Source organism: Gordonia sp. BP-119, assembly GCF_016924115.1.
Lineage (GTDB): Bacteria > Actinomycetota > Actinomycetes > Mycobacteriales > Mycobacteriaceae > Gordonia > Gordonia hongkongensis.
Window position 1 is genome coordinate 1 of sequence record NZ_JAFFZF010000001.1, and the last position, 230,686, is coordinate 230,686.

The following is a 230,686-nucleotide window of genomic DNA, read 5'->3' on the forward strand; positions in this document are numbered from 1 at the left end:
ACCCTTCGTGACGCTCGCAAGCTCGCTCCTCAGGGAGCGGGGGAGGCTTGGCTCGCGCGGGAGCTGAGAGGTTTCGCTCGCTACTCAGGGAGCAGGGGTTTGCTTGCAGCAGAGAACGTGGCCCCGAACAACAAACGGCGCCGGTCACCCGAAGGTGACCGGCGCTGTTGAGGTTCGGCGAACCGGGATCAGGCCGGGACGACCAGGCCGCTGCCCTGGCTCTTCGCGCGGGCGAGACGCTCGTTGGCGTCGGCCCAGTTCACGACGTTCCACCACGCCTTGACGTAGTCGGGCTTGACGTTCTGGTAGTCGAGGTAGAAGGCGTGCTCCCACATGTCCAGCATGACGACCGGGATGATCGCGGCGGGGATGTTGCCGCTCTGGTCGGTCAGCTGCAGGATGACGAGCTTGCCGCCGATGGTGTCGTAACCCAGGATCGCCCAGCCCGAACCCTGCAGGGTGGTGGCGGCGGCGGTGAAGTGGGCCTTGAACTTGTCGAAGCCACCGAACTGTTCGGTGAGGGCGGCCGCGAGGTCGCCGTCGGGCTCGCCACCGCCGTTGGGCGACAGGTTCTTCCAGAAGATGGAGTGGTTGGTGTGACCGCCCAGGTGGAACGACAGGGTGGCGGAGAGTCCGTAGACCTTGCCGGCGATGCTGTCGTCGTCGCGGGCCGCGGCCAGCTTCTCCAGGGTGTCGTTCGCGCCCTTGACGTAGGTGGCGTGGTGCTTGCTGTGATGGAGCTCCATGATCCTGCCGGAGATGTGCGGTTCCAGTGCCGCGTAGTCGTAATCGAGATCCGGCAAGGTGTATTCAGCCACGATGTTCCTCTCTGAGGTGCTACTCGTTTCCCTGTCCACGCATGGCTCCGACGACTCCGCCGGGCGCCACGCGAATGCTTCCAGCCTTCCCCAGAGCATGGGTGATTGCAACAATCCCGCGCCAAGAAACATCAAGTGCGGTTGAGATGTCAACGACGCGAGAGTGCGTCGGCTGAGAGTTGACCAGGCCGCATCGAGGCGGCTGGGTTCAGATGAGGACGAGCAGGATGAAGACCGCGATGAGCGCGAGAATGGTCAGGGCGCTTGTGCGGCAACTCCTCGCGACGTCGTAGTTGGCGCTTGGAGCGGTCCGACCGAGCCCGGGGGCGCGTCGGAGATCTCCGGTCGCGTGCGTCGCCATCGTCGCCTCTCGTCCCTGGAACGGCTGCACATCCTGCTGGCGGACGGGCCGCGATGGCGTACGAGTGATCGGTATCACAGTGCCACGGATGTGACCGCCATCATAAACAGACTCGAACGGTCAGCTCAACTCGTCGTCGCCGGGCCGTATCCCACCGCGCGTAGACTTGGCGCATGTCATGGCTCGACCAGCTCTTCGCCGCCGGTTCACGCAAACAGGATCTCGTCGCCGCCGACGCTGCACTGCCCGGCCGCTCGTCCGAGATCACGGTCCCGGGCGAGCACCTCGTTCTCGGAACGCCGATGCGGGGTCGGGCCGAGGCCGACGGTTCCCACGTACACGGCATCGGACGCTTCGACGACGGCCTCGACGCGATCGTCCTGGCCGGTGGCTGCTTCTGGGGGATCGAGGAGATCTTCTGGCAGGTCCCCGGTGTGTACACGACCGCCGTCGGATACGCGGGCGGTTACACGCCGAATCCGACCTACGAGGAGACCTGCACCGCGCGGACCGGTCACACCGAGTCGGCGCTGGTGGTCTTCGATCCGGCCGTCGTCGATCTCGAAGGCCTGCTGAAGGTCTTCTGGGAGTCGCATGACCCGACGCAGGAGATGCGTCAGGGCAACGACATCGGCACCCAGTACCGGTCAGCCGTGTACGCCCTGACCGACGCGGACCTTGACCTCGTCCGCAGCACCGCCGCAACCTTCCAGACCGCACTCGACGCTGCGGGCGAGGGTGCGATCGCCACCGAGATCAAACCGCTGGCGCAGGCGGGCGACGGACGGTTCTACTACGCCGAGGACCACCACCAGCAGTATCTGGCGAAGAACCCGCATGGATACCGCTGCCATGCCGCGACCGGTGTCGCCTACCCCGCCTGACGTCGCGGTGCGCCGCCGTACCCATCGGTCGCAGACCCGACGAGACACGCGGTGACCGAACGAATCTCGCTGCGGCAGTGGAATCGCACCCTGCTGCAGCGTCAGCACCTGCTCACCCGCGTCGCCGAGGACGCCATCGAGGTCCTGGACCGCTGCGTCGGACTGCAGTCCCAGGACCCGCGGGCGGCATTCTTCGGATTGTGGTCGCGGATCGCGGATTTCGATCCCCTCGAGCTGGACGATCTGCTCACCGACCGCGAGGTCGTGCGCATGACGCTGCTGCGCGCGACGATCTTCCTGATCGACGCCGAGGACGCACGCTGGATTCGTCCACTCGCCGAGCCCACGCTGCGGCGTGGACTCACCGACATCCACGCCCAGCGACTGGTGGACGCCGACCCGGCGCAGGTCGTGCGGTCCGCCGCCGAGATTCTCGCGGGTCGCGAACTCGCCGTCGCCGACCTCGGGAGCGAACTGGTTGCCCGCCATCCGGCGGAGGATGCGTCGACCCTGACCGCCATCGCACGGTGCGGGCTGCCACTGGTCCAGGTCCCCCCGCGTGGTTTGTGGCGCGGGCGGGGCGCTCCGACGTACCGCCTGTTCGACGAGTGGGCCGGCCCGGGCGTGCCGGCCGTCGTCGACGACGAAGCCCGTGCCGATCTCGTCCGGATGTATCTGCGCGGGTTCGGCCCGGCAACCGTGAAGGCCATCCAGACGTGGTCCGGGCTCACCCGGTTGCGCCCCCTCGTCGAAAAGCTGGAGGCGGACTGGGAGCTCGTCCGGCTCGACGGCCCGAACGGCGAGGTTCTCTACGACCTCGACGGTCTCGCCCTCGCCGACCCGGATGCGCCGGCGCCGGCGCGGCTGATCGCCCCCTTCGACCACGTGATCGGCGCCCAGGCCGACCGAATCCGGGTCGCCGACCCGGAGATGTACCGGCGCACCGTGACTCCCAATGGCCGGTCGCCCGGATTCGTGTTCCTCGACGGATTCCTCGCGGGGACATGGTCTCTCGACGCCGAGGACGTTCCGGCGGTCGAGTACCTGCGTCCGGTGACCGCCGCCGAACGGCGCGAGGTCGACGCCGAGGTCGACCGGCTCCGTGAATTCCTGGTCGATACCTGAAGCTCGGAGCGACGGGGCCCGGCAGATGTCGCACATCGTGGCGCCGAGCGCAACGACACACTACGTCTGCGAACCGGATCGAAGGAGCCCGCGACTCAATCGCCGGTGCGCGGGTTCCGCGAGGTGATGCAGTAGCGGCGACCGACCGGATCCGCCATCGTCGTCCAGTGCGGGAAGTGCTCGATCGCGCGGGCGCCCCAGTCCTCGTGCCGTGCGACCTCGTCGGGGACGGAATTCGTGGCGATGTCGAGGTGCGCTGTCGCCACATCGTTGTCTGACTCATCCTGCTTGCGCTGCAACAGGATTCCGAGGGTCACCGCGGGGTCGCGGCGAAGCGCGACCAGCTCGGGCCGACCCCGGGGCTTCGTCGGCCAGCCGGTGAACCCGGTCCAGAAGTCGACCTCGGCGTCGAACATGCCAGGGGGGATGTCGATGCACAGCTGGTCGATGATGCTGATGGCGTCGCCGGGCCAACGGATGGGCCGCGACCGTTTCGATTCGCCTTCCCACGGCACGATGCAGAACACGAAACCGGCGGGTGACCGGAGGGTGAGGTGGGTGCCGGCGTCGACGACGAGGGTCGCACCGAGTGCCTGTGCCTCGGCGGTGGCGGCGTGCGGGTCGTCGGTGTGGATGTCGAGGTGCACTCCGCCCGGTCCGTCGTCGATGCGCTGGACTCGCAGATGCGGGTCGCCGTAGAAGGGCTCCAGCGAGGCGAACTCGCGGTGCTCACCCCGCGGCGGGGAGACCGTGCTGCCCGAGATCGCGCGCCAGAAGGTCACCTCGCTGCCGAACACCTCGGCGGGGAAGTCGAGGAATGCGCTGAGCCACCGCACCTGCACCCGGCAGATTCTACGGTGCGTCCCACGTCGCGGACTGTCGCGGCGCGTGGGAAAACAGCAGGCGGGTCGCCGTCGTTACACTCGGACAGATGACTGCAGGACCGCTGGGGGCGGTGGGGAAGAAATTCTCGAAGGCGCGGACCGAGCAGGTCGCCGTCGTCCGTCTCGACGGCCCGATCGGGATCGCGGGGATGGGCAAGCACGGCGTCAACACCGAGTCCGTCGAGCCGGTTCTGAAGAAGGCGTTCGCCACGGAGCGGTTGCGGGCCGTCGTGGTCGTCATCAACTCGCCCGGTGGCTCGCCTGCGCAGTCGGAGTACATCGCCGAACGCATCCGCCAGCTGTCGGCGGAGAAGGGCGTGCCGGTCCTCGCGTTCTGTGAGGACGTCGCGGCCTCCGGTGGCTACTGGATCGCCTGCGCGGCTGATGAGATCTTCGCCGCCCACACCTCCATCGTCGGCTCGATCGGGGTCGTGTCGTCGGGCTTCGGTTTCTCGGCCGTGCTCGACCGCTTCGGTGTACAGCGCAGGCTGTACACGACCGGTGAGAACAAGGCGCGACTCGACACCTTCTCGCCCGAACAGCCCGAGGACGTCGAATGGCTGAAGGAATTGCAGGGCCAGCTGCACGAGGCGTTCATCGCGTGGGTCCGGCAGCGCCGCGGTAAAAAGCTGACCGCTTCCGACGCGGAACTCTTCAACGGCGACGTGTGGATCGGTCACCGCGCCGCGGAACTCGGGGTCGTCGACGGGATCGGCGTGATGCGCTCGGTCGTCGCCGAGCGGTACCCCGACGCGGAGATCACCGTCGTGGAGACGCCGAAGCCGCTGCTCATGAGACTCGTGGGAAGCCAGACATCGGTTGCCGGATTTGCGGAGAGCGTGACGACCGGCGTTCTGGCGGCATTCGACCGCGCCCCGTCGTTGCGGCTGTCGCTGCTCCACCGGGACTGAAAGGCCCGATCACAGCCCGTTCACATGGTTTTGCTTGTAAATTGTCCCCACGTTATCCACAGGTGCTGTTCATCGAAGGAAGAGTTCACGACGTTCCGGCGTGTGCACTTTCGTGAATTTCCTACGCGCACATTCGGCTAAACGAGTGATCGCGGTCACAAGTCGCGGGCCGGTGGCCAGCGTTTTTCCACAATTCCACAGTCTCATCCCCAAGTAGACGGTCAGTGCGCGAACGAGGGACAAATGTCCAGGACGTACATGTGGATAAATTTATGTAGGTCTACATAGCGCCTTGCTCCACACCCGTCTCGGTGATGACAGCGGGGCGCGCGGGCAGTGGTCCGGTCGAGCTGCCGCCGCGCCCGGCCGTCTCTGTGCCACCATGGAAAACGTGAGCATGGGCGACATCACTCAGGTGCCGGTGACCGACCTTCCGGATGACTTCACCGGGCAGACCGACGCGGTGATGCTCGACGTCCGTGAGGACGACGAATGGGCGTCCGGTCACATCCGGGGCGCCGTGCACATCCCGCTGGCCGAGGTGCCCGGCCGCCTTGCCGAACTCGACCCCGATCACGATCTGTACGTGGTCTGCCACTCCAGCGGCCGATCGATGCGCGTGCTGCAGTACCTCGCCCAGGTCGGATACGACGGGATCTGCGTCCGCGGCGGCATGCTCGCCTGGCAGGAACACGGCAAGCCCGTCGAGATCGGTGATACGCGACCCGCGGGCGACGCCGGCCGATGATCGACCTGTGCCCGCGGTGTCGAATCCAGGCACCGCACCGTCCCGGCCGTGAACACTGCCCCCGATGCGGCGGACCGCTCAGCGTCGTCGAGGATGCCGCGCGGGCGCTGGCCGCCCGGCAGACGCCGGCACGATCGCCGGCGCCCGGCGCGGTGCGCCCGCCGCACGTCCCGTCTCGCCCCGGCCCGGCCCCGGTGTCCGCCGGACGTCTCTACCGCAGTCGCAACGTCCGGTGGGTGGCCCGCCGCCCACCCGAGGCGATTCCTGTCCGCCGCGGCCCCTCGGGCCGTCGTGGCCCCCGACTGATTCCCCGGTACGTCTACATACCCACCTGGGGTCTGCACGACGAACCGGCGGAGGTCGACACGGCGCACCAGAAACTCGAGAGTTCGCGTGTCAGACTGCAGTTCGCCCTGAACGTGGCGGGCTCTGCGCTGGCCGCGTCCGCACTGGTCCATCTCGTCCGCTACCTCCTGCTGGTCGTCAACCGCGACCGTCCGCTGCCCGAGTTCCTCATCGTCGCGTCCGACTGGCTGACCGTCTTCGTCGGTGTCGTCGCATTCCTCGGATTCGTCCTGGCGACGCTGGCTTTCATGCGCTGGGTCCTGGAGTTGCGCGCGGACACCTACGCCGCAGCCGGTCTCGTCGACCCGCGCCGGCCCGGTTGGGTCGCCGCGCTCGCCGGCCTGCCGCTGGTCAACCTCATCGGCGCCCCGCTGGTGGTGCAGGAGGTCGCCGTGCATCGGGTCGGCCAGGACCCCGCGCTCGATGCCGACCTCGTCGGCCGACGACTCCGCAAGTTGTGGGTCGCCTGGGTGGTGGTGAATGCGGCGGCCGGGGCGGCGATCATCGCCCGGCTCGTCGCGTGGCGCTCGGACTCGCTGCAGACCGGGGCGAACGCGATGGTGATGGTCATCGTCAGCGCAGCGGTCTCGGCTGCCTTCGCCTTCTGGATGGCACGCCGGGTGCGGACACTGTTCGACGCCGCCGCGGCGGCCCCGGTCCCGACGAGACGGTGGGTGGCGGTCGGATGAACTCAGGGGTGAACGTGGGCGCGGCCGAAAAGGTCTCCCGATCGGGCAAGCCGGCGGTGGTGGCGCACCGCGGGGCGTCGGGCGACTGTCCGGAACACACCCTGGCCGCCTACGAACTGGCTCTCGCACAGGGTGCGGACGGCCTCGAGTGCGATGTCCGGTTGACCGCCGACCACGAACTCGTGTGCGTGCACGACCGGACCGTCGACCGGACGTCCGACGGCTCGGGGATCGTCAGCGAGATGACGCTCGCCGAACTGCGCGAGCTCGACTTCGGGAGCTGGCATGCGGCTGGTGGACCCGCGTCGATCCTGACGCTGCGGGAGCTGCTCGCGCTGACCCTGGACTGGCGCCGACCCGTCCGCCTGTTCATCGAGACCAAGCATCCGGTGCGGTTCGGCAGTCTCGTCGAGCAGAAGCTCCTCGAGATGCTGCACGAGTTCGGGGTGGCGACGCCGCCGTCGGCCGATCACAGCCGCGCCGTGGTCATCTCGTTCTCGTCGGCCGGGGTCTGGCGGATCCGACGCCACGCCCCGATGCTGCCGACGATCCTGCTCGGTGACACCGCCCGGGTCCTGGGTGGGGGCGCCGCGACCGCGGTCGGGGCGACCGGCATCGGGCCGTCGGTGATGACCCTGCGGCAGTACCCGGACCTGGTCGATCGCGCCGCCGCAGCCGGTCGGGTCACCTACTGCTGGACCGTCGACGAGCAGGTCGACGTCCAGCTGTGTGCCGATCTCGGTGTGCGGTGGCTGGCCACCAACCACCCGGCGAAGGTGCGCGACTGGCTGGTCACCGTCGACTGAGCTGCCGCCCGCACGACCTGTCGGGCGCCGCGGGCCGACGTGAGAGAGTGGACCGATGGGCAAGAAGAGCAAACGGGGTAGTGGACCACGTCCGGGAAGCAATCGCGCCGAGCGCGTCGCAGCACGTAAGGCACGCCAGGCCGCAGCTCTGGCGCCGCCGCCCCGGCCCTTCGCCGGGTTCGCGTCCGAATGCGATTTCGTCGCGCTGCGGACCTTCGTCGCCTCGGCGACTGCGCGGTTGGAGCTCACCGAGCCGGCCGGTTCCCGCAACGACGTCTCGATCGTGACGATCCTGCCGGGCGCGGTACCTGCTCTCGCGCGCGACCTCGACGGTGCGACAGAGGGTTTCGTGGGTCTGCAGACCGACCCCGATCGCTCGGCGCTGACCGTCGAACTCGCCGCGGCCATCGCGTGGGCCGCTCACGCCGACGCCGGCAGTGAGTTCGACCTCGAAGCTGCCGACGAGGCCCCCAGCCTCGACGAGGTCGTGAGAACCGACGCCACCCTGGACATCACGGTGCACCAGGACTTCGGCTGGTGGTTCGTGGAGGGCACCGAGGTCCCGGCGGAGATCACGGCCATGTTCGAGCGCGCCAACGACTCGGTGCTGCCGACCGCGCGGCTCGTGGTCGACAGCGGCGCCGGTGCGCCCTGGTGGGTCGATGCGGGCGAACGTGCGCACCTGCGCTGGATTCGACCCGAGCCGGAGGACGACCTGATGTCGGCGATGGCCCGGCTCCACGCGGCCGGTCATCTGACGATGGGTGAGGGTTCGCGGTTCGCCGGATCGTTCCGCACCCACGGATTGCTCGTCCCGGTCTTCGACCTCGACAACGAGATGCACCACGAAGAGTGGTACGCCGGTCTCAACGAGCTCGATCGCCGCCTCGGCGAAGCGCTCGCCGACACCTCGCCGCTGACGATCGAACAACGCAGCTCCCGCAACGGCATTCGCGGTCGCCAGGTCACGCTGCGCTGACCGGCGTGGTCCGTAACCGCGCTGTTTCTGCTCCCTGAGAGCCTTCTTCTGCTCCCTGAGGTGCGAGCGAAGCGAACCTTCTTCAGCTCCCTGAGGTGCGAGCGAAGCGAGCCACGAAGGGCGTGGTGACGTCCGTCGCCAGCCCTTCGTGGCTCGTCGCTTGCGCTCCTCGCACCTCAGGGAGCGAGGGTTATGTCGTTCTCTCGGATCTGGAGCGGGGGTTTCGCGGCTCTTTCGGATTGGGGCGGATGGAACTCCGTCAGATGTTCCCGCCGGCCGCGACCGGTGCGGTGGCGTCGGATGTCTTCTCGCCGTTGAACTCTCGTTCGACGAAGTTCTCCAGGTCGAAGAGGTTTCCGTTGCAGCGTTCGGCGATGGTCTGCAGGGTCGTCATGGTCGCGACCTCCTCGACCTGTTCCTTGAGGAACCACTGCACGAACTGCTCGCCGAGGTAGTCGCCGGTGTCGCGGGCCGACTTCGCCAGGTCGACGACCTGCTGGGTCACCGTCTTCTCCTGTGCGAGAGCGAGATCGATGGGTGCGCGGTAGTCCTCGAACCGGTTGTTCGGTGCCGGGATGCCGGGGATCTCGACCTCCATGTCGCGGTCGAGGAAGTACTGCACGATCATCATCGCGTGATTGCGCTCTTCGACGGCCTGGCGGTAGAAGAGCTTTGCCAGCTGGGGCATGTCGTGGTTGTCGAAGTAGGTGGCGACCGCGATGTACTGCTGCGAGGCGTAGAACTCGTTGCTGATCTGGTCGTGCAGCAGCTGATGGAACTTCGTGTGTTCGGACATGCGACCCATCGTAGAGCCGAAAAATGGCTCTCACCAGCAAGTTCAGGCTAAGTAAGGCAAGTCTGGCCTGCGTTTGGCGACCCTTTCACGACGGCCCGCCGGCGTCGACGAGAAGCTCATCGGGGACGGGCTGACCTGCGCGGAGGTAGCCGAAGAACTCCTCGGTCTGCTCGGTGACGGGCAGCGCCAGTCCTTCGTCGGTGAAGGTGCTCTCGCCGGCCGGCGTCGTCGTCGTGATGGGGTCGCGCAGCGCGAACATGAGGGACGCGAGGTTCCAGATGTGATCTCGCTCATCGACGGTGAGCGCGTCGATGGCGCCGCCGACGAACCCGAAGAGTCGGAACGGGTTGAGCAGGACCGACGGACTGGTCGCCCGAGACACGAGTGCGGCGAGGAACTTCCGCTGATTGACCACTCGCGCGAGGTCGGCGCGCGGGAATGCGCGCGTCCGGACCAGCCCGAGAGCCTGCCTGCCGTCGAGGCGGTGACAGCCTTTCGCCAGGCGCAGACCGGCTTTGGGGTCGTTGAGCGGTTGGTCGAGACACATGTCGACGCCGCCGACCGAGTCGACGAGGGTGTCGAATCCGCCGAAGCCGATCTCGGCGTAGTGGTCGATGCGGATGCCGGTCAGATTCTCGACGGTCTGCACGAGCAGCGCCGGACCGCCGATGCTGAACGAGGCGTTGATCTTCAGGCTGCCGTGACCCGGCACCTCCACGTACAGGTCGCGCGGGATGCTCACCACGATCGCCTTGCCGCCGCCGGGTGGGTTGTGGACGAGCATGATCGTGTCGGTGCGGGAGCCGTCGGCGTCACCCGTGGCCAGCGCCCGGCGTTGTTCCTCGGTGAGATCGGATCGCGAGTCGGTGCCGACGATGAGCCAGTTGGTGCCGGGGGTGTCCGACGGGCGTCCGGCGTAGGCCGGCAGGGCGTCGATCCGGTCCAGTCTCGTGTCGTAGTAGAACAGCAGTCCCACACTGCCGAGGACGACGACGAGCAACAGGATCATCAGGATCTTGCCCACCCGGACCGCGCGGCGCCCCGTGCGCCGGGGCCGGGGAGGACCGGCCGGCCGCGGGGGCGCGGGCGGACGTCCGACGGCCCGGTCGCGGTCGCGACGGTCGCCACGCGGCGGACGAGGTCCACGAGACCGATCGTCGGGGATCGGCTCCGGCTTCTGGGTGGGCGCATACCCGCCGGGAGCGGGCCGCGCCGACGGTGGCGGCCGATCGGCCGGGGACGGGTGCGGGGGCCGGCCGGTGGGACCGGGGCCCGGCGCCCGGCGCGGGTCGGGACCGCGTGCAGGGATCCGCGGCATGGCCTGCGGATGAGCGGACGGACCGACGGCACCGGGAGGCGGGCGGTGGCCTCGTCCGGGTGGTGGCCCCGGGCGCGGAGACGGGCCCGCTGGCCGCCCGGGCGGCATCGGCGGTCCGGGGCGACCTCGCCGGAGGATCGGCGGGTCCTGCTCGTTCATCCCAACCAATGTACGCATGGGCGGTGGCGACGGATGTCGGTCGGTTGGTTGCCGACGTGGCGTCGAACCGCCCACATGAGGTCTCGTTCCGGACCGAACGGGGTACAGGACACGCCATGACCGACAAACACGTCGCCGACGCCACGTCGCAGGACTCCGGGAACGATGACGCCCGGACCGACGGCGGGCACACCCCGCTGCGTCGCGCCATCACCGGCAAACTCCTGTTCCTGTTCATCCTGGGCGACGTCCTCGGTGCGGGCATCTATGCGCTCGTCGGTGAGGTCGCCGGTGAGGTCGGGGGAGCGATCTGGGTGCCGTTGGCGCTCGCCCTCGCGCTGGCGATGCTGACCGCGGCGTCGTATGCGGAGCTCGTCACCAAGTACCCGCGGGCCGGCGGCGCGGCGGTGTTCGCGCGGCACGCGTACCGCCATCCGCTCATCTCGTTCCTGGTGGGGTTCTGCATGCTGGCGGCCGGGGTGACGAGCGCCGCCGGGTTGGCGCTCGCCTTCGCGGGTGACTACCTGCAGGTCTTTCTCGACGTGCCCACCACCGCGGCGGCCCTGGTGTTCCTGCTCGCCGTCGCGGCGCTGAACGCCCGCGGGATCACCGAGTCCCTGCGGGCCAACGTGGTGATGACCGTGGTGGAGGTCTCCGGACTCGTGCTCGTCGTCGTGCTGGCCGGGATCGTGCTGGGTCGCGGTGACGGTGAGCCGCAGCGGGTGCTGGAGTTCACCGACGAGACCACTCCGGCTCTCGCCGTGCTGGGCGCGGCGTTGCTGGCCTACTACTCGTTCGTCGGGTTCGAGACCTCCGCGAACATGGCCGAAGAGGTCCGTGACGTGCGGCGGGTCTATCCGAAGGCGTTGTTCGGTGCGCTGATCGCCGCCGGCGTCGTGTACGTCCTCGTCGGTCTCGCCGTGTCGGTCGTCGCGCCACCCGAGCGCCTGGTGGAGTCGTCGGGCCCGTTGCTCGAGGTCGTCTCGATTGCCGATGTCGGGATCCCCGACCAACTGTTCTCCCTGATCGCGCTCATCGCCGTCGCGAACGGCGCGCTGCTCACGATGATCATGGCGTCGCGCCTGACCTTCGGCATGGCCCGCGACGGGCTGCTGCCGGGTGCGCTGGCGAAGGTGCTGCCCGGTCGTCGGACGCCGTGGACGGCGATCGTCGCCACCACCGCCGTCGCGATGATCCTCTCGGCGACCGGAACCGTCGCGGCACTCGCCGAGACGGTGGTGCTCCTACTGCTGTTCGTGTTCGTTAGCACCAACGTCGCCGTCCTCGTCCTGCGCCGCGACCGCACGGACACCGACCACTTCCGCGCGCCGACGATCCTGCCCGTGCTCGCGGTGATCTCCTGCATCGTCCTGATGACGCAGCAGAGCGCGTCGACCTGGTTGCGCGCGGGCATCCTGATCGTCGTCGGACTCGTGCTCTATCTCCTCGCGCGTGTGACCGGGTCGGGTGGGCGCCGGGTCGACGACGACGACATCGACGAGGACATCAACGACGACGACGATCGCTCCGGACGCCTCACCTGACGCGGATGTTTTTCGCGCGGTAGTCGTATCCGTCCTGACTCACTCGCTCGTACTGGAATTCGACGGTCTGCCCCGGCACCAGGTCCCGGAAACCGGTGCCGACGATCTCGCTGTAGAACGCCCACGCCCCGCCCGGGGTGGCGTCGGAATCGAGTACGCCCCATCCCTCTTCGCCGTTCCACGACCGAACGGTCCCGGTGGTGTGCGGACCGAGGGCAGTCGGTGGTGGTGACGTCGGTGTGTCGGTGAGGGCGGTCTCCTCGATCGTCGTGAGTCCGTCCGGTCCGGCGTCACCGACGCTGTGCCACAGGGCAGTTCGGAACACGCCATTGTGCTTCGGATCCGGCCGGGCCACCTCGGTAGGCCAGACCGAGAGCGCCACATATCGGCATCCTCGTTCCGGCGGAACAGCTATCGCAGGTCGAAGTCGACGACGGTCCCCGGACGCAAGCCCGGCAGGGACAGCTCGTCGAGATTCTGAACGGCCCGAACACGGACGACAAACGTGGTCACGTGGACGGTGCCGGACAACGCCGGTGACTCGATGACACCCCAGCCCTCGTCGTGGTGCCATTCGCGGATCATCCCGGTCGTCGACATCGGTCCACCGTAGGCGCCGGACCCGTGGCGCGACAGTGAATTTCCGTTGGGGCACTTCGCGTCCGGGTGGGGCGAACGCCGCTAGGACAGGGGTGCAGGCTGAGGCCTGGGAAAACGTGGGATCTCGAGCCCGGAATCCGGACGCGGCGTCATACGGCTTCTCAACGCTCCGCGAGCGATCCGATCTCGGGGGCGTCCGGGCCGAAGTGGCGGAAGAGTGCGCGGCGTCGGGAACGGGTGCCGGCCCATTCCAGATAGCGCGGACCGGCCGGTGTTCGTGCGATGACCTGGTAGACAACAGTGTTGCGGACCCACGCGAGACCGAACGCCCACGGCACCGCGGGGCGGAGACCGAGGTCGCGCATGCCGCGCACGCCGAGAAAGCCCTGCAGCATGCTCAGCAGGCGGGCGCGGGTGTAGCGCGCGGCGAGGCGGGGGAACAACCGGTAGTGCAAGCGGCTCTGGGCGTCGACGATCGCTGTCGTGAGGGCCGCGCCGGCGTCGGTCACGTCGTGCTGCGCCAGTAAGACCGCATAACTCAGCTGATGCTGGTCGCGTTCGGAGTCGAAGAGCCAGTCGTCGTCGACGCCGATCAGCCAACCGACGTACTTCCAGAGGTGCATGAGGGCGCGGGAGTCGTCACGGCTCACCGGGACGCCGAGGGCGCGGACCCCCATCATCAGTGCGCCGCTGAAGAGGTTCAGCGTCGCGGCGAGGTCGGACTGGTTGATCGGCAGACCCCACTGGTCGATGTTCCAGCGGCCGTTGTGCTCATACCGCTCGTTGACCAGGGCGTGCATGAGGCGCACGTGGACGGTGAGTCGCCAGCCGTCGCCGTCGCGTGCCATCCCGCCCGGTTCGCCGACCGCGATGGCCCAGGTCTGCGTCTCGCCGAGTCGTCGGATGACCGTGTTCCCGGTGAGGCCGCCGGTCGCTACCAGCAGGTCGGCGGGACCGCCGAAGCGGTAGCCGCCGATCAGGGAGAGCTGGAGCAGGACGTCGTTGGCGTTCTGGCCGAACCGCCGATAGACGGCGGCGCCGCGGTCGCAGAGAGCGGGATCGACCCAGTCCGGTGTCTTCTCGACGAGTGCGAAGAAGTCGCGCAGGGCGTCGGGCGCATCGGAGGGCATGTCGCCGGCGAGGGCCCGCTCGAACTGGCGCATCGTGACCCGGCCGTCGGCGTCCCGCGGGAGGCGCATGGCCCGAACCAGCGCCGCGGCGGGTTCGTCCCGTGTGCGCAGCCGACGCCCGAGCTCCGCGAGCTCGTCGTCGCCGGGTTCACGGAGGTGGTTGTAGACCTTGAGCAGTCTGCCGATGCGTCGGCCGCGGGACTCGGCGGCTCGATGGCGTCGCGGAAAGGGGAGGCCCGCCGGCTCGGCGGTCGGGTCGGACGGCGCATCGACGGTCATGAGACGAATCTAGCGAATCATCTCACCCGGTTCAATGGTGGCCGGTAGGGGCGCACGGTTGGAGTGCACAGTCGACGGGAATCGACGCACAGTCGACGAGATAGGCCGCACGGTCGACGATGTCTCGGTTCTCAGCCGACCCAGGACAGATGGTCGCGGAGCAGTCCGTAGCCGACGAAGGCGACCACATCGATGACCGCGTGGGCGATCACGAGGGGCCAGACGCGGCCGGTGATTTGGAAGAAGCGCCCGTAGACCACGCCCATGACCAGATTCCCGAGTCCGCCGCCGAAGCCCTGGTACAGGTGATAACCGCCGCGGAGGATCGCGCTGGCGGCGAGCGACGCGTTGTCGGACACGCCGAGTTGTCGCAACCGGGTGATGAAGTACGCGACCACCACGATCTCCTCGGCGGCGGCGTTGCCGATCGCGATGAGCACCAGAACCGGCCACTCCCACCAGGTGTCGGCCTGGCTGGGCACCAGGCTTGCGTTGAGGCCCAGGGCCCGGGCCACGGCGACGAGTCCCAGGCCGGGCAGACCGATGACGGCGGCGAGAACCAGTCCCGAGGGGATGTCGCGGCGCGGGGTCCACCGACCCAGACCGACGCGCGACAGTCCGATCCCGCTGCGCCACAACAGATATATCCCCAAGGCGGCGATGGCGAACAGTCGGAGGCCGCCCATGATCTGCCGGACGGCGTCGATGAGACCGAGGTCGGAACGGCTGGGATTGAGTGCGACCGTCGTCTCGCCGATACCGCCGGCGAGCTGCGCCTCCAGCAGTGCGAGTGCCGCGGACAGCGCCGAGAACGCGAATGTGAGGACGCCGACGATGACCAGTTCGACGATGATGCCGCGTCGTTCGGTCCGGTCGGTGACGACCGGGATGCCGTGGGGCGACGGTGTGAGGTACTCGCGCAAGGCCATGCCGGTCAGCCTAGGACCCCGCGATCCGTGGTGCGGATGCGTGATCCGCGGGCGGCGTTGCTACGGAAGCCGGGTCAGTCGGGCATCGAGTTCAGGAACGGGCAGCCCGCGAGATTCCGCAGCGCGCGGGACAGTTCGAACACGTCGGAGACCGGCCGCGCGAACGGGAGGCGGACGTCGGAGTCGCTGTCGAGTCCCTCGATGCGGAACCGGATGCCGAAGCGATCGAGGCCGAGCGGCCGCACCCGTCCGGTGCGCAGCTCGACGGGAAGCTTGCGGACCAGTTGTCCGACGATGTCGGCGTGGTCGCTGTCGAGATGTTCGAGCCAGCTGCCCTCGTGCTCCCAGAAGGGGTCGGGGTCGGCGTCGGCGAGCTCGGTGGCCGACACCGACGCCGCGCCGTCCGAGGACGCGATGACCGCGGTGTCGACCTGCAGGCGCATCATCGACGCGCCGTGTCCGATGTCGAGGAGACCGTCGTCGGGGTGTTCGCCCGCGATCTCGATGGCCAGGTCGCGTTCCAGGTCGCGCGGGACCTCGTGCAACGTGCCGTTCAGCCAGATCACCGAACGCACGCGTTCACGCAGGTCGATGGGTGCCCAGTCGGTGACCTCGAGCATGGCGGGCACGCCCTCGGCGCCGTCGACGGTCCGCATCGCGTCGCCGCCGGTGGGGACGAGGACGAAGGCCTGGGACTCGAAGAGGTGCACGACGTCGATCGGGGTGGCGTCCGCACCCTCGACGGCCAGGATGGCGGAACCGCCGCGACGACAAGCCGTCTGGATCATCTCGGCATCCGTGGGGCGGTCGGTCGTCGTTCTCGTCATGACAGTCTCTCCGGTCGGCGTCGCGGGGCGCGGGTCGTATGAAAGGTAACCCTAACCTAAATACCGGGAGCGCACGCGTCAATGGTTTCGACACCCTGCGTAGAGCCTGGGACACATGCGCGAAAGGGTCTCGGCAGGCCTGTTCCACTAGGCTCGTGTGGTGCCTGTGATCGCCTACTTCGGCCCGCCCGGAACCTTCACCGAGATGGCGCTCGACGCGGTCCTCGCCGAACAACAGTCCGCGGACGGCCTCGACCTGTCGGGCGGGGTCGACCGGGTCGCCGCGTCGAGTCCGGCCGCCACCATCGCCATGATCCGCTCCGGAGATGCCGACTACGGCTGTGTGCCGATCGAGAGTTCGCTGGAGGGTTCGGTGCCGGCGACGATGGACGCACTGGTGCCGCCCGCGGCAGACGCCGTCAACGGTCGGGTGCAGGCCTTCGCCGAGACGGTGCTCGACATCTCGTTCGCCATAGCCGCAGCCGCGCCGATGGTCGCGGCCGATGTCCGCACGATCGCCGCCTACCCGGTTGCCTCCGCGCAGGTGCGTCAGTCGATCGGTGGGCTGTTCCCCAACGCCGAGTTCGTGATCGCGAGCTCGAATGCCGCTGCCGCGCAAGACGTCGCAGCCGGGAAAGCGGACGCCGCGGTCACGACGGGGCTCGCGGCGCGCCTGTCCGGACTCGTCGTGCTGGCCGACGGTGTCGCCGACGCGCGGGAGGCGACCACGCGATTCCTTCTGGTCGGCCGACCCGGGGTTCCGCTGCCCCGCACCGGCGCCGACCGGACCTCGGTCATCCTCGAGCTGTCGAACGAACCGGGGAGCCTGATGGCGGCGATGAACGAATTCGCTTCGCGCGGAATCGACCTCACACGGATCGAGTCGCGCCCACAGCGTGACGAGGCCCAGGGCCGCAGCATCACCGGCCGGTACCGGTTCTTCCTGGACGCGGTCGGACACATCGACGATGCGGCCGTCGCCGAAGCCCTTGCCGCCCTTCACCGCCGATGCGAGCGGGTGGTGTTCCTCGGCTCGTGGCCCGCGGTGCGCACCACCGGCTCCGCGCCGCCGGACCACACCGAGTCGCTTGCATGGGTCGACTCGATGCGTCGGGGAGGGAAGTGATGGCGCGGCTGCATCTGGTCCGTCACGGTGAGACCACCTCGAACGTCATGCGTCGCCTCGACACCGCTCTGCCCGGTGCCGCACTCACCGATTTCGGTGCGCGACAGGGTGTTCGGTTCGGTCTCGAGAACGTGCCGCAACAGCACGCGGTGCTGCTCAGTTCACGCGCGCTCCGCGCCCGGCAGACCGCCGAGCTGATCGGGTCGGTGTGGGATGTGGAGACCGCGGCGATCGACGGCGTGCACGAGGTCCAGGCCGGCGAGCTCGAGGACCGCTCCGACCGCGAATCGCATGAGGTCTTCCAGGACATCATGCACCGCTGGCACGCCGGCGACCTCGACGCACGCATCCCCGGCGGCGAATCCCTCGCGATGGTCTACGACCGCTACCTGCCGACGGTCGAGGACCTCGCCGACATGTACCTCACCGGACCGGACCAGCGCGATGTGTTCCTGGTGAGTCACGGTGCGGCCATCCGCCTGATCGCCGCCCGGCTCGCCGGGATCGACTCCCGGTTCGCCGCGGCGACCCACCTCGGCAACACCGGTTCCATCGAACTCGAGTACTCCGACGGCATCTGGGTGTGCACGCGATGGGGCGCCACGACGGCCCCGTTCGAGATCGCCGACGAGCCGCTCGTCGACGAACCGATGGGCTGACGGCGTCCCTCCGTTCCCTGAGGAGCGAGCTTGCGAGCGTCACCCCGTTCCCTGAGGAGCGAGCTTGCGAGCGTCACGAAGGGTTACTTGATGATGGCGTCGACCGTCTTCTTCAGCGCCGAGGGTTGCGACGGGCGTCGGGGAGCCTTCTCCCGGCGACGCAGCATCTCCTCACCGATCTCCCGGAGTTCCTTGCGGCTCAGCGCCTCTCGGACCTTCGGGAACCACTCGTCCTCTTCCTCCTCGATGTGGTGCTCCACGTTCTCGATCAGGACGGTGGTCTTGGCGTCGAACCGCTCGTTGTCCGGTGAGAGAGCGGCCAACTCGACGACGAGCACGTCGGCGACGTGGTGCTCCTCGTAGGACTCGAGGATGTCGTCCTCGAGATCGGGGACCCGCTTGCGGATCTCGGGGTACATCACCTCGTTCTCGATGTAGGTGTGCACGGTGAGGGCCTCGATGATCTTGTCGACGATCTTGCCCTTGGTCTTCACGGCGTTGTCGCCCTGCGACCTGAAGTCGCGGAACAGTTTGCGGATCTCCTTGTGGTCGTCCCGGAGGATGACGATGGCGTCTGAGGACATGGACGTACTCCTGAGATAGAGGGCTGCTCGATCTGCTACCCCTCGTACCGCGTTCCGCCGCAGGTCAAACATCGAGTCGGCGGAATCGGGGCGCCGGCCACACCACTAGCCCCAACCGTTGGCGTGCAGCCACTCGTCGTCGATGCCGAAGTGGTGTGCGATCTCATGGACGACGGTGACCGCCACCTCGTGGACGACCTCCTCCCGCGAGTGGCACATCGCGAGGATGGGGTCGCGGTAGATGGTGATGGTGTCGGGCAGGAATCCGCCATAGTCGGTGGTCCGCATCGTCAGTGCCACACCGTGATACAGCCCGAGGATGCCGGGTTCTTCCGGGTTGTGCGGTTCGACGAGGATCACGACGTTGTTCATGGCGTCGGTCAGTTCGCCGGGGATGGTGTCCAGCGCGTCGGAGACCAGCCCGTCGAACTCGTCGTCGGACATGTACACGGCCATCGGGTCAGCCCGCCGGGGCCGGTGCTTCGGCGGGGTTGGGCGCGATGCCCGGCGGGAGCGGCACCGGCGTCGGCAGGGCCCGGCCCGGGGGCGCCTCCGGGGGTGCGACCGGCGCGCGCCCGTTGATCAGCAGAGCGCCGCCCTTGGCGTCGCCCACCAGGGTCGCGAAGCCGCCGCGCTTGTCGGGTAGCCCGAGGTAGCACACCACCTTGCGGCTGCCGGCGAGCCAACTCGGCTCGCTGAGCACCGACCACTGGACGTTGAGCGTGGTCGCGTCGAGCTGCTTGCGCCCGCCCACGAACCGTTCGGCTTGGACCGGGCAGATCGAGCCGAGGTAGCTGTTCTGGGCGCCGGTCGGCGGCCACGGCTTGTTCGACATCCGGTCGCCGAAGCGGACCGACAGATCGACGATCCCGGTCGTCTGGAAGGCATGCGGCTCAGCACAACTCACCGCGAAACCGGTCGGGGCGCGCGTTTCGGGATCGATGCCGACGCAGGTGCCCTCGGGCCAGACGTACGACTGGTTCTGGTCGGCGACCCGGCCGGAGAACTGGACCGGGGCTCCGTCGGCGCCGTTCTCCTGGACCCCGCACCGCAGCTGACGCGCGCCCTTGTCCCACTGCACCTGGGAGGGGTACATCATCCCGACGGCGAAGCGTCCCTGCGGGTCGAGGCGCCCGGCGAGATACTGGTCCACCATCACCGGGCACTGTTCGTCGCGGATCGTCGCGAACCGCTCGGCGCCGGGCCAGAGAGCGTCTTCGCCGAACTCCGCGCCGGGGATCAATGCGGTGTCGATGGCTCCCGCGACCTCGAAGCGGTGTTTCTGCTCGCACGGCACATCGACCGGCTGGCCGGGGTTGCCGGCCGGCCAGTCCAGACAGTCGCCCGCGACCGACTTGGTGAAGGCGTTCTCGACCAACCGCTCACCCTCGCCGATGTTGCTGCCGCCGACGCTGCCGCTGTCGTCGAAGACCCCCGCAGCGAAGGCGATCCCGCCGGCCACGAGTGCGCCGACGACGATCGCGCCCAGGACCACGAAGACCGGGTTGCGGGCGAAAGCGCCTGGTCGGCGGGGTCCGCCGGCCGGTGCGTCGGCGTCGGCGGGGTGGCTGCGGTCGGGGTCGGGCGCGTTCATCGGGATCCATCATGCCTAACGGATCGGACGGGGCACACCCTCGTGCGCCGATGGCCGGACCGGGCCGATGCACCGCATGACCGCGCCGGTCGGGTTCGGAGACCCGGTTCCTCACTCCCCGTCGGGTGCCAGGTGCCGGGCGGTGAGTCCGGTGAGCTCGCTTCGAAAGCCCTCGTACCCCTCGCGGAGCCGATCCCCGGGCCAGGCGTCGGGGAGGAGTTCCGCGGGCAGGAGCGGGTCGCGGAGGATGTGCCGCACGATGGCGGCGGCGACCTCGAATCGATCGGCGACCGTCGCCGCGGCGGCGAGTGCGTCGAGCAATTCGTCCGCGGTCGCGGCCCAGGTCGACGGCGTGAACAGTCGTGCGGCCAGCTCGGTCGACGCCTCCTCGGGAGCCGCCCGGAAGAGGCTCAGACGGCGGCGCAGTTCGGGTGGGAGCTCGATGTCGAGGTTGGCCGGGCGGGCCCAGACGCCCTCCCGGATCTCGCCGAGCCGGGCCTTCCGCAGCGTGTCGCGCAGCAGGGCTCGTTCGGTCGAGCTCTCCGAACCGATCGTCACGATCGCGAGATCCCAGCTGCCGTCCCAGTCCCGTCGTGCCGGATGGAGTGCCCGATCCTGGCGCTGCTGTCGTTCGACCAGGCGGGGCGAGAGTCGGCATCTGCCGTCGATGCGTTCCAGGTCTCCCGCCGCGACCAGACGCGTCAGCGCCACCCGCACGGTCGATTCGCGGAGCCCGAGCTCGGTGGCCGTGGCCAGGAGCCCGTTGGTCGACGCCTCGGGGGAGTCGAGGCCGAGGAGGGCGCTGAGGATGACCGATCGCGCCGTGAGCTTGGGAATGTCCACGCGTCCGGGCACGGCGTCGATGCTATCGGGCGGGATCGGCTCGACGGCCACGACGGATATTACAAAACTCTGGCGCACAGCAGAATGATGTAATACCGTGGATCGCGACCTCCACCAGGAAGCGGGTTCCGCCATGTCCACCCACGTCGTCACCAATCAGGTCCCCGAACTCGTCGACTTCGACGCCGCGGACACTCCGGCCATCTCCGAGGCGGTTCACCGCGCGGGCGCCGACCACATGCTCGAGGACCTGCACCGTATCGGCCGTCTCGCCGGTGGTGCGGAAGCGCTCGGATGGGGCGACCTCGCCGAGTCCCGCCCGCCGGAACTGCGGACCCACGACCGCTACGGCAACCGGGTGGACGAGGTCACCTACGACCCCGCCTATCACCACCTCATGCGGACGGGTATCGGTTTCGGTCTCGGTGGTACCGCATGGTCGGATCCGAGTCAGACGGCGCACTTCGAGCGTGCGGTGAAGTCGAGCGTGTGGGGTTCGGTGGACGCCGGGCACGGCTGCCCGTTGTCGATGACCTACGGGGTGGTGCCGGCGCTGCGGGCCAACCCCGAACTCGCCGGGCTGTACGAGCCGCTGCTCGTCTCGACGACCTACGATCCCGGTCTCCGGGCGCCGCTGTCGAAAGCGGGGCTGACCGCCGGGATGTCGATGACCGAGAAACAGGGCGGCTCCGACGTTCGCGCGAACACCACCACGGCCGTCGTCCAACCGGACGGTACGTACCGCATCACCGGCCACAAATGGTTCACCTCCGCACCCATGTGCGATGTGTTCCTGGTGCTGGCGCAGGCGCCGGGAGGTCTGTCGTGCTTCTTCGTGCCGCGGGTGCTGCCCGACGGATCCCGCAACACCTTTATGCTGCAGCGGCTGAAGGCCAAGCTGGGCAACCACTCCAACGCGAGCAGCGAAGTCGAGTACGACGACACGGTCGGGTGGCTCGTCGGTGACGAGGGCCGCGGGGTGGCGACGATCATCGAGATGGTGAACATGACCCGCCTGGACTGCACCCTCGGCTCGGCGACCGGCATGCGGGTCGGCGTCGCCCAGGCCGCCCATCACGCCACCCACCGCCGGGCCTTCGGCGCCGCGCTCGTCGACCAACCGCTGATGCGCAACGTGCTGGCCGATCTCGCGGTCGAGTCGGAAGGAGCCACGATGACGGCACTGTGGCTCGCGGAACTGACCGACAAGGCGACCGCAGGCGACACTCGGGCGGATGCGCTGCGGCGGATCTCGCTGGCGGTCAGCAAGTACTACGTGTGCAAACGCGCCCCGATCCATGCCGCCGAATCGCTGGAGTGCCTGGGCGGCAACGGATATGTGGAGGAGTCACGGATGCCGCGGCTCTTCCGGGAGTCACCGCTCATGTCGATCTGGGAGGGGTCGGGGAATGTGGCCGCGCTCGATGTGTTGCGGGCGATGGCCAAACAGCCCGACACGGTGACCGTGTTCCTCGACGAGATCGACAGTGCGGCAGGGGCGGACCGGCACCTCGACGCCGCGGCCGACGAACTCCGACGCGAGCTGGGCGACCTCGACGCGATGCAATACCGGGCCCGGCGGGTCGTCGGCCGCATGGCCCAGCTCCTCCAGGCCTCCCTGCTGGTGCGGTACGGCCATCCGGCGGTCGCCGACGCGTTCGCCGCGAGTCGGCTCGGCAACGACCGGGGGGACGTGCTCGGCACCCTGCCGTCGGGGATCGACACGGCGTCGATCATCGAACGGGTGACGCCGAAGACCGTGCAGGACAACGTCCGTCATTGAGTCGTCCGGCTCGCGGCCGGCCGCGTGGCGCGACGACCTGCGCGACGGTGCGGACTCGTTGTTCGCCGGCCGCGCCGGACGCGAGCCGGATGCCGACTACCGCACGCTCACCTACGAGGTCACCGGCCGGATCGCCCGTATCACCTTCAACCGACCCGATCAGGGCAACGCGATCACCGTCGACACCCCGTAGAACTGTCGCACGCGGTGGAGCGCGCCGATCTCGACCCCGGTGTCCACGTGATCGTCGTATCCGGGCGGGGCAAGGGCTTCTGCGGCGGATACGACCTGTCGATCTTCGCCGAGAACGGCGGCGACCCGTCGCAGGACGTCGATCCCCATACCGTCAACCCACGGACCGGCACCGTGCTCGATCCCGTTGTGCAGGCACGCAATCACGACCCGGTCCGCACCTGGGATCGATCCCATGATCGACTACGCGATGATGAGCAGGTTCAACCGCGGTTTCGCCAGCCTGCTCCACGCGAACAAGCCGACGGTCGCCAAGCTGCACGGGTTCGCCGTCGCCGGCGGCACGGACATCGCCCTCTACGCCGACCAGATCATCTGCGCCGACGACACCAAGATCGGGTACCCGCCCACCCGGGTGTGGGGTATCCCCGCCGCGGGGATGTGGGCCCATCGGCTCGGCGATCAGCGCGCCAAACGGCTGCTGTTCACCGGCGATTGCCTGTCGGGAAAACAGGCGCACGAGTGGGGGCTGGCCGTCGAGGCGCCCCCGGCCGACGAACTCGACGACCGGACGGAGGCATTGCTCGAGCGGATCGCCCGCATGCCGATCAATCAGCTCGTGATGGCCAAATTGGCGCTCAACAGTGCGCTCCTGGCTCAGGGCGTCGCGAATTCGGGGATGATCAGCACGGTCTTCGACGGCATCTCCCGCCACACCCGCGAGGGCTACGCCTTCCAGCAGCGGGCCGCGACCGTCGGGTTCCGGGACGCCGTCCGCGAACGCGATGAGATCAACGGCGACTGGAAGCGTGCTCAATTCCGCGCGCCGACAGAGTGATCGACGCCGCACTGGCGTGAGCGAAGTGCGCCCCTTTGTACCCTGACTGGCGTGAGTGAAGGGCGCCCCACCGACCCCTGAGCTGAGGAGCGTCTGGAGCTTGCGGAGGGCGCGGCCCCCACCGCCCCCTGAGCTGAAGGGCGTCCGGAGCTTGCGGAGGGCGCGTCACGAAGGGTCCGGCGTCCGAGGCGGTGCCCCCCGTGTGTACCCGTCCGACGTCTGTGACTGGTGGGGTTTCTGTTCACCACAATCCACCACGGTTCACCGCTGGGGCACGAGTGACAGCGACTGCTGTGCAACAGGATTCGATGACAATGAGGGCTGTGGAGAAATCTCGTCGTCGAACGTGATTGCGAGTAGCTTGGTGTCATGCCCTCGATCACCGAACTCCGCGACACCCTCACCGTCCTGCAACCACCGCCCGACGACGGCAGTGGTCGTGCCCTGCACGAGCGGCTCGACGAGCTACGGATGCTGCGCAACGTGCTCGACCACCAGATCGCGTTTCACACAGCACTTTTCGACGCCACGAGTGCGGCAGCGCGGGCGGGGTCGACCACACGGAACGCACTGATCGAGATGGGCATGCCACCCGCGGCCGCGTACCGCTATGTGCGGATCGCCGGCGGGCTGGAGTCGGTGCCGAAGGTCGCCGACTGTGCTGCCGAGGGCTATCTGTCTGCCGAGTGTGTCGACGCGGTGATCCGTGGAATCACTCTGGTGAACAAGCGATCCGCGTCACCGCTGTCCGACGACGAGCGCAGCGGATATGAGAGCGAGTTGCTTGCGCAGGCATTCTCCGGCGCCACCCCGACCGAGATCGACGACCACGCCCGCGGGATCGCCCAGCGGGTCGCCGACACCGACCCCAGCACCGTGCCGGCGGCCGATGACGCGTCGCTGAACACCGTGCACACCCACATCACCGAGGAGGGTCGGGTCGCGATCACCGCAGATGTGACCGCGGTGATCGGGGAGAAGTTCGTGTCCATGATCGACGAACGGTCCTGTCCGCGTCCCGAACCCGACGGCGCCGCCGATCGTCGAGGTGCGGCCGAGCGCCGCGCCGATGGGCTGGAGCTGTTGTTGGATCAAGCCGCGATAGGCGCGGCGATGACCACCGCCGGCGCACCACGCACCCAACTCCTGGTGACCATCCCCGCCGACGGGACTGATTCAGCGCGACTGCCCTGGGTCGGGGCGGTCTCAGAGTCGACGACGCGGCGGCTGTCGTGTGATGGTGGGGTGGCGGAGATCGTGCTCGACGACGAGGGCGTGCCGCTACAAATGGGAACCACGAAACGCCTGTTCCCGCACCATCTGCGGCAGGCGATCATCGTGCGCGACCAGTGTTGCGTGAAATGCGGTGCCCCCGCAGCGCATACCCAGGTACACCACCTCGTGCACTGGGCCGATGGTGGTCCCACCGATCTCGACAACGGGTGCCTACTCTGCCAGCGCTGTCACACCCAGGTGCACCACCACGGCTGGCAAGTGGTGATGGGTCCCGACCGGCACCCGTGGCTGATCCCACCCGCCGACATCGACCCGCGACGCCTACCCCGGCCGGCCTACAACCGACGCACCATGCGGCTCGACGACGCTCCCGTCTAGACAGTCCACAGACCAGACCCTCCGGCGTCGACCCGGCGCCACACGACCTTTGACAACTCCACAGTGTGAAACGGAATCACCGGGATCTCGTAGCAAGGACACGGCCTATGGCGCGCCTTTGCGCTACGAGATCCCGGAGAGGATCAGGGTGCGTCGGGCACGAGGTCCGCGTCGCCGGGGGCAGAGAGGGTGAGTACCGCCTCCGTGATTCGCGGGTCGCGCTCCAGCTCGTTCTCGAGTTGCCGGAGAGCGGTGGCCACCGAGGACTCGGCGTCGTCACCCGTGAAATCGACGGCGGCGACGAGGAACAGCTGAACGGGCCCGGTGTACTCGACGTGCAGGTAGGTGACGCGCTCGATGTTGTTGTGCGCGAGCAGGTCCCGGAGGACGCGCTGCTGGACGGCGTCGTCGACCGCCTGCCCGAGCAGGAACCGCCTGTTCTGGTTGATCAGGACGATGGCGACGACTCCGAGGAGCACGCCCACCAGGATCGACCCGATCGCGTCGTAGGTGGCCGACCCGGTGACCTGGTGCAGGAGCACTCCGACGAAGGCGATGGCCAGACCGATGAGCGCGGCCGCGTCCTCGGCGAAGACGGCACGGAGAGTCGGGTCGGAGGTGCGGAAGACCTGTCGTAGCAGACCGATCCGACGCATGACCGCGCCGCGCTTCGCCTGTTGATACGACCGCACGAACGAGATGCCCTCGAGTACCGCGGCGATCGCCAGGACCGCATAGGCGATGCCGTAATCCGTCGCCGGCTCCGGTGACAGCAGTTCGGTGATGCCGTGCTGCACCGACACCGCGGCTCCGACCGCGAACAACCCGAACGCCGCGAACATCGACCAGATGTACGCCTCGCGTCCGTAGCCCTGTGGATGACGGGCATCCCGGGGCCGATGCGCGCGTCGTTCCGCGATCAGCAGCAGGATCTCGTTCCCGGTGTCGGCCCACGAGTGGGCCGCTTCGGCGACGAGCGACGCGGAGCCGGTGACCATCGCGGCGCCGGTCTTGGCGACGGCGATCAAGAGGTTCGACACGAACGCGATGACGACCGTCAGGAAACTCTCGCCGGGTCCGCCGGATTCGTGCTGCGCGTCGGGAGGAGTCACTGCGCCGAGTCTCCCACACGATGCGGTGCCCGCGGCCTCACCCAGATCGAGGGAGTGTCGGCCGCGCCTACACTCGCGGGAGTGGCAACCCATTCCGACGATGCATCCGAGGCCGGGCCCGGCATCGACGCCCCGGGCCCCGAGGTCGTCGAACTGGCCACCCGACTCTTCGACATGGCGCGGTCCGGTGCCACCGACACGCTCGCCGGTTACCTCGACGCCGGCGTCCCGGCCGATCTGCGTAACCAGTCCGGTGATTCGCTCCTGATGCTCGCGGCCTACCACGGCCACGCGTCGACGGTGTCGGCCCTCCTCGACCGCGGTGCCGACGCCGACCTCGCCAACGACAAGGGGCAGACGCCGTTGGCAGGCGCGGTGTTCAAGGGTTTCGACGACGTGGTGCGGGCGCTCGTCGACGCCGGGGCGGACCCGCATGTGGGGACTCCGGCCGCCGATGCCGCGGCAGCGATGTTCGGCCGTGAGGACCTGCGTCGTCTGTGGAGCTGAGACCTAACCGGGGACCGCGGCGGCGTGATCGGGTTCGCATCGCGCTCTCAAGTAGGGTTTGAAGTCGTGATCGACCTGAAGACTGTTCGCGACAACCCCGACCTCGTCCGCACCTCACAGCGCTCTCGCGGTGAGGACCCGGGCCTGGTGGACGCGCTGCTCGCCGCCGACGCCGAGCGCCGGGCGGCCATCGTCGAGGCGGACGCGTTGCGCTCCGAACAGAAAGCTCTCGGCAAGCAGGTCGGCAAGGCACAGGGCGACGACAAGCAGGCGCTGCTGGCCAAAGGTAAAGAGCTCGCCGAGCAGGTCAAGGCCGCGGTGGCGCGCCAGTCCCAGGCCGATGCGGCCGCGGCGAAGGCCCATCGGGCCATCTCCAACATCGTCGCCGATGGGGCGCCCGCCGGCGGTGAGGACGACTACGTGGTCCTCGAGCACGTCGGCGAGCCCCGCGACATCGAGAACCCGAAGGACCACCTCGAACTCGGTGAGTCGCTCGGACTGCTCGACATGGAGCGCGGAGCCAAGGTGTCGGGGTCGAGGTTCTACTTCCTCACCGGCCAGGGTGCGCAGCTCCAGCTCGCACTGCTGAACATGGCCGTGGCGAAGGCCACCGCGAACGGGTTCACCCTGATGATCCCGCCGGTGCTGGTGCGGCCGGAGGTCATGGAGGGAACCGGGTTCCTCGGCGCCCATGCCGACGAGGTCTATCACCTCGACAAGGACGACGACCTGTACCTGGTCGGCACGTCGGAGGTGCCGCTCGCGGGGTACCACATGGACGAGATCCTCGACCTGTCCGACGGTCCGAAGCGCTACGCCGGCTGGTCGACCTGTTTCCGTCGCGAGGCCGGCAGCTACGGCAAGGACACCCGCGGCATCATCCGCGTCCACCAGTTCGACAAGGTCGAGGGCTTCGTCTACTGCCGGCCCGAGGACGCCGAGGCCGAACACCAGCGCCTGCTGGGCTGGGAGAAGGACATGCTCGCCGCCATCGACGTGCCGTACCGCGTGATCGATGTCGCCGGCGGCGACCTCGGCTCGTCGGCTTCGCGGAAGTACGACTGCGAGGCCTGGGTGCCGACGCAGGGCACCTACCGCGAGCTGACCTCGACGTCGAACTGCACCACGTTTCAGGCACGACGCCTCTCGATCCGCTACCGCGACGAGAACGGCAAACCGCAGACCGCCGCGACGCTCAACGGAACGCTGGCGACCACCCGCTGGCTGGTCGCGATCCTGGAGAACCACCAGCAACCCGACGGTTCGGTTCGGCTGCCCGCCGAACTCGCGAAGTTCGTGGGCACCGACGTGCTCACCCCGCGTTGAGCTGAGCTCCTGTCATGACCGCCGGCATCGTGATCGCGGTGATCGGTTCGCTGGCGTTCGCCGCGGCAGCGGTGCTGCAGGCGCTGGGCGCCGAGCAGGTCGCGCAGCGAGCGGCGATCCGTGAGGAGCGCCGTCGGTCCGCCGCTCCGCATCCGTCGTTGCGCTCCACGGCGGCCACGATGCTCACGGTGCCGTTTCTCGTTGGATTCGTCTTCGACATCATCGGTTTCGTCGCGACCATCGCGTCGGCACGGCTGATCCCGCTCTTCTTGTCGCAGACGATCATCTCCGCACGGTTGGTGGCCACCGCGCTGCTGGCGATGGTGGTCCTGAAAGTAGGCTTGACGCTGCGGGATTGGATCTCCGGGGCGGTGATCGTGCTGTCGTTGGTGCTGCTCGCGCTCTCGGCGGGTCGCGAAGGCGTGGAGCACGATGCGTGGATGCACTGGGCGGTACTCGTTGCCGGACCGGCGCTGATCGCGCTGGGCGTCATCGTGATGCGCCGCTTGCGTAAGCACATCGCGGCGGTGACCGGGCTCATCGCCGGGGCCGTCTTCGGTGTGATGGCGGTGGCCTCTCGCATCCTGGACGGTCTCGACCCACTCGATCTGTCGGTGTTGTTCACCGATCCCGCGCTGTATGCGTTGCTGCTCAGCGGGATCGGCGGTTTCTACCTGTTCACCGTGGCGCTGCAGACCGGCTCGGTCAACGGTGCGGCCGCCGCCTTGGTCGTCGGTCAGACGGTCCTGCCCGGGGCGGTCGGCATCGCGTTCCTCGGCGACGTCACGCGTGCCGGATGGGGTCCGGTCGCGATCGTGGCCTTCCTCGGCGCAGTTCTCGGCGGCGTCGTACTGGCGTCGTCGGGTGCGGTCACGGCGGTCGAGACGGCCGATGCGACGAATGCGCCTCGCGGGTACGGCCATCCGCCCCGCGGAGTCGAGCACCGGTGAGGAGCTGACCGGGTACGCGCCGAATGCGGCTCACCTGCTTGATGAGTAGGTCGCCGTCACCGGTGGTCGGTGAGTATGCGTGCGAGTTCTGTTTCGACTGGGGGCAGGGGTTTGGTGGTGAGGTGCTCCAGCGGTGCCGGTGGGTCGACGAGTCGTCGATAGGCGAGTTCGAGCTGCCGGCCGCTGTCGCCGTAGCCGACGGCGTCGGCGCGCGACCGGGTCGGGCGTGACGAGTTCGGGCGCGACTGGTTTGGGCGTGATTGACCGCCGGACCTGGTTGGGGGTCCGTGGATCTGCTCGCGCACGGTGTTCAGGTGTTGTGTGAATCGCCGGGGTATGTCGGGTCGGCGGTTGATGTGTTCGGGGTTGGGTGGTGCGCCGGGTTCGGCGTTGAGTCGCCAGATGCAGCGGCCTTCGTCGGGTCCGGATCGGGCGATGCGGGTGGTGTATTGGCCGGGGTGGTCGCCGACCATCCGGTTGTGGCGGGGACAGGCTGGGGCGAGGTCGTCGATGTCGGTGAGTCCACCCTTGGCCCAATCCTTGTGGGCGTGGTGGAGTTCGACGTGGGTGGCGGGCTGGTCGCAGCCTGGTGCCGAACATACTTCACCGTCGGGGCGGGCGAAGGAAACGAGGCGTTGTTCGCGGGTGGCCAGTCGTTTGCCGCGCCCGAAGTGCAGGGGGACGGTGGTGGCGTCTTTGAAGATCGCCAACCACGGTTGGACCTGACCGGCCATCGCGATCAAGTCCCGGATGGGCAGCAGGGTGCCGGTGGCGGTGGTGGCGAGTCCGGCTTCGCGGATGAGGTCGTTGAGGTCGGCTTTGATGATCAGTTGCACGGGCAGGCCGCGGTGCGAGGTGCCGAGAGTTCCGTCGGCGAAACCTGCGGCCAGGGCGGCGTCGAGGGCGTCGTGGTTGATCTGCGCGGGAGTGCGGCTGTCACGGTCGGCTGCGGTGGTCAGGGCGTCGGGGTCAGCGGTGCCGGCGGGTCCGGACGGTGAGTGGGGGTCGTCGGGGTTGTTGAGTCCGGGTTTGCCCCACACGGCGAACATCATGGTCAGTCGGGCGGCGAGTGCGGGGGTGAGGGTGCCGGAAATCTTGGCGGTGCCATCGGCGCGTTGGCGGCCGATCCACAGGTTGCGGCGTCGTTTCTGGTCGGTGTCATCAGCCAATGTGCCGTCGGGGTCGAGGTGGGCGAGCAGCCGGGCACCGAGTTGGGTGATGTCGGCGGGGGTGTGGTCGGTGGCGATCTCGGCCATCTGCCGCTCGGCCGCGACTTTCACGTCGTGGTCGATTCCGTGGGGAATCTGGTCGAGGACATCGAGGGCGGCCTGCACGTGTGCGGAACCGACCGCTCCCGCAGCGAACGCTTCGGCCAGGGTGGGGTGTTCAGGTGGTAGGACCTCGCCGCCGAGGCTGGTCCGGGTCGCGGTGGCGTCCATCTGCTTACGACGCCGCATCGGGTTCGACACTCGTAGCCGGTGGGTCATGTACTGCATGAGTGTTCGGCACCCGGCTTTGCGGGGCAGGTCGCGGGCCTCGACCTGATCGATCTGCCGGTCACCGGCAACAGTCAACCGTGCGATCGCTTTCTCGGTGTCGGCTGCCACTTCGGCCAACTCGGCATCGGTGCACGGCCCCAGGTCGACCGTCTGCAACTCATCGACGATGCGGTGGAGGTCGGCAACCAACTCGACGGCACGCGGCTGCGGCGTCGCTGATCCGTCAGACATGGCCACCCCCCGAGAACCGTTGCTGCGAATATACGTTCGAGTGTACAGCACAGCCGGCGTCTCGCAACCCGAAAACGTCTGCTGTACAACGCTATTCGGAGTCAGAAACTTGTCGGTGTCGTGTGGTATGGGCGCGTGGGACTGCCGGCCCATCGATCGTGGAGTCCCGCCCGGCGATCCTGTCCGTGGCTCACGGAACGTGCGTCGATGCTCTGTGCTTGCATCGATACTGCTGTGTCACACCAGAGTTCGTTCACATGATCGCGCCGAGTAGCCGATCCAGTGCTCGGTGTGTCCGTTCGCGGGCGGTGTCGTCTTCGGGGTGGCGGGCGAGCCAGAGGGCGGCCTCGTTCATCGCACCCGACAACAGCATCGTCATCACGTCGACCAACTCGCCGTCGACGCCGACCGCCTCCAGCGCTTCGCGCAGGTGGGCGGCCGACCCCACTTCGTCGAGTCGTCGCCATTCCTCCCAGCCGACGACGGCCGGGCCGTCGATCAGCAGGATTCGTACGGCGGGTCCGCTGGTGATGGCATCGACGAAGGCGTGTGAGCCCGCGCGCAGTTGGCGCGCCGGGTCGGTGCCCGCGGATTCGGCGGCCGCTACGACGGCTTCCGCGACCCGCTCGTGGCACGCCGCGGCGACCGCCGCGAACAGCGCGCCCTTGTTGCGGAAGTGGTGATAGACGGCGCCGCGGGTGACGCCTGCGGCCTCAGCGACGTCGTCGAGGGACACGTCGGAGAATCCACGACCGGCGAACTGACGGGTGGCGGCGGCGAGGACGGCACGGGCCGTCTCGGCTGCGGCCGCGGCGGAGGCTCTCGGCACGGAAGGTTCCTTTACGTACGATGCGTATGTATAGTCGGTTATACAAACACATCGTACGTAAAGGGGCTCCATCATGAACGTCACCAGCGTCTACCCGGTCCTCATGTCCACCGACGTGGCCGCGGCCTCAGACTTCTACCAGCGGGTTCTCGGCTTCGAGGTCACCTTCTCCGCGAATTGGTACGTCAGCATGCGCACGGGCGTGTTCGAGCTGGCGCTCGTGGACGCGGCTCATCCGACGATCCCCGAGGGCCACCGCCGACCCGCCGCCGGACTGCTGGTCAACATCGAGGTCGACGACGTCGACGTGCTCTACCGGCGTCTCACGGACGAACACGGACTCCGTCCGGTGCTCGAGTTGCGCGACGAGGACTTCGGTCAGCGGCACTTCATCGTCGAAGGGCCCGACGGCGTACTCCTCGACTGCATCCAGCCGATCCCTGCGGTCGGAGAGTTCGCCGACGCCTACGTCGTCGACGCGTCGACGAACTGATCGCGAGCGCCGACTCCGAATAGGTAGCTCTGCGAACATTTTTCGGAGACTCTGGAGGCGACGCGCGCGTTGCCGCTGCGCTCTGTTGTATTGTCGCGTATCCGAGTATCGTGCTCCTCGGACGCCGACCGAGGACTCGCCGATGACCGAAACAGCATCGAGAAGTGCGGATTTCGTTGTGGTCGGCGCCGGATCCGCGGGGTCGATCGTGGCGTCGCGCTTGGCATCTGGCGGTGCCAGTGTCGTCGTGCTCGAGGCAGGTGGGACCGACCGCCGTCCCGACGTCGCACTGGCCATCGGTCTGGCATCGGTGTACCAGCGGGCGAACTGGCTGTATCCGTGCGCGGCCGACCCGAGCAAAGACGGTTGTGTCGACTCCGTCGCCGCCGGGCGCATCGTGGGTGGGAGTGGGTCGATCAACGCCATGGTGTATGTCCGTGGGCGCGCCGAGGACTACGACCGTTGGGCGGACAATGGTTGTCTCGGTTGGTCATTCGAGGAGGTTCTGCCGCACTTCCGGGCCATCGAGGACTGGGTCGACGGCCCCGACGAGTATCGCGGACGTGGCGGGCCGATCAGTGTCACCTGGTGTGCGCACCGACATCCGATCGACGACGCGTTCATCGATGCGGCGGCGACAGCCGGATACACGCGGAATCCCGACCACAACGGCGCGACGCAACTCGGGGTCTCACGCGCGCAGGTGAATCAGCGGCGCGGGCTTCGGTCCTCGTCTGCGCGGGGATATCTGCACAGATCTGGTCGTCCAGAGTCGTTGTCTGTGCGTCGTCGGTCCCAAGCCGTCGAGATCACGTTCGCGGGCTCCCGCGCGACAGGGGTCCGGTGCGCTGACGGCAACTGGTATCGAGCCCAGCAGGAAGTCGTGCTGTGCGCCGGAGCCATCGGCACGCCCGCGCTCCTACTCCGTTCCGGTGTGGGTCCATCCGGATCGGTCGCCCGGGTCCCCGGCGTCGGTCAGAATCTCCAGGACCATCGTGTGGTGACCGAGGCGTGGCGATCGAAGGTACCGACAATCAACAGCCTCGGCCCGGGCGATCTCGTCCGCGCCGTGGCGGATCTGGTCGCGCGCGGACGAGGTGCGTTCACCGGTGTGCCTTTCGAGGCGGAGCTCTTCACCGACGACTTCCAGATCGCGATCAGCCCCATGCACTACACGATCGACAAGATCTCGGGACGGACCACACTCGAGCGCACCGACGGATTCAGTGTCTCCACGGTGTTGCTACACCCCAACGGTCGCGGCCGGGTCGGCGTCGTCGGCGGACGGCCCCTGGTGGAGTTCGAACGACTGGCTGACCCGGACGACGTCACGACTCTCGCCCGGGGCGTGGCGCTGTCACGGGCACTCATCCGCGACTCGGCGTCGATGCGAGGCGTCGCGGACGGCCTGATCGGCGATGACAAGCGGCCGGTCGACACCGCCTTCCTCGCATCCGAGGAGATCAGCATCGCGCACGCGGCGGGGACGTGTCGGATGGGCGCCGACGACGGCGCGGTCGTGAGCCCGCGCCTCGAGGTCCGGGACACGCAGGGGCTGCGCGTCATCGACGCATCGGTGATGCCGACCCTGCCCTCGGGTAACCCGAACGCGGCGACGATGATGCTCGCGCACCGCGCCGTCGACCTCATCTCGGTCTGATCCGGGCGTCACCCACGAACCAGTCGCCATGCGAACCGACGTCATCGTCCCGCACGACCGCTCGACGGTGGTTACTGTTCGAGAATGCTGATCGGGATCCTCGCGGCGGTGTTCGCGGCGCTGGCGTACGGCACCGCGTCGGTGTTGCAGGCGCGTGGCGCGCAGAGTGTCGAGGACACCGGCGCGCCGGGGGAGGCGCCGTCGCTGCGATCGACGATCACCGCGATGCTGACGGTGTCGTTCCTCGCGGGCACGGCGCTCGACGGCATCGGATTCCTCGGCAACATGGTCGCCGCCCGCATGATCCCGCTGTTCCTGGCGCAACCGATCGTCAGTGCGAACCTCGTCGTAACCGTCGTGCTCGCCACGCTGTTCCTGCACGCGCGGTTGTCGGTCCGCGACTGGACGGCGATCGCGGTCGTCGTCGTATCGCTGGTCGTGCTGGGTTTCTCGGCCGGCGACGAGGGTCACGAGCACGAGTGGTGGCTGCACTGGGCGGTGCTCGTCGTGGGAGCAGCGATCCTGGGACTCGGCGCCGCGATCCTGCCGCGGATGCAGAGTCGTGTCGCGGTACTGGCGGGCCTCTCCGCCGGCGTGCTGTTCGGGGTCCTCGCGGTCGCGGTGCGCATCCTCGACGGCCTCGACCCCTTCGATCTCGGTGAACTGGTCACCGACCCGGCGCTCTACGCGATCATCCTGTGTGGCCCGGGTGGTTTCTACATGTTCACCGTTGCCCTGCAGAAGGGGTCGGTCAGCGCGGCGTCGGCGGCTCTGGTCGTCGGCGAGACGGTCGTCCCCGGTGTCATCGGCATCCTGGTGCTCGGCGACACCACGCGTGCCGGTTGGGGCGCCGTCGCCGTGATCGCCTTCGTCGCTGCCGTGGCCGGCGCGGTGGTGGTGGCGATGTCGCCGGTGGTCGAGGCGGTCGAGCGGGCCGGTGAGAACCCGGTGCCGGACGACACCTCCGGGGGCGCCTCGGGCCAGTCAGACCCGAAGGCGGAACGAAAGACGCCGTAGACGCCGCATATCGGGCAGGATGACGATCCATGCGGCTTCTCTCCCGCGGCCTCGGAACGCTGACCGCGATCCTCGGGCTGACGACGACCCTGTCCCTCCTCGCGCCCACGGTGTCGGCGGCGCCCGTTCCGGTACCCGCGGCAGCGCCGGCGCAGTTGCCGTCGCAGGACCCGTTCTACGATCCGCCCGCGGGTTACGAATCGAGTTCACCGGGTGCCGCGCTACGCACGCGGCAGGTCGAGTTGGGTTGGCGCGGAACCAGTATTCCGATCTCGGCCACCCAGATCCTCTACCGGACGACGAACCAGTTCGGCAGGCCGACGGCGACGGTCACCACGGTCATCTCGCCGCCGGGCGCTGCCGCCGGGACGCCGCGCCGCGTCGTCTCCTACCACTCGTTCTACGACGCACTCGGCTCGCAGTGCGACCCGTCGTACACGCTGCGCGGCGGCAACGCGAGCGAGGCGCCGATCGACATCACGCTCATCTCCGGTCTGCTCGCCGCCGGTTACACCGTTGCCGCCCCCGACTACGAGGGCCGCGGGCTGCGCTGGACGATGGCGCGCGAATCGGGGTACGCCGCGCTCGACGGCGTGCGTGCCGCACTCGGTCACCTGCGGGCGCCGGCCCGGACACCGATCGGACTGTTCGGCTACTCCGGCGGATCGATCCCCACCGGCTTCGGTGCAGAGCTGGCGCCGCGCTACGCGCCGGAGCTGAACATCGTCGGGGCCGCCGCGGGTGGCGTGCTGGTGAACCCGGCCAACAATCTGGGCTATGTCAACGGCAGCGAGAACTGGGCCGGCGTGATCCCGGCTCTGATGGCGGTGTACGCCGAGACCTATGGCATCGACATGCGGTCCTACCTCTCCCCGAAGGGCAAGCGGGTCCTCGGACAGGTCGCTGGGGAATGCATCGAGGCGTTCGCCGACAAGTACCCGGGTCTGACCGATCACCAGCTCCTCGTGCCGACGGTCGGCGGCCTGCTGGACGTTCCCGGTGTACGACAGGCGATCTCGCAGAATGTGATGGGGACGCTCGGCACTCCGCGTAGCCCCATGATGCTCGGGGTCGGCAACGTCGACGGCACCGGTGACGGTGTGATGATCGCGGCCGATGTCGCGCGCCTCGCCGGCTCGTTCTGCAATCGTGGGGTGCCGACGACGTTCACCGAGTACCGCGGCTCGAACCACACCCGGGCGTTCATCCCGTGGAGCGCCGAGGCGCTCGGCTTCCTCAACAGTCGCTTCTCCGGGCAGCCGGCCGGCGGGTGCGGTCGGTGACAGCGACCGTCACAGCATCACGACGGCGTGCGGACAACCCGTGAGCAGGTGGGCGACCCGCGCCGAGCGTGACGGGGACGCCGACGCGATCCGCGACGTGGTGATGGCGGCGTTCCCGACCCCCGACGAGGCGCGGATCGTCGATGAGCTGCGGGCCGACAGCGACGCCTGGATCGACGGGCTCTCCATCGTCACGACCGACGCCGACGGCACGATCGTCGGGTACGCGTTGTATTCGCGGTGCCGCGTCGACGCGGCACCGGCGCTCACGCTCGGACCCTGCGCCGTGTTGCCGTCGTGTCAACGGTCCGGGGCGGGCTCCGCGGCGATCGTCGCGGGTCTCGACGTTGCCCGCGCACACGGCGAGAACTTGGTGGTCGTGCTCGGCCACGCCGAGTATTACCCGAAGTTCGGTTTCGTCCCCGCGTCCCGATTCGGAATCCGCGCACCGTTCGACGTCCCGGACAAGGCGATGATGGCGCTGCGTCTCGACGATGCGCGCCCGGTGCCGAGCGGGACGATCACCTACCCGGCTGCGTTCGGGGTCTGAGAACGGACTTCGCGCCCCGGGAGACCCGGGGCGCGAAGGGTGGCCGACCTCGTCCTGCCGAGGGGAGGCGGTTCAGTCGGCGTCGGCGGACGGGCTGGCGTTGGTGCCCCCGTCCGAGACCTCGAAGTTCTTCCACTCGCCGTCGTCGTGCACCTGCATGACGGTGCCGAGGCTGTCGTCCGGTGCGGCGACGGTCTTGAACCAGTCGTATGCGCCGGTGGCATCGTCGAACTCTTTCTCTTCGACGACGTTCTCGCTCGAATCGATGACGCGGTACTTGGCCATGATGTTCTCCTCACGGTCGTTGTGTGCGACTCGCGGTCTGACGTCGTGTCCGGCCGTGAGCCCTGTTCCTCATCGTAGAAATCTGTCCGCGCCCGGGACCCCCTTGCCGAGGTCGTCGAGCTCGGATCGTGTCGCGCGCAACGGGTCGGTAACGGGTCGCGAGCGAACGTGCCGGAGGGCTACCCACAATCGCGTCGGAGTAATCGGCCGGCGTCGAATCGCGGTCCACGGACGACGAATGACTCCGGACGCGGTTGGGTACACCCCGACGGTCCGAAGGCGTCGTGACGTCGTGGGGAGGGAATCGTGGCCGATCGCATCGACGACCTCTGGGGCGGGCGCACCCCGTACGCGCCGGGTGAACGATGGCCGGCCCGGGTCGATCAGCATCTGGGCCACGGGATCGGTCATGACGAGGTACAACGATGGGTTCGCTCGGCGTCGGTCCTGCACTCCAACGGCGACGCCCTCGACATCGCGGTGGTCGACGACCGGATCGTCGGCGTCCGCGGCCGGGCCGATGACCGTGTCAACCGTGGTCGCGTCGACGTCAAGGATCTCTACGGATGGCAGGCCAGTTCGTCTCAAGACCGACTGACCCGCCCGCTCGTCCGGCAGCACGGTCGGCTGGTCGAGGCGACGTGGGACGACGCCATGGGACGCATCGTCGAACGGTCCCGGTCCTTGCTCGACGAACACGGACCCGCGGCAATCGGCTTCTACACGTCCGGACAGCTCTTCTTGGAGGAGTACTACACGCTCGGGGTCATCGCGCACGGGGCCATCGGCACCGACCACGTGGACGGCAACACCCGGTTGTGCACTGCGACGGCCGCGGAAGCGCTGAAGGCCTCGTTCGCCAGCGACGGTCAGCCCGGCACCTACACCGATTTCGACCATGCCGACACCATCGCGCTGTTCGGTCACAACATCGCCGAGACCCAGAGCGTCACGTGGATGCGCATCCTCGACCGACTCGCGGGTCCACACCCGCCGGCCATCGTCTGCGTCGATCCGCGGACGACGCCGGTGGCCCGGCATGCCACCGTCCACCTGGCACCGCTGCCCGGCACGAACGTCGCGCTGATGAACGGGCTGCTGCACGAGATCATCGCCAACGACTGGGTCGACCACGACTACATCGACGCGCACACAGTCGGTTTCGACGACCTGCGTCGGATGGTCGACGACTATCCACCGGAACGTGTCGCCGAGATCTGCGATGTCCCGGCCGACGATCTCCGTCACGCCGCACGTCTGTTGGGCAGCGCCGAACGACTGGTGTCGACGGTGTTGCAGGGCTTCTACCAATCGCACCAGGCGACCGCCGCGGCGGTTCAGGTCAACAACATCCACCTCATCCGGGGGATGCTCGGGCGGCCCGGTTGCGGTCTGCTGCAGATGAACGGCCAGCCCACCGCCGAGAACACCAGGGAGTGCGGGGCCGACGGCGATCTCGCGGGGTTCCGCAACTGGGAGAACGACGCGCACGTGCGCGAACTGGCCGACCTGTGGAACATCGAGAAAGACCGGCTCCCGCATGAAAACCCGCCCACCCACGCGATGGAGATCTTCCGCCTCGCCGAAGAGGGGACGATACGGATGCTGTGGATCAGTGCCACGAATCCCGCCGTGTCGCTGCCGGAGCTGGGGCGAATCCGGGCGATCCTCGAACGGGACGATGTGTTCGTCGTGGCGCAGGACATGTTCTCGAATGAGACGACCGCACTCGCCGATGTCGTACTCCCGGCCGCCGGATGGGGTGAGAAGACGGGCACGTTCACCAACGCCGACCGCACTGTGCACCTGTCGGAGAAGGCGGTCGATCCACCCGGCGAGGCCAGAGCCGACCTCGACATCTTCCTCGACTACGCCCGTCGCATGGATTTCCGCGACCGGGATGGGAAGCCGTTGCCCCCGTGGACGGATGCCGAATCCGCTTTCGACGCCTGGCGGGCGTGCAGCGCAGGCCGGCCGTGCGACTACAGCGGGATGACGTACGAGCTACTGCGGACTCGCGGTGGCGTGCAGTGGCCGTGCACCGCGGACGCTCCCGGCGGTACCGAGCGTCTCTACGCCGACGGTCGGTTCTACAGCGCGGCGGACTACTGCGAGTCGTACGGCAAGGATCTGCTCACCGGCGAGCCGCTGCAACCCGACGAGTATCGCGACCTCAACCCGGGGGCGCGGGCGCTGATCAAGGCGGCGCCACACCTGCCACCTCCCGAGAGTCCCAGTGCCGACCACCCTTTCGCGCTGATCACGGGACGAACGGTCTACCACTTTCACACCCGAACCAAGACGGGCCGCGCACCCGAACTCGACGGGGCGGCGCCGGATGTGTGGGTGGAGGTCAACGCACTGGATGCCGCGCGCAGCGGTGTGCACGACGGTGACCTCGTCGAGATCGCCAGCCCGCGCGGCGCGATCACCGCAACGGTGCGGATCGCCGCCATCCGTCGCGGCGTGCTGTTCGTGCCCTTCCACTACGGGTACTGGGACGCCGACGACGACACCGGGAACCATCGCGCGGCCAACGAGCTGACCATCACCGACTGGGACTCGGCGTCGAAGCAGCCGATCTTCAAGATGGGTGCCGCGTCGATGACGCTCGTGACTGCGAAGTGAGGGATTCGTACCGGAATCCGGTACGAATCCCGCACTCCTCGATCCGGCTACGAGTCGAGCTTCGACGCGCGGAGTTCATGCCCCTTCGACGTCAGGCAGCGTCCCGTGGGCAGATCCCACTGCCATCCGTGCAGATTGCAGGTCAGCTTCTCGCCCTCGATGACCCCGAACTTGCCGAGATCGGCCTTGAGGTGCGGGCAGCGCCGCTGGATCTCCCAGCCGTCCTTGGTGATCGACGCCGAGTCGTCGTGTGCTTCGGCGAACCAGCCGTCGGCGTAAGCGATCCGTTCGTCGGTCAGGCACTTGAAGAAGGTGTAGAGGAACTCGTTGTAACCGCCGATGCGCCAGGTGGTGAACCGCGTCGACAGGAAGATGGTGTTGACCCAGTCGGGCTCGTTGTCGCGCAGGACGGTCCGGACCAGCTCGGTGGCGATCCGGAAACCGTAGCGGTACTTGCCCTCTCCCTCCTTGGGCTCGCGCACGATGCGGTTCGGGAAGTCGATCACGACGGTCTCGGTGGCGTCGTTGGCCGGGCCGCCGCCGGGGGTCATCACCAGTCCGACGGGGTAGCCGATGCCGTCGCAGATCAGATCCGACTGCGCCATGATCGGCTCGAACAGCTCGCGGAGGGCGCCGATCAGCGGCTCGCCCTCGGCCGGTGCCCACGTGGCCTTCTCCGCGGCGATGACCGGTGCGAACTTCTCCTTCATCCGCTCGAGGTAGGCCCGCTTGTTCTCGCCGAAGACATCGGCGGGCGCGTAGGGATGGGTGACCTCGTTCAGCGTCGGTCCCGAGAAGTCGGCGACCGAACCCGACACCATCATCAGACCGCGGTGCTTCTCGCCGTCGTCGGTGCCGTGGATGCGCATCTGCTCCAGGAAGGTCTCCTGGTCCGGGAAGATCGACGTGGTGTCCGCGGTCTCGCCGGACCCGAAGTCGTTGAGGTAGAACAGCTCCTCGTCGAGGAACATCGGCGGTCCGGCCGACGGCACCACCCACGTCGCCCCGACCTGCTCGATATAGGAACGCGCACGGTCCATTCCGCGCTGACGTTTCTGAGAGGCGAAGTTGGCCTTGGACTTCCGCGGGATGTCGTAGACCATCGGGTACCAGATCGCGCCGGAGTACTGCAGCAGGTGGACGTCGACGTGCCCGAACGCCTCGTCGACGACGTCCAGGTCGATCGGCCGGGCGTCGTTCATGTTGAAGCACACCGTCTCGCCGTCGGAGACGATGAGTCCACTGTCGCCGATCGGGCCGTCGGCGGGCGCCCGCAACGCGATGATCATGACGTCCAACGAACCCTTGTCGTTCGTCACCGTCGTCTTGACCGAGTCGGTGGTTTCCACGAACTTGGAGAATCCGAGCTTCTCGAGTTCGCGGCGCAGGTCCGGCACCGGGTAGTCGGGGAGCAGGACGGTGGCGTCCTTGTTCACGTTCTCGCGCAGGTTCCGCTCGTCGAAGTGGTCGCGGTGCAGGTGCGAGACGTAGAGGTAATCGCAGTCGCCGAGCGTCTTCCAGTCGAGTTCGGAGTTGTCCGGGAAGGGCACCCAGGAGGCGAAGTACGTCGGGTTGACCCAGGGGTCGCAGAGGATCGATCCGGCGGTGGTCTGGATGTGGAAACCGGCATGACCGATGCTGGTGATCTGCACGAAGGGGCCTTTCATGGTGTGCGCGGGGCTGCGCGGCAGGGCACTACAGACGTCCAGGGTATCGAGCCGTGCCGGGCCGGTGCGTGGGCCATGAGTCCCGCGGGATGCTCACCGTGAGGAGTCTCACGGGTCCTGGGGCGATGAACGGCCGGTCACGGCGACCAGGCCGCCGACGGCGGCGAGGGCGCCCGGGGGATAGTGGCTAAGCTCTCTCGCATGGAACCCGTGTACGACACCGTGATCACCGCCGCCCGCCTGTTGTGGCTGGCCGAAGGTCTGAAGTTCAAGGTGTCGGGTGTGGAACACGTACCGGCCGATGGCCCCGGCGTCGTCGCAATCAACCACACCGGCTACCTGGACTTCACCTACGCGGGGATCCCGGCCTACCTGCAGGGTCGTCGCAAGGTCCGCTTCATGGCGAAGAAGGAGGTCTTCGACAACAAGATCTCCGGGCCGATCATGCGTTCGCTCAAGCACATTCCCGTCGACCGCGCGCAGGGTGCGGACAGCTACCGCAACGCGGTCGAGTACCTCAAGCGCGGCGAGCTCGTCGGCGTCTACCCCGAGGCGACGATCAGCCGGAGCTTCGAGCTGAAGGCCTTCAAGTCCGGTGCCGCCCGCATGGCGATCGAATCCGGCGCGCCGATCGTCCCCACGGTGATCTGGGGTGCGCAGCGTGTGTGGACCAAGGGGCACCCCAAACAGCTGGGGCGCACCGGGTACAAGATCTCCATCGGCGTCTGCGAGCCCCTCGAGGCCACGGGCAGCGCCGACGCCCTCACGGCCAAGCTGCACGAGGTCATGAGTGCGAAACTCCTCGAACTGCAGGATGCCTACGGCGAGCACCCGAAGGGTGAGTTCTGGGTCCCCGCCCGGCTCGGCGGTTCGGCGCCGACACTCGAGGAGGCCAACCGGATGGACGCCCAGGAGCAGGCGGAACGTGCCGCCAAACGCGAGCCGCGGAAGGACGACCCCGGGGTCGTCTGATCGACTGTCGGCCGGTGAGGCGGCGTTAACCTGGACCCATGAGCGCAGCCAGGCACGGACACCGCGAGCCGGTGTATCGCACCTTGGAGCTCATCGCCAACGGGATCGTCCGGGCGCAGGCTCTCGACCTGCACTTCACCGGCATCGACAACATCCCCGACTCCGGCGGCGCCGTGCTGTGCGTCAACCACACCGGCTACGTCGACTTCCTGCCGCTCGCGCTCGGGGTGCAGCGGGCCGGACGCCGGACCCGTTTTCTCATCAAGTCCGAGGTCATGGACATCGGGATCATGCGGTTCCTGGTCAACCACACCAAGACCGTCCCGGTGGACCGGTCGCGCGGCGCCGAGGCCTATCGAGCCGCGCTCGGGCGGCTGCGGGACGGCCACATCGTCGCGGTCTATCCGGAGGCGACGATCAGCCGCAGCTTCGAGCTCAAGGAGTTCAAGAGCGGTGCGGCCCGGATGGCCGCCGAGACCGGGGTGCCCATCATCCCGGCGATCGTGTGGGGTGCCCACCGCCAGTGGACGAAGGGCGGACTGCGGAACATCGGCCGGAGCCGGCTGCCGGTGCATGTCCGGTTCGGTCTGCCGTTCACCCCAGCTCCGGGCGAGTCCCCCGAGCGTGAGACCCTGAGGCTCCGCGACACCATGAACTCGATGCTCCTCGAGGTCCAGGACGCCTACGGTCCGCACCCGCCGGGTGAGTTCTGGGTTCCGTCGCGACTGGGCGGTTCGGCACCGACACCTCAGGAAGCCGCGGTGATCGAAGCCGACGAGGCGCTCCGCAAAGCCGAGGCGCGGGCGAGACGAGCCGCCGAGAGATCACGGTCGAGAGAAAGCAGACGCTGATGACATTCGGTCCACCCACACTCATCGCCAGCGACGTGGACGGAACCCTCATCGACGACGAGAACCGGGTCTCCCCGCGCACGCTGGCCGTGCTCGCCGCCGCCCGTGCCGCCGGTACGGAATTCGTGCTGGCCACCGGTCGCCCCCCGCGCTGGATCGCCGAGATCACCGACCAGTTCGCCGGCACCGACGCGTTCGTCCGGTACGCGGTGTGCGCCAACGGCGCCATCATCTACGACGCCGAGCACGACCACGTGCTCTGGTCGGCCAATCTCGAACCCGACGCCCTGGTCAAACTCGGCGAGATCGCCTACCAGCAGATCCCGGGATGCGGCATCGCGGCCGAGCGGGCGGGCCGTTCCGCACACGACGCCGCGACCGCACCGTTCGTCGCGAGCGCCGGCTACGAACACGCATGGCTCAACCCCGACCACGTCGAGGTCGGTGACGACGAGGTGTTCGGCGATCCGGCCGTGAAACTCCTGGTCCGTAAGCCGGGCATGGCCTCCGACGAGATGGCTCGTCGTCTGGAGCCGATGGTCGGCGACCTCGCCCAGGTGACCTTCTCCACCGACAACGGGCTCATCGAGCTGTCCGTACCGGGCACACACAAGGCGTCTGGACTCGCCCGGCTCGCCGAGCTCACCGGACTCCCCGTCGATGCGGTGATCGCGTTCGGCGACATGCCCAATGACGCCGAGATGCTCACCTGGGCGGGCCACGGGGTCGCGATGGGACACGGTCATCCGACCGCACTCGACGCCGCCGACGAGGTCACCGTGGGCAACAATGACGACGGCGTCGCGAAGGTGCTCGAGCGTTGGTTCGCCGGAACCTGATCCGTCCCCGCGAATCGCCGGACCCGGCTCAGGCCGCCGGCGGCACCGGGGCGGGGGCACCCGGTTCGACCGGCGGCGCGGGGGCACCGGGTGCGGCCGGCGGAGGTGCCGGGGCTGCGGGATCGGCGGGCGGCGTCGGTTCGGGTGCCGGCGGGGCGCCGCCGGCGAGCGCCCGGATCGCGGTGAGCGCCGCGTAGCCGTGGACTCCCGGACAGCTGGTGCTGTTGTAGTCGCGGTGCCCGGAGATGACCGGCAGGTTCGACTGCGTGCCCGCCGCGAACTTGGTGCCCGCGAACCCCTCTGAGGTCAGCGTCGCCGTGCCCGCCGGGTTGAGTCCGGCCTTGCCGAGGCGCCAGCGCAGGAACTTGCCGGTCGCCGACACCATCGCCGCGGTCGGCGGCGCCTCCTCGAGGTTGCCGATCATCGACACCCCGAGGGTCTCCTTGTTGAACCCGCCGGTGTGCGTGCCCTCGACATTGCGGTCGAGTCCGCCGAACGCGCCCTCGAAGATCTGGCCGTACTTGTCGATGAGCACGTTGTACCCGATGTCGCACCAGTTCAGGCTGCGTGCGTGATAGGCGTAGATGCCCCGGACGATCTCCGCGGACTGCTGCGGGGTGTAGTCGTTGCTGCCGGCCGTGTGGTGCACGATCGCACCGCGCATCTGCGGCGAGTACACCGGCTGCGAACACCGGATGGACTCGTCGGCGCCCCAGGCCTGGCGGGCCACGACCTGCGGTCCGCCGGTCAGCGGCGACAGCAACGACGAACCCAGGCCGAGCAGGCTCTCGGGGCTGATGAGCGTCGCCTTCAGCGCATTGAGGGCAACCGTGGCCAACTCCGTCACCACCGTGCTCGCGGTGCCGACGGCCAGCTGGGCGAGATCGCCGCCCTGGGTTTCCGCCGCCGGGATCGCGAGGCCGTCCTTGCTCGCGGCGACCTGCACCTCACGTGCGTCGCCCACCCAGACCGGTTCGGTACCGACCGGGTTCTTCGCGCTGGGCGCCTGTCCGCGGGAGATCTGCTCCAGGACCGTCCACGGTCCCCACTTGCCGTCGGGGTTCTTCGCACGCAGCTTGAGGTCGACGTCCACGGGTCGCTCCCAGGTGAACGCCACCATCTTGATCGGCGCCTCGCGCACGATGTGCGTGACCGCCGCCCCGACCTCGCGGCCGTCGGCCATCGTCGGTGTCGCCGGGGTCGTGCTGCTCGGGTTCGATCGGGTCGGGGTCCCCGGTGCCCGGTCACCTCGAGGCGCCGGCTGTTCCCGCGTCGTCGACGGTGCCGACCGCTCGCTGCTGCTGGGCGCCTCGGTCGTCGGGGTGGCGGCGGGTTCGGTTGTCTCCGAGCTGGTTTCCGGCGGCGACGATTCTGCCGAGGGGGATTCCGGCGGCGACGATTCTGCCGATGACTCCCTCGACGGCGATCCCGACGGGGCAGAGGGATCGGTGCTCGACGATGAGCCGGCTCCCGGGACGAGACCCTTCGGCAGCGGGACCGTCAGATCCGGCAGCGGGAACGCGTCCGGATCGATCGGCGGCAGTTCGACCCCCGCCGCGGCGAGGCCGGACGTCGCCACGTCGACGATGGCGGCGGGCAGTTCCCGTAACGGGACCTGCTCGATCTCGGTGTTGGAGACCGTCTGCTTGTTGTCCACCAACTGTGGTTCGGACTGGCTCGCGATCACCACGAACGGGCTCGCGACGACCGCGGCGGCGATCGCGGCGAGCGCGATCGAAGGTTTCGGTCTGGGGTAACGCACTCAGGTCTCCTCGCAGGTTGGTCGGACCGCGGCGCTGGTGCTCCGGGGGTGTGGTCGGGTCCGCTCAGCCGTCGACATCAGCGCAGCCGACGGCGTCGAAGCCACCAGGACTTCGAAGTCGTCGACTGTGCTCGGTACGGCGGTCATCGTCGCCGTCAGGCATCGACGACGGCGGCGACACACGCCGCGCATCGGTAACTCGTGATGTTCTTGTTATCTGTGTGACGGATGTGACTGATGTGTTGATGCTCGACGATGAGGTGGCAATGAATCCGGGGACCTGACCCCCGCGCCAGAGGTCACGGCGGCCCGGGCAACTCGTGATCCGGTTGTGATCCCCTCGGGTTGGTGATCGGCATCTGAATTCACTAGGGTCACTTAAGTCCCAATCGTCACATCAGTCACAGGCGTTACGAGCGGTGCAGAAGTTCGCCGCCCGCGGCTGGTGTCGTCGCGACCGAAGGATGTGTTCTGCAGTGACCAAAGCCCGACCTACACGGCTTCTGCCGCGATGGCCGGCGAGCGGTGCGCGGCCCGGACGGGCCCGCAACCGCGCGTTGACCTGGGCCGCGGCGGGGCTGGCGCCCGCACTGCTGGCCGGTGGACTCGCTGTCGCGAGCTCATCGGAATCGGCCGAACAGGTCGAGCTCTCGGTCGGGTCGACGGTGACGCTGATCGGGCACGGTCATGGCCACGGCCGCGGAATGGGGCAATGGGGAGCGTACGGCTACGCCCGCAAGGGCTGGACGGCACAGCAGATCTTGCGCCACTACTACGGTGGCACCACCGCGGGGAAGGTGGACAGGCCCGAGATCCTGGTGGCCCTCACGGGTCAGGGCTCGGTGAATGTGCACGCGGACGCCGGCATGCGAGTCGGTGGTCAGACGGTGGCTCCCGGGCAGGCGGTCAGCCTGTCCGGGGGCACGGCCACCATCCGCAGCGGGTGCGGCGGCGGTGTGGTGCGGTCGGTGCCGGCCACCTTCGTCGAACCCCTCAGCATGGCGCCCAACCGCCCGGCCGGTGAATTCCTCAAGTTCTGCGGATCGAACAAGGCCTACCGCGGGGCCATGGGACTCGAAGGCGGGCGCGTGGTCAATCGCATCCACATCGACGACTACGTCAAGGGCGTCATCCCGCGCGAGAGCCTGCCCGCCTGGGGCGACTCCGGCGGCGCGGCGGCGCTGCAGGCGCAGGCCGTGGCGGCCCGCACCTACGCACTAGCGGCGATCGCGGGCGGCAAGAAGATCGACGACACCCAGAATTCGCAGGTCTACGGCGGTGTCTCGGGCGAGGACCGCCGGACCAACGCGGCCGCCGACGCCACCGCCGGCCAGATCCTGATGCAGAACGGTCAACCGGCCTTCACCGAGTTCTCCGCGTCGACCGGCGGCTACACGGCCGGCGGACGTTTCCCGGCCGTCGTCGACGAGGGCGACACGGTCTCGCCCAACCACAACTGGACCGCCACCGTCAGCGCGGGCAGCATCGGATCGGCGTTCGGAGTCGGTGCGCTGCGGAGCTTCGAGGTGATCGAGGCCAACGGCCTGGGCGCCGAACACGGACGCGCGATCAAGGTGCGCGCGGTCGGCTCCGGCGGGACCGCGGAGGTGAGTGGCGAGGAAGCTCGAACCAAGCTGCAGCTGAAGTCGTCGTGGTTCGCGGTCCAGGGTCAGCCCTCGCCGCCGCGGATCGTCAAACCGCCCACCGGCCCGGCGTCGCCCGGCGGCGGGGGTATCGATTTCGGCAGCCTCAACCAGCTCGCCGAACAGATCCTGCCCGGATCGTCGAAGTTCCTCGACATGGCGACGTCGGCGATGAACGGACGGTTCGCGGACCTCGGCGGGATCACCGGACCGCTGGGCCAGGCGCTCGGTGTGCCGACCCTGACCCCCGACGCCGCGGGCGTCACCCAGCTCTTCGAGAAGGGGATGATGTTCTTCACCCCGGCCACCGGACCGCGGGTCCTCGTCGGCAAGGGGCTCGAGCGCTACCAGGATCGCGGCGGCATCCCCGCGCTCGGTTTCCCGAAGCGCGACGCGTTCCGCTGAGAGCTCAGTCGCCTTCCGGTCCCGCCTCGACGATCTGGGTGGCGACCTCCACGAGTTTGGTGTTGGTGTCCTGCGACAACCTGGCGAGCAGTGCGAACGCTTCGTCGGCGTCGAGCCGGTAGCGCTCCATGATCATGCCCTTGGCCTGGCCGATGATGTCGCGCGAGCCGAGCGCGGCGCGCAGTTGCTGCTTCTCCTGGATGGCCCCGAGGGCGGTCGCGGCGTGCGCGGCGAACAGCTCGCCGAGTTGACGGGCCTCGGCGGTGAATGCCGCCGGTTCGGTGCTGTGAAGATTCAGCGCGGCCGAGTCATCGCCGTCGATGTAGAGGTAGAAGCAGGCCATCGACCGGATACCGAGATCGGCTGCCGCAGCCGCGAAGTTCGGCCAGCGCGTCTCGGTCCGCATGTCGTCGATCCAGACGGTGAGATCGGAGACCGCAGCCCGGATGCACGGGCCCTCGCCCAGTTCTCGCTGCAGATTGTCGGCCTGGCCGCCGAGGTCGCCGACCATCACCGGCGTCTCGATGGTGCCGTTCGCGACGAGGGTCACGGTCGCGTACTCGGCTCCCGGAATGGCGTCGACCGCGAATTTGGTCATCGAACGCAGCGCTGCTTCGGTGTCGTCGCTCTCGCGGCGCATCTCGCCGGCGATGCGCGTCATCTGAGCCCCGAAGTCCGCCAACTCGGTCACTCCTGCCTCCTCGTGAGACGTTGTTCAGAGCGCTTCGACTGGACCGACAGCAAAGCGCGGGCTTCGAACTCCCCCAGGCGTTCAAAGAGATCATTATGCCGTACGGTGCGTGTCCGCGACGGTGACGAGTCCTTCTCGTTGCGCGACCGACCCGATGGGTGACGAAGTCATCACGTCGACGCAGAAGTCCGTGTCCGAGTACGACGCTGACGGGTGCAACGCCGACGACCGCAGGGCCGCGTGCACCTCGTCACCGGTTCGCGGGTACTCCTCGACCCGCCACCGCCAGTGCACCGCGAGCACCTCGCCCGTCGGGGTCAGACATTCCGGCAACCGCGCGATCAGTTCGTCGAGATCCGCGTCACCGAGGTAGTAGAGGACCTCACTGAGGACGATCAGGTCGAACCGGCCGGGCGGCCAGTCGGAGACGATGTCGCCGACGCGCACCTCGACGGAGTCGTGGCCGTCGAGTCGCTCGCGTGCGAGCTCCACCGCGCGCGGACTGACGTCCGTGCACAGCAGATGATCGGCGCGCGTGGCCAACTGCGCGCTGAGCACGCCGACCGAGCAGCCGGGCTCGAACACCGACCCGTACCGGGGAGAGCTCAAGGCCGCCAGGCTGAGGGCGTACTTTCGTTGTTCGTACCACCGCGACGTGAAGCCCCAGGGGTCGTCGCTGTCTCGGTACATGTCGTGGAAATAGTTGTCGGCGAGCCCTTCTCGGCTCCCGGCGGTGTGGTCGTCGGCCATGTCATCCGTCCTGATGATCGTCGGTGTCGAGTGCCGTCCCGGGCCCTCGTCGATGCCGATGTCGTGAGCGTCTTGAGTTCACACGAAGACGAACTCCCGATCGCGGAGCAGGCGGTCGAGGATGTGCCGTCCGAGGACGGTGGCGTCTTCGGGGGCGGGTGACAGCGGGCGGATCTGGGTGTCGAAGGCCTGCACGGCCTCTCGTTTGGCGGCCTCGAGATCGTCGTCGAGGACGAAGGTCCGCATCCGCTCCCACGGGATGTCGGGATCGTCGGGTGTCGCCCAGTGCCACATCCAGATCGGATACATCCAGACGGGGACGCCACATCGGTCGCCGACGCGTCGGGCACCCCGTCCGACGGCCTCGTGGTCGGGATGACCGTCGTGCGCCCACACCGCCAGCAGGGCCGTCGGGGTCTCGGGCTGCTCGGCGAGGGTGTGCTCGACGATGGCCTCGATCTCGTCCTCGTGGTCGGCGAGCGTGCCGTCGCCGAGCCCGCACCATCGCGTCGGTTCGATGCCCAGAACCGATGTCGCGGAGTCCACTTCGGCGCGTCGTCGGATCGCCAGCTCGGCGGGCGAGAGCGTGGGCGAACCAGGGTGCGACGCCGAGCCGTCGGACAGGCAGAGCGCGACGACCTCGATGCCACGTCGGTGGGCAGCCGCCATCAGCCCGCCGACCCCGAGTACCTCGTCGTCGGGATGGGCGGCCAGGACCACGAGCCGCCGGACGCCCGGCTCGAAGTCGGGCCACGGACCCCGCGCGGCGAACCACCGTTGCCATTCGACTTCGGGAGTTCCCTCCGCCGAGGTGGGGGTGGCGCCGAAGCGGTGCGTCGAGGGGGAGCAGTCGGCGGTCATGGACCCGCCGATCCCGGTCCGGGTGGGACGCCGTCGGTCAGTGCGCCGAGTACTGCGAGGTCTCGATCGGCGTGGGACTGCCGGATGTAGACGGTGAGATCGGCGACGGCCTGCGCGTGGCCGGCGTCGGCGGACAGCGGGCCGGGACCGAGCGCGCGTCCCACCCGGTCGATCACCGCGGTCGCGACCTGTTCGACCGACCAGCGCACGGCGAAGGCGAGTCGTTTCGACGGCGCGCCCGGGTCGGTGTCGATCTCGCGTGCCGCGGCCTGCAGATGCGCCCAACCGGACGCGAGATGGGCGTCGACCGCGCCGGCGTGCATCAGCAGCAGCGGGTCGTCGGAACGGGCGGCCGCGCGGTAGAGCGGCGCCGCGACCTTGCGGGCCCCGCCGAACCAGCATGCCGCGACCCCGATCCCGCCGTGCCAGAATCCCGGACGGTCGAGGTATGCGCCCGGTTCGCCGATCGCGTCGGCGGGCACGGCGTCGAAGGTGACGGTCCCGGTGTCGGAGTCCCGCATGCCCGCGTTGGCCCACCCCGAGCTGTCCGCGGACACCCCCGGGTGGCCGAGGTCGACGCCGAACAACCGGTTGCCGGTGTCGGTGCGCGCGGTGACCAGCGCGTGGGTGCACGACGACGCGCCCGAGCACCACTCCTTGGTCCCGTTCAGTTCCCAGCCGTGTGCGCCGCGGCGGGCGTCGACGCCGCTCCCGCGGGTCTCGGCCGCCCACACACCCCAGAACTCGCCCGGGGCGGTCCCGCCGTCGCAGATCTCGGCGAGGATGGCGTCGGCGTCGGCGTGCGCCTCGACGAGGCGACCCGTGCTGATGTCGTCGGAGCAGGCCCGGACGAGGGCGGCGAACCGGTCGAGGGTGCGTCCGCCGCCCGGGCGGGGGAGCGCGAAGGACGGGTCGCCGACGATCGCGCGTGCCCGTGCGGGCGTCACCCGGCGACCTCGTCGGGCCGGGCCCCGGACAGTTGCCGCAGGTAGCCCGCGAAGCCGTGCCGTGCGCGCCCGTCGCGTCGCGTCGAGGTGCGGACCGGCGCGTGCGCACCCCGTTCGATGACCGCGTCCGCGGCATGCAGGCGGTCGACGAGATCAACGTCCTCGTCGGTGTCGAGCTCACGGAACCCGCCGACCTCGGCGTAGGTCGAGGCGCGGACGCCGAGATTGGCGCCGTGGACGTGGCCGTGCCCGGGGGACGGGTCGTACTCCCGCAGGTACATCTCGCCCGTTCCCGCCGGCCACTCGTCGAAACCGTCCGGGGTGACCGTGCCCACGTACGCGTCCGCCCCCGCGTCCGCGGCGGCGACATGCTCGGCGAACCAGTCGCGCGGAACCGTCGAATCGGCATCGGTCGTCGCGAACCACGTGGTGTCCGGTTCCGACGACGACGCAACCACGGACGCGAAACCGGCTCCGCGCGCCGCGCCGACACAGCGGACATCGACCACCACGGTCGACACCTCGTCCGTGACCAGCGTCGCGGAGTCGTCGTCGCAGGCGTCGAGCACCACGATCACCTCCACGGGGATCGGCACCGCCGTGGCCGCGGCCTGCAGGGCTTCGAGGCACGCGGGCAGACGCTCGGCCTCGTTGTGGACGGGCACCACGACGACGATGCGCTCGACCGGAGCCGTTGCCTGGTGTTCCTTGGGGAGCCCCGGAGCCTGCGAGGACACCCGGTCGTCGGGCGATCGTACGAACAGCGGCGTCACTGAAACCCCGAACTGATCACAGGAGAGGATGGGGCCCGGGGGCTACAGGCCGATGTTCGAAACAATACCCGCCTTCCGTGCCAGGCCACGTGGCTCGGAGATTACTCAGGGAGGGTCCGTTACCCTGAGGACCCGTGGCAACCAGTAGCAGCTATGACCTGATCGTCGTCGGCTCCGGATTCTTCGGCCTCACCGTCGCCGAGCGGGCCGCGACGCAGCTGGGCAAACGGGTCCTCGTGCTCGACCGGCGCGACCACCTCGGTGGCAACGCGTACTCCGAAGCCGAGCCGACGACCGGCATCGAGATCCACAAGTACGGGGCGCACCTGTTCCACACGTCCAACGAGCGGGTGTGGGAGTACGTCAACCAGTTCACCGACTTCACCGGCTATCAGCACCGGGTGTTCGCCCTGCACAACGGGCAGGCCTACCAGTTCCCGATGGGCCTCGGGCTGGTCAGCCAGTTCTTCGGCCGTTACTTCAGTCCCGACGAGGCGCGGAAGCTGATCGCCGAGCAGGCCAGCGAGATCGAGACCGCCGAGGCGCGCAACCTCGAGGAGAAGGCGATCAGCCTGATCGGCCGCCCGTTGTACGAGGCGTTCATCAAGCACTACACCGCCAAGCAGTGGCAGACCGATCCCAAAGAACTGCCCGCGGGCAACATCACCCGGCTTCCGGTCCGTTACACCTTCGACAACCGCTACTTCAACGACACCTACGAGGGTCTACCGGTCGACGGTTACACCGCGTGGCTCGAGAACATGGCGGCCGACGACCGCATCGAGGTGCGCCTGTCCACCGACTGGTTCGACGTCCGTGAGCAACTGCGCGCGGACAGTCCCGACGCCCCGATCGTCTACACCGGCCCCGTGGACCGTTACTTCGAGTACTCGGCCGGCCGACTCGGCTGGCGCACACTCGACTTCGAGACCGAGGTGCTCGACACCGGCGACTTCCAGGGCACACCGGTGATGAACTACAACGACGCCGACGTCCCGTTCACCCGTATCCACGAGTTCCGGCATTTTCATCCCGAGCGGGACTCCTACCCCGACGACAAGACGGTCATCATGCGGGAGTTCAGCCGGTTCGCCGAGAACGACGACGAGCCGTACTACCCGATCAACACACCCGAGGACCGGGCGATGCTGACCACCTACCGTGACCTCGCCCGCACCGAGACCGCAAGTGCCGGAGTGTTGTTCGGTGGTCGCCTGGGCACCTATCAGTACCTCGACATGCACATGGCGATCGCGAGTGCGCTCACCATGTTCGACAACACCCTGGCACCGCATCTGCGTGATGGTGCGCCGCTGGTGGCCGACCCCGCAGGAGCCGAATAGATGACGGTGACTCCCGTGAACCAATCCGACATCCCCGACGCCGGAGTGGGGCCGTCGAAGGCGAAATCGCTTCTGCAGCGGGTGATCTTCCCGCGCGCAGGCGAACCCCTCGACGTCCGATCGCTGTACGTCGTGGAGTCCGAGAGCAACAACCGCCGGGCGCACGCCCCCAGCCGGACCTCGGTGCTCCTCGGTGCCGAGTCCGAGGTGAGTTTCGAGACCTACTTCAACGCCTTCGCCGCGGCCTACTGGCGCCGCTGGAGCATCCTCGACTCCGTGGTGCTCCGCGTCGAGGTGATCGGCACCTGCCGCGTCGACCTGTACCGCTCCAAGATCGACGGATCGCGTATCGGCATCGGCGGTGACCTCGTGGACACCGACGAAACCGGCCGTGGCGTAGTCGAATTCGAGCTGGACCTCGGCCCCTTCGAAGACGGCGGCTGGATCTGGTTCGACGTCACCACCGACACCGACACCGAGATCGTCTCCGCCGGTTGGTACGCGCCCGTCGAGGCGCCGACCCCGGACGCGGAGACCAAGCGCGTCACGGTGGGCATCCCGACCTTCAACCGCCCCACCGACGCGGTGAACGCGTTGGCCGCGTTGACCTCCGACCCCATGGTCGACGAGGTGATCGACGCGGTGATGATGCCCGACCAGGGCACCAGGAAGGTCGTCGACGAACCCGGGTACACCGAGGCCGCGGCCGCTCTCGGCGACCGGCTGCACATCTTCGACCAGGGCAACCTCGGCGGCTCGGGCGGGTACGCGCGCGTCATGTACGAGGCGCTGCGGCTCACCGACTCGCCCTACGTCCTCTACATGGACGACGACATCGCGATCGAACCCGACTCGATCCTGCGGGCGCTGGCCATGTCGCGATTCGCGAAGGCGCCCATGCTCGTCGGCGGTCAGATGCTGAACCTGCAGGACCGCAGTCACCTCCACTGCATGGGTGAGGTCATCCGGCGCGACACCTTCATGTGGACCGCGGCGCCGTTCGTCGAGTACGACCACAACTTCTCCAAACACCCACTGCGCGACCGCGAGAACTCGAAGAACCTGCACCGGCGGATCGACGTCGAGGGCAACGGTTGGTGGATGTGCATGATCCCGCGCGAATGTGCGGAGCAGATCGGCCTCCCGATGCCCCTGTTCATCAAGTGGGACGACTGGGAGTTCGCACTCCGCGCGTCGAAGGCCGGTTACCCCACCGCCACCGTGCCGGGTATCGCGATCTGGCACATGGCCTGGAGCGACAAGGACGACGCGATCGACTGGCAGGCGTACTTCCACCTGCGCAACCGGCTCGTCGTCGCTTCGATCCACCACGACGGTCCCATCAAGGGGATCGTCCGGTCGATGACCAAGGCGACCGCGAAACACCTCCTCTGCCTGGAGTATTCGACGGTCGCGATCCAGAACGAGGCGATCCGGGACTTCCTCGCCGGACCCGATCACATCCGCAGTCTGCTGCCCCACGCGCTGCCGAAGGTCGCGCAGATGCGCAAGCAGTATCCGGACGCGGTCGTCCTCCCCTCGGCGACCGAGCTGCCGCGGACCTCGGGCGAGGCAACGCATCTCGGGACCTCGATACCGCTGAACCCGATCAGCAAGATCAAGGCGCTGACCGCCGCGGTGGTGAACAATGTCCGCCCGGCCGATCCCCGGCATCACGAGGTGCCGCAGGCCAACTTCCCACCGATCGAGGCGCGATGGTTCTCCCTCGGACGGGTCGACGGTGTCACGGTCACCACCGCCGACGGCCGCGGCGTCGTCTACCGGCAGCGCGACCGCGAGAAGATGATCGAGCTCGCCCGGGAACATTTCGCCCTCGTGAAGGAATTGCAGGACAAGTTCCCGGAGATGAAGCAGCAGTACAGGTCCGCACACCGCGACCTGACGTCGAAGGAGAGCTGGGCGGGTGTCTTCGGAATCTGATGGTCCGGTGATCGGCAGCGGGGGCGACACGGTCCTGGAGGACCGTGCGGAGACGGGGAAGGTCCCGGCCGACGACACCCCGCGTCCCCTGAACGGCGAGGAGAAGGCGCTGGTCGCCATCCAGGCCGGGCTCGGCGCCCGCCCGGGCGTCCGCCCGGCCGCGCGCGGACTGTCGCACGTGGGCGAGCACGCGCTGGGCTGGCTCGCGATCTCGGGGACCGGTTGGGCCCTGGCCCGCCGCCGCGGTGACGTACGGGCGCAACAGCTCTGGCTCGAGGCGGGAGTGGGCGCCTTCGGCGCGCACGCCGCGTCGGTGATCATCAAGCGGATCGTGCGCCGCCCGCGGCCCGCACACCCGGCGATCGCCATCGGGGTGTCGACGCCGAGCAAACTGAGTTTCCCGTCCTCACACGCCACCTCGACCACCGCGGCCGCGATCCTCATCGGCCGCGCCGCCGGCTGGGACCCGAAGGTGCTGCCCGCTGTGCTGGTCCCGCCGATGCTGCTGTCCCGACTGGTGCTGGGCGTGCACTACCCGACCGACGTCACCGCGGGTGCCGCGATCGGTGCCGCGAGCGCAGCGGCGGTCATCGTGGGCGATAAGGTGCTGCTCGAACCCACCCGGAATGACCAGGAGTCCGGACGTGCCCGCCGCGCGGCGCGCGTCCTGGCCCGGCTCGGCCTGACGGCCGCGGTCCCCGGCGGGACGCTGCGTCTTGCCGCGTCCCCCGTCATCGCGCGGGTGACACGACACAGGGAGAGTGCATGAGCGAGGAGCCGATCGAGCACGGGAAGGTTCTCGGACCGCCGAAGAACCTGACGTCCGGGCTGATCAAGGCCGTCCGGCCGCGGCAGTGGGTCAAGAACGTCCTGGTGCTCGCCGCTCCGCTCGCCGCGGGCAACATCACCGACGTCTCGGTGCTGGGCTCCGCCGGTATCGCCTTCGTCGCCTTCTGCCTCGCCGCGTCGAGCATCTACCTGGTCAACGACGCGATGGACGTCGAGTCCGACCGCAACCACCCGACCAAGCGGTTCCGGCCGATCGCGGCCGGCGTCGTCCCGGTGACCCTGGCCTATGTCCTCGCCGCCGTCCTCCTCGTCGGCTCGATCGGCATCGCGTTCCTCGCCAACTGGCAGACGGCCGTCGTCATCGCCATCTACCTGGTGATCCAGCTCGGCTACTGCTTCGGCCTGAAGAACCAGGCCGTCATCGACATCTGCATCGTGTCGTCGGGCTTCCTGCTGCGCGCCATCGCCGGTGGTGTCGCCGCCGAGATCGTGCTGTCGCAGTGGTTCCTGCTCGTGATGGCCTTCGGGTCGCTCTTCATGGCGGCGGGTAAGCGCTACGCCGAACTCCAGCTCGCCGAACGCACGGGCGCCAAGATCCGCAAGGCCCTCGAGTACTACACGACCACCTACCTGCGCTTCGTGTGGACCCTGTCGGCGACCGCGGTCGTGATCTTCTACGGCCTGTGGGCCTTCGACAAGGGCGACACCAACGTCGCGTACGCCATCTCGATGGTGCCGTTCACCGTGGCGATCCTCCGTTACGCCGTCGACGTCGACGGGGGTGCCGCGGGCGAGCCCGAGGAGATCGCGCTCGGCGATCGTGTCCTGCAGCTGCTCGCCGTGGCGTGGCTGGTGTGTGTGGGTGTCGCGGTCTATGCAGTCAATTGATGAGTCGCCAACCGGATTCCGGGCGCTGACGACCGGCCGCACCAAGGTCGCGGTCATCAGTTTCGTCGTCGGGGCCGCCGTCGTCACGACGTTCTTCGCGATCGGTGCGTGGCAGCGCCGGTGGATCGCCGACGACGGACTCATCGTCCTGCGGACGCTGCGCAACCTCTTCGCCGGCAACGGTCCGGTCTTCAACGCCGGTGAGCGGGTGGAGGCGAACACCTCGACCGCCTGGACCTACCTGCTGTGGTTCTGGGCGTGGCTCACCGACGGTCAACTCGAGTACGTCGCGCTCTGGGTGGCGCTGGTCTGCTCGGTCGCCGCGATCCCGATCGCGATGTACGGCAGCGCGCGACTGTTCGGAACACGCATCGGCGGGCTCACCGGCGACGGCTGGACCCTGCTGCTGCCGTTCGGCGCGGTCATCTACATCGCCATTCCGCCCGCGCGCGACTTCGCCACGAGCGGGCTCGAGAACGGACTCTGCATCTTCTGGGCGGCCGTCCTGTGGTGCCAGCTCGTCGCCTGGGCGCGGCGCGGCCCGCGCACGAGCCGCAGGAGCGCGGCGGCCACGCTCGTACTCGCCTTCACCGCCGGTCTGGCGCCGCTGATCCGGCCCGAACTGGCGATCCTCGGCGGCCTCGTGCTGCTGCTGGTGTTCTTCGCGCCCCTCGGCTGGAAGATGCGTCTGGGCGTCGTCGTGGTCGCGGGGACCCTGCCGGTCGGCTACCAGATCTTCCGGATGGGCTACTACGCCCTGCTGGTTCCCAACCCCGCAGTCGCGAAGGACGCCAGCGGTGCCAAGTGGGACCAGGGCTTCGCCTATCTGACCAATCTCTTCGGCCCCTACGTGCTCGTGCTGCCGGTCGTCCTGGCGGCGGTGGCCGGGGTGCTGCTGGTCGTCGGCGGCCGCATGCGGTCGAAGAGGGCCGACGCCACGGGTGCCGACGCGACCGCGGATTCGGTTGACGCAACGGCTGACTCGACGACGGACACCCGGTCGTCGCGCCTCGCCGGATGGTCGCGCCGGCTGCAGTCCTCGACCGCGGTCGTGACCGTCGTGGTCCTCGCCGGCATCGTGCTGATCGTCTACTGGATGCGTCAGGGCGGCGACTTCATGCACGGTCGGGTGCTGCTCGTTCCGGTCTTCATCACCCTGTTGCCCTTGATGGTCGTGCCGGTGACGATTCCCGCCCACGTCGGCGCGGCATTCCGTCGCCGGCCGTCGACGGACTCCGAGTCCGTGATCTCCGACCCGGTGGACGACGCCGCTGCACCGGTGACCGCACCCAGCCCCGCCGACCGCCGGCGCGCGCGGGCCCAGCTGGTCGGCGCGGTGGCCATGAGCGCCATGTGGATCACCGTCGTCGTGTGGGCGGTCTCCACCCACGCCAACGTGCTGCCGAACGCGGGCATCGACATCGGCCGCAGCGGCATCGTCGACGAGCGCCGCTTCTACGTCACCAACATGGGCAACGAGAATCCCGTCACCGCCGAGGACTACCTCGACTACCCGCGCATGAGCGCGATGGTCGAGAAGATCGACGAGTACCGCGAGGACGGCGGCGTCATCCTGCCGTCGTTCAACTACGACGAGTGGTACGTGGCGCAACTTCCCGCCGTGATGCCGAAGGGTGCCGAGCGGCAGGTGACCGTCTACTTCCTCAACCTCGGCATGACGAGCATGAACGCCCCGCTGGATGTGCGCGTCATCGACCAGATGGGTCTGGCGTACCCGCTCGCCGCGCACACCGAGCGTCTCGAGGACGGCCGTATCGGCCACGACAAGATCCTGCCGAGCGAGTGGGTCGTCGCCGAGGCCGGGGCATACCCGCGCCGCCCCGTGCTGCCCGGTTATCTCGACGAGGACCTGGTCCGTCAGGCCCAGGTGGCGCTGCAGTGCCCGGAGACCAAGGACCGGTTCGCCTCGTTCGAGGCACCGTGGTCCTTCGACCGCTTCAAGCACAACCTGCGTCAGGCGTTCACCTTCAACAGCTACCGCATCCAGCGTGAGCCGGAGTACGAGATCCAGCGCTGCGGCCTGGAGATGCCACCGCCGGTGAACCCACGCTAGTGACGCGCGCCCGGGCGCGGCACCCAACCACACGACACCAAGAGAATCCCGAGAAAACGCGGGGTCGAACCTGTGGAGTTGCCGTCGAACATCTCGGATCGGTAACGTCCCCGTGGGCGCGGCCGATAGAAAGGTCGTGACTGAGGCGTTCTGAACTGCTGGGACGCCGAAGTGACGGGGGTTGTGATCGCGATCACATGGTTTGTCACGTTCGGGGGCATCGAATAGGCTCGCCGACGGTGAATCGCATGCGAGAACGACTCGTGAACGACGTCGCGCCGCGCAATGAGCCGGGGGACGAAAAATGTGTGACGCACAAGGACCGGTAGGCCACCGGGGACCATGAGTTCCGGCCGATCGGCTGAAGAGGGAGATTCTGTACATGCGTGAAGCTGCCACCGAGGCGCCGAGGCCTGCGCGCAACCGGATGAGCAACCGGTTGATCGCCGCTGTCGTCGCCATCCTGACAGTTGTGGGACTGACCGGTGTCGTCGCCGGCCAGGCCAACGCCCGGATCGGCGGAACGCAGGTCGGCAAGCAGGAGTTCTGGGTCAACGGCTGCGGGATGCCGAACGTCAAGGTCCGCGCCTGGAAGAAGCCCGGCAACTACAAGACCGTCATCCTCCTCGACGGCATGCGCGCCCAGTACGACTACAGCGGCTGGGAGATCAACACCAACGTCCAGGAGATGGTGAAGTCCGGCGTCAACGTCGTCGAGCCCATCGGTGGACCCGCGAGCTTCTACACGGACTGGGACGCACCCAGCAACTTCAACCGGCAGCCCTACCGGTACCGCTGGAACTGTGTCATCAGCCGGACTCTCATCAGTGCGCTCGACGCCCGTGGCTTCCGCGTCGGACCGTCGAAGCGCTACGCCATCATGGGCCTGTCCATGGGTGGTAACGCCGCACTGGTCCTCGGTGCCCAGAACCGTCAGCACTTCGACCGCGCCGGCTCGCTCTCGGGTTACAACTTCCTGAGCGCGCCCGGCATGCGTACCGCGCTGCGCCTGGCGATGCTCGACGTCGACCCGAAGCCGTGGAACATCGACGCGATGTGGGGCCCGCCGTGGAGCATCCGCTGGTTCCAGAACGATCCCTTCTGGAACATCGGCCTGATGCGCGGAATGAAGGTGTTCGTCGGTTCCGGTAACGGTCTGTTCGGCCGCTACAACGCACTGCCCAACGTGTTCGACGACCTGTTCAAGGGTTCGACCCTCGAGCTGCTCGCCTTCACACAGTCCAAGGCCTTCGAGGCCGCGGCCTTTGTCCAGGGCGTCCCGCTGATGACCTACTACGCCAACGGCACCCACGCCTGGGGCTACTGGCAGGACATGATCTGGAACGCCAAGAACCGCGGGTTCTTCCGCTGATCTGACATCGCCGGTCCGCCGGCCACACGACGCCCCGCCCGGGTTTCCGGGCGGGGCGTCGTCGTGCGTGGGCGCACCCTGCTCTGAGGTCCACGCTGAAAACCACCCTCCAGAGGGGCCCCAACGCCCTACGGTCCGCCGCCGCTGTATGGAGGGTGGTTTCCAGCGGACGACCGACCCCACAGATATCAACTGTCACACAAATCCCACGTGTCACAGCGTGGCGTGCGGACACGCCTCGCTGCGGCGTGTAAGAAACTCCTGAGGCGTTTGATACTCATGATGCACGTGTGACTGACGGGGAATCGGTCACGACGCTGCGGGCGCCGGCGTACAGGGGCGAAGGAGTTCTGGAGAGTGATGCGGCGAAACAGTGGTACAGGCAGGGTAGACGCGCGACCGGCTGACGCAGGACAGGGTGACGCGCGCCCGGCCGGTCGTCGGGCGACCCTTCGCCCGGTGACGGCGGCCGTGGTCGCGCTGGCGACCGCCGCGGTGCTCGTCATCGGCAACGGTCTCGCCGGCGCCGAGCCCGCTCCGGCCCCGCCTGCCCCCGCGGCCCCGCCGGCGTCGCCGAGCGCTCCGGCGCCCGCGCCACCGAGCTCGCGCGCCCCGGTCGCTCCGGCGTCGGTGCCGGCCGCCCAGCCGGCGAAGGTGACGAACACCTACTGGTACACCGACCGGCGCGTGGCCCTGTGGGTCTACTCGCCGGCGATGAACACCAACATCCAGGTGCAGATCCTGCTGGCCCGTGACTGGCACGCGAAGCCGAAGGAGAAGTTCCCGCAGCTGACGATGCTCGACGGCCTGCGTGCGCAGGACGATCAGAGCGGCTGGATCATCAACACCAAGATCGTCGACTTCTACAAGGACAAGAACGTCAACGTCATCCTGCCGATCGGTGGTGAGTCGAGCTTCTACACCGACTGGAAGGAACCCGACCGCGGCAAGAACTACAAGTGGGAGACGTTCCTCATGCGGGAACTGCCGCCCATCCTGGAGAACGACTGGCGCTCCACGGACGTCCGCGGCATCGAGGGACTGTCGATGGGTGGCTCCGCGGCCATGATGCTGGCCGCGCGCAATCCCGGCTTCTACAAGTTCGCGGCGTCGTTCTCGGGGATCCTGCAGCTGAGTTCGTTCGGCATGCCGCAGGCCATCCAGTTCGCGGTGCGCGACGGTGGCGGCTACGACTCGATGAAGATGTTCGGTCCGCCCTCCGATCCGGCGTGGAAAGAGCACGACCCCTATCTGATGGTCGACAAACTGCAGGGCACGAGCCTGTACGTCTCCTCGGGCAATGGCATGGTCGGTCCGCACGACAAGCCGTCGGACATCCCGATGCTCGCGACCAACTATTCCGGCGTCGGACTCGAGATGCTCAGCCGCGTGACCTCGCAACAGTTCGCGATCCAGCTGAACCGCAAGGGGATTCCGGGCCAGGCGAACTACCGGCCGTCGGGCACCCACACCTGGCCGTACTGGGAGTTCGAGATGATGCAGGCGTGGCCGCAGGCCGCCGCGGCCCTCGGACTGTCGCGCGACGCGGTCGCATGCCGCGTCGACGGCGCCTTCCGCAAGGTCTGGGACGCCAACAAGGCGACGCTCGGGGGCTGCCTCACCCCGTCGTACCCGGTTGCCGGTGGCAAGGCACAGGACTTCGCCGGCGGACGCATGTTCACCGGCCCGAAGGGTCCGAAGATCGTCACCGGCGCGATCGGTGGCGCCTACGTCGCTGCCGGTGGACCGAGCGGACGTCTCGGCAAGCCGACGACCGACGAACTCCCGACCCGCGATGGCAAGGGCCGCGTCAACCACTTCGAGCACGGCCGGATCACCTGGACGGCGAAGGACGGCACCAAGGTCCTGAAGTGACGGTCAGAAGGAGGGGACGGGGCGCCGACGGTGCCCCAACCTCGACCCCACGTGTGTACGGCCTGAAACTTCGCTGAGGAATCGGACCGTTACCGCAGGTGGTGCTGGTGCGGCGGCCGGAACGGCCCCGCGCGGACGGTAGCCTGACGTGGTGTGCGATGCAGGGTGCCCCTGCGTTGCGATCGGCCGCAGGCCGGACGTGAGTGTCGCCGGACGAGACCGTCCGGCGGTGCGTTGATCTCGACCCGAAAGGTTCGGCAGGAAGTGGCGATGACAACGAAGTGTGTGCGGCTGGTGCTGGCCGTGACGGGCCTCGCTCTCGCGCTCGGGTCCGTGTCGGCCTGCGCCGATGACTCGACGGCCAGTGCGCCGATCACCAACAACCCGGTCACGACGACATCGCTGTACTCGGCCGCTCCTTCGACGAGCGCGTCGCAGGATTCCACATCCGAGGCGACCACCCCGTCCACGCCCGGCGGCACGTCGGAGCTGCCGGCGACCGAACCGAACCCCAGCACGAAGGTCCCGGCCAGCTTTCCCGGACCCAGCGGTCAGCCGCTCGACGACAAGGCCCGCGCGTATCTCGCCGCGTTGAAGCAGCAGGACGTCACGTTCATGGGTGACAACGACAATTCAGTGGCCCTGACGATGGCGAAGTACGTCTGTGGTGCCAAGCAGAAGGGCACCGACCCGAGCATGGTGAAGGCCTTCGTCACCGCCTCCGTGGGTCCGGGGGCGGACAACGTCGAGGAAGCGAACTCGAAGGCCGACAAGGTCATCCGCGCGGCCGAACAGCACTACTGCTGACGTGGCCGCTCGACGCAACGCCGCGGGCCGCACCCGGAAGGGTCCCGTCCGGCGGCTCGGCGCTTTCGCGCTGCTCCTCCTCGCGCTCGCGGTCATCGCGATCGTGCTCATCGTCGTGCTGGTCCTGGTGTGGCTGGCTCCGGGGCCCGCGCCGATCGGCCCCGGCGGGCCGTCGACGACCCCGCCGTCGAAAGAACGGCCGGATGCACAGCCGGCGGACTGCCCGGACGTCCTGACCGTCGTCGTGCCCGGGACCTGGGAGTCGAGCGCCGACGACGATCCGTACGCGCCGTCGGCGAATCCGAACTCGTTGATGCTGCGCGTGTCGCGTGCCCTCTCGAATGATTTCGACTCGTCCCGCAGCGAGATCTACACCGTTCCCTACACGGCGCAGTTCCGGAATCCGACCAACCTCGCCGACCGGCAGGCCGACTACAACGTGTCACGCACGCAGGGATACAAGCGCGCGGCGGGCAAGATCATCTCCACCAACGAACGCTGCCCGCTGACGAGCTACGTGATCATGGGATTCAGTCAGGGTGCGGTCATCGCCGGCGATCTGGCCAGCAACATCGGCAACGGCCGGGGCGTCCTCGAGGACGGCGACCAGGATCTCGTGCTGGGCGTCGGGCTGATTGCCGACGGTCGGCGCCAACCGGGTGAGCAGAACGACATCGAGCCGAGCCCGAACGGCGTGGGTGCCGAGATCGCGCTCGGCGGCATGGGCAACCTCGTTCCCGGCATCTCCATGACCGGCCCGCGCACCGGCGGTTTCGGCGACCTCCGTGACCGGGTTCAATCCATCTGCGCCCCGGGCGATCTCATCTGTGACTCGCCGACGATCGTCAACCCGCTGGCGGCGGTGTCGAAGCTGGCGAACGCGGCGTCGAATCCCGTCCACGCGATGTACGCGACCACCCGCTACTGGGAGAACGACGGTCAGACCGCGACCCAGTGGATGTACGACTGGTCCAAGGATCTCATCGAGGGCGCACCCCAGCCGAAGCACAACTGACCGGCAACCTGCCGGTCACGGCTGGCCGGATAGAAGCGTCCCCAGACGCGACTCACCCGACCGCCCGCATCGTCGAACTAACCGGCCGGTAACCTCTTCTCGCGGCTGCGGCCGATTCGTTTGGCGGCGCCGTCACGCTGCATTAACGTGTTGGGCTGGCCCGAGGAACACCGCAGTGCGCCGCAGACGCCGCACGCGACCTCACCAGCCGGCGATCACGATGAGAGGACAGCGATGACGCAACCCCCGAGCGATGCCGGTGCCACCTCGGCCGGATTGCGGAAGTTCCGCTTCGGCGCGGGTGGTGAGGGCAACAAAGACGAGGGCGGTGCCCGCAAGTTCGTCAAGCTGGCGCAGACGGCCGAGGAATACGGCTACGACACCTTCGCGGTGCCCGACCACCTCGGCAACCAGGTCGGTCCGCTCGCGGCCCTCGGCGCGCTGACGCAGGCCACCAGCACGATCCGCCTCGCGACCTCGGTGCTGGCCAACGGCTGGCGTCATCCCGCCCTCCTCGCCAAGGAGGCCAACACGATCGACGTCCTGAGCAGGGGACGACTCGAGTTGGGCATCGGCGCCGGGTGGATGAAAGAGGAGTTCGACAAGGCCGGCATCGAATTCGAGTCGCCCGGCGTCCGGATCCGTCGCCTCGACGAGGCGCTGACCGTCCTCGACGGCCTGATGCGCGGGGAGACGGTGAACTTCGACGGCGAGTTCTATCAGATCAACGGCCTCGAGGGCAGTCCACGGCCGCGGCAGGGACCGCGTCCGCCGATCGCCGTCGGCGGCGGTGGACCCAAGATGCTCGCCCTGGCCGCCAAGCACGCCGACATCATCTCCGTCGCGCCCGGCACCACCACCGACGGCAAGATGAAGCTGTCCGACATGACCATCGAGAAGACCGCCGAGCGTGTCGACCGGATCCGGCAGGCCGCCGGCGACCGGTTCGACGAGCTCGAACTGAACTGGACGATCGCTGTCATCGTCATCACCGACGATCGGGTCGCCACCGCCGAGATGGCGCTGAAGGCGCTCGAACAGGGCTATCCGCCCAACATCGCGCACGACACCGAGTTCACCGTCGACGACGTGCTGACCTCGCCGTACATCGCGATCGGGAGCTTCGACGAGATCGCCGACCAGATCCGGGAGGTGCGCCGCCGCACCACCATGTCCTACGTAGGGGTGTTCCCCACGCAGATGGATGCTTTTGCGCCCGTGCTGGCGCAATTGAAGGGGGAGTAGGATGGCCGACGGTCTCGCGAGTCAACAGCGAGGTGACGGGGCGGTAAACCCGGGGGCGCGCGTCGAAGGGCGACGCGCGCTCATGCGAAGCCGAGCATGACGAACGCGAGTTTTTTCGTTGGGTAACTGGACGTGCGCTACCGTATCCCGCGGTCGGCACAGGACGTGGACAGCAGGACTGCGTGGTGGTGTCGTCAAGACCTCGCCGGAGAACTGCGCCCGCGTGGGGGAGTCCACGAGGGGGCACAGGAGTAATGAATGCTGAGTACTGAACTCGAAGACTTTCTCGATGAGACCGGGAACATCTCTTTCACCGAGGAAGCGACACTGGTCGACTATGTCGAGCAGAACGTCCGCGAACAGGCCGACACACTGGCCTACCGGTTCATCGACTACAGCCGCGAACGCGATGGCGAGCCCCAGGATCTGACGTGGGCGCAGTTCGGCAAGCGACTCCGCGCCGTTGCAGCACGTCTGCAGCAGGTCACCAAGCCGGGCGACCGCGTGGCGATCCTCGCGCCGCAGTCGCTGGAGTACGTGATCGGGTTCTTCGCGGCGCTCTACGCCAGCAACGTCGCCGTCCCGCTGTTCTCTCCGGACGAGCCCGGACACACCGACCGACTGCACGCGGTCCTCGACGACTGCAAGCCGACCGCGATCCTCACCTCGACGAAGTCCGCCGAGGCGGTGCGTGACTTCTTCGCGCCGCTGCCGGCCAAGGAGCGTCCGCGCGTCATCGCCGTCGACGCCGTCCCGGATTCGGTCGGGTCGAGCTGGGTGGCACCGGTCGCCGGTCAGGACCACAACAAGGACACCGTCGCCTACCTGCAGTACACCTCGGGTTCGACGCGCGTCCCGGCCGGTGTGGAGATCACCTATCAGGCGGTCGCCGCGAACGTGCTGCAGATCTCCGACACCATCGGGATCGATCGCAAGGCCCGCGGCGTCACCTGGCTGCCGATGTTCCACGACATGGGTCTGCTCACCGTGATCCTGCCCGCGCTCGGCGGCCGCTACATCACGATCATGAGCCCGCAGGCATTCGTGCGCCGTCCCGGTCGCTGGATCAAGGAGCTCGCCGCCGCCGCCGACGGCGCGGAGACCTTCGCCGCGGCTCCCAACTTCGCCTTCGAGCACGCCGCCGCGCGCGGTCTGCCGAAGGAGGGCGAGGAGCTCGACCTCTCCAACGTCATCGGTCTGATCAACGGGTCGGAGCCGGTCACGGTCAGCTCGATGAAGAAGTTCAACGAGGCGTTCGCGCCGTACGGGCTGCCGAAGACGGCGATCAAGCCCTGTTACGGCATGGCCGAGGCCACGCTGTTCGTGTCCGCGACGCAGCGCGAGAACGAGGCGAAGGTCGTCTATGTCGACCGCGACGACCTCAACGCCGGCAGTTTCACCCTCGTCGAGTCCGACGCGCCCAACGCGGTCGCGCAGGTGTCGTGTGGTCAGGTCGCGGTGAGCCAGTGGGCCACCATCGTCGACACCGAGACGGCGACCGAACAGCCCGACGGCCATGTCGGGGAGATCTGGTTGCACGGTCTGAACATCGGCGCCGGCTACTGGAACAAGCCGGAGGAGACCGAGGAGACATTCCACAACAAGCTGGTCACCCCGCTCCCGGAGAACAGTCACGCCGAGGGTGCGCCCGCGGACGCGATCTGGATGCGCACCGGCGACTTCGGGGTCTGGCTCGACGGTGAGCTCTACATCACCGGGCGAGTCAAGGACCTGGTGATCGTCGACGGCCGCAACCACTACCCGCAGGACCTCGAGTACAGCGCGCAGGAAGCCAGCGACGCGCTGCGCCCCGGCTTCGTCGCCGCGTTCTCGGTGCCGGCCAATCAGTTGCCGGGCGAGGTGTTCGAGTTCGCCGGCAGCGGCTTGAAGCCCGACACCGACGACGCGTCCGAGCAGTTGGTCATCGTCGCCGAGCGCGGACCCGGCCGCAAGGCCGACCCGCAGGAGGTCGCCGACACCGTGCGTGCCGCGGTGGCCCAGCGTCATGGCGTGATGGTCCGTGACGTCCTGCTGGTCCCGGCCGGCTCGATCCCGCGCACGTCGTCGGGCAAGATCGCGCGGCGCGCGACCCGTGCGGCCTACATCGACGGCAGTCTCCGGGGCGGCTACAAGCAGACGGCGTTCCCGGACGCCGAGTAGCGAATCTGCGGACCCGGGCGGGGTGAGTGCGTCGAGTTGCCGCGCCCGGACACCCCGCGGGCTGATAATGCACCCGGCACCAGTTCAGGTGCCCCGAGATCAGTAGTCTGGAAGCGATGTCTGAACTGAATACCGACGAGGCCCGCAGTATCGATTCCGCCGCGGCCGGCACCGACGGCGAGACCGCCGGTGACCTCACTGTCGACCAGCTTCGTGATTGGCTGCGCGAGTGGGTGTCACAGGCGACCGGGCTCCCCGTCGAGCAGATCGCCGTCGACCGTCCCATGGAGGAGCTCGGTCTCTCGTCCCGCGACGCCGTGGCGCTCGCCGCCGACGTCGAGGACAAGACCGGGGTGATCCTCACCGCGACGGTCGTCTACAACCATCCGACGATCGCCACGCTCGCGCAGCGCATCATCGAGGGCGACCCCGACGAGGGCGCCGACGGCGACGCGGACACCTTCTGGCGGCGCGAGCGCACCGCGGACGACGACATCGCGATCGTCGGGCTGTCGACCCGGTTCCCGAAGTCGGGCACGACGCCCGAGTCGACGTGGGACGCGCTCATCGCCGGCGTCGACGGTGTCTCGGACCTGCCCGCGGATCGGTGGTCGGAGTTCCGGTCCGATCCCCGGCTCGTCGAGATCCTCGACGCGGCCAACACCAAGGGCGGCTACCTCGACGACGTCCGCACCTTCGACGCCGACTTCTTCCAGATGAGCCCGCGCGAGGTCGAGATGGTCGACCCGCAGCAGCGTCTCGCGCTCGAGCTGACCTGGGAGGCACTCGAGCACGCGCACATCCCGCCGAGCGATCTCAAGGGCGCTCCGGTCGGTGTGTTCATCGGCTCCTCCACGAACGACTACCAGCTGCTGGCGACCCTCGGCCTGAGCGAGGGCGCCGAGGACACCGCCGCGTATGCGCTGACCGGCACCTCCACCGCGATCGTCGCGAACCGGGTGTCCTACTTCTACGACTTCCGCGGACCGTCGATCGCCCTCGACACCGCGTGCTCGTCGTCGCTGGTGGCCGTCCATCAGGCCGTCCGCAGCCTGCGGACCGGCGAATCCGACCTCGCGCTGGCCGGCGGCGTCAACATGATCATCAACCCGGCGGCGACGCTCGGTTTCGACAAGATCGGCGCCCAGGCGGCGGACGGACACGTGAAGGCGTTCTCCGCCGACGCGGACGGATTCATCCGCGCCGAGGGCGGCGGACTGTTCGTCCTGAAGCGACTGTCCGACGCGCGTCGTGACGGCGACGACGTCCTCGCGGTCATCGCGGGCTCGGCGGTCAACAGCGACGGTCGCTCGAACGGCCTGCCGGCCCCGAACCCCGAGGCGCAGGTCGACGTCCTGCGGGACGCCTATGCCGACGCCGCGATCGATCCGCGCACCGTCGACTACGTGGAGGCCCACGGCACCGGGACCATCCTCGGCGATCCCATCGAGGCCGACGCCCTGGGCCGCGTGGTCGGTCGCGGACGCCTCCCCGGCTCGCCGATGCTGCTCGGGTCGGTCAAGACGAACTACGGCCACATGGAGTCGGCCGCGGGCGCGGGTGCGCTGGCCAAGGTCGTCCTCGCGATGCAGCACGGCACCATCCCGGCGTCGCTGAACTACAGCGGCCCCAACCCGTACATCCAGTTCGACGCCAACAATCTCAAGGTCATCCCGGAGGCCACCGAGTGGCCGCGCTATTCCGGTCATGCCGTCGCCGGTGTCTCCGGATTCGGTTTCGGCGGCACCAACGCGCACGTCGTCGTCCGCGAGGTGCGGCCCGAGGATCTCGCGCCGGAGTCCGCGCCCGCAGGCGATGCGGGCGCATCCGAGTTGCCGGCGTCGGCGTCGCTGCCGGGAGAGCCTGACCGTTCCCCGCTGGTTGAGCCTGTCGAAACCGATGATGAGTTCCTCACCGAGGCCGAGCGCGCCGTGCTCGCCGCGCAGGCGAAGAACATCGATCCGGTGATCGAGGAGACCGCGCCGGATCCGGCCGCCGGATTCGCCCCGTGCGCGGTCGAGGGTTCGGTTGTGCCGCTGGTCATCTCGGGCTTCCTGCCATCGCGTCGGCGCAAGACCGCCGCGGACCTGCTCGAGTGGCTCGAGTCCGACGAGGGACGGTCGACGCCGCTCGCCGACATCGGCCGCGCGCTGGCACACCGCAACCACGGACGCTCGCGCGCCGTCGTCATGGCCCGTACGCACGACGACGCGATCACCGGTGTCCGCGCGGTGGCCGAGGGCAAGAGCAATCCGCTTGTCTACTCGTCGGATTCGCCCGACGCCGCGTCCGCGGTCTGGCTGCTCTCCGGCTTCGGTTCGCAGCACCGCAAGATGGCCAAGCAGCTCTACACCGAGAACCCGATCTTCGCCAAGTACGTCGACCGGGTCGACGAGCTGGTGCAGAACGAGCTCGGGTACTCGATCGCGGAGATGTTCGTCGACGACGAGCAGACCTACGGCATCGAGCAGAGCCAGGTCGGCATCTACACGATCCAGGTCGCGCTCGCCGACACCCTGCGGCACCACGGCGCCGAACCCGGTGTGCTCGTGCCGCATTCGATGGGCGAGGCCTCGGCCGCGTACATCAGCGGCGGCCTCTCGCTGGAGGACGCGACCAGGGTGATCTGCCAGCGCTCGCGCCTGATGGGCGAGGGCGAGTCGATGCTCCAGGGCGACGACATCCGCCTGATGGCGCTCGTCGAGTACAGCGCCGAGGACATCACCGACGTCCTCACCGACTACCCCGACCTCGAGATCTGCGTCTACGCCGCTCCGACGCACACCGTCATCGGCGGACCGGAGTCGCAGGTCGACGCCATCGTCGAGCGTGCCGAGAAGGAGGGCAAGCTCGGACGCAAACTGGCTACCAAGGGTGCGAGTCACACCTCGCAGATGGACCCCCTGCTGGGTGAACTGGCCTACGAGCTCACCGGTATCACGCCGCTGCGGCCCACCACCGGGTTCTACAGCTCGGTCGACCGCGAGGTCTTCTACCGCGCCGGCCACGAGCCCGTCCACACGATCGACTACTTCACCAAGGGCCTGCGCCACAGCGTGTGGTTCAGCCAGGCGATCGCGAAGTCGGTCGAGAACGGCCACCGCACCTTCCTGGAGCTCTCGCCGAACCCGGCCGTCCTGATCTCCGTTGCCGCGGTGACCTTCTCGGCTGGGCTGCACGACGCCGAGCTCATCGAGACGCTGCGGCGTAAGGAGGACGAGAGCTACGGACTCGTCAACGCGCTGATGAAGCTCTACGTGCACGGACATCCGGTCGACGTCGCGTCGCTGTTCGGTCGCGGTGGTCACGCGGCCATTCCGCGTACCCGCTTCGAGCGCAAAGAGTTCTGGCTCACCGCGAAGATCTCCTCGGGCGGCTCGGCCGGCACGGTCCCGGGATCGCACGTGGCACTGCCCGACGGCCGTCACGCCTGGGAGGTCAGCGCGGCCGCGGTCACCGATCCGCGTGAACTGGTGCGTGCCGCGGCGGCCCAGGTCCTGGCGAATGCGGCTGTCGGGGCGTCGGTCGCGCACGGCGCCATCCCGGCATCGGGAACCCTCACGACGACGCTGAGCCCGCATCCCGGCGGTGCGGCGGTGACCGTGCACGCCAAGGCGGACAAGAACTTTCAGCTGCTGTTCGAGGCGGCGGTGACCGGTGACCTCGACGACACCGCAGGTGAGGTCACGGCCGCGCCGGCAGCCCCGAAACGGTCCGGTGCCGAGGTGTTCGCCGATGACACGGTGGTCGTCGAGGACGACGTCGTCGACGACATCGGCAACCGATGGAGTCCCGAATCCGGTGAGACGGTGGGTGATCGGCTCGCAATCATCGTCGGCGAGTCCATGGGCTACGACCCCGAGGACCTGCCGCGCGAGATCCCGCTGATCGAGCTCGGTCTCGACTCCCTGATGGCGGTGCGGATCAAGAACCGCGTCGAGTACGAGTTCGACATCCCGCAGCTGCAACTGCAGGCGATGCGCCAGGCGAACCTCGCCGACGTCGAGAAGTTCGTCGACTTCGCGGTGACGCATCGCGATCAGCTCGACGATCTCGCCCAGAATGCCGCCGGCGGTGGCGAACTCGACACCGCGGCGCTCAATGCCTACATCGACGAGCAGAACGCCGGCGGTGGTGAGTCGGCAGCCTCCGCACCGGCCGGTCAGTCCGACGAGCCCGGCGAGCAGTCGCCGGAGCCGAAGCGGCACATTGCCGAGGATCTGGCCGACGTCGAGCAGGCGGTCGCGAACTCGCCCGAACCGGAGGTGTCGTCACGCGAGGAGGCGGTCGAGGAGTCGGCCGCTCCCGCGGCAACCCCGAAGCCGGCCACCGACATCACCTCGCAGCGGGCCGTCGCCGAGGCGGCCGGCTCGGACGTGCCGCCGCGGGATGCCGCCGAGCGATTGACCTTCGGCACGTACGCGGTGGTCACCAAGGCCTCGGCCGGCGGCATCTTCAACAAGCTGCCGGTGCTGTCGGAGGACGTGGCCCAGCAGCTCACCGATCGCCTCAACGAGCGTACCGGCGGGGATCTCGACGTCGAGGACATCCTCGACTCCGAGACGATCGAGGAGATGTCGAACTACGTGCGCGAGCATCTCGATGCCGGCGCGTCGACCGACGGGTTCCTGCGCTACCTGCGCCTCGTCCCGGACGGCAAGAAGGTCTATGACCCGTCCGCCGGCGATCCTACGCCGATCCTGCTGTTCCATCCCGCGGGCGGGAACACCTCCGCCTACGAGGCGCTGCTGAAGCGTCTGCCGGCGGACCGGCCCGTCATCGGCTTCGACCGTGGAGTCGAGGGATCGATCGAAGACCGTGTGCGCGAATACCTTCCGCGCCTGCGTGAGCTGCAGCCGAACGGCCCGTACGTGCTGGTCGGCTGGTCCTTCGGCGGTGCGCTCGCCTATGGCGTCGCGCAACTCCTGCGTGAGGCCGGGGAAGAAGTTGCCTTCGTGGGCCTCATCGACGTGGTGCGCCCTCGCGCGGACATGACCGAGACGCCGGACAGCAAGCGGGCGCGGCTCGAGCGCTGGAAGGAGTTCGCGATCCGCAACTACGACCTCGACCCCGATGTACCGATCCCGATGGATCGGCTCGTCGAGGCCGACGACGAGGGGCAGTTCGCGATCATCATGGAGATGATGTCGATGTCGGGCACCAAGATCCCCGGCGGCATCATCGAACACCAGCGGACCTCGTTCATCGAGAACCGCGTGCTGAGCAGCATCGCGCCGGAACCCTACGACGGCAAGGTCGTGCTGTACCGGGCCGACAAGATGCACGCCGGCGCCGTCGAACTCGAACCGCAGTGGGCCGAGATAGACGAAGACGGCCGCTGGGGTGAGGTCGTCGACGACCTGGAGATCATCCACGTCGGCGGTGACCACCTCTCGATCGTCGACGAGCCGTACATCGCCAAGATCGGCAACGACCTGGCCGCGCGGGTCGGACGGCTCGATGAGCAGTAGCGGCACGGCTGCTCATCGTCAATCAGTGGTCGCGTAGAAAGTGAGACACCGTGGCTGACACCACCGCAGGCAAGCTCGCCGACCTCCGTCAGAAGTTGGAGGCCGCTCGCGAGCCGGGAGGCGAGAAGGCGCTCGCGAAACGCGCGGCGAAGGGGATCTGTTCTCCGCGTGAGCGTCTGAGCATGCTCTTCGATCCCGGGACCTTCGTCGAGATCGGTGCGCTGGCGAAGATGCCGGGTGCGGCCGAGAGTGGTTACGGCGACGGCGTGGTCACCGGACACGGGCTGGTGCACGGGCGCCCGGTGGCGGCGTTCTCCCACGACCAGTCGGTCTTCGGCGGAACCGTCGGTGAGATGTTCGGCCGCAAGGTCGCCTCGCTGATGGAGTGGGCGGGCAAGATCGGCTGCCCGATGGTCGGTATCAACGACTCGGCCGGCGCGCGGATTCAGGACGCCGTCACCTCACTCGCGTGGTACGCCGAGATGGGTCGCCGCAACGATCTGCTCTCCGGTCTCGCGCCGCAGATCTCGGTGATCCTGGGCAAGTGCGCCGGCGGCGCGGTCTACACCCCCGCCAACACCGACATCCTGGTGGCCGTCGAGGACAAGTCGTACATGTTCGTGACCGGACCCGATGTGCTGAAACAGGTGAACGGCGAGGAGATCTCGGCCGAGGACCTCGGCAGCGCGCACAATCAGGCGCGGTGGGGCAACATCCATCACGTCGCCCCCGACGAGAAGTCCGCGTTCGACTGGGTCCGTGAGTACCTGCAGTACATGCCGTCGAGTGCCTACGAGCGGCCGCCCGTCGTCAACCCGGGTCTCGAGCCGGAGATCACCGAGTCCGATCTGTCGCTCAACGACTTCATGCCCGACAACGACAACGCCGGGTACGACATGCACGACATCATCATCAAGCTGTTCGACGACGGCGCCTTTCACGAGGTGGGAGAGTTGTTCGCGCCCAACATCATCACCGGGTACGCACGGGTCGACGGCCGGTCGGTGGGTGTGGTCGCCAATCAGCCGAGCGTGATGTCGGGTGTGCTCGACACCGACTCGTCGGAGAAGGCGACGCGTTTCGTGCGCATCTGCAACGCCTTCAGCATCCCGTTGGTGTTCCTGGTGGACACCCCGGGCATCCTCCCGGGTCTCGCGGAGGAGCAGAAGGGCACCATCCGACGCTCCGGCCGCTTCCTGTACGCCTACGTCGAAGCCGATGTCCCCAAGGTGACCGTCGTGCTGCGCAAGGCTTACGGCGGCGCCTACGCGGTGATGGGCAGCAAGCATCTCGGTGCCGACGTCAACTTCGCCTGGCCGACAGCGAAGATCGCGGTGATGGGCGCCGAGTCGGCGGCCGCGGTGCTGACCCGACGCCAGACCGAAGGTCTCTCGGCCGCCGAGGCGGACAAGATCCGCCGCGAGTTCATCGACTTCTACAACACGATGATGGCCACCCCTTACCTCGCCGCCGAGCGTGGCTACGTCGACGCGGTCATCGAACCCGCCGAGACCCGGTTGCAGCTCCGCAAGGCGTTGGCGCAGTTGCGCGACAAGGAGGTCCTCAAGACCCCGCGCAAGCACTTCCTGATGCCGATCTAGCGACGGGCCTCGCTCCGCTCTGAGGTGCGAGCGCTACCTGTACCTCCTCCGCTCCCAATCAGAGAGGATCACAGCCCCCCTGCTCCCTGAGGAGCGAGCTTGCGAGCGTCACGAAGGGTCCTGGTGACTCGGGTCGCGAAGACCCTTCGTGACGCGCCCTCCGCAAGCTCCGGGCGCTCCTCAGGGAGCAGAGGGCGTGGTAGTGGCGCGGGTAGCAGGACTGCTCAGTTCTTCACCGCCCGCATGGGTCCCGGGGTCCAGAGTCCGTGGTGGGTGTCGGTGGTGATGGTCAATTCGGCGTCGGTCTGCGGGAGGATCGGGGTCAGGCTCTGAAGCATGCCCCAATCCTTGGCCCAGTCGTTGCGCAGGTACGACGGGTACACGCGCGGCCGCAACTCGTTCTCGATGATGCCGAGCGGGCCACCGGAGTCGCCGGCCATCCAGCGCTGGGAGTTGACCCGTTCGCCTTCGCGGTCCGGCGAGATCCGCCACTCCGGTGTCTCCAGAACCCCGTACTTCACCTGGGCGGGACGCTGACACGGGAAGGCGAGACCTGCCTCCCAGTCGATGAGCACCGGATCCTCGCTGCCCACCAGCGAATTCAGCGTCACCATCGACGAGACGCGTGGCGGGGTGACGGCCAGCCACTGGTCGCGCAGCGTCGAGGTGTCCTCGGCGAGAACGCGGACCACCGTCGCGCCCGGGGGCGCCTGGTCCATCGGGAAGCGCAGGTTGCGCCACTCGGGGGCACCACCGATGTCGAGCGGCACCATCTGACCGGCCGGTGCCACCGTGCCGTCCGGCGCGACGCGGCCGAACTGCAGTCGCACCCGCTGTCCGGGTCGGGTGACGGCGAGGTCGTCGATGTACTCGACCTGTCCCGCCACCGACATCGTGACGAGCGGTTGCTCGCCGGAGGAGTTGTCCGGCAACTGATACCAATCGGAGGTGAGGCGACCGGTGCCACTGGGGGAGTTGTAGGTGCCGAGGACCGGGGTCTCGCCCGGTGACAGACCGAACGGCAGCTTCACGGTCGACCCGTTGACGCCGGCCTGGGCGGTCCGCCCACCGCTGGTGTCGCTGGAACCGGTCGTGGTGTCGGTCTCGGCGCCGGTGCCGTCCTCGGTCGGATCGGACTGGGTGCGATCGACTTCCGCGGTCGAGGTGCCCGACGAGGACTCCTCGGCTTCCTCTTCGGTCTCCTCGGACAGGTCCGACGCCACCCCGTTGGGGTCGAACCCTTCCATCCCGGTTCCGGCCAGCGCGGCGCCCGGCGACGGGTTGTCCTGTCCCGCCACTCGCGCGGGTGACAGCAGTCCGGCGTTCGGATCGTCCTCCACCAGTACGGCGTCGGCGAGCGCGCACGGCTGTCCTTGGAGCGCGTTGACGTTCGAGCTCAGCCACGACCACGAATTGCGCTGCGTCCAGTCCGCTTTCGCGAATGACACCAGGGTGAACAGCAACATGATGGTCGACACGACGATGATCGACGGGCTGCGGAGTCGGGCGAACACCGACCGCGACGCACCGGTCCGGACGGCGTCGTCGACGTAGTCGTCGCGGAAATGCTGCCACAGACCGAGGGCGGTCAGCGCTACTGCCACCGCGAGGATCCCGGTCCAGAGCGGGATGCCCCGGACGTCGGGAACCGCGTCCCGCCAGGGGATTCCGTAGCTGCCGACGTACCACCACTGGTTGCGTCCGGAGAACGCGAGCGCCAGGACATATGCGCAGGCGGCGGCGAACAGGGTCCGGTTGCGGCGACGACGCATGATCGTGCGATCGGCGCAGGCGGTCGCCACTGCGGCGAGCGCGCCGCCGATCGCGGCGTACACACCGAGCTGGTGGGTCCACTTGGTCGGCAGGAATGCCATCAGCACGGCCGAGCCGGCGACCATGGCGACCAGACGCCACGTGGGTGCGGTGGCGATGCCGGGCAGGCGGCGCCGGTTGAGCAGCATCACCACGACCAGGACGAAGCAGGTGAACACGATGAGAATGCCGAAACGCCGGGCGATTCCGCCATCGGCGGTCGGATTCATCAGCATGTAGTAGCGCATCGGCTCTTCCCACCACTTGTTGGTGGGGCCGACCTGTCCGTTGACCGACACCGCTTCCAGGATCGGTGCCAGCGGCTGGTCGGCGAAGATCTCGAACATCACCGCGAGCCCGGCGGCGAGAATCGGGAGAAGCAACGGCCACAGACCGTCGCGCTTGCGGCGCACCGCGAGACGTTTGATGAGCGGCCGGATGCCGGCGATCAGGGCGATCGAGGCGATGACGCCGGTGGGATGGATGGTGAGGGTGAACGCCGCGGAGATGATGCCGATCGTCAGCGGGAAGAACCGGCCGGTGGCGATCGCGCGCTCGACGCACACCCAGGTGAAGATGGTGCCCAGCGCGATGAGCGGCTCGACGCGCAGTCCGTTGTTGTACGGCATCCACACCGCCAGGAAGACCAGGGCGGCAGCCCAGATCGCCGGCGTCGACTCGCGGACGGCCCGCCCGAGACGGGGGATCGCCGCCCGGCTGATCAACCACCACGACGCCATCGCGAACAGGAACGGCAACAATCGCAACCACGGCGTCGCGGTGCTGATCTCCATCCACGCCGACAGGTAGTGGTAGTGCCAGCCGAACGGATCCTGCGGGACACCGAAGTAGCGGTAGTAGTTGTCGAGATAACCGGCCTCGCCGGCGATCCGGCCGACCGTCACCTGGTATCCGTCGTCGGCGGTGTTGCCGCCGACGAACAACCAGATCAGCAGCACCAGGGTGACGACTCCGTCGACCGGGCGTACGCGCCACCAGCCCGCCGGGAAGATCTTGTGATGGCCGCGCGCGTCGCGGGCGTCGAGGACCGCCAGCGCGGCAAGGGAGAGGATCGTCGACGCGATGCCGAGGACCAGCAGCCAGAACTTGAGTGTCGTGGGCGTGGAGACGAACCGGGTGTCGATGGTCGACCGGAAGGAGAGTCCGTCGGTGCTGACGTCGGCCGGAAGGCTCGAGTACACACCGATGATCTGCGGCCGGGCGTTGGGATCCCGCAGATCGAAGGACCGGACAGCGCCGGCCTCATCGTCATTCGGCCCGCTCCCTCCGCTCCCGGCGCCGGCGGCGTTCTCCGGCAGACCCTGGATCGACCCCCGCGTGCCTTCGGTGTCGGATTCGACGACGATCCGACAGTCCGGCGCCGACTGTGCGGCCGCGCGAGGAGTGTTGAGCAGCACGACGTTTCGTTGCACGACCTGGAGCGAGTCAGCGGTGGCCCGGACGAAGAGGCCGACCTTGCCTGCCTCCGCGCCGCCTTCGGGCACCGTCGACAACAGCACTCCGCCGGACGCGGGCAAGGACGCGCCGAGTGCACACGGAACCGTGACGTCCATCGAGACCGGGACGAACGACACGTTCGGTGCGGCGACGTTCGCCACCGAACCCTGTTGCGGCCAGGTCAGTTCGGCCTTCGTGTAGTCGACCGGCAGGAACGGGCTGAGCAGTGCTAGCAGGATGCCCACGATGCCCGCGGCCATCGCGACGATACGCGCGGTGCCGGCGTGGCGTTCGGCGAAGCCCGGGCGGCGGTCACTCACGAATGACGCGGTGTCGGCGGGACTTCGGGAAGAAGTGTCGGTGTCTGCCACGTCTGCCTGGTTCTCTCCGGTGTGCCGCGTCGCCGGTTCGGCGTGCGAGTGGTCGGGGTCAGTCATCTTCGGGCACCACCCTGATCGGGCCGGGGCGCGACCATCCCCAGGTGGTCGACGTTCCCGTCTGCACCTCCGCGGGTCGCGCCTGCGGCACCAACGGGGTCAGGCGCTGCAGGTTGCCCCACTCGCGGTACCAGTCGTCGTCGAGGTAGGTGGCGAGGGTCGACGGCCGCGTGAGCGCCTCCACCGGCGCCAGCAGTCCGCCGTCCTCGGTGGCCATCCAGGTCTTGGACTGCGAGTTGGCGATCCACGACTCGGGCAGGATGCGCCACTGCGGGAGGTCGAAGACGCCGTGGTGGGCGGTCATCGGACGCTGGCACGGGAACACCGCGCCGGCGGCGAAGTCGATGAGCACGGGATCGGTGGAGCCGACGACGGTCTGGAGGGTCTGCAGCACCGGGGCCCGCGGCGGGGTGACCGCGAGCCACTGGTCCGGGTCGAGGTTGTTGTCCCGGGCGACGATCCGCATCACGGTCGCATCAGCGGGAACGCGGTCCATCGGGATGCGCAGGTTTCGCCACGGGCGGTTGGTCCGCTCGGGGTCGATCGGGATCGCGGGCGCGCCGACCTCCTCGAACTGTCCGTTGGCAGGAACATTCGGCCCGCTCGCTTCGCTCCCGGCGCCGGCTTCGGACTCCCTACCGAACTGAACCTCCAACGCCTGCCCGAAGTTCGGGACGCCGTCCCGGTCGAGCGTGAAAACCGCGCCGGCGGCGGTGATGACGATCAGCGGCGAGGAGTCGCGGGCGGGCAGGCGATACCAACCGGTGGTCAGAGTGGCCTGGCCGCTGTTGGTCTCGTGGCTGCCCAGCACGGGTGTGGTCGCCGGATCGAGACCGAACGGCAGTGCGGCAGTGCTGCCGTTGACGCCGCGAGGCCCGACGCCGCCGGTGGTTCCCGGGTTGCTGCCGTAGACGATGAACGTCTTCGACAGGTCCGCCGAGGTGTTCATCGCGCCGGGTTTCTGGGCTCCGGCCTGCGGCGTCAGATCGGGCTTCACCCCGTCGGGACGGAATCCCTGGGACTGACCCTGCAGCGTCGACGACGCCGTGCCGCCGTCCGCCGGCGTCAGCATGCCGCGATTGGGATCGGGTTCGACGAGCACGGAATCGGCCATCGCGCAGGTGTTTCCGCGCGCGGAGTCGAGATTGGCGGACAGCATCGTGAAGGTGTCCGCGCGGCTGGTCGCGGCCTTCGCGAACACCGCGAGTTCACTGACGACGATGAGGACGGCGATCACCGCGATCGGCGCGGAGGCGACCCCGATGCGCCAGCCGGCGGGCGCGGCACCGCGGTCATGGGCGAGGCCGGTCTCGTCGACGAAGTCCATCCGGAGGTGTTGCCAGATGGCGAACAGCAATGCCACCACCGCGAGCGCGAGGAGCACGGTCGACACCTGGATCCCGGCGACGACAGGTGCCTTGTCGAACCAGGCGATGCCGAAGTTGTAGGGCCACGGCCAGGCGTTCTTGCCCGCCGCTGCGGCCGCGCACGCCACCAGCAGCCCGGCGACCAGGATCGACAGGTTGCGGAGCGTGCGGCGCGCCGCCTGCCCGATCGCCACGCAGGCGACGGCGGCCAGCGCCGCGCCGAGGCCGGCGAAGATGCCGAACTGGATGGTCCACTTCGTCGGCGTGAACGACAGGAACAGGATCGTCAGCAGGGAGGCGCCCAGTGCGCGCCACACCGCACCCGGATCGAGGCCGTCGATCCGCTTGCGGCGCAACATGATCGCCAGGACGACGAACATGGACACGGCGAACAGGAGCACCGGGATGCGGCGGGCCAGGGCGCCGTCGGTGGTGTTCACCGCGAGGAAGTAGTAGCGCAGGAGTTCCTGATACCACGCCAGCGTCGGACCGACCGAGTAACGGATCCGCAGGGCCTCGAAGACGGTCGCGAGGGTCTGGTCGCGGAAGACGATGATGACGACCAGCGCCACACCCGCGAGAAGGGGGGCGAGCAGCGGCAGGAGCCCGTCTTCGGCGCGGCGTCGGACCAGGATGCGGAGCATGGGCCGGGCGCTCGCGATGAGCAGGGCGAGCGCGACGAGACCATGCGGGGCCAGGGCGAGCGTCAGCGCCGCGGTGAATGCGGCGATGACGGCCGGCAGCATCCGTCGCGTCGAGACCGTGACCTCCACCGCCCACCAGGTCGCCAGGGTGCCGAGGACGATGATTCCCTCGCTGCGCAGCCCCGAACACATCGGGAGCCAGAACGCGAGGAAGACCGCCGCGCCGGTGAGCATCGCCCACTGCGACCGCCGCACGGCGCCACCCAGGCGGGGCAGGAGAACTCGGCTGAGGATGAACCAGGCGGCCAGGCCCGCGAAAAGCGACGGGAGCCGCATCCACAGGCCGGTCGTCGAGATGGTCGACCAGTACGCCAGGAAGTTGTAGTACCAGTCGAACGGCGCTTCGGGGATGCCGTAGAAGCGGTAGTAGTTCGCGAGGTATCCGGCGTCGGCGGCGTTGCGCCCCATGTTGAGGATGTAACCGTCGTCGGGTGACCCCGCCCCGAGGAAGTGCCAGACCACCAGCGTCACCGTCACGCCGATGTCGGTGGGGCCGGGCCGCAGGACCCGGCGCCACCGGAGGCGCCGGCCGACTCGTCGGTGATAGCCGTGGATGCGGTCGAGGCGTCCGACGGCCACGAGCGCGACGATCGCGGCTCCGACACCGACGACCATCACCACCCACTTGAGGATCGACGGCGACGAGTCGAAGCGATCGTCGATCTCGAGGCGGACGTCGACACCCGGGGCGGCCCGGAGCTGTTCGGGCGTGAGGTCGGTGAAGATGCCGGCGATCTGCGGGTTCGACGCCGGTTCGGCGAGGCCGACGGCGCCGCCGCCCGCGATCGCCGGTCCCGGGGGCAGACCGACGAACTGCGCGCCGGTCGTCGTGGCGTCGGAGAAGATACGGAGTTCGGTACAACCGGCCAGCGCGTCCCGCGGCACCGAGGCGAGCGTCTTGTTGCGGTTGGCGACGGATACGCCGTTCGCGTCGGCGACGACGAACAGCCCGTTGTCCCGCGCATTCACCGCGGCCGCGGGCATCGTCGACAGCACGACGGTCGACGTGTCGGCGGGGGTCGTCGACAGCACGCGACACGGGATCGAGATGTCGACGTTCCGGGCGGTCTGCGCCACGAGCGGAGCCGTGACCGATGCCGAAGTGCCGGTCTGTTGTGGCCATGTGATCGACGCCGTCGAGGTGCTGACGGGCAGGAACGGGGTCAGGATGCCGGCGACGACGGCGATGAGCCCGGCGACCGCGGCGACGAGCGCGACGGTGCGGGACTGCGGTGCGCCGGACGCACGCTGGGCAGCAGCTCCAACGGTGGTGTCGGCGTTGCCAGCGGACACTTCAGGCGACTTCGGCACAGGCGCATCGTAGTCAGCCATGCTGTGACAAACCCAAATCCCCTGACCGGATAGCTCGACGTGGCCTGGGTGGCTTCGACACGGCTCCTCGCTGCGCTCGTCACCTGCTCAACCAGCGGGAGAGGCGAGGCCGCCGGATCCCCTCCTGCTGGCCGAGCAGCGTCGTCCGAGCGCAGCGAGGCAGCCGGCTCCCCGCCCGCTGGCCGAGCAGCGTCGTCCGAGTGCAGCGAGGCAGCCGGCTCCCCGCCTGCTGGCCGAGCAGCGTCGTCCGAGCGCAGCGAGGCCGCCGGCTCCCCGCCTGCTGGCCGAGCAGCGTCGTCCGAGCGCAGCGAGGCCGCCGCGTCCGTCGAGGTCACTTCCCGCGCGCGACTCGGATCAGGAGAACCGCATGAGGATCGAGTGCACGGCCTGGGTGACGGTCATGCGGTCGTAGGTCTGCACGAACTCGAAGGTGCGCTCGAGATCGGGACCGGCGTCGTGCTGGTCGCGCGCCGAGAGCAGCGCCGCGAAATGTGGCCCGAGGACGGCGACATTCCACTCGTTGATCAGGTCGTCCTCCGCGTCGAGCGGCGCGCGGTGGACGTTCCCGTCCCGGATGTCGGGCAACCCGACACCGTAGACCCCGGCCAGGCCGGTCTTCTCCGACATCTCCCGCCACCGCTTGGCGGTTCGCGAGGTGAAGTGTTCGGCGAACTGGAAGGTGCCCAGCACGATCGCGGCGCCGCCGATCGCCGCCTGCTCCTCGAGTGCCTTGCTCATCTCGATGAGCAGACGTTTGTTGCCCATACGCGGCGGGATCGAGGTCGACGCGATGCGGTACGGCGTCGACTTGTCCGGGCCGGGGGTGGTCCACACCGGCATCTCGGGCAGCGGCACGACGGTCCGGGTGGCGAGGACGGACGGGTCGGTCACGGCGGGATACAGGTCGCCGATACCGAAGGCGGCGCCCATCGTCTGGGCGGTGATCCGGGTGGCCTCGTCGTCGACGCCCTCGGCGATGACGACGGCATGGCTGCGTTCGGTGTGCGCGGCCAGCGCGTGGGCGAGGTGCGCGGCGTCGGAGTTGGTCTGCGACGTGAGCAGTTCGGCACCGGTGACGATGATGTCGGGTTCGACGAGGGAGAGCAGCGTGGCCGCGTGCTCGCTGCGGACGAGCCCGTCGACGCAGATGATCTTGCCGGCCGCCCGGGCGCGGGCGACGCGGGCGAGTGTCCGCTGCGGGCTGCGTTCGACGGCGTCGGGGAGGATGACCATGACGTGACGTTCGAGGCTTCGCGCCGTCTCGTCGTCGAGGTTGTCGATCAGGTCGAGATCGAGGGAGACCAGCAGCGGCAGGATCTTGGCCAGCGACTGCGCACGTTGGGACGCGGCCATCTTGCGCTTCCGCTCGTCGAGCACAGGGTGTTCTTCGACGAGACGGGCGGCGCGTTTGAGGGCGGCGGCGGTGGCGAGCCGGGTGCCGGCCGGCCCCCGGAGCTGCAGTTCGACGGCGGCGAGAGCGCCATCGGACAGCCGGCAGACCGGCGCGAACTGCATGTGGAGCTCCAGATCATCGAACAGGGTGAATGATCGCGTTTCGGACACACGTGCCTCCCCGTCAGAGCGGAAGAGCGCCCCGATCGATCTGGTGGACGCGGATTGCTTCACATCCTGTTCGCGGCATTAGCCTGTGGTCAGCGTAACAAACCACGAACCGTGGACATGGTCGAGAAGCCCTTGGTTCCTGAGGTCCCAAGCGGCGCAAGGTATTCGGCTGTGAATCCGGGTGCGGGTGTCAGTGCCTGTTCGTAGTTGGTGGGTACAGAGAGGTGTTACCGCGGCCGCGACCAACGGGGCGGAAGGTCGCGGCCGCGGCTCCGGGGCGGGTCCGGGGGTGTGGTGACCCGCTACTCGGTCTGTTGCGCCAGGTCAGCGGGCTGCGTCGGCCGCTGCCTTTTCGCCGCTGGCGCCGGCGTGGGTGAGCTCACCGGTGTAGCTCTCGAGGTGTGCGCGGACGAACCACTGGAATTTCTCCAGTTCGGCGGTCTGTCCGATGAGGATGTCCTCGGTGATCGGATCGATGTCGCCGATCTTCTTGATTCCGTCGCGGTGCGATGTGATGAACCCGTCATAGACCAGGTCGAGCGCGCCGAGGTGGGCCTGCGCGGTGTCGCGTCCGATGGAGTAGTCGTTCCACGAGCGGTCGTTCTCGATCGCCTTGGCGGTGCCCTTCGGCGACGCGCCGAGCGTGGCGATGCGTTCGGCGATGGTGTCGGCGTAACCGCGGACGAGCTCGACCTGAGGGTCAATCATCTCGTGCACGCCGATGAAGTTCGCGCCGACCACGTTCCAGTGGATGTGCTTGAGGGTGAGGTGCAGGTCGTTCAGCGCGCTGAGACGCTCCTGCAGGATGCCCACGACCTCGTTGGCGGCTTCGTTGCTGAGTCCAGGTGCGGTGAATGAAGGCATGACTCGAAGCTAGGCCGGTTTCGACGGAGTGACGAGGACTGCCGGCCATGAGTGACGGAACCGAGACAGCACATCACAGTGAGATAACGAAGGCCTCGAGCGTGTTTGCCGCACCGACCGTGGGGAACGGGAAATCCCAGGTCGGCGCGGTGTCAGACACCAGGTCAATACCCGCTGGAGCGCATCGGCGCGGGGTCGTACAACCCTGAACGGCGAGCCGTCCCGAGGTCCAGTTCCGCAGCCGGCGCCGGGATGATCTCGGTGAACTTCTGCAGCCCGCCCCAGTCGCGTCCCCAGTTGTTCCGGAGGTACGTCGGCAACAGGGTCGGTCGCAGCATCGCCTCGGTGATGCCGAGCGGACCGCCCGCGGTGCCCGACATCCAGGTCTGGCTGTTCTTCCGGGTGGCCTCGGCGTCGGGCATGATTCGCCATTGCGGTACCTCGAGGACGCCGTTGCGCACCTTCATCGGCTGCTGACACGGGAAGACCATGCCGGGCAGCCAGTCGATGAAGACCGGGTCGGTCTGGCCGACGACGTCGTTGAGGGTGGCCAGGGTGCTGACCCGCGGTGGCGTCACCGCGACCCATTCCGACGGTGCGGCCGCGGTGTCGGCGACCTCGACCCGGACGACATTCGCCCGCGGCGGTGAGTCGGCGAGCGGGAACCGCAGGTTGCGCCAGGTGGGGGTCTCGCCGATGTCGATCGGGAACATCCGGCCCAGCGCGCTCACCCGCCCGTCGGCCTCCACGCGGCCGAACTGCATCGTGACCTTCTGGCCGGCGTGCACGACCCCGATGCCGTCGACCGCCTCGACCGATCCGGCGACCGCCATCGTCAGCAGCGGGGTGTCGTCGGAACGTTCGGGCAGCCGGTACCAGTCCGAGGTCAGCGAGCCGGTACCCGACGGCGAGCCGTAGCTGCCCAGGACGGGGGTCTGGGCGGGGTTCAGGCCGAACGGCAGACGCACCGTCGACCCGTTGACGCCTCGTGCACCCTGACCACCTTCGGTGCCGCCCTGCGCGGACGAGCTGTCGCCGGATTCGTCTGAGCCGGCGCCGGTCTGGGCGCTGTTCTGCGCGCCGGAGGTGGTCGACGACTGGGTGTCTTCGGTGGCGTCGACGGACAGGCGATCGGGTACGCCGTTCGGGGAGAAGCCCGTCGCGTCCGGTCCGGCCAGCGCCGCGGCGATGCCGGGGGCGGGCCGGCCGTCGACGGCCGCGGGCTGCAGCAGTCCGGCGGTCGGATCGGCCTCGACGAGAACGTCGTTGGCCAGCCCACACGAGTTCCCGGTGAGAGCGCGTGCGTTGGACTTCATCCACGACCACGAATCACGTTGCTCGTAGGCGCCTTTCGCGAACGAAGCGACCATGAACAGCACCATCAGCCCGGAGATGACCGGCAGCGGCGAGAACTTGAGCTTCGAATACCACTTGTCGGCCCCGCGCGTACGGGTCTGTTCGTCGACGAAGTCGTCGCGGAAGTGGAACCACAGGCCGGCAAGTGCGGTGGCGACCGCGGCGGCGAGGATGAACCAGGCGATGTTGATGCCGCCCACCGTCGGCGGGCGATCCCACCACGGGACGCCGTAGCTGCCGACGAACCACCAGCCGTTGGTGCCGGCGAACGAGATCCCCGTGATCGCGAGCACCGCGGCGGCGAAGAAGCTGCGATTGCGTCGCGACCGCAGCACGGCCGGCGCCATCATGGCGCCCGCCGCGGCGGCGAGGCCCGCGGCGATGCCCGCGTACACACCGAAGTGGTGGGTCCACTTGGTCGGCGTGAAGGCGATGAAGAACATCGTGCCGAGGGTGACGGCGACCAGTCGCCAGATAGGTGCGCGCGCAATGCCGTTGGGATGCTCCCGCCGAAGTAGGCGGAGCAACACGACGAACAGGCACAGGATCATCGCCAGCACGCCGAAGCGTCGTGCGAGCGTGCCGTCGGCGGTCGGCAGGATCAGGTAGTAGTACCGGATCGGTTCCTGCCACCACTCCAGCGTCGGGCCGACGTCGGAGGCGACCTTGTTACCCGCGATGAGCGGGGCGAGCGGCTGATCGGCGAAGATCTGGAACAGTACCGCGGTGCCGGCCGCCAGGATGGGCGCGAGCATCGGCAGCAGGCCGTCCCGGGACCGGCGCGACACCAGGGTCTTCACGATCGGTCGGATCCCGGCGAGCAGTGCGGCGACCGCCATCAGACCGCCGGGCGCGAGCGCGAGGGTGAAGGCGGCGGTGACCACCGCGACGGCGTAGGGGAGCAGTCGGCGAGTGGCGATCGCGCGTTCCACGCAGCACCAGGTGAGCAGAGCGCCGACGGCCTCGGCCGGTTCCGGACGCAGACCGTTGTTGAACGGCAACCAGATCGCGAGGAAGACGAACGCGGCCGACCACACCGCCGGCGTGCTGTGCCGCACCGCGCGGCCCAGGCGCGGGATGACCTCTCGGCTGATGAGCCACCAGCCCAGCAACCCGAGGAGGAAGGCCGGTAGTCGCATGAACGGTGCCGCGACGCTCACGTCCGTCATGGCCGAGATGACCTGGAAGTGCCAGCCGAACGGGTCCTGTGGCACACCGAAGTAGCGGAAGTAGTTGTCGGCGTACCCGGCGTCTCCGGTGATCCGGCCGACGATGAAGTTGTAGCCGTCGTCGGAGGTGTTGGCGCCCGCGAACCACCAGAAGGCGAGAATCGCGAACACCGCGACATCGGGCGGCCGGATCGTGAACCAGCCCGACGGCAGGAAACGCTTGTGGCTGCGGCCGTCCCGGCGATCGAGGATGCCGAGCGCGATCAGCGAGACGATCGTCATGAGGATGCCGAGCACGATCGCGGTGAGCTTCAGCAGGGTCGGGGTGCTGACGTAGCGGGTGTCGATGGTGGCGCGCAGCGACAACCCGTCACGAGAGACATCGGCGGGCAGATCGCTGTAGACGCCGACGATCTGGGGACGCATCTCGTGGTCGGCCAGCGCGAAGCCGTGCGCGGCGCCGGAGTCCGCGGCCGGTTCGGGCAGGCCCTCGAATCGTCCGCTCACCCCCTCGCCGTCGGCCCGGAAGACGATGCGACAGTTCGGATTCGATTGCGCGGCCGCTCGATCGGTGTTCAGCAGGGCGACGTTGCGGTCGGTGAGGGTCAGTGCGTCGGACGTCGCCCGGACGAAGAGCCCGCGGGCCCCGGCGTCCTGGCCGCCTTCGGGGATCGTCGACAGCAGTACTCCGCCCTGGTCGGGCAGGCGGGTGGCGAGTGCACATGGCACCGACGTCTCCATGTCGATCGGCACGAAGGAGACCAGCGGGGCGGCGACATCGGAGACGTCGCCGCCCTGCGGCCACTGCAGTTCGGCGGTCGACTGGTTCACCGGCAACAGCGGGGTGAGGATCGCCAACAGGAATCCGAGCAGACCGGTGACGGTCGCGACGATCTTCGGGTTGACCGTGGTCGCCAGACGGGACGTACGAGGCGTACGGGACTCACTCATCGGATTGGGGCTCCACCCTGATCGAGCCGGCTCGTGACCAGCCCCATTGCGTCGTCTGTGCCGTGTCGATCCGCGCATCCGGTGCGTCGGACACGAGCGGGGTCAGCTTCTCCAGTGCGCCCCAGTCGCGCACCCAGTCGTCCTGCAGGTACGTCGAGACCGCCGACGCGGACGTGGCGGCCTCCGAGATCCCCAGCAACCCGCCGTCCACGCCGGCCTGCCATGTCTTGGACTGGGAATTGGTCAGCGGATAGTCACCCAGGATGCGCCACTGCGGGACCTGGGCGACGCCGTGGGACACACCCATCGGCCGCTGGCACGGGAAGTGCGACGCCACCCCGAAGTCGATGAGGGTGGGTGCCGTCGAGCCGACGACCGCCTGCAGCGTCTGCAACTGCGGTGCGCGCGGCGGGGTGATCCCGATGAACTGCTTCTCGCCGAGGTTGTTGTCCTGCAGCGACAATCGCATCACGGTCGCGCGCGGCGGGGCGGCCGACATCGGTACGCGCATGTTGCGCCAGGGCATGTTCAGGATCACGGGACCGGGGTCGATGGGCAGGATGTCGGGGCCGACCTGTTCGAAGTTCCCGTCCGCACCCGGGCGGCCGAACTGCACCACCATCTTTTGCCCGAAGTTGCGTACGCCGAAGGTGTCGATGGTCGAGACGGCGCCCGCGGTGCTGAACACCAGCAGCGGTGACGCCGCGCGGTCGGCGGGCAGGTCGTACCAACCGGTCGTGAGCCGGGCCTCGCCCGGATACCCGTAGCTGCCCAGGACCGGCGTGGTGGCGGGGTCGAGCCCGTACGGCAACTTGGCGGTGGAACCGTTCACGGTTTCCAGTCCGCGCCCGCCGGTGGTCCCGGCGCCCAGCCCGCCGGTGATCGCGAACGGGCGGGCCATACTCGCCGACACGTTCATCTGTCCGGGGCGCTGGCTACCCGGCTCGGGCTGGAGGTCGTCGGGAATCCCGTTCGGGGAGAACCCGACCGGGTTCTCGCCGCGCAGCGCCTGCGTCGTGGTGGCGCCGCCGGCCGGGGTGAGCATGCCGGCGTTGGGATCGAGTTCGACGAGGACATCGTCGGCGAGGCCACAGCTGTTGCCGCGCAGCGTGTTCAGGTTCTCGGCGAGTGCGGTCGACGCCGGATACCGGGTCACCGCGGCTTTGGCGAACAGCAGTAACTCCACGATCACCAGCAGACCGGCGATCACCGCCAGTGGTGAGGAGGCGAGAAAGAGCCGTCGGCGATCGGCTCGGGTCTCGCCGGGCCCGGTGTCGGCATGTGCGAGACCGCGATTGGTCACGTAGTCCAGCCGCAGGTGTTGCCAGACCGCGACCGCGGCCGCGATCACGGCGAGGATGAGGAACAGCGTCGACGCCTGGTAGCCGGCGATGACGGGGGCGCGGTCGAACCAGGAGATGCCGTATTCGTAGAGGAACGGCCACGAGTTGTAACCGGCCATCGCGGCGGCCATCGCGAACAACAGTCCGGAGACGAAGACCGTCAGGTTTCGCGCCGAACGCGCCGCCGACTGGGCCACGGCGACGGTGGCCGCCGCCGCGATCGCCGCCGCCAGCCCGGCGAGCACGCCGAACTGGATGGTCCACTTGGTCGGCGTGAACGCGAACAGGAGGAGGGTGACCCCGACGGCGCCGATGAGACGCCAGACGGGTCCCGGGTCGACTCCGCGAATCCTCGTGCGCCGCAACATGACCGCGACCGTGACGAACAGGCCGGCGAGCAGCAGGAGCAGCGGTACGCGACGGGTGAGGGCGCCGTCGTCGGTGACGACCGAGATGAAGTAGTACCGCAGGAACTCCTGATGCCAGGAGATGACCGGCCCGACCGAGTAGCGCAGCTTGATCGCTTCGAGGACGGTGGCCAGGGTCTGATCGCGGAACACCACGATGAGCACCACCATGCTGGCGGCGGCGATCGGCGCGAGGAGGGCGAGCGTTGCCGCCCAGCGGGATCCGTCCATCCGGTTCCGTCGGTCGATGAGGATGTGCAGCAGTGAGCGGGCCGCCACCAGCAGGATGGCCACGCCGACGACGCCGTGCGGGGCGAGCGCCAGGGTGAAGCCCGCGACGAGGGCGGCCAGTGCCGCTGGCAGGAGCCGCCGGGTCGCGATGGCGTATTCCGCTGCCCACCAGGTCAGTAGCGAACCGAGGACGATGATCCCCTCGCTGCGCAAGCCGCTGCAGAACGGCAACCAGAACGCGGTGAACGTCAGGGCGCCCGCCCAGATGGCCCACGAACTGCGCCGCACCGCGGGGCCGAGGCGTGGCAGCAGCACCCGGCTCAGGACGAACCACGACACGAGTCCGGCGACGAGTTGCGGGATGTGCATCCACAGCACCGACGGCGAGACCGACGACCACGCCGCAAGGAAGCTGTAGTACCAGTCGAACGGTGCTTCGGGGATGCCGTAGAAGCGGTAGTAGTTGGCGAGGTAGCCGAAACCGTCGGCGGTACGGCCCATGTTGAGGATGTAACCGTCGTCGGGCGAACCGGCCCCGAGGACGCTCCAAACCAGCAGGATCGCGGTGACGACCAAGTCGCTGGCCCGGGGTTTCAGTGAATGCCACCACGAGCGGGTGCGCGCGCCGATCCGCCGGTGGTACCCGCCGATGCGGTCGAGCAGCCCGAGCGCGACGACGGCGACGAGTACCGACAGCGCGGCGAGCACCATCACGATGATCTTGAGGATCGACGGGGACGACTCGTACCGGTTGTCGATGGCCACCTGCACGCGCAGGCCGTTACCAGCGGCGTCGCGTGCCTGTTCCGGGCTGAGGTTGCTGAAGATGCCGTCGACCTGCGGGCGGCGGTCCGGCGGCAGGGTCGTCGACTCGCCGAGCCCGACGAACTGCGCACCCGGGCCGGTGGGGGCGGAGAAGATGCGCAAGTCCGAACATCGGCTCAGGTCGGCGCGGGAGGCGGTCGCGGCGAGACTGTTCCGGAAGGTCACGGTGATCGCGGCGTCGGTGGCGGTGACCCACAGCGACGACGACTTCGAGCGTGGTGCATTGGTCGGCATCGTGGCGAGGACCACGCCGTCCGGTGCCGACGCCAGCGTCGCGCACGGAATGCGGGCGTCGAGGGTCTGCGGGGTCTGCGCGATGAGCGGCGCCATCACCGACGACGTGTCGGCGTTCAGATCCTGCCCGGCCGGCCACTCGAAACCGGCGTCGACGGCCTTGACCGGCAGCAGCGGGGTGAGGGCACACAGCACGATGCCGGCGATCCCCGCCACGATCGCGATCCACCGGGCGGTGCCCGCGGAAATCCTGGTCCCGTGCCCCGACGATTCCGGCCCCGACGAGGACGGTTCGGCGGAATCCTCAGGCGAGGTCGGGGCTGTCACAGGCACGGTGCCTCATCGTAAGCGACGTCCCCCGGGGTACCTAGGGCCCACCCCGCGGCTCTGGAGGTTGGTGACGGCCTCCGCAGGCTCCGGTCTCCCTCTGGGAGCAGTAAGTGGGCCCGCTCCGAGCACAACAGTTCTTTCGCAGTCCACGACGGCCGTCAGGCCACAGCTGCTGAGGGGCGGCCGGAGCTTGCGGAGGGCGCGTCAACCCCCTGCTCCCTGAGGAGCGTCCGGAGCTTGCGGAGGGCGCGTCACGAAGGGTTCCGCACTGCAAAGACAGTTCTCGCCCGCGGGCGGACACTACCAGCAACCACCGACAATTTAAGGTGGCAACTCCGCGCAGCAAAGATTCTGTTGGACAACGTATTTCGAGCTGCCGTTTACCCTTCTTTCGTGTACAGTCGAACGTACATTCGCAGCACGGGTTCTCGGGGGAGGTGACCGTCATGTTCGATTCCCAGCAGGTCGTCGGCACCGACGCGCCTTCGCCTCGTGTGGTCGAGTTGGTGGCCGATCTCCACCGCACCCTCGACAAGTTGCAGACCGTGGATCTGTCGCCGTGTACCGATGCCGAACTCGCTGAGGTGGCCGCGGAGACCGAACGCGCCATCGCTCGTCTGACCGTTGCCGGTGACCGGCAGATCGATCAGGCCGTCGCTCGCGACCTGCCCCGCAAGGCCGGCTGCCGCACCCTCATGCAGTACATGACGCACCAGCTACGAGTGTCGAACCCGATGCGCCGCCGTAAGCAGATGGACGCCACCGCCCACCGGACCAGCCTCGGCGGCGAGGTCCTCCCACCCGAATACCCCTGCCTCGCCGAAGCGTTCGCACACGGCGCGGTCGGCACCGCGCACGTGCAGGCCGCATTGGATGTCCTCGACCGCATCCCGGTCGCCGTCGACCACGACATCAAGGTCGCCGCTGAGCGGCAGATGGCCGAGATCGCCACCGACCACACCCCCGCTGAGATCACCCAACTCGGTGCCCGCCTGCTCGCCCACCTCGACCCCGACGGCACCCTGACCGACGACACCGACCAGAAACGACGCCGCGGCCTGTGGATCGGTCGGCAACGCGCCGATGGCACCGCCAAGATCTCCGGCACCCTGACACCCGCACTCGCCGCCCGACTCACCATGATGTTCGCCGTGTGGGGCAAACCCGGACTCAACAACCCCGACGACCCCGCCTCGCCCAGCGGGCCGGCCGGTGCCGCCGACCCCGACGCCCTGGCCACCGCAGCCGACCGCGACGGCCGCACCCTCGCCCAGTCCAATCACGACGCGCTCGACGCTGCACTCGCCGCAGGTTTCGCCGACGGCGCACTCGGCACCTCGCACCGCGGCCTGCCCGTCCAACTGATCATCAAAGCCGACCTCGGCGACCTCGTCCGCGAAGCCGGACTCGCGACCACCGCCACCGGAACCCTGCTGCCCATCCGGGACTTGATCGCGATGGCCGGTGACGTCCAGCCGTGGTTGGCGATCTTCAAAGACGCCACCACTGTGCCGCTGCACTTCGGGCGCGGCAGACGTCTGGCCACCCGCGAACAGCGCCTCGTCTCTTTCGCCCGCCCCGACGGGGAAGTGTGCTCGGCACCCGGGTGTGATCAGCCCGCCACCCAGGTCGACATGCATCACGCCCACAGGGATTGGGCCAAGGGCGGTCTCACCGACATCGACGACCTCGCCCCGGCCTGCCCGCGACATAACCGGATGGTCGGTGACCAGCCCGGGCAGTACACCACCCGCATCGCCCGGTCCGGACCCGACGAAGGCCGCTGCCTGTGGCGGTTGAACGCCGAACCTGGCGCACCGCCCAACCCCGAGCGCCTCAACCGCCGACCCGACATACCCCGGCGGTTCGCAGAACACCTGAACACCGTGCGCAACGACATCCACGGACCTGCCACCAGGCCCGGCGATGAGTCACGCCCGACCCTTCGTGACGCGCCCTCCGCAAGCTCCGGGCGCTCCTCAGGGAGCAGCGGGCGCCCCGACGCCGTCGGCTACGGCGACCGCGGCCTCCGTCTCGAACTCGCTTATCGCGAACTGGTCCATCCGCGAACACCGCCGGAGCACCTCACCAGCCCACCGCTGACCCCGGTCGAAGCAGAACTCGCACGCATACTCACCGACCACCGGTGACGGCAAAGCAGATCGCCGCGCCGACTACCACCGCGGCGACCGGGCCGTCGAACCGTCAGTGCCGCAACGGCGCGGGACTCCACAGTCCGCTGCGGGTGGCGGTGCCGGTCTCGATCTCGGCGAGCGTGTCGACGTCGCCGTATGGCTCGTAGCGTTCGAGGGCGCCCCAGTCGCGTCCGATGTCGGCCATCAGATAGGTCGGCACCGCCGTCGCCTGCTGGGAGACCTCGAGCCAGCCGAGGGGGCCGCCGCCGAAGCGGTTCTGCCACGCCGACACCGCGGCTGCCAGGTCTGAGCCCGGCTTGATGCGCCACTTCGGGATCTCCGCGACCCCGACGTCGTGGGTGAACGGGCGCTGGCACGGGAACGCCAGGCCCGAAGTCCAGTCGATGTGGACCGGATCGGTGCTGCCGACCACGTCCTGCAGGGTGTCCATCTGCGGGATCCGTGGCGGGGTGAGCACGATGAACCGGTCCTCGGCGAGGTTGTCGTCGGTCGCGACGATCCGCACGGCGGTGGTGTCGGACGGCAGCTCGTCGGTGTTGTAGCGCAGGTTGCGCCACGACGGGCGCGGGCCCGGGTCGATGAGTTCGGTGTCGCCGGCGGCCTCGAGGTCGGCATCGCGGGTGTCGGGACCGATCGGGTCCGCGGTGTACTCGAGCATCACGTTCGGATTGTCGTACTCACCGGCCACCGACATCGTGAGCAGCGGGCGGTCCCGCCAATCCGACGGTAGCGCGTACCACCCGGAGGTGAGGCGGGCCGGGACCTGGTCGAGCTTGGAGTAGCTGCCCATGACCGGCGTCGAGGCGGGATCGAGGAAGAACGGGAGCGCCGCGGTGCTGCCGTTGATCCCGGGTTCGGCGATCTCGCCGCCGCCGGTACCGCCGGGGTTGGAGTTGACGATGTCGGGGGACTGCCAGACGTCGCCGGACAGGACACCCAGCGACCCCTCGCTGGCTGTCGACTCGAGTGCTGTCGGCACACCGTTGGGGGAGAATCCCGAGGTGGACGGCACGCTGCCCGGTGCGGGCGGTGGTCCGCCGAGAGGGTTGGGCAGCGTCGGGTCGACCGGGCGGAGCATGTCGCGGTCGGGGTCGGACTCCACCCAGACCTTGTCGGCCATCCCGCACGGGTTGCCGGCGACGGCGGCGAAGTTGGACCGGGGTACCGAGTACGACGAGCTCTGGTGGATGCCGGCGAAGATCGCGGTGACGATCTGGAAGACGACCACCGCCATCGCCAGATAGGCCAGCGGGGCGGCCGCCATCGAGGCGACCAGTCGTCGGTACCACCGCTGATGCGCGGCGTCGGCGCCGGTGGATTCCTCGACGTGCGGATCGGTCCCGGTGAACGGCTCGCGGAAGTGGAACCACAGTGCGACCAGCAGCAGGGCGAGCGCGGCATAGAGCAGCACGCTGCCGAGCATGATGCCGCCGATCTTGACCTGCTCGACGCCCCACGGCATGCCCCACGCGGAGTAGTAGTAGTACGAGTTCGGCGCGGTGAAGGCGAGACCGCCGATGAACAGGACGAGCGCGCAGAACAGGGTGCGGTTTCGCCTCGAATGCATGGACTGCTGGCTGGCGGCGATGGCCGCGATCGCGGCGAGGGCGGCCGCGATACCGGCGAAGACGCCGAAGTGGTGGGTCCACTTGGTGGGCGTGAACATGAGGAACACCAGCGATGCGAAGGTGATCGCGACGATGCGGCGGGTCGGGCCGATGGCGGTGCCGGGGATGCGGTTCTTGCGGACCAGCACTGCCGCCGAGACGACCAAGCCCAGGATCATGGCCAGTACCGCGAACCGACGGGCGATGGAACCGTCGGCAGAGAAGGCGAAGAGCGCCGAGTAGCGACCGATCTCGTTGTACCAGCTCATCGACGGCCCGAGCGCCGACTTCATGCTCGATGCCTCGACGAACGACCGCAGGGTCAGGTTCGAGAACACGACGAAGACGACGAAGGTGCCGGCGGCGAGGATCGGCGCGATGAGCGCCACGAACGACCATCGCAGCGAGCGCTTGCTTTCGCGGTCGGCGGTCTCGGGATCGCCGGATGCCGATCCCGCGGATTCGGTGTCAGCGGAGGACAGTTCGGCGACGACGCGGGCTCGCTTGATGAGCGCCATGATCATCGGGCGTGCGCCGGCGATCAGTGCCGCCACCGCGAGCAGGCCCGTCGGGCCGGCGGCGATGCTGAACGCTCCGATCAGGCACGCGACGGCGGCCGGCAGCATGCGACCGGTGGCGATGGCCCGTTCGACGGAACACCAGGTCAGCAGGGCGCCCAGGCAGATGATCGGTTCGGGGCGCAGGCCGTTGTTGAAGGGGAACCAGCACGCGAGGAACGCGAACGCCGCCGTCCAGGCGACCATCGGGCGGGTCAGCGCGGCACGTCCCAGGCGGGGCAGAACCTCGTGACTGACGATGAGCCACACCAGGATTCCGCACAACAGTGCGGGCAGACGCATCCACGGACTCGCCACCGAGATGTGGCTGAGCAGTCCGAAGACCTGGTAGTACCAGCCGAACGGCGCCTCGGGTGCGCCGTACCAGCGGAAGTAGTTCGCGGTGTAGTCGCTGTCCTGGGCCACCCTCGACATGGTCAGGAGGTAACCGTCGTCGGAGGTGTTGGGCCCGATCATGTGCCACACGATCAGCGCGCCGATCACCACATAGTCGCGCGCATTGAGTCGCCACCACCGTGCCGGGAAGATCCGACGATGCCGTCGGCCGTCGGTCGAGTCCAGTGCTGCCAGGGCGGACAGAGCCAGTAGCGTCGACGCCACTCCGACGATCACGACCAGCCACTTCGAGATGGTCGGCGCGGTGTTGTAGCGCGAATCGATGGTGACGTGGGCGTCGAGTCCCGCGATGTCGGCCGCCGGCCCGGTGAGATCGGTGAAGAGGCCGGTCACCTGGGGGCGCTGGTCGGACGAATACTTGAAGGCCTCTGTGTCCTCGGTCGTGCCGGCGAGTGGCTCGTCCTCGCCGTCCTCGTTCCGGATGCCGCTCGTCATGCCGACGAATTCGGCGGTCACCGCGTCGGAATCGGCATGCACGACGATCTCTCGGCACCCCTGGTCGCGCATGTCCTGCAGCGTCGCCGACACCAGCGAGACGTTGCGGATGACCACCTCGACGCCCTGCCGGTCCAGGGGCGCATCGGCAGCACCGGTCTTGCGGATGAACAGGCCGCGCTCACCGGACTTCGGTGCCTGCTTGGGAGTCGTCGAGAGCAGCACCGACCCGCCGGGCGGCAGGGCGTTCACAGCGGTGCAGGGAATCGAGACGTCGAGGTCGACGGGCGTGTAGCCGATCAGCGGGGCCGACACCGAACCGATCTGACCGTTCTGCGGCCAGTCGATCTCGGCCGTTCGCTGCGACACCGGCATGAGGGGAGTCGCGAGTGCGAGCAGGAATCCGAGTAGACCGGTGACGATGGCGACGATCCTCGCTCGTCGAACGGTCTGCGCTGGCACAAAGAGAGATGGTAGCCGTTGGGATGTCTCGCCCCCGTCGGCGGCGGTGCGGGCACGACGGGCGGGTGCTCACGGTCGCGCCGCGGCGACGCAGGAACGCCGATCGCCAGGTCAGGGCCAGTAAGGTGAACGCCATGTCCGACGCCGAGGTGCCCGACCGTCTGCCGATCCTGCTGCTCAACGGCCCCAACCTGAACACTCTCGGCACCCGGGAGCCGGCCGTCTACGGCTCGGACACCCTGGCCGACGTGGTCGACCTGGCCAAGCGCACCGCCGCCGAACTCGGTTTCGGTGTACGCGCGGCGCAGACCAATCACGAGGGGCAGATGCTCGACTGGATCCACGAATCCGTCGGCGAGATCAGCGGCATCGTCATCAACCCCGGGGGATGGACACACACCTCGGTCGCCCTCGCCGATGCGCTGGTCGTCCCCGATGTCCCGATCCTCGAGGTGCACATCAGCAACGTCCATCGGCGCGAGGCATTCCGGCATCACTCCTATGTGTCACCGATCGCCGCCGGGGTCATCGCCGGTTTCGGCATCCGCGGTTACGAATTCGCGGTTCGCCGACTCGTCGATCTGGTCGGCTGACCAGAGCGGCACGGTTCCCAGGAACCGTCCAGGTTTCTCCCAGGGAGGGAGCAGTGGGCGCCGATAGCTTTCGTCGTATGCACAAGCGAACCTCTGCCTCTGCCCCTGCCTCTTCTCCTCGCCGCGTGCGCGTCGCCATCGTGTCGGCGCTGCTGGCCGGGGGCCTGCTCCTCGGTGGCTGCACCACCGACGCTCCCAGCACGTCATGGGCCTCGACCTCTGCGTCTTCGTCCGTGTCCTCCTCGATCACCACCGAAGACGCGTCAACCACCGCCACCACGATCTCGTCGTCCGCCGAAGCCGCTCAGGCGTTCCTGGCCACCCTGTCCGATGAACAACGCGAGCAGGTCCTCTACGACTACGACGACGAGACCAAGACGACGTCGTGGTCGAACTTCCCGGTCACCTTCGTCGACCGCGCCGGGGTGAACCTCGCAGATCTGTCCGACGAGCAGCGGGCCGCCGCGATGAAGGTCCTGGAAGCGCTCCTCAGCGACGAGGGCTACGCCACCGTCACCGGAATCATGGGCGGTGACGAATATCTTCATGAGAAGAGCAGTTCGACGGAGGAGTCGCTCGGCCAGTACTACATCGCCTTCTTCGGCGATCCGTCTGATTCGAGTGCCTGGGAGATCCAGTTCGGCGGGCACCATCTCGGCATCAACGCCACACTCGATGGCGCGGCCGATGAGATCACCTTCGCTCCCACACATCTGGGAATTCAGCCGGCGGTGTACACCGATTCCGACGGCAACGAGGTCCAACCGTTCGACGGCATCTACACCACGGCGTTCGCGTTCTACGACAGCCTGACCGACGAACAAAAGGCAACCCTGTACCAGGGGTCGACCGTCGCGAACATGGTGTGCGCTCCCGGAAGCACTTGTGATTACCCCACGGGGACAGGAATTTCGGGCGCTGATCTGACCGATGAGGAGAAGAAGCTGCTGCTCGACGTCATCGCGAACTGGGTGGGCCTGTCCGACGAGGAGACGACCTCCGAGGCGCTCGCCGAGATCGAAGCGACGCTCGACGAGACCTACATCAACTGGTCGGGAGCCACCGTCTACGACATGACACAGGGTGATGGTATCTACTTCCAGATCTCCGGCCCCGACGTGTACATCGAATTCGCCGCCCAGCAGGGTTCCGCCGGTGCCGATGTCGAGGGCGTCACGACGTCGGGCTGGGGACACGTCCATACGATTTATCGCGATCCCGGCAACGACTACGCCGGCAGCGTGACCCAGCAAGCCGCCACCGGCATGGCCGGAGGAGCGGGCGGTCCCGGCGGGCAGGCTCCGGCTGGATCTCGCCCCGCCAGTGGTTAGTTGTCAGCCTCGGGCAGCCGCCGTCACGCGACTCGCGAGTCCAGAACTCATCGACTAGCGCAACCGTAGGGTTGCAGAACCTCCGGACTACTGCAACTATGGAGTTGCAGCAATCAACTTAGGCGAGGGAGTATCGATGAGCGAGAACACAACCACACATGACGTGAACGATTCGGCGACAGGAGAATTCGACCGGATCGAGCGCGAGATCGCGATCGACGCACCCGCCGACCGGGTCTGGTCTCTGGTCAGCGAACCGGGATGGTTCATCAACGACAAGGCGATCACCGAGCACCGGATCGAACGCGACGGCGACCTGTCGACCATCCACGACCCGGTCCACGGCGCCTTCACCTTCCGCACCGTCGAACTCGACGAGCCGCGTTACGCGGCGTTTCGATGGCTCGCCGATGCCGCTGATCCGCAATCGGATTCGACGCTCGTCGAGTTCTGGATCACGCCGGCGGACTCCGGCGTGCTCCTCAAGGTCGTGGAGTCCGGTTTCTCGTCGCTGCCGGGAACGGAAGCGGAGCGACGCGCACGGTTCGACGGCAACAACGAGGGATGGACCATCGAACTCGAGCTGGCCCGAACACATCTCGGCGGCGTGCATGCCTGACGTCGCTCCCGTCGAGGTCTTCGCCGCGCTGTCCGACGAGAGCCGATGGCAGATCCTCACGCGACTGGGTTCGGAACCCGCGTCCGCGTCACATCTCGCGGCCGAACTCCCGATCAGCAGGCAGGCGATCGCGAAACACCTTCGGGTCCTCACCGAGGCGGGGCTGGTGACGTCCTCACGTGTCGGCCGCGAGATCCGTTACGAAGCCGTGGGGGCACAGCTGTCGCGGGTTGCGCATCGGCTCGACACCATCGGCCGTGGTTGGGATCGCCGTCTGGCCGACATCAAACTCCGCGCCGAAGAGGGCTGAGCCGCAGGATAGTTCTCGCCTGAGGCGCGAGGGGCGTGACCACTCCGCTCCCTGAAGTGCGAAGAGCGGTGGCGACGTCTTCCCTTAGCTCCCTGGGGTGGGGGAGCGGTGGCGACGTCGACTCGCTCCCTCAGCTCAGAGAGCGCAGGGCTCCTCACGGGGCGGCTGTAGCGGAGGGAGCGGCGGAGCTGATCACCTCGTCGATCGCCCTGGCGGTGTCGGCGGCGTGGGGTGCGCGGATCATCGAGATGTGGTCGCCGGAGACGTCGTGAAAGGTCACGGCACCGGTCGACATCCGCCGCCACAGGTCCGGGTCGTCGGGATTGGTGCGGGCGCGGATGACGCCGACGGGACCCGCGTACTCCCGGGGTCGGTACCGGCGGATCATCCTGGTGCCCAACCGGAAGAACACGATCCACTGCACCGGCGTCGGGAGCTCGACCATCCCGGCAGTGGGGACGAGGACGGCCAGCGCGAGCTCCTTCACGATTCGCTGGGGGAGTGGTTCGCGGGCGGGCGTGGGGTCGTCCCCGGTGCGGTCGGGCAGGGCGGTGTCGCGGGTACCGCCGCGCAGCGCACGCAGGCGTCCGACGATCCCGACCTTCTCGCCACGAACACGCTTGGCGAGTGCCGGGTCGAAGAGCGAGTCCAGCACGACGACTGGATCGCAGTTCTCGCCTGCCTTGGTCAGCTGCGCCGCGACCTCCATCGCGACGAACCCGCCCAGAGAGTAACCGCCGACCTGGTACGGACCGTCGGGTTGCACCGATCGGATGTCGGCGATCGCCCGCCGTGCCGCGGCGCGCACGGAATGATCAGCGCGGCCGCGCTTTTCGACGCCCCGCGACTGGATCGCGTAGACCGGCCGATCGGTCTGCAGTGCTCGGACGACCGGGGTGAGGCTGGTCGCCAGGCTACCGGCGCCGGCCACCAGGAAGATCGGCCGGCCCGTGCCCTGTCGCAGCGGGATGAGGGTGGCCCCCGACGCGTTCGCCGACCGCTCCTTCGCAGCCGACTCGATGCGCTGGGCGAACAGCGCGATGGTCGGCGCCTCGGCGAGCATCGCGGTGTTGACGTCCAGTTGGAGGTGATGCTGCACCTCGGCCAGCATCTTCGCGGCGGCCAGCGAGTCGCCGCCGAGTTCGACGAAATCCTCGTTCCGGCCGATGGATTCGAGGCCGAGGATCTGGCACCAGAACCGGTGCAGCGCCATCTCGGTCATCCCACGGGGCGGTTCGTGATCCGGACGTGCGGGCGGCGGCAGGGCCGCCCGGTCCACCTTGCCGCGCTCGTTGCGCGGGAGTTCGGCGAGCACGATGATGTCGCGCGGAATCATCCACGGGGTCAACGTCTTCCCGAGCTCCTGCCGGATCTCGGCCGGGGAGGGTGACCACTTCTCGGGGTCCACGGCGACGTGGGCGGCGAGCCGTGCCTCGTCGCGGTTGGCGGTGACGACCGCGTCGGTGGTCCAGGCCAGCGCGCGGATGGCGGCTTCCACCTCGAGCGGTTCGACGAGGTACCCGCGGATCTTGATCGCGTCATCGCTGCGGCCGAGGAGCGCGAGTTCGCCGGACTCGTCGAAGCGTCCGAGATCACCGGTGCGATAACGTGTCCGGCCGTCGTGCAACCCGATGAAGCGCGTCGCCGTCAGCTCCGGATCCTGGTGGTAACCGGACGCTACATGTGCGGATTCGACGATGACCTCGCCCGTGCTGCCGACCGGCAGGTCGTTCCCGTCCGCGTCGACGATCCGGACGTGCTTGTCCGACGCCGGCACGCCCACGGGGATGGCGCCGGGCTCTACTTCCCGCTCGGGCGGGAACAGGTTGAAGGCCAGGTTGCCGACCTCCGATGCGCCTGCCCAGCAACAGAAGACTCCGTCGGCCAGGATCGTGTCGCGGGCCAGCTGGATGTCGGCGCGGTGGGTCGGCTCACCGCAGGTGGACAGCAGTCGCAGGGAGTCGACGGCATCGTCGGCCGACAGTTCACCCAGCCAGGATCGCAGCAGCGACGGGGTGCAGTGCGCGGTGGTCGCCTCCTGCGCGACGAGCCAGTCCCGGAGCCCGGTCGTGGTGCGGCGGCGGACATCCCAGAGCAGCATGGTCGACCCGTTGAGCAAGCTCATCGCGAGCGCGTCGAGGCCGCCGCCGAAGCTGAGGGGCAGCAGGACGACGGCGCGGTCGTCGGGTCGCATGCCGAGGAAGCGACGGCCGTCCCGGGCGTGGTTGACCGGCATCTTCTGCGCCAGCACCACGCCTTTGGGGGTGCCGGTCGAGCCCGAGGTGAACAGCAGGACCGCCGGATTGTCAGGGCCGGGCTGGTCCGCGATACGCGTCTGACCTGGTTCTGGGGCATCGGCGGCGGTGTCCAGGACATGGGCACCGGATCGTTCGAGCACGACGTCGCGTCGGTCCGGCGGCAGGAACGGGTCGAGAAGGACGAGGGGGCGTCCCGAACACAGCACCGCCAGCATCCCGATCACCGAGTCGATGTCGGATTCGATCTCCACCGCCACGGGTCGGCCCGGATCGGTGGTGGCGACGATCGTGCGCGCGAGGTCGTCGACCCGGGAGGCGGCGTCGGCGAACGTGATCGACTGCTCGGGGGTTTGGAGTGCGATGGCCTCGCCACGTACCGCGGCGACGGCTCGCCAGCGGGCCGCGGCGGTGTCGGCGGCGTCGACGCCCGGGAGGTCGGTGACTGCCGTGGCGCCGGTGGGAGTCACACGGACTTCGGGAGGGTTATGGCTGTTCATGTCCTCAAACTTCCGCGGAGGCGGGAAACGTCGACGGTCATGGACGGGCCACGGAACTCTCAGCCCGGGCAACAGTGCCACGCCGCGCGGGACTCGGCCCCTCCTCCGGCCCCGACAGCTTGCCTGGCGAGCCTACCCTTAGTCGCGCGAAGGAGCGCGATCGGTGCGGGTGGGAGCACGTGGAAGCGGCCTGGTCGGCTGGGCTTGACCCAGGAGGCGCAGACATCCGCCCGGCCGGCGGTAACGTGTTCACCGGTCGTCGGACGGTGTGGTCGCTGGATCGCTATCCGCGACGACGGGGTTGTTCGAGGCGTGCGAGGAGAGATCGACGATGCAGTACGACGAAGTGGTCTTGGGACGTCGCAGCACCCGCGGGTTCACCTCCGACCCCGTGCCTCGGGAGCTCATCGAGGAGATCCTCACCCTCGCCATGCGAGCCCCGTCGTCGATGAACACACAACCGTGGAACTTCCACGTGATCACGGGCGAACCGTTGGATCGCATCCGCGCGGGCAACACCGAGCGCAACCTGGCCGGCGTTCCCCATTCGCGAGAGTTCCGGACGGGCGCGGAGAAGTTCACCGGAACGCACCGCGACCGTCAGGTCCAGGTTGCGAAGCAACTGTTCGGCGCGATGGGCATCGCCCGAGAGGACATGGAGATGCGGCAGGACTGGGTGCTGCGGGGGTTCCGTCAGTTCGACGCCCCGGTCTGCGTGATCGTGACCTACGACCGCATCCTCGACGGCAGCGACGACACCCCGTTCGATTGCGGCGCGGTCTCGAATGCGCTGGTCAACGCCGCCTGGTCGCGCGGTCTCGGCGCGGTCATCAACAGCCAGGGCATCATGCAGTCGCCCGTGGTTCGCGAGCACGCCGGGATCCCCGACGATCAGGTGATCATGAAGAGCATCGCGCTCGGCTGGCCGGATGAGACCTTCCCGGCCAATGCGGTGGTCTCCGAACGCAAGTCGGTCGCCGAGGCCGCGACGTTCGTCGGCTTCGAGTAGCGGTGGGGCTGATCCTGCCGGGGCTCAGCGTGACAGCGCCGCACGCGCGGCCGCGGCCACGCCCCCGTGATGAATCGGGCCGTGGCCCGGGAGCAGGATGTCGGCGTCGAGGTCGGTGAACCGTTCGACGCTGCGTCGCGCGGTGGGTTCGTCGTGCTGGAAGAGCGACGGGATGCACTGCGGGCCGGTGATCGACGAGATCTCGTGTCCGCTCACCAGTGCGTCGCCGGACACCAAGGCGCGGCCGTCGGCGACGAGGTAGGCGCTGTGGCCGTCGGTGTGGCCGGGGCTCGCCACGGGGACCGGTGCGCCCGGGAGGTCGAGCGGTCGGTGCCCATCGGTGGAGAACCCCGACGCCCGCGCGAGACCCGCGCGGCTGAGGACGCCGAGCGGAGTGGTCTTGGCCAGCCACGCCCACAGGCGGGGATTCGCCACCTGCGGGGCGAGATCGAGCGCGTTCGCCTGCTGGAGGTGATGGCGCAGCGCGTGATCCACCTCGACCGGGTCCATGTAGACGTCGAACCCGTACTGCGCCTGCAGCTTGACGAGACCACCCAGGTGGTCGACGTGAGCATGGGTGAGGAGCGCGCCACGTACGTCCTCGGGCTTGCGGCCGATCCGTTCGATGGACTCGACGACCTGGGCGGCCTGGCCCGGATAACCGCCGTCGATGAGCGTCAGCTCGCCGTCCTGCTCGAGCAGCACCCAGTTCACGACGTCGGTGGAGACGAAATGGGTTGTCGACGAATCGCCGTCGACCCGGGTGATCGTCATCGGTCGCGCGGTACGGAACGGGAGTCGCATCATCATCACTTCCGGACGACGAGGACGAACGGACCGCGCTCGGTGACCTCGAAGCGCGGGTCGTCGAACACCGCCGGGTCGAATGTGACCGTGTAGCGTTTCACGTTCGGATCGTTGGGATAGACGTCCTCGGCGAGGCGGAGCGTGTAACCGTCTGCGCTGTAACGGAACAGGAAGACATTCGGCGGGGTCCAGGGGGATCGGTCGAGCGCGTCGACGAGCTGGTCGGCGTTCTCGCTCTTCGCCCAACGCTCGATCGCGGCTGCGCGCTTGTCGAACTCGGCCAGAGGGTTCGCGTAGTGCGAGGTGAGTCCCTGGAATCCCCAATACGGGTAGATCGACAGGAAACCGAAGTCGGCGGTGAGGACGACGTTTTCGGTGCGCGGCCGGCCGGTCTGTTCACCGATCAGCTTGTCCAGCTCCGCGAAATAGGATTCGGCACCCGCCGGGCGGGCGTCGGCGCGTTCGCCGTATCCGTCGGTGTCGGTGTAGGCGGTGGTGATCTCGGTGGCGAGATGACCCGGGATGCTCTGTGCCATCGCGATTGCCGAGAGGACGGCGAGTGCGCCGACGACCACACGAACGTCGCCGAAGCGCCGTACCGCCGCATGCGCGAGGTCGACGACACCGAAGACGCCCGCCGCGCTCAGTGTGGCCACCAGGATCGGCTCGAGACGGAACGAGAGCAGGGTCGTGCCCAGGGCGGTCATCAGCATCGACAGCAGGCAGAAAAGATAGACCGTCACCACCGTGACGCCCATGGCCAGTGCGACGGTGCGGGTGCGGAAGCGCAGCAGAATCCAGAGGAGGCCGATCATCGTGATCGCGCCCACGAGGTTCAGCCCGAACATCGGCAGCGGCAGCACCGAACCGCGTTCGGGCAGATAGTGTTCGGCGGTACCGCCGCTGGCGGGCGTGTTGGTCAGGCGTGCCCACAGGTAGGGCGCCCACACCAGCAGGGCGATCAGGCCGGAGATGACCCCGACGGCGACCAGACGACCGATCACAGCGAGCACGACACCGCGCCGGCGGCTGGTCACCGTGGCCGACGGAGTGGCCTTGTTCGACGCGCTCAGCCAGCCTTGGACGGCGAAGTAACCGGCCAGCAGGACAGCTGAGAGGGCGAACAGTCCGGTGTAGAGCGTGTAGGTAGCGGCCGAGATCCCCAGGAACACACCGGACGCCGCCACCGCAGGCCAACTCGTCGCGCCGAAGAGCGGACCCACGGGTCCGTCGGCGGCTCGGGTTCGTCCGCGCAGCGCGTAGGTCAGCGTGATCAGCATGGGTACGCCGATCAGCACCAGAATGGCCGCGTACGGTTCCGGCGAGGCGTACAGCAACGTGACGGTGGTGACCGCGAGGCCCAGCGCGACACCGCGATCGGCGCCGAACATGCGGATGAACAGGATGACGCCGACCGCCGCGGCCACCGCCATCGACACGATCGCCCAGGTCTTGTAGGCCTCCCAGCCGGGCTGGCCGAGCAGGTTCGCGAACCGGCCGCCCCACCAGAACCAGCCGGCCGGGTAATAGGGCGGCAGATCGGTGTAGGTCATGTCCGCGAGGTGCGGGCTCGACGTCATGCGGGTGAGGTATTCGGTGCGGAACTCCTGGTCGACCGAGAGTCCGAAGAGGTAGAGACGTGTCGCGCCCAGCGGCATTCCGATGGTCACCGTGACGAAGCCCGACATCGCGGCCGCCGACAGCACCGGCACCAGCAGTCGGCCTTTGCCGTAGCGATAGAGCAGTGCGGCGATCACCAGGATGGCGATCGCCAGCACCTGTCCGGCGGTCGTCAGCGACCGGGTCACGTTGGAGGAGTTGAACGCCGGCCACTCGACGGTTCCGATGGCCGTCAGTCCCGCCATCGACACCAACCCGCCGACCACCACGGCGATCAGCAGCGACAGAACGGCCCGCCCGTAGCCTGTTGTACTTCGAAGGTCGGCCGGCGAGGCTTCCCCCGCTCCCTGAGGTGCGGTTGGCGACTCTCCCCCGGCTCCCTGAGGTGCGGTGGGCGACTCTCCCCCCGCTCCCTGAGGAGTCCCGGAGCTTGCGGAGGGCGCTTCGCCTTCCGCTCCGTGAGGAGTCCCGGAGCTTGCGGGGGGCGAGTCCTCTTCCGCTCCCTGAGGAGTCCCGGAGCTTGCGGAGGGACGTCTCGAAGGGTCAGGTCGGTTCATCACGTCCACTCAGACTCTGCTGTTCAGCGATTGGGCGATTCAGCGATCAGATCGGCAACTTGCGGAAGATCGGACGCGGGATGTGGCGGAGCACCATCATGATGTAGCGGAACGGCCCCGGCACCCAGACGATCTCCTTGCCCTTGGTGGCCGCGGCCACCGCCAGGCGACCGACGTCCTCCTTGTCGACCGTGAGCGGCGCTTCCTTGACATGCGCCGACAACCGGGTGCGGACCTGGCCGGGGCGGATGACGAGGACGCGAGCACCGAAGGGGCGCAGCGCCTCTCCGAGCCCGAGGTAGAAGCCGTCGAGTCCGGCCTTCGTGGAGCCGTAGACGAAGTTGCTGCGGCGGACGCGCTCGCCGGCGACGGAGCTCATCGCGATGATCTGTCCGTGGCCCTGCGCCTTGAACTTTTCGCCCAGCAGAACACCGACGGAAACCGCTGCGGTGTAGTTGATCTCGGCTTCGGCGACCGCGAGGCCGTGGTCCTGCCAGGCCTGCTCGTCGTCACCCTGGATGCCGAAGGCGACGATCGCGACGTCGACGTCACCGTCGGCGAACGCCTTGTCGATGACCGCCCGGTGGGTGTCGGTGGCGCGGGCGTCGAAGTCGATCTGCGTGACCTCGGTGGCGCCGGCGTTCTTGGCCTTCTCCACCGCCGCGGCGGCGGTGGGGTCACCCGGCAGGGTGGCGAGGATGACCCGCGCGGGGCCCTTGCTGAGGTACTCCGCGGTGATGGCGAGCCCGATCTCGGAGCTGCCGCCCAGGACCAGGATGGACTGTGGGACGCCCACGGCGTTGATCATTATGTACTCGCTTTCGGTGACGTACAGGTCGGGTGCGCGTGCGGCGCGTCGAAAAGGGCAGTCGGTCAGGCGAGTTCGAGGCGCCGACCCATGTCCGACATGAACACCCGGTTGGGGTCGATGCGACGACGCGTCGCGATCCAGTCGCCGATCTCCGGGTACATGGCGTGGAAGTTCTCGGCCGAGGTGCGCGAGTCCTTGGCGGTGTAGAGGCGGCCGCCCATCGCCATGACGCGGCGGTCGAGCTCGTTGAGGAACTCGGCGAGGCCGGCCTTGACCGGGAAGTCGAGGCAGACGTTCCAGCCCTTGAACGGGAAGCTCAGCGGCGCCCGGTTGCCCTCGCCGAAGAGTTTGATGACGTTGAGGAAGCTGACATGGCCCGACGCCTGGATGTCCTCGATGAGCGCGGTGAACTCGCCCTCGTTGCCGGTCGGCACGATGAACTGGTACTGGCAGAAACCACCGCCGCGTCCGTAGGCGTTGTTCCAGTCACCGAACACGTCGAGCATGTGGTAGAACTGCGCGAGATTTTTGACCTTGCCCTCACTGGGCGGTCCGATCCGGTAGTACGCCTCGCCGACTGCGGAGAAGCTGAGCTTGTTCGCCAACCCGCGCGGGAAGATGTCGGGGAACCGGACGAGTGGCTTGTTGTTGAACGACAGCGGGTTGTCGCGGTACTTCTCCGGCAGTTCGTCGACGCGGGCGAGATTCCCCCGGGAAAACGTGCCGCGACCGAGCTTCGGCGGCGCGCTGATGGTGTCGAACCAGCCCGAGGCGTATTCGTATCCGTCCTCGAATCCGTCCTGGAGATGCAGGTCGAGGGTCTCCTGCAGCGAGCCGGTGCGCGCGGTGTCGGCGATGAAGTAGGCGCTTTCGGTGCGCTTCATCTGGATCTTGGCGCGCAGCACGATGCCCGTCAGTCCGATGCCGCCGATGGTCGCCCAGAAGAGTTCGCCGTTCGGGTCGTCGGCCGAGCCGCCCGGGGTGAGGGTGAGGATGCGGCCGTCGGCGACGAGCAACTGCATCTCGACGACGTGGTTGCCGAAGCTGCCCTGGCTGTGGTGGTTCTTGCCGTGGATGTCGTGGGCGATCGCGCCGCCCACCGTCACCTGTCGGGTACCCGGGAGCACCGGGACCCACAAGCCGTGGGGGAGCGCCGCCTGCATGAGCGTGTCCAGGGAGACGCCGGCGTCGACGTCGACCGTGGCCGACTCGTCGTCGATCGCGTAAATCCTGGTCAGTGGGGTCATGTCGATCGTGAGGCCGCCACTGTTCTGGCCCGACTCGTTGTACGAGCGGCCCAGTCCGCGGGCGATGACGCCGCGCTTGAGGTAGTCCGGCTTGTCCGCGTTGTCGTCAGCCACGCGGGCCACCGCCTCGGCGATGACCTCTGGGTACGGCGTGGACAGGACGTGACCCTCGATCGGGGTGGTGCGAGACCAGCCCACCAGCTTGCGGGTCGTGATCGGCAGCAACTCTTCAGTAGACATCGCTAGAGAGGTTACCTGGGCGGGGTTCACAGACCGACCGTCATGCCGGGGACGCGGAGTCGTACCCATGACCTCCAAGCGCTCGTCGATGCCATCGAGAAACGCACCATTGACTGATGGCACGATACGTGGTGGCATGCATCACAGACGTACTACCGCGCACGACGAGGAGCCCGGCATGGAAGCGCTCAGAGATGTGACCCGTTCCGACGACGGAATCGACGAGGTGTCGCAGCGCTTGCTGGCATCTGCCGCGCGGTTGTCGCGCAATGCGCTGACCGAGATCGACTGGGATGCGCCGCTCGAGAAGGACAAGTACGGCTGCAGCCCGGAGTGGTCGACTCTGTATGGAACGGCCTACTGGAATGAGATGACCGAGCAGCAGCGGATCGCCCTCACCCGGCACGAGACGGCGTCGATCATGAGCATCGGCATCTGGTTCGAGATGATGCTGCAGGAGATGGTGATCCGCGATCAGTACCTCGGCGACTACCATCGCCCGGAGTTCCAGTTCGCCCTGACCGAGGTCGCCGACGAGTGTCGGCACTCGCTCATGTTCGCCAAGACGTCGCACAAGCTGACCGGGACCAGCTACACGCCGCATCCGCGCCTGGGTCGCTTCGGCAAGTTGTTCATGCGGGTCGCGGGCAGCGAAGTCGCCTACGCCGGAATCCTTGCCGCCGAGGAAGTCCTGGACGTGCTGCAGCGTGGCTGCATGCGTGACGATCGGGTGCTGCCGCTCGTGCGCACCGTCAACGAGATCCACGTCCTCGAGGAATCTCGCCACATGCGTTTCGCGCGAGAGGAGGTGCGCCAGTCCATGGCGGACGCCAGTTGGATTCGGCGACAACTCAGTTCGGTGATCACCGCGATGGCCGTGTCCTACATCCTCGTCAGCCTCGTCCGCCCGAAGGCCTACGCCGACGCCGGTCTGGACCACCGTCGGGCGGTCGGAGAGATGCGCCGCAACCACCATTTCCAGTCAATGGTCCGCTCGGGTTGCGCGCACTTGATGGGCTTCCTCGACGAGGTGGGTCTGCTCACCCGGCCCGCGGCGCGGATCTACCGCAAGGTGCACATGCTCTGACGGGCCGATGCCGAACGTCCCCCGGCGATCACGAATCCTGGTGCGGGGGAGTGATGATCACGGCGTTGACCAGCGAGAGCAGGTCTTCGATGCCGGTGCCGTCGGGCAATTGGTCGGCGAAGTCGGTCTCCAGTGCGGCCAGGCCGTGCGCCATGGCGAAGGTTGCGACGGCGATGAGTTTGCCGGGCACGCCGCCGCCCCAACCGTGGTCGGCGGCGTCGGAGACGGTGCGCGTGTGCAACTCCCATCCGCGCGCCCGTGCCGCGACCAGGTCGGGCGCCTTGTTGTCGACGAGTCGTGAGCCCATCATCAGCGTGACCGTGGCGCGGTTGTCACGCGCGAATCGGACGTAGACCTGCCCCAGCGTGGCGACGGCCTCGCCGAGCGGGGCGTCGTCCGGCAGTTGCTCGAGAGCACGCATGTGTTCGGTGTGGAGGTTGTCGAAACCGCGGACCGCGACCGCCGTGAACAACGCCCGACGATCGGCGAAATGGTGGGCCACCGACTGATGCGTGATACCCACCCGGCGGGCGATCGCACGCAGGCTCGCGTTCTCGGGTCCGGCCTCGTCGAGTTCGGCGACAGCCGCGACGAGCAGAGCTTCTCGGACCTCGGGCGCGGTCCGGCGTCGGATCGGGCAAGCCGGCTTCTGCATGCTCGCGATTATGGATCACGGCGTTCGTGACGTGGCCCGACCTCGCCCTCATGTGCGAGCTGGGCGGCGGGTCGGCCAGGACGTCGGCTTCGGATCTTCATGGTCTGCATTCCGATCTGGGCGGCCAACAGGCGATTGGTTCTGCGACGATGGGTGCCATGGAGCCAGCTCACGCCAGCTCAGTCGACGGCACTCGATGAGAACGACGGTGCTGGGTGTGCCCAGTAGTGCCGGCGCCTACTGCGTGGGTGTAGAACGAGCGCCCGGCGCGTTGCGAGCTGCCGGCCTCGTCGAACAGCTGCGGGCGTCAGGCACGGACGTCGTCGATGCCGGCGATCTGACGACACGGCTGTGGTTTCCCGACCGTGAGCGACCGTTCGCGCAGAACCTCGGCGAAGAGGCGGATGCACTCGTCGAGCTTTCCACCGCTGCGGCGAGCCTGCTCGCAGCTGACCAACGTCTGCTCGTGCTCGGCGGAAGCTGCACAGTCGCCTTCGGACTCTGTGACGCGATGGCACGTGCCGGAGAACGGCCCAGGCTCGTCTACATCGACCGGCATCTGGATCTCAACACCCCCCGCTCGACGACGGAGGGCTCGCTGAGTTGGATGGGGATGGCGCACGCGCTGGGTCTCGAGGGGGCCGCGCCGGAGTTGGTCGATCTGATGTACCGCACACCGTTGTTGCGGCCGTCGGAGCTGGTCTACCTCGGCGTTGATCTGAGTCGAGAGACAACTGATTGGGAACGCGGACAGGCTGCAGAACACAGAATCGCGGTCGTCGATCAGACCGCGCTCTGCGACGACCCCCGTCGTGCGGCCGCCGACGCCCGCCGGATTCTGGCGTCCGGACCGTTCCTGGTGCATCTCGATGTCGACGTACTCGACTTTCTGGACGCGCCGATCGCCGAGAACGTGAACGGCCGAAACAGCGGGCCGACCATCGCGATACTCGGACAGGCACTCGGCGCGCTGCTAGAAGATCCCGACTGCTGGGGAATGTCGATCGGGCAGCTCGACCCGGCGCATGCGTCGGCAGATCGAACCGCGATACCCAGGCTCGTGTCGGTGCTCGTTTCGGCACTGAGCTCCACCTAGCCTCGTGTGGTGACACCCGCTCACTCGTGTCTGTACCGGCTCGATCCGCGGTGAGCTGATCCGGCCGTGTCCCGAGTCACCGACCCATGGAATAGAACTCGTGATTGGGTGCCACCGCCGTCAGGTGTGCGAGTCGGTTCGACGCGGCGAAGAACGCAGTGATCGCCCCGACGTCCCAGATCTCGTCATCGGTGAGCCCCGCTTCCCGGGCGCGGGCCATGTCGCTGTCCGCGAACAGTTCTGGGGTCCTGGTCAGGGCGAGGGTGAGATCGACGATTGCGCGCTGACGCTCATCCAGGACCGCTCCGGCAGGGTTGGTTGCCACGTGATCGGAGAGGTGTGCGTCCTTGGATCGCACGCGCAGGATGGCGCCGTGGGCGACGACGCAATAGATGCAGCGGTTCGCTCCGGACGAGGCGACGACGACCAGCTCGCGTTCGGCTTTCGACAGCGGACCGGGGCCCTCCATCAGGACGTCGTGGTAGTCGAGAAAGGCTCGCAACTCGTTCGGGCGGTGACCCAGTGCGCGAAAGATGTTGGGGACGAAGCCCGACTTCTCCGCAATGGGTTCGATGCGTTCACGGAGGTCAGCCGGTAGGTCGGCGAGTTCGGTCAAGGGGAATCGGCTCGTGGTCATGGCAAGGCCTTCCGTCACAGGGGCGCACCCTGCTCGCTTCGCGAGGAGCCCATGGTCGCGCCTCGCGACGTGACTCACCACCCCCGGAAGAAGGGGTCACGGCCATCACGCATGGAGTTCATGGCGGAGGTCCGCGTCGGATGGCTGTCGAGACAAGACGCGGGCGTTCGGTGGACCTTGCCAACGTGCGATGTCACATATAGAGTCCCTGCCACTGGCAGGCTGAACGCGGCTCGGCAGGCATAAGGCCAGGTCGAGACGCGGATGTCTGATGTCGATGGGGGTCCGATGAAGAAGTCCGTCGCGTACGCAGGCTCGTGGTGGGTCGTTCTGGTGGTCATCGCGGTGATGTCCGTGTCGGCGTTCTACGTCGGCAAGCTGCGCCTGAGTGAGATCCCCGACCGGGCGATCGGCCACTCGCCGGCGGCGCCTGAGGCGGGCGTCGTGCGCGACAAGTCGATCGAGTACGTGGTGACCGGCCCGGCGGGCTCGTCAGCGCGGGTGTCCTACATCGAGCCCGGGGGACGGGTCGTCGACGACAAGGTGTCCGTTCCGTGGCGAGTGATTCTCCGTACGCGGGAACTGACGTCGTCTGTCGGTGTCCTGACCCAATCGTCCGGTCGAGGAGCGCTGTCATGTGCGGTGCGGGTCAACGGATTCGAGCGGGTACGTCAAACGGGGTCGGGCTCCGATGGCAGTACGGTCGCCAATTGTCTGGTCCCGGTGGCGTAGATGAGCGCCGAGGACGGGGAGCGATCGATGACCGCACGTGAGCGGTTCGCTCGACTCAGGCGTGGGCTCGCCGCGGAGGTCCGGCGGCCGGTGCATCGTGAGGTACTGCGCGACAAAGATTCTGCTCGGCCACGTTTCGCACGATTTCTCTACGCGTGTTCGGTACCGGTCATCGTCATCTGGCTTCTCATCGCAGGTGGTCTCAACATCGTTGTACCGCAACTGGAATCGACGGTCACCGAACATGCGCAGTCCTTCCTGCCCGACGAGGCGTCGTCCGTGCAGGCGCTCGTCAAGATGGGTGAGTACTTCGGCGGCGGGGGCAGCAACAACTTCGTCTACGTCCTGATGGAGGGCGACGAACCCCTTGGGCCCGAATCCCGTACGTACTACACCGACCTGTTGGCCGAGTTGACCGCGGACACCGAGCACGTCAACTCTGCGATGGACCTGTGGTCGAACCCCGACCTCGCCCCGGCCGCGCAGAGTGCCGACGGCCACGTCGCCTACGTCCTGGTGAACCTCGCCGGCAACATGGGCACCGCGCTCGCCATGGAATCGACCCAGGCAGCGCGTGACACCATCGCCGCGTCGACGCCGCCACCCGGCATCGACGTGCACGTCACCGGGCCGTCGGCCGTCGTCAACGACGAGATGGTCGCGATCAACGACTCCATCATCCTGCTGGTGTCGGTGTGCGCGTTGCTGGTCGGTGCCGTGTTGCTGCTGGTCTACCGGTCCGTCGTCACCGCGATGGTGCCACTGCTCGGGGTGGGGCTGGCGTTGGCCGTGGCCCGCGCAACGATCTCCTTCCTGGCCGAGAACGAGGTCATCAAGGTCTCGATCTTCGCCGCGGCGCTGTCGGCGGTGATCGTCCTGGGCGCGGGCACCAACTACGGGATCTTCCTGGTGGGCCGATATCAGGAGGCGCGCCGAAAGGGACGTGACCCCGAAGACGCCTACTACGACGCACTGGCCGGCGTACAGCACATCGTCGTGGCGTCGGCGCTGACAGTGGCCGGTGCGATGGCGTGCCTCGCGGCAACGCGTCTGGCGATGTTCAGCACCTCGGGATTACCCTGCACCATAGCCATTCTCATCACCCTCGCGGCTGCGCTCACCCTCGGCCCCGCGGTCCTGGCCCTCGCCACCCGGCTCGGGTTCGTGGAGCCTCGCGAGTCGGCGTCGCCACGCCGCTGGCGCCGGATCGGGACCACGGTCGCCCGCTGGCCCGGCCCGATACTCGCCGCGGCACTCGCTGTTCTCGCCGTCATGATCATCCCGCTCGCGATGTACGCGCCGAGCTACAACGAACGTCGCGCCCAGCCGGCGGACTCGCCGGCGAACGTGGGTTTCGCTGCGGCAGAAAGGCACCTGCCGCCGAACATCATGGCGCCGAGCGTGCTCATCGTCGAATCCGACCATGACATGCGCAATGCGGCGGATCTGATCGCTCTCGCGCAGATGACCGATGCCGTCGCCTCGATCGACGGCGTGAACGCGGTGCAGGGGATCACCCGACCCCTCGGGGAGACCCTCGACCAAGGCACCCTCACCTCGCAGGCGGGGTACATCGGCAACCGCTTCGGACAGATGACATCGCTTCTGCGCGACCGCATCTCCGAACTCGACGCAATCGGTGCAACGGTCGATCGCCTGGACACCGCCATCGACGGCCTCGACACCGCGCTGCAGCAAGGGGCGGCCGGCGCGGGCTCATTGTCCGATGCCACTGCGCAATTGCAACGAACGAGCGAGTCGACACTCACCAAGGTCGACGAACTGTCGGCGGGGATCGCGCCGGTGCGTGGACTCGTCGAATCGGTCCCGCAGTGCCGGGGTGTCGACGCGTGCCGTACCGCGCTTACCGGACTTTCGGTGCTCGATGACGTTCCCGCACTGCGTGATTCCGTGCGGGAACTGGCGAGCGGCACTCGTTCCCTGGGCGATGCGCTGCCCACTGCGGCCGCGCAGATCCCGACGCTGCGCGCGACGGTCACCGAGATCCGCGAGCTGATCGGCCCGCTACGCACGACCCTGGGGGCCCTGCTGCCGCAGATCGGCGAGATCACCGACTTCCTCGACGAGGTCAGCGGGGCGTACTCGGCGGGCAGTCCCGCTTCCGGCGGGTTCTTCCTACCCAGCCAGGCGCTGGAGAGTCCGCTCTTCCAGAGCGGCATCCCCTACTACTTCTCCGACGACGGCAAGGCGACCCGGATGATCGTCACGCCGCAGCGCGAAGGTTTCAGCCGCGACGCGATGGACGTCAGCGCGGAGGTGATCCCGACGTCACTGGCGGCGATCAAGAACACCTCGCTCGCCGGATCGACCGTCAGCATCGGCGGGCCGGGCGGCACGCTGCTGAACATCGAGTCGTTCGCGCACGAGGACTTCATCGCGATTGTCGTCGCCGCGTTCGCCTTCGTGTTCTGCGTCGTCCTCTTCCTGCTGCGCAGTCTGGTCGCCGCGCTCGCGGTGATCGGGACCGTCGGGCTTTCCTATCTGTCCGCGATGGGTGTCTCAGTCTTCCTGTGGCAGGGCCTCATCGGCAATCCACTGCACTGGTCGGTCGCACCCATCGCGTTCACCTTTCTGGTCGCCGTGGGTGCCGACTACAACATGTTGCTGTTCAGTCGTTTTCGTGAGGAGTACGGCGCGGGCGGTGGAACCGGTCTGATCCGCGCGATGGTCGGTACGGGCAGCGTGGTCACCCAGGCCGGCCTCACCTTCGGGATCACGATGCTGGCCATGCTCGCCAGCTACGCCCACAACGTCGCGCAGATCGGCACGACCGTGGCGATCGGACTGCTGATCGACACCCTTCTCGTCCGCACGTTGGTGATGCCGGCGATCGCGCGACTGTCCGGTCGCTGGTTCTGGTGGCCGACGCCGTTCGTGTCGCTACCCGCGCGAAAGGCGGATCGGGCGACGACGACCATCGCCGATGACCGTCCCCTCGCCGAGATGCGCTTGTAGGGCCCCGTCGACGGGTTTGGCGCCTGGCTCCGACGGGCACGCGGATATCTCACGACCCCGACGACAGGAGCGCGCAGATGAGTCACAAGCCACCGAAGGACGTCCAGGAGGCTGCCCAGCGCGCGGTGCGATGGATCGACGACGGCAAGGCGGGTAAGGGGTTCACCGACACCGGCCGTCATCGGGCCCATCAGTTGGCCGACGGCAAGGACGTCGACGACGACCAGATCAAGAAGATGCGCAACTACTTCTCTCGTCACGAGGTGGACAAGAACGCGACCGGGTTCAACAACGGCGAGGACGGCTTCCCGACAGCGGGACGTGTGGCCTGGGATGCGTGGGGCGGCGACCCGGGACGCCGGTGGGCGAATGCGCAGAAGATCGATGGGGACTGAACCGGATCGGGTCGATGATCACTGGTCCACCGCCACGTCGAAGCGAAGGATGTCGCGGACCAGAGTGGGGAGGCTGTCCGCACGAGATTTCGTCTTGATCCGTGTGCGGTGCACATCGACGGTCTTGACGCTCATGCCGAGTCTGGTCGCGATCTGCTGGCTGGGAAAGCCTTCGACGACCAAGCTGAGGATCTCCCGTTCACGCGGGGTCAGGATCGCCAGGTTCTCTTCGATCTCTCGCTTCTGCCGGAAGTTGGCGAACCTGTCCACCGCCGCATTCACGCCGCTCTCCACCGCGTCCAGGAGTTGCTGGGGATCGTAGGGCTTCTCCAGGAAGTCGAGCGCACCGGCACGCAGGGTCGTCACCGACAACCGGATGTCTCCGTGTGCCGAGACGAAGATGATCCCCACGTGTGGTGCGATCTCGTTGAGACGTTGCTGCAGCCTGGTGCCGCTCATTTGGGGCATCCGCACATCGAGGATGATGCACGCCGGATGCTCCCCGTCGTAGCGGGCCAGGAAGTCGTCGGCGGACAGGCAGATCTCCGGCGTGATGCCGATGGTCTCGAGGAGCAGCGCCACCGAATCGCAGAGGTCTCGGTCGTCGTCGACCACATAGACCTGCGGTTCTGGCGACTGGCTCGTCGACGGTCCCGGCATGTGTTCATCCTAAAGCGGTCCGGGGACGGTGGCGCGCGCTCAGGTGCGCCGCCGCCACCCGGTGCCGCTGTGGGTCATACCCGCGATCCCGCGTCGCTCGGTTCGTGCGCATCGCGAACCTGTCGGCGGATCGGAGCGGTCTCGGGGAGCACCAGCAGACACAGGAAGGACACCACGAGCAGCGCCGCGAGGTAGTAACCCACGTACTGTCCATTGCCGGTCTCGGCGATGATGCGATTCGCCACCAGCGGCGAGATCCCGCCGCCGAGGACCGCGCCCATGTGGAACGCGAATCCGAGGCCCGACTGGCGCTGCTCCTTGGGGAACAGCTCGGCGTAGAAGGTGTACATGGGTCCGAACAGGAAGCCCGTGGCGATGAAGCCGATGAAGATCGCCGTGTTCACGGCCGTGACGGTGCCGGCGGAGGTGATCTGGAACATGAACAACGCGGAGAAGAAGGACGCGACCGCGCCGAAGATCATGACGGGCTTCCGTCCGATCCGGTCGGACAACCATGCCGCGAACACGTTGACCACCGCGTGTCCGGCGAGGGCGAGCAGGGTGCCCTCGACGATGGGCTGACGTGAAAGCCCGAGGCCTTCCGGCGCGTCGGCGGCGGCGTAGGACAGCATGAAGGTCGCCAGCGCGAAGGTCGAAGCGTTCAGACCGATGTTCACGCCCGCGGCCAGCAGGAGGACACGCCAGCGGCGCCGCAGCACATCCATGAGCGGGACCTTGGGCAACTCGTCGGCCGGCTCGCCCTCGATCTCTTTGAACGCGGGGGTCTCGTCGACGCCCTTGCGTACCCAGATCCCGAACACCAGCACGACGCCGCCGGCGAGGAACGGCAGTCGCCATCCCCAGTCGGTGACCGCGTCGTCGGGCAGGAGTAGGACCAGCGCGAAGGCGAAGTTGGCCAGGATCAGTCCGATCGGCGACCCGATGGCGACGAAGGAGCCGTAGAGGCCTCGACTACGGTCCGGCGCGTGCTCGATGGCGAACACCGCGGCACCCGCGTTCTCACCGCCTCGAGCCAGCCCGTGACACAGGCGCAGCAGGACGAGGAGCAGGGGTGCGAGGATGCCGATCGCCGCGTATGTCGGGAGCAGCCCCATCAGGAGAGTCGATGCGCCCATGAGGCCGAAGGCGAGGAACAGCGACGGGCGGCGGCCGTAACGATCACCGATCCACCCGAACAGAACCGCACCCACCGGGGCCATCAGAAAGCCCAGAGCGAACGTCGCGAGGCTCATGAAAGTGGCGAACCATGCGTCGTCGGTCTGGAAGAAGATGTGCCCGAAGACGAGTGCGGCCGCAGTGCCGTAGATGGCGAAGTCGTAGAATTCCAGCGCTGTCCCGACGCCGGCGGCGAGCCCGACGCGGACTCTGCTGCTCTTGGTGTGGTGGGGGCTTGATGTCCGAGTCTTCATGTAGACCTTTTTCGTGGGGGCTGTGAAGTGCAATCCGTTGCGATCGGGCTGATCGATGAGTTGCATCTGCACAAAAATGCTAGGAACTACGCGAGTCACGGGCCATGAGGGAAGAGTGACAGGACCTAAAGGTTTCCCCTAGCGGCCTGAGTCAATCCCCCGACGGTTGGGTAGTCGGAATCCGAACTGGGAACCGACGGACAGGCGTCTCGCCCAGATCTGACCGCTCTGACGTGTGATGATCCGGTAGCTCAGCGCCAACCCGATGCCATTCCCGTCGGGCTTCGATGTGAACGATTCGGTGAAGGGATCGCGGGTGATCCCACGGCCTCGATCCTCGACGGTGAAGATCCCGGCCTCGTCGGCACTCCGGGTCGAGACGGTGATGGTGCGGACGTCTCGTTCGCTCTCCGCCATTTCGTCTATCGCGTTGAAACACAGGTTCAAGACGACCTGTCCGGTCAATACGCGCTCGCACCACACCGATACCTCGGTCGGTGAGATGTCTGTATTGACGGTGACCGCAGAAGCCTCCGCCCTCAGTCGGACGAAGTACAAGCACTCGTTCACGATGACGTTCAGATCGATTTGTTCCTGCGAGTGTTCGAGGTGCCCGACGAAGCGTCGCATGCTGGCGATCACCGCCGAGGCCCGGTCGACCTGCTTCTGGGCCCCCTGTAGGCCCCGGGTCACCGAGCCCGCAGCGATGTCATCGGCGACATGGCCGTTGGACACCGACGCCAGCGCGGCGGCGATGAAGTTTCTTGCCGCAGTCAGTGGTTGGCCGAGCTCGTGTGCGACGGCCATCGCGAGATCGCCCATGACGTTATAGCGGGCCTGATAGTTCTGCTGCTCCACATCGCGGGTGCGCTGCTGCTCGCGACGAATGCGATCGGAGATGTCGTAGACGGTGAGCAGCAGTTCCTCGTCAGGTCTGCCGGCCACGCGTTCGAGGGTGCCGCCGAGGAACGACGGGCCGCGTTGCAAACCGATTCGGACGGGGATCTCGAACTGCACGGTCGCGATCGGATCCATCGCCGCGACCGCGGCGCTCCACCCCGAGGCGTCATCGTCGGATCGGACACTGACGAACTCCTCGATCCGGTGATCGATGAAGGCGTTGCGCCTGATCCCGAACTGTTCCAGTGCGCGGTCGGTCGCATGAAGGATCGTGCCGTCGTGCGCCAATACGAGGAGACCGGCAGCAGTGTGCCGGCTCAGCGTCTCCACGTAGGTGGCGGTCAGCGACACCTCGTTGGGCTCCGCGTCCAGAGGTCCACGGTTGTCGACTTGGACCAACCAGCGCGCTTGTCCGTCGACGACGACGTCGACCACCGTCGCCTCGACCGAGGGGCCATCCTCGTCGTCGGAGGCGACCGTCGCCGACGACCCGGCCGGCCCGCTCGTCGGCGCGACGTGACGGTGCACCCGAGCGTTGGAGTACTCCGACGCGCTCTCGTTCGCCCAGGCGACACGGCCGGAGCTGGGCTCGGCGAGGAGTACGACTGCTGGCGACGCGCCGAACAAGGCGTCCACTTGGGACGAGTTGAGACGAATGATGCTGTCCACGGGTCGAGGCTAGAGTCGCCGGCAGCGGGACGCCACAGATACGTGGTTCGTCCCCGACGGTGCGCTCGCCACCGACCCGCGGGTTGAGCGAGCGGGTGCGGCGGTTGGCCGCCGAGCACGGCACTGTGCGCTGAGGGAGCCAAAAGTTTGTCCTAGCGCCCCATTACCGCGGCACATCGAGCGCATCCACACCCAGGACCGCCGCCGCGGCGTTGCGGCCCGGGATACCGCTGACCCCGCCGCCGCGTCGAGCGCCCGCGCCGCACAACAACACTCGCGGGTGAGGGGTCTCCACACCCCACCGGCCCACCTCGGATGCGGTCTCGGCCCACGGCCACTGCAGCGGCCGGTGGAAGATGTGTCCGCCGGGCAGTCCGACGGCGTCCTCGAGGTCCTGCGGGGTCTTCGCTTCGATGCACGGCCGGCCGTTCGCATCGTGTGCGATCACCGACTGGATCGGTTCCCCCAGCACCGAATTCAGCGAGGCGAAGGTCGCGCCGACGGCATGCTCGACGGCACCGGGTTCGTCGAACACCTCTGATGGCATGTGCATCCCGAAGAGCGTCAGCGTGTGTTTGCCTGCGAGCTCCGGGCCCAGGATCGACGGGTCGGTGAGCGTGTGGCAGTAGATCTCGCACGGCGGGACTTCCGGCACCTCACCACGATTTGCTTGCCGCCACGCGTCGTGCAGCTGGGTGGCGGTCTGGTTGATGTGAAAGGTCCCGGCGAAGGCCGACGCGGGCGGGGTCGACCCGTCGCGGAGTCGCGGCAACCGGTCGAGCAGCAGGTTGATCTTGAGTTGCGACCCGCGGGCGTCCGGCTCGCAGGGGATCGGCGTCCCGTCGAGGAACGTGTTGAACACCTGCGGCGCGCACGCGGCATAGAGCATCGAACCGCGGAAGGTGCCGCTCGTCGTCTCGACGGTCCCGTCGCCGGGATCGACGCCGGTGATCTCGACGCCCGTTCTGATCTCGGCTCCCGCCGAGGTCGCCGCCTGGTAGAGCGCACCCGACACCGCGCCCATCCCGCCGACCGGGACGTCCCAGTCGCCGGTTCCGCCGCCGATCACGTGGTACAGGAAGCAGATGTTCTGGCGCAGGGACGGATCATCGAGGTCGGCGAAGGTGCCGATGAGTCCGTCGGTGGCGGCGATCCCGCGGATCAGGTCGTCGTCGAAGTACTGACGGAGCAGCGAACCCAGCGGCAGCGTGGTGAGCGCCTCCCACAGTTCGGCGGTCGACGTGTCGGTGGTGGACTTGCCTGGGCCGACGACGAGGTCGTGCATGTCGGCGGCGGTCCGCAACGGCTGGGTCATGGTCGGGAAGACGCGGTCGGCGACCACGCCGAGCCGACGGTAGAACGACTGCCACGCGGTGAAGCCGAGGTCGGAGCCGGTCACCCGCCGGAACGACGCGGCCGTCGCATCGTCATCGAGGTTGTCGACGAGGATGCCGCGCGCCGGATCCGACGGCAGGGGCGTGTACGACGAATAGCGGCGTCGGATGAGTGTGACGTCGAGGTCGAGGTCGGTGATGATCTGGCTCGGCATCAACGAGACCAGGTACGAGTACCGCGACAACCGCGCGGAGAGACCGGCGAACGGCGTCGCCGACACCGTGGCGCCGCCGACGTGGTCGGCCTTCTCGAGGACGAGCACACGCCGGCCGGCACGAGCGAGGTAGGCGGCAGCCGTGAGGCCGTTGTGTCCCGCGCCCACCACGATGTCGTCGTACGACGCGTCGTCTCCGGTACTCATCGGTCAAGCGTTCCAGATCGACCGGCGGCGCAGGATGCGGTTGTCGACATATCCTGATGCGGTGGACATCCCCTCGGTCGAGCTCAGCAACGGCACCTCGATCCCCCTGGTGGGGCTCGGCACCTACAACATGCTCGGCCGGCCGGCTGTCAGCGCCGTCAGCTCGGCGATCAAGTCCGGATACCGCCTCCTCGACACCGCGCCCCGGTACAGCAATGAGCTGAGTGTCGGGATGGGGCTGCACGGCACCGGCGTCCCGCGCGAGGAGATCGTCGTGCAGACCAAGCTGAGCGGCGGCGACCAGGGTTTCGACGAGGCGATCAACGCCGCCAAGGAGAGCGCCCGCAGGCTCGGTGTCGCGCATATCGACGTCTACCTCATCCACTGGCCGTGCCCGAGCCTGGGCCGCACCGTCGACTCCTGGAAAGCGTTGCTCACGCTCGCCGACGAGGGATACGTCCGCACACCCGGCGTCTCGAACTTCAAACAGCACCACCTGCAGATGCTCTTCGACGAGACGGGACGCTGGCCGGTTCTGAATCAAATCCAGTGCTCTCCCTCACTGCCACGGACCGAATTGCGGGAGTTCATGTCCGACAAGGGTATTCATGCTCAGGCGTGGCATCCGACCGGCCGCAAGGAAGGCCTGCTCGCCGACCCGGTCATCCTCCGGATCGCGCGCAAGTACGGCAAGTCGCCGACGCAGATCGCGTTGCGCTGGTCGGTGCAGAACGGCATCAGCGTCGTCCCGAAGTCGTCGCACACCGGCCGTCAGGTGGAGAACGCCGACCTGTTCGACTTCGCTCTCGACCCCGCCGACCTGGCCGAACTCGCCACCCTCGACCGCGGTGAGCGCGCCGCCCGTGACTCCGACGTCGACGAGGAGTTCTGACCCTGCCCGTCGACTGGGCGTCCGCTTTCGTTGACCGTGCGTTCTCGGGTCAGCGGATCTTGAAGATGACCATCCGCTGGACGACGAAGTTGATGACCGTCGCCGTGCCTTGGGCGACGACGTACGCCGCGAAGCTGTACACCAGCGTCTCCTGCCAGGCATGCGAGAGAAGCGTGTAGATGCCGACGTTGACGAAGTAGGTCACCACGTAGAGCGCGACCACCGACACGAACCGCGCCATGCTCGGTTCGGCTCGGAACGTCCATCGACGGTTCAGCAGGTACGCGACGGTGGTGCCGAGGATGAATCCCGCGGATTTCGCGGGCCAGAACGGGACGTCCAGACCGTATTGCAGGAGGATCGTCAGCCCGAAGTCCAGCAGCCCGGAGAACCCGCCGGTGATGACGAAGCGCACCAGCTGGGTCTTCAGGCCGACATTCGTCGACGCCTCTTCGTCGTCGAGGGGCAGCTCGATCGGCATCGGTGCATGGCGTGTGGCGAAGTCCTCGTGGCTCGGTTCGTCGTCATCGCGAACGGGGCCGTCGGGCCCGACGGCGTTCTCGAGGTGGTCACCAGGGTCGGGTCGAGACACGCTGACACCCTAGCCGACGACGTCCTGGCAACCGTGCCGACGGGCGTGGCGGGGTTGCAACGCACAGTCGACGGGTCAGGCCCGCTGCGGGACCTCCGGCGGGATGGCCGCGAGCAACGCGCGGGTGTAGTCGGTCGCGGGGTCGTGGAGGATGGTCGACGCCGGTCCACTCTCCACGACCTTCCCGTCCTGCATCACCGCGACGGTGTCGCTGATCTGCTCGACGACGGCCAGGTCGTGCGCGATGAACAGATAGGTCAGCCCCTTCTGACGCTGGAGCTCGGCGAGCAGGTCGAGGACGCTGGCTTGCACCGACACGTCGAGCGATGCCGTCGATTCGTCCAGGATCAGGACCTCCGGGTCGGACGCCAGCGCGCGGGCGATGCTCACCCGCTGCCGCTGGCCGCCGGACATCTCGTGCGGATAGCGGTCGAGGTATGACGCGTCGAGGCTGACGTCGGCGAGCAACTCTTCGGCACGACTCCGCGTGCCGTCCCGGCCGTCGGTGAGGCCGTGCGTCCGCAGTGGTTCGGCGATCGACGCCGCCACCGTCATCCGCGGATCGAGCGAGGCGGCCGGGTCCTGGAACACCATGGCGACGCGGCGTCGGAGCAGGGCTTCGTCGGCACCGCGTGCCCCGATGGCCTCGACCCGCCGGCCGTCGAGGGTGACGGTCACGCTGCCTCGCACCGTCGTGCCCTGGGCGGACGTGATGAGGCCGGTGATGACGCCGGCCACGGTCGACTTCCCCGACCCCGATTCGCCGACGATCCCGAGCGTCCGGCCACGAGCGACCTGCAGGTCCACCCCGTCGGCGGCGTGCACCACCCGGCGCCCCGACGGGCCGCGGACCACATAGTCGACGCCCAACCCGGTGACACTCAGGAGAGGCTCGTCGTCGACCCGCTTCTGAAGGGGCGACGCGCCACCACGTTCGGTGACCTTGCTCAGCAGCGGGCGTGAGTCGAGCAGCGTGCGACTGTACTCGTCCTGCGGGTCGTCGAACAGCGTTGTGACGTCATTGCTCTCGACGATCCGGCCGGATCGAAGCACCATCACCCGGTCGGCGATCCGCCCGATGACGCCGAGGTCGTGGCTGATCCACACCACCGCCATACCGCGCTCGCGCTGGAGTTTCGCGACGAGGTCGATGATCTGTGCCTGCGTGGTCACGTCGAGTGCGGTGGTGGCCTCGTCGGCGATGAGGAGTTCCGGATCGCAGGCCAATGCGATCGCGATCATGACGCGCTGCCGTTGGCCGCCGGACAACTGATGCGGGTATGCGCGCAAACGGCTTTCGGGGTCGGGCAGGTTCACGTCGCGCAGCAGCGCCAGGGCCCGTTCGCGCGCCTCGCCCCGCGAGAGGCCGAGATGCCGGCGCGGGCCCTCGGTCAGTTGTTGTTCGACGGTGAGCAGGGGATTGAGGCTCGACGACGGGTCCTGGAAGACGAATCCGACGCGCGAACCGTGGAGGGCCCGGAGTTTTGCCGGTGTCGCGCCGACGATTTCGGTGTCGCCGAGGCGGGCCGACCCGCGGACGTACGCGCTGGGCGCGTCGAAGAGCCCGGTCGCCGACAACACGCTCAGTGACTTGCCCGATCCGCTCTCCCCGACGAGACCGAGCGTCTCACCCGGCGCGACCGAGAAACTGATGCCGTGCACGATCTCTCGCGGACCGACACCGACGACGAGGTCGTCCACGCGCAGCACCGATCCGTCGGAGTCGACGTGTTTCGAGGTCGACGGTGTGGTCACCGTCGGCGACTTGCGTTCGTACCCGCGGTTGCGCAGCAGCGTGCGCTGGCGCGGGTCGAGCACATCGCGTACGCCGTCGCCGACGAGGTTGAATGCGAAGACCGTCACGAGGATCGCCAGACCGGGGAACACACCCATCCACCAGGCGGTGGTGATGAACCCCTGTGCGTCGAAGAGCATCCGGCCCCACGACGGGTCCGGCGGCTGGACGCCCAGACCGAGGAACGACAGCGCCGCCTCCGACAGGATCGCGAACGCGAGGGAGATGGAGGTCTGGACGATGACCGGACCCGAGATGTTCGGCAGCACATGCCGCAGGAGGATGGCGGGTGTTCGTACGCCCATGGTTCGTGACGCCTGGACGTACTGGGTCTGCCGTACCCGCAGGGTGTCGGCGCGCGCCACCCGGGCGAAGATCGGGATATACACCACGCCGATAGCGATCATCGCCGAGGTGACGCCCGGACCCAGGATGGCCACGATGGCCAGCGCCAGCAGCAGCACCGGGAACGAGAACACCACGTCGACGATCCGCATGAGCGCGGTGTCGAGGACCCCGCCGGCGAAACCGGCGACCATACCGAGGATCACGCCGACGGTGAGGGAGATCGCCACTGCGATGACCGCCACGCGCATGCTCACCGACGCGGCGAGCACCACCCGGGAGAAGACGTCGCGACCCAGGTCGTCGGTCCCGAAGAGATGGGACCAACTGGGTGCCTGCAGCGCATTCGGGACGTCGATCTCGTTGGCGCCGTATGGAGCGATGAGCGGACCGAACACCGCGCACACGAGGACGACTGCGATGATGATCAGCCCGATCACCGAGGTGCGGTTGCGTAGCAGCAATCGCCAGGCCGAATCGGTCGACGTTCCGCTGTTGAGCTCGGTGCCGGCCGGTTCGTCGTCGACTCCGGTACCGGGCTCCGGCGGGTCGGGTGAGGTGAGGGTCATGACAGTCGAATCCTGGGATCGATGACGGCGTAGAGGATGTCGACGACGAGGTTGACGACCAGGAAGATCACCGCGATGAGCAGGATCGCACCCTGTAGGACCGGGTAGTCGCGCGCGGCGACCGAGTCGTAGACCAGCAGACCCAGTCCGGGCCAGGCGAACACGACCTCCACGACGATGACACCACCGAGCAGACCTGCGAACTGGATACCGGAGATGGTCAGCACGGGTACGAGCGCGTTGCGTCCGACGTGATCGAGGAGAACACGCTTGGTGCTCAGCCCTTTTGATTCGGCCGTCGTCACGAACGGTGCGTTCACCACGTCGAGCACCGACGAGCGCACGTAGCGCGTCATGATCGCCCCGGTCACCACCCCGACCGTGATCGCCGGCAGCACGAGGTGTTCGAGCCAACCGAGTGGGTCGTCGGCGAAGGGTTGGTACCCGGCCGATGGTAACCAGCCGAGCGCGGTGGAGAAGAGACCGATCAGCAGGATGCCCATCCAGAAGTCGGGCACGGAGATCCCGAACTGGCTCACCACGCGAATGACGTTGTCGGCCAGCCGACCTTCCCGCAGCGCGGCCCAGAAACCGAGTGGCACGGCGATGAGCAACGCGACGACGATCGCCGCGGTCGCGAGTGTGATGGTGGCGGGAAGCCGATCGAAGAGCATCGTCGTGACCGGTTCGCTGTTGCGGAAGCTGACACCGAGGTCACCGGTGAAGGCACTGCCGACATAGTTCACCAGCTGTGATGCCAGCGGCTGGTCGAGTCCGGAGGCGCTGCGCAGCGCCTCATACGATTCCGGGGTGTAGCGGGTGCCGAGCGCGATGCGGACGGGATCACCGGGCACGACCTGCATCAGGAAGAACACCGCGACGATCACGCCGAGCAGGACCGCGACGGTGTAGAGCAGCCGCACGATGATGAAGCGCACCAGCGGTGAGTGCAACGCGGTCATCTCAGCTCCTCTCCAGCCGGGCATCGCGGAATCGGATGGCCTTGTCGGGTCGGACGACATATCCCCGGAGCTGCGTCACAAAAGCCTGGGTCGACGACGGGTTGTAGAGGTAGAGGTAGCTCACGTCGTCGGCGATGATGCTCGCGGCCTCGGCGTAGATCCGCTTGCGGGCCTCGACGTCGAGTTCGGTTCGACCCCGGTCCAACAAGGCGTCGACCTCGGGGTTCGAGTACTTCTGCGAGTTCGACGTGCCCTCGGAATGGTGTTGGGCGTAGTAGAAGTCGTCTGGGTCGATGTTGCCCAGCCAACCGAGCAGCAGGGCGTCGAAGTCGCCGGCGGCCTGGCGATCGAGCCACGCGCCGAAGTCGAGTTGTTCGATCCGCACGTCGATCCCGACGTCGGCGAGGTTCGACGCGATCACCTGCGCCGCCGTCACCGTCTCGGGATACTCGGTGGTCACCATCAGGCGCATGTCGAGTCCGCGGATGCCGGCCTGCCGGAGCAGGTCTCTGGCCTTCGCGACGGCGGCGTCGCGGTCGAGTCCGGCGGTATAGCGGTCGTAGGGTGCGAACCAGGGACTGGTCGCGGGGATCGCGAGCTCGTTGGGCGTCGCGGTCCCGTACCCGACGACCTGCGCGATCGAGTCCCGGTCGATCGCATACGCGACCGCCTGGCGGACCCGGGTGTCGTCGAACGGCGGGGCGTCGAAGTTCATCGTGACGTACCAGTAGTCGTTGGCGACCACGGTCCCGACATCGAGTGCGTCGTCGCGGCGCAGGATGCTGAGCTGCTGGGCGGGAATGGCGTCGGTCCAATCGATCTCACCCGACCGTAGTGCGGACACCGCGGTCGTTCCCTGTGAGATGAAGCTGTAGCGCACGCCGTCGACGGCGGGCGCCCCACCCCAGTAGTCGGGATTCGACGCCAACACGATGGATGCGCCCGGCGACCGGGAGACGAACGAGAACGGCCCGGTGCCGATCGGCCTGGTCGTGATCTCACCGGATTCGACGTTGCGGCGGTTGACGATGGCCAACCCCTTGAATCCGCCGATGCTCGTCAGCAGATTGGGGGTCGGCGCGCTGACGGTGAACCGGACCCGACGGTCGTCGAGGGCGGTGATCGACGCGATGGTCTCGAGTTTGTATGCGTTGGACAGTTCTTCGTCGATGATCCGACGGAAGGAGTATTCGACATCGGCTGCGGTCAGCGGGTCGCCGTTGTGGAACGTGACCCCGTCGCGCAGCGTGAACGTCCATTGCAGGCCGTCGGGGCTGACCTCCCAGCTCTCGGCCAGTGCGGGCCGCATCTGCAGCTGTTCGTCGGGTTCGACGAGGGTGTCGAAGACGTTCTCGAGTACTTCGAAGGTGAAGTAGGAACTGGACTTCTGCGGGTCGAGCTGGTCGGGTTCACCGGCGATGGCGGCCTTGATGGTGTTGACGGTGTCCGACGACCCGCCACCGCATGCGGCCAGCACGGACGTGCCCAGCAAGGCGGTTCCGGCGACACCGGCGACGCGAAGGAACCCGCGGCGATCGAGAACGTCGGGTCTGCGCGGCGGAAGCTGCTCGCGCACAGATGAATACACCGACCCGCTCGGCGAATCGGTCATCACTGTCCTCCCGCCCGGCGAGTGTTCGCCTCGGAGTCTCACCGCACGTCGGCCGCGCCACGGCATGCGTGAGGCGCCCTGCTGTGCAGTGTGCCCCAGCGGTACAGGTGGTGCAACCGTGCCATACCCCAGGGCAGGGCGGAGAATACCGGGAGAGGCAGGACGATCAGCCGTTGACCTTGGCGATCACGTTGTCGGCGTACCAGTTCAGATGGTCGATCTTGGTCTGCAGCGGCTCGGTGTCGTCGCCCATGACATACGGCAGCCGGAAACCGACGATCACGTCGGTGATCCCCTTGTCTTCCAGCCGCTTACATCCGTCGACGGTGTAGGCGTCCATGGAGATCACGTGGATCTCGAACGGATCGTTGGTCTTTCCCTCGGCCTTGCGGATCTCGTTGATCCGGTCCAGCAGAGTCTCGAGCTCCTCGGGCGGACCGCCACCGTGCATCCAGCCGTCACCGCGGATGACCGCACGACGCAGCGCGGCGTCGGCGTGGCCGCCCACGAGTAGCGGGATCGGTTCGGTGGGCGCGGGCGTCATCTTGATCTTGGGGATGTCGTAGAACTCGCCGTGGAACTCGAAGTACTCGCCGGTGGTCAGGCCGCGAATGATGTCCATGCACTCGTCCATCCGCTTGCCGCGGCGCTTGAAGTCGACGCCCATGAAGTCGTAGTCCTCGGGCCACGGACTCGTGCCGACGCCCATCGCGAAGCGGTTGTTCGTCAGGTACGCCACCGAGCTGGCCTGCTTGGCGACCAGCGCGGGCGGGCGGACCGGCAGCTTCACCACGAAGGGTGTGAAACGGATGGTCGAGGTGACCGCGCCGAGCGCCGCGGCCTGGATGAACGTCTCGATGAACGCCTTGCCGTCGAGGAACTCGCGATTGCCGTCGGGGGTGTACGGATACTTCGCGTCCGATTCCTCCGGATAGGCCAGCGAGTCGGGAATGGTGAAGCCGGCGTACCCCGCGGCTTCGGCGGCCTGCGCGAGCGGCGCGTAGTACGACGGATCGGTCATGGCCTCGGCATACGTGAACCGCATCATGCTCCTCGGGACGGCGGTGAAACTCCGTCCACAGTAGAACACGTTCTAGTTATTCGACATGGACTTCGTCATCGTCGCAGGTCTCCAGCGCGCAGGGGGATGGCAATTGTTGGCTGTGTCGGCCCAGGGTCAGCGAAGCCCCGCGAGGGGATTGTCCGTAGTCGCGCCGGGGCCCGGGTGTACCCGTAGTTCGCCGGTGCCGATTCGCTCGCCGCATGCCGAGCATGTCGGCTCGACCGTCATCGTCTGACCGCAGGAGTGTGTCGACACCACTGGTGCGCCGTCCTCGGCGGTCCACCGGTCACCCCACTGACGTAACGCGGCCAGAACCGTCCAGAGGTCCCGGCCCTTCTCGGTGAGGCGGTAGTCGTAGCGCACCGGGTTGTCCTGGTACGGCTCCTTCGCCAGGATCTCGTGTTCGACGAGGGTGTCCAGTCGCTGGGTCAACACGTTGCGCGCGATGCCGAGCCGCGACGAGAACTCGTCGAATCGCGTCACGCCGAACATCGCGTCCCGGACGATCAGCAGCGTCCACCATTCGCCGACGATCTCCAACGTTTGGGCGATCGAGCAGTTCATCTCGGCGAATGAGGCGCGGCGCATAGGATCGAGAGTAGTGGGTTGCGTGACGCAACTCAACCTGCTTGCATGAGTTGCGTGAAGCAACTCAGCAGGCAAGAAGCCGTTGATGACGGATTGTTGGACAGTTTCGAAGCAAGCCCGACCGGAGACGGTCGATGGTCGGCGACCATCGGCCCCTCCTGGTGGGGATGGTCGGGCCCGCACGGTGGTGCCATCGCGGCGCTGGCCGTCCGGGTCGGCGCCGACGCGGCGCCTGGTACGTCGGTGCGCGCTCTCGATCTGCGATTCGTCGGCAAGCCCGACGGCGGGGAGTTGCTCCTGACGCCGACGGTCCGGGAGGTCGGTCGGCACACGAGGGTCGTCGACGTCACGGTCACCCAGGCGGGTGTCGACATCGCGTCGGCATCAGTCACGACCGGGCGGGTCGGGGAATCGGCACCCACCGATGTCATCGACCGGGTCGCGGGCGTTCCCGGCCCGGAAGGGCTCGACCCCTTCATGGTTCCGCCGGAGATCGTGCCGATGGGCGCGCAGCTCGATGTGCGACCGGTCGACGGTCCGCTCGCGCTCACCGGAGCCGACGAGGCCTGGATGCGGGCATGGATCACCACCCGAACCCCGATGGCCGTCGACGCCGGTTACCTGGCCCTGCTGGCGGATTGCCTACCGCCCGCCGTCTTCCCGATTCTGACCGCGCCGCTTGCACTTCCGACGGTGGCATTCTCCATGCATGTGACGGCGCCGCTGGACGACGCCACTCCGGCGCCGATTCTCGTCCATACGCGTAACACCTCGACGTCCGGCGGCTGGTCGGTCGACGACACCACGCTGCGCGACCGCGGCGGCCGGCTCCTCGCCTCCGCGCGCCAGAGTCGCCGGGTTCTCGGATGGCCGGTCCGATGACGGTCACTCGAAGCGGCCCGGCGACGCCGGCGCCGACTGTCGCGCGGCCCGGCCTCGTCCTGCTCATCCTGTCTGGGGCGGCGTTCATGGCCAGCCTCGACGTCTTCATCGTCAACGTCGCCTTCGACGACATCGGCGCCGACTTCACCGGCGCGACCCTGTCCCAGATGTCCTGGATCCTCAACGCGTACGCCATCCTGTATGCGGCGCTCCTTGTTCCGGCGGGCCGGATCGTCGATCGGTACGGCCGCAAGGGCGGCTTCCTACTCGGTCTCGCGATATTCACCGCGGCGAGTGCCGCATGTGCCGCGGCGCAGGGCGTCTGGTGGCTGGTGGCATTCCGCGCACTGCAGGCACTGGGCGCGGCGATTCTGACCCCGGCGAGTCTGGGTCTGGTCGTGGCGACGTTGCCGCCGGAACGTCGGGCCCGGTCGGTGCGCATCTGGGCGGCCACCGGCGCCCTGGCCGCGGCCTTCGGACCGGCCGTCGGCGGACTCCTCGTCGAGGCGTCGTGGCGCTGGGTGTTCCTGGTCAACGTGCCCGTCGGCGTGGCGGCGATCGTCGCCGGGGCGATCGTACTGTCCCGCCCCCAAAACGTCTCGGCCAGTGGCTTTCCCGACGCGTTGGGCGCGCTTCTCCTGGTCGTCTCGGTGGGGGCCTTGACACTCGGTCTGGTCCAGGGGAGTGAGTGGGGTTGGACGGACGCGCGGATCACCGGTGCGTGGATCGTCGCCGGGGCAGGGCTCGTCGGCTTCGTCCTCAGTTCGGCGCGTCATCCCGAACCGGTGATCTCGCCTGCACTGCTGCGGATCCGGGCCTTCTCGGTCGCGAACGTGACGATGCTGCTGTTCTCCATCCCGTTCGCCGGCGCACTTCTCGCGAACATCCTGTGGTTGCAGCAGGTCTGGGGCTTCTCGCCGATCGTGACGGGTCTCGCGGTGTCAACCGGACCGCTGATGGTCCCGATCTTCGCGGCCGTGTCGCATCGCCTCAGTGCGCGGGTCCCGGTGGGGCGACTCGTCGCCTTCGGTTGTGTGCTCTTCGGTCTCGGGTCGGCCCTCATCGCCCTGTCGGTCGACGCCACACCGGATTTCGCCACCGAGTTCCTGCCGGGCTGGCTGATCGGCGGTGTCGGAGTGGGCTTCGCGTTGCCGTCGATCCTCTCCTCGGCGACCGCCGACCTCCCCGCAGATCAGGCCGCCACCGGAAGCGCGGTGGTCAACATGAGTCGTCAGATCGGCATGTCGCTGGGTGTCAGCTTGCTGGTCGCGATCATCGGCACCTCGGCGGTGTACGCCGATGTGCACAACTCGTTCCTGACCGCCTGGTGGGTACTCGCGGGAATCGCTGCGCTGGGCGCGATCTCGGCGTTGGGGATGACCCCGCGAGCGGTGCTGAATTCCGCTGCCTGAGGTGTGAGGACCCATTGCTCCCTGAGGTGTGAGGAGCGCAAGCCGCCGGGCCGAGCAAGCGACGAAGGAGCGCGTCGAGGTCGACGAGCCTCGAAGGGCATGGTGACGTGCCTTGTGAAACCCTTCGTGGCTCGCTTCGCTCGCAGCTCAGGGAGCAGTGAAGGATCAACACCTCAGGGCCGCGTGAACCGCTCTCGGCGACCGAGGCCGCGAAGACGCACCCACTCGGCGAAGCCCTTCGGATCACGTTGCTGCACAAGGAAGAACCAGCCGAACCGGGCGTACTCCTGGGGCAGCAGCCTGCGGAGTCCGGGCTGGCTCATCAGGTAGCCGCGGTTGCGGTAGGTGAAGAACCGCTTGGTGTCGTTGTCGGGGTACTGGGTGTGCATGCGACCGCCCAGGATCGGTCGGAATTCCGCCGAGCCGTCGGGGTGGAGGTATCCCGCGCGCAGGCAGGTGCCGAACCGCACGCCCGAGCGGACCAGCCGACGGTGCACCTCCACCTCGTCGCCGCGGAAGAACAGCCGCAGGTCCGGCACGCCCACCTGTTCGAGGCACCGTGCAGAGAACAGAGCGCCGTTGAACAGCGACGCGATGCCGGGCAGCAGATCGTCGTCCTGGGTCTCACCGTCGGCAAAGAGTTCCGACCGCTTCCGTCGCCACACGAGTCCGCGTCGCAGCGGGAAGGCGAGGGTGTCCGGGTCGTCGAGGTTGGCGACCACCGGTGACACCTCGTCGAGGTCGTGCCGTGCGGCGCAGTCGAGCAGCGTCGAGAGGACCGCCGGACCGTCGGGTCGGCCGTCGTCGTCGGCGCACCAGACCCAGTCGGCGCCGAGGGCGAGCGCATGCAGCATGCCCAGCGCGAATCCGCCGGCACCGCCGAGGTTTCGTCTCGACCCGAGGTAGGTCGTCGGAACGGGCTGCGCCGCAACGAGTTCGGCGACTTCTGGTTCGTCGGCGTTGTCGACGACGATCAGATGGTCGACGGGCCGGTCCTGGCCAGAGACCACGGCCAGCGACTCGGCGAGCAGCTCCACGCGACGGTGCGTGACCACGACCGCGATGACCTTCGGAGCGACGGCGCCGTCGGTCACTCCGGGGTCCCCTTCTTGTCCGCCTTCTCCAGGTCGGCGATCACCCTGCGGACGTGTGCCGCGGCATCGGGGCCCTCGTAGGCCTCGACGACCTCTTCGATGCCGCCTTCCATGCGGACCTGTCCGTGGTCGATCCACAGGGCGCGGTCGCACAGCTGGGCCAGGAACTCATTGGAATGGCTGGCGAACACCAGGATTCCCGACCGCTCGACGAGCGCCTGGAGCCGACCCCGCGCCTTGCGCATGAAGTCGGCGTCGACGGCACCGATGCCCTCGTCGAGGATGAGGATCTCCGGGTCGATGGAGGTCACCACGCCGAGTGCGATGCGCACCCGCATACCGGTGGAGTAGGTGCGCAGCGGCATCTGCAGGTAGTCGCCGAGCTCGGTGAACTCCGCGATGTCGTCGATCTTCTTGAGCATCTCCTTGCGCGTCATGCCCAGGAACATGCCGCGGATGATGATGTTCTCGTAGCCGGAGATCTCGGGGTCCATGCCGACGCCGAGGTCGAAGACGGGGGCGACCCGGCCGTGCACCCGGCAGGCGCCGCGCGTGGGTTCGTAGATGCCCGACAGCAGACGAAGCAGCGTCGACTTGCCGGCGCCGTTGTGGCCGACCAGCCCGATCCGGTCGCCGTGCTTGAGGTGCAGGTTGATGTCCTTGAGTGCCTCGACGACGACCACGTTCGACTCGGTGGAGCCGATGACGCCGCCGGCCGCGCCGATGACCGACTTCTTGAGCGACCGGGTCTTGGCGTCGAAGATCGGGAAGTCCACACACGCGTCCCACGTGTCCACGCGGACGCGGTTGTCTCCGAGATCGTTGTTCCTGGCCATCGAATCCGTCCCTACACCCAGTACGCCACGCGGGCCCGGTAGTTGCGCAACACCAGCATGGCCAGCACCCAGCCCACGGCGGTGCAGCCCAGGACGACGGCCCAGTGGTAGAACTCGACCGGCTCGCCCAGCAGCGGTCCGCGCGCTATTTCCAGATAATGGAACATCGGGTTCAGCTCGACGAGCTTCAACCTCGACGACGCCTCGCCGGTCGCGTTCCCGAGGCTCTGCGTCGTCCAGATGATCGGCGTCATGAAGAAGACCAGCTGCACCGCGGTGGTGAGGAGCTGGCCGATGTCGCGGAATCGGGTCGACAGGATGCCGAACACGATCGTCACCCAGATCGAATTGACCACATACAGCGCGAGGGCCGGGACGATCAGCGTGACGGTCCAGTTGAGCGGCGGCGGGAAGATCAGGAACAGGATGACGATGATGACGACGTTGTGCGCGAAGATGATCAACGCGCGCCACACCACGCGGTAGACGTGCACGCTCACGGGAGCCGGAAGCTGTTTGATCAGGCCCTCGTTCTTCGAGAACACCTCGGATCCCTCGAGGATCGAGCTCGAGATGAAGTTCCAGAAGATGAAGCCAAGCGCGACGTATGGCAGGAACACCCTGATGTCCATGCCGAAGAGCTCGCCATAGAGCAGACCCATCGCGATCGCGGTCACACCGGTCGCGATCACGATCCACAGCGGTCCCAGGACCGAACGTCGGTAGCGCTGCTTGATGTCCTGCCAGCCGAGGTGGAACCACAGTTCGCGGCTCGCGAAACCGTCGCGGAGGTCCTTGACCGCGCGCGCGAAGCTGCGCGAATCAGAGCCCTGGGGACGCGCGGGGATCGCGTCGTCGTCTACTACCGCTGACACGAGGAGTCAGCGTACCCCTCGGCCCATCCGCTGCCCGCTGCCGGTTGAGCGGGTGACCCTCAGCCGGTTGAGCCGGTGTGGCGACCTAGAGGTACTGCCCCGTGCTGTGGCCGGGTCCGCCGGCGCCGCCGGGGGTGGGCATGCCGGGCGGAAGCGCGCCCTGACGCATCTGTTCGAGCTGGGCGCGGGCGGCCATCTGCTGGGCGAACAGTGCGGTCTGGATGCCGTGGAAGAGTCCCTCGAGCCAGCCCACGAGCTGGGCTTGGGCGATGCGGAGCTCGGCGTCCGACGGGGTGCCCTCGTCGGAGAAGGGGAGCGCGAGACGTTCGAGTTCTTCGCGCAGCTCGGGCGCGAGCCCCTCTTCGAGTTCACGCACCGACGATTGGTGGATCTCACGCAGGCGATTGCGCGACGCGTCGTCGAGAGGAGCCGCACGCACCTCTTCGAGCAGCTGCTTGATCATCGTGCCGATGCGCATGACCTTGGCGGGTTGCTCGACCATGTCGGCGACGCTGGTCGATTCCGACGACTCGCCGTCCGTCTGCCCATCCGTGCCCGCGCCGACGACGATCACGTTGTCGGAGTCGCCGGCCGAGCCGAACGGTCCTGAGGTGGGGCCGGGTCCTGGAGTGCCTTCGATAGCCATGCGTCCCATTGTGCCCGGACACCGCGAAACGGCAGATGGCCGACGTCTATCCTCGTGCCCATGGCTTTCGACGTCGCCTACGTGCGTGGATTGATTCCATCGCTCGGCGACGGCTGGATCCACCTCGACCCGCAGGCGGGGATGCAGATCCCCGATTCGGTCGCGACCGCTGTGACCACCAGTTTCCGCTCTCTGTCCGCCGCCCCGGGCGGGGTCTACCCGTCGGCTCGCACGAGCGCGGAGGTGGTCGACGGTGCCCGGCGCGCGATCGCCGATCTCGTCGGCGGAGACGCCGCGGGTGTGGTGCTCGGACCGTCGCGGTACGTGCTGCTGGCCGGTCTGGCGGAGGCCCTCGCGCCGCATGCGTGGCTGCGGGGTGACGTCGTCGTCACGCGTCAGGATGACGAGCCGAACATCGTGCCGTGGCTGCGCGCGGCGGATCGTTACGGCGGCCGGGTTCGCTGGGCCGAGGTCGACGTCGAGACCGGCGGACTACCGGCCTGGCAGTTCGGCGATCTCGTCACGCCCGATACGGAGGTCGTCGCGGTGACCCTCGCGTCGTCCACGACCGGGGCCGTCACCGACATCAGCGAGATCGCGCCGCTGGTCCGCGAAGCCGGCGCGCTTCTGGTCGTCGACGCCACCAACGCGGCGCCGTACATCAGCCTGGACATCCACGACCTGGGTGCCGACGTCCTCGTCGTCTCGGCCGAGCGGTGGGGTGGTCCGCGCATGGCGGCCATGGCCTTCCGCGAACCCCACCTGATCGACCGGCTGAAGCTGATGTCGATGGACCCGTCCGCGCGCGGGCCCGCCCGGCTCGAACCCGAACCGCATCAGGGCGCGATGCTCGCCGGATTGGTCGCTTCGGTGGAACACCTCGCCGGACTCGACGAGGCCGGGATCGGCAAGCGTCGGCGGCGTCTCGTCACGTCGATGGACGGTGTCTACGAGTATCTGCAGCGCCTCAACTATTACCTGGTCACGACGCTGTCCCAGCTCAACCATGTGAACCTCGTGGGGACCGAGGAGAACCGGATACCGCTGGCGAGCTTCACCGTGGAGTCGGTGGGTGCCGACAAGGTCGTCCGGCGCCTGGCCGACAACGGTGTCTGCGCACTCGCCGACCTTCCCAACCGTGCCCTGGCTCGGATGGGCGCACCCGACTTCGGCGGTGCTGTCACGGTCGGGTTGGCCCCGTACTCGACCCCGTACGAGGTCGATCACCTGGTGCGAACGCTGGGTTCATTGGCCTGAAGTGCCCGGCAACCCTTCCGAAATTCACTATGGTGTTGTTTGGGTTAACGACAATGTATGTTGTCATGCTGTGTCGGCAAAAACGATTGATGGTCCAGAAAAGGGCCCGCCCCGGTCGCTCACCGCTGCGGAGGCCGAGAGCTGGATGAACCTCGTCGACGGCGGCTGGGCGCTCTTCGCCCGCGTCAACGACGAGTTCGCGAAACGCGGTCTATCCGTATCCGATCTGCGCATTCTCGAAGCGGTCTGTACCAACCGGCAGTTGAGCGTCAGCGAGGTCGCCGACGCCGTGCACATGCGGGTCAGCACGGTGTCGCGCATGATCGGCCGACTCAGTGACGACGGCAACATCCACCGGTTCGAGTCGAAGGCCGACGGCAGACACCGACTCGTGCGTCTGACCGATCACGGTCGGCGCACCCTCGCCCTCCATGTGAACGCCCGAGATCAGGTGATCCGGCAGTTCGTCGTCGACGCGATGACCCCGGAGGAGTTCACCGCCCTGGGCGTCGCGTTCCGCAAGATCCGCGAGGCCGTCGACGCCGCGGAGCCCGCGGCCTCCGACTGAGCCACTCTCAGCCCGCGACGCTCAGCAGTACCTTCCCGACCACGTCACCGCTGTTGAGATGGTCGTGCGCGGCGCCGGCGTCGGCGAGCGGGAACACGCGATCGACGACGGGTACGACCGTCCCGGCTTCGATCAGCGGCCAGGTCCGGGTCAGGGTCGACGCCACGACCTCGGCCTTGCCGCCGGGACCGTGCACGGGCCGGGCGCGCAGCGTCGTACCCATCACCGACAACCGCTTGGCCAGTAGATGTCCGAGGTTGATCTCGGTCGTGGTGCCGCCCTGCATGCCGATGATCACGAGGCGTCCATCAGTGCGCAGTGCTTTCAGGTTCGACTTCAGATACTTCGCGCCGATGATGTCGAGGATGACGTCGGCGCCGCCGGCGTCCTGGAGGATCTCGGCGAAGTCCTGGCTCGAGTAGTCGATGAGGATGTCGGCGCCGAACTCGCGGCAGCGCTCGAGCTTGTCCTGCGTGCGGGCGGTCACCGCGACGCGAGCGCCCATCGCGTGGGCGATCTGGGTGGCGTGGGTGCCGATGCCGCTGGACCCGCCGTGGATCAGCAGGAGCTCGCCGGTGGTCAGATGCGCGGTGTCGAAGATGTTCGACGACACGGTGCACGCCACCTCGGGCAGCGCCGCCGCGGACACCAGGTCGACGCCCTTGGGAACCGCCAGGAGCTGCTCGGCCGGGACCGCCACCTTCTCGGCGTAACCGCCGCCGGCGAGCAGCGCGCACACCTCGTCGCCCTCCGACCAGCCGCTGACCCCGTCGCCGAGGGCCGAGATCCGCCCTGAGACCTCGAGTCCGAGGGTGTCCGACGCACCGGGTGGCGGGGGATAGTTGCCCGCACGCTGCAGGATGTCGGCGCGGTTGACGCCGGCCGCGACCACATCGATCACGACTTCGCCGGACGCGGGAGTGGGGTCGGGCACATCGGACAGGGACAGGTTCTCTAATTCGACGACGATGGCTTTCACCTCTTCGATGGTGTCACAGCGCACCGCAGTGCCAGGCGAGGTCCGGTCCGGCGTTCGTGTGTAACCTTGCTCGTCAGGGAAGCGTGGCAGAGCGGCCGAATGCACTCGCCTTGAAAGCGAGCGTGGGTAAAACCACCGGGGGTTCAAATCCCTCCGCTTCCGCCAAGGGCCCTCACCTCTCACCCGGGTGGGGGCTTTTTCGTGCAATCGCCCGGCCTACCGGCCGTTGGCTCCGAGGCGTGGAAGGTAGGGACATGGGCACCGGTGAATTCACCGTTGTGTCGTTCAACGTCAACGGGATTCGCGCTGCTCGCCGTCGTGGGTTCGACGCCTGGCTCGCCGGACGGCAGCCCGATGTAATCGGTCTGCAGGAACTGCGGTGTGGCATCGACGACGTCGGAGAGTTCGACGGTTACCACGCAGCGGTCGACGTCGGCTCCATCGCGGGACGTAACGGCGTCGCGGTGCTCACCCGTAGCGAACCGGCCGCGGTGCGTACCTGGCTGACCCATCCGCCGAAGGCTCGCGGTCTGCCCGCCTTCGCTCACGAGGGTCGCTACGTCGAGGTCGACCTCGCCGATCGTCCACTGACCGTCGCCAGTCTGTATCTGCCCAAGGGTGGACTCCCGGCCGAGTTGCAGCGCCCCGGATCGATGCGCGAGGCGCCCGACGGCGGCGCCAAACACGCACGCAAACAACGCTTTCTGGCCGGGTTCACCCGTGAACTCGAGCGCAACCGGCTCGCCGCCCGCCGCGCCGGCCGGGAGTTCCTGCTCCTCGGCGACCTCAACGTGGCACACCTTGAATACGACGTCACCAACTGGCGCGCGGCCCGCAAGATGGAGGGCTTCCTGCCTGAGGAACGCGCCTGGTTCGGCGAGATCACCGGCCCGCGCCGGCTGGTGGACGTCGTACGCGCCCTGCACGGTGACCGTCCCGGACCGCTCACCTGGTGGAGCTGGGCGGGGGCGTCATTCGTCAAGGACGTCGGGTGGCGCATCGACCACCAGCTCGCCTCGCCCGCGCTTGCCCGGCGGGCGCGCTCGGTGGTGGTCGACAAGGAGGCGTCACCGGACCTTCGGCTGTCCGATCACGCCCCGCTGGTTGTCGAGTACGCCGAGCTGTGATCCGGGGCTCCCCGCGTCCCTGATCGATGGTGGTCGCCGAGTGGCTTCGACTCGGCGCCTCGCTGGCGCTCGGTGCCGGCTCAACCAGCGGTGGTTGCGGCTCGGGCAGCTGTGTTTACCGGGGTGGCTTCGACTCGGCGCCTCGCTGGCGCTCGGTGCCGGCTCAACCAGCGGTGGTTGCGGTTGCGGCTGCGGCTCAACCCGCGGTGGTTGCGGCTCACCCGACCGTCAGCACCGCGCGGAGGTACTCCCACTCCATCCGTCCGTCGGTGAGGTAGCGGTCGGCGTGCGCGGCGATGGCGGCGTCGAGTTCGTCGACGCGCGCGGGGTCGTCGCCGACGTTGCGGTACGCCATGATGGTCGGTCCGTAGTGCGCCTTGAAGAAGTCGCGGAACGCCGCGCCGTCGTCGAACTCGCTGATCGCCACGGTCTCGGTGACGAACCCGTGGTCGGTGACAGCGGAACCGAACAGCAACCGCACGTGTTCGGCGTCGCCCCAGAGCGGCCCCGGCTGCGCACCGGGCGGCGGTGGCGGGGCGTACGGCTTCATCACCGCGAACAACTCGCCGATGAATCCCGTTGGCGTCCAGTTGATCAGGCCGATCCGTCCGCCGGGACGCACGACTCGTAGGAGTTCGTCGGCGCACCTCTGGTGATTAGGCGCGAACATGACGCCCACGCACGACGTCGCGATGTCGAAGTCGTCATCGTCGAACGGGAGATCTTCGGCGTCGGCGGTTCGCCAGGTGATCGGCAGGTCGCGGTGCCGGGCTTCGCCCACGGACAGCAGTTCGGGTGTGAGGTCGCTGGCGACGACATGCCCGCCGGCTTCCGCGGCGGGTACGGCGACGTTGCCCGCGCCGGCGGCGACGTCGAGGAGTTTGTCCCCGGCGGTGATGTGCAATGCGTCGACGAGGCGTCGGCCCAGCGGGGCGATGAGGTCGGCGACGGCGGGATAGTCGCCCGACGCCCACAGCTTGCGATGGCGTGCCTTGAGCTCGGCGTCGAACGGGGTGGGGTGGGTCGTGGTCATGATGGCGGTCCCTCGAAGTCGTCGAATGGTGGTCGTCCGTGACCGGACACAACGAGCATCCGACGAACTCCGACCCGTCCTCTAGACCAACATCTGTACTGGCGGCAGTTCAGTTTCTGTACTGGTCATCAGGCGGTGACGGGTGTGTACTGGGTCGGGGCGGAGGTTTCGACACGGCGCCTCGCTTCGCTCGGGGCCGGCTCAACCAGCAAGGGGCGGCGCCTCGCTTCGCTCGGGGCCGGCTCAACCGGCAAGAGGTGGGGCCGGATCGACCAGCAGTGGGGAGGCTGCGATGACATCGTATGGACAATTCTGTCCGGTGGCCAAGGCGATGGAGTTGCTCGACGAGCGCTGGACGATTCTCATCGTCCGCGAACTGCTTTTGGGCAGTCGGCATTTCAACGAGTTGCGACGCGGGGTGCCGAAGATGTCGCCGGCTCTGCTCACCAAGCGCCTACGCAGTCTGGAACGTGCCGGGGTGATCAACCGCAGTGTTGTCGGCGGTCGTTCGGTGTACACGCTGACGGCGATGGGCGAGGAGCTCACCACGGTCGTAGAGGCATTGAGTGCGTGGGGTATCCGCTGGATCGGTGAACTGGGCGATGCCGACCTCGACCCGCATCTGCTCATGTGGGACATGCACCGCACCGTCCCGATCGACCGGTGGCCGCGTCGACGCACCATGGTGCAGTTCGTCTTTCGCGATGTCATCGGCAAGGCGAGGGCGTGGTGGCTGGTTGTCGCGGGTGGTGAGGCGCAGGTGTGCGACTTCGACCCTGGTTACGAACTCGACGCGACCGTGATGACCGATCTGCGTACTCTCACCGAGATCTGGCGGGGCGACATCGACTGGCGTGTCGCGCTCACTGCCGATCGGGTCGAGATCCACGGCCCCGCAGACGTGGTGCGGGACGTGCCGTCGTGGATCGGGCAGAGCATCTCGTCGGCGGTCCCGCGGCCGGCGTGAGGCCTGATCCGGCTCAGGCGATGTCCCGGCGGAACGTCGTGTAACGACCGATGATCGCGAACGAGGCGATGTAGGCGAGCATGACCAGTGCCCCGGCCCACTGTGGGAGCAGGTCGTCGCTGCCGCCGCCCATCGTGGCGAAGAAGCTCGAGCCGACGAGCGCATCGGCGGCCGACCCGGGCAAGAACTTCGACACCGACGACGTGACGTCGAAGGTCGCCAGTGCGATGCGTGCGATCGGTTCGACGAGTTGGGTGAAGGCCAGCAGGATGACGATCGCGGCGACCTGATTGGACACCACCGCGCCGAACGCCACGCCCATCGCCGTCCACAGCACCATCACCAGCATCGACAGCCCGATCACCTCCAGGGTGGAGCTGTCGCCGAGGAACGCGCCGTCCCCGACCGTCGCGAGGATCGGTGCCGCCGTCGCGACGACCGCCAGCGTGCCGAGGACGCCGTAGAGCAATCCCATCGGGATGCCGGTGATCAGTTTGGCCACCAACAGGATTCCGCGTCGCGGTTCGACGAGCAGGCTCGCGGTGATGGTCTTGTGCCGGAACTCCCCGGTCACCGCCAGGCTGCCGATCACGAGTGCGAACACGTAACCGATCGGGCTGGTGAGGGCGTAGATCGAGCGGGCCAGATCGGCGCCGACGAGGGTCGTGGGTTGTTGCATGGCGTTCTCGGTCGTCATCGAGAACGCCAGGGCCGCACCGATGAACCCGAGGTAGGCGACCATGGCGATGAGCAGGACCCACCACATCCGGGTGGAGGTGAACTTGCGGTACTCGGCGATCAGGGCGGCCCTCATCGGACGGCTCCCGGCGACGTCGGTGCCGCGTTCGGGCCGGGATCGGCTGACGTGCCGGAGAAATGACTGGTCGGTGCGTCCGAAGACTTCGTGAGATGCAGGAAGACCGCCTCGAGGTCGGCGCCGACGTCGGCGAGCTGGTGCAGTTCGATGCCCGCGGCGAAGGCAGCCGAGCCGACGGTGGCCGCGCTCACGCCGGGCACCCGGAAGCCGTCGTGCGTGTCTTCGAGGTGCCACCCGCGTTCGCCGGCGAGTGCGACGAACGACGCGCGCGACGGAGTTCGGACGACGACCGCGTGCTCGGCCAGCGCCTCGAAGTCGGCGAGTGTGGAGGCCCGGACCAGTTTGCCGTTGCCGATCACCACCACGTCGTCGACGGTGCTCCGCACCTCGGCGAGCACGTGGCTGGAGACCAGGACCGTTCGACCCTCGTGGGCCAGCGACCGCAGCAGCCCGCGCAGCCACACGATGCCCTGGGGGTCCAGCCCGTTGGCCGGTTCGTCGAGCAGGATGATCTGCGGATCGCCGAGCAGCGCGGTGGCCAGGCCGAGGCGCTGCCGCATGCCCATCGAATAACCGCCGACGCGGCGGTCCGCGGCCTGGGCGAGTCCGACGAAGTCGAGCACTTCCCGGCACCGCGACGTCGGGACCCCGACCTGCGGGGCGAGTGCCTTCAGGTGCCCGAGTCCGGTGCGTCCGGGGTGGAAGCTCGACGCTTCCAGCGCCGCACCGACGTGCTGGGCGGGTCGCGGGATCTCCCGGAACGGGCGGTCACCGATGAGTGCCCGGCCGGCGGTCGGTTCGACCAGGCCCAGGAGCATCCGCAGGGTCGTGGTCTTGCCCGAACCGTTCGGTCCGAGGAATCCGGTGACGCGGCCGGGGGCAACGGTGAACGACAGATCGTCGACCGCGGTCAGGCTGCCGAATCGTTTGGTGAGACCGTCGATCGTGATCGCAGGTGACTCCATCGGTGCCTTCCGTCGGTGGGCTGGCCCATACGCTATCAAACGCGCACGTGGTCAACCGCTTTCATGTCGAAACCCGCAAGTCTCCGCGAGGGTGAATCATACCCGTTGCGGGACAACACATCCGGCGACGCGGTCACAACCAGTCGCGTTTGCGGAACGACAGATAGAGGCCGACAACCACAACGATGATCAGCGTCGTGCTGGTGATGAAGCCGAGTAGTCGTTCGAAACCGGGAAACGGCACGTTCTGTCCGTAGAAACCGGTGATGGCCGTCGGCACGGCGATGATCGCGGCCCACGCGGTCAGCTTCTTCATGACGGTGTTGAGTCGCGCGTCGGCGAGGGTCAGGTTGGTCTCGAAGACGGTGGTGATCATGTCCCGCAACGATTCCGTCCACTCCGACGCCCGGAGCGCGTGGTCGTAGAGATCGGAGAAATGCGGGTCGAGCTCCGGTGGCGCGTGGTTGTCGAACCGCCGTCGTTGGATGCCGGCGATCACCTCGCGCATCGGCAGGACCACCCGTCGTAGGACGACGAGGTCCTTGCGCAGGTCGTAGGTTCGGCGCTGCAGTTCGCGGCCGGGGATGCGCTCGTCGAACAGCAGTGCCTCGAGGTCCTCGATCTCGTCGTCGAGGCGTTGCACGGCGTCGAAGTGCCCGTCGACGACGACGTCGAGCAGTCCGTGCACGAGCGCGCCGATCCCGTACTGCGTGGCCCCGCTATCCGACCATCGCCGCATGACCTCGTCGATGTCGAGCGCCGGGGTCGGTCGCACGGTGATGAGTGCATTGCGTTTGACGAAGATCGAGATGCGGTGCAGGTCGAACATCCGCGCCCGACCGTTCGCGGAGGCGCGGAAGTCGGTCGCCGCGGAGCCGTCGTCATCGTCGTCGTCCCGGTCGTCGGCCGGCGCGTCGCCGTCGTGCAGCGACACCGCGTAGACCATCACGAAGGTGTGCCCGGTGTAGGTGACGGTCTTGACCCGTTCGGCCGCCGCGACCGTGTCCTCCATCGCGAACGGGTCGAGGTCGAGTTCGGCCGCCAACCGGGACAGGGTCTCGTGGGTGGGGCATTCCAGATCCGCCCAGATCAACTTGTCCGGATTGTCGAGACAGGTGGAGATCTCCTCGAGGTCGAAGCCGTCCACCGGGTCGCCGTTCCGCCAGATCTGACCACGGATGCGTTCGACGCCGCGAGGTCCCGACACATCCGAGGGAACTGTCATGTGGCCATCGTGACACCGGCGGGGGTGTTCCGTCGGTGCGACAGGCAGGCGAGATGTCGACCACACCGGGTGGTCGTCGCCCGCGGGTAGCATCGAAATCGGTGTTTGTGGACGGGCGCGGACACCGATTCTCCAGGTAAGGCGGCGGCAGCATGGTCGACAGCAGTTCCCGCGGACATCGCTTGATGCCCGCGCGCACGAGCGAACAGATCCGCGAGTGGTGCGATCGTTCGGCGGTACCGGGCGAGCGGCGCGAACTGTCGGACACCGCGGCGCTGCTCATCGCGTCCGGATACCTCACGCCGGGTGGTCGTGCGATCGTGGTGCGCCGGATCTCCACCGGTCGACCGATGCCGTCCATGTCCGCGGGTTTCGGCGATCTGCGCCGCATGCAGCGCGCGATCGTCCAGATCGAACACCAGTTGTCGAGTCCGGTGGTGCCCGGTGTGGTTGCGGCCGTGATGCGCAACAGGCTCAACGGCCTGCAACGACGCCGCGAGGACGCACGCAAGCAGATCGTCGCCGGCAAGGGTGTGTTCGCGTCGGGGACCCGGGCGATCCGACGCGAGCGACGGGAGAACGTCTATCTCGAGATCGAGGAACGAGACCGGTTGTTCGCCGGGCTGCTGTGCACCCCGACCCCCAACGTCAACGCGTCGAGCTATGTCCGTCGCGCCGGCACCGCCGCGTTCGACCGGATCGCCGGCGTGGTGGGGCAGGTCGCCGCGAAGTCGGGCAACTCGCAGGCGGGGCAGTGGGCGGACCAGTTCCTGTCGGGCGTGCGCGAGGCACCGGGTGGTGCCTCCCAGGCCGGTGCGCCGCGTGCCGCGGCCTTCGTCGACGGCTACGAGACGCTGCTGTTCATCACCGGTCACTACTACGACCGCATCCTCGGCAACCCCGCCTGGCGCTCCGACCATTTCGAGGTCCAGCGCACCCAGGTGAACCTGCACGCCGAGGTCGCCGAGATCGCCGCCGACGTCATCGCGTTGCGGGCGGTACGCATCGACCTCGACCGGGCCAAGCGCAATGGCGGCTTCGACCGCACCTTCGCCGCGCAGATCGATCAGCGTGAGACGACACTGCGACCGGTGTGGACCGAACTCATCGACCGTGTCCAGGCGCTCGGCGAGGTCGCGCATGTCGTCGAATCCGCGGCCGTCGAGCTGCAGGTCCTCGCCGAGTACAACAAAGCGGCGACCCTGGACGACCGCATCGACGCGTTGATCGCGCGGTCGGGCGACCGGGAGATCTCCGTCGACAACGCGAAACGGCTCACCGAACAGGTCCGCAGCGGCGAAGAGCAGTTGCGCATCTATCGAGATGTGTTGCAGGGCAACATCGCGCGGATCTCGCCGGCGGTGCCGCGCGAGCTACCCGCCCGCTACGAGCCGTCGTGACCACGTGCTGAGGTAGTCCTTCTCGGTGGGGGACAGCCGCCGCAGGGTGTGCTTCTCGATGTCGACGACGGCCATCTGCGTGCTCGCGACGCATGCCGGCCGACTGGCGTCGTCGGCAACGCCGCTGCGGATCTCGTAACCGATGGTGAAGTCCACCGAACGGAAACCCTTGATCCACATCCCGATTCGCAGCGGCGAGTCGTCGTGACGCAGCTGGGCCTGGTATCGGATGTCGACGTGCACGATCATCGCGCTGGTGATCAGCGGGGCGTAGTCCTCGCCGGCGCTCAACAGCCACGCGATGCGCGCCTCCTCCATCAGCGTGACCATCCGCGCGTGGTTGATGTGTCCGAACGCGTCCATGTCCGACCAGCGCACCCCGACCTCGGCGACGAAGGCGAAGTCGTTCGGACCGAGTCCCGTGGTCGACGGTGGTTCGTGCCGCTGGGAACGCGCGTGGTGAACAGAAGGTGAAGTGGGCATCGTCGACTTTCCTCGGAGGTCCCGGTGCCCGTGAGATGCCGTGGTCACGACCTTCCACTCGGCTGAACGCCGGGTAGTCTGTGAGTCTAGATGTCCGCGTCGGGCCGATCCGGTCGGCGCGGACTCGCACGTGGTGACACGACGAGGTCCCGGGTGCACTCCGGGGGGATTGTCGGTGAGGGAGTTGGCGAGATGTCGAGGCGATTGATCGCGGGTCTGATGTGCCTGATGGTGGGGATTCTGTCGACCCCGGCCATCGCCGACGCCGCTCCCAAACAGGTGGCGCGCATCGCCAAATCCGAGAAGCTGAGTGCGCTGCGTACCGACATCTGGGTCTTCTCACCGGCGATGAACGAGCGGATCAAGCTGTCGGTCCTCACCCCGGTCGGCGGATCGACGCCGCGGTCGACGGTCTACATGCTCGACGGCGCCGGCGCCGAGGGCGAGGTCAGCGACTGGATCACGAAGGGTCGCGCCGGACGCTTCTTCGCCGACAAGAACGTCAACGTCGTACTCCCCACCGGAGGAAAGGGCACCTTCTACACCGACTGGCAGAAGAAGGACGCCGCTCTCGGCAAGCCGATGTGGGAGACGTTCCTCACCAAGGAGCTGCCGCCGCTGATCGACGAACGGTTCGACGGTAACGGCCGCAACGCGGTCATCGGGCTGTCGATGGGTGGGCAGGCCGCGTTCTCCCTGGCCATCCGGCATCCGGAGATGTACACCGGCGTCGCCTCGCTCAGCGGCTGCCCGCCGGTGTCCGGTCCGGTCAACGAGGCCTACGTCCGTACGACCGTAGGTCGCGACGGCGGCGACGCCACCAACATGTGGGGCCCGTTCGGCTCCGCGGGCTGGCGCGCACACGACCCGAGTCTTCATCTCGACCGGTTGCGCGGGAAGAACATCTTCATCTCGGCCGGGTCGGGTGCAGTCGGCCCTCTCGACCTCCAGCGACAGATCGAACCGGAAGAAGGTCCGCGCGAGGTGGTGACGGCGTCGTCGTCGGCGCTCGAACTGGGTGCGTACCGCTGCTCGCTCGAGTTCGCCATCACGCTGCGCGCCGCGGGGGTGCCCTACACCGACGGTTTTCGCCTCATCGGAACCCACACGTGGGCGTACTGGGAGCGCGACCTCGCGGTCCTGTGGCCGACCATCGGCCGGGGGCTCTGACCGGCTCGGGGTCCAGGATCAGCTCCGGGGACCGTCCCAGCCCTCGGCGAATCGCAGGAACACGTCGTCCTCGGCGGCGCTGGTGACGGTCACCCGCACGCCGTCGCCGTCGAACGGGCGGACCACCACCCCGGCATCGACGCAGGCGCGCGCGAAGTCCATCGACGCCGCTCCAAGGTCGAGCCAGACGAAGTTGGCCTGCGAATCGGGGACCCGGTAGCCCGCATCGCGCAGTCGTGCGGTGACGCGGGCTCGTTCGGCGACGACCGCGTCGGTGCGGGCCAGCAACTGGTCGCCGGCGGCGAGGCTGGCGAGCGCGGCGGCCTGGGCGACGCTGCTGACCGAGAACGGCACGTGAACCTTGCCGAGGGCGGTGATGACCTCCGGATCGGCGATCGCGTAGCCGACGCGCAGCCCGGCCAGCCCGTACGCCTTCGAGAAGGTGCGCAGCACCACGAGGTTGCGGAACTCGCGTCGGAGCTCGAGTGCGTCGTACGCCTGACTCGACGGCAGGCGCAGGTATTCGAAGTACGCCTCGTCGAGCGCGACGATGACGTCGGACGGCACGTTCTGCAGGAACTCCCGGAGGTCGGCTGCCTCGACCACGGTCCCGGTGGGGTTGTTGGGATTGCACACGAAGATCAACCGGGTTCGGTCGGTGACCGCGTCGGCCATCGCGCGCAGGTCGTAGGTCAGCTCGCCGGTGAGCGGGACCTGGACCGGTGTCGCGCCCGCGACGCGCGTCGCCAGGGGATAGGTCTCGAAGGACCGCCACCCGAAGACCACCTCGTCGCCCGGTCCGCTGGTGACGAGGATGAGGTTCTGGCAGAGGATGACCGACCCGCATCCCACCTGGACCTCGTCTTCGGTGACCCCGAGGCTCTTGGCCAGCGCTGCGGTCAGCTCCACCATCCCGTTGTCGGGGTAGCGGTTCACGGCCGCGGCCGCCGCGCCGATGGCCTCGACGACGCTCGGCAGCGGACCTTCGGTGACCTCGTTGCTGGCGAGTTTCACCGCTCCTGGAAACGTCTTGCCCGGTACGTATACGGGAAGGTCGTCCAGGTCGGGGCGGATTCGCAAGCTCACCCGACCAATGTAGGCCGCGACCCCGAAGAGGCAGAAACCGGCTCTGACCAAACGGTTTGCTTGTGGACGCGAAGGGTGTGTAACCTTTCGACTCGGCAGTTCGAAAGGACTCCGCCAAGGAGGCGTGCCAGAGCGGCCGAATGGGACTCACTGCTAATGAGTTGTCTCGCTAAAACGGGACCGGAGGTTCAAATCCTCTCGCCTCCGCCACCGCAGTCGGCCGACGGCGGTACAACTGAATAGCACGCGCCCGTAGCTCAACGGATAGAGCATCTGACTACGGATCAGAAGGTTTGGGGTTCGAATCCCTACGGGCGCACAGAGAATCGCCAGGCGAGACCATGTCTCGCCTGGCGTTTTGTTTCGTCTTCTCACCACGAGATGCTGATCCCCAACTATAGTTGCGATAGTCTAACTTTAGTTGGAGGGGAGTCGGAGATGCAGCTGCACAAGCCGTTCGCGACGGTGACGCCGACCCTGGACGGCGACGTGCTCGATGTCCTTGCGAGTGCAGACGAAACATTCACGATTACTCAAGTCCAGCGCATTCTCACCTCTGCGTCGGGAGAAGGAATTCGCAAGGTCCTCAACCGCCTCACCAAACAGGGCGTGGTGCTGCATGACGAGGTGGGTAGGACCCACACTTACCGTCTCAACACCGAGCATCTAGCGGCTGACGCCATCATGGCGGTATCGCGCCTGAACTCGACTTTTCTGCGCCGACTCGAACAACACCTGAGCAGCTGGGGGAGCACGCTGCGTTACGCCGCCGTGTTCGGTTCGGCCGCAACGGGGCGGATGGCGCTCGACAGCGACATCGATTTGTTCCTGGTGCGGGGCCCTGATTCCTCCGACGACGGGGACGACGTGTGGGAACAACGGGTGACCGAACTCGCTCGACTGATCACCGCGTGGACCGGTAACGACGGCCGGATTGTCGAGTACGCCGAGCAGGAGTTTCATGCCGCGGCCTCTGCCGGTGAGCCTGTGTTCGACGACGTGTCGAAGCAGGGCCTGACCGTCGCGGGGACACGGTCCTGGTTCAACGCGCAGCTGCGTTCGGTGAGGAGGCCTTGATGGCCGGACAGCGGAACTGTGACTCCGGGGTCACCGCGGGGCGTCTGTCGAAGGCGAACGAATTTTTCGACGCCGCAGAACTTCTCGTCGACGAAATGCCCAACGCTGCCGGCGACTTGTACGTCGATGCGGGTATCGCTGCCGCGGACGCGATCTGCTGCGTGCGCCTCGGTACGCACTCGAACACCGGCAACCACAGTGAGGCTGTTGCCCTGCTCCGGCGAGCGGACAGCGGATCCGAACGGCATCTGAATACTCTGCTCAATTTGAAGAACAAGGTTGCTTACACACATCAGGACCTGAGCTCCGCAGAGTTGCGGAAGATGAATCGCGCTGCGGAGCATTTGGTCGAGGCGGCGAAGCAGGCGGTTGCGGCTCGGGGGTAGCGCCGCGTGCAGAAAGTCTGGGGTTCGAATCCCTACGGGCGCACCACAGAGGCCCGTCACCGATCCCGGTGACGGGCCTCTTCTGTGTGCACCGGAACCCTGGGTGGGTGGACGAGGTGCCGGTGCTGTCTTCCATCCTCGCCGGCGCCCGGGACGTCGACACGAGTACGGCACTACCCCAATCGGTGGTGGGGTCTACGTGCGGAGGATCACCAACTGCTGAGTCGCCCGGGTCATCGACACGTAGCGGTCGACCGCGCCCTCGGTGTCCGCGCCGAAGGCATCGGGGTCGACGAGCACGACGAGGTCGAACTCGAGCCCTTTGGCGAGGGTGGGGGTGAGCGACCGCACGCGGTCGGTCCCGGCGAAGCCGGATTCGCCGATCACACAGGCGATTCCGTCTCGATGGGTCGAGATCCAGTCGTCGACCACGGTGTCGAGGTCCGCGCGGTCGCCGTAGGTGACCGGAATGCCCGCGCGCCGAACCGAAGTCGGCACGTTCGCGTCGGGGAGCGCCGCGCGGATGACGGGGGCGGCCGCATCCATGATCTCTTCCGGGGTGCGGTAGTTGATCGTGAGTCCCGCCGAGGTGACGTCGCGCAGACCGACGCGACGAAGTCGCTCTGCCCATGACTCGGGGAATCCGCGTCGTGCCTGCGCGCGGTCGCCGACGACGGTGAAGCTCTTCGACGGGCAACGGTCGATCAGCATCTGCCACTGGGCGTCGGTGAGTTCCTGCGCTTCGTCGACGACGATGTGCGCGAACGGCCCGGACAGTGGGCGGGCGGTCTCGCCCACGAACCCGTCCCCGAGGTTGTGGCGCAGGTTCTCGTGCCGGAGCATCGTCATGAGTCCCTCGCCGTCGTCGTGGACCTCGGCGGCGATCAGGTCGTCGACCACCTGGTCGATGTGCTCGCGTTCCCTCGTCAGGTCCGCGCGCTGCCGGCGACGTCGGGCCGACGCTGCCGGGTCCCCGATCCGGCGGTGGGCGCGGTCGAGGATCGGCAGGTCGGCATCGGTCCAGGCGTCGGGGACGCTGCGCTGGAGTGCGCGTACCTCGCCGGGCGACAGCCACGGCGCACACATGCGGAGGAAGGCCGGCACCGACCACAGGTCACCGACGATCTCGGCGGCGTCCAGGATCGGCCATGCCCGCGAGAAAGCCGCCGCGAGTTCGTCATTCGCCGCCAACGCACGACGCAGTGCGTGCTGGGGCACGTCGTCGTCGTGTCGCGACCCGATGATCGACACCAGTTCTTCCCACACCTCGTCCCGCGCCTCGTTGTGTGCGGTTCCGCGCTCGGCTGCGTCGAAGGCGTCCGCCCAGTCGTCCGCGGTCAGAGTCGTCTCCGTCCAGAGTGTCTCGACCACGAACGGCGTCGTCGGCGGTTGTTCGTAGAACTTGACCGCCGGATCGACCGCCTCGACCATCCGAGCCGACGACTTCAACCGTGCCACGTCGACGTCGGCTTCGGTTGTCGCCGAATCACCTTCGACGACGAGGTCGGCGAGAGTGCACGTCTGGACGCTCTCCTCGCCGAGGCTCGGCAGCACATCGGCGACGTAGGCGAGGTACGGCCGATGAGGTCCGACGACGAGCAACCCGCCCCGATGACCGGCGAGGCGCGGATCGGCGTAGACGAGGTAGGCGGCACGATGCAGCCCGACGACGGTCTTGCCGGTTCCCGGCCCGCCGTCGACGACGAGGGTCCCGTGCGAGTCGGCTCGGATGATCGAGTCCTGATCGGTGGCGATGGTGCCCAGGACATCTCGCATGCGCGGGGAACGACTGGCGCCGAGGTCGGCGAGGAACGCGGACTGCTCGTCGAGCGCCGCGTGCGAGGTGAGCACCGCGGGGTCGTCGACGAAGACCTCGTCCCAGTAGTCGGTGATCCGGCCGTGGGTCCAGCGGTAGCGGCGTCGGCTCACCAGTCCCATCGGGTCGCGGCGGGTGGCGGCGAAGAACGGCGCGGCCAGCGGGGTGCGCCAGTCGACGAGCAGGGTCTCGCCGGCGGCATCGGTCAGCCCGAGCCGGCCGATGTAAAGGATCTCCCCGCCGTCGCGGACCAGCCGACCCAGGCACAGGTCGAGACCGAACCGCCGCAGCGATCGGATACGTGCGCCGAGCTGGTGGATCTCCATGTCGCGGTCGACGGCCCGGCGACCCCTGCCACCGGCTTCGCGCCAAAGCTGCTGCAGGCGCTCGTCTGCGTCGGCCAAGTTGCGTCGAAGGTTCGTGGTGATCGAGGCGAAGTGTCGGGTGTCGTCGGTGACGAGGGCCGGATCGTTCTTCGGGGACAGGCTGTCGGGGAGGGCGAACACCGCGGTGGACGTTGACGTCGCGGTGTCGGGGACTGGGGTTTCGGGGACTGGGGGCACAGAGATGACTCCGAATCAGCAGGTGGCAGGGGTGGTCGTCGCAGGTGAGACAGCGATTCTGCACCAGAAAGGGCGGCTTGCGGCAAGCCCCTGTCCAGGTCTTATGGTGAAAGGGGCAGAGATCGGCGGGTGCGCAGGTGAAACGGACCCCGATATCACTTGTCCTGGACGTCCGCGCAGCTGTTGCCGCCCGCGGTGCTGTATGTGAAAGTACTTTCAGTTCACTACGGTGAACTCTTTTCGGTGGGGCCTGTCAGGGGGCTGCCGCCCCCGAGGGCACGGGGGTGGGGCGGCAGCGCGGCCACGGTTTCCGCGTCTCCGTCATTTGATGTTCGGGCTCATTCGACCGACTGGTTCGCTGTCGTCGCGGCATCGTCGTGGCCTGCGGTTTTCCGATCGTCGAGGTGGGCTCCCGACTTCGCGCCGTAAGGTCGGAGAGGGAATGACGCGCGCCGTCGAGCCGGATCGTAGGTTTCGGTCGAGGCCGCGCCGCGTCGACGACGACGCTCGAGAATCCGACCGGAGGCCGACGATGGGACAGCCGTACGGGGGGCCGAACCCCGGTGCTCACGACCCTCGACGCCGCGACGGGAGCGGTGGTCAGACCGGCGGGTCGCTTCGCGATCTCTACGGGCAACCCGTCGCACCGCAGCTTTATCCGCCGCTCGGGTACGCCGTGGACGGGACCCCGATGTTCCGCCCCGGTCAGCCGACGAACACCGAGATCACCATGGCCGAGCGCGCTGAGCGTGCCGAGGCCGAACGCGTCGCGGCCGCCGAGCGGGAGGTCGAAAGCGCCGACGGCCGACCGGGTTCACGCATCCGCAAGGTGCCCACCGCGACCCTGATCCTGACCCTGGGCGTGGTGGTGCTGCTCGTGGTGGCTTTCGTCGGGTTCCTCGGGCTGCGGGAGGAGGCACCGCAGGACCGCTTCGCCGACTCGCCGCCGGTCACCGACACCATGCCGATCCCACGCACCTTCGAACCGCCCAGCCTCACCCCGCCCGACCCGGGACAGCAGCTTCCGGGCCAACCTGGTGAGCGCATCGATCCGCAGAACAAACCGGTGACCTACGAGGCGACCATCGACGGGCAGGCCACCATCCTCTACGTCGACGACAACGGCCTGCGCTCGGAGTTCGCCCCGACGAATCCGTGGACCGTTCAGTTCACCGGCGGGGTCAACCCGCTGCGCCTCTTGGTCATCGCGGGAACGGGTAGCTCGGTGAGTTGCTCGATCACGGTCGCGGGCGAGGTGGTGGTCGAAGACACCGTGACGCCGTCATCGACCCGCCGGACCGCGTCCTGTATCGCCTGAACGGTCACGTCTTCGGGGTCCCGGACCGGGTGATCGGTCGGGTGACCAGGTCGTCCGATGTGTGATCGGGGCGGTTGCTCGCTACCGTGGTCACGTGAGTTCTCCGCAGACAGCCCCTGACAGCGGTCAGTCCTCCGCCACCAACGACGAGTTCAAGACGATGCTCACGTGGCGAGGCGAAGACACCGATCGACTGGAACAGGTCCGCCTGGTCGTGTCCGGCGCACGACTCAAGGCCTATGGACGGATCATCGCCGCGGCGACCGCCGACCACGAGGCGTTCTCCGCGTCCTACGAACTGCAGACCACCGATGCCGGTGTGGTCAAGCGGCTCACCGTCCACCTGGTACGCACTGACGGTGAGACGCAGTTCGGCATCACCCGCGACGACGAGGGCACGTGGCTGATCCGTCGTCCCGACGGTGAGACCACCCGTTCGGACTTCGACGGCGCCGAAGACGTGGACCTCGCATTGTCACCGATGTTCAACGCCTTGCCGATCCGGCGACGCGCTCTCTCGGCGTCGACTCCCGGTGCGGTCGAGATCCCGGTCGCGTACATGTACCTGCCCAGCGGAGACGTGAAGCCGGCGACGATGTCGTACACCCCGGGCACGGACGGATTCCGTGTGGTGTCGCCGCTTGCGACCACCACCATCACCGTCGACGAGAACAACTTCGTCGTCGACTACCCGGGTCTCGCACGCCGGGTCTGACGTGTGCGGGCGGCCCCAGGGACGCGGCGCGGCGGTCAGCCCACCCACACCCGGCCCTGATGGGCCTGCCGGCGTAGTTCCTGCTGCCACCCGTCGTCGCCGACCGTCACCCCGGAGATGACCTCCGCGGCGCCGGAATGCAGTTGCTCGTACGCCTTTCGCGCGCGGTGCCCGTCGTCGACCAGCACTTCGGCGGTTCCGTGGTCGCGGAGTTCGTCGCGGACGGCGGTGAGGCGGTCGATGGTCTCGCTGAGGACGTTGAGCACGGCGATGCCGTTGGCCTCGATCATCGCGCGCTGCAGGGCGGGTGCGGTGCCGGCGACGCGGGTGCCGTCGCGAAAGCTGCCGGCGGCCAGGCGTAGGGCGAGGTCGCTCTCACCGGCCCCGACGGCGGCCGTGGCCGCGGCGGTCAGGTGTGGCAGATGCGAGATCGCGGCGACCGCCCGATCGTGCGCGTCGGGTGCGACCGGCACCACTCGCGAGCCGACCGTCACGGCCAGCGCGGCCACCGTGAGCCAGTCGTCGGCCGGGGTGTGGTCGGTGGTGGTGACCGCCCACATCGCCCCGTCGAAGAGGGTGGCGTCGGTTGCCGCCCAACCCGACGAACTGGTCCCGGCCATCGGATGCCCGCCGACGTATCGACCTCCGGGATGCAGATCGGCGAGTAGGCGCTCGACTTCCTGCTTGACGCTGATCACGTCGGTGACCAGGAGCCCGGGCGCGTTCTCGGCGATGGCCGTCACCAGGGGGCCGATCGTCGTCACCGGTGTCGCGAGCACGAGCAGCGCGTCCGACGACGCCGCACGCTCGAGTGTCGCAACGAGATCCGCGGACGCGTCATAACCGTCGCCGATGGCCGCATCGACGGTCGTGGCCGACCGGTTGTAGCCGAACGCCTCGTGCCCGGCGTCGTGCAGGGCCCGCAGCAGCGAGCCGCCGATCAGGCCGAGACCCAGCACACAGACCGGCGTGGAAAGGGCGACAGCGGGGGACGACGGCGCGGCAGTCACCCTGACACGTTCCCATACCGGTCATGCCCGGTGAACCGGGACTTGGGAGTACCGGTGATAGGGGCTACGGTTTGTCGCATGGCCGGTGCCGGATTTGGGAAGTCGGGGTCGAACGCGCAGGACGTGGACGACGACATCGACGGTTTCGCCGTGGCGGTCGTCCGCGACGAGAGCGGTTGGAAGGTCACCGCGATGAAACCGTCGGCGCTCTCCGATCTCGAGGACGCCGAGACCCAGTTGCGTGAGCTGCGTTCGGCGGGCGCGGTCTTCGGACTCCTCGACGTCGACGACGAGTTCTTCATCATCGTCCGGCCGTCGCCGACCGGGGCGCGTCTGCTTATCTCCGACGCGACCGCCTCCGTCGACTACGACATCGCGGTCGACGCATTGGACGCCCTCAACATCGAGGTCCCCGACATCGATCCGGACGAGCTCGATCAGATCGATCCGTGGGAGGAAGGGGACCTCGGGTTGCTCGCCGACCTGGGACTGCCCGACGCGGTCATGAGCATCATCGTCGGGGACACCGATCTGTATGCCGACGAACAGCTCGGCATGATCGCGGCGCGGCTCGGTTTCGCCGACGAGCTGGGCAAGGTCCTCGACTCCCTCGGCCACTGAGTCCGCACGAAGCCGCGCGATGAGTGCGCCCGCCTGGGAGGCCATGGTCCGCTCCGCGCTCGACGCGGCGGCACTGTCGGGCACCGACGACGTACCCATCGGGGCAGTCGTGTTCGACCCCGAGGGCGTCGAACTGGCCCGCGCCGCCAACCGTCGCGAGGCCGATTCCGATCCGACGGCCCACGCCGAGGTGCTTGCGCTGCGTGCCGCGGCGCGGGCGTTCGGTGATGGATGGCGGCTCCCGGGATGCACGATCGCGGTGACCGTCGAACCGTGCACGATGTGTGCCGGAGCGATCACGCTGTCCCGGGTCGACGCCGTCGTCTTCGGGGCGTGGGAGCCCAAGACCGGTGCAGTCGGTTCGCTGTGGGACGTCGTCCGCGATCCACGGCTGTCGCATCGCCCCCAGGTGAAGGGCGGCGTCCTCGAAGCCGAGTGCCGCGCACTCATGGTCGACTTCTTCGCCACCCGACGACACCCGTGACCGTCGTCATCTCGGGGTCGTGAGGACTCAAGATCGGTGAGATCTCAGGGTGCGGACCGGTGGTCGGCGGCGGGCGGTCCTGGCAGATTGGACGTCAGCATCCCCGATCCGCGAGGAGTAATCATGACCGATCCGTCCGACAAGGTGACCGCGGCCTTCGACACCGCCAAGGCCAAGATCAACGAGCTCGCCGAGAGCGGCAAGGTCCAGGAGGCGCTGGGTACCGCGCGCGACAAGATCGACGAGTTCGTCGAGAGCAAGCAGGTCCAGGATGCGCTGGACACCGCCAAGGACAAGCTCAACGATCTCGCCGAGAACGAGAAGGTCCAAGAGGCGTTCAGTACCGCCAAGGACAAGATCAACGAGGTGTCCCAGAAGTTCAACAGCCGCTGACAGGTCACTGACCTGCGGTCATGCAGCTCAGTGCACACCTGTGGCACGGTGGGATGCGGGAGTCCGCTCCCCAGGCGGCGCCAGTGTCGAGCAGCCGGCGCGTCGGTCGTCGCCGAGTTCTTCCACATCGGACGGCACCCGGCCGCGCCGAACCTCACCGAGGAGGCTTCATGGGAACCACGGACGACGCCAAGAACAAGGCCGAAGAGCTCAAGGGTCGCGGCAAGGAAGCTGCCGGCAGCCTCACCGACGATCAGGACCTCAAGAACGAGGGCAAGGGCGACCAGGCGCAGGCCGAGGGCAAGCAGAAGATCACCGACGCCGCCGACGCCGTCAAGGGCAAGATCGACGACGTCAAGGACAAGCTGACCGGCCACTAGGCCCCCTGCTCCCTGAGGTGCGAGGAGCGATAGCGACAAGCCTCGAAGGGGCCTGCCGAGACGAGTTGCGAGGACCCTTCGTGACGCTCGCAAGCTCGCTCCTCAGGGGGCGGGGGTGGGCCTGAGCAGCCGATTTAAGTCTGACCGCGGGTCTGCGGTACAGTCTTCGGCGGTGGCGTGTCCGAGCGGCCGAAGGTGCAGCACTCGAAATGCTGTGTGCGGTAACCCCGTACCGAGGGTTCAAATCCCTCCGCCACCGCCAAAAATGGCCCCCCCATCCTCACGGGTGGGGGGCCATTTCGCATCTCTGGGAGCGGTGGTCGGTCAGCCCATGCTGAACGGCTTTCCGTACACGGCGATCGACTGCGACACGTTGTCGGTGGTGATGCTCACCTTGGCGTACGACCGGGCCTGCGCGTAACCGGCGCAGCCGTTCACCATCATGGTCTCGTTGGTGTACGCCAGTGTGCCCTTGCCGCCGGAGAAGCTGATCGACGACGAGTGGCCGGCCGCACCGAACGCGTCTTTGTACTCACGGTCGTTGATGACGTAGTTGACCGCTTGGCCGGGCCCGATGGTCACGCCGGCGCCGGTCTCGGCCGTCGTGGTCGCGCTCTGGAGGTCGAAGTTGGGTGCGGTCGCGCCGGCCCTGCTGTTCGAGTTGCCGCCCAGTGTCAGCTGGCAGCCGGCGATGTAGCCGGCGCCGACACCGATCTTCGCGGCCGGGTCGGACGTGGTCACCACATACTTGCCGGACACCCAGGCGTTGCGGTGCAGGGGCGTGGCGCCCATCGACGGGGTGATCCGCGCGGACTCTTTGCTGCGCGTGATGGTCACCGTCGTACCGTCTTTCAACTTCTTCGTGACGGATTGCCCGGGGAGTTGGACGGTGGTGTCGGCGTGTGCGGGTGCGGCATCGAGGACGGGTATCAGTGCCGCGCAGGCGACTGCGGTCGTGGACGCGATGATCCGGGTGCGCGTGGCGCGGCGCTTGGTGACGGTCATGGGAGCTCCGATTCGGCGGGTCATGGTGGTGGACAACGGGTTCGCGGTCAGCCGATGGAGAACGGCTTGCCGTAGAGGTTCACCTTCTGGTGCACCTCGCCGGTGGTCTCGATCGTGGTGAATGCTCGTGCCTGGGCGTATCCGCCGCAGTTCTGCACGTCGATCTGCGCGTCGTCGTAACCGAGGTGGTAAGTACCGGCCTTCTCGATGTTCTTGGTGTTCAACACCACGAACGTGACGTCGCCGGCGGCCAGCGGGACGGTCAGGGTCCCCGACAGGGAGGGTGCGGTCGGGGTCAACGATCCGGACAGACCGCCCTGCAGGCCCTTGATGTTCACCTGGCACCCGATGATGTAGCCGGTGGACAGGGTGGCCGCGGCGCCGTTCGTGGCGGTTCCGTTGCTTCCGGGCAGGGTGGTCTCGCCGGCCGCGCCGACGCTCGGTCCTGCCTTCGCCGGTTTGAGATTCGGTGCGTACAAGGTGATCTGGCCGCTGACCCAGGTGGTTCTGGACACGCCGTTGGCAGCCATCGACGTCGAGACCCGCGCGCTCTCCTCGGATCGGACGATCTGGACGCCCTCACCTTTCGCGGTGCCGCCCGGAAGCCGGACGAATGTGTCTGCGCCCGCCGACGCGGCGCCGGCGAGCAGCGCGGCAGTCACCGATCCGCCGATGAGTGCGGACAGTCCGACGGCCCGCAGGGTTCGTTGTGTCATCTCGTGCTCTCCTCGTGTCATCAACCCGTTCGGAAACGGGGTGTCGCATGAACGTCGGGACTCATCGCAGGGGGAGACCCGACAGCTGCGGCAGGGTGGGATCGTAGGTGAACGTACCCTAAACTCGATATGAGTGAAAAACTATGTAGGGGGTTGACACCGACCCGCTTGGTAAAGGTAGCCTAACCTCTGCAAGGTGAGGGTCTCATGCCGGTGCGAGACGGTGGAGTCGCCCGCGAGTTCCACGAGTTCGGCTGCACGGCAGACGAACTCGCTACGCATACGGGGATGTGTGAGTCAGACGTCGGCTTCATGTTCGCTGCTGAGCGGCGCCCACGACACCCATGGCTCGCTGCCCGCGGTGCGCACCGGTGACGCCGTCATCGACTTCGAACGGTTCTACGAGTCCGTGGAATGGATGGCCGAGCAACTGGTCTCCTGCGGGGTCCGCGCGGGCAGTCGGGTGGGTCTCGTGATCCGCACCGGCTGGGAGTTCGTGCTCGCCTGGTATTCCTTGCTGGAGGTCGACGCCGTCACGGTTCCGATCGTCCTCGGCCCAGCGAACGAACCGGCACATTCGTGCGAGATCGGTTTCGTGCTCGCTCATGTCGATCAATGCACCGAGGTCGAGGATCTGGTCGAAGCCGCCGTGCCCCGGAGCCACTGTCGTCAGATGTACCGCGTCGGCGACGAGTTCGTCCTCGCTGCACTCCGGACGGCGGACATGCTCCGGAACGAGGGCGGCCTCGTCGACCTCGGACACGAACCACAAGCCGCCACCGGCCAACTCATCGCCGAAGCGGAGCGGATGGTGGCGGACGTCGGGCTGCGTCGTGGCGAGTATGTGTCTTTCGAAGGCGATCTCGGTACTCGCGACACCATGGTCCGGATCCTCGCCTGCGCGTCGGCCGGCGCATGCGTCGCGGTCGACGCCCCGTACGGCGAGCCCCACTGGGGTGCCCCGAGCACTCGCTGACCGATGCCCGACGCTCAGCGCAGTGTGGCCGCGACCCGGTCCGCGAGGTCGGTCTCGCGACGCCTGCCGAGGAGCTCGACGACGTCGTTGATTCCGGATTGCGTTGGCAACCACAGTGATTCGGCGAGCACCTGGAGGAGTCGGGTTCTGGTGAGCCGGGCCGGCTGCCGCCCGATCCGGGTCAGGATGTCCGCGGCGGACGACGCGGTTGCCTGCTCGGCCCGTCGAACGGTGAAGGTGTGCGGCCCGAAGTCGAGGAACACGGGCGTACCCGGTTCCAGTTCGAGCTCATCGATGAACCGCTTGATCGAGCCGGATCGTGCCTGAACCGATGCCCACGTGAAAGCCTGTGTGCCCAGCGCGGTCTCGAGTGTGACCGGTGAACCGGGGCCGATGCCGAGAAGTCCGGCGAGTGCGCTGGGTATGTTGAAACCCGTTCCGCGACACTGCGCGGGAGTTATCGTCGTCGCCCAATGCACGACGTCGTCTTCGCGGTACAGTCCGCGCGTCCGTCCCGGCGTCCGCCGCGGCCGATGTGGTCGTTCGCGTCGGGTGACGATGCCGTCGCGGATCTGGAATTCGCCGGCACCGGCATACGAACGGATTGTGGCCTCGCTGACGTCGTGACGACCGCGGATCGTCGCGATGACGTCGTCGAGGGGCACGGCCCCGTCGTGGTCGGAGAGAATCGCATCGATCTGCAGATGGACCGGCTCGTATCGTGGAAGGCCCCATTTGGCAAGGCCGTAGCGGGTGCGGTCGGTTCTGACGATACGCACGTCCGAGGCGAGCGCGTTTCGAATACTGTTGTGGGCACGCGGGATCGCCGAAGTCGCGTCGATGATGTCGTCGAAGGTCAACGGCGCGCCGCGGATCGAGAGCGCTGCGACGACGATCTCGCCCGTCGTCGACCGGGCGGCGATCGCGTGGCCGTCGAGTAGTTCGTATCCCGCCCGCAGTAGCCACCGTGCGGCCGAATCTCCGGACAGGCCCAGGTGATCCGCGATGGTGATGACCGAAGCCGCCTCGCCGGGGCGCGCCGCCGCCTCGACCGCCGACTTCGTGAACTCGGCGACCGAGCGCAGGCTGCCCCGGATGATCCAGTTCTCGCTCGTGCGCAGACCCGACGCCGCGGCCACCACCCGCCAGCACGGGGCCTCGACGCCGCCCACCGGAGTCCCGGCGAGCGTCGAGTCGGCCATGAGCGCAGCGGCGTCCGCGACCGGAGCGGCCCGGCGGTTGATCATCGCCGACAGGTCGGCGAGGGCCGGGTCCGCCTCGATCAACGAGCGCAGGCGGTGTCGTGTGGAGCGATCGATCTGGGTGACTCGCTCGCGGGACAACCCGAGAAGGTCGGCGACCTCCGACTGGGTGCGAGGGCTGGCAGCGTAGACGCGCTCGGTCAGCACCCGCCGCTCCTGGTCGGACAGTCCGGCGTCGAAGGCGGCGACCGCGTCGAGCGCGCGTCCGTCGTCCGGCGACCGTCTCGACGGTAAGGGTCCGTTGGCGTGCGCGGTCATGGATGGTGCTTCCTCGGCGGTCGGGTGACGTCGTGCAACGGTGGCCCGCCCAGGGTTCGCCGAACGCTCGCGAGGGCCTGCGCAGAGCACCTCACACGCTACCGGGACCCCGCGCACGCAGAGCTCGACCGGACCGACGACGTCCGGTGTCGGATTGTCCCCCGAGCACAAAGGTCTCGAGGAAGTCTGGCCTCCGCGACCGTTTCGGTTCGGCTCCCGCTTTCATAGTGTTCTGGATCACATCAACCACGACGATCTCGGAGGCAAGCCCGGTGACCAGCACGTACTTCGCATGGGACCTGACCCATCGCGCCGACGCCCCGTGTGTTCGCGATGACGTGGTCGCCCTCGACTACGCCGGATTTGCGCGTCGCGTCGAGGGTGTCGCCGAACAACTGGGCCGTGCTGGCGTTCGACCCGGGGACGTCGTGGCGACCTTTCTGCCCAACCGGATCGAACTGCTGGTCACGTTGATGGCGGCATGGCGGATCGGCGCGGTCGCCACTCCGGTCAACCCGGCATTCACCCCGGAGGAAGCCGAGTACCAGCTGGCGGATTCGGGAGCACGGGTCGTCATCGGGACCCGCGCAGCAGAACTGAGGTCCGACCGTGCCCGGTTCGACGTGGAGGAACTGGCGACGGCGCCGAGCGCGGACTGGCGGGGCTCACTGTCACCGGCCGCCGGCGACGACGCATTGCTGATCTACACCTCCGGCTCCACCGGCAGACCCAAGGGTGTCCGACTGTCGCACGACAATCTGCACTACATGGCGTCGACCATGGTCACGCATTTCGGTCTCACCGCGGCCGACCATGCCCTCCTGGTGCTGCCGCTGTTCCACGTGAACGCCATCTGCGTGAGCTTCCTGGCGCCGATGCTCGCGGGCGGGCAGCTGAGCATCACCGGGAGATTCTCCTCGTCACGGTTCTTCGACGACGTCGCACGGCTCACCCCGACATACTTCTCCGCCGTACCGACCATCTACGCGCTCCTCGTGTCGCAGGACGGTCTGACAGCTGGGGCCACCGGGTCTCTCCGGTTCGCGGTCTGCGGGGCCGCCCCGATCTCGAGAGAACTGCTCGACCGGGTCGAGGGCGCCTTCGGGATACCTGTCGTCGAGGGTTACGGCCTGACCGAGGGCACCTGTGCGTCGGCCTGCAATCCGGTCGTCGGAGTACGCAAACTCGGGACGGTGGGCCCGGCGCTTCCGGGGCAGCGGATCTCCATCGTCGACGAACAGGGCACGGAGGTGCCCACCGGCGAGATCGGTGAAGTCGTCATCAGCGGGCCGAATGTCATGCGCGGCTACCTGAACCGGCCGGAGGCGACCGCGTCGACTGTCATCAACGGCCGGCTGCACTCCGGGGATGTGGGCCGCCTCGACGAGGACGGCTACCTGACCCTGGTGGGCCGCATCAAGGACATGATCATCCGTGGCGGGGAGAACATCTACCCCAAGGAGATCGAGAACGCACTGGCGACGCATCCCGACGTGCTCGAGTGCGCGGTCGTGGGAGCACCGGACGAACTCTACGGCGAGTTGCCCGTCGCGTTCGTCGTCGCCTACCCACACCGTGCGGTCGATGCGGGAAAGCTGGCTGACCACCTCGCCGGACGGCTGGCGAAGATCAAGCAGCCGAGCACAATCCACGTCGTCGACCAACTGCCGCGCAATCCGGTCGGGAAGATCGACAAACCGGCGCTGCGTTCCGGTCTCCACAGTCCGCAGCCCATCTGATCCCCCGATTCGGCCCGATTTCGACGTCCCACGGCGGACGCCGAGCCGATGACCCGCGCGCCGAGACCGGCGATGCCGGTCCCACACCCAACCCACCCACACCTCAACCGACCCATTCACACGACAAGGAGTGCGCACCAATGGGACTCACCCAACCAGACTTTCCCCAAGTGGACCCGGAGACATTCCTCCAGCGGCCGTTCTTCGATCGGATCCGCGTGCTGGGAGCCCACTGGGCCGATCACGGCTTCGGCACGCCGAAGATGGTTCATCTGATCTATCTGATGAAAGTCTTCGTCTTCTACGGCGGTGTCGGGATCGTCCTCGCGACGCTGACGTCCGGACTCAACCCGCTGCACGTGACCGAGTGGTGGAACCAGCCGATCGTCTATCAGAAGCTGGTCTTGTGGACCGTGCTGGTGGAGGTCCTGGGCATCGGAGGGTCGTGGGGGCCGCTGGCCGGACATTTCAAACCGATGACCGGCGGCTTCCTGTACTGGCTGCGGCCACAGACGATCCGGCTTCCACCGTGGCCCGGCAAGGTGCCCTTCACCAAGGGTGACTCCCGCACCGCGTTCGACATCGCGGTCTACGCGCTCATTCTCGCGAATCTTGCTGTCGCGATAGCGCTCCCGGGTATCGCGTCGAACTCGCTTGACTCGGTGGTGGCCGACAACCAGGGATTGGTGAACCCCGTTCTGATGTACCCGCTCATCGCGCTGTTCGTGGTGATCGGCCTGCGGGACAAGGTCATCTTCATCGCGGCTCGCTCCGAGCAGTATCTCCCGGCGATGATCTTCTTCGGCGTCCTCCCGTTCGTCGACATGATCCTGGCGCTCAAACTGCTCATCGTGTCGGTGTGGGTCGGTGCCGGGATCTCCAAGCTGGGACATCATTTCTCGATGGTGATCCCGCCGATGCTGTCGAACACCCCGTGGTTGCCGAGCAAGAAGATCAAGCGGGCGCACTATCGCGACTTCCCCGAGGACATGCGGCCGTCGAAGCTGGCCGGCGGCGTCGGGCACGTCCTGGGCACCATCGTCGAGGTCGTCACCCCGCTGGTCTTGCTGTTCTCGACGAGCAAGTCGCTCACCGTGGCGGCGGTCGTCCTCATGGTGTGCTTCCACTTCTTCATCCTGTCGACGTTCCCACTGGCCGTTCCGCTCGAATGGAACCTGCTCTTCGCGTACGCCTCGGTGTTCCTGTTCCTCGGATTCCCGGCCTGGGACGGTTACGCGCTGACCGACACGTCGATGCCGTGGGCGATGGTGCTGATCGCCGCGGCGCTCTGCTTCTTCCCCGTGCTCGGCAACCTCCGTCCGGACCTGGTCTCGTTCCTCCCGTCGATGCGCCAGTACGCGGGGAACTGGGCGTCGGCCACGTGGGCTTTCGCGCCCGGTGCCGAGGAGAAGCTCGACCAGCACATCGTGCGGCCCGCGAAGAACACCCGCACCCAGCTCCTCGCTTCGTACCCGGCCGAGGTGGCCGATGTCGTGATGCACCAGCTGCTGGCCTGGCGTTCGATGCACAGCCAGGGGCGCGCGCTGTACTCGCTGATGATCCGTCATCTCGGGTCCGATATCGACACCTACACGCTGAGGGAGGCGGAGTTCTCGTGTAACTCGTTGGTGGCCTTCAACTTCGGTGACGGGCATCTCCATGACGAGCGGCTCATCGCGGCGCTGCAGAAGCGGTGCGGCTTCGCGCCGGGCGAGTTCACGGTGGTCTGGATCGAGTCCCAGCCGATTCACCGGGGCACGCAGCGGTTCAAGGTGATCGATGCGGCGCTGGGCGTCATCGAGACCGGGACCTACCGGGTGGTCGACGCGGTGAACGAGCAACCGTGGCTGCCCAACGGGCCCATCCCGTTCCAGGTCGACTGGACTCTCGACGTTGACGCTCGCCGCGCCGTCACCGATCCTGAGGTGGTGCATGAACCGAAGATGCGCTCCGATGACCGCAGCGCGACAACGGTCCGGCTGACCGATCAGGCGCCGCAGTGACCACAGCTGTCGTGGTCGGCGGCGGGCCCAACGGGCTCGCCGCCGCTCTGCACCTGGCGCGCAACGGTGTCGACGTGCAGGTCCTGGAGGCGGCCGAGGTCGTCGGTGGTGGGGCCCGGTCGGGCGAACTGACGGTCCCGGGCGTCATCCACGACCACTGTTCGGCCTTCCATCCGCTGGGCGTGGGATCGCCGTTCTGGGCGGAGGTCGGTCTCGAGCGGTACGGGCTGGCGTGGAAGTGGCCCGACGCCGACTGCGCGCACCCTCTCGATTCCGGCGACGCCGGATTGCTGTTCCGGTCGATCGGTGCCACGGCGGCGGGACTGGGCGCCGACGGATCGCGCTGGCAGGCGATGTTCGGTGATCTGGCCGAGCATTTCGACGATCTCGGCGACGATCTGCTCCGCCCGGTCGTGCACGTGCCCGGTCACCCGATTCGCCTCGCATCGTTCGGCCCGCGAGCCATCCTGCCTGCCACCGTGCTCGCGCGCTGGTTCCGTACCGAGCGTGCCCGTGCGCTGTACGGCGGGATCGCGGCACACCTGTTCTCCCGGTTGGACCGTCCGCTCACCGCGTCACTCGGGCTCATGATCGCAGCGAGCGGGCATCGTTACGGATGGCCGGTGGCCGAGGGCGGTTCGGGAGCGATCACCGCGGCGATCGTCGGCGCACTGCGGGATTCGGGCGGCAAGATCGAGACCGGTGTCCGGGTGAGCTCGCGTGCCGACCTGCCGCGGGCGGACATCACGCTGCTCGACCTGTCCCCGGCGCAGGTGCTCTCGATCTTCGGCGACGAGATGCCGGCTCGAATTCGCCGCTCGTACCGGCGTTATCGAATCGGGTCGTCGGCCTACAAGGTCGACTTCGCGATCGACGGGGACATCCCGTGGTCGAATCCGGACTGCCTGCGCGCCGGGACAGTGCACCTCGGCGGGAGTTTCGCGGAGATCGCCCACACCGAGCGACAGCGCGCGGCCGGTGTGATGGTCCCACGGCCGTTCGTCCTGCTCGGTCAGCAGTACATCGCCGATCCCGGTCGCAGTGCGGGCGGGGTCAATCCGATCTACGCGTACGCGCATGTCCCTCGAGGTTTCGACGGAGATGCCACCGAGCAGATCGTCGCGCAGATCGAGAGATTCGCACCGGGATTCCGTGATCGGATCGTGGCGACGGTCAGCACGGGTACCGAACAGCTCCACTCGTCGAACGCCAACTTCGCGGGTGGGGACATCATCGGCGGAGCGAACGACGGCCTGCAGATGGTCCTGCGACCCCGTGCCGCGCTCGATCCGTACGCGATCGGCGTACCGGGCGTGTACATCTGCTCTCAAGCGAGTCCACCCGGTGCCGGTATCCACGGGTTGTGCGGATACCACGCCGCCGAGTCGGCGTTGCGGTACGCACGGTCGCGACGATGACCGCGTCGCGACCGTCGCGTGCGCTGTGGACGGCGGGGGACGCCGCGCGCGACCGGTTGGCCGGAGTGCCCGCGGCGGCCGGGTCCGAGCTGCTCGAGCAGGCGGCCATGATCGCGAAGACTCTGCACGAGAACGTGTCCGACATCGTCACCGAGTTGAGCGCCATGATGGCCCGGGAGATCGATCAGCTCGACACCGATCCCAAGCTCGTGGAGTTGCTCGAGGCGAGCGTGCACGGCAACGTCTCGACGATCATCCACGTCCTGGCGAACGACATTCCGATCGAACACCTGCAACCGACCACCGCCGCAGTGGAATACGCGCTGCGTCTGGCGCAACGGGACGTGCCGTCGAACTCGCTCGTGCGGGCCTACCATCTCGGGCAGAACAGCGTGATGCGTGAATGTTACCGACTGGTCGAGGATCTCGACCTCGACGCCGGACAGTCGATGGCGTTGACCCGGCACATCTCCGATGTGTTGTCCGGATACATCGACTGGATCTCCCTGTACGTGTTCGAGGCGTACGAAGACGAACGCCGACGGTGGCTCGGCGTCGAGGGCAACGTGCAATCAGCGGCCATCCACTCGTTCCTCGACGGCGCCGAATCCGATGAGCGGGCCTTCGAGTCCGAGACCGGTTACGCGCTCGACCGCAGGCACCTCGCGCTCATCCTGTGGTCATTCGACGACGAACCCCGCGAACTGGTCGCGCTCACCCACGCGGCCCGCGAACTCGGTACCCGGGTGGGCGGAGGCTCCCCGCCGATCGTCACCGCGATCGACCGGTCGACGGTCTGGGCCTGGATTCCACTGGTCGGACGGGACGTCACCGACGGTTCGTCGGTGACCGCGGTGCGCTCGACCGTGCCGGCGGGAATCCGAGTCGCGGTGGGCCTTCCCGCATCCGGGGCACGGGGTTTCCGGAGAACCCACGAGCAGGCACTCGCCGCCTACTCGGTGGCGACCATGCCGGGTGGTGCGGCGAGTCGGGTGATCGGATTCGGCGACCGAGGTGTGGCCGTGGTGTCCCTGCTGGCGCAGGACCTCGAGTCGACGCGGGCGTGGGTCCACGAGGTCCTCGGCGGACTCGCCGAGGACTCCCCGAACGCGAACATGCTGCGGGAGACGCTGTCGGTGTATTTCGCCACCAAGGAAAGCCACCTCCACACCGCTGAACGGCTCAACCTCCACCGCAACACGGTGAAGTATCGCGTCGGCAAGGCGCTCGCCGAGGTCCCGGCGGACCGCGACCGCCTGGATCTCGCTCTGGCGCTGACGGTGTGTGAATTCCTCGGGCCGGTGATCTTCGCGCACTGAGGGGCGTCCGATGTCGCGGTGTCAGATCCCGTCGTTCGACTTCTGGACGTCTCGGCGGGGTTGCCCGGTGATCTCGTCGATCTTCGCGCCGGTAGTGGGCGCGAAATGCGTGTCGTCGAACCGGGGTCTGCCGTCGACGCGCAGGTCATAGCGTCGGAGAATGTCTCGCACCGGGTCCTTCATCTCCGCGAAGACAAGGGTGATGCCGTGGCTACGGAGATAGTCGTCCAGTTCGACGAGTTCGTCGACGGCGGTGGCGTCGATGTCGACGATGGGTTCGGCGGCGATGATCACGGTGTGGAGCTCTCGCCCCGCTGTTCTCGCCTCGCGGACTTTGCCTCGGACGTAGTCGTCGAACATGCCGCCGTTGGCGAAGAACAACGGGGCGTCGAATCGGATGATGAGCACACCGTCGATGCGTTCGGCCTCGGGATGGCGGGTCACATCGTGGTAGCCGCGCAGTCCCGGAACCCGCCCCAACTCCGTCCGGTACGGTCGCCACGCGAGATTCACGAAGGCGATGAACGACAGGCCGATCGCAACCAGGATGCCTTGCAGGACACCGATCAGCGCGACACCGAGGAACGCGGCGATCGACAGCGCACCCTCGACCCAGTTTGCGCGGAACAGCGCCACCACGCCGGAGATGTCGATCAGCGAGATGGCCGCGGCGATCACGACGGCGGCCAGCGCTGCTGACGGAAGGTAGGCGGTGACTCCCGGTGCGACGAAGATGAACACGACGATCAGAAGCGCCCCGACGACCGCGGCGAGTTGGGATTTGGCGCCGGCCTGTTCGGCCACCGGGGTGCGGGAGGACGACGCCGAGATCGCGAAGCCGCTCAGGAAGCCGGTGGCGATGTTCGCGGTGCCGATGGCCGCCATCTCCTGGCTGCCGTTGACCTGGTCACCCGCACGCGCGGCGAATGTTCGCGACAGCACGCTGGTGTCCGCGAACGCGATCAGCGCGATACCGACGGCCGGGCCGATCAGGCTGATGACGTCGTCGAGGGTCACGCCTTCCAGGGACGGCGACGGGAATCCGCGGGGCATCGCTCCGACGACCGGCAGGTCATCGGACCAGCCGAAGACCGCGACCGCGATGATCGAGGCCACCACCGCGACCAGAACTCCGGGAATCGCTTTGCGCCAGAACTTGAGTGCGAAGATCAGGACCAGGCACGACACCCCGATGACCGTCGGCAGCAGCTCGGCCTCGCCGGACGTGACGCCCCGGACGATGTCGATCGCCTCCTGGAGGACCGAATCGCCATCGACGCTGAAGCCCAACAGTTTCGGCAACTGGCTGAGCACCACGACCAGTGCGATCCCGTTGAGGTAGCCGATGCGGATCGGTTTGGACAGCAGGTCGGTGACGAAGCCGAGCCGGAGGAGGCCGCCGATCAGGAGGACCAGACCGACCTCGATGGCGAGCACGCCGGCCAAGGCGATGCGCTCGGCGTCGAACGCGGCGAGCGGAATGATCGACGCCGCGATGATCGGGGCGAGCGACGAGTCGGGCCCGAGGACCAAGATGCGGGACGGTCCGACGACGGCGTAGACGAGCAGCGGTATGACCGTCGCGTAGAGACCGGTGACCGGCGGCAACCCGGCGACTTCGGCGTACCCCATGCCGGCGGGAATGAGCAACGCCGTCAGGACGATCCCGGCGACGATGTCACCCTTCAGCCACGACCGCTCGTAGCTGCGGAGCACTCCCAATCCGGGCAGGAATCGTGAGACCGTTTCCGGTTGCATCAGGCGATTATGAGCCGTGGCGGCGGTTTCGGCTTCTCTTTGCCCAGTAGTTGTCGTGCCGTGTGCGATCGTGTCAGGCGGTTACCGACCGGGAGGCGGTTCGCGGGTCCGTTGCCCGCGTCGGGATCACGGGCGACAGGGCCAGGGCGATGGTGCCGGTGACCGTGAGATGCGCGGGGGCCTCGGCGTACAGGGTGCGACGATGCCGGGACAGGTCGACGACGGTGATGTCGAGCATGGTCGCACCCGCCAGATGAGTCCCCGGGAAAGCGACATCGAGCAACGCGGAGTGGAGTGGGAGGGCGGCGTCGACGTAGACGACGACGCGGCCGTGGGCGACGACTGCAGACGTGATCCGGGTGACCAGCGTCGGGTACCACACCCCGGTCGGGCACAGGGATTGGCAGACGGGCCCGCCGTCGGCGTCGAGGTAGAACGCGACCTTGCGGTGCAGCGATTCTGCGCGGAGGGACAGGTCGCCGGCGACGACGTCCGGTCCGACGGTGCGTAACGGTGTTCCCCACGTCGCGGTGTCGAACGATCTGGTCACGGTGACGCCTTTCAGAGAGGGCAGTATGTCGAACAAGGTCACCGCATCAGATCTACTCCGCATCATGTTGCTGCGGAACGCATCCGGGCGCTAAGAGTTCGTCAATTCGACTGCTGGCCGTCGAAGATCTCGAGTGCGAAGTCGCGAGCCGCGTCGAGGGCTCCCGGCTCGACCCCCATCCCGGCGGTCACCAGCGCGCCCTCGTGGAGGATGAACAGTCGCTGTGCCAATGTGCGCGAGTTGGGCGCGCCGGCCTTCGTCGCGATCGAGGCGAAGAGGTCCCGTAGCTCGTGTTTCTGGCCGACGATGATCGAGAACGCGGGATGCCCGGGATCGCTGATCTCGGCGTGCGCGTTGATCATCGCGCACCCTTTGTGACCGCGGTCCTCCGACCAGTCCCGCGTGGCGTCGAAGATCGCGGCGAGTTGTGCGCTCGGCGACGCATCGGCGGCGTCCAGGCGGGACCGGAGGAACTCTTGCCAGGCGGCGTTGCGGGCACGCAGATACTCGACGACCAGTTGCTCCTTGGAGCCGAAGCGGTCGTAGAGCGTGCGTTTCGTGACGCCCGCGGCTGCCGCGATGGAGTCGACACCGACCGCGTGGATGCCGTGTTCGTAGAACAGTGCCGAGGCCGCGTCGAGGATGAGTCGGGCCTTGGGTGTCCACTCCACGGTCGAGAGTGTGGTCTCGGCAGTCACATGACAAAGACTACACCGATCGGTAAGGTCGGCTGCATGCAAACTTCACAGATCGGTATACCTGCGCGATGGGTGACAGTTGTCATGTCGGCGGTGTTCGTCGTCTGTTGGTCGTCGGGTTTCATCGGCGCGAATCTGGGCGCGGGTGAGGCGCCGGTGCTCACGGTCCTCATGTGGCGATTCCTGGTGGTCGCGGTCGTACTCGGGGCCGCGGTGTACTTCCGGTGGCGTCGGCGTGGCCTCGCGCCGATGTCCGGGCGAGCGGTCGGTTCCCAGGTCGTCATCGGTGCGCTCTCGCAAGCCGGCTACACGGTCACGGTGTACTGGGCGATCGCTCTCGGCGTCAGCACCGGGACGACCGCACTCATCGACGGTGTCCAACCGCTCGTCGTCGCCGCACTGGCAGGTCCGTTGCTCGGGGCGGTCACCCACCGACGACAGTGGTGGGGTCTGCTCGTCGGCGCGGCCGGGGTTGTACTGGTCACCTGGTCGGACGCGACGTCATCCGCGGACGCGCCGTGGTGGGCGTATCTCGTCCCGCTGCTCGGTATGGCCGCGCTGGTTGCCGCCACCTTCCTCGAACGACGCGTCGTCGACCCGCCGTCACCCATGATCATCCTGGCGATCCACTGCGGCGTCTCCGCGGTGATCTTCACCGCGGCAGGCCTTCTCGCGGGGGTGGCGGTGCCGCCGGCCGACCGCACCTTCTGGCTGGCGATCGCCTGGCTGTCGATCCTGTCGACGCTCGGCGGTTACGGGCTGTACTGGATACTTCTACGACGGTCCGGCGTCACCTCGGTGAACACGCTGATGTTCCTGATGCCGCCCGTCACCGCGGTGTGGGGCACCGCGATGTACGGCGAATACTTCGGCTGGGCAACGGCTCTCGGGCTTGCCATGGCCGGTGGCGCCACCTGGGTCGTGAATCGGGCGGAGTCGTCGACCAAGGTGCGTGACCGGCGCCGGGCTGCTGAAGCTGTGGGGGCATTGTGATCCGCCTGGCGGACCCAATCGCCCCGATCTTATTCGGTGGGATCTGCCCGGCCGTCGTCGGCGCGCCAGGTCACCGTGACGGGAACCTGGTCGTCCCACGGCTGTCGCGTGACCAGGTCGGCAACGCGTACGTATCCGCGTTCGAACTCGCCGACGGCCGGGTCGACGAGGCGGTACTCCTGCGTCTGTCGGTGGATCGGTTGCGCGTCGAGCAGTACGATCCGGACCTCCCCGGGCTCGAAATGACAACGCCGCTGCAAGGATTCGATGAGCTGCTCGTTGGAGAGATGGCCGTCGCCGAAGTTCCAGCCCATCGCCGTGCTGCAGATTCGTTCGCCGTCGGTCAGTACATACTCCGACTCCGCGACGCCGTTCTCATCCGGCCCGCTCGCTCCGCTCCCGGCGCCGGCCATCGCCCGGTGCGCCAACGTGAACAACGCCCGACCGTGACTGTTGAACGACCGGAACGCATACCCCATGTAGAGAGGGATCTGGGCCGCTTCGGGACTTCCGTAGAAGCGTTCGAGTTGCGCGGCCGGCATCGACGCGATGGCGACGATGCCCTGTTCGATTTTCGCCGACGCGGACGGCTTGATGCACCACAAGCCGGTGTCCCAGTTCCCGGCGTAGTAGCGCATGCCGGGCAGGAACGAGACCTTGCGCGGCATCAGGTTCCCGATGATCACCGTTGCGGCGGAGGCCGCGAAAAGCAGTAGTGGCCAGGCTGATTGGAGGTCGGCGAGTCCGATGTCGGGGTGCCCCACGAAGATCGCCAGGATGCCGAACATCATGAAGACGTTCCACTCCAGCGGGACGCCCATCGGGATCGACGACAGGATGCCGAAATGGAAGATCAGCATGATCGTCGCCGCCACCGCGGTCACCCACCCGCCGTGGGAGAAGAACAGGACGAGCGGCACGAGTCCTTCGACCGCAGTGGAGAAGTGCGCGATCCATCGTGATCGACGGCCCGGCCGCAGGTCGTCGGGAAAGCTCTCGAAGAACTTCCGTTTGATCTTCGGGGAACGCCAGATCGGGTTGTTGGACATCATCGTCGCGATGACGAACGGAAAGTGTTTGTTCAGCTTCGACGTCGCTGCCCCGAGCCAGATGCAGACGAAGACCAGCTTCGCGGCGATGATCATGTCGACCCCGCTGAAGAGGAACGCCACGGTGAACGCGCCGTAGACCTCACCGCGCGCCGCGAGGAAGACGGTCTTGTCACGCAGACCGATCGCCGCGAGCACACCCAGGACGGCCCAGATCTGCCAGCTGGGGAGGACGCCGACGGTCGTGTCCAGCTCCGGGATCGCGCCGCTACCCGGACTGAACAGCGCTATGACCAGCAAGGCGAGCAGGGCGCCATAGAGGATGACGTCGACCGGGTTACGGGAATCACCGGCAGTCAACGGGATCCGCGGCCATGGTGGCTGCCGGATCGTCTTCGGACGTAGCCAGTAGAGGATCGAACCCAGCGGCGGGAAGAACCGGTTGTTCAGCGGACCGAACCCGCATCCCAGACCGACGACCTCGAACAGCATCGTGTAGAGCACGACCTTCTGGAAGACGATCGGCTCGTTGTACCAGTCGGTGACGTCGAAGAAGCCGTCGATCCCGGGTGTGCTGATCACGACGACCCAGCCGACAAGGACGTAGAGGAGGATCTTGCCGACGTAGAACAGGTGCAGCGCCACCGGTGTCCCGAACCCGACCTCGGCCCAGTGCCGCGCCATCGGCTTGATCTTCTCCGCGCGCGTGCCCTGACTCCAGGTCGGGAAGTCGATCTCTGGCGTGGTCTGCTTCAGGAATCCCATCGACGAGAAGCTAACAAACCAAGTGCTTGCTTGGCGCCGATTCGGTGACCCTGTGGAGAAACGTGGATGACATCCGATGCGGTGCAGACGTCGGGTCCCGCCGCCGGCAGAATCGCCTAGCCTCGTCGTGTGGCAGCGTTCGATCAGTTATCGCCCGCGGAGTCGGGCCTGCTCGCGCATTTCGACGTCGCGACGATAGGCCGAGGTGCCGAATACGCACAGCAGGGGCGCGTGGCTCTCGAGGACTGGGACCCGTTGTTCATGTCGGCGACCGGGACCTGCGTCGGTTCGAGTGGCGACCTGTACTCACTCGAGATCGGGTTCGGTGACGACGCCCGCGGATACGCGGTCGACGTCGCTGAGTGCGACTGTCCGGTCGGTGCCAACTGCAAGCACGCGGTTGCTCTGGCGCTGGGGGTGATGCGTGCAGGACTCCTCGGTGCGTCGCCTCGAGGCGTGAGGCATGCGTCAGCGCCGTGGCGAACATTGCTGGGCGACCTCGTTGCCGGGGCCACCCCGAAAGAGCCGGGATCGGCTCCCATCGGACTGCTCGTCGAGCTCGACGATCCCGAGTGGATGAGCCTGAAGACGGTGACATTGCGCCTGGTGACCCCCGGTAAGAAGGGCAACTGGGTACGCACGGGGATCACGTGGAGCTCCATCGAGCCGGGACATGTGACCGAGTACTACAGGTCCACCACCGACCATCCGGCTGAGCACTTCGACCCCGTTCACCTGGCACGAGTCCGTGCCGTCCACCTCTGCGCCGGGGACAAACACCAGTACGGGACCTCCCAGGTTCACCGATTGGACCAGGCGTCCGCCGAGATCTGGACCGCTCTACGGGCGGCGGTCGACGATGGTGTCGTACTGGTGGCGCATAAGTCGACGGGCGCGAAAAAGGTCGAGTTGCTTCCACCCGCGTCGGCCGCGTTGACCGTCGATCGCGACGACGAGGGTCTCGTGGTGTCCGGCGGTGTCGACTTCCCGACCGTCGGGCCGTCTGCGGACGACGCTTTGATGCTGTTCGGCTCGGTACCTCACGGAGCGAGCCTGGTACGAGGCGGCACGATGTTCCTGGCGCCGCTCGTCGACGACGGGACGTCGAAAGCCCTCCGGGCACTGCTCGACGCCGGGACGATCGGGATTCCCGACACCGACATCGCGGAGTTCGCCGACGAGGTCCTCCCCGACCTCGCCGGTCGGATGTCGGTGACCGTGGCCGATGGCGCCGTGACCCGACCCGAGATCACCGGTCCCGACGCGGCAGTCACGCTTCGGGTCGCCGACGATGGCGGCGCGCACCTCGAGTGGGGTGTCGTCTACCGCGTGAACGGGAGCAGACGATTCTTCCCGTCCGGGCAGAGCTCTGGGTTCGGTGACGACGTGGCCGAACGTCGCCTGTGGAAGCAACTCCGTGGCCACCTCGAAGCTGCGGCTCGGGTGTGTGATCGATGGCAGATTCAGGTCGCCGGATTTCCGGGCAGCAAGTTCGCAGACGATCCGGAACTCGCCGAGATGAGTCGCGACGAGGCTCTCGCATCGGCATCGGTTGCGCTCCTGACCCGCCGCTACCGTTACTCGCCCGTCGACACTGCGCGGTTCGTCACCGAGGTCGCCCCGGAGCTGCGGGCTGACGGGATCGAGGTGGAGATCGTCGGCGAGCTCCCCGACTACCGTGCCGCCGAGGTCGTCCCCGAGATCGGTTTCGGTGCCGAACGGTCCGATGACAACGACTGGCTCGGCCTGTCGATCACCGTCGAGGTCGACGGCGTCGCAGTGCCGCTGCACCAGGTGCTGACGGCGTTGTCGAACGGAGCGACACACATGCTGTTGCCCGACGGGGCCTATTTCGTGCTCGACACCCCGGAGCTGCAACGCCTGGCCGAACTGGTGGCCGAGGCCCGCGCACTGGGTGAACTCGACCGCGGGCGGGTCCGCCGGGATACGCACAACGCCACTCTGTGGGACGAGCTGCTCGAACTCGGGACGGCCGACGACGATCTCACGAAGTGGCGCGAGCAGTTGCGTCGTCTGGCCGCCGCGACACCGCCGGCGCCTTGTCCGGTGCCGACCGGGCTGCGTGCGGACTTGCGTGACTATCAGAGGGCTGGCCTCGACTGGCTGAACTTCCTGTGGGAGAACAGAATCGGCGGAGTGCTCGCCGACGACATGGGGCTGGGCAAGACCCTCCAGTCCCTCGCGCTGATCGCGAAGGTCATCGAGGAGGAACCGCAGGCTCGCTTTCTCGTGGTCGCACCGACGAGCGTGATCTCGAACTGGGCGGTCGAAGCAGAACGGTTCGTACCAGGTCTGAGGATTGCAACGGTGACCGAGACGAGCGGACGGGCGAAGATCGCGTTCGCCGATCGTATCGCGGGAGCGCAACTGATCGTCACCTCATACGCGCTGATGCGCATCGGGATCGACGAATTCGCATCGGTCAGTTGGACGGCCGTGTTTCTCGACGAGGCACAGTTCGTCAAGAACCACGCCAGCAAAGCTCATCAGTGCGCTCGCCGTCTTGATGCCGAGGTCAAGATCGCGATCACCGGCACGCCGCTGGAGAACAACCTGATGGAGCTGTGGTCGCTGATGGCGTTGACCGTGCCGGGTCTGTTCCCGTCGGCGAAGACCTTCACGTCGTACTTCCGCAAGCCGATCGAAAGTGGCACGGAGCCCGGGCGGTTGGCGTTGCTACGACGACGGATCCGTCCGATCATGCTGCGGCGCACGAAGCATCAGGTTGCCACAGACCTGCCCGCCAAGCAGGAACAGGTACTTTCGATCAGCCTGAACGCGAAGCACGACAAGCTGTATCAGACGCGCCTCACTCGGGAGCGGCAGAGCGTGCTCGGCCTGCTCGACGACTTCGACGGCAACCGGTTCCAGATCTTCCGATCGCTCACCATGCTCCGGCAACTGAGCCTGCACGCCGGGCTCGTCGACGAGAAGCACACCGACATCGACTCCGCCAAGATCGAGTTCCTCGTCGAGCAAATTCCCGAGCTCATCGCCGAAGGGCATTCCGCCCTGATCTTCAGCCAGTTCACCGGGTTTCTGAAACTCTTGGAAAGAGAGCTCGCCGGTGCCGAAATCGATTACAGCTATCTCGACGGATCGATGACCGCAAGCCGGCGCTCCGCGGCGGTCAAACGTTTCACGAGTGGGTCGTCGAAGGTGTTCCTCATCAGCCTCAAGGCCGGCGGTTTCGGCCTCAACCTGACCGAGGCGGACTACTGCTTCGTATGTGATCCGTGGTGGAATCCGGCGGCCGAGGCCCAGGCCGTGGACCGCGCCCATCGCATCGGTCAGACTCGTCCGGTCACGGTCTATCGTCTGGTGTCGGCGAACACGATCGAAGAGAAAGTGGTTGCGCTGCAGGAACGTAAACGCGACCTCTTCAACGCCGTCGTCGATGACGGCGACATGTTCGGTGCGGCCATCGACGCCGACGACATCCGCGAGTTGCTCGGCGGCTCGCCGGCCGGGTCTGACCCGAAGTGACTCACGGGCCTCGGCGACAGATGGACTTCATCTCGACCCATGAACGTCGGTCGGAGTCCATCACCCGAGTGTGAGTCCATTGGTCCGGACCACAGTGATGAAGGACTCCGTTGCGCCTCGCTGAGCTGCGCAGGAACCGACCTCAGTCGTCGTGAACCGTGGTCTACTGGACAGATGATGTACGTCGTGATCGCCGTTTTCGTGGTGGTGATCGCGGCCGCGCTGGTGGTGCTCCTCGGAATGCTGATCGGGGCGTTCTCGGCGATGTTCACCGGCATGCGCGACGACCTCCGGCATCGAAGGTCAGCGGCGCGGTCGACGACGAAAGCGTCGTCGACCGCCGGTTCCGGTACGTCCTCGTCTGCTCCGCTGGCCGACCTCGCCGACACGATCCGACTTGCGCAGGCCAGACGCTGGGCGTCGTGCCAGGCCATCCGGCAGCAGTTGGGTGATGATGCCGGTGCGGCCGTCGACAGCGATGCCGAGGGTGCCGACTTCGTCGCCTCGGCCGCCGACATCTGGCATGGCCGGGCGACCGGAGACGTAGAAGGCGGCGGAACCGGGGTCTCGGCGCTGTCCCGTCGTCGTAGTCGCGACAGGGGCGAACTGGAGCGTTTCTCGTCTGATCCCGTCGGCCAGATCGCGTGGACGACCGCCGCGGTGGCGGACCGCATCAGTGGATTCCCCGCGTGGCAGCTCGACTTCTTCGACCGTCACGCCGTCCGCGTCGACCTCGAGGGGGAGGTCACCGCCATCTCGACTGTCGCTGTCGGGCTGCGCGACCAACTCGCACTTCTGGGTGCGGAGCCGACCGGTCACCTGGCCGCCGATCCACAGGTGGTGTCCACGTTCGTCGAGAAGTCGCTCCTGCTGTCCGGCCGGCTCGACGAGCTGGTGCGGCGCCTCGAGGCATTCGCGGGGTACGAGTCGATCGTCGCGCGCATTCAACACCGGCAGGAGAAGCAGGCGTGGCTCGACCGCGTGAGTGGAATCGACGACTTCGAGCATGCCGTCGCCACCGAATGGGACCGGGCCGAGGGTGATCGGGTGCGGCACCTGGCCGACGAGTCGGACGTGTTGGCATCGATCTATCTCGACGAGATCGCTCCCTTGGCGAAGTCGTTGACGCGGGACTGACTGAGTCCGAGTTCAGCTAGGCGCCCGCAAGATCTGGAACAGGACCTCACGGCGAACGACGAACCCCAGTTGCTCGTACAGCCGGATCGCGCCGACGTTGCGGGCGTCGGCGTGGAGGATCGGAACATCACCGCGACGTCGGATGCGGTGCGCGAGGTCGAGTACGAGCCGGGACGCGAGTCCGTGTCCGCGGTGGTCGGGATCGGTGCAGACGGCGCTGATCTCGGTGTAACCCGGAAGTCTCAGCCGTTCACCACCCATTGCGATGAGGCGGCCGTTGCGTCGGATTCCGACGTAGGCGCCCATCTCGATCGTGCGGGGGCGGAAGGGCCCTGGGCGAGTGCGTTCGACCAGGTCGGTCATCTCCGGCACATCTGCGGCGGTCAACGGCGCGGCCTCATCGTCAGGCCGGATGTCGACGCCGGCGTCGACCATCTGCACACCTGGCAGGTCCATCGTCGTATCCCATTCCGCGGGCGGACGATTCGTGACCACCGGCAAGAACAGGGAACCACCCGGGCCGATGAGTTCGGCAGCGTCCGACCAATCTCGAGCGGTCGGAGAGTCGGGGAGAGCCGCCATGGGGCAGACATCGGGGTGATACCGCACAGCACCACCGCGGCGCTGAGCGAAGTGCGCATGTGGCCCGGTGAGGGCCGCGAGAGCCGGGTTGTCGAGTAGCGCGTGACCGGTCATCTCGTGTTCGGCTGGTCGTTCGTCGGTGATGCGGTCGGTCACGGGGCGACCATACGACAGAAGGTCAACTACTCCCGAACAGCAGGGCGCCTAGCAATGCCGCACCGATCACGGAACTGCCGATCACTGCGCTCCCGACCCCCAGCTCGGAGCTGCCGCTCTCATCGCTACCGGCCCCGGTTGTTCCGGAACCATCCGCGATTCCCCCGTGCCGGGAACACGCACCCTGTCGGTTCTTCGCGTGGCTGTACGTTCCGTCCTTGCAACGAATCCCCGTGGGTGAGTTGTCCGGCCCTGGGACGCAGTTGCCGTCCGAATTCTCGTACCACCCGGATCCGCAGCTGTAGTCGACCTCGTGGATGGCCGGGTCCGCCCCTGCCGGTGCGTCCCCGATGGCCGCGCCGGTCAGCAATGAACCAATCGTCAGCGCCAGCACGGTGGCGAGTCCAGCAAGAAGTCGACGCGCGGTCATCGTTGGCATTCGGTGATCCTCGATGACTTCAACGATCGTTTGGCAACCTCCGACGCTTCTGGCACAGATCTTCGGTTGTTGGCGGGGCGTGTGCCTTGCTTACGGCTGCTGTGTCGTCGGTCGGCGTCAGTTCAACACGATCTCCACCGGCACCGCGTTCGCGAGGGTGTGCCCGACCGGTGAACTGGCCTGGACCTTGGCGTGCAGCTCATCGAGCCTCTCGCGCGGGGCGTCGGAATTGATGGTGACTCTCGCGGTGATCGATCCGAATCCGGCATGTCCCTCCGCCAGTCCGAGGAAGACGTGCAGGTCGACGTCGCCCTTCAGATCGACTCGCAGATCCTTGAGTTCGATGCCCGCCACAGTGGCGTTCGCGGCGTAACCGACGGCCAGGCAGTTGCCCAACGCGCCGAGGAGCTGTTCGACCGGGTTTGGTGCCGTGTCGCCGCCGCCGAGCGCAGCGGGCTCGTCGGACGGGACCGGCGGGAAGTCGCGTATCCGTGCCGCCGACGCGAACGAACCGTTCCACTGGACATGCGCGGCCCACGTCGTCTGGGCCTTGCCGGCGTCGTCCTGAATCGCTTCCACCAGTTGGCCGACGGCGGCAATGTCCACGTCGTTGAGGCGGGTGGCGGTCTCGGTCATGGTGCTCCTTCGACGGTGCGGTTGCCGACGAAGGTAGCGAGGAGCATCGAGAACGACGACGTTCTGCATCATGGTGAGCGGAACACTTGGATGTTGCGGCGCGGAGGAGCATCCTGCGCGATCGCATGGGCCGGTCGAACGGTTACGAGGACTGGTTCAGTTGCCGTGGATCTCACGGCATCGCTCGACACTGTTCGTCTCGAGACATTCGGCCCATTCCTGTTGCTCATCAGCCCACGGATGGCTGGGTTCCTGGCCGGTGTCGAGTCGCCATTGGTAGTTGTCGCAGATGATCGAGTTCCCATTAGCGTCTATCGCGGTGCGTCCGGTGTCCGCGCCGATACAGCGGTCTCCCGCAGACGGCCCAACAGGCGTCGTTGGCAGGCCCGGATTCGGTGCGACACCGGGCGAGCGAGACCAAACGGCACCGTCGGTGCCGGCGAGGCGTGAACAGTAAGCCATGGCGCCATCCGAGAACTGCGCGGTTGCTCCGCGCGGGCCGCACTCCGCGCCTTCGGCGACGACGGGAACTACGGGGGGAGCAATTGTTGGGGCGACGGCGGTCGTTGAGACGGGGGAACGCGACGGCGGCGGCGCCAGCGAGTTGCTTTCACTCAAGGAAGCCGCCGACGTGACGGCGGTGGGTGTACTGGATTCGACTGTCGTTGATCGATCGGTGGCGCAGCCGGTCAACGCGAGCAGGGCCAGTCCGGTCACAGCAGTAAGGCGAATCAAGTGTGCAGCACTGGTCAACACGGGTTGGGTTCGCCGATCTTGACTGCGGAGAGAACCGCTTCCCCTTCGGAGAAAGGTGTACCGGGGGTAGGTGTTTGACTGACAACGATCCAATTACTGTCGACCAGCTGCGACCTCCCGCGACCGGTGGCATCCTCACTACGCGAGAAGAAGACTCCCGCGGACTGAATAGCATTCTGTGCATCCTGCAAACTCATACACACGACGTTCGGCATGATCGACGCCTCGTCGACGGTCGGCGGAGGAGCACCGGTAGTGCGCTCGGCAGTAGTCCCTGGAAGCAGTGAGGTCGTCACTTCGGTCGTTGTCGATAGCGCGTCCTCGGTGACCGAACGTGTGGGCTCTGGCGACTCCGTCTCCTGTTCGGCGGGACTGCAAGCGGAGTTGGCCGCGAGTATCGCAATGACAGCAACAGTCAGGGAAAAGTGTCGGGCGCGCATAGATCCTCGATTCCGTAAAGCTCACAACTGCGAACCCGCACCGTAGGGCGTCACGGGTTGCCGGCGCAGAAGGTCGGACCGATTTGGTTTGTTCAGAGGAATGGCTCTCCGGTGCTTTGTGGTGTTGAAGTCTTGGGCGTCGACGTCATCGGGTCCGGCCAGTCGTCCGAGTACAGAACGAACGCTTCGCCCGCCGGTGGCGCGGGTGAGCCGGACGAGCTAGATTGTTCAGCATGCTGAACAAGTTCGGGGTTCCGACCGTGCTCCGATGCCGACCGCGGCCTGCGGGGCGAGGGTGACACCCGCGGAACAGGTCACGGTCCCCCTGGCGCTGTTCGACTTCGTGCCGGTCGCGTTCGGCGCGCTCGGTGCACTCCTGGTCGCGCGTCGAACCGACTGGCTACCTGCATATATCGGCGCTGGTTTGATCTTTGCCGGAGGTTTCGCCAAAGCGTCGTGGAAGTTCCTGGCCGCCACGGACATCGTCGACATCCCGCGGCTCGCCGATTCGCTCTTCCCGCTGATGGGTTGTGGTTTCCTGCTCCTGGCCGCCGCGGCCTGGGGTGTTCGCAGACTCACACTCGCCCTAGGGCTCGTCGGTCTCTCGGTCGTCGGAGTGGTGGTCCCATCGATTGCCGGCTGGTTTCTGATCGCCGTGATCATCGGCGCGACAGCACTTTACGTGGCCCTCGCGCGCGACGCGTGGAGCGTTCGGGATGTGCGCACGGTGGCGTTGCTCGCGGTGTGCCTGGCGGGGACCTACACGCTCGGACCACTGGCCGGTCAGGAACAGACTCTCTCGCTGCAATGGATCGAGCAGTCGATCAACGCCGTCAGTCAAGCAGCCTTCGCTGTGGCCGCTTGGCGATTGACGCGCACCGAGCGGTCGGCCCTACAGACACCGAACCCAGCCTCGTCATTGGCGTCCACCGATTCTGACGTACCCAGTCGATAAGAGCTGCCTACCAGGTGATCTCGATCTCGAGCTCGGATTCGTCTTCGCCCCGCTCGATCTCGATCTTCAGCTGCACCTTCGCCGGGATGTCGACACGGACGGTCTTGTTGTTCTCCACGAAAGACACCTCGTTGTGACGGCCGATGGCGTCCGCGAGCTCGTGGATCCTCTTCGCCGCCTCTTCACGGGTCAGTTCGGTCTTGGTCTTGTGCTCGAACAGTTCGTCGCTCATCAGTCCATCTGAGCCGACCGGACATATTCGGTCAAGCGGCACGCGTGCCGGATGACACCGAGCTCGGAGACGGACACCTTCTCGTCACCCATTTGTCACCAGCCATTGGAAGTGCTGCGCCACCCTGGCGCCCGTGACCCGACCTCATCGAGCAGACCGTCCCACGTCCCGACGCACGATTCTGCGGACTGCCGCCGCGGGCGCGCTCCTCGTCCCGGTCGGGCCCGCGCTGGCGGCCTGTGGGTCGTCGAATCCTGGTTCGGCGACGCCGAGTCTGGTCAGGAACCGGCCGGTCCTCACCCACGGGGTGGCCACCGGCGAGGTGACCAGCGGAGGGGCGCTGGTGTGGGCTCGGTCGGACCGGCCGGCGACCATGATCGTCGAGACCTCATCGAGCGAGTCCTTCGACGCTGCACGGAAGTTCCACGGACCGCAGGTGACGCCCGCCGGCGACGGGACCGGCCGACTACGGGTGGCCGGCCTGGAGCCCGGCCAGACCGTGCACTATCGCGTCACCTTCGAAGGTGATGACGGCGCGCTCTCCGAACCGGCGACCGGAATCTTCACGACAGCTCCGGTACGAGACGGCGACATCAGGTTCCAGTGGTCCGGCGACGTGGTCGGCCAGGGGTGGGGCATCAACCCCGATATGGGCGGGATGACCATCTTCGCCACCATGGCCGACCGTGATCCGCAGTTCTTCATCCACTCCGGCGACGCTATCTACGCCGACAATCCGGTCGAGGCGACTCAGGAACAGAACGACGGGAAGACCTATCGGAACATCACCAGTCCGGCGAAGGCGCAGGTGGCGCAGACCGTCGATCAGTTTCGTGGAAACTACGCGTACAACCTGACCGACGACCACTTCCGACGCTTCGTCGGATCAGTCCCGCAGCTGGTGCAGTGGGACGACCACGAGGTCGTCAACAACTGGTTCCCCGGGGAGAGCCTCGAGGGGCAGGGCCGCGAGGGATACACCGAGATGCGCGTCGACGTGTTGGCGCGCAACGGACGTCAGGCGTGGCAGGAATGGCAGCCCGTCGAGATCGGTGCCTCGGATCGTCTGTACCGCAGGGTGTCATACGGTCCGCTGCTCGACGTCTTCATCCTCGACATGCGCAGCCACAAGGACCCGAACCCCGATGCGTGGTCAGGGGACAACGTCGACGGCTTGCTCGGTCCGGAACAGACCCAGTGGCTCATCGACGGACTGCGGGGTTCGACGGCGACCTGGAAGGTCGTCGCCAATGACCTGCCGCTGAGCATCGTCGTGGCGGACAAGAACACGACACCGCCGGACGGTCCGAAGGCAATGGAAGCGGTGGCCCAGGGTGATGCCGGCGATCCGCTTGGTCGTGAGATCGCGTTCTCTCGCATCTTGTCTCAGACGAAGAACGTTCGGAACGTGGTGTTCCTGACCGCCGATGTCCACTACACTGCCGCGATCTCCTACGAGCCAGACCGCGCCGGCTTCAAGGATTTCGCGCCGTTCTGGGAGTTCGTCGCCGGCCCGTTGCACGCCGGTGCGTTCCCGGAGAGCCCGTTGGACAGCACATTCGGTGCCGAATACGAATTCGTCCACGCGCCCACCGAGTCGAATGTGTCACCGGCGGAGGGGTTTCAACACTTCGGCGAGGTGACGATCGACGGTCGGACCAAGGTGCTGAGCGTGGATCTGGTCGACGCGTCGGGCAAGACCCTGTACCGAAAGGACCTCGAGCCGGCGTCGTGACGACCCGTTGACAGAGTGCGGGATTCGTCCCGGAATCCGGTGCCGTTCCCGCACTCTGCGGAAGCTGCTCACTCGCTCAGCGGCCGCAGGAACTCTCCTGTCACCTCGACAGCGGGTGCGGACGACCCGCCTCCGACGACGAGCGTCGCGAACGCGAGGTCCCCGACGATGCCGGCGAACCAGCCATGCGGGTTCTCGTTGTTGCCGTACTCCGCAGTGCCGGTCTTGCCCCCGAGGCCGGGAATGTCGCGAAGGGCGGTGGCCGTACCACGAGTGACCGTGTCGCGCATCATGCTTCGGAGCGCTCGGGCGACGTCGTCCGAGATGGGTTGCGGCGTGATGTCTCCGGTCGTCTGTCGACCTCGGACCAAGCCGGGGACAACGGTCTCGCCGCGCGCGAGGCTCGCCTCGGCCAGGGCGAGGCCGAAGGGGCTCACGGTCACCGTGCCCTGGCCGATGCCGTTCTCGACACGTAGGGCGGGCGAGTCGGCCTTCGGTACCGAACCGGTGACGGTCGTCAGGCCCGGAACGGTGTAGTCCGCGCCGATGCCGAACCGTCGTGCCATGGCGGTGAGCGCGTCGTCGGGCAGCCTGTTCGCGAGGGCGCCCATCGTCGTGTTGCACGAGCGCGCGAAAGCTGTTGGAAGTGCCACGGTCCCGAGGTCGAAGTCGTCTTCGTTCGGGATCGTCCGACCTTCGATCGTGGTGCGGCCAGGACAGCGGACCTGTGACGTCGGTTGCACGGCTCCGGCGTCCAGTGCGGCTGCGGTTGTGATGGTCTTGAACGTCGAACCCGGAGGGTAGAGCCCGGTCAGCGAGACCGATCCCGACCTGTCGGCGGCGTCGTTCTGCGCGACGGCGACGATGCCTCCGGTCGACGGTTCGATGGCCACGACCATGGCAGGGCGTCGTTCGCCGTCGACGGCGAGTTGTGCTCGGGTCTGGACATCGCGGTCGAGGGTCGTGCGCACCGGTGGCGTGACACCGGGTTGCGCCGAGTCGACGAGATGCGTGGGTGTGCCGTCGGCGCCGACGATCTGGACGGACCACCCCGCCGTGGCGTCGATGTGCTCGCGCCAGATCTCCTCGAGTCCCGACATCGCCGGCGAATGCAGTGCTCTGGTGGCGCTGAGCAGCGCGCCTTGCTCGCTGAGCGCGACACCCGGAATCGACTCCACCGAGCGCTGGACGCGCCGGAGATCGGACTCGCGGAGCCGGATCACCGTGTGGGTCTCGACGGGGCTCGACCGGCTGGACGAGTTGCCCGCGAAGGCCGCGCGGATACCGGCGGCGGTCATACCGGGTTCGACGGGTCGGAGGGCGCGGGCGAGCATCTCCGCCGAATCGAGCTGCGCGCGTTGCAGAGTGACCAGGGTGACGGCCTGCCAGGTCATGAGCGGTCGATCGTTGGTGTCGAGAACCGGCGTTCGATAGGCGCGATCATCGCTGTACGAGAACGATTCTCCGGCACGGAGTTGCCTGTGCAGGACGGAGGGCTGCCACCGGATCTTCCAGTGGGAATCCGCCTCGGCGAGGACGACAGAGGTCTGATACCCGACGCTCCGATCGCGGATCTGCCAGCGATGGTCGAGTGTGCCACTGACCTCCTCGCCGTCGACCAGGTCGGCCGCGACCGAGAGCTTGGGCGTGCGGCCCATGCCGTCGAACATGGCGGTGATCGCCGCGCCTGCCGCGGCCGGATCATCGGTGAGGGCCGCGGCCCTGGTGGCATCGCCCTCCTGCAGCGCGGCCGCGAACGACCGTAGCGCGTCCTCAGGTGAGTCTGAGGGCAGGAAGCAACCCGACACCGTGCCCACGATCACCGCACATGCACTCACCAGTGCCCACCATCGACGCATGACCCGAGCCAACCCATCGGGACGAAGCGATGCCAAGTTTCGGCACGCGATCGGCCGATAGTGGTTCGCTATCGTCGCTGTTCCTGGGCGAGTTTCCGCTCAGTCGTCCGGTCTTCGGAGTTCGGTGACGATCACGCGGGCCACCTCTCCGATGGCGCGGTCGACCTCGGGTAGCGCCATCTCGGATCTCGCGCTCATCGTGAACACCGCGACCGCGATCGGCACTTCGCCGGGGAACTCGATGACGCCGATCTCGTTGCGAACGGCGACGAGCGTGCCCGTCTTTCCCGCGACGCTCACCCGTCGGAACGGAAACCCCGAAGCGAGGCGCGAGGTGAAGACCTGTTTCCTCATCGTCTGGCGAATGAACTCGCACGACGCCGCGGACGCTGCGCGATCGGTCCAGATTGCGTCGAGCAGCGTCGTGCAGTCGCGCGGTGTCGCGGCACTGGAGTAGGCGGCGTCGTAGGCGCTGACCGAGGCGTCGAAGTCGGGATCGGCCAGGGCGGCGAACGCCTCGGCAACGGTGCTCGTGCCGGTCTCCCGCTGCAGACGTGCGTGCGATTCGGCGACACCACCGACGATGCGGGTGTGCGTGAGGCCGAGGTCGACCAGGTCGTCGTGGATCTGCGGCAGTCCGATGTGGGCGAGTATGACGTCGGCGGCGACATTGTCCGAGACGGTCATCATCGACGTGGCCAGGTCACGCCAGGACACGGCCACCGGGTCCGAGAACAGTGCGAGCCCGGTCGGGCCCTGCGCCCACCGGGTGGGATCGATGGTGATCGACGCCGTGAGATCGATGTCGCCGCGATCTGCCATCCGGCACAGGGAGACCAGCACCGCGAGTTTGTACACCGACGCGAGGACGACCGGGGTGTCGGCGTCGTGGCAGTACTCGACCGGCGCCGGACCGATCGTCCGAACATGCACGCACCCCGAACAGCCGGCGTCGGCGAAGGTCTCGTGGACAGCGCGGTCGAGCTCGGTGCGGACCGACTCGGGCAGGGGCGCCGACGAGCTCACGTCGCTTTGCCGATCCGGTAGAGGGCGGCGGTGACGACCTCCGCCACCTCGCTGAGGCCGGGTTCGCGGTAGACGACGCGAAGGCGCAGCGCGGTGGCGTCCGGTCCGACGGACAGGCAGCGAACAGCATCGACCGCGGCGAGGACACCGCGATCGACGGTCAGCGCGAAGGCGTGCCCGGCGGCGACCGCGGCCAGCAGTTGGTCGGCGGAGGTCACCGTATTCAGCTGCGGGTCGAGGCCGGACTCTCGGAGCCGGTCGATCAGCTGGTCGTGCGCAGGCGGGTTGAACGACCGTGGCGTGTGGCAGAAGCGCAGCCCGGCCAGGTGACGCAGGCGCGGCCGGTCGGCGGACGCTGTCGGATGCGAAGCAGGCACCACGACCGAACGCTTGAGGACGACGATCGGGCCGGTGCTCAAAGAGCCGGTGACACAGGGCGCTTCGACAACCGCGAGGTCTAGTGACCCGGCCGACACCTGTTCGATGAGATCGACGGTCGAGGAGCTGATCGTGTCCTGTCCGGACGCGACCCCGGCGATGCGGCGTGCCAGCGTGGCCGTGATCGTCGGGCCGACCAGTGATGGGATACCCCAACGCAATACCTCGGTCCGCTCGTGGAGCCGACGGGCCTCGCCGACGAATCTCGAAGCGTCGTCGACGAGTAGACGTGCGCGCGGAAGCAGTTCGCGTCCGGCATCGGTGAGTTCGGCGCCGCGAGTGGTGCGTCGGATGAGCTGGAGTCCCAGCTGCTTCTCCAGGCGACGCAGACCCTGAGAAACCGGCGGCTGCGTCATCTCCAGGCGCGTAGCGGCCTCGCCGAAGTGGCCCTCCTCGGCCACGGCGACGAAGAACCGCAAGTGCCTGATCAGATCCACGGGTTCCAGGATGGCATGGTTGCACGCGGGAAGGGTTCAGCTGAGAAGTGGGCGAGTGTCACTCGTGGAACTCGCCTTTGGGTAACCGAGGACGCGCAGTTGGCGGCCATTGTGTCGGAGTCGCGATCGTCCAAGTGGCCGGAGGAGTTGAGAAGTCCACCCATCTGCCGTGACCGAGGTACAGCGAGAACGCCTCCTCATCAGGGAAATCGCCCATACGCAGGTAGAGAGTATGTCGCTCGGCGTCACCCATGTACCAGCTGGCATCATCCGGATCGGCGACGAAGTGGATGACGGTGTTCATGGCCGACTCCAGATCGGACACAACGGAGTTCCGGGTCACCATGTCGCTCTCAATCCTCGAGGTGGGCTGACACCACGATGTCCTGCAAACCTGCCTGCACCGTCGTGCTGGTGGACGCGGTGGTTGCAGAAGTCTGCAGCAGATACACGACGTTCGCTCGTTGGTACAGCACGTCCTTGTTCGCGAGATACCGCGACCGTCCGTCCGGGCCGACCCAGTGCCCGGCTTGGATGGTTCCGCCTTCGGTGCGGTTGCTGACCGGGAATCGGTCCGCTCGGTCCTCGATCCATCCGGGGAGGCCACGAGACTCCACGAACGCGTGGTCGAGCAGGTCATTCACGTCGACCGAAGAATCGACGATGAATCTCGTAAGGGCGATAGAAATCGCGTCATGACCGCCACGGTCCGCGTGAGCGGTGGCGACGTAGCGGTCGAGGAGACCGCACCGTGCCGCTGCTGGGTCGCGTTGATACGCCGCGTGATCAACGTCCACCCGAACGATTCCGGCAACCGATCGGTGATCGGTCACTTTTGCCTGAGACACCGCCATTAGGCGTAGACGCTCACCGAGGGGGTCGAGATCAGACATTGGCGGCGCTCCTATTTTGATGGATCGCTCACAATATCCGTTGCCGCTCGGTCTTTTGCTGAGCGTTGACGGAGACGGGACATCGGCTAGAGAAGACCCGCAGGTCGGACGATGCGTTTGGACGACGTAGCGCGACCATAGTGCCTGACGCGGGGGCAGTCTGCGTCGCATACCGGACCCAAATGCCCCAACTCGATATGTGACCGTGCACGATCCTGCACAACTCCGCAGTGGTCGACGTTTCGTTGACGGATCCGTTCCTGATCATCTGTCAGCGCAAGAACACCGCTGCCGCGTCGGCGAGGTCGAGCAGCGGTTGCGGAAAGATGCCGAGGGCGACCGTCATCAGAGTGCACAGGGCGATGCCGGTCGTCGTCAGCACACTGGGTTTCACCACGTGCGGGGCGCCGGAGGTGGGAACGTCGTCGAAGAACATGGCGACGATGATGCGGACGTAGACGTAGGCGGCGATGGCGCTGCTGATGACGCCGATGACCACTAGGACGCCGCCGCCGGAACCGGCGGCTGCGGCGAAGACGTCGAACTTGGCGATGAAGCCACTGGTCAGCGGGATGCCTGCGAACGAGAGCAGGTACACCGAGAACATGGCGCCCACCAGCGGGTAACGGCGCCCCAACCCCGACCACTGGGTGAGGTCGGTGGCCTCGCGGCCGGACAGGTGTGGGTTTCGTGCCAGCGGTGCCGTGCCGTGGATGGCGACTGCGCGGGCGGAGGGACCGGAGTCGGTGTCGGGCTCGCGGATGACGGCGACGGTGGCGAAGGCGCCGAGAGTGGTGAACGCGTAGGCGGCGAGGTAGAACAGCGTGGCGCCGAGTCCCGCTTCGTCGAAGGCGATCAGGCCGAGCAGGATGAACCCGGCGTGCGCGATGGACGAGTACGCGAGCATCCGCTTGACGTCGTTCTGGGTCACCGCCATGACCGAGGCGATGACCATCGACGCGATGGCCACCGCCCACAACGCGGGTTCCCATTGCTCACGCAGCCCCGGGAAACCGACGTAGAAGACCCGGAGCAACGCGCCGAAAGCGGCGACCTTGGTGGCGGCGGCCATGAACGAGGTGACGGGCGTCGGAGCGCCCTGGTAGACATCCGGAATCCACGAATGGAACGGCACCGCACCCACTTTGAAGAGCAGGCCGACGGCGAGCAGTGCGAGCCCGATGAGTGCCAGCGTGGTGTCACCGCCGCTGTCGGCGATCGCCGAGATCGACGCACCGATCGTCGAGAGGTTGAGTGAACCGGTGGCTCCGTAGACGAAGGCCGCTCCGAACAGGAAGAACGCAGACGAGAAGGCGCCCAGCAGAAAGTACTTCAGGGAGGCTTCCTGCGAGATGAGGCGCCGACGCCGGGCCAGTCCGCACAGCAGATACAGCGGGAGCGAGAACACCTCCAGCGCGATGAACATCGTGAGCAGGTCCCCACACGCCGGGAACAGCATCATCCCGCCCACCGCGAGCAAGGCCAGGGGAAAGACCTCGGTCGTCACCGCTCCGGCGCGGGTGGCCTCGAACTCGGCATCGGTGTTGGGTACCGAGGCACCCGAGGGGGTGAACATGTCGGCGTCCACCCCGCCACCGGCCGGGCCGCCACTCGTGATCGCGTCGTCCCCGCCGCCGACCCCGGCGAGCCTTCGCATCGTCACCGGTGCGACCACTCGCTCGAGTCGGCGCTCGGCCATGAACCCGACGGCGATGACCGCGATGATCAGCAGCAGCCCTTGTAGATACAGCGCCGGTCGATCGATCACGACCGCACCCGACATCGCGAACTCGCCGTTCGCGCCATCGTGTGTCTGCGCGACCGCCACCGCGATCAGGGCACCCAACCCGACGACCAACCCGCCGAGCGCAAGCGAGAGTTGCAGGGGATACCGCAGACGACGCGGCGCGAACGCCTCGACGAGCACCCCGACGACCCCGACGCCGAACACGATGAGCATCGGTGCGAGAGATGCGTATTCGACGCTGGGGGTGTCGATGGCGGCCAGCGTCATCGGACCGTCGACGAGGGTGGTCGATGTCATCAGTTGCCCTCCGGATCAGACTCGGCGACGGCTGGTTCGGGCGCCTCGACGCCGACAGTGGTGAGCGTGGCCTGTACCGCCGGATCGATCAGGTCGATCATCGGCTTCGGATACACCCCCAGCGCGATGAGCAGGGCGAGCAGCGGAGCGACGACCACGAGTTCGCGACCCGCCAGGTCCCGCATCGACGACAAGCGGTCGCCCGCCGGCTTCGTCGGTCCGCCCATCATGCGCTGATACGTCCACAGGATGTAGATCGCCGACAGGACGAGTGCCGAGCAGGCGATCACCGCGGCAACCGGGTAGCGGGTGAAGGTGCCGATGAGGACCAGGAACTCGCTGATGAACGGGGCCAGCCCCGGGAGCGAGAGGGTGGCGAGCCCGGCGACGAGGAAGGTGCCGGCGAGGACGGGCGCGACCTTCTGCACGCCGCCGTAGTCGGCGATCAGGGTGCTCCCACGGCGTGACACGAGGAAGCCGGCGATGAGGAACAGTGCGGCGGTGGAGATCCCGTGGTTGACCATGTAGAGGGTCGACCCGGTCTGGCCCTGGTCGGTCATCGCGAAGATGCCGAGGATGATGAAGCCGAAGTGCGAGATGGACGTGTAGGCGATGAGCCGCATCACGTCGGTCTGGCCGATTGCCAGAACCGCGCCGTAGACGATGCTGACGACCGCACAGTCCGCAGACGAGGGGCGCGAAGTACTGGGACGCGTCCGGGAACAGCTGCATGCAGAATCGCAGCATCGCGAAGGTCCCGACCTTGTCGATCACGGCCATCATCAGCACCGCCGAGGCGGGCGTGGCGGCGACGGCGGCGTCGGGCAACCACGAATGCAACGGCCACAGCGGCGCTTTCACCGCGAAGGCGAACAGGAAGCCGAGGAACAGGAGTTTGGCCAACCCGGTCGAGTCGTCGATCTGTCCGCTCGCGACAGCTGCGGCGATGTCCGGCAGCGCGAACGTCCCGCCACCGTCTGGGCCCACCCCGTCCTGGGCGGTCACCACGTAGAGTCCGATCACCGCAGCCAGCAGAAGGAGTCCGCCGAAGAGGTTGTACAGCAGGAACTTCACCGCGGCCGCCGATCGGTTGGGTCCGGTGCCGAACCCGCCGATCAGGAAGTACATCGGGATGAGCATCGCCTCGAAAAGGATGTAGAACAGCAGCACGTCGAGCGCGACGAAGCTCATCAGCACCATCGCCTCGGTGGCGAGGAACAGCGCCAGGTAGATGTGCGGGCCCTTCTGCGCGCGGCCACCCGAATTGTCCAGCGAGCCCGCCGACTCGGCATCGCGCCAGCCGGCCACGAGCAGCAGGGGCAAAAGTGCCGCGGTCAGCAGCACCAGGACGAGTCCGATGCCGTCGAGCCCCAGCGCATACCGCGTACCCAGCGCCGGTATCCAGCTGACGTCTTCGACGAACTGGTAGCGCTCCCCACCGGGATCGAAACCGGCCGCGAGACCGACCGAGAGGACGAGGACAGCCACGGACACCACGAGCGCGAACCATCTCGCCGCGGTCGCCCGGTGCGCCGGGACCGCGAGGACAAGGGCCGCGCCGACGGCGGGCGCAACCCAGAGGATGGTCAACCAGGGGATGCTCACAGGACGTTCACCGCCATCACCAGGGCCACGATCACGGTGGTACCCGCGAACATCGACAAGGCATACGACCGGACATAACCGTTCTGCCACCCGCGTATTCGACGCGACGCGCCGGTCACCGCATCACCGACACCACTGGTGAGCGCGTCGACGCCGTCGGACTCGACCGCGACGAGGCCGGCGGTGACCCGCTGACCCGGCCGCATCAGCAGCTCCTCGTTGACGGCGTCGCCGTACAGATCGCGGCGAGCGGCGACGGTGAGCACGGATACGTCCTCGGGCGCGGTCACCGGCACCGGTCGAGTCGCGTACTGACGGTAGGCGACAGCCACGCCGACGGCGACCACGAGCAGGATGATCGCCGTCATGGCCCACACCGGGACGAGATGGTGCTCGGTGTGTTCTCCGACAACGGGTTCGAGCCACGTCTCCAGCGATCCGCCGATGGCCAGCAGGCCGCCCGATGCAACGGAGCCGAGCGCGATCAGGATCATCGGGCCGGTCATGACACGCGGCGACTCGTGCGGGTGAGGTGCCGGCGCGTCCGTGCCGTCGTGCCAACGCTTCTCGCCGAAGAAGGTGAGCAACATGACCCGGGTCATGTAGAACGCGGTGATCCCGGCGCCGAGAAGTGCTGCGCCACCGAGGATCAGACCTTTCGCTCCACCCGCTCCGAACGCGGCCTCGATGATGTGATCCTTCGAGTAGAAGCCCGCGAACGGCGGCACACCGATGATCGCGAGATACCCGACGCCGAAGGTGACGAACGTGATCGGCATGAGGGCGCGCAGTCCGCCGTAGCGACGCATGTCGGTCTCGTCGTTCATCCCGTGCATCACCGAACCCGCACCGAGGAACAACCCCGCCTTGAAGAACCCGTGGGTGAGGAGGTGCATGATGGCGAACGCATAACCCGCCGGACCGAGCCCGGCGGCCAGCACCATGTACCCGATCTGGCTCATCGTCGACGCGGCGAGCGCCTTCTTGATGTCGTCCTTCGCGCAACCGATGACGGCACCGAACAACAGGGTGACCGCGCCGACGACCACGACCCCGACCTGGGCGGCGGGGGCGAGGTCGAAGATCGGGCCCGAGCGCACGATGAGGTAGACGCCGGCGGTCACCATGGTCGCGGCGTGGATCAGCGCCGACACCGGCGTCGGGCCCTCCATCGCGTCGCCCAGCCACGACTGCAGCGGCACCTGCGCCGACTTGCCGCATGCGGCGAGAAGCAGCACGAAACCCAGTGCGGTGAGTGTCGTCTCGCCTGCCTGGGAAGCACCGTCGAACACCGCGGTGAAGGCCACCGAGCCAAAGGCGGCGAACATGATCATCAGGGCGACAGCGAGCCCGATGTCGCCGACCCGGTTGACGACGAATGCCTTCTTGGCCGCGGTGGCCGCCGACGGCTTGTGCTGCCAGAAACCGATCAGCAGGTACGACGCGAGTCCGACGCCTTCCCAACCGAGGTAGAGACCCAGGTAGTTGTCGGCCAGGACCAGAACGAGCATGGCCGCGAGAAACAGGTTGAGGTAGGCAAAGAACCGGCGACGATCTGGATCGTGCTGCATGTAGCCGATCGAATAGACGTGGATGAGCGAGCCGACGCCGGTGATCAGCAGGACGAAGCACATCGACAGCTGGTCGAGGAGAAACCCGAAGTCGACCTGGAGCTCGCCCACCGGTACCCAACTGAACAGGACGTCCGACATGACGCGGTCGTCAGCAGATCGGGACACCATGCCGGTGAACATGATCAGCGCCACCGCAAACGACGCGATCGCGAGGCCCGTCCCGAGCAGATGCCCCCAACGGTCGGTGGCGCGACCACCGAGAAGGAGGATCGCCGCACCCAGGAGCGGCAGAGCCGGGATCAGCCAGAGCAATGACGCAGTGAGTTCGGCGTTCACCAATCCTCCTCTACCTCTTCAGCAGATCCGCGTCGTCGACCGACGCCGAGCGGCGTGATCGGAAGATGGTCATGATGATCGCCAGCCCGACCACCACTTCCGCCGCGGCGACGACCATGGTGAAGAAAGCGATGACCTGGCCGTCGAACGACTGGTTCATCCGGGCGAAGGTGACGAAGGCAAGGTTGGCCGCATTGAGCATGAGCTCGACGCACATGAACACGACGATCGCGTTGCGTCGCAGCAATACTCCGGCCGCGCCGATGGTGAACAGCAGCGCTGCGAGGTAGAGGTAGTTCTCCGGGTTCACCGGTCGGTCCCCGGGTCGTCGGCGGGGCGGGTGCGGAGCGTCCGCGCGGCCAGGATGGCGTTGACCGACAGGTCCGACGGCGACCCGTCGGGCAGACGGGCCGGCACGTCGACCGCGTTGTGTCGCGCGTAGACCCCGGGTGTCGGCAGCGGGGTCAGGTTGACCCCACTGCGGAACCGCGCCTGCGACAGTTCTTTCTGGGTGAGTCGTGGCCCGAAACGCTCCCGATGCGCGAGCACCATGGCGCCGAGCGTGGCGGCGATGAGGAGGGCGCCGGTGAGCTCGAACGCCCACAGGTAGCGGACGAAGATCAGCTCGGCGATGGCCTCGACACCGGCGTCGCTCTGCGCGGCCACGGCGCCGGGGTCGGTGGCACCGGTGACGACACCGACGGTGGCGCTGCCGATCCCGGCGATCAACAGGATTCCGAAGCCGACACCGATCAACACCGCGGACAGCCGCTGGCCGCGCAGGGTCTCCCGTAGTGAATCCGAGGAGTCGACGCCGATCAGCATGATGACGAACAGGAACAGCATCATGACCGCACCGGTGTACACGACCACCTGCACCACGCCCAGGAACAGCGCCCCCTGCGCGACGTAGAACACGGCGAGCACGATCATCGTGGTGGCCAGGAAGATCGCCGAGTAGACGGCCTTGGTGGCGAAGACGACACCCAGCGCACCGGCAACCGCGACGACCCCGAGAACCCAGAACTGGATCGCCTCACCGGTGGAGGTGCGCATCACCTCGTCGGCGAGCCACAGGGTGCCACCGGGAGTCATGACCGCGACTCGCGTTTGGTCGGGACCGTCGGATCGGGCAAGGTCACGCGGCCGTCGGCGGTCACCTCGCCCCGGTAGTAGTTCTCCTCGGTGGAGCCCGGCGCCATCGCGTGCGGCGGCGCGTCGACGCCGGGTTGCAGCGGGGCCAGCAGACGGTCCTTCTCGTAGATGAGGTCGGCGCGATTGTCATCGGCGAGTTCGTAGTCGTTGGTCATCGTGAGCGCGCGCGTGGGGCACGCCTCGATGCAGAGCCCGCAGCCGATGCACCGCAGATAGTTTATCTGGTAGACGCGCCCGTACCGTTCGCCGGGCGAATAGCGCTCGTCGGGTGTGTTGTCGGCGCCCTCCACGTAGATGGCGTCGGCCGGGCACGCCCACGCGCACAGCTCGCACCCGATGCACTTCTCGAGACCGTCGGGGTGCCGATTCAGTTGATGGCGACCGTGATAGCGCGCTGCGGTCGGCCGCTTCTGCTCGGGGTACTGCTCGGTGATCGTGGGTTGGAACATGCCGCCGAAGGTGACGCGCAATCCGCTCACCGGTTTCAGGAAGTCAGGCATCGGTGGTCTCCCTCACGGTGCTGGGCATCGGCGGCACGGGGAAGCCGCCGGCCATCGGGTCGAACTCGTCGGGTGCGGCGGCCGGGTCTGCGGAGTCCTGCGTCGGGTCAGGGATGTCGGGGACCCGCATCAACCGCCACACCGCGTAGGCGATGAACCCGGTGACGACGAGTCCGGCGCCGGCGGAGACCAGCGCGCGGGTGAGGTCGGCGCCCTCGCCGGCGAAGGCGGCGCGGATGATCGCGACGACCATCACCCAGGTGAGGGAGATGGGGATCAGGACCTTCCAGCCCAGATTCATGAACTGGTCGTACCGCAGGCGCGGCAGACTGGTTCGCAGCCAGATGAACACGAACAGGAACGCCCACACCTTGAGCGTGAACCAGAGGACGGGCCACCAACCGGAGTTCGCCCAGTCGAACGTGCTCAGCGGCCACGGCGCCTGCCAACCGCCGAGGAACAGAGTGGTGGCGAGCGCGGAGACGGTGACCATGTTGATGTACTCGGCGAGCATGAACATGGCGAACTTCAACGACGAGTACTCGGTATGGAACCCGCCGACCAGCTCACCCTCGGCCTCGGGCAGATCGAAAGGCGCGCGGTTGGTCTCGCCGACCATCGAGATGGCGTAGATGACGAACGAGGGCAGCAGCAGCAACACGTACCAGTGGTGTTCCTGGGCGGCAACGATTCCCGACGTCGACATGGTCGCGGCGTCGAGGAACACCGCGGCGAAGGTGAGTCCCATCGCGATCTCGTACGAGATGACCTGTGCCGTCGAGCGGAGTCCGCCGAGCAGCGGATAGGTCGAGCCCGACGACCAGCCGGCCAGCACGATCCCGTAGACACCCACCGACGTGACCGCCAGGACATACAGCACCCCGACGGGGAGATCGGTGAGCTGCAACGGAGTCTGGTGACCGAAGACCGACACCATCGGCCCGAACGGGATGACCGCGAAGGCCATCACCGCCGGGACGACCGCGATGATCGGTGCCAGCAGATAGATCACCTTGTCGACGCCGGTGGGGATGATCCCCTCCTTGAGTGCGAGTTTCACGCCGTCGGCAAGGCTCTGCAGGATCCCCTTGGGGCCGACCCGATTCGGCCCGAGGCGGGTCTGCATGCGTGCCATGATCTTTCGCTCGAGCAGGATGGCGATGAGCGGATTGAGTACAAGGAACACGAACACGGCCAGCGCCTTGGCGACGACGAGCCAGATCGGGTCCTGGCCGAAGTCGTCGAGGGTCGGGAAATCGGTGGCGAGGTTCACGCGACACCCCCTGCGGCGTCGGTGGCGTCGACCGGGGCCGGCGCGAGGGCCACGAGGTCACCCTCCTGCGCGCGAAGCGCGGCGTGGACATGCGAGCCGGGTGAGAACAGCGGGAGCCACACGACCCGATCCGGCATGTCGGTGATCGCCACCGGCAGAACGATGGCGCCGTCGGCGGTGCTGACGCGCAGGAGGTCGCCCGACCCGACACCGGCTTCGGCGGCGGTCGACGGCGCGAGCCGGGCGACCGGCGGGCGGGCGGTGCCGGCGAGGTGCGGTTCCTCGTCTTGCATCCGGCCGTCGTCGAGCAGGGTGTGCCACCCCGCCAGCACCGCCTGGCCGGCCGACGGGTCGGGCTGGGGCCTGTCATCGGCGTCGATGGGGGCCCGCCGGCCGGACCATGCGCCGATGCGTCGCAGGTCGATGTGGATGGTCGGGACGTCGGCGCACCGCATGTCGACACCCATCTGCCGGGCGATCGCGTCGAGGATGCGGTGGTCGGACAGGTGGCCCGAGTCCGTCAGGGCGGTGGTGAAGCTCCGCGGGCGGCCCTCCCAGTCGACGAACGTGCCCTCCTTCTCCGCGACGGCAGCCACCGGGAAGACCACGTTCGCGCAGCGTGTGACGGCGCTGAGGCGTTGCTCGAGGCTGACGACGAACGGTGCGGCGGTCAGCGCCTCGGTCGCCGCGACGGGGTCGGGGAGGTCGTCGACGTCGACGCCGCCGATCACCAGCGAGAGCCCGTGATAGCGCGCGGCGTCGATGATCCCGGCGGTGTCGCGTCCGGGCCGCGGGTCGAGATCGGTGCCCCAGATCTCCGACACCGCCGTACGGGCGTCCTCGTCGTCGAGTGGCCGGCCGCCGGGTAGCAGGCCCGGCAAGGCGCCCGCTTCGAGCGCGCCTCGTTCGCCGGCGCGGCGCGGAATCCAGGCCAGCCGGGCGCCGGTGCGGTCGGCCAGTGCCGCGACTGCGGCCAGCGCGCCGGGCCGGGTGGCCAGCCGTTCACCGACGAGGATGACCGAGCCGGCGGGCCGCAGGTGCGCGGTCACCTCCTCCGATTGCAGCACCTGTGCCTCGCTGCCGGGAACGGACCGGAAGACCGCGGCGTCGAGTTTGGTGGCGCCGCGGCTCGCGAACGGGGCGACCGTCGCGACGCGCTGCCCGGCGGTGCGTACTGCCCGCCGGAGACGGAGGAAGACGATCGGGGACTCTTCCTCGGGTTCGAAACCGGCGAGCAGCACCGCGGGTGCGGCGGACAGGTCGTCGTAGGTGGTCGCGAGTCCGTGACCGGCGATACGCGCGGCGAGGAAGGCGGCCTCCTCGGTACTGTGGCTTCGGGCGCGGAAGTCGATGTCGTTGGTGTGCAACACGGTTCGCGCGAAGCGTGAGTATGCGTAGGCGTCCTCCACGGTCAACCGGCCACCCGTGAGTACACCGACGTTGCCCGGTGAACGGGTCAATCCCTCGGCCGCCGCGCGCACGGCGTCGGCCCACGACACCTCACGGAGTTCGCCGTGCCGGTCCCGGACGAGTGGGGCGGTGATCCGGTCGGGCGACGACGTGTAGGCGAACGCCCATCGCCCCTTGTCGCAGTTCCACTCCGAGTTGACCTCGGGGTCGTCACCGGCCAGCCGGCGCAGCACCTTGCCACGGCGGTGATCGGTGCGCTGGGCGCATCCACTCGCACAGTGTTCACACACGCTCGGCGTCGACACCAGGTCGAACGGCCGGGCGCGGAACCGGTACTGCGCCCCCGTCAGCGCACCGACCGGGCAGATCTGGACGGTGTTCCCGGAGAAGTAGGAGTCGAACGGTTCGTCGGCGTAGATGCTGACCTGTTGCAGCGCACCGCGATCCGCGAGCTCGATGAGCGGATCACCCGCGACCTGCGTGGAAAATCGGGTGCATCGGGCACACAGCACACATCGCTCCCGGTCGAGCAAGACCTCCGACGACAACGGGACCGGCTTGGTGAAGGTCCGCTTGACGCCGTCGAACCGCGACTCGGAACGTCCGGCCGACATCGCCTGATTCTGCAACGGGCACTCACCGCCCTTGTCGCACACCGGGCAGTCCAGCGGGTGGTTGATCAAGAGGAGTTCCATCACCCCGCGTTGCGCTCCCGCCGCGATCTCCGAGCTGAGCTGCGTCCGCACCACCATTCCTTCGGTGGCGACGGTCGTGCACGACGCGAGCGGCTTTCGCTGCCCCTCGACCTCGACCAGACACTGCCGGCAGGCACCGACCGGTTCGAGCAGCGGATGGTCGCAGAAGCGCGGGATCATGATGCCGATCTGCTCGGCCGCGCGGATCACCAACGTGCCCTTGGGTACCCGGACGGCGCGACCGTCGATGGTGATGCCGACCAGGTTGTCGGTCGCGGCCGCCGGGTCGCTCCCGTGGGTGAGTGTCATCGGACGCCTCCTGCCCAGACGGTCGACCGTGAATGGTCGAACGGGCACCCGTGGTCGAGGTGGGCGAGGTACTCGTCGCGGAAGTATTTCAGCGACGACACGATCGGACTGCCCGCTCCGTCCCCGAGCGCGCAGAACGACTTCCCGACGATGCTGTTGGTGACATCGGCGAGGGTGTCGAGGTCCGCGGCGGTTCCGCCCTCGTGCTCCAGCCGGTGCAGCAGTTGCACCAGCCAGTACGTGCCCTCGCGGCACGGGGTGCATTTACCGCAGGACTCGTGTTCGTAGAACTCCGTCCACCGCAGGACCGCGCCGACGACGCAGGTCGTCTCGTCGAAGATCTGCAGGGCCTTGGTGCCCAACATCGAACCGGCCGCGCCGACGCCCTCGTAGTCGAGCGGGACGTCGAGGTGCTCCGGTGTCAGGAGTGGTGTCGACGACCCGCCCGGTGTCCAGAACTTCAGCTCGTGCCCGGGGCGCACACCGCTGGCCCGCTCGAGTAGCTCGCGTAGCGAAACACCCAGCGGCGCTTCGTATTGTCCGGGACGCGTCACGTGCCCCGACAGCGAGTAGAGGGTGAACCCGGGTGACTTCTCGGTGCCCATGGACCGGAACCAGTCGACGCCGTTGCGGATGATCGCCGGGACGCTCGCGATCGACTCCACGTTGTTCACGACCGTCGGACTCGCGTACAGGCCGGCGACCGCCGGGAAGGGCGGGCGCAGACGCGGTTGTCCCCGGCGGCCCTCGAGCGAATCGAGCAGGGCGGTTTCCTCGCCGCAGATGTAGGCGCCCGCGCCGGCGTGGACGACCAGTTCGAGATCGAAGCCGGAACCCAGGATGTCCGTGCCGAGATAGCCTGCGGCGTACGCCTCGTCGACGGCGGTGCGCAATCGACGGAGAACCGAGGCGACTTCACCGCGCACGTAGATGAACGCGTGGTGCGCGCGGATGGCATACGCCGCGATGATCACGCCTTCGACGAGCGTGTGGGGCGACGCGAGCATCAGCGGCATGTCCTTGCACGTGCCCGGCTCGGATTCGTCGGCGTTGACCACGAGATAGTGCGGGACCGACGGGTCGGTCTGCGTGGAATCCTTCTGGGGAATGAACGACCACTTCATCCCGACCGGGAAGCCCGCGCCGCCTCGGCCACGGAGACCGGAGGCCTTGACCGTCTCGATGATGTCGTCGGGGGGAGTGGTCAGTGCGGTCGACAACGCTCGATAACCGTTGTGGCGCAGATAGTTGTCCAGGGTCCAGGATTGCGGTTCGTCCCAGTGGCGGGAGAGGATCGGGGTCTCGGGGGGGTCGGGTTCGGGGTCGGGTTGTGGTGGTTGCGAGGTGGCTTCGACTCGGCGCCTCGCTGCGCTCGGTGCCGGCTCAACCAGCGGAGGGGATGGCTGCGAGGTGGCTTCGACTCGGCGCCTCGCTGCGCTCGGTGCCGGCTCAACCAGCGGAGGGGGTGGTTGCGAGGTGGCTTCGACTCGGCGCCTCGCTTCGCTCGGGGCCGGCTCAACCAGCGGAGAAGAGGCCGGCTCAACCAACGGAGAAGAGGCCGGCCCAACCAGCGGAGGACGGGCCCCGGCGAGGTCGCGTTCGGTCTCGCGGAACGATCGCACGGGGCCGGTACCGCGAGCCGGGGTGACCTCGACACCGGCGCGGAGGTCCTCGATGAGCTCGATGGTCGACTCCGGGGTCTGATCGTCGAAGAACTCCCAGTTGACCATCACCACCGGAGCGAAGTCGCAGGCCGCATTGCATTCGACGTGTTCGACGGTGATGCGGTGGTCGGCCGTCGTGTCCCCGGGTTCCACGCCCAGGTGCTCGCAAACCGAACGGAGGATTTCGTCGCCACCCAGGGTCGCGCACAGGGTGTTCGTGCAGACCCCGACGAGGTACTCGCCGGTGGGTGTGCGCCGGTACATGGAGTAGAAGGTGGCGACCGAGGCCACCTGTGCGGGTGTCAGATCCAGTTGTGCGGCACAGAATTCGACACCGGCACGTGTGAGACGGCCGTCGTGGGATTGCACCAGGTGCAGCAGCGGTAGCAGCGCCGACCGTGACTGTGGATAGCGGGCGATGATCGGAAGTGCCTCTGCCGTCAGCTGTTCGATGACCTCGTCGGGATACCCGGCCGGGCCGTCGAAGGTGATCGGCGGGACCGGGGTGCCGTGTGCCGGCGCCGATCCTTCCGGCGGGGGTGCGGTGCTCAGGTCCACGAACACGGGATCGGTCATCGGTCCACGCCTCCCATCACGGGGTCGATGCTGGCCACCGCCGTGATGACGTCGGCCACCATCCCGCCTTCGCACATCGCCGCGACCGCCTGCAGATTCGTGAACGACGGGTCGCGGAAGTGGACGCGGTACGGCCGGGTGCCGCCGTCGCTGACCATGTGCACGCCGAGCTCGCCGCGCGGTGATTCGACGGCGACGTAGCACTGGCCGGCCGGGACGCGCATCCCCTCGGTGACGAGTTTGAAGTGGTGGATGAGGGCTTCCATGGAGGTGCCCATGATCCGGGCGATGTGCTCGGGCGAGTTGCCCAGTCCGTCCGGTCCGAGGGCGAGGTCGGCCGGCCAGGCGAGCTTGCGGTCGGCGACCATCACCGGCCCCGGCCGGAGCCGTTCCAGACACTGCTCCACGATGCGGATCGACTCGCGCATCTCGCGCACGCGGATCAGGTAGCGGCCGTAGGAGTCGCACGTGTCCTCGGTGATGACGTCGAACTCGTAGTTCTCGTAGCCGCAGTACGGCTCGGCGCGGCGCAGGTCGTGGGGGTAACCGGTGGACCGCAGCACCGGACCGGTGATCCCGAGTGTCATGCAACCGGTCAGGTCGAGATAACCGACGCCCTGGGTCCGCGCCTTCCAGATGTAGTTGTCGTTCAGCAGGTCTCCGAGTTCGTCCAGGCGGCCGGGGAGCTGTCGGATGACCTCGGCGACCCGGTCGATGCCATCCTCCGGCAGGTCCTGTGCGACACCTCCGGGGCGGATGTAGGCGTGGTTCATCCGCAGGCCGGTGATGAGTTCGAAGAGGTCGAGAATCATCTCCCGCTCGCGGAAGCCGAGGAACATCGCCGTCACGGCACCGAGTTCCATTCCGCCGGTGGCCAGCGCGACGAGATGGCTGGAGATGCGGTTGAGCTCCATCAGCATCACCCGGATGACGGTGGCGCGTTCCGGGATGTCGTCGGTGATACCGAGGAGCTTCTCCACGCCGAGGCAGTAGGCGGTCTCGTTGAAGAACGGTGACAGGTAGTCCATCCGGGTGACGAACGTGACGCCCTGCGTCCAGTTGCGGTACTCGAGGTTTTTCTCGATCCCGGTGTGTAGGTAACCGATTCCGCAGCGGGCCTCGGTGACGGTCTCGCCTTCGATCTCGAGGATCAGACGCAGGACGCCGTGCGTCGACGGGTGTTGCGGACCCATGTTGACGACGATGCGTTCGTCTCCCGGTTGCTGCTCGGCACGGGTGCGGACGTCGGACACGATCGAGTCCCAGTCCTGCCCGGACACGGTGTAGGTGTGGGTGTCGGTCATCAGTTGTACGACCTCCTCCGGTCCGGCGGGTCGACGCGGGTTCCCTTGTATTCCACCGGGACTCCGCCGAGTGGGTAGTCCTTGCGCTGTGGGTGGCCCTCCCAGTCGTCGGGCATCTCGATCCGGGTCAGTGAGCGATGGCCGTCGAAGACGATGCCGAAGAAGTCGTAGGTCTCGCGTTCGTGCCAGTCATTGGTGGGGTAGATGTCGCAGATGCTCGGGATGTGCGGGTCGGCATCGGGCGCCGCGACCTCGAGGCGGACGCGACGCCCGTGGGTCAGGGAGGCGAGCGGATAGACGGCATGGAGTTCGCGGCCCGGGTCGCCGGGATAGTGGACCCCGCTCACGCCGAGGCAGAGTTCGAATCGCAACGCGGGCGCGTTGCGCAGAGTCGGTGCGACGGCGGGAAGGTGCTGTCGTACAACGTGGATGGTCATCTCGCCCCGGAAGATCACGACCTTCTCGATCGCGGCGTCGTAGCCGTCGCCCATCTCGTCGAGCAGACGGTCGGCAATCTCGTCGAAATACCCGCCGTAGGGTCGGGACGTACTGGGCGGCAGCGTGACCGGCCGGACCAGGCCGCCGTACCCCGACGTGTCGCCGGTTCCGGGCGGACCGAACAACCCGTGTCGGACGCCGATCTGCTCCGCGTCGTGCGGAGGGGGTGCCGGGTTCTCGGGGTCCTGATGGCCTGCGGGCGTGGTCATCGGAGCAACCCCTTCAGCTCAATCGTCGGGGTGGCCTGGAGGGCGGCACGTTCGGCCGCCCAGATGGCCTCCTCGCGATTGACGCCGAGCGGCATCTCCTGGATCTTCTCGTGCAGCTTCAGGATGGCGTGCAGCAACATCTCCGGGCGTGGCGGACAGCCCGGCAGGTAGATGTCGACAGGGACCACGTGATCGACGCCCTGGACGATCGCGTAGTTGTTGAACATCCCGCCCGACGACGCGCAGACCCCCATGGCGAGAACCCATTTGGGCTCCGGCATCTGGTCGTAGATCTGCCGGAGGACGGGGGCCATCTTCTGGCTGACGCGGCCGGCGACGATCATGAGATCGGCCTGTCGCGGCGACGCCCGGAACGCCTCCATGCCGAACCGGGCGAGGTCGTACCGTCCCGAGGTGGTGGCCATCATCTCGATGGCGCAGCAGGCCAGCCCGAAAGTCGCCGGCCAGAGCGAGCCCTTGCGCATGAACCCGGCCAGATCCTCGACGGTACTCAGCAGGAATCCGCTGGGGAGTCGTTCCTCGAGTCCCATGGGTGACCTCCTTGCCGTATCGGATCGGTGAAAAGCGCTCAGTCCCAACTCAGTCCGCCGCGACGCCACTCGTAGGCGTACGCGACGGAGACGTTGACGATGAACAGGAGCATGGCCATGAGGCCGAACCACCCGAGTGAGTCGAAGGCGACCGCCCACGGGTAGAGGAACACGATCTCGATGTCGAAGATGATGAAGAGCATCGCGGTGAGGTAGTACTTGACCGGTACGCGCTGGATCGAGCCGGTGGCCACCGTGCCGCCGGCGGTGCGTCGCGTCGGGTAGAGCAGACTCTGTTCGACCGGCTCGATGCCGCACTCGTAGGGCTCGAGTTTGGCGCGGTTGTACCGTTTCGGACCGATCGTGATGCCGATGAAGACGCTGAAAACGGCAAACGCCACGCCGATTGCCCCGAGGACCATGATCGGGACGTAGGCGTTCAAAGCGCGGACCCCTCCTCGCTTGTGGCGACCGGAAGGCATCTGTTCGGTGCGGCCGGCCCGGGTGTTCGTCCTATCCGTGCCGTCGGCCGATCTGGTCCGGCAGTACGAATGTGAGCTGCAACACAAGCCTAGTGTGAGTGTGTGGCGCGAGTCACTGTTTTCTAGAGTTCGGCGTTTCCGATCATGTCGACGAACGCACGTGGAAGAGTGATCGGGTCGACGGGCAGGACGGCCACGGCGTCGGCGCGGGACCAGTCCGCGAGCCACCGGTCGTCGGCACGCCCGAGCAGGACGAGCACGGGTGGACAGGGATCGAGTTCGTCTTTCATCTGCTTGGCCAGGCCCATGCCACCGGCCGGGGTGGCTTCCCCGTCGGCGATCACGGCGTCGACGACACCGGCGTCGAGCTGCGCGAACACCAGAGGGGCGGTCGCGACCTCGACAAAGGTTAGTTCAGGCAGGTCGGGGTCGGGGCGTGTTCCAAGGGCGCCGACGACCTGCCGTCGGGTATTGGAATCGTTGGAAAAGACCAGCACGCGCAGTGTTCGCGGAGCCAGGGGGTGGGTCACGCCCTTGATGCTACGACACGCACCGGTCGGCCACGGCCAGCTCGGCGGAGGGGCTCGCGGCAGACCCTGACCTACAAGCCATCAGGGCCGTCGATCGCGGGATAGATCGAGCGCCGCAGCCCGTAGAACCTCGCCCAGATTTGGTCACCGTAAGACCAGTGCCACCACTCCTGCTGATAAGGGGCGAAGCCGGCCTTGAGCATCGCGTTTCCGAACATTCGCCGCAGATCGCGAATGAGCACGGCATCGGCTGCCTTCAAAGTATGTGTTTCATACCAGTCTGCCGCAGCGGCGGGAGTGAACTCGTCGAAGTCGGTGCCGAGTGCGAGGGGAATGCCGTTGTGGGAGATGGTCAGATCTACTGCGCCGCCGGTTACGTGCGGTGGCGCGAAGTCCGGATCGTCGGCCGACGAGACGAATCCTGCACCGACGGGGTCGTGGTCAGTCGAATAGTAATTGACTAGTTCACGCTGGAAATCCCTTGTTCGCCAGCCATCGAGGATGACCAATTCGAATGCGCCCGGCAACGCCGCGGATGCCACAGAGAGCCGTCCGCAGACGCCGGCGCGGAGTAAGGTCCGTGCAGGTGGGTGACCAACGGCATGCAATCGGTAGTACGGCATGGTCGCGACGGTCTCTGGGGGCTCTACGAGCTGTTCTGTGCTGAAACCGATTTCGATGCCACCGGGATCCGACGGCCAGCCACGGAAATCGATCGGGGGAACCGAGATCTCGACGCTGGACATTGCCCGGGGATCAGGTGGCGCCAGGAATGGTGATGCCATCGGCCCTACTCCTGCCAGCTGAACAGGGCGCCACTTCCGGGCCACAGGAGAGATTCTCGACCGGTTGAGATCGAGCGCTGACTGGCCAGCAGTCCTTGCACGTACTCTTCCTCGTTGCGTACCTCGGCACGTTTGGCCCGTCCGAAGAAGGCGTCGCAACGCAGCTCGGCCGTGGGACTCAAGTTGAAGACTTTCATCGACACCGACGTGGCCCCAGCGCAGTAGTAGTTAAAGTAGACGAGGAATCGATCCTCGCGCACCACGGGGAAGTCGAAAGCGATCTGCACCGGAACGCGTTCGCGCAGATCTTCCTCCGCGGGCCGGAAGCGCCATCGCAAAATATCCTCGTTGTAGTCCTCGCCAGCCTCGACGACCGGCAACGTGGCTGAACCCGCGCGGGAATTGGGTGTAGAATCTGCGGTGCCGGATGGCTCGTCACGGCGGGGGCTGCGCACCTCCCGCATAATTCGCTGGGTTTCACCGTTGACGTTGACCCCGACGGTGCAGAGCCGCACCACGGCCTCCCGCCAGAGCTGTGCACTCAACTCGTGGCCGTCACTGTCGAAGAGAGTGACCACCTCCCGAGCGATACAGTTCGGGTTCCGAAACTCTTGATGCAGCGCGGACACCGTGCGCGCCGCGCTGATCCAGTAGTCTTGGTCCTCACCGATCGGGGGCAGGACCCGCTCGCTGCGGGAGAGCGTCTGCATCGCGTGATACTGCACCGTGGTCGTGGATTCGGCGAACTGGTCGAACTCTTCGTTGAGATGAGCCTGGACCGAGTAACTCATGTTGCGGATCATCTGATCGGGTTCATGACTGGCGGCGATCAGGGGTACCAGGGCCTGCTCATAGATCAGCTTGTTCCACTCGGATTGGTCGCCGGAGGATTCCGCCTCGATCAGTGACCGTGCCAGCGCAGCGCGTTTCTCGGTCGGGATAAGCCGACGAATGTCGACGGCCTTGAGGTTCCACAGGTCCGAGCTCAGCTCGGGCAGGAACACGGCGCTGGCCGCGGTACCGGTCAGAATCAGCAGGATCTGCTGGATCGGGTCGCGAACGTTGGCGTTGGCGGGCCACTGGGCGACGGTCAGCACCGCGTAGAGGACAATCGCCGATCCGGCGACCAGCAACGCGATGCGGGCCCGCTGTCTCGTCAGATGCAGGAAATAACGACGAACTCTGCCCATGGGCAGATGCGTTCCGCGGTTGCCCACGCTATTGCCGTTCAACGTTCAGTCCGGCCAGCTTGCCTGCGATCCCGCCTGCGGCTTGCAGCGCCGAACTCCGGTTGTGGCTGGTCGTCGCCGAGGACCGAGGCGGGTTCTTACGCACTTCCTCAATCGCATCGAGTAGGAGCCGGTCGACTGGCACATTGGTCCACAGGTAAAGCGCCATCGCGCCGGGGATAGAGTTCGCCTCGTTGACGAACACCTCATCGTCGTTGGAGAGAAAGTCTACGCGAACGATCCCGGTGATGCCGGTGACATCGGCGACCCCCCGTGCATACGAATGGATCGCATCGCGCGTCTTCTCGGAAATCACCGCGGGCATCTCCCGGGGTGCTCCCTGCAAGCCGGATTCGTTCAGGTACTTCTCCTCGTAGGAGTAGATTGCGGAACCGACCTCGGGCCGCAGTGGCCGCTCGATCTCCGACACCTCGAACGCCGGGTAGGTGCGGAAAGAGACGTTGTAGTCACGTAGGTCGCTGCGGTAAGGCTCCACCACCGCGCCGTTGCGCATATGGATACTGCTCCGCAGCAGCGCTCGGGCCGTTTCGATGTCGTCGGCGACCTCGATACCGATCGACGATCCACCGAAACGCGGCTTCACGATTAGCGGGCCCTCGATGACGTGGGTCGACGTCTCGGTTAGGAGTTCCCTGGGCAAAGTCGGAATCCCGGCCGCGCGCAGCGCGGTCCCGAACGCGTACTTGTCCATCGACAATGCACTCGCCCACGCCGAACCCCCCGTGGCGGGCACCCCCATCAGTTCGAAGATCGACGCGAATCCGCCGCCTTCGCCGAGGCTGCCGTGAGTGGCATTCATCACGACACCTAGGTCGACCCGCTGTGTGCGCAGCCCCTTCTTGGTCCAGACGCCCGGCTCGGGTGAGAGTTGTACAGCCAGCTCACGACTCCCCGCCGGTGCGCCCGCGGTGAAGTCGCGGGCCTCAGTGTTTGCCGGCACGAGGTGCCACCGTCCGCCCTGGTCGACGTAGATCGGGTTGATCTGCGTACCACCGGCGCCGCGGAGAACCCGCTCACATTGGAGGCCTGTCAGGATGCTGATCTCGTGCTCGGGCGAGGGCCCGCCGAAGACAATGGAAACGTGATTGCTCACCAATGAGGTCCTTCTACTCAGTCATCTGGAACGCTGGCCACCTTACGGGTAGTGACTAGGCAAGTCGTTCTCGTAGAGAATGACATCGCCGGATTGCGCACGACTTGTCACGATCGAGGTGGCGGCGCGCCGAGACTTTACGAACTCGACGCGTCCGGGCTCGGCGCCGGCCCGCAGCGCGGCACGGTTGGTGTATCCGACCACGACAAGGTGGTCGTTGTGGGTCGCCGTGGCCGCTCGTGCGAACTCTTCATTCCGAACCCGCTGGTCGGGGCCTAACTCGATCATGCCGGGTGAAATCGTCCACACTTGATTGCCTGCCGCGAGGATGGACGCCGATCGCAACGCCGCAGCCGCCCCGACCGGATTCGCGTTGTACGTGTCGTCGATCACGACTCGCCCGGTGGCGTCGGTGATGGCCTCGGCCCGATGCGGTGCCTTGGGCAGGTGGGTCAAAGCCGGGCCGATTCGCTCGGCGGGCACCCCGGCAGCCAGGGCGAGGCCGACGGCGACCGCGAGGTTGATCGGATGTCCTGCCGGGGGCGCCTCTACCGATGCGACCTCGGCTGACCGATGGTGCACGATCCATCGGCCGTGACGTTCGTCGACGTAGACTTCGGCCTCGGGAGATTTGACGCTGACCCCGATGACCCGCGCCGTGCTGACCTGCGCGAGATCGGCTAGCTCCGGAACGTCGATGTTGAGGACCGCGGTCTCGACATTCTCGACGATCTCGCTCTTGGCACGCACGATGGTATGCCGGTTCTTCATCCGCTCGAGGTGCGCGTCGCCGATAGTGATGATCGCCGCGATTCGCGGGCGGAAGATCTCGCACAGCCGCCGGATCTCGCCCGGTCCGTAGGTGCCCATCTCGGCGACGAACACCTCGGTACCGCGATGAAGGTGATTGTTCACCGTCGATGAGAGTCCGAGGAGATTGTTGAAGCTAGCGGGACTGGCGACAGTAGGCCGCGTAGTAGAGATAATCTGTGCGGCGTAATTCTTAGTGGATGTCTTTCCGTACGAGCCGGTGATGGCCACAACGTCGGCGCCGATGTCGTCGAGTTTGCGCCTGGCCTGCACCACGTACTTCTTGGCCGCCGCTCGTTCGATCGGACCTGTGATGAGCAGGGCGAGGTCGATGACCAGAAAGGTGAACGGCACCAGGACCGCCGCGACGACTGGCTTGAAGCACAACGCACACACGATTACGAGCAGGACGGCCACAATCGCAGCCAGTCGTTTCACTCGGCCGGTGACGACGAGTCGGTTTTCCTTGGGGTGTATTTGAAGATTCCACGGGAATGCGACAGCGACGATTAGTCCGGCGATCGTCGCGGGCCACGCGAGAAGGCCGGCGATCAGGAGGATCAGCGCAACGATCCCGAGTGCAACGTTGAGAGGCCGCGCGCGGAACCAGATCAGCATAATCGCCGACATACGACCTGGCGCGTAGTGCTCCCGCTGGGCCACCCGAAGCCACCGGTAACTGCAAGTGGCGAGCGCGGCGGCAACCAGAACCCACAGGCCGATGGTGATGATCGTCGCCATCAGGTGTCCGCTACGGCTTTCTTCACCGCGGTGATGAGTGCGCCGCGCATAGGGGTATCGAGCATATGGCCGGAGCCGTTAATTACATCAAGCTGCGCGCTCGGCACCTGATCGGCTATGACCGCGTTGGCCGACAATGGCGCCGCGGTATCTTCCGATCCCCACACGAGATCCATCGGGATCCGCGCGTCCGCGACGGTCGCGATCGCGGCATCGTAGTTCTCGTTGACGACCTTGACGAAGATCTCACGCATGATTCCGTGGGCGTCCCGGTAGTCGGCGGACCCATATCGCTCGCGGTATTGGTTCATGACCGAATCAGGCAGCAGTTCGAGGCGATGGAGTCGTTTCGCGATGCGGAACAGCACAGGCGACTTTCCCGCACCGGTTGGTCGAATGAAGGGAACCCCGGTGAAGATGAGCCGGGAAAACAAGTCGGGCCGGAGGGCGGCCATGTGAATGCCGACTCGGCCACCGAATGAGTGGGCGAGCAGGACGATCTTCCGGTCCTCGTCGCCGAGCTCTCGAGCGAGCGCCGCTAAGATGTGTTCGGCGTACTCCGGGCTGCCCCACGCGGTGGCCGGGGCCGGTGTCGCGCCGTGCCCAGGCAGATCGATGGCAATCGCGTCGAGCCCGTTAAGTACCGGGTTCCAGTCCGCTCTCGTTCGGCCCCAACCGTGTAATGCGACCACAGAGAAAGACGGGCCACCGTGGCGTTCAGCCAAGAGTTCACCATCGAGGAGGGTCGTGAGCACGGTGCATAGGGTAACACCGGGGTTATTGACACGACCCGAGGTGTGCCCGTCGTGATGGGCCCCGACGGTCTGCACATCACCCGGTGACAGCCGCGCCGCTCGCGTCTGCAAGACCGCCATCCGCGTCGCCGACACCGCGCTCGCCCTCGCCGACCTCGGTCGAGCGGTCCGCGCCCGGGTCCCCGATCGAGTGGTGGGCATCACCGGCTCGGTGGGCAAGACCTCGACCAAGGATCTGCTCGCGGGCGTGCTGCGCACCACCTACCGCACCGCGGCGAGCGAGAAGTCGTTCAACAACGAGCTCGGGCTGCCGATCACCCTCGCCGCGGCCGCCGACGACGTGGAGGCGGTGGTCCTCGAGATGGGCGCCCGCGGCATCGGGCACATCGATCTGCTGTGCTCCATCGCGAAACCGACGGTCGGCGTGATCACCCGCGTCGAGGGCGTGCACCTGGAGCTGTTCGGTGACATCGAGTCCGTCGCGCGCGCGAAAGGCGAACTGGTGGAATCGCTCCCGGCCGACGGGATCGCGGTGCTCAATGCCGACCATCGGTACGTCGCGGCGATGGCGGATCGCACCTCGGCACGTGTCCTGCGCTACGGGCTCTCGCCGGACGCCGATGTGTACGCGTCCGACATCGTCCTGGACGACGAGTTGCGCGCGTCGTTCCGGCTGCACACACCGTGGGGTTCGACGGAGGTCCGACTGGGCGCCCGCGGTGAGCACCAGGTCCCCAACGCGCTGGCGGCGGCGGCCGCCGCCGGCGGGCTCGGGGTGCCGGTCGAGTCGATGGCGGACGGGTTCCTCGCCGCCGAATTGTCCGGTCTACGAATGGAACTCGCCACCTCGTCGCGAGGCGTCACGGTCCTCAACGATGCCTACAACGCCAACCCGACGTCGATGTCGGCTGCGCTGCGGTCGCTGGCGACCCTCCCCGCGTCGCGTCGGGTGGCGGTCCTCGGCACCATGGCCGAACTCGGCGCCGACTCGCCGGACCAGCACCGTGCGATCGCACTGGAGGCCAGGGACCTGGGCATCGAGGTCATCGCGGTCGCCGAGGCCGACTACGGTGACACCGCCCGGCACGTTTCCGACGTCGACGGCGTGTCGGCCGAACTCGGCGACCTCGACGACGGGACCGCAGTGCTGGTCAAGGGGAGTCGGGTCGCCGCGCTCGAGCGCGTGGCGCAGGCGCTGCTGGACTGAGGGGATTCGGCAGGCCAGAGCTCAGTGGTGGAAGTGTGACCCGTCGCCCTCGCGTGGCATCGGGCTCTCCAGGCGATTGAGGAAGTCGACCTCGGTCCGGATGTCGGCGATGAGTGCACGGGCGAGGTCGTGACTCAGCCCGGCGCGCACCACGATTCGCTGCACGGTCAGGTCGGCGAGGTCGTCGGCCATCGGGTATGCGGGAACCAACCAGCCCTTCATGCGCAGGCGGTCGGACAGGTCGTAGAGGTTCCAGTTCTCGCTGTGCCCGGCCTTCAGTTTCCAGGCGAAGACCGGGATCGTGTCGCCCTTGCTGACCAGTTCGAGGCCGTCGATCTGGGCGATCTGTCCGGAAAGCCATTGCGCCACATCGAGAGAACCCTGCTGGACCTGGGTGAAGCCGTCGCGGCCGAGCCGCAGGAACACGTAGTACTGCAGCAGGACCTGTGCGCCGGGGCGGGAGAAGTTGAGTGCCAGTGTCGGCATGTCGCCGCCGAGGTAGGAGCAGTGGAACACCATGCTCTCGGGCAGTGCGTCGGTGTCGCGCCACACGATCCAGCCGACACCTGGATAGACCAGTCCGTACTTGTGGCCCGAGGTGTTGATCGAGACGACACGGTCGACACGGAAGTCCCATTCGAGGTCCGGCTGACAGAAGGGGGCGATCATCGCACCCGACGCGCCGTCGATGTGGATCTTCACGTCGAGTCCGGTGTCGGCCTGGATCTCGTCGAGCTTGGCCGCGATCGCGGTCACCGGCTCGTACATCCCGGTGTAGGTCTGTCCCATGATGGCGACGACCCCGATCGTGTTCTCGTCCACGTACTTCTCGAGCTCGTGACCGTCGAGGACGAGGTGGTCGGGGCTGATCGGTACCCATTTGGGCTCGACCTCGAAGTAGTTGCAGAACTTCTCCCAGCACACCTGGACCGCCGTCGACAGCACGATGTTGGGATTCTCGGTTGACTTGCCCTCGGCGCGGCGCCGGGTCTGCCAGTGCCGTTTGAGCGCGAGCCCACCGAGCATGCAGGCCTCCGACGAGCCGATCGTCGAGGTACCGATCGCGTTGTTGACGTCCGGGTTGTGCCACAGGTCGGCGAGGATGCGCCAGCACCGGTCCTCGATCGCGGCCGTCTGCGGGTACTCGTCCTTGTCGATCATGTTCTTGTCGAACGTCTCCGAGTACAACTTCTTCGCCTCGTCGTCCATCCACGTCGACACAAAGGTCGCGAGGTTGAGGCGGGCGTTCCCGTCGAGCATCGCCTCGTCATGCACGATCTGATATGCCGTGTCGGACAACAACATCGAGTCACCCAGTGCGAACTTGGGGAGGTCGGTCGCCTCGCCTTCGCGGTTGAAGACGGTGCGCAGGGTCATCGCATCGCCGATGTTGGTGGTGGCGCGGGCGCCACCGCTCTTGTTGTGGACGCCCGGGTCGGTGGTCATGGACACCGAACCTATCCGACCCGGACGACCGGCGGGTGGCGATCTTTCACCCTCGTCCCGCGTTTGCGTGGATCACCTCCCGCAGGTAGACGGCCAGGCCGGGGGCCTGCGCGTCGTAGTGCTCGGTGAACCGCGGGTCCGCGACGTACATGTCGGCAAGGCACACCTGCATGGCGTGATCACAGTCGTAGAAGCGCCCGATCTGTGCGCGGTGCTCTTCGGCGAGCGAGGTCGCCTCGGCGGTGCCAGGAGTCACCCCGCGACGCATCGCATCCGCGAGCCGCCGTTCCAGGTCGTCGGTCTCCTCCTTGATGCGCTGCCAGTCCTCCTTGGAGAACTGCCCGGTCCGCTTCTGGCTCTGCTTCCACGCGTCGGTGTTCCCCCAGCGTTCCTCGGCCTCGGCGGCGTACTCCTCGCCTGGCCATCGGTCGCCGAAGATCTCGGCCTGCTCGGCCGCCGACAGGGCGATGCCTTCCTTCTTTGCGTTCATCATCTCCTCCAGTGAGGCGACCATCCGGAGCAGGCGATCGATCCGTTCGGTCAGCAGCTCGCGCTGCGTCTCGAGGTGACCCATGGGGTCCACGTCCGGATCGTCGAGCAGGGTCGCTATCTGCTCGAGGGAAAAGCCCAGCTCACGGTAGGTGAGTACCTGGTGGAGACGTTCGACGTCGGTGTCGTCGTAGACGCGGTACCCAGCTGGTGTCCGACCGGATGGCACCACCAGGCCGATCTGGTCGTAGTGATGCAGCGTGCGGATGCTGACGCCGACCATGCCGGCGACGACACCGACGGTCAGCTCCCGGGTGTCCACCTTCGAAGTGTGCTTTTCCTCGCTCACATCGACAACCCTGCTGCCTGACGTCGCGTAAGGGTCAAGCGAGCGGAGCGATCGGTGGACGGCTCATGCCGTCGGCGTCAGAGAAACTTGACATGTGTATCAGATTGGAAACTAGGGTACGTGTGCACCGAGCTCGGGCCGTCGGCCCGGTAGTGTTGGTATCACCTGCAACACCAGTAACACGCGTACCACGATCTGGAGTCACCGCATGTCCGTGCCGCATGGCCGCAGCCCCCGCCGAGGCCTCGGCATCCGAGCCCTGTTGACCGCGGCGGCCACCGTAGTCGCTCTCCTCGTCGGACTCGTCACGGCCGGCGGGGCCCAGGCAGCGGACGGATACCCATACGTGAATCTGGGTGACAGCTACAGCGCGGGCGCATCGGTGTTCCCCCAGGCGACGAGTGCGGCGACCTTCTGCTCGAACTCGGCGATCAACTACTCCAGCCTCGTTGCCAAACGACGCGGTACCGAGGTCGTCGATGTCAGTTGCGCGGGCGCGACGACCGAAGACCTGACCAAGTCGCAGTATCGGTGGCAAGGACCCCAGATCAGCGCGATCGGACCGGCCACCCGCTTGATCACCCTCACGATCGGCGCGAACAACAACGGACTGTTCAGCAATTCGACCTCGGCCTGCCAGCGGGCGTGGATGGCCGCGCCGTTGTCAGCGACCCCATGTCGCGACGAGTTCGGTACCTCGTTGGTCGACAAGATCAAATCCTCGACCTACCCCGACCTCGTGAACGCCCTGCGCCTCGTCGGCCGCGAAGCGCCGCGCGCACGCGTCGTCCTCGTCGGATATCCGCAGATCTTCCCGGCCACGGGTTCGGCGCTCTGCTCGGCGTCGTTGCTCACGACACCCGGGGACACCGCGTACCTGCATCGTGTCTTCAAAGCCCTCAACGACGCCATGCGCCGCGCCGCCGCAGCCACCCGCGTGACCTTCGTCGACATGACCAAGGTCTCCGCGGGCCACGACGCCTGCGCGGGCGAACGGCGATGGGTCGAGCCGACGCTCGGTGCGGTCAGCTTCCCCGCGATGCACGCCAACGCGCGCGGCCAGAAGGCGATGGCCGACCAGGTCGTGGCCGCGCTGCGGTGAGGGACCGCTGTGCGGGCTGCTCGCCGTGTAGAGGCACTGCTCACTGGTCGGTAGGGGGGTACTCATGGGACTCATTCGGTCGTACACCAGGCTCAGCGACGATGAACTGCGCGAAATCAACATGATGGGTTCGGCCCGGGACATCGCCGACTTCGTCAGCAGCCTCCGTGAAGCCGACCCGACCATCTCCACCGACATCGACAAGGCGTATCAGGCACTCGAGCTGATGTTCGACCGATCGGCGATGCCTGTGAACCCGGTCCGAGGGCAAGGAATGGCGCCCGGCAACATCGACTTCGGCGAAGGTATCCCGAACTACATGAGTCCCGAGTACGTGGTGGCCACCCGGGACATCCTCGCGCACATCACCTTCGACACGTTGCTCGATGACACCACCGCGACAGAACTCGCTCGCCAGGAGGTGTGGCCGATGATGCGCCATTGGGACGATGGGGCTGTCGAACATCTGGGCCCCATAGAAGAACTACGGCGCGAAACCGATGACCGCGGTGCCCTTCTGGCAGGCCGCGAGGACGCCTTCGAGCTGAGACGGTGCGCAGGTCCAACCGGCCACCGACTGCTGCTGGCCGGTGGTGATCTTCGGTCCGTACTGGGTGGCGATGGTCCGCGCCGAATCACAGGACACGTCGCCGGCGAGGATCATGACTCGCAACGCGCCGTCGGGGCCCGGGATGGTGCCGCAAGTGGTGTCTGAATCGTCGGACGCGGTCGCACTCGACGTCGTCGTCGACACCGGCTTGCGACCGGGGACCACCGGCGGCGAGGTGGCGGGTTGTTCGGCGGACGGTGATCCCGACTCCGCGGCAACGGCCTGAGAGGTCGACGACGCGGTGGTCACGTCCTGTTCCGCGCCGCAGGCCACGAGCATCGACATCGCCGCCGCGAGTCCGAGGGTCGCCGCCGCGACCCTGATCGGTCGGCGAGAGCGGCTCGTGGAGGGACCGGTGGGACGAGATCTGCGCGACATGGTTCACCACGGTAGCGAATGCGGTCTCGTCGACCGCACCGGTGGCCGGTGTCGGTCGGCGGTTTGGGATGGGCGCGCCCGACCTGCGAAGATGCTGGACGTGAGCAGTACCGGAACCGAAGTCGCCGACCCCACCTACGCCGTCGGCACCACCCTCGCCGGCACCCGTGGGCGCACGGGGACGATCACCACACCGCATGGTCAGATCCACACCCCCGCGTTCATCCCCGTCGGTACCAAGGCGACCGTGAAGACGGTCCTCCCGGAATCGGTCTCCGCCCTCGGCGCCCAGGCCGTGCTCGCCAACGCCTACCACCTGTATCTGCAGCCGGGGCCGGAGATCATCGACGCGGCCGGCGGGCTCGGCGCGTTCATGAACTGGCGGGGGCCCACGTACACCGACAGCGGCGGCTTCCAGGTGATGTCGCTGGGCGCGGGGTTCAAGAAGGTCATCTCGATGGAGGCCACCGGCACGCCCGACGACGACCTCACCGCCAACGGCAAAGAACGGCTCTCGCGGGTCGACGACGACGGGGTGACCTTCAAGTCGCACCTCGACGGTTCGGCGCATCGCTTCACGCCGGAGGTGTCGATGCAGATCCAACACCAGCTGGGCGCCGACATCATCTTTGCCTTCGACGAGCTGACCACCCTGATGAACACTCGCGAGTACCAGGTGAATTCGCTCGAGCGCACCCGGTTGTGGGCGATTCGCTGTCTCGCCGAACACAATCGGCTGAGCGTCGAACGCGCACACCGGCCGCAGCAGTCGCTCTGGGGTGTCATCCAGGGCGCCCAGTACGAGGATCTGCGGCGCAAGGCCGCTCGCGACCTCGTCGCCTTGAGCGAGGCGGACCGCGCGGCCGGCGGAAAGGGCTTCGGCGGCTACGGCATCGGCGGAGCACTCGAGAAGGACAACCTCGGCACCATCGTCGGCTGGGTCAACGACGAACTCCCGGAGGACTCCCCGAAACACCTCTTGGGGATCAGTGAACCCGACGACATCTTCACCGCCATCGAGAACGGCGTCGACACCTTCGACTGCGTATCGCCGACCCGGGTCGCCCGCAACGGTGCGATCTACTCACTCGACGGCCGGTACAACGTCACGAATGCCAAGTATCGCAGTGACTTCCGGCCGCTCGACCCCGAGGTCGAGAACTACACCTCGCAGTACAGCCGGGCCTACCTGCATCATCTGTTCAAGGCGAAGGAAGGCCTCGGCCCCACGCTGGCGACGCTGCACAACGTGTCCTTCATCGTCACGCTCGTCGACCGGGCCCGCCAGGCCATCGAGAACGGCACATACACCGAGTACCGCGACGAGTTCCTCCGGCGTTACTACGGAGGTCCCCGGTAGGCGTGACCATTGCTCAGAACGGTGGCGGGTTGGCGTCGTTCCAGCGCTTCTCGGCGCGTTGGTGGCGTCGGAAGTCGTTGTCGCGCTGGGTGTTGAGTCTGTCTCGGGCGGGGTGATCGGGTGACCGTCTGGGGAAGAGCTTGTTGAACAGGTCGCGTCCGCTGAAGGCGTTGCCGACGAACATGTGCCCGGTGGGTGTGGTGAACCAGGCGGTCTGGAGTTCGTCTTGGTGGTCCTGCCAGCTGGTGAAGGTCTTGATGCGGTGATGGAACCGGCACAGCGGTTTGAGGTTGCGCGCATCGGTCGGGCCACCGCGACGCGGGTCGGCGTGGTCGAAGGGTTCGGTGTGGTCGAGATCGATCTGCCAGACCGGGGCGTTGCAGCCGGGGAAGGTGCAGCACAGTTCGCCGGCGCGCACCAGCGCCTGCAGCTTCTTCGAGGGGGTGTATCGCGTTGTCGAACTGTCCGCGTCGGGAGGCGGTGAACCGTCGGGTGCGTCGGGTGCGGGATGGATGTAGGTGCGGCGGGCTTCGGCGAGGAGTGTTCGGGCGGTGTCGGCGTCGATGATGCCGTGGCGGTCGAGGAAGGCGGGGTCGTCGTCGAGGCCGATCAGGGTCGACAGGTTCACCACGATGTGGAAAGTCGCGCGCGGCGCGGGTGAGTCCGACGCCGAGGCGGCCGGCGCGGCCGGGTCATCGACAACGACGTCGGCTGACGGGTCGACGTCGTTGTCCGCATCCACCATCTCAGCAGCTGATGTAGGCGGCTCGGCGGTATCCACTGTCGCTGCGTCGAGGTCTGGTGCTGTGTCGGGTTCGGTTGCGGTGATGACACAGTCGTCGCAGAGGCAGGTGATGGCGGCTTCACCCCGGGCGAGCGCTTTCAGAGCGTCGACTCGGCGGTTGGCCAACTTTCGAGGGTCACCGGCGTGGACCGCGGTGGCCATCGCCGTCAGGCGGGCGTCGAACTCGGCGGCATCAGCATTGGGCAGCGTGCCGGAGATCCGGGACTGCCCGGGTGTGAAGCGATCGGGGCTCACCGTCACCTTGCGATCACCCTTGACGCGTTCCTTGCGTCGACGGACCGCGTCGGGCGCCCACTTGGCGACGATGGAATCGACCATGGCGGTGAACCGCGCCGTCGACATCGGTGCGCGGGCGAAGATCGCCTCGGCCAGATGGGCGTCCACGGTCTGCATCTCTTCGTCGTCGGTGATGAGATCGGTGCGCTTGAGCGCGATGAGGAAGCGGCGCTTGTCGATTCGACCACACGCGAGTGCGTGTCCGGTAAAGGAGAGTCGGTAGCGCAGTGCGTCGCCGGCCTCGATGAGATCTTTCGCCTCGGCCGGCGTCACCGTGAGGGTGGCACCGACTTCGGCGATGGCCTGCTCGAGCCCGTTCGGCCCGAACTGCTCGTAGGGGTTCTCGCCCGCGGCCACTCGCGCGGACAGGTGCTCGAAGGCTTCGATGGAGTCGAGTTCGCCGTTGTGCGTCTCGGCGCGGCGCTGCGCGTAATCCATCTCGCGTTCGTCGTGAATGAGGCTGGCAACGACCATCATTCGATGCGCGGACGCTGCTGCCAAGCCCGCGCAGTGATTCAGGACCTCGACGAGTTCAGAAGCGGAGAGTTCGTGGTCGGGACGAAAGCGCGGCTCGACCGACTCCTGCGATGGGTCCACCGATGTGAATCCGGCCCCCGCCCCCGATGACATACCTCCACGATACTCGAACATACGTGCGAGTCAAGGGTGGTCTCTGGATTTCTCGGGGTGGTCTGGCAATCGAATCACGCCGCACCGACAGGAGTTACGCGTCGCCTCGGTGGCCTCGACGGACGCGGCGTCCTCGCTTCGCTCGGTCGACGCTGCTCGACCAGCGGGACACTGCGGCGCTGCTCGACCAGCGGGGCACTTCGACGCGGCTCGACCAGCGGGACACTGCGGCGGTGCTCGACCAACAGAGGGCGGCGCACCACAACGAGCGACGGCGGACGGGCGTCAGCGCGAGTCCTCGGCAACCATCCGTTCGCGGATGCCGCCGGCGACCCCGGTGCTGTCCGGGTTGGGGTCGTGGATCGCACCCGCGTGCGGCTCGACCGGTGTCCCCTTCTCGGTCTCGGACTTCGCCGTCGCCGCGGAGGACCGCTCGGTGATCCCGGGCATGAGATGGTGAGAAGCGTTGGCGGCCTTGGCCTTGTAGCCGACCGGTTGGTCCAGCTTCGGGTCGGTGCAGGCTGCCACGATCGCGTCGACCACGATCTGCGGATCGTCCATCGCGGACATCCGCGGTTCGTGTCCGGTGTAGTTGGCGGCGTGGACCCACCATGGGGTGTCCACGGCCCACGGCATGATGGTGCCGACCTTGATGGCGTCGTCGCCGGCCATGCGCAGCTCTTCGCTGATCGAGTGCCCGAGGCTCCGAACCGCCGCCTTCGTTGCGGCGTAGGTGTTCTGGAGTGCGATGGGTACCTCGCTGTCGACCGAGCCCACGTTGATGAGTGTGCCGCGACCCTGCGACCGGAAGACGCGCAGCGCCGCATGTGCGCCGTAGATCAGGCCCTTCAGGTTCACGTCGACGAGGCGAGCGTGGTCCTCGATCGGGATGTCCCAGAAGTATCCGACCGCGCCGACGCCGACGTTGTTCACCCACACGTCGATCGACCCGAACCGTTCGAGCGCGGCGGACGCGAGATGGGCGACGGCACGCGGATCGCTGACATCGGTGGGCACCGCCAGCGCCGACCCGCCCTTGCCGGTGATCTCTGCGACGACCTCGTCGAGGACCGCGGTTCGACGCGCCGCGACGACGACGTTCGCGCCGAGTTCTCCGAGTCGCACCGCGGCGCCGCGTCCGAATCCGCTCGACGCGCCGGCGATCACGACGGTGGAGCCGTTGATTTCCTTGTTGTCTGTCATGGTGATCGCCTACCCGAGGCGGGGTTCACCAAACCGAGAGGAGGCGCGCTCAGCCCGCGGCGCGGGACTGCCGGAAGGACTCGATCGCGGCGAGATCGTACGAGTTCGCCCCGGTCCCGATGCCCTGGGCGACGTGCGCGGCCACCGCGCAACCGAGTTCGGCGGAGTCGGCGAGACCGAGCCCGCGCAGGCGGCCGGTCAAGAACCCGGCGGAGAACGAGTCGCCGCAACCAGTGGTGTCCACGACGTCCACCTCGAACGCCGGCACCGTGACCACATCGTCGCCGGTCACGACCAGCGCGCCGTCGGCGCCGCGGGTGAGCGCCACGCAACCGACACCGCGGTCCAGGAGCGCCCGTGCGCCGTCGGTGAGGTCGTCGGTTCCGGTCAGTCCCCGGGTCTGCTCGTCGTTGGGCAGCAGGTAGTCGAGGTGGGGAAGTGCGTCGGCGATCCACTCGAGAAGGCCGGGGTCGCCACCCGACAGCAGATCGGCCGACGTCGTGATCCCGCGGTCGCGCGCCCGGCCGAGGAGCACGGCGGCGACCGCGCCGCCGAGGAACTCCGGGCCGCCGAGGTGCAGGTGGTCGAGCCCGGTCAGCGCGTCTGCACCCAGGTCGTCGAGCGTGAACTGCGCATTCGCCCCGATGCAGTGCCACGCGGGACGGTCCCCGTTGGGTTGCACGGGTATGACCGATGACGACGTCTGGACCCCGGGCTTCGGAACCAGGCCGCCGGTGTCGACGCCTTCGGCGTCCAGCAGTGCGGTCAGCGAACGCCCGATCGTGTCGTCGCCGATCGCTCCGTGGGTCCGGACCGTGGCGCCCAGCCGACTGAGGACGAGCGCGGTTCCGCCCGCGGTGCCGGCGGCGGAGAAACCGATGGACTGGACGAGCGCGCCGTCGGACCCCGCCGGGATGGACTCGATCCCGACGACGTGGATGTCCAGCACATGGACGCCCACGGTTGCGATCGTCGGCGGTTCGAGCCGCGGTGAGGGTGTCACGTCCGGTTCTCCTTGGGTGTCCCGTAGTCCAGCCGGATCGCCTGGGCGACAGTGGACTGCTGTTGGTCCTCGGTGAGTTCGCGAGGCCGGCCCATGCTGCTGGTCCGGTGAAAGAGGGTCGCGAGCCACTCCAGCAGCAGGGCGTTCTCCACCGCGTGGGCCAGGCTGGAGCCGCGTGCCACCGAACCGTGGTTCGCCATCAGCGCGACCTGGGTGTCGACCAGCGCGTCGGCGACGATCCCGGCGAGCTCCGGGCTCCCGAACGTGGCGTACGGCGCGACCGGGATGGCACCGCCGAGGCCGAGTTGTTGGTAGTGAAGCACCGGTAACGAGGTCAGTCCGCTGACGCAGGCGACCGCGGTCCCGAAGGGTGCGTGGGTGTGGACGATCGCCTGTGTGCCGGTTTCCTCGTAGACGCGGAGGTGCAGGTCCAGCTCGGACGACGGCGCGATCGGCCCGTCGACGACGTCGCCGGCAAGGGACACCACCGTCACGTCGGTCGCGGCACAGTTCGCGAGCACGACCCCGGTTCCGGTGATCGCGACGTGATCGCCCGCACGCGCCGACACGTTGCCGGAGGTGCCGATCAGCAGACCTTCGGCCGCCAGCCGTCGAGCGGCTGCGGCGACCTCGTCGCGTATCGACGGGTCGCTCATCGGCCGAATGCGTCGGTCCGCACTCCGCGGAGAAGGATCGCCGGGCATGTCGCGGAACTCGGAGCGCATTCGGTACGTTGGGACCACATACCGGACATTTACGCACATGCCTTTGCTCCCGGCACCCGGTATGAAACACCCGAGCACCAGCGAGAGAGACGATGAGACGCGGAAAGCGCCGAAAACGCCGACGACACCAGTCGGCCCCCTGTTGTGAATTGAATGACCCGGGTGTTCCGCCCGGCCCCGACACCGGGACGGTCTCATGCTGACCCTCCTCGGAATCGGACTCGGAATCCTGGTGGTCTTCCTGATCACCGCCCTCACCGGTTACTTCGTGGCCCAGGAATTCGGCTACATGGCGGTCGACCGGTCCCGCCTCAAAGCCCGTGCCGAAACCGGTGACGCCGCCGCGAGACGCGCGCTCGCGGTCACCCGCCGCACGTCCTTCATGCTCTCCGGCGCCCAGCTGGGCATCACTGTCACCGGCCTGCTCGTCGGCTACGTGGCCGAACCCCTGATCGGTTCCGGCGTCGGCGAGCTGCTCGGCGGCGTGGGTATCCCGGTGGGCGTGGGTGTCGCGATCGGCACGATCATCGCGATCATCTTCTCCACCGTCGTGCAGATGGTCTTCGGTGAGCTGTTCCCCAAGAACCTCGCCATCGCCCGGCCCGAGCCGGTCGCACGGTGGCTCGCCCGTTCGACGACGATCTACCTGGCCGTATTCGGTTGGCTCATCGCATTGTTCGACAAGTCGTCGAACCTGCTGCTGCGAGCGCTGCGCATCGAGCCCGTGCACGACGTCGAGCATTCGGCGTCGGTGCGCGACCTCGAGCACATCGTCGCCGAGTCCCGCGACGCGGGTGACCTGCCCGACGAGCTGTCCGTCCTGCTCGACCGTGTGCTCGAATTCCCCACGCGCACCGCAGAACACGCGATGATCCCGCGACCGAACACCGATCATGTCGACGCCGATCTGGCGGCGGGTGAGGTGCTGACACTGATGAGCACCGGCCACACGCGGTACCCCGTGCTGGCCGGCGGTGACGACGAGGTAAGCGGCGTGATCCACCTCCAGGACCTCCTGGAGTGGAGCTACGCGCTGAAAAAACAACCGCCGCAGGCTGATTCGTCGGCCACCGCGGTAGACCTGTGTCGTCCCGCGGTGGTGGTGCCCTCGACGCTCCCGCTGCCCGAGGTGTTGGAGACCCTCGCGGACGCACATGACGAGATGGCGGTGGTCATCGATGAATACGGCGGCTTCGCCGGGGTCGTGACCGCCGAGGACATCGCCGAGGAACTGGTCGGCGAGATCGACGACGAACACGACTCCGAGGCGACCGTCGCGATCGAGGAGAGCCCCGAGGGATGGCGCGTGCGGGGTGACGCACACGTCGACGAGGTCTCCCGGACCGTCGGCTGGGACCTCCCCGAAGGCGACTACGAGACGATGGCCGGACTGGTGATCGCCGAATTCGTCGGACTCCCGGAGGTCGGGGACACGGTGACGATCGAGATCGATCCCGATCCGTCGACCCTGCTCGAAGACGACGAGGCGCCACCCCGCACCGTGCGGGCCACGGTCCTCGAAGTCGACAAGCGCGTCCCCGCTCTGCTGTCGATGAGCGTGGCACACAACGACAACAACCCGGGCGAGAAGAGCCCGGACGACACGAACCGGGGCGAGAAGAAGAACCCGGCCGAGAACGGAGAGGAGAGCGACAATGGATAACCCGTGGGTCGTCGCGGCTGTCACCGTGGCCCTGATCGCGTCCAGCGCCTTCTTCGTCGCGGTCGAGTTCGCCCTCATCGCCGCGCGTCGGCACCGGCTCGAAGACGCGGCTGCGACCAGCGGCAGCGCCCGCGCAGCTCTGCGCAGCGCATCAGAACTGTCGGTGCTGCTCGCCGGGTCGCAGCTCGGCATCACGGTGTGCACGCTCGCACTGGGTTCGGTCACGAAACCCGCTGTGCACCACTGGCTCACGCCGCTGTTCGCCGGGTGGGGTCTGCCGTACTGGTCGGCCGACGTGATCGGCTTCGTCCTCGCCCTCGTCATCGTGACGTTCCTGCACCTCGTCGTCGGTGAGATGGCGCCGAAGTCGTGGGCCATCGCCCACCCCGAGAAGTCGGCGATCATGCTCGCGATCCCGATGCGCGCCTTCATGTGGGTGACCCGTCCGTTCATCGTCCAGCTCAACCACCTCGCCAACTGGTGCCTCAAGCGCGTCGGCGTCGAGCCGGTGGACCAGGTCGCGACCGGGCAGGACAGCGACGCCCTCCGCCACCTGGTGGAGCACTCGGCCACCGTGGGCACACTCGACGAGCGGTACCACGCCCACCTGACGAGTGCCCTGGAACTGGAGTCGTTGACCGTCGGCGACGTCGTGACCCCCAACGACCATCTGGCCGTGGTCGGTCCGGCCGCGGACGCCGATGAGATCCAGACGGCCGGCCGGACCTCGGGCCACCTGCGGCTGCTGGTGCGCGACGATGCGTCCGGGGCGCCGGTCCGCGGTGTCGTGCATGTGCGCGACAGCCTGGCCGCGTCGCCCGGCACCACGGCGGCCGATCTCATGCGCCCGGTCCTGAGCGTCGAGTCGGCGCAGCCGGTGTACGAGACGCTCACCGCCATGCGGGAACAGCGCGCCCACCTCGCGCTCGTCACCGATGGGGGCCGCGCGGTCGGACTCATCACCATCAACGACGTGCTCCAGCGGTTGCTGGCGACCACGGCGTAGGAGGCGGTCGGGGCGCAGGGTGGGCCGCTAGGTCCACTCGTCGGCCGTCAGGAACCACGGTTCGGCCGGCAGCGCGGCGGGGTCGAACCGGTTCGCCAGTTGCTCTGCGCGCACGGGCTCGTCCCGGCCGCCGAGCCCCAGTGAATGGGCGATGCGGGACAACACGGTCGACGTCGCCACCCCTGCGGCGGCGAGGTCGGCCAGGGTCACCGCCCCGTCCCGCTTGCTGAGCCGGATTCCGTTGGCGTTGAGCACCATCGGGACGTGCGCGTACGTCGGTGGGGCCTTCCCGAGCAGCGCCGCCAGGTAGGCCTGCCGGGGCGCCGACGACAACAGATCGTCCCCGCGGACGACCTGGTCGACGCCCTGCGCGGCATCGTCGACGACGACGGCCAGGTTGTAGGCCGGGGTGCCGTCGTTGCGCAGCAGCACGAAGTCGTCGACCGCGCCCATGTAGGGACCGTGCAGCAGGTCATCGACGCCGTACTCCCGGACGTCGGCCCGCAGCCGGATCGCGGGTGGCCGGGTGGCACGGCGTTCGTCGCGTTCGGCGGCGGTGAGGTCGCGGCACGTGCCCGGGTAGGCGCCCTGCGGCGCATGGGGTGCGGACGGCGCGTCGAGGATCTCTCGGCGGGTGCAGAAACACTCGAAGGTGCGGCCGGCGTCGCGCAGGTCGTCGAGGACGGCACGGTATGCCTCCAGCCGGTCGGTCTGGTGGACGACGGGCGGGTCCCAGTCGAGGCCCAGGGCCGCGAGATCGGACAACTGCCGGGAATCCGCGCCCTCGACGGCTCGGTCGAGATCCTCCATCCGGATCAGGAACCGCCGGCCGGTGGTCCGCGCGAAGAGCCAGGCGAGCAGGGCGGTCCGCAGATTGCCGACGTGGAGGTCCCCGGAGGGGGAGGGCGCGTACCGGCCCGCTCGCTGCGTCGACACCGCGTCGAGATTACCGGTCGGCGATGAGAATCCGCGCCGCGGCCGGTCTGCCTGTAACGGCACGGACGACGACACGCCGGGTGTGCGGCGGCGCGTAGGCGTTGCGGTCCCGTCGACGAGTGAGGAACGATGAGTTTCATGGATCTCCCGGTCATGCCGCCTGTTGCGCCGATGCTGGCCAAGGCGGTGACCAGCGTGCCGCCGCAGCCCGACGGTTCGGTGGCGTGGTCGTATGAACCCAAGTGGGATGGTTTTCGCGCGTTGGTCTTCCGCGACGGCGACGAGGTGACGATCGGATCGCGAGGCGGCAAGGACCTGGCCCGGTACTTCCCCGAGATCGTCGCGGCGGTGAAGGACGAACTGCCCGACAAGGTGGTCCTCGACGGTGAGATCGGGGTGCCGGCGCTGATCGGCGACACGCATCGGCTCGACTGGGATTCGCTCGCGCAGCGCATCCATCCGGCGGAATCGCGCGTCACCATGCTCGCGGAGAAGACACCGGCGATCTTCATCGGATTCGACGCGCTGGCGCTGGAGTCGACGAGCGTGATGGGCGAACCCTTCGAGGTGCGCCGGGAAGCGCTGCTGCGGGCCGTCGGTCCGGGCGGGCGGGACCGTCGCGTGCATGTCAGCCGGGTGACGAGCGACCCCGCGGTCGCCGAGGACTGGTTCTCCGCCTTCGAAGGTGCCGGGCTAGACGGTGTCGTCGCCAAGCGACTCGACGGCGTGTACGTCGAGAACAAGCGGGAGATGCTGAAGCTCAAACACAAACGGACCGCGGACTGTGTGATCTTCGGGTATCGAATCCACAAGTCGGGCACCGGGATCGGGTCGATGCTGCTCGGACTGTACGGCGACGACGGCGAATTGCGGATGGTCGGTGGGGCGGGTGCCTTCTCCGACGCCAAGCGGATCGAGTTGCAGCAGATGTTCGAGCCGATGCGGCTGGACCCGGAGAGGGCGTCGCCGGGCGAGCCCACGCGGTGGCGTTCGGAGAAATCGGGGGAGTGGATCCCGATCCGTCCGGAGCTGGTCGCGGAGTTCGCATATGACCAGATGGAAAACCATCGCTTCCGGCACACGGTGAAATTCCTTCGCTGGCGGCCCGATCGAGAACCGGGGAGCTGCGGCTACGACCAGCTCGACGTCCCGCTGACCTACGATCTCCACGACGTCCTCGAAGGAGAATGACCATGGCATCTCGTTCGCCCGCGGAGGAACTCGACGTCGACGGGGTCGCCGTCCGGATGAGCAACCCGGACAAGATCTACTTCCCCGAACTCGGCGAGAACGGCGGCCGCAAGCGCGATCTCGTCGGGTACTACCGCACCGTAGCACTCGGCGACACGGGTGGCAGGGCCGACGACAGCGGCGACGGACCGCTGATGCGCGCCACCCGCGACCGCCCGACCTTTCTGCAGCGCTTCCCCGACGGCGTCGAGGGCGAGGAGATCTACCAGAAGCACATCGCGAAGAAGCGGCCGGAGCATGTGCGGTCCACCCCGATCGTGTTCCCCTCCAAGCGAACTGGCGATGCGATCCGACCCACGGTGCCCGCGGATCTCGTGTGGGGCGCGAACCTGGGCACCGTCACCTTCCACACCTGGCCGACCCTGCATCCCGACAACGACCATCCCGATCAGCTTCGCATCGACCTCGATCCGCAACCCGGCACGACCTTCGAGGATGTGCGGCGGGTCGCGCTCGAAGGACTGAAGCCGCTGCTCGACGAACTCGGGTTCACCGGTTTCGTGAAGACCTCGGGCGGTCGGGGAGTACACGTGTACGTGCCCATCGAGCCGCTCTGGGACTTCATCGCGACCCGACGCTGCGTCATCGCGATCGCCCGCGAGCTCGAACGCCGCGACCCGGACGCGGTCACCACATCGTGGTGGAAAGAAGAACGCGGAGAACGGATCTTCATCGACTACAACCAGAACGCCCGCGACCGCACGATGGCATCCCCGTACTCCGTTCGACGCAGCGCCCGCGCCCGGGTGTCGACGCCGGTGACGTGGGACGAACTCGCCGACGTCGATCCGGACGACTGCACCATCGCGACCGTCCCGAAGCTCCTGGAAGATCGCGGCGACCCATGGGCCGACATCGCCGACCACCGGCGCGGCGTCGAGAAACTGCTGGAGATGGTCCAGGCCGACGACGCAAACGGCCTGGGCGACATGCCTTATCCGCCCAGCTATCCCAAGATGCCGGGCGAGCCGCCGCGCGTACAGCCGAGCAAGAAGGTCGCCGAGCACTGGGATGAGCAGGGCAACCGACGCTCCGACGGCTGATGCCTGGGTTCCGTATGGGTCAGCGGCGCAGCGCCTCGGCCGCCCAGGTCGCGAAACTCTGCCAGCCCACATCAGGGAACCGGCGGTGCAGCGTCGGGATGTCGACCTCGTACCCGCGGTCGCCGAGGAACGTGAACATCGCCCGCATGTCCTCGGACTCGATACGTTCGGGATCGTAGGACTCCGCCGTGACGGTGGTGCCGAGAACGTCGCCGATGATGCGCGCCATCTCCTCGGGCGTCGGCTGATCGGACGCGAGGTCGATGCGCTGGCCGACGTGGACGTCGGGCGCGGCGAACAGGGTGGCGACGAGTCGGCCGAGGTCGCGCCGCGAGAGTTGTTGCAGCGGCTTGTCCGCGGGCATCGCGATCGGCATCACGCCCGCCGCGAGCGCGTCGGCTCCGCCGAGCAGGTTGTCGAAGAAGTAGGCCGGGCCGACGATCGTGTGCGGGATCTCGGTGGCTGCCAACATCTGCTCGACCTCGAACTTGGAATCGAAATGCGGCACGCCGGTCTGACGATCGGCCGAGGCCACCGAGGAGAACACGAGGTAGGGGATCGACGCGGACGTGGCGGCTTCGATCAGCGCACGACCCTGACCGATCTCGGCCTCGACGCCGGATTCGAACGGGGTGGTGAGCGCGAACACACCCGCGGACCCGGTGAACGCCTCGGTGAGGCCCGACCCGCTCACGATGTCGCCGACGGCGAGTTCGACGCCTCGGTCGGCCAGGCGTGCCGCCTTGCTCGACACCGCGTCCCGCACGACGGCGCGGACCGGGAAACCGGCCTCGAGCAGCGCGTCGAGCACGGCGCCGCCCTGCCCTCCGGTGGCTCCGACGACAACGACAGGGGAGGAATCGGCCATGTCGTCGACCCTAGCGGTCACACTCGACGGCCGGACGGTTTGGGTGAGTGCGCCGTCGGCGGCTATCATCTCGACGTTGGAGGATTCGCCTAGTGGCCTATGGCGCTCGCCTGGAACGCGGGTTGGGTTAACAGCCCTCAGGGGTTCGAATCCCCTATCCTCCGCCACCGAAGGTCCGCTGTGACACCCGTCTTTCCGGGTGACACCGCGGACCTTCGTCGTATCCCCGAGCGTGCGGGCCGAGTGCGATCGAGCCGCGCGGACCGGTTCGAGGACCCCGGCTCCGGCCGCCGGAACCCCTCGCTACACTGGACGACGGATCCCGCGCGGCGTGCATCCTGTGAACTCCCCCAGGGCCGGAAGGCAGCAAGGGTCAACGGGCTCTCTCGGGTGCGCGGGGTCCCCTATTTTCCCGATACGAAGTTTCAGGTCAGGGGCGTCGGCCACCCGCACCGGCGTCGAGCCGCGAGAGGGCCAACGTTGAATTTTCACTCGATGAGTGCCGACCAACTCCGGAACACCCAGACGGAACTGACCAAGCAATACGAGGCGCTGCGCGCGCTGGGTCTCAAGCTCGACCTCACCCGCGGCAAGCCGGCCCCCGAGCAACTCGATCTCTCGAACGGTCTCCTGTCGCTGCCCGGTGACGAGTTCCGAGACGGCGCGGGCACCGACACCCGCAACTACGGCGGACTCAACGGACTGCCCGAGTTGCGCGGCATCTTCGGGGAACTCCTCGCCGTCGACCCCGACAACCTGCTCGCGCTCGGCAACTCGAGCCTCGAGATCATGCACGACCTCACGGTCTTCGGGCTGTTGCACGGCACCGCCGACTCCGACGAGCCGTGGGGACGTCAGACGATCAAGTTCCTGTGCCCGTCGCCCGGTTATGACCGCCACTTCGCGATCACCGAGAGCTTCGGCATCGAGATGATCCCGGTGCCGATGCTGCCCGACGGTCCCGACGTGCGGGTGTGCGCCGAACTCGTCGCCGCCGACCCGAGCATCAAGGGCATGTGGGCGGTGCCCACCTACTCGAACCCGACCGGCGTCACCTTCTC

General features: G+C 67.6%; 191 protein-coding genes, 5 tRNA genes, 1 other RNA gene and 4 pseudogenes (1 of these 201 cut by a window edge). 93 read left to right on the plus strand and 108 right to left on the minus strand.

Going from position 1 to position 230,686, the window contains the following annotated elements; genetic code table 11:
* Positions 1–188: 188 nt before the first annotated feature.
* Positions 189–818, minus strand: coding sequence for a superoxide dismutase (locus JW364_RS00005; protein WP_004021423.1), 630 nt, complete (start codon positions 816–818; stop codon positions 189–191).
* Between the two features lie 208 nt (positions 819–1,026).
* Entirely contained in the window at positions 1,027–1,179 is a 153-nt protein-coding gene (locus tag JW364_RS00010; protein ID WP_240198438.1) for a hypothetical protein, read from the minus strand.
* A 173-nt stretch (positions 1,180–1,352) separates the two neighbouring features.
* On the opposite strand from JW364_RS00010, the gene msrA reads away from it, so the two are divergent.
* Positions 1,353–2,063, plus strand: coding sequence for a peptide-methionine (S)-S-oxide reductase MsrA (gene msrA, locus JW364_RS00015; protein ID WP_205333327.1), 711 nt, complete (start codon positions 1,353–1,355; stop codon positions 2,061–2,063).
* 51 nt (positions 2,064–2,114) lie between these two features.
* Positions 2,115–3,188: a winged helix DNA-binding domain-containing protein gene (locus tag JW364_RS00020; protein ID WP_205333326.1), complete on the plus strand. Its 1,074-nt coding sequence runs from the start codon at positions 2,115–2,117 to the stop codon at positions 3,186–3,188.
* Positions 3,189–3,283: 95 nt separating this feature from the next.
* On the opposite strand, the gene JW364_RS00025 is transcribed toward JW364_RS00020, so the two are convergent.
* On the minus strand, positions 3,284–4,030 hold the full coding sequence (locus tag JW364_RS00025; protein ID WP_205333325.1) for a VOC family protein: 747 nt from the start codon (positions 4,028–4,030) through the stop codon (positions 3,284–3,286).
* An 89-nt stretch (positions 4,031–4,119) separates the two neighbouring features.
* Between JW364_RS00025 and JW364_RS00030 the strand changes: the two genes are divergently transcribed.
* The 5 genes from JW364_RS00030 (at position 4,120) to JW364_RS00050 (ending at position 8,550) form a co-directional block, all read left to right on the plus strand.
* Complete coding sequence (locus JW364_RS00030) at positions 4,120–4,983, plus strand: S49 family peptidase (RefSeq protein ID WP_137809856.1); 864 nt, start codon at positions 4,120–4,122, stop codon at positions 4,981–4,983.
* A gap of 397 nt (positions 4,984–5,380) precedes the next feature.
* Positions 5,381–5,731 carry a rhodanese-like domain-containing protein gene (locus JW364_RS00035; RefSeq protein ID WP_205333324.1) on the plus strand — a complete coding sequence of 117 codons (351 nt, stop codon included), beginning with the start codon at positions 5,381–5,383 and terminating at the stop codon, positions 5,729–5,731.
* Positions 5,728–6,765, plus strand: a complete 1,038-nt coding sequence (locus JW364_RS00040) for a DUF4328 domain-containing protein (RefSeq protein WP_159369795.1) — start codon at positions 5,728–5,730, stop codon at positions 6,763–6,765. Before JW364_RS00035 ends, JW364_RS00040 begins: the two co-directional genes overlap by 4 nt.
* Positions 6,762–7,571 (plus strand): glycerophosphodiester phosphodiesterase, encoded by an 810-nt coding sequence (locus JW364_RS00045; protein ID WP_165629227.1) that lies wholly within the window; start codon positions 6,762–6,764, stop codon positions 7,569–7,571. Before JW364_RS00040 ends, JW364_RS00045 begins: the two co-directional genes overlap by 4 nt.
* A 55-nt stretch (positions 7,572–7,626) precedes the next feature.
* Entirely contained in the window at positions 7,627–8,550 is a 924-nt protein-coding gene (locus tag JW364_RS00050) for a DUF5926 family protein (protein WP_205333323.1), read from the plus strand.
* 259 nt (positions 8,551–8,809) lie between these two features.
* Here JW364_RS00050 and JW364_RS00055 read toward each other — a convergent pair whose 3' ends face one another.
* Positions 8,810–9,346 carry a ferritin gene (locus JW364_RS00055; protein ID WP_058253734.1) on the minus strand — a complete coding sequence of 179 codons (537 nt, stop codon included), beginning with the start codon at positions 9,344–9,346 and terminating at the stop codon, positions 8,810–8,812.
* Positions 9,347–9,431: 85 nt separating this feature from the next.
* Positions 9,432–10,355, minus strand: coding sequence for an LCP family protein (locus JW364_RS00060; RefSeq protein ID WP_205333333.1), 924 nt, complete (start codon positions 10,353–10,355; stop codon positions 9,432–9,434).
* A gap of 584 nt (positions 10,356–10,939) precedes the next feature.
* Here JW364_RS00060 and JW364_RS00065 point away from each other — a divergent pair.
* A complete protein-coding gene (locus JW364_RS00065) occupies positions 10,940–12,367 on the plus strand; it encodes an APC family permease (protein WP_205333322.1) in 1,428 nt (475 codons plus the stop codon).
* Here the strand turns inward: JW364_RS00065 and JW364_RS24045 are convergent.
* The 5 genes from JW364_RS24045 to JW364_RS00085 form a co-directional block, all read right to left on the minus strand.
* Entirely contained in the window at positions 12,360–12,692 is a 333-nt protein-coding gene (locus tag JW364_RS24045) for a hypothetical protein (protein WP_307814656.1), read from the minus strand. The genes JW364_RS00065 and JW364_RS24045 overlap by 8 nt on opposite strands.
* Positions 12,693–12,778: 86 nt before the next feature.
* Positions 12,779–12,967, minus strand: a complete 189-nt coding sequence (locus tag JW364_RS24050; protein WP_240198439.1) for a hypothetical protein — start codon at positions 12,965–12,967, stop codon at positions 12,779–12,781.
* A gap of 161 nt (positions 12,968–13,128) precedes the next feature.
* Positions 13,129–14,376, minus strand: coding sequence for an oxygenase MpaB family protein (locus JW364_RS00075; protein WP_205333321.1), 1,248 nt, complete (start codon positions 14,374–14,376; stop codon positions 13,129–13,131).
* Between the two features lie 131 nt (positions 14,377–14,507).
* Positions 14,508–15,305: a CPBP family intramembrane glutamic endopeptidase gene (locus JW364_RS00080; RefSeq protein ID WP_205333320.1), complete on the minus strand. Its 798-nt coding sequence runs from the start codon at positions 15,303–15,305 to the stop codon at positions 14,508–14,510.
* Positions 15,306–15,379: 74 nt separating this feature from the next.
* Entirely contained in the window at positions 15,380–16,132 is a 753-nt protein-coding gene (locus tag JW364_RS00085) for a DUF2470 domain-containing protein (protein ID WP_205333319.1), read from the minus strand.
* Positions 16,133–16,289: 157 nt separating this feature from the next.
* Between JW364_RS00085 and pheA the strand changes: the two genes are divergently transcribed.
* Together pheA and JW364_RS00095 are read left to right on the plus strand one after the other, a co-directional pair.
* Positions 16,290–17,258 (plus strand): prephenate dehydratase, encoded by a 969-nt coding sequence (gene pheA, locus JW364_RS00090; RefSeq protein ID WP_205333318.1) that lies wholly within the window; start codon positions 16,290–16,292, stop codon positions 17,256–17,258.
* Positions 17,258–17,917, plus strand: coding sequence for a histidine phosphatase family protein (locus tag JW364_RS00095; protein WP_205333317.1), 660 nt, complete (start codon positions 17,258–17,260; stop codon positions 17,915–17,917). Before pheA ends, JW364_RS00095 begins: the two co-directional genes overlap by 1 nt.
* Positions 17,918–18,000: 83 nt before the next feature.
* Here the strand turns inward: JW364_RS00095 and JW364_RS00100 are convergent, their stop codons facing one another.
* The 4 genes from JW364_RS00100 to JW364_RS00115 all read right to left on the minus strand — a co-directional run bounded on the left by JW364_RS00100 (position 18,001) and on the right by JW364_RS00115 (position 20,950).
* Complete coding sequence (locus JW364_RS00100; protein WP_058250908.1) at positions 18,001–18,501, minus strand: hemerythrin domain-containing protein; 501 nt, start codon at positions 18,499–18,501, stop codon at positions 18,001–18,003.
* A gap of 105 nt (positions 18,502–18,606) precedes the next feature.
* Positions 18,607–18,957: a metallopeptidase family protein gene (locus tag JW364_RS00105; protein ID WP_058250909.1), complete on the minus strand. Its 351-nt coding sequence runs from the start codon at positions 18,955–18,957 to the stop codon at positions 18,607–18,609.
* Between the two features lie 4 nt (positions 18,958–18,961).
* The gene (locus tag JW364_RS00110; RefSeq protein ID WP_058250910.1) at positions 18,962–20,095 is read right to left on the minus strand and encodes a septum formation family protein; all 1,134 of its coding nucleotides are present in this window, start codon (positions 20,093–20,095) and stop codon (positions 18,962–18,964) included.
* 111 nt (positions 20,096–20,206) lie between these two features.
* Positions 20,207–20,950, minus strand: coding sequence for a PaaX family transcriptional regulator C-terminal domain-containing protein (locus JW364_RS00115; protein WP_307814659.1), 744 nt, complete (start codon positions 20,948–20,950; stop codon positions 20,207–20,209).
* 121 nt (positions 20,951–21,071) lie between these two features.
* On the opposite strand from JW364_RS00115, the gene JW364_RS00120 reads away from it, so the two are divergent.
* From JW364_RS00120 to JW364_RS00130, 3 genes and pseudogenes are all read left to right on the plus strand, one after another.
* Positions 21,072–22,721, plus strand: a complete 1,650-nt coding sequence (locus JW364_RS00120; protein WP_205333315.1) for an acyl-CoA dehydrogenase family protein — start codon at positions 21,072–21,074, stop codon at positions 22,719–22,721.
* Between the two features lie 58 nt (positions 22,722–22,779).
* A pseudogene (locus JW364_RS00125) lies at positions 22,780–23,751 on the plus strand (crotonase/enoyl-CoA hydratase family protein).
* Positions 23,752–24,120: 369 nt separating this feature from the next.
* The gene (locus JW364_RS00130) at positions 24,121–25,365 is read left to right on the plus strand and encodes an HNH endonuclease signature motif containing protein (protein WP_205333314.1); all 1,245 of its coding nucleotides are present in this window, start codon (positions 24,121–24,123) and stop codon (positions 25,363–25,365) included.
* 143 nt (positions 25,366–25,508) lie between these two features.
* Here the strand turns inward: JW364_RS00130 and JW364_RS00135 are convergent, their stop codons facing one another.
* A complete protein-coding gene (locus JW364_RS00135; RefSeq protein WP_205333313.1) occupies positions 25,509–26,477 on the minus strand; it encodes a cation diffusion facilitator family transporter in 969 nt (322 codons plus the stop codon).
* An 81-nt stretch (positions 26,478–26,558) separates the two neighbouring features.
* Between JW364_RS00135 and JW364_RS00140 the strand changes: the two genes are divergently transcribed.
* The 3 genes from JW364_RS00140 to JW364_RS00150 all read left to right on the plus strand — a co-directional run bounded on the left by JW364_RS00140 (position 26,559) and on the right by JW364_RS00150 (position 29,260).
* Positions 26,559–26,984 carry an ankyrin repeat domain-containing protein gene (locus tag JW364_RS00140; RefSeq protein WP_223259060.1) on the plus strand — a complete coding sequence of 142 codons (426 nt, stop codon included), beginning with the start codon at positions 26,559–26,561 and terminating at the stop codon, positions 26,982–26,984.
* 66 nt (positions 26,985–27,050) lie between these two features.
* Positions 27,051–28,310 (plus strand): serine--tRNA ligase, encoded by a 1,260-nt coding sequence (gene serS, locus JW364_RS00145; RefSeq protein ID WP_205333312.1) that lies wholly within the window; start codon positions 27,051–27,053, stop codon positions 28,308–28,310.
* 14 nt (positions 28,311–28,324) lie between these two features.
* Complete coding sequence (locus JW364_RS00150) at positions 28,325–29,260, plus strand: EamA/RhaT family transporter (protein ID WP_205333311.1); 936 nt, start codon at positions 28,325–28,327, stop codon at positions 29,258–29,260.
* A 56-nt stretch (positions 29,261–29,316) separates the two neighbouring features.
* Here the strand turns inward: JW364_RS00150 and JW364_RS00155 are convergent, their stop codons facing one another.
* Together JW364_RS00155 and JW364_RS00160 are read right to left on the minus strand one after the other, a co-directional pair.
* Positions 29,317–30,990 carry an HNH endonuclease signature motif containing protein gene (locus tag JW364_RS00155; protein ID WP_205333310.1) on the minus strand — a complete coding sequence of 558 codons (1,674 nt, stop codon included), beginning with the start codon at positions 30,988–30,990 and terminating at the stop codon, positions 29,317–29,319.
* Positions 30,991–31,243: 253 nt separating this feature from the next.
* Positions 31,244–31,819, minus strand: a complete 576-nt coding sequence (locus JW364_RS00160) for a TetR/AcrR family transcriptional regulator (RefSeq protein WP_205333309.1) — start codon at positions 31,817–31,819, stop codon at positions 31,244–31,246.
* 73 nt (positions 31,820–31,892) lie between these two features.
* Here JW364_RS00160 and JW364_RS00165 point away from each other — a divergent pair, with 73 nt between their 5' ends.
* The 5 genes from JW364_RS00165 to JW364_RS00185 all read left to right on the plus strand — a co-directional run bounded on the left by JW364_RS00165 (position 31,893) and on the right by JW364_RS00185 (position 36,822).
* Positions 31,893–32,312: a VOC family protein gene (locus JW364_RS00165; protein WP_205333308.1), complete on the plus strand. Its 420-nt coding sequence runs from the start codon at positions 31,893–31,895 to the stop codon at positions 32,310–32,312.
* Between the two features lie 142 nt (positions 32,313–32,454).
* A complete protein-coding gene (locus tag JW364_RS00170; RefSeq protein ID WP_205333307.1) occupies positions 32,455–33,972 on the plus strand; it encodes a GMC family oxidoreductase in 1,518 nt (505 codons plus the stop codon).
* Positions 33,973–34,056: 84 nt separating this feature from the next.
* On the plus strand, positions 34,057–34,989 hold the full coding sequence (locus tag JW364_RS00175) for a DMT family transporter (protein ID WP_137809872.1): 933 nt from the start codon (positions 34,057–34,059) through the stop codon (positions 34,987–34,989).
* A 29-nt stretch (positions 34,990–35,018) separates the two neighbouring features.
* The gene (locus tag JW364_RS00180; protein ID WP_137809873.1) at positions 35,019–36,272 is read left to right on the plus strand and encodes a lipase family protein; all 1,254 of its coding nucleotides are present in this window, start codon (positions 35,019–35,021) and stop codon (positions 36,270–36,272) included.
* Positions 36,273–36,312: 40 nt separating this feature from the next.
* Entirely contained in the window at positions 36,313–36,822 is a 510-nt protein-coding gene (locus tag JW364_RS00185; protein WP_205333306.1) for a GNAT family N-acetyltransferase, read from the plus strand.
* Between the two features lie 72 nt (positions 36,823–36,894).
* Here the strand turns inward: JW364_RS00185 and JW364_RS00190 are convergent, their stop codons facing one another.
* On the minus strand, positions 36,895–37,107 hold the full coding sequence (locus tag JW364_RS00190) for a hypothetical protein (protein ID WP_058250921.1): 213 nt from the start codon (positions 37,105–37,107) through the stop codon (positions 36,895–36,897).
* Between the two features lie 303 nt (positions 37,108–37,410).
* Here JW364_RS00190 and JW364_RS00195 point away from each other — a divergent pair, with 303 nt between their 5' ends.
* On the plus strand, positions 37,411–39,735 hold the full coding sequence (locus JW364_RS00195) for a molybdopterin oxidoreductase family protein (RefSeq protein WP_205333332.1): 2,325 nt from the start codon (positions 37,411–37,413) through the stop codon (positions 39,733–39,735).
* Positions 39,736–39,782: 47 nt separating this feature from the next.
* Here JW364_RS00195 and JW364_RS00200 read toward each other — a convergent pair whose 3' ends face one another.
* Entirely contained in the window at positions 39,783–41,387 is a 1,605-nt protein-coding gene (locus JW364_RS00200) for a Rieske 2Fe-2S domain-containing protein (RefSeq protein ID WP_205333305.1), read from the minus strand.
* 216 nt (positions 41,388–41,603) lie between these two features.
* Between JW364_RS00200 and JW364_RS00205 the strand changes: the two genes are divergently transcribed.
* Genes JW364_RS00205 through JW364_RS00215 form a run of 3 tightly spaced genes read left to right on the plus strand, consistent with a single transcriptional unit; the run spans position 41,604 to position 44,064 of the window.
* The gene (locus tag JW364_RS00205) at positions 41,604–42,374 is read left to right on the plus strand and encodes a 1-acyl-sn-glycerol-3-phosphate acyltransferase (protein WP_058250924.1); all 771 of its coding nucleotides are present in this window, start codon (positions 41,604–41,606) and stop codon (positions 42,372–42,374) included.
* A gap of 38 nt (positions 42,375–42,412) precedes the next feature.
* On the plus strand, positions 42,413–43,225 hold the full coding sequence (locus JW364_RS00210) for a 1-acyl-sn-glycerol-3-phosphate acyltransferase (RefSeq protein ID WP_205333304.1): 813 nt from the start codon (positions 42,413–42,415) through the stop codon (positions 43,223–43,225).
* On the plus strand, positions 43,225–44,064 hold the full coding sequence (locus JW364_RS00215) for a Cof-type HAD-IIB family hydrolase (protein WP_065631260.1): 840 nt from the start codon (positions 43,225–43,227) through the stop codon (positions 44,062–44,064). The genes JW364_RS00210 and JW364_RS00215 overlap by 1 nt, the downstream gene beginning before the upstream one ends.
* Positions 44,065–44,092: 28 nt before the next feature.
* On the opposite strand, the gene JW364_RS00220 is transcribed toward JW364_RS00215, so the two are convergent.
* Positions 44,093–45,826, minus strand: coding sequence for an N-acetylmuramoyl-L-alanine amidase (locus JW364_RS00220; protein ID WP_065631259.1), 1,734 nt, complete (start codon positions 45,824–45,826; stop codon positions 44,093–44,095).
* Positions 45,827–46,290: 464 nt separating this feature from the next.
* On the opposite strand from JW364_RS00220, the gene JW364_RS00225 reads away from it, so the two are divergent.
* A complete protein-coding gene (locus JW364_RS00225) occupies positions 46,291–47,874 on the plus strand; it encodes a SpoIID/LytB domain-containing protein (RefSeq protein ID WP_240198440.1) in 1,584 nt (527 codons plus the stop codon).
* A gap of 4 nt (positions 47,875–47,878) precedes the next feature.
* Here JW364_RS00225 and JW364_RS00230 read toward each other — a convergent pair whose 3' ends face one another.
* The 5 genes from JW364_RS00230 to JW364_RS00250 all read right to left on the minus strand — a co-directional run bounded on the left by JW364_RS00230 (position 47,879) and on the right by JW364_RS00250 (position 51,860).
* Entirely contained in the window at positions 47,879–48,565 is a 687-nt protein-coding gene (locus tag JW364_RS00230) for a GAF and ANTAR domain-containing protein (protein WP_083207389.1), read from the minus strand.
* A gap of 93 nt (positions 48,566–48,658) precedes the next feature.
* Positions 48,659–49,315, minus strand: coding sequence for a class I SAM-dependent methyltransferase (locus JW364_RS00235; RefSeq protein ID WP_068971467.1), 657 nt, complete (start codon positions 49,313–49,315; stop codon positions 48,659–48,661).
* A gap of 78 nt (positions 49,316–49,393) precedes the next feature.
* Positions 49,394–50,176, minus strand: coding sequence for a PIG-L deacetylase family protein (locus tag JW364_RS00240; protein WP_205333303.1), 783 nt, complete (start codon positions 50,174–50,176; stop codon positions 49,394–49,396).
* Complete coding sequence (locus tag JW364_RS00245; RefSeq protein ID WP_065631256.1) at positions 50,173–51,123, minus strand: acyl-CoA dehydrogenase family protein; 951 nt, start codon at positions 51,121–51,123, stop codon at positions 50,173–50,175. Before JW364_RS00245 ends, JW364_RS00240 begins: the two co-directional genes overlap by 4 nt.
* Entirely contained in the window at positions 51,120–51,860 is a 741-nt protein-coding gene (locus tag JW364_RS00250; protein ID WP_307814662.1) for a glycosyltransferase, read from the minus strand. The genes JW364_RS00245 and JW364_RS00250 overlap by 4 nt, the downstream gene beginning before the upstream one ends.
* Before the next feature lie 170 nt (positions 51,861–52,030).
* Between JW364_RS00250 and glf the strand changes: the two genes are divergently transcribed.
* From glf to JW364_RS00315, 13 genes are all read left to right on the plus strand, one after another.
* On the plus strand, positions 52,031–53,239 hold the full coding sequence (gene glf / locus JW364_RS00255; protein ID WP_205333301.1) for a UDP-galactopyranose mutase: 1,209 nt from the start codon (positions 52,031–52,033) through the stop codon (positions 53,237–53,239).
* Complete coding sequence (locus tag JW364_RS00260) at positions 53,240–55,180, plus strand: glycosyltransferase (RefSeq protein WP_205333300.1); 1,941 nt, start codon at positions 53,240–53,242, stop codon at positions 55,178–55,180.
* A complete protein-coding gene (locus JW364_RS00265) occupies positions 55,164–55,949 on the plus strand; it encodes a phosphatase PAP2 family protein (protein ID WP_374100779.1) in 786 nt (261 codons plus the stop codon). Before JW364_RS00260 ends, JW364_RS00265 begins: the two co-directional genes overlap by 17 nt.
* The gene (locus JW364_RS00270; protein ID WP_065631254.1) at positions 55,946–56,857 is read left to right on the plus strand and encodes a decaprenyl-phosphate phosphoribosyltransferase; all 912 of its coding nucleotides are present in this window, start codon (positions 55,946–55,948) and stop codon (positions 56,855–56,857) included. Before JW364_RS00265 ends, JW364_RS00270 begins: the two co-directional genes overlap by 4 nt.
* Positions 56,844–58,931, plus strand: coding sequence for a flagellar motor control protein ZomB (zomB, locus tag JW364_RS00275; protein ID WP_240198441.1), 2,088 nt, complete (start codon positions 56,844–56,846; stop codon positions 58,929–58,931). Before JW364_RS00270 ends, zomB begins: the two co-directional genes overlap by 14 nt.
* 382 nt (positions 58,932–59,313) lie before the next feature.
* Positions 59,314–60,303 (plus strand): alpha/beta hydrolase family protein, encoded by a 990-nt coding sequence (locus JW364_RS00280; RefSeq protein WP_165629202.1) that lies wholly within the window; start codon positions 59,314–59,316, stop codon positions 60,301–60,303.
* 360 nt (positions 60,304–60,663) lie between these two features.
* Positions 60,664–62,178, plus strand: coding sequence for an alpha/beta hydrolase-fold protein (locus tag JW364_RS00285; RefSeq protein ID WP_205333299.1), 1,515 nt, complete (start codon positions 60,664–60,666; stop codon positions 62,176–62,178).
* Between the two features lie 270 nt (positions 62,179–62,448).
* The gene (locus JW364_RS00290; protein WP_205333298.1) at positions 62,449–62,985 is read left to right on the plus strand and encodes a DUF732 domain-containing protein; all 537 of its coding nucleotides are present in this window, start codon (positions 62,449–62,451) and stop codon (positions 62,983–62,985) included.
* A 1-nt stretch (position 62,986) separates the two neighbouring features.
* A complete protein-coding gene (locus JW364_RS00295; RefSeq protein ID WP_068970994.1) occupies positions 62,987–64,000 on the plus strand; it encodes a cutinase family protein in 1,014 nt (337 codons plus the stop codon).
* Between the two features lie 234 nt (positions 64,001–64,234).
* The gene (locus JW364_RS00300; protein WP_205333297.1) at positions 64,235–65,245 is read left to right on the plus strand and encodes an LLM class F420-dependent oxidoreductase; all 1,011 of its coding nucleotides are present in this window, start codon (positions 64,235–64,237) and stop codon (positions 65,243–65,245) included.
* 258 nt (positions 65,246–65,503) lie between these two features.
* Positions 65,504–67,405: a long-chain-fatty-acid--AMP ligase FadD32 gene (gene fadD32, locus JW364_RS00305; RefSeq protein WP_065631249.1), complete on the plus strand. Its 1,902-nt coding sequence runs from the start codon at positions 65,504–65,506 to the stop codon at positions 67,403–67,405.
* Between the two features lie 116 nt (positions 67,406–67,521).
* Positions 67,522–72,876, plus strand: a complete 5,355-nt coding sequence (gene pks13, locus JW364_RS00310) for a polyketide synthase Pks13 (protein WP_205333296.1) — start codon at positions 67,522–67,524, stop codon at positions 72,874–72,876.
* Between the two features lie 50 nt (positions 72,877–72,926).
* The gene (locus tag JW364_RS00315; protein ID WP_058250940.1) at positions 72,927–74,477 is read left to right on the plus strand and encodes an acyl-CoA carboxylase subunit beta; all 1,551 of its coding nucleotides are present in this window, start codon (positions 72,927–72,929) and stop codon (positions 74,475–74,477) included.
* A gap of 224 nt (positions 74,478–74,701) precedes the next feature.
* On the opposite strand, the gene JW364_RS00320 is transcribed toward JW364_RS00315, so the two are convergent.
* From JW364_RS00320 to JW364_RS00345, 6 genes are all read right to left on the minus strand, one after another.
* Positions 74,702–78,184: an arabinosyltransferase domain-containing protein gene (locus tag JW364_RS00320; protein ID WP_165629197.1), complete on the minus strand. Its 3,483-nt coding sequence runs from the start codon at positions 78,182–78,184 to the stop codon at positions 74,702–74,704.
* Positions 78,177–81,587, minus strand: coding sequence for an arabinosyltransferase domain-containing protein (locus JW364_RS00325; protein WP_205333295.1), 3,411 nt, complete (start codon positions 81,585–81,587; stop codon positions 78,177–78,179). The genes JW364_RS00320 and JW364_RS00325 overlap by 8 nt, the downstream gene beginning before the upstream one ends.
* A gap of 354 nt (positions 81,588–81,941) precedes the next feature.
* A complete protein-coding gene (locus JW364_RS00330) occupies positions 81,942–83,150 on the minus strand; it encodes a DICT sensory domain-containing protein (RefSeq protein WP_058250942.1) in 1,209 nt (402 codons plus the stop codon).
* A 324-nt stretch (positions 83,151–83,474) separates the two neighbouring features.
* Positions 83,475–84,014 (minus strand): Dps family protein, encoded by a 540-nt coding sequence (locus tag JW364_RS00335; protein ID WP_058250943.1) that lies wholly within the window; start codon positions 84,012–84,014, stop codon positions 83,475–83,477.
* A 164-nt stretch (positions 84,015–84,178) separates the two neighbouring features.
* On the minus strand, positions 84,179–87,490 hold the full coding sequence (locus JW364_RS00340; RefSeq protein WP_165629196.1) for an arabinosyltransferase domain-containing protein: 3,312 nt from the start codon (positions 87,488–87,490) through the stop codon (positions 84,179–84,181).
* Positions 87,483–90,863 (minus strand): arabinosyltransferase domain-containing protein, encoded by a 3,381-nt coding sequence (locus tag JW364_RS00345; RefSeq protein ID WP_189340083.1) that lies wholly within the window; start codon positions 90,861–90,863, stop codon positions 87,483–87,485. Before JW364_RS00345 ends, JW364_RS00340 begins: the two co-directional genes overlap by 8 nt.
* 443 nt (positions 90,864–91,306) lie before the next feature.
* Here JW364_RS00345 and JW364_RS00350 point away from each other — a divergent pair, with 443 nt between their 5' ends.
* Entirely contained in the window at positions 91,307–93,010 is a 1,704-nt protein-coding gene (locus tag JW364_RS00350; RefSeq protein ID WP_205333294.1) for an HNH endonuclease signature motif containing protein, read from the plus strand.
* 55 nt (positions 93,011–93,065) lie between these two features.
* On the opposite strand, the gene JW364_RS00355 is transcribed toward JW364_RS00350, so the two are convergent.
* Positions 93,066–96,494, minus strand: a complete 3,429-nt coding sequence (locus JW364_RS00355; RefSeq protein WP_165629193.1) for an arabinosyltransferase domain-containing protein — start codon at positions 96,492–96,494, stop codon at positions 93,066–93,068.
* A gap of 134 nt (positions 96,495–96,628) precedes the next feature.
* Here JW364_RS00355 and aroQ point away from each other — a divergent pair, with 134 nt between their 5' ends.
* The 4 genes from aroQ (at position 96,629) to JW364_RS00375 (ending at position 99,347) form a co-directional block, all read left to right on the plus strand.
* Entirely contained in the window at positions 96,629–97,087 is a 459-nt protein-coding gene (aroQ, locus tag JW364_RS00360) for a type II 3-dehydroquinate dehydratase (RefSeq protein WP_165629192.1), read from the plus strand.
* Positions 97,088–97,164: 77 nt separating this feature from the next.
* Complete coding sequence (locus JW364_RS00365; protein WP_165629191.1) at positions 97,165–98,418, plus strand: DUF3500 domain-containing protein; 1,254 nt, start codon at positions 97,165–97,167, stop codon at positions 98,416–98,418.
* 136 nt (positions 98,419–98,554) lie between these two features.
* A complete protein-coding gene (locus tag JW364_RS00370; RefSeq protein WP_165629190.1) occupies positions 98,555–99,037 on the plus strand; it encodes an SRPBCC domain-containing protein in 483 nt (160 codons plus the stop codon).
* On the plus strand, positions 99,030–99,347 hold the full coding sequence (locus JW364_RS00375) for a metalloregulator ArsR/SmtB family transcription factor (RefSeq protein ID WP_068971647.1): 318 nt from the start codon (positions 99,030–99,032) through the stop codon (positions 99,345–99,347). The genes JW364_RS00370 and JW364_RS00375 overlap by 8 nt, the downstream gene beginning before the upstream one ends.
* Positions 99,348–99,501: 154 nt before the next feature.
* Here the strand turns inward: JW364_RS00375 and JW364_RS00380 are convergent, their stop codons facing one another.
* Positions 99,502–102,102: an alpha/beta fold hydrolase gene (locus JW364_RS00380; RefSeq protein WP_165629189.1), complete on the minus strand. Its 2,601-nt coding sequence runs from the start codon at positions 102,100–102,102 to the stop codon at positions 99,502–99,504.
* A gap of 331 nt (positions 102,103–102,433) precedes the next feature.
* On the opposite strand from JW364_RS00380, the gene JW364_RS00385 reads away from it, so the two are divergent.
* Entirely contained in the window at positions 102,434–103,111 is a 678-nt protein-coding gene (locus JW364_RS00385; RefSeq protein WP_065631369.1) for a nitroreductase, read from the plus strand.
* 24 nt (positions 103,112–103,135) lie between these two features.
* Here JW364_RS00385 and JW364_RS00390 read toward each other — a convergent pair whose 3' ends face one another.
* The 4 genes from JW364_RS00390 to JW364_RS00405 form a co-directional block, all read right to left on the minus strand.
* Entirely contained in the window at positions 103,136–103,915 is a 780-nt protein-coding gene (locus JW364_RS00390; protein ID WP_137810779.1) for an MBL fold metallo-hydrolase, read from the minus strand.
* A 5-nt stretch (positions 103,916–103,920) separates the two neighbouring features.
* Positions 103,921–105,783 carry a galactan 5-O-arabinofuranosyltransferase gene (locus JW364_RS00395; protein ID WP_240198442.1) on the minus strand — a complete coding sequence of 621 codons (1,863 nt, stop codon included), beginning with the start codon at positions 105,781–105,783 and terminating at the stop codon, positions 103,921–103,923.
* A 358-nt stretch (positions 105,784–106,141) separates the two neighbouring features.
* The gene (locus JW364_RS00400) at positions 106,142–106,903 is read right to left on the minus strand and encodes a decaprenylphospho-beta-D-erythro-pentofuranosid-2-ulose 2-reductase (protein ID WP_058250949.1); all 762 of its coding nucleotides are present in this window, start codon (positions 106,901–106,903) and stop codon (positions 106,142–106,144) included.
* A gap of 65 nt (positions 106,904–106,968) precedes the next feature.
* Positions 106,969–108,393 (minus strand): FAD-binding oxidoreductase, encoded by a 1,425-nt coding sequence (locus JW364_RS00405; protein WP_058250950.1) that lies wholly within the window; start codon positions 108,391–108,393, stop codon positions 106,969–106,971.
* A gap of 178 nt (positions 108,394–108,571) precedes the next feature.
* Here JW364_RS00405 and JW364_RS00410 point away from each other — a divergent pair, with 178 nt between their 5' ends.
* Entirely contained in the window at positions 108,572–109,480 is a 909-nt protein-coding gene (locus JW364_RS00410; RefSeq protein ID WP_058250951.1) for a diiron oxygenase, read from the plus strand.
* A 28-nt stretch (positions 109,481–109,508) separates the two neighbouring features.
* Here JW364_RS00410 and JW364_RS00415 read toward each other — a convergent pair whose 3' ends face one another.
* A complete protein-coding gene (locus JW364_RS00415) occupies positions 109,509–110,135 on the minus strand; it encodes a TetR/AcrR family transcriptional regulator (RefSeq protein WP_058250952.1) in 627 nt (208 codons plus the stop codon).
* 196 nt (positions 110,136–110,331) lie between these two features.
* Here JW364_RS00415 and JW364_RS00420 point away from each other — a divergent pair, with 196 nt between their 5' ends.
* Complete coding sequence (locus tag JW364_RS00420; protein WP_058250953.1) at positions 110,332–111,231, plus strand: arginase family protein; 900 nt, start codon at positions 110,332–110,334, stop codon at positions 111,229–111,231.
* A 76-nt stretch (positions 111,232–111,307) separates the two neighbouring features.
* On the opposite strand, the gene JW364_RS00425 is transcribed toward JW364_RS00420, so the two are convergent.
* Positions 111,308–111,868 carry a peroxidase-related enzyme gene (locus JW364_RS00425; RefSeq protein WP_058250954.1) on the minus strand — a complete coding sequence of 187 codons (561 nt, stop codon included), beginning with the start codon at positions 111,866–111,868 and terminating at the stop codon, positions 111,308–111,310.
* A gap of 288 nt (positions 111,869–112,156) precedes the next feature.
* On the opposite strand from JW364_RS00425, the gene JW364_RS00430 reads away from it, so the two are divergent.
* From JW364_RS00430 to JW364_RS00440, 3 genes are all read left to right on the plus strand, one after another.
* Positions 112,157–112,600, plus strand: a complete 444-nt coding sequence (locus JW364_RS00430; RefSeq protein ID WP_058250955.1) for an MmpS family transport accessory protein — start codon at positions 112,157–112,159, stop codon at positions 112,598–112,600.
* Positions 112,601–115,576: an RND family transporter gene (locus JW364_RS00435; RefSeq protein WP_068972001.1), complete on the plus strand. Its 2,976-nt coding sequence runs from the start codon at positions 112,601–112,603 to the stop codon at positions 115,574–115,576.
* A 77-nt stretch (positions 115,577–115,653) separates the two neighbouring features.
* Complete coding sequence (locus JW364_RS00440; RefSeq protein ID WP_058250957.1) at positions 115,654–115,971, plus strand: hypothetical protein; 318 nt, start codon at positions 115,654–115,656, stop codon at positions 115,969–115,971.
* 18 nt (positions 115,972–115,989) lie between these two features.
* Here the strand turns inward: JW364_RS00440 and JW364_RS00445 are convergent, their stop codons facing one another.
* The 4 genes from JW364_RS00445 to JW364_RS00460 form a co-directional block, all read right to left on the minus strand.
* Positions 115,990–116,631: a response regulator transcription factor gene (locus tag JW364_RS00445; RefSeq protein WP_058250958.1), complete on the minus strand. Its 642-nt coding sequence runs from the start codon at positions 116,629–116,631 to the stop codon at positions 115,990–115,992.
* A 74-nt stretch (positions 116,632–116,705) separates the two neighbouring features.
* Complete coding sequence (locus tag JW364_RS00450) at positions 116,706–118,127, minus strand: MFS transporter (protein WP_217491645.1); 1,422 nt, start codon at positions 118,125–118,127, stop codon at positions 116,706–116,708.
* Positions 118,128–118,199: 72 nt separating this feature from the next.
* Positions 118,200–119,630, minus strand: a complete 1,431-nt coding sequence (locus tag JW364_RS24475) for a sensor histidine kinase (RefSeq protein ID WP_058250959.1) — start codon at positions 119,628–119,630, stop codon at positions 118,200–118,202.
* Positions 119,631–119,793: 163 nt separating this feature from the next.
* The gene (locus JW364_RS00460; RefSeq protein WP_205333292.1) at positions 119,794–121,386 is read right to left on the minus strand and encodes an NAD(P)/FAD-dependent oxidoreductase; all 1,593 of its coding nucleotides are present in this window, start codon (positions 121,384–121,386) and stop codon (positions 119,794–119,796) included.
* A gap of 61 nt (positions 121,387–121,447) precedes the next feature.
* Between JW364_RS00460 and JW364_RS00465 the strand changes: the two genes are divergently transcribed.
* Positions 121,448–122,278, plus strand: coding sequence for an aldo/keto reductase (locus JW364_RS00465; protein ID WP_159369843.1), 831 nt, complete (start codon positions 121,448–121,450; stop codon positions 122,276–122,278).
* 49 nt (positions 122,279–122,327) lie between these two features.
* Here JW364_RS00465 and JW364_RS00470 read toward each other — a convergent pair whose 3' ends face one another.
* The 6 genes from JW364_RS00470 to JW364_RS00495 all read right to left on the minus strand — a co-directional run bounded on the left by JW364_RS00470 (position 122,328) and on the right by JW364_RS00495 (position 129,804).
* A complete protein-coding gene (locus JW364_RS00470; protein WP_374100780.1) occupies positions 122,328–122,870 on the minus strand; it encodes a GtrA family protein in 543 nt (180 codons plus the stop codon).
* Positions 122,871–122,945: 75 nt separating this feature from the next.
* The gene (locus JW364_RS00475) at positions 122,946–125,579 is read right to left on the minus strand and encodes a dipeptide ABC transporter ATP-binding protein (RefSeq protein WP_205333291.1); all 2,634 of its coding nucleotides are present in this window, start codon (positions 125,577–125,579) and stop codon (positions 122,946–122,948) included.
* Positions 125,576–126,541 (minus strand): ABC transporter permease, encoded by a 966-nt coding sequence (locus JW364_RS00480; protein WP_205333290.1) that lies wholly within the window; start codon positions 126,539–126,541, stop codon positions 125,576–125,578. Before JW364_RS00480 ends, JW364_RS00475 begins: the two co-directional genes overlap by 4 nt.
* Before the next feature lies 1 nt (position 126,542).
* Complete coding sequence (locus tag JW364_RS00485) at positions 126,543–128,153, minus strand: ABC transporter substrate-binding protein (RefSeq protein ID WP_205333289.1); 1,611 nt, start codon at positions 128,151–128,153, stop codon at positions 126,543–126,545.
* A 166-nt stretch (positions 128,154–128,319) separates the two neighbouring features.
* Entirely contained in the window at positions 128,320–129,198 is an 879-nt protein-coding gene (locus JW364_RS00490; protein ID WP_068972004.1) for a TIGR03619 family F420-dependent LLM class oxidoreductase, read from the minus strand.
* Positions 129,199–129,330: 132 nt separating this feature from the next.
* The gene (locus JW364_RS00495; RefSeq protein WP_065631230.1) at positions 129,331–129,804 is read right to left on the minus strand and encodes a helix-turn-helix domain-containing protein; all 474 of its coding nucleotides are present in this window, start codon (positions 129,802–129,804) and stop codon (positions 129,331–129,333) included.
* Positions 129,805–129,858: 54 nt separating this feature from the next.
* On the opposite strand from JW364_RS00495, the gene JW364_RS00500 reads away from it, so the two are divergent.
* Together JW364_RS00500 and JW364_RS00505 are read left to right on the plus strand one after the other, a co-directional pair.
* On the plus strand, positions 129,859–130,686 hold the full coding sequence (locus JW364_RS00500; RefSeq protein ID WP_205333329.1) for an acyl-CoA thioesterase II: 828 nt from the start codon (positions 129,859–129,861) through the stop codon (positions 130,684–130,686).
* Positions 130,671–132,098 (plus strand): DHA2 family efflux MFS transporter permease subunit, encoded by a 1,428-nt coding sequence (locus JW364_RS00505; protein ID WP_205333288.1) that lies wholly within the window; start codon positions 130,671–130,673, stop codon positions 132,096–132,098. The genes JW364_RS00500 and JW364_RS00505 overlap by 16 nt, the downstream gene beginning before the upstream one ends.
* A gap of 173 nt (positions 132,099–132,271) precedes the next feature.
* On the opposite strand, the gene JW364_RS00510 is transcribed toward JW364_RS00505, so the two are convergent.
* From JW364_RS00510 to JW364_RS00525, 4 genes are all read right to left on the minus strand, one after another.
* On the minus strand, positions 132,272–133,192 hold the full coding sequence (locus JW364_RS00510; RefSeq protein WP_205333287.1) for a glycosyltransferase: 921 nt from the start codon (positions 133,190–133,192) through the stop codon (positions 132,272–132,274).
* Entirely contained in the window at positions 133,189–134,028 is an 840-nt protein-coding gene (locus JW364_RS00515) for an ABC transporter ATP-binding protein (protein WP_068971148.1), read from the minus strand. The genes JW364_RS00510 and JW364_RS00515 overlap by 4 nt, the downstream gene beginning before the upstream one ends.
* Before the next feature lie 11 nt (positions 134,029–134,039).
* Positions 134,040–134,903, minus strand: coding sequence for an ABC transporter permease (locus JW364_RS00520; protein ID WP_065631226.1), 864 nt, complete (start codon positions 134,901–134,903; stop codon positions 134,040–134,042).
* An 85-nt stretch (positions 134,904–134,988) separates the two neighbouring features.
* Positions 134,989–135,549, minus strand: coding sequence for a bacterial proteasome activator family protein (locus JW364_RS00525; protein WP_068971149.1), 561 nt, complete (start codon positions 135,547–135,549; stop codon positions 134,989–134,991).
* A 60-nt stretch (positions 135,550–135,609) separates the two neighbouring features.
* Between JW364_RS00525 and JW364_RS00530 the strand changes: the two genes are divergently transcribed.
* Both JW364_RS00530 and JW364_RS00535 read left to right on the plus strand, forming a co-directional pair.
* Positions 135,610–136,806: a cysteine desulfurase-like protein gene (locus JW364_RS00530; RefSeq protein ID WP_205333286.1), complete on the plus strand. Its 1,197-nt coding sequence runs from the start codon at positions 135,610–135,612 to the stop codon at positions 136,804–136,806.
* A gap of 145 nt (positions 136,807–136,951) precedes the next feature.
* The gene (locus JW364_RS00535) at positions 136,952–137,374 is read left to right on the plus strand and encodes a MarR family winged helix-turn-helix transcriptional regulator (protein WP_159369850.1); all 423 of its coding nucleotides are present in this window, start codon (positions 136,952–136,954) and stop codon (positions 137,372–137,374) included.
* Positions 137,375–137,381: 7 nt separating this feature from the next.
* Here JW364_RS00535 and JW364_RS00540 read toward each other — a convergent pair whose 3' ends face one another.
* Entirely contained in the window at positions 137,382–138,353 is a 972-nt protein-coding gene (locus JW364_RS00540) for an NAD(P)H-quinone oxidoreductase (RefSeq protein WP_205333285.1), read from the minus strand.
* Between the two features lie 77 nt (positions 138,354–138,430).
* Between JW364_RS00540 and JW364_RS00545 the strand changes: the two genes are divergently transcribed.
* A tRNA-Ser gene (locus JW364_RS00545) sits at positions 138,431–138,518 on the plus strand.
* 89 nt (positions 138,519–138,607) lie between these two features.
* A complete protein-coding gene (locus JW364_RS00550) occupies positions 138,608–139,480 on the plus strand; it encodes an exodeoxyribonuclease III (RefSeq protein ID WP_205333284.1) in 873 nt (290 codons plus the stop codon).
* A gap of 217 nt (positions 139,481–139,697) precedes the next feature.
* On the opposite strand, the gene JW364_RS00555 is transcribed toward JW364_RS00550, so the two are convergent.
* Entirely contained in the window at positions 139,698–140,513 is an 816-nt protein-coding gene (locus tag JW364_RS00555; RefSeq protein WP_205333283.1) for a class I SAM-dependent methyltransferase, read from the minus strand.
* 292 nt (positions 140,514–140,805) lie between these two features.
* On the opposite strand from JW364_RS00555, the gene JW364_RS00560 reads away from it, so the two are divergent.
* Positions 140,806–141,480 carry a helix-turn-helix domain-containing protein gene (locus JW364_RS00560; RefSeq protein ID WP_205333282.1) on the plus strand — a complete coding sequence of 225 codons (675 nt, stop codon included), beginning with the start codon at positions 140,806–140,808 and terminating at the stop codon, positions 141,478–141,480.
* 13 nt (positions 141,481–141,493) lie between these two features.
* Here the strand turns inward: JW364_RS00560 and JW364_RS00565 are convergent, their stop codons facing one another.
* The 3 genes from JW364_RS00565 to JW364_RS00575 all read right to left on the minus strand — a co-directional run bounded on the left by JW364_RS00565 (position 141,494) and on the right by JW364_RS00575 (position 144,487).
* On the minus strand, positions 141,494–142,294 hold the full coding sequence (locus JW364_RS00565; RefSeq protein WP_205333281.1) for an ABC transporter permease subunit: 801 nt from the start codon (positions 142,292–142,294) through the stop codon (positions 141,494–141,496).
* Entirely contained in the window at positions 142,291–143,262 is a 972-nt protein-coding gene (locus JW364_RS00570; RefSeq protein ID WP_205333280.1) for an ABC transporter ATP-binding protein, read from the minus strand. The genes JW364_RS00565 and JW364_RS00570 overlap by 4 nt, the downstream gene beginning before the upstream one ends.
* 133 nt (positions 143,263–143,395) lie before the next feature.
* Positions 143,396–144,487, minus strand: a complete 1,092-nt coding sequence (locus tag JW364_RS00575; protein WP_205333279.1) for a magnesium transporter CorA family protein — start codon at positions 144,485–144,487, stop codon at positions 143,396–143,398.
* A gap of 152 nt (positions 144,488–144,639) precedes the next feature.
* Here JW364_RS00575 and JW364_RS00580 point away from each other — a divergent pair, with 152 nt between their 5' ends.
* Complete coding sequence (locus tag JW364_RS00580; protein WP_205333278.1) at positions 144,640–145,887, plus strand: hypothetical protein; 1,248 nt, start codon at positions 144,640–144,642, stop codon at positions 145,885–145,887.
* On the opposite strand, the gene JW364_RS00585 is transcribed toward JW364_RS00580, so the two are convergent.
* Positions 145,861–146,370: a thioesterase family protein gene (locus JW364_RS00585; protein WP_205333277.1), complete on the minus strand. Its 510-nt coding sequence runs from the start codon at positions 146,368–146,370 to the stop codon at positions 145,861–145,863. The two genes, JW364_RS00580 and JW364_RS00585, sit on opposite strands and share 27 nt — an antisense overlap.
* A 192-nt stretch (positions 146,371–146,562) precedes the next feature.
* Here JW364_RS00585 and JW364_RS00590 point away from each other — a divergent pair, with 192 nt between their 5' ends.
* A complete protein-coding gene (locus JW364_RS00590; RefSeq protein ID WP_205333276.1) occupies positions 146,563–147,540 on the plus strand; it encodes an alpha/beta hydrolase family protein in 978 nt (325 codons plus the stop codon).
* A gap of 18 nt (positions 147,541–147,558) precedes the next feature.
* Here the strand turns inward: JW364_RS00590 and hisC are convergent, their stop codons facing one another.
* Positions 147,559–148,626, minus strand: a complete 1,068-nt coding sequence (gene hisC, locus JW364_RS00595) for a histidinol-phosphate transaminase (protein ID WP_205333275.1) — start codon at positions 148,624–148,626, stop codon at positions 147,559–147,561.
* Between the two features lie 118 nt (positions 148,627–148,744).
* On the opposite strand from hisC, the gene JW364_RS00600 reads away from it, so the two are divergent.
* The 4 genes from JW364_RS00600 (at position 148,745) to JW364_RS00615 (ending at position 150,089) form a co-directional block, all read left to right on the plus strand.
* Positions 148,745–148,836: transfer RNA gene (locus JW364_RS00600), tRNA-Ser, on the plus strand.
* Between the two features lie 36 nt (positions 148,837–148,872).
* Positions 148,873–148,945, plus strand: a tRNA-Arg gene (locus tag JW364_RS00605).
* A 119-nt stretch (positions 148,946–149,064) separates the two neighbouring features.
* The gene (locus JW364_RS00610) at positions 149,065–149,703 is read left to right on the plus strand and encodes a BlaI/MecI/CopY family transcriptional regulator (protein ID WP_205333274.1); all 639 of its coding nucleotides are present in this window, start codon (positions 149,065–149,067) and stop codon (positions 149,701–149,703) included.
* Complete coding sequence (locus JW364_RS00615) at positions 149,703–150,089, plus strand: hypothetical protein (RefSeq protein WP_205333273.1); 387 nt, start codon at positions 149,703–149,705, stop codon at positions 150,087–150,089. The genes JW364_RS00610 and JW364_RS00615 overlap by 1 nt, the downstream gene beginning before the upstream one ends.
* A gap of 195 nt (positions 150,090–150,284) precedes the next feature.
* Here JW364_RS00615 and helR read toward each other — a convergent pair whose 3' ends face one another.
* Positions 150,285–152,411: an RNA polymerase recycling motor ATPase HelR gene (gene helR, locus JW364_RS00620; protein WP_078111847.1), complete on the minus strand. Its 2,127-nt coding sequence runs from the start codon at positions 152,409–152,411 to the stop codon at positions 150,285–150,287.
* Between the two features lie 589 nt (positions 152,412–153,000).
* On the opposite strand from helR, the gene JW364_RS00625 reads away from it, so the two are divergent.
* Both JW364_RS00625 and JW364_RS00630 read left to right on the plus strand, forming a co-directional pair.
* Complete coding sequence (locus JW364_RS00625) at positions 153,001–153,786, plus strand: hypothetical protein (protein ID WP_058250983.1); 786 nt, start codon at positions 153,001–153,003, stop codon at positions 153,784–153,786.
* A 160-nt stretch (positions 153,787–153,946) separates the two neighbouring features.
* A complete protein-coding gene (locus JW364_RS00630; protein ID WP_082652894.1) occupies positions 153,947–154,501 on the plus strand; it encodes a putative glycolipid-binding domain-containing protein in 555 nt (184 codons plus the stop codon).
* A gap of 35 nt (positions 154,502–154,536) precedes the next feature.
* Here JW364_RS00630 and JW364_RS00635 read toward each other — a convergent pair whose 3' ends face one another.
* Positions 154,537–155,511 carry a prephenate dehydrogenase gene (locus tag JW364_RS00635; RefSeq protein ID WP_058250985.1) on the minus strand — a complete coding sequence of 325 codons (975 nt, stop codon included), beginning with the start codon at positions 155,509–155,511 and terminating at the stop codon, positions 154,537–154,539.
* A gap of 78 nt (positions 155,512–155,589) precedes the next feature.
* Between JW364_RS00635 and JW364_RS00640 the strand changes: the two genes are divergently transcribed.
* The 5 genes from JW364_RS00640 to JW364_RS00660 all read left to right on the plus strand — a co-directional run bounded on the left by JW364_RS00640 (position 155,590) and on the right by JW364_RS00660 (position 157,651).
* Positions 155,590–156,132: a tRNA adenosine deaminase-associated protein gene (locus JW364_RS00640; RefSeq protein WP_058250986.1), complete on the plus strand. Its 543-nt coding sequence runs from the start codon at positions 155,590–155,592 to the stop codon at positions 156,130–156,132.
* A gap of 19 nt (positions 156,133–156,151) precedes the next feature.
* Complete coding sequence (locus JW364_RS00645; RefSeq protein ID WP_171011642.1) at positions 156,152–156,616, plus strand: nucleoside deaminase; 465 nt, start codon at positions 156,152–156,154, stop codon at positions 156,614–156,616.
* 123 nt (positions 156,617–156,739) lie between these two features.
* A complete protein-coding gene (locus tag JW364_RS00650) occupies positions 156,740–157,009 on the plus strand; it encodes a hypothetical protein (RefSeq protein WP_058250987.1) in 270 nt (89 codons plus the stop codon).
* A 170-nt stretch (positions 157,010–157,179) separates the two neighbouring features.
* The gene (locus JW364_RS00655; RefSeq protein ID WP_058250988.1) at positions 157,180–157,389 is read left to right on the plus strand and encodes a CsbD family protein; all 210 of its coding nucleotides are present in this window, start codon (positions 157,180–157,182) and stop codon (positions 157,387–157,389) included.
* A gap of 171 nt (positions 157,390–157,560) precedes the next feature.
* Positions 157,561–157,651 (plus strand) — tRNA-Ser (locus JW364_RS00660).
* Between the two features lie 62 nt (positions 157,652–157,713).
* Here JW364_RS00660 and JW364_RS00665 read toward each other — a convergent pair.
* Both JW364_RS00665 and JW364_RS00670 read right to left on the minus strand, forming a co-directional pair.
* Positions 157,714–158,394 (minus strand): MspA family porin, encoded by a 681-nt coding sequence (locus JW364_RS00665; protein ID WP_068972622.1) that lies wholly within the window; start codon positions 158,392–158,394, stop codon positions 157,714–157,716.
* 47 nt (positions 158,395–158,441) lie between these two features.
* Positions 158,442–159,110: an MspA family porin gene (locus JW364_RS00670; protein ID WP_068972621.1), complete on the minus strand. Its 669-nt coding sequence runs from the start codon at positions 159,108–159,110 to the stop codon at positions 158,442–158,444.
* Positions 159,111–159,402: 292 nt separating this feature from the next.
* On the opposite strand from JW364_RS00670, the gene JW364_RS00675 reads away from it, so the two are divergent.
* Complete coding sequence (locus tag JW364_RS00675; protein WP_223259072.1) at positions 159,403–160,086, plus strand: AMP-binding protein; 684 nt, start codon at positions 159,403–159,405, stop codon at positions 160,084–160,086.
* Between the two features lie 14 nt (positions 160,087–160,100).
* Here JW364_RS00675 and JW364_RS00680 read toward each other — a convergent pair whose 3' ends face one another.
* Complete coding sequence (locus JW364_RS00680) at positions 160,101–161,606, minus strand: sigma factor-like helix-turn-helix DNA-binding protein (protein WP_058250992.1); 1,506 nt, start codon at positions 161,604–161,606, stop codon at positions 160,101–160,103.
* A gap of 272 nt (positions 161,607–161,878) precedes the next feature.
* Between JW364_RS00680 and JW364_RS00685 the strand changes: the two genes are divergently transcribed.
* The 4 genes from JW364_RS00685 to JW364_RS00700 all read left to right on the plus strand — a co-directional run bounded on the left by JW364_RS00685 (position 161,879) and on the right by JW364_RS00700 (position 168,085).
* Positions 161,879–163,345, plus strand: coding sequence for a class I adenylate-forming enzyme family protein (locus JW364_RS00685; protein ID WP_058251137.1), 1,467 nt, complete (start codon positions 161,879–161,881; stop codon positions 163,343–163,345).
* A 140-nt stretch (positions 163,346–163,485) separates the two neighbouring features.
* Complete coding sequence (locus JW364_RS00690) at positions 163,486–165,348, plus strand: DUF3556 domain-containing protein (RefSeq protein ID WP_058250993.1); 1,863 nt, start codon at positions 163,486–163,488, stop codon at positions 165,346–165,348.
* Positions 165,345–166,766 carry an NAD(P)/FAD-dependent oxidoreductase gene (locus JW364_RS00695; protein ID WP_058250994.1) on the plus strand — a complete coding sequence of 474 codons (1,422 nt, stop codon included), beginning with the start codon at positions 165,345–165,347 and terminating at the stop codon, positions 166,764–166,766. Before JW364_RS00690 ends, JW364_RS00695 begins: the two co-directional genes overlap by 4 nt.
* Entirely contained in the window at positions 166,763–168,085 is a 1,323-nt protein-coding gene (locus tag JW364_RS00700) for a CdaR family transcriptional regulator (protein ID WP_058250995.1), read from the plus strand. The genes JW364_RS00695 and JW364_RS00700 overlap by 4 nt, the downstream gene beginning before the upstream one ends.
* 21 nt (positions 168,086–168,106) lie before the next feature.
* On the opposite strand, the gene JW364_RS00705 is transcribed toward JW364_RS00700, so the two are convergent.
* The 3 genes from JW364_RS00705 to JW364_RS00715 all read right to left on the minus strand — a co-directional run bounded on the left by JW364_RS00705 (position 168,107) and on the right by JW364_RS00715 (position 171,091).
* Complete coding sequence (locus JW364_RS00705) at positions 168,107–169,843, minus strand: SulP family inorganic anion transporter (protein ID WP_058250996.1); 1,737 nt, start codon at positions 169,841–169,843, stop codon at positions 168,107–168,109.
* A gap of 73 nt (positions 169,844–169,916) precedes the next feature.
* Positions 169,917–170,393 (minus strand): hypothetical protein, encoded by a 477-nt coding sequence (locus JW364_RS00710; RefSeq protein ID WP_223259071.1) that lies wholly within the window; start codon positions 170,391–170,393, stop codon positions 169,917–169,919.
* A 101-nt stretch (positions 170,394–170,494) separates the two neighbouring features.
* Positions 170,495–171,091: a TetR/AcrR family transcriptional regulator gene (locus JW364_RS00715; RefSeq protein WP_058250998.1), complete on the minus strand. Its 597-nt coding sequence runs from the start codon at positions 171,089–171,091 to the stop codon at positions 170,495–170,497.
* Between the two features lie 36 nt (positions 171,092–171,127).
* Between JW364_RS00715 and JW364_RS00720 the strand changes: the two genes are divergently transcribed.
* Positions 171,128–172,084, plus strand: a complete 957-nt coding sequence (locus JW364_RS00720) for a DMT family transporter (RefSeq protein WP_082652888.1) — start codon at positions 171,128–171,130, stop codon at positions 172,082–172,084.
* A gap of 29 nt (positions 172,085–172,113) precedes the next feature.
* On the opposite strand, the gene JW364_RS00725 is transcribed toward JW364_RS00720, so the two are convergent.
* The gene (locus JW364_RS00725; RefSeq protein ID WP_058251000.1) at positions 172,114–173,898 is read right to left on the minus strand and encodes a DUF3556 domain-containing protein; all 1,785 of its coding nucleotides are present in this window, start codon (positions 173,896–173,898) and stop codon (positions 172,114–172,116) included.
* Positions 173,899–174,027: 129 nt separating this feature from the next.
* Between JW364_RS00725 and JW364_RS00730 the strand changes: the two genes are divergently transcribed.
* Together JW364_RS00730 and JW364_RS00735 are read left to right on the plus strand one after the other, a co-directional pair.
* On the plus strand, positions 174,028–177,405 hold the full coding sequence (locus JW364_RS00730) for a DEAD/DEAH box helicase (RefSeq protein WP_058251001.1): 3,378 nt from the start codon (positions 174,028–174,030) through the stop codon (positions 177,403–177,405).
* A 177-nt stretch (positions 177,406–177,582) separates the two neighbouring features.
* Complete coding sequence (locus JW364_RS00735; protein ID WP_374100782.1) at positions 177,583–178,542, plus strand: hypothetical protein; 960 nt, start codon at positions 177,583–177,585, stop codon at positions 178,540–178,542.
* Between the two features lie 12 nt (positions 178,543–178,554).
* Here the strand turns inward: JW364_RS00735 and JW364_RS00740 are convergent, their stop codons facing one another.
* The 5 genes from JW364_RS00740 to JW364_RS24480 all read right to left on the minus strand — a co-directional run bounded on the left by JW364_RS00740 (position 178,555) and on the right by JW364_RS24480 (position 181,551).
* Positions 178,555–179,280, minus strand: coding sequence for a GNAT family N-acetyltransferase (locus tag JW364_RS00740; protein WP_078111836.1), 726 nt, complete (start codon positions 179,278–179,280; stop codon positions 178,555–178,557).
* Between the two features lie 22 nt (positions 179,281–179,302).
* Entirely contained in the window at positions 179,303–179,719 is a 417-nt protein-coding gene (locus JW364_RS00745) for a DUF3761 domain-containing protein (RefSeq protein ID WP_078111835.1), read from the minus strand.
* A gap of 117 nt (positions 179,720–179,836) precedes the next feature.
* Positions 179,837–180,355 (minus strand): OsmC family protein, encoded by a 519-nt coding sequence (locus tag JW364_RS00750; RefSeq protein WP_078111834.1) that lies wholly within the window; start codon positions 180,353–180,355, stop codon positions 179,837–179,839.
* Positions 180,356–180,511: 156 nt separating this feature from the next.
* Complete coding sequence (locus JW364_RS00755) at positions 180,512–181,072, minus strand: hypothetical protein (protein ID WP_139362970.1); 561 nt, start codon at positions 181,070–181,072, stop codon at positions 180,512–180,514.
* Positions 181,073–181,104: 32 nt separating this feature from the next.
* A complete protein-coding gene (locus JW364_RS24480; RefSeq protein WP_078111833.1) occupies positions 181,105–181,551 on the minus strand; it encodes a PASTA domain-containing protein in 447 nt (148 codons plus the stop codon).
* Between the two features lie 268 nt (positions 181,552–181,819).
* Here JW364_RS24480 and JW364_RS00765 point away from each other — a divergent pair, with 268 nt between their 5' ends.
* Complete coding sequence (locus JW364_RS00765) at positions 181,820–182,506, plus strand: hypothetical protein (RefSeq protein ID WP_139362969.1); 687 nt, start codon at positions 181,820–181,822, stop codon at positions 182,504–182,506.
* Positions 182,507–182,513: 7 nt separating this feature from the next.
* Here the strand turns inward: JW364_RS00765 and JW364_RS00770 are convergent, their stop codons facing one another.
* A complete protein-coding gene (locus tag JW364_RS00770; RefSeq protein WP_078111831.1) occupies positions 182,514–182,738 on the minus strand; it encodes an amphi-Trp domain-containing protein in 225 nt (74 codons plus the stop codon).
* 133 nt (positions 182,739–182,871) lie between these two features.
* Here JW364_RS00770 and JW364_RS00775 point away from each other — a divergent pair, with 133 nt between their 5' ends.
* Complete coding sequence (locus JW364_RS00775; RefSeq protein WP_078111830.1) at positions 182,872–184,473, plus strand: alkaline phosphatase; 1,602 nt, start codon at positions 182,872–182,874, stop codon at positions 184,471–184,473.
* Positions 184,474–184,541: 68 nt separating this feature from the next.
* Here JW364_RS00775 and JW364_RS00780 read toward each other — a convergent pair whose 3' ends face one another.
* The 5 genes from JW364_RS00780 to JW364_RS00800 all read right to left on the minus strand — a co-directional run bounded on the left by JW364_RS00780 (position 184,542) and on the right by JW364_RS00800 (position 188,877).
* Positions 184,542–186,332 carry a penicillin-binding transpeptidase domain-containing protein gene (locus tag JW364_RS00780; protein ID WP_205333134.1) on the minus strand — a complete coding sequence of 597 codons (1,791 nt, stop codon included), beginning with the start codon at positions 186,330–186,332 and terminating at the stop codon, positions 184,542–184,544.
* Positions 186,333–186,431: 99 nt separating this feature from the next.
* On the minus strand, positions 186,432–187,358 hold the full coding sequence (locus JW364_RS00785; protein ID WP_078111828.1) for a serine hydrolase: 927 nt from the start codon (positions 187,356–187,358) through the stop codon (positions 186,432–186,434).
* The gene (locus JW364_RS00790; protein WP_078111827.1) at positions 187,355–188,233 is read right to left on the minus strand and encodes a LysR family transcriptional regulator; all 879 of its coding nucleotides are present in this window, start codon (positions 188,231–188,233) and stop codon (positions 187,355–187,357) included. Before JW364_RS00790 ends, JW364_RS00785 begins: the two co-directional genes overlap by 4 nt.
* 58 nt (positions 188,234–188,291) lie before the next feature.
* Positions 188,292–188,537 carry a hypothetical protein gene (locus JW364_RS00795; RefSeq protein ID WP_240198446.1) on the minus strand — a complete coding sequence of 82 codons (246 nt, stop codon included), beginning with the start codon at positions 188,535–188,537 and terminating at the stop codon, positions 188,292–188,294.
* Positions 188,538–188,586: 49 nt separating this feature from the next.
* Positions 188,587–188,877 carry a hypothetical protein gene (locus JW364_RS00800; RefSeq protein ID WP_078111825.1) on the minus strand — a complete coding sequence of 97 codons (291 nt, stop codon included), beginning with the start codon at positions 188,875–188,877 and terminating at the stop codon, positions 188,587–188,589.
* 51 nt (positions 188,878–188,928) lie between these two features.
* Between JW364_RS00800 and JW364_RS24065 the strand changes: the two genes are divergently transcribed.
* Positions 188,929–189,090 carry a hypothetical protein gene (locus tag JW364_RS24065; RefSeq protein ID WP_240198502.1) on the plus strand — a complete coding sequence of 54 codons (162 nt, stop codon included), beginning with the start codon at positions 188,929–188,931 and terminating at the stop codon, positions 189,088–189,090.
* A 307-nt stretch (positions 189,091–189,397) separates the two neighbouring features.
* Here JW364_RS24065 and nuoN read toward each other — a convergent pair whose 3' ends face one another.
* The 19 genes and pseudogenes from nuoN to JW364_RS00895 form a co-directional block, all read right to left on the minus strand.
* Positions 189,398–191,170: an NADH-quinone oxidoreductase subunit NuoN gene (gene nuoN / locus JW364_RS00805; protein WP_205333135.1), complete on the minus strand. Its 1,773-nt coding sequence runs from the start codon at positions 191,168–191,170 to the stop codon at positions 189,398–189,400.
* Positions 191,170–192,775 (minus strand): annotated as a pseudogene (locus tag JW364_RS00810) (NADH-quinone oxidoreductase subunit M). The gene nuoN and the pseudogene JW364_RS00810 overlap by 1 nt, the downstream one beginning before the upstream one ends.
* Positions 192,772–194,685, minus strand: coding sequence for an NADH-quinone oxidoreductase subunit L (nuoL, locus tag JW364_RS00815; RefSeq protein WP_205333136.1), 1,914 nt, complete (start codon positions 194,683–194,685; stop codon positions 192,772–192,774). The pseudogene JW364_RS00810 and the gene nuoL overlap by 4 nt, the downstream one beginning before the upstream one ends.
* A gap of 10 nt (positions 194,686–194,695) precedes the next feature.
* Entirely contained in the window at positions 194,696–194,995 is a 300-nt protein-coding gene (gene nuoK, locus JW364_RS00820) for an NADH-quinone oxidoreductase subunit NuoK (protein WP_058251017.1), read from the minus strand.
* A complete protein-coding gene (locus JW364_RS00825) occupies positions 194,992–195,780 on the minus strand; it encodes an NADH-quinone oxidoreductase subunit J (protein ID WP_068972609.1) in 789 nt (262 codons plus the stop codon). Before JW364_RS00825 ends, nuoK begins: the two co-directional genes overlap by 4 nt.
* Positions 195,777–196,340, minus strand: coding sequence for an NADH-quinone oxidoreductase subunit NuoI (gene nuoI, locus JW364_RS00830; protein ID WP_068972608.1), 564 nt, complete (start codon positions 196,338–196,340; stop codon positions 195,777–195,779). Before nuoI ends, JW364_RS00825 begins: the two co-directional genes overlap by 4 nt.
* Positions 196,333–197,613: an NADH-quinone oxidoreductase subunit NuoH gene (gene nuoH / locus JW364_RS00835; RefSeq protein WP_205333137.1), complete on the minus strand. Its 1,281-nt coding sequence runs from the start codon at positions 197,611–197,613 to the stop codon at positions 196,333–196,335. The genes nuoI and nuoH overlap by 8 nt, the downstream gene beginning before the upstream one ends.
* Entirely contained in the window at positions 197,610–200,027 is a 2,418-nt protein-coding gene (locus JW364_RS00840) for an NADH-quinone oxidoreductase subunit G (protein ID WP_205333138.1), read from the minus strand. The genes nuoH and JW364_RS00840 overlap by 4 nt, the downstream gene beginning before the upstream one ends.
* Entirely contained in the window at positions 200,024–202,267 is a 2,244-nt protein-coding gene (nuoF, locus tag JW364_RS00845) for an NADH-quinone oxidoreductase subunit NuoF (RefSeq protein ID WP_205333139.1), read from the minus strand. Before nuoF ends, JW364_RS00840 begins: the two co-directional genes overlap by 4 nt.
* On the minus strand, positions 202,264–203,571 hold the full coding sequence (gene nuoD, locus JW364_RS00850; protein WP_205333140.1) for an NADH dehydrogenase (quinone) subunit D: 1,308 nt from the start codon (positions 203,569–203,571) through the stop codon (positions 202,264–202,266). The genes nuoF and nuoD overlap by 4 nt, the downstream gene beginning before the upstream one ends.
* Positions 203,571–204,278, minus strand: coding sequence for an NADH-quinone oxidoreductase subunit C (locus JW364_RS00855; protein ID WP_205333141.1), 708 nt, complete (start codon positions 204,276–204,278; stop codon positions 203,571–203,573). The genes nuoD and JW364_RS00855 overlap by 1 nt, the downstream gene beginning before the upstream one ends.
* Entirely contained in the window at positions 204,275–204,829 is a 555-nt protein-coding gene (locus tag JW364_RS00860) for an NADH-quinone oxidoreductase subunit B family protein (RefSeq protein WP_004021558.1), read from the minus strand. The genes JW364_RS00855 and JW364_RS00860 overlap by 4 nt, the downstream gene beginning before the upstream one ends.
* A gap of 38 nt (positions 204,830–204,867) precedes the next feature.
* Positions 204,868–205,272 carry an NADH-quinone oxidoreductase subunit A gene (locus tag JW364_RS00865; protein WP_205333142.1) on the minus strand — a complete coding sequence of 135 codons (405 nt, stop codon included), beginning with the start codon at positions 205,270–205,272 and terminating at the stop codon, positions 204,868–204,870.
* Positions 205,273–205,433: 161 nt separating this feature from the next.
* Positions 205,434–205,841 (minus strand): hypothetical protein, encoded by a 408-nt coding sequence (locus JW364_RS00870; protein WP_205333143.1) that lies wholly within the window; start codon positions 205,839–205,841, stop codon positions 205,434–205,436.
* 71 nt (positions 205,842–205,912) lie between these two features.
* Positions 205,913–206,626: a M15 family metallopeptidase gene (locus JW364_RS00875; protein WP_205333144.1), complete on the minus strand. Its 714-nt coding sequence runs from the start codon at positions 206,624–206,626 to the stop codon at positions 205,913–205,915.
* A gap of 5 nt (positions 206,627–206,631) precedes the next feature.
* A complete protein-coding gene (locus JW364_RS00880; protein ID WP_205333145.1) occupies positions 206,632–207,858 on the minus strand; it encodes a hypothetical protein in 1,227 nt (408 codons plus the stop codon).
* A complete protein-coding gene (locus JW364_RS00885; RefSeq protein WP_307814676.1) occupies positions 207,845–208,969 on the minus strand; it encodes a hypothetical protein in 1,125 nt (374 codons plus the stop codon). Before JW364_RS00885 ends, JW364_RS00880 begins: the two co-directional genes overlap by 14 nt.
* 42 nt (positions 208,970–209,011) lie before the next feature.
* Positions 209,012–210,520: a Mur ligase family protein gene (locus tag JW364_RS00890; protein WP_205333147.1), complete on the minus strand. Its 1,509-nt coding sequence runs from the start codon at positions 210,518–210,520 to the stop codon at positions 209,012–209,014.
* Positions 210,520–211,275 carry an alpha/beta fold hydrolase gene (locus JW364_RS00895; RefSeq protein WP_205333148.1) on the minus strand — a complete coding sequence of 252 codons (756 nt, stop codon included), beginning with the start codon at positions 211,273–211,275 and terminating at the stop codon, positions 210,520–210,522. Before JW364_RS00895 ends, JW364_RS00890 begins: the two co-directional genes overlap by 1 nt.
* A gap of 109 nt (positions 211,276–211,384) precedes the next feature.
* Between JW364_RS00895 and murF the strand changes: the two are divergent.
* Positions 211,385–212,482 (plus strand): annotated as a pseudogene (gene murF / locus JW364_RS00900) (UDP-N-acetylmuramoyl-tripeptide--D-alanyl-D-alanine ligase); the annotation flags it as partial.
* A 21-nt stretch (positions 212,483–212,503) separates the two neighbouring features.
* Here murF and JW364_RS00905 read toward each other — a convergent pair.
* On the minus strand, positions 212,504–213,928 hold the full coding sequence (locus JW364_RS00905; protein WP_205333149.1) for a glutamate decarboxylase: 1,425 nt from the start codon (positions 213,926–213,928) through the stop codon (positions 212,504–212,506).
* Positions 213,929–213,974: 46 nt separating this feature from the next.
* Entirely contained in the window at positions 213,975–214,739 is a 765-nt protein-coding gene (locus tag JW364_RS00910; RefSeq protein ID WP_205333150.1) for a MerR family transcriptional regulator, read from the minus strand.
* A 235-nt stretch (positions 214,740–214,974) separates the two neighbouring features.
* Between JW364_RS00910 and JW364_RS00915 the strand changes: the two genes are divergently transcribed.
* Together JW364_RS00915 and JW364_RS24620 are read left to right on the plus strand one after the other, a co-directional pair.
* Positions 214,975–215,868 (plus strand): SGNH/GDSL hydrolase family protein, encoded by an 894-nt coding sequence (locus JW364_RS00915; protein ID WP_205333151.1) that lies wholly within the window; start codon positions 214,975–214,977, stop codon positions 215,866–215,868.
* A 64-nt stretch (positions 215,869–215,932) separates the two neighbouring features.
* Positions 215,933–216,325: pseudogene (locus JW364_RS24620) on the plus strand (DUF1877 family protein); the annotation flags it as partial.
* Between the two features lie 27 nt (positions 216,326–216,352).
* Here the strand turns inward: JW364_RS24620 and JW364_RS00920 are convergent.
* A complete protein-coding gene (locus JW364_RS00920) occupies positions 216,353–216,856 on the minus strand; it encodes a hypothetical protein (RefSeq protein WP_078111813.1) in 504 nt (167 codons plus the stop codon).
* Between the two features lie 91 nt (positions 216,857–216,947).
* Between JW364_RS00920 and tgt the strand changes: the two genes are divergently transcribed.
* Positions 216,948–218,216, plus strand: coding sequence for a tRNA guanosine(34) transglycosylase Tgt (tgt, locus tag JW364_RS00925; protein WP_058251139.1), 1,269 nt, complete (start codon positions 216,948–216,950; stop codon positions 218,214–218,216).
* A gap of 13 nt (positions 218,217–218,229) precedes the next feature.
* Here the strand turns inward: tgt and JW364_RS00930 are convergent, their stop codons facing one another.
* From JW364_RS00930 to JW364_RS00945, 4 genes are all read right to left on the minus strand, one after another.
* Positions 218,230–219,927, minus strand: coding sequence for an HNH endonuclease signature motif containing protein (locus JW364_RS00930; protein ID WP_165630731.1), 1,698 nt, complete (start codon positions 219,925–219,927; stop codon positions 218,230–218,232).
* Between the two features lie 285 nt (positions 219,928–220,212).
* Positions 220,213–221,130, minus strand: a complete 918-nt coding sequence (locus JW364_RS00935) for an SDR family oxidoreductase (RefSeq protein ID WP_078111811.1) — start codon at positions 221,128–221,130, stop codon at positions 220,213–220,215.
* Between the two features lie 49 nt (positions 221,131–221,179).
* Complete coding sequence (locus JW364_RS00940) at positions 221,180–222,133, minus strand: carbohydrate kinase family protein (RefSeq protein ID WP_078111810.1); 954 nt, start codon at positions 222,131–222,133, stop codon at positions 221,180–221,182.
* Positions 222,130–222,789 carry a class II aldolase/adducin family protein gene (locus JW364_RS00945; RefSeq protein ID WP_078111809.1) on the minus strand — a complete coding sequence of 220 codons (660 nt, stop codon included), beginning with the start codon at positions 222,787–222,789 and terminating at the stop codon, positions 222,130–222,132. Before JW364_RS00945 ends, JW364_RS00940 begins: the two co-directional genes overlap by 4 nt.
* A 265-nt stretch (positions 222,790–223,054) precedes the next feature.
* Between JW364_RS00945 and JW364_RS00950 the strand changes: the two genes are divergently transcribed.
* Both JW364_RS00950 and JW364_RS00955 read left to right on the plus strand, forming a co-directional pair.
* A complete protein-coding gene (locus JW364_RS00950; protein WP_058251033.1) occupies positions 223,055–224,521 on the plus strand; it encodes a hemolysin family protein in 1,467 nt (488 codons plus the stop codon).
* Positions 224,514–225,527, plus strand: coding sequence for a hemolysin family protein (locus JW364_RS00955; RefSeq protein WP_058251034.1), 1,014 nt, complete (start codon positions 224,514–224,516; stop codon positions 225,525–225,527). The genes JW364_RS00950 and JW364_RS00955 overlap by 8 nt, the downstream gene beginning before the upstream one ends.
* Positions 225,528–225,554: 27 nt before the next feature.
* On the opposite strand, the gene gluQRS is transcribed toward JW364_RS00955, so the two are convergent.
* Entirely contained in the window at positions 225,555–226,463 is a 909-nt protein-coding gene (gluQRS, locus tag JW364_RS00960; RefSeq protein WP_078111808.1) for a tRNA glutamyl-Q(34) synthetase GluQRS, read from the minus strand.
* Positions 226,464–226,601: 138 nt separating this feature from the next.
* Here gluQRS and JW364_RS00965 point away from each other — a divergent pair, with 138 nt between their 5' ends.
* The gene (locus tag JW364_RS00965) at positions 226,602–227,654 is read left to right on the plus strand and encodes an ATP-dependent DNA ligase (protein WP_078111975.1); all 1,053 of its coding nucleotides are present in this window, start codon (positions 226,602–226,604) and stop codon (positions 227,652–227,654) included.
* A gap of 2 nt (positions 227,655–227,656) precedes the next feature.
* Positions 227,657–228,757, plus strand: coding sequence for a DNA polymerase domain-containing protein (locus JW364_RS00970; protein WP_078111807.1), 1,101 nt, complete (start codon positions 227,657–227,659; stop codon positions 228,755–228,757).
* 19 nt (positions 228,758–228,776) lie between these two features.
* Here JW364_RS00970 and JW364_RS00975 read toward each other — a convergent pair whose 3' ends face one another.
* A complete protein-coding gene (locus JW364_RS00975; RefSeq protein WP_078111806.1) occupies positions 228,777–229,625 on the minus strand; it encodes an NmrA/HSCARG family protein in 849 nt (282 codons plus the stop codon).
* A gap of 78 nt (positions 229,626–229,703) precedes the next feature.
* Here JW364_RS00975 and JW364_RS00980 point away from each other — a divergent pair.
* From JW364_RS00980 to JW364_RS00990, 3 genes are all read left to right on the plus strand, one after another.
* Positions 229,704–229,792 (plus strand) — tRNA-Ser (locus JW364_RS00980).
* Between the two features lie 147 nt (positions 229,793–229,939).
* Positions 229,940–230,034, plus strand: an RNA gene (ffs, locus tag JW364_RS00985) — signal recognition particle sRNA small type.
* 71 nt (positions 230,035–230,105) lie between these two features.
* A protein-coding gene (locus JW364_RS00990; protein ID WP_058251038.1) for an aminotransferase class I/II-fold pyridoxal phosphate-dependent enzyme crosses the window boundary here: on the plus strand, positions 230,106–230,686 show its beginning. 694 nt of this gene lie beyond the right edge of the window; 581 of the gene's 1,275 nt are visible here — the first part of the coding sequence; the start codon lies at positions 230,106–230,108; the stop codon falls past the right edge of the window.

Excerpts from the sequence above, each read along its gene's own strand:
- JW364_RS00010 (WP_240198438.1), bottom strand. The coding sequence starts at position 1,179 with ATGGCGACGCACGCGACCGGAGATCTCCGACGCGCCCCCGGGCTCGGT.
- msrA (WP_205333327.1), top strand. The coding sequence starts at position 1,353 with ATGTCATGGCTCGACCAGCTCTTCGCCGCCGGTTCACGCAAACAGGAT.
- JW364_RS00030 (WP_137809856.1), top strand. The coding sequence starts at position 4,120 with ATGACTGCAGGACCGCTGGGGGCGGTGGGGAAGAAATTCTCGAAGGCG.
- JW364_RS00035 (WP_205333324.1), top strand. The coding sequence starts at position 5,381 with ATGGGCGACATCACTCAGGTGCCGGTGACCGACCTTCCGGATGACTTC.
- JW364_RS00040 (WP_159369795.1), top strand. The coding sequence starts at position 5,728 with ATGATCGACCTGTGCCCGCGGTGTCGAATCCAGGCACCGCACCGTCCC.
- JW364_RS00045 (WP_165629227.1), top strand. The coding sequence starts at position 6,762 with ATGAACTCAGGGGTGAACGTGGGCGCGGCCGAAAAGGTCTCCCGATCG.
- JW364_RS00050 (WP_205333323.1), top strand. The coding sequence starts at position 7,627 with ATGGGCAAGAAGAGCAAACGGGGTAGTGGACCACGTCCGGGAAGCAAT.
- JW364_RS00055 (WP_058253734.1), bottom strand. The coding sequence starts at position 9,346 with ATGTCCGAACACACGAAGTTCCATCAGCTGCTGCACGACCAGATCAGC.
- JW364_RS00060 (WP_205333333.1), bottom strand. The coding sequence starts at position 10,355 with ATGATCCTGTTGCTCGTCGTCGTCCTCGGCAGTGTGGGACTGCTGTTC.
- JW364_RS00065 (WP_205333322.1), top strand. The coding sequence starts at position 10,940 with ATGACCGACAAACACGTCGCCGACGCCACGTCGCAGGACTCCGGGAAC.
- JW364_RS24050 (WP_240198439.1), bottom strand. The coding sequence starts at position 12,967 with ATGTCGACGACCGGGATGATCCGCGAATGGCACCACGACGAGGGCTGG.
- JW364_RS00075 (WP_205333321.1), bottom strand. The coding sequence starts at position 14,376 with ATGACCGTCGATGCGCCGTCCGACCCGACCGCCGAGCCGGCGGGCCTC.
- JW364_RS00080 (WP_205333320.1), bottom strand. The coding sequence starts at position 15,305 with ATGGCCTTGCGCGAGTACCTCACACCGTCGCCCCACGGCATCCCGGTC.
- JW364_RS00085 (WP_205333319.1), bottom strand. The coding sequence starts at position 16,132 with ATGACGAGAACGACGACCGACCGCCCCACGGATGCCGAGATGATCCAG.
- JW364_RS00095 (WP_205333317.1), top strand. The coding sequence starts at position 17,258 with ATGGCGCGGCTGCATCTGGTCCGTCACGGTGAGACCACCTCGAACGTC.
- JW364_RS00100 (WP_058250908.1), bottom strand. The coding sequence starts at position 18,501 with ATGTCCTCAGACGCCATCGTCATCCTCCGGGACGACCACAAGGAGATC.
- JW364_RS00105 (WP_058250909.1), bottom strand. The coding sequence starts at position 18,957 with ATGGCCGTGTACATGTCCGACGACGAGTTCGACGGGCTGGTCTCCGAC.
- JW364_RS00110 (WP_058250910.1), bottom strand. The coding sequence starts at position 20,095 with ATGAACGCGCCCGACCCCGACCGCAGCCACCCCGCCGACGCCGACGCA.
- JW364_RS00120 (WP_205333315.1), top strand. The coding sequence starts at position 21,072 with ATGTCCACCCACGTCGTCACCAATCAGGTCCCCGAACTCGTCGACTTC.
- JW364_RS00130 (WP_205333314.1), top strand. The coding sequence starts at position 24,121 with ATGCCCTCGATCACCGAACTCCGCGACACCCTCACCGTCCTGCAACCA.
- JW364_RS00150 (WP_205333311.1), top strand. The coding sequence starts at position 28,325 with ATGACCGCCGGCATCGTGATCGCGGTGATCGGTTCGCTGGCGTTCGCC.
- JW364_RS00155 (WP_205333310.1), bottom strand. The coding sequence starts at position 30,990 with ATGTCTGACGGATCAGCGACGCCGCAGCCGCGTGCCGTCGAGTTGGTT.
- JW364_RS00165 (WP_205333308.1), top strand. The coding sequence starts at position 31,893 with ATGAACGTCACCAGCGTCTACCCGGTCCTCATGTCCACCGACGTGGCC.
- JW364_RS00170 (WP_205333307.1), top strand. The coding sequence starts at position 32,455 with ATGACCGAAACAGCATCGAGAAGTGCGGATTTCGTTGTGGTCGGCGCC.
- JW364_RS00175 (WP_137809872.1), top strand. The coding sequence starts at position 34,057 with ATGCTGATCGGGATCCTCGCGGCGGTGTTCGCGGCGCTGGCGTACGGC.
- JW364_RS00180 (WP_137809873.1), top strand. The coding sequence starts at position 35,019 with ATGCGGCTTCTCTCCCGCGGCCTCGGAACGCTGACCGCGATCCTCGGG.
- JW364_RS00190 (WP_058250921.1), bottom strand. The coding sequence starts at position 37,107 with ATGGCCAAGTACCGCGTCATCGATTCGAGCGAGAACGTCGTCGAAGAG.
- JW364_RS00205 (WP_058250924.1), top strand. The coding sequence starts at position 41,604 with ATGGAACCCGTGTACGACACCGTGATCACCGCCGCCCGCCTGTTGTGG.
- JW364_RS00210 (WP_205333304.1), top strand. The coding sequence starts at position 42,413 with ATGAGCGCAGCCAGGCACGGACACCGCGAGCCGGTGTATCGCACCTTG.
- JW364_RS00215 (WP_065631260.1), top strand. The coding sequence starts at position 43,225 with ATGACATTCGGTCCACCCACACTCATCGCCAGCGACGTGGACGGAACC.
- JW364_RS00225 (WP_240198440.1), top strand. The coding sequence starts at position 46,291 with ATGTGTTCTGCAGTGACCAAAGCCCGACCTACACGGCTTCTGCCGCGA.
- JW364_RS00235 (WP_068971467.1), bottom strand. The coding sequence starts at position 49,315 with ATGGCCGACGACCACACCGCCGGGAGCCGAGAAGGGCTCGCCGACAAC.
- JW364_RS00240 (WP_205333303.1), bottom strand. The coding sequence starts at position 50,176 with ATGACCGCCGACTGCTCCCCCTCGACGCACCGCTTCGGCGCCACCCCC.
- JW364_RS00260 (WP_205333300.1), top strand. The coding sequence starts at position 53,240 with ATGACGGTGACTCCCGTGAACCAATCCGACATCCCCGACGCCGGAGTG.
- JW364_RS00270 (WP_065631254.1), top strand. The coding sequence starts at position 55,946 with ATGAGCGAGGAGCCGATCGAGCACGGGAAGGTTCTCGGACCGCCGAAG.
- zomB (WP_240198441.1), top strand. The coding sequence starts at position 56,844 with ATGCAGTCAATTGATGAGTCGCCAACCGGATTCCGGGCGCTGACGACC.
- JW364_RS00280 (WP_165629202.1), top strand. The coding sequence starts at position 59,314 with ATGCGTGAAGCTGCCACCGAGGCGCCGAGGCCTGCGCGCAACCGGATG.
- JW364_RS00285 (WP_205333299.1), top strand. The coding sequence starts at position 60,664 with ATGCGGCGAAACAGTGGTACAGGCAGGGTAGACGCGCGACCGGCTGAC.
- JW364_RS00290 (WP_205333298.1), top strand. The coding sequence starts at position 62,449 with ATGACAACGAAGTGTGTGCGGCTGGTGCTGGCCGTGACGGGCCTCGCT.
- JW364_RS00300 (WP_205333297.1), top strand. The coding sequence starts at position 64,235 with ATGACGCAACCCCCGAGCGATGCCGGTGCCACCTCGGCCGGATTGCGG.
- fadD32 (WP_065631249.1), top strand. The coding sequence starts at position 65,504 with ATGCTGAGTACTGAACTCGAAGACTTTCTCGATGAGACCGGGAACATC.
- pks13 (WP_205333296.1), top strand. The coding sequence starts at position 67,522 with ATGTCTGAACTGAATACCGACGAGGCCCGCAGTATCGATTCCGCCGCG.
- JW364_RS00320 (WP_165629197.1), bottom strand. The coding sequence starts at position 78,184 with ATGACTGACCCCGACCACTCGCACGCCGAACCGGCGACGCGGCACACC.
- JW364_RS00325 (WP_205333295.1), bottom strand. The coding sequence starts at position 81,587 with ATGGCTGACTACGATGCGCCTGTGCCGAAGTCGCCTGAAGTGTCCGCT.
- JW364_RS00335 (WP_058250943.1), bottom strand. The coding sequence starts at position 84,014 with ATGCCTTCATTCACCGCACCTGGACTCAGCAACGAAGCCGCCAACGAG.
- JW364_RS00340 (WP_165629196.1), bottom strand. The coding sequence starts at position 87,490 with ATGAGTGAGTCCCGTACGCCTCGTACGTCCCGTCTGGCGACCACGGTC.
- JW364_RS00350 (WP_205333294.1), top strand. The coding sequence starts at position 91,307 with ATGTTCGATTCCCAGCAGGTCGTCGGCACCGACGCGCCTTCGCCTCGT.
- aroQ (WP_165629192.1), top strand. The coding sequence starts at position 96,629 with ATGTCCGACGCCGAGGTGCCCGACCGTCTGCCGATCCTGCTGCTCAAC.
- JW364_RS00365 (WP_165629191.1), top strand. The coding sequence starts at position 97,165 with ATGCACAAGCGAACCTCTGCCTCTGCCCCTGCCTCTTCTCCTCGCCGC.
- JW364_RS00370 (WP_165629190.1), top strand. The coding sequence starts at position 98,555 with ATGAGCGAGAACACAACCACACATGACGTGAACGATTCGGCGACAGGA.
- JW364_RS00375 (WP_068971647.1), top strand. The coding sequence starts at position 99,030 with ATGCCTGACGTCGCTCCCGTCGAGGTCTTCGCCGCGCTGTCCGACGAG.
- JW364_RS00380 (WP_165629189.1), bottom strand. The coding sequence starts at position 102,102 with ATGAACAGCCATAACCCTCCCGAAGTCCGTGTGACTCCCACCGGCGCC.
- JW364_RS00385 (WP_065631369.1), top strand. The coding sequence starts at position 102,434 with ATGCAGTACGACGAAGTGGTCTTGGGACGTCGCAGCACCCGCGGGTTC.
- JW364_RS00390 (WP_137810779.1), bottom strand. The coding sequence starts at position 103,915 with ATGCGACTCCCGTTCCGTACCGCGCGACCGATGACGATCACCCGGGTC.
- JW364_RS00395 (WP_240198442.1), bottom strand. The coding sequence starts at position 105,783 with ATGGCGGGACTGACGGCCATCGGAACCGTCGAGTGGCCGGCGTTCAAC.
- JW364_RS00400 (WP_058250949.1), bottom strand. The coding sequence starts at position 106,903 with ATGATCAACGCCGTGGGCGTCCCACAGTCCATCCTGGTCCTGGGCGGC.
- JW364_RS00405 (WP_058250950.1), bottom strand. The coding sequence starts at position 108,393 with ATGTCTACTGAAGAGTTGCTGCCGATCACGACCCGCAAGCTGGTGGGC.
- JW364_RS00410 (WP_058250951.1), top strand. The coding sequence starts at position 108,572 with ATGGAAGCGCTCAGAGATGTGACCCGTTCCGACGACGGAATCGACGAG.
- JW364_RS00415 (WP_058250952.1), bottom strand. The coding sequence starts at position 110,135 with ATGCAGAAGCCGGCTTGCCCGATCCGACGCCGGACCGCGCCCGAGGTC.
- JW364_RS00420 (WP_058250953.1), top strand. The coding sequence starts at position 110,332 with ATGAGAACGACGGTGCTGGGTGTGCCCAGTAGTGCCGGCGCCTACTGC.
- JW364_RS00425 (WP_058250954.1), bottom strand. The coding sequence starts at position 111,868 with ATGACCACGAGCCGATTCCCCTTGACCGAACTCGCCGACCTACCGGCT.
- JW364_RS00430 (WP_058250955.1), top strand. The coding sequence starts at position 112,157 with ATGAAGAAGTCCGTCGCGTACGCAGGCTCGTGGTGGGTCGTTCTGGTG.
- JW364_RS00435 (WP_068972001.1), top strand. The coding sequence starts at position 112,601 with ATGAGCGCCGAGGACGGGGAGCGATCGATGACCGCACGTGAGCGGTTC.
- JW364_RS00440 (WP_058250957.1), top strand. The coding sequence starts at position 115,654 with ATGAGTCACAAGCCACCGAAGGACGTCCAGGAGGCTGCCCAGCGCGCG.
- JW364_RS00445 (WP_058250958.1), bottom strand. The coding sequence starts at position 116,631 with ATGCCGGGACCGTCGACGAGCCAGTCGCCAGAACCGCAGGTCTATGTG.
- JW364_RS00450 (WP_217491645.1), bottom strand. The coding sequence starts at position 118,127 with ATGCAACTCATCGATCAGCCCGATCGCAACGGATTGCACTTCACAGCC.
- JW364_RS00460 (WP_205333292.1), bottom strand. The coding sequence starts at position 121,386 with ATGAGTACCGGAGACGACGCGTCGTACGACGACATCGTGGTGGGCGCG.
- JW364_RS00475 (WP_205333291.1), bottom strand. The coding sequence starts at position 125,579 with ATGACCCTCACCTCACCCGACCCGCCGGAGCCCGGTACCGGAGTCGAC.
- JW364_RS00480 (WP_205333290.1), bottom strand. The coding sequence starts at position 126,541 with ATGACCGCGTTGCACTCACCGCTGGTGCGCTTCATCATCGTGCGGCTG.
- JW364_RS00485 (WP_205333289.1), bottom strand. The coding sequence starts at position 128,153 with ATGACCGATTCGCCGAGCGGGTCGGTGTATTCATCTGTGCGCGAGCAG.
- JW364_RS00490 (WP_068972004.1), bottom strand. The coding sequence starts at position 129,198 with ATGCGGTTCACGTATGCCGAGGCCATGACCGATCCGTCGTACTACGCG.
- JW364_RS00495 (WP_065631230.1), bottom strand. The coding sequence starts at position 129,804 with ATGCGCCGCGCCTCATTCGCCGAGATGAACTGCTCGATCGCCCAAACG.
- JW364_RS00505 (WP_205333288.1), top strand. The coding sequence starts at position 130,671 with ATGGCCGGTCCGATGACGGTCACTCGAAGCGGCCCGGCGACGCCGGCG.
- JW364_RS00515 (WP_068971148.1), bottom strand. The coding sequence starts at position 134,028 with ATGGCCAGGAACAACGATCTCGGAGACAACCGCGTCCGCGTGGACACG.
- JW364_RS00525 (WP_068971149.1), bottom strand. The coding sequence starts at position 135,549 with ATGGCTATCGAAGGCACTCCAGGACCCGGCCCCACCTCAGGACCGTTC.
- JW364_RS00530 (WP_205333286.1), top strand. The coding sequence starts at position 135,610 with ATGGCTTTCGACGTCGCCTACGTGCGTGGATTGATTCCATCGCTCGGC.
- JW364_RS00535 (WP_159369850.1), top strand. The coding sequence starts at position 136,952 with ATGAACCTCGTCGACGGCGGCTGGGCGCTCTTCGCCCGCGTCAACGAC.
- JW364_RS00550 (WP_205333284.1), top strand. The coding sequence starts at position 138,608 with ATGGGCACCGGTGAATTCACCGTTGTGTCGTTCAACGTCAACGGGATT.
- JW364_RS00555 (WP_205333283.1), bottom strand. The coding sequence starts at position 140,513 with ATGACCACGACCCACCCCACCCCGTTCGACGCCGAGCTCAAGGCACGC.
- JW364_RS00560 (WP_205333282.1), top strand. The coding sequence starts at position 140,806 with ATGACATCGTATGGACAATTCTGTCCGGTGGCCAAGGCGATGGAGTTG.
- JW364_RS00565 (WP_205333281.1), bottom strand. The coding sequence starts at position 142,294 with ATGAGGGCCGCCCTGATCGCCGAGTACCGCAAGTTCACCTCCACCCGG.
- JW364_RS00570 (WP_205333280.1), bottom strand. The coding sequence starts at position 143,262 with ATGGAGTCACCTGCGATCACGATCGACGGTCTCACCAAACGATTCGGC.
- JW364_RS00575 (WP_205333279.1), bottom strand. The coding sequence starts at position 144,487 with ATGACAGTTCCCTCGGATGTGTCGGGACCTCGCGGCGTCGAACGCATC.
- JW364_RS00580 (WP_205333278.1), top strand. The coding sequence starts at position 144,640 with ATGGTCGACAGCAGTTCCCGCGGACATCGCTTGATGCCCGCGCGCACG.
- JW364_RS00585 (WP_205333277.1), bottom strand. The coding sequence starts at position 146,370 with ATGCCCACTTCACCTTCTGTTCACCACGCGCGTTCCCAGCGGCACGAA.
- JW364_RS00590 (WP_205333276.1), top strand. The coding sequence starts at position 146,563 with ATGTCGAGGCGATTGATCGCGGGTCTGATGTGCCTGATGGTGGGGATT.
- JW364_RS00610 (WP_205333274.1), top strand. The coding sequence starts at position 149,065 with ATGCAGCTGCACAAGCCGTTCGCGACGGTGACGCCGACCCTGGACGGC.
- JW364_RS00615 (WP_205333273.1), top strand. The coding sequence starts at position 149,703 with ATGGCCGGACAGCGGAACTGTGACTCCGGGGTCACCGCGGGGCGTCTG.
- JW364_RS00625 (WP_058250983.1), top strand. The coding sequence starts at position 153,001 with ATGGGACAGCCGTACGGGGGGCCGAACCCCGGTGCTCACGACCCTCGA.
- JW364_RS00630 (WP_082652894.1), top strand. The coding sequence starts at position 153,947 with ATGCTCACGTGGCGAGGCGAAGACACCGATCGACTGGAACAGGTCCGC.
- JW364_RS00640 (WP_058250986.1), top strand. The coding sequence starts at position 155,590 with ATGGCCGGTGCCGGATTTGGGAAGTCGGGGTCGAACGCGCAGGACGTG.
- JW364_RS00645 (WP_171011642.1), top strand. The coding sequence starts at position 156,152 with ATGAGTGCGCCCGCCTGGGAGGCCATGGTCCGCTCCGCGCTCGACGCG.
- JW364_RS00650 (WP_058250987.1), top strand. The coding sequence starts at position 156,740 with ATGACCGATCCGTCCGACAAGGTGACCGCGGCCTTCGACACCGCCAAG.
- JW364_RS00655 (WP_058250988.1), top strand. The coding sequence starts at position 157,180 with ATGGGAACCACGGACGACGCCAAGAACAAGGCCGAAGAGCTCAAGGGT.
- JW364_RS00665 (WP_068972622.1), bottom strand. The coding sequence starts at position 158,394 with ATGACCGTCACCAAGCGCCGCGCCACGCGCACCCGGATCATCGCGTCC.
- JW364_RS00670 (WP_068972621.1), bottom strand. The coding sequence starts at position 159,110 with ATGACACAACGAACCCTGCGGGCCGTCGGACTGTCCGCACTCATCGGC.
- JW364_RS00680 (WP_058250992.1), bottom strand. The coding sequence starts at position 161,606 with ATGACCGCGCACGCCAACGGACCCTTACCGTCGAGACGGTCGCCGGAC.
- JW364_RS00690 (WP_058250993.1), top strand. The coding sequence starts at position 163,486 with ATGGGACTCACCCAACCAGACTTTCCCCAAGTGGACCCGGAGACATTC.
- JW364_RS00700 (WP_058250995.1), top strand. The coding sequence starts at position 166,763 with ATGACCGCGTCGCGACCGTCGCGTGCGCTGTGGACGGCGGGGGACGCC.
- JW364_RS00705 (WP_058250996.1), bottom strand. The coding sequence starts at position 169,843 with ATGCAACCGGAAACGGTCTCACGATTCCTGCCCGGATTGGGAGTGCTC.
- JW364_RS00720 (WP_082652888.1), top strand. The coding sequence starts at position 171,128 with ATGCAAACTTCACAGATCGGTATACCTGCGCGATGGGTGACAGTTGTC.
- JW364_RS00725 (WP_058251000.1), bottom strand. The coding sequence starts at position 173,898 with ATGGGATTCCTGAAGCAGACCACGCCAGAGATCGACTTCCCGACCTGG.
- JW364_RS00735 (WP_374100782.1), top strand. The coding sequence starts at position 177,583 with ATGTACGTCGTGATCGCCGTTTTCGTGGTGGTGATCGCGGCCGCGCTG.
- JW364_RS00745 (WP_078111835.1), bottom strand. The coding sequence starts at position 179,719 with ATGCCAACGATGACCGCGCGTCGACTTCTTGCTGGACTCGCCACCGTG.
- JW364_RS00750 (WP_078111834.1), bottom strand. The coding sequence starts at position 180,355 with ATGACCGAGACCGCCACCCGCCTCAACGACGTGGACATTGCCGCCGTC.
- JW364_RS24480 (WP_078111833.1), bottom strand. The coding sequence starts at position 181,551 with ATGCGCGCCCGACACTTTTCCCTGACTGTTGCTGTCATTGCGATACTC.
- JW364_RS00765 (WP_139362969.1), top strand. The coding sequence starts at position 181,820 with ATGCCGACCGCGGCCTGCGGGGCGAGGGTGACACCCGCGGAACAGGTC.
- JW364_RS00770 (WP_078111831.1), bottom strand. The coding sequence starts at position 182,738 with ATGAGCGACGAACTGTTCGAGCACAAGACCAAGACCGAACTGACCCGT.
- JW364_RS00780 (WP_205333134.1), bottom strand. The coding sequence starts at position 186,332 with ATGCGTCGATGGTGGGCACTGGTGAGTGCATGTGCGGTGATCGTGGGC.
- JW364_RS00795 (WP_240198446.1), bottom strand. The coding sequence starts at position 188,537 with ATGAACACCGTCATCCACTTCGTCGCCGATCCGGATGATGCCAGCTGG.
- JW364_RS24065 (WP_240198502.1), top strand. The coding sequence starts at position 188,929 with ATGACCGCCACGGTCCGCGTGAGCGGTGGCGACGTAGCGGTCGAGGAG.
- nuoN (WP_205333135.1), bottom strand. The coding sequence starts at position 191,170 with ATGACATCGACCACCCTCGTCGACGGTCCGATGACGCTGGCCGCCATC.
- JW364_RS00825 (WP_068972609.1), bottom strand. The coding sequence starts at position 195,780 with ATGACTCCCGGTGGCACCCTGTGGCTCGCCGACGAGGTGATGCGCACC.
- nuoI (WP_068972608.1), bottom strand. The coding sequence starts at position 196,340 with ATGCCTGACTTCCTGAAACCGGTGAGCGGATTGCGCGTCACCTTCGGC.
- JW364_RS00840 (WP_205333138.1), bottom strand. The coding sequence starts at position 200,027 with ATGACACTCACCCACGGGAGCGACCCGGCGGCCGCGACCGACAACCTG.
- nuoF (WP_205333139.1), bottom strand. The coding sequence starts at position 202,267 with ATGACCGATCCCGTGTTCGTGGACCTGAGCACCGCACCCCCGCCGGAA.
- nuoD (WP_205333140.1), bottom strand. The coding sequence starts at position 203,571 with ATGACCGACACCCACACCTACACCGTGTCCGGGCAGGACTGGGACTCG.
- JW364_RS00855 (WP_205333141.1), bottom strand. The coding sequence starts at position 204,278 with ATGACCACGCCCGCAGGCCATCAGGACCCCGAGAACCCGGCACCCCCT.
- JW364_RS00860 (WP_004021558.1), bottom strand. The coding sequence starts at position 204,829 with ATGGGACTCGAGGAACGACTCCCCAGCGGATTCCTGCTGAGTACCGTC.
- JW364_RS00875 (WP_205333144.1), bottom strand. The coding sequence starts at position 206,626 with ATGGCATCACCATTCCTGGCGCCACCTGATCCCCGGGCAATGTCCAGC.
- JW364_RS00890 (WP_205333147.1), bottom strand. The coding sequence starts at position 210,520 with ATGGCGACGATCATCACCATCGGCCTGTGGGTTCTGGTTGCCGCCGCG.
- JW364_RS00905 (WP_205333149.1), bottom strand. The coding sequence starts at position 213,928 with ATGACCACCGACCCGGGCGTCCACAACAAGAGCGGTGGCGCCCGCGCC.
- JW364_RS00915 (WP_205333151.1), top strand. The coding sequence starts at position 214,975 with ATGTCCGTGCCGCATGGCCGCAGCCCCCGCCGAGGCCTCGGCATCCGA.
- JW364_RS00920 (WP_078111813.1), bottom strand. The coding sequence starts at position 216,856 with ATGTCGCGCAGATCTCGTCCCACCGGTCCCTCCACGAGCCGCTCTCGC.
- tgt (WP_058251139.1), top strand. The coding sequence starts at position 216,948 with ATGCTGGACGTGAGCAGTACCGGAACCGAAGTCGCCGACCCCACCTAC.
- JW364_RS00930 (WP_165630731.1), bottom strand. The coding sequence starts at position 219,927 with ATGTCATCGGGGGCGGGGGCCGGATTCACATCGGTGGACCCATCGCAG.
- JW364_RS00935 (WP_078111811.1), bottom strand. The coding sequence starts at position 221,130 with ATGACAGACAACAAGGAAATCAACGGCTCCACCGTCGTGATCGCCGGC.
- JW364_RS00945 (WP_078111809.1), bottom strand. The coding sequence starts at position 222,789 with ATGAGCGACCCGTCGATACGCGACGAGGTCGCCGCAGCCGCTCGACGG.
- JW364_RS00950 (WP_058251033.1), top strand. The coding sequence starts at position 223,055 with ATGCTGACCCTCCTCGGAATCGGACTCGGAATCCTGGTGGTCTTCCTG.
- JW364_RS00955 (WP_058251034.1), top strand. The coding sequence starts at position 224,514 with ATGGATAACCCGTGGGTCGTCGCGGCTGTCACCGTGGCCCTGATCGCG.
- JW364_RS00965 (WP_078111975.1), top strand. The coding sequence starts at position 226,602 with ATGGATCTCCCGGTCATGCCGCCTGTTGCGCCGATGCTGGCCAAGGCG.
- JW364_RS00970 (WP_078111807.1), top strand. The coding sequence starts at position 227,657 with ATGGCATCTCGTTCGCCCGCGGAGGAACTCGACGTCGACGGGGTCGCC.
- JW364_RS00975 (WP_078111806.1), bottom strand. The coding sequence starts at position 229,625 with ATGGCCGATTCCTCCCCTGTCGTTGTCGTCGGAGCCACCGGAGGGCAG.